We start from the raw sequence: 230,686 nt of genomic DNA, 5'->3' as shown, positions 1-230,686 counted from the left end.
CTAACAAAGATTGTATTTCGTCAGTTTCATCATCTAACAAGGGATTATTTTCATATGCTTCATCCAACCAATAAAAAATTGATCGATCCTCAAAATCTATCTGCGTTGCATCAGCACCAGCGGCCAGCATCTCCTCAACTTGGTCAGGCTGAGAATACTTAACTGCCATTTTCAAGCAAAAATTCTTTGCGTCAGTAGAAAGCATAGCATCCTCAAAATCGTATTCATCATAACCTGCAAAACACGTACTACCGACAAGCGCAAAACAAAAAAATACTGTTGCCATTCTTGAAACCATGCTGATTCCTCTTGCTTTAAACTCTGTTGTTATACCATTTCTGGCGTAGATTATGCACCAAATGATCGCAAAATACTAACAATTTTTTTACGATCAAATTGTCGAGCAAGATAACGCAAACTTCGCCCTTCATCGTTGCACCATGCACATGCATACGCCAATTCTCCGCACACATTTCTGGCAAGAATATTCCAAAGTCGTATGAACTCTGCCTCATCGTCATTTACGATACTCGCCAACAACAACAAAACAAAATGTTCTTTCAGATATTTTTCAATTTTTCTTATTCTTTTTACTACTTTTTTATCGTCTCTTTTGTTACGCACACACTCATCTACCCAATCAAAAATAGACCGCCCCTGCTCATTAACCTGCGCTATATCAGCATCTTTTTCAAGCAGCATCTCCACAATCTCGATGTAGCCTCTTTGGATGGCATCAAAAATAATGGGCTTATTTACCGGCCATTTGATGTGTGGGCTTGCGCCGCAATCAAGCAACACTCGCATACACAAAAAATGCCTGTCCGCTTGTGTGCATCGGTAACCCTCATAAGCACACTGCAATGGACAGCAGTCACAATCTGGACTGTCGCCCCAAAATGCATCCTCATCTCGTTTTCGATGGTCAGCATGAATCAGCTCGGTTGACAAAATATCTGCCAATGTTGTCACATCACCTGCCGTAGCACTAGCAAAAAGATCTCTCTCAAGCACCCTGAGATCAAATTTGTAGTTGATCATTTTAAATCCATTTCCAGGTACAATCAGAAGATTCCTTTCTGCTTCAACATATTCCAGCCAACGAGAGCCTTGTCGTAACATTGCCAAGTTTTCTTTCATCGCATCAGAATATTCAAAAGGGCTGCCAGCCGCCCAGCAATCCCCACTTATCAAAAGAAAAGAAAAAACTATTTTTAACATTTTTAAAATCATTACTACGCTCCTTTTTTCGCTTCAATAGTCCTTATCTTTCTTTTCTACAAAATAGGCTTCCACACGTTTTTGTAAGGATATGCCCTGTTCGTTCCTGCACGCCAAAACAAACGTCAAGATATCGCTTAGTTGCCTGCCAGGAATATTATCGGGAACACTATTAAGCAGTCTAACCAAGGACTTAATGGTACGATCATCATCTTGATCAATTGCTTGATGCATTTTATTAGCATATTCTTGTATTAACAACTGCGCTATTTTTGCACGTTCTCTTCTTGCATCATCATCCTTACCATATTTTAGAAAAGATTGAATGGGAGACATCAACCAATGAATAATTGAATACCCATACTTACCAAGTTTTTCAATGTCTGCACCATATTTCAGCAACATATCAACCATATTAAAATTATTGATCTCAATTGCTCGAAAAATGAGCGGCATCTGGTCATGCCACAATCCATTTGGGCTGGCCCCACATTGCAATAAAAGCTCCATACATGGCAGTGGATCATGAGAAAAAAAACCATAATCATACCCATCTAACACTTCTTGCAACGGAAAACATCCACGACCATCTAGGCAATTGGGACTCACTAAGCCCGTTGAAAGAACATGAGCAAGTGTAGGCAGATGCCCAAGCATCGCACTATCAAGCAATGCACGTTTTGGTGTTATAAGATAGCCAACCTCATCAACAAAACACTGCGTTTTTTCACAAAACCTTAACGCTGAATCTCTGCTTAATGTCTGAAGTTTTTGCTTGATGCGATTTGAAAAAAGGGGAAATTGATAAGCTGCTTGTTGTGAAAACAAGCAGCTGGTCATCATAAAAAAAAGAAAAAAAACACTAATATTTCGTTTGTTAATCATTGTTGCTTATTCTTCTCTGAATGTTTTTGTAATGGCAGCAAAACGTTCTTCATCAGTTGATTCAGTAATCACTACAGCATCGTCAGGAAAATTATCTTCACAATCATCATCTGCGCACGCAGCGTATTTTATACAATTTTTTACTTGCGCATAGCCAATTAGCTCTCTGGCAACACCAGCAATACCAACAGCAGGATCTTTCATTTTTTTTTGCATGCCTTGGCAAACAAGATCAGGATTGGCACCGCACTCCAACAAAAGCACTACACACTCCAATTTTCTTTGTGCGTAATCGCGCTTGTGCGATTCTTGTTTGTCACCATCTAAAGCCATTTTTAAAGCAAAATTTCCGTACTGGTCAATATAATTAACGTTAACTATTTTCTCAGCAAGCACAAAAGCCAAGCTCGTAAGATCAGCTTGTGTAGCACTATAAAAAAGTAAACTGATCGCAGTTTCATTCCAATGTGGATTTTTTGTGCTATCAAAACATCCACATTTTTTGTTATATCTCCACAAAGCATTTTCGCTCAACCTGTCCAATTTTAACGAGGTTGCAAGACTCACCGACTCAACATAATCAATACGACTAAAAGGTGAACCCACCGCCCAGCAGCTTCCTACAGTTACTACAAGAATCGAAAAAACTGCCGCATATTTTTTTGAAATCGCAATCATAATTACTCCTAAAAAATATTTACCCACTCATGACATTTCTCTACTTTTACACACTCCTATTTATATCAAATTGCTTCTCCGCCCTCCCCATGCCATACCATTGCCTTTCGTAATTCATTACCAAACAATTCTTTATCTTTCATGAGCACAGCACACAAGCACTCAAACTCTTGCTGATTACCTTCTTGTTGTGCTCCTTGCAAACGAAAAATAAATTGTTGTTCCAATAATGATTTTATAGCGCGCTCATGCGCTTCATCATCTGCCAATGGTTGGGGCGGCCCATCTGCAAAGCGTCGCTGCTTCAACCACGAAAATATCGAGTTGCCGTATCGGTCCAACACCGTTGCATTGGCACCTGCCTTGAGCAATGCGGCAACAAGATCTACCGTTACTAATTGAACGGCCTTAAAAATAAGAGGAATACCGTACCATAAACAGTTAGGATCTACACCACATGCAAGCAAAAGATAGACACACGCTTTATAATCGTTTACCGGGCAACATGGACGGTTCGCGCGACATCGGTCAAGCGCTGCAAGCAAAGGATGATTGCCCCATTCATCGCAATAATTACGACAGGCAGGATTTTTTAAAAGTGCGAATGCAAGGGATTTTACATCGCCCTCACAAGCACTTTCTAGCGCTAACGTTGTTGATGGTAAATACCGGAAAAACATATCTTCGCGCGTTGATTGAAATACCTTGTGCTCAGAAATATACCGCCACGGCGCATAGCGGCTGAGTTTTTGTAACAGTTCTAACGTTTCTGGAGCATAACCAGTACAAAGCGTTTCAGAAAACCCCGCAGGAGCGCAATAACCAACAGCCATTAAAAAACTTGTTATGACGATTACTCGAATCTGTATGCTCATGCCTAGCCCTGCATAAGTTGATCGGCATAATCAAGCAACGTTAAACCTTGTTCATCCGGAACACCAAAGAAACATTTTTTTTCAAGTTGAGATAACTCGCGTGATTCACAAAAAATACACATTAAGCGAGCAAAGGCCCGGTTATTTTCAACCTTAACCGCCCTCCAAATTAAAGAAAGAAAATACTGCTCTAAAAAACTACGCACATGCCGGTCCGATTCATTCGCCGCCCATTGCGTCCAATAAAGGACCGATTTTTTGTCGCAATCAAGCTTCGTTGCATCAGCTCCACCATCAAGCAAGGCTTTAACCAGCGCCGAATCAGACAATTGAACAGCTCTAAAAATAAGTGTTCTTCCTGGCCAACGCTTCGATTCCCGATTTGGATTGGCACCACACAAAAGTAACAACTTTATACATTCAACCTGCTGACCCTTCTTATATCTACGCATACCTTCAATCGCTTCTTCCAATGCAAATTCTTTTTTATCACTCGTAAAATCAGGATTGATTCGTCGCGTTGCAAGAACTTGAGCAAGCGCTTTTACATTTCCTTCTCGAGAGCTTTGCAAGAGTTGTTGACTCAATGATTGACCTTGAAACCGCCACGCGTGCCCGCCAGAAAATTTTACTAATGCCTGCTCTGCTTCTTCAGAATATTTGAGCGGGCTTGCGCTCGCAAAACAATCACCACCTACCAACAAAACAAAACAAAATATTTTTGAAAATTTTGAATTAATCAGCATTTATTTCCTTTCCTTTCTGACGCTTTTTTATTATACGAACAATATTTAGCTAGATACTGTTTTGCAACGCTTAGATCAACACCCAAATGATTACGCCTTTTTCACTTATTTTCGATTATCACTGAACGCACATACTCCATCCAACCACGTTCTTTTGCATAATCAATCAACTTCACTATGCCATTTTTTTCAACCGATTGCATAAAAACCGACACCAAATGGCTTCCAGCACCGCCTTTGGAGCCATGATTGAGAACTACACACAACCATTTAAATTCTGCAATGTTTTGATTATCTATTGCCGTACGCAACGCAGACACAAATTGACGGGCAAGTAAGTCCTGCAAAACAAACATACGGCCCGTGATTGCGCACACAGCCTGAGTTTGTGCACAAAAATCAGGCCCAGTAACCAATGGCGCAACCTGCTGAACTTTCTCTCGCCCTCTCATTGACGATGCAAAAATTTCAAAAATAGACATTCCATCTTTCAGACTTAAATGCGTGACATCAGCACCCGCTTGTATCAACATCACGGCTTCATCAAAAAGGTCCAATCGCATCAACCAAAAAATAGGGTAATCGCCAGCCAAAAGATCATTTGGCTGTTGAAGCAAAGTCTCAAACGGTATTGCCCATCCTAAAACCGCGGGGTTACCACCAAGCACCAGCACATCATGCTTGGCAAATTCACGCGCTACACGTGTTGGCTCTTCGGCCGCTGCGCCACACCCACCCGTCACAAAACAGGTACAAAAAAATAGGCTCACTATTTGAGCCTTGGTTGAAATCATTGCATGTCCTCACTTTGACGTTTCATACTTTCTGCTTCTTCTTCAGTACAATAAACAACCCCTTCTTCTTCGAAAAGGTTTGACAAATCAAGATCGTGCTTCTTCGCTTTATGGCAAGCGAGCACCATCTCACGATATGGCTCTAACAACGCCAACAACTTTTGTGAATACTCCTCGCGACAAACATACCGCCCATCACAAATGCTTAAATTTTCAGGCTCTGCCCAATAAAAAATTGATCTATCGTGGGCATCGATATGCGTTACGTCAGCACCAGCTTTTAGCAACTCAATAACAATATCAAAAGCGCATCGCTGAACCGCTCTAAAAATAAGTGGCATATCCGGCGCATAGAAACGATTTGGATCGGCACCGCAGACAAACAATGCCCATGCACACATTCCCTTATTGTCATTATGCCAACTGTCAACGAGGTTACGGAAAGGAAAGTTACCACCTTCAAAGGTATGATCGGGACCGATATACCCTTTTAAAAGTACAAAAGATAAATTGTCAATCTGTCCCAGACAAGAGCTGCTAAACAACAATTCTTCAAGCGTCTGTGTGGATGAACCATTAACCTCTTTGGCCAATTTTGCCAATTTTTTTCTATCTTCTTCGGAGGGCTTTTTAATTGGTTGATCAGCAGCCGCCCAGCAGGTACCGCTTAATAAAAAAACGAGTGCGGATAGCTGAGAAATTTTTGAAATCATTACTACTCCCTGCTCTCAAAATTACGAATAGATCCCTCTTCTCACCAAACCAAAACGCTCCAAGTTACGCACTTCACACAGTAAAATAGCAAGGCGTTTACAATCGCATGATTCATCTTTTTGTGCCAATTTAATAAAATGATTATGTAATAGTTCAAGAAGACATTGTTCGTGATATTCTTGAAACTGGCTTTCAAACCCATTCGCTTCCAAATTTTCAACACGCGCACGCCAAACAATTGATTGGCCGCCAGCATCACTTCCCGTTACATCTGCATGAAGGTACAGAAGCGGATGTATAATATTATAAGCATGCAACTGAACTGCTTTAAAAATAAGCGGCACTCCAGGACTATAACAGCGATTTTTATCGGCACCGCAAGCGAGCAATGCGCACACACACTCACCAACTTCAAAACTTGCATAATCAAAACGATCGAGCAACAATTTTAAAGGAAAATTACCTTGAGTATCGGTATAGTCAGGACTAACACTCTTTGTTAAAAGCACTAACGATAAGTCAGCTAAACTTCCATCACGAGCACAATGTATAATCACTTCTTCTGGCGTTGCTATTTCATGTGACGCTATTGAATCAATCTCTTTTTTAATAAAACGATTGGCCGACGGAACAAAGATCCACAAAGAATTTGGAGCCAATTTTTCTAGTTTTAATTTAACTTTTTCGGAATATTTACACGGGTTTTCAAAACCAGCCCAGCAATTACCGCTTAATAAAAAGGTAAAAAAAAATGTTGGTAAAATTTTTGAAATCATTGTTACTCTCCAATCAATTTTACCAACCAGTCTTGCAATTTTAGACCTGTTTGTTTGTCTCTCAGATAGTTAGTGATATTTTGAGCACTTGGACTTTCTAACAGCCCTTGTAACTCTGGAACCGAAATTCTGCTTTGCGTGATAAAAAAATTAAATAATCTGACAAACTCATCAAGGTCATCTCTTTGTGCCACAGCACTTAACAAAGTAATAAAGTGGCCGACTAATAATTTTTTTATTTCGAGCTTAATGCGATCTTCTTGTGAACTTCGATTTCGGCAAGGATTTACCATATCTAACCAGAAAAAAATTGAATGGCCGTATCTGTCAACCATCGTGACATCTGTTCCAGCTGCAAGTAACACCGCTACTGCATCAAATTTTTTGATTACCGCGGCACGAAAAATAAGTGGAATCTCGACCAGCTTACCAAAATAACAACCCCGCCACTCAATATTGTGCTCAGCACCACATTTAATCAAAAGCTTCATACATTTTACACAATCAGCAGCTTGAACCCACACAGAATCAGCAACGCCATCAAGAGCCGCTTGCAAGGGATACTTACCGTCCAAGTAACACTGACCATCTGGAGTTTTACAATCAACACGTAACGGATCAACCGAAAGCGCATGCGCTAATTCTGCTAAACGTCCCTCATAAGCAAGTTTATTGATAAGCTCTAAGCCACGTCCCCATCCATTTATAAAAAGTCTGTCCTTTTCATCAAATATCAAAAATGATTTTTGGCGCAGCGTTTCTAATTCCTGCCTAAGTTCTGCAGAATATACTGACACTTCTTGAATTGGCTCGCTTGCGGCCCAGCAATTACCGCTTATTAAAAAAACGAGAGATACGCTTGTGAATATCTTTGAAACCATTATTACTCCCAACTCATTTTTAAAAAAATTTACTACATAACTAAACGGGTAACCTCTTGAACGACTTCATCAATCGGTTTGTCTGAAGAAATGCCAGACGCATTTTTATGGCCACCACCACCAAAGTGGGCAGCCAATTTATTAACGTCAGCAATTTTTGAACGTAATGAAACTTTTGTTTTACCATCAGCTTCTTCATAAAAAAGAATCGTAATATCAATGTCAGAAAGCTGCGCAAGAAAATTACTAAACCCAACGGTAGAACTCAGCGTGAGCCCAAGACGTTGTAAATCGCACTGCCGAATAATTGACCAGGCAGCATTACGATTGGGCGCAATGGTAACCGAACTTAATAAGCTGCCCCACAACGCGATAATTTCTGGTTTTTTATTAAACAACAGCTCGCCCATCAGCCCAAACAAGTTGGCGCCGGCATCCATCAAATCTGCCGCAACGCGCAAAGTGCGTGGTCGTGTTGATTGCGTGTAAAATACTTGGCAGTCATACAACATGCCAAACAATAAACTTTCTGCCATGTACTGATCAACATCACAGCCCCACCAATGCAGCAATAAATACAATTGCTCGCAGGTACTTGAAACTTGATCAGTAATTAAATTAATGGTGGCATTGATACTGTTGCTGATGTGATGGTCGATATTAATGCTCGGGATATCGTGAAATGCTGGTGGAAAATATAAGCGCTCGTAATTGGCGGTATCAAACATAATTAACAAATCTGGCTCTTGTTTGTGCTGATTTACCAAAACATGCGTAGCTTGCCGCTTGATCGCCTGCTCAGGCTCAGATGGATACACCACCTCAACTTTCTTACCCATTTTTTCAAGCACAGCAGCCATTGCTGCGCACGCAGAAATGCCATCGGCATCTGGCTTGTGATGAGTAAGTAAAGTAATTACGGAAACATTTTCGATTAACTGCCATGCATCGGCCACTAAAGCCGGCGGAAAAAGATCATTTTTCAAATGCTGATTCATAGTATCGTTCAAGCTCCTTAACAGGAAACGCACCCTCTCTCACCACGCGAATATTTGTACCAGAACAATCGATGATTGTTGATGGCAGCTGAGTTTGCCCGGTTGTTTTTTCGTTGTCAATAACAATCCACTCAACAGCCTGCATTACGACATTATCAATCTCTGGCAAACTCGAAGGCACCGGGTACCCACTTCGATTGGCACTTGTTGAAAACAATCCATCAAAATGAACCAATAACCGCAAAAGCGCATCATGCCGCGGACAGCGCAACGCAATGGTTCCGTCCAGCGCTACCACATGCGATGGCAGATCTTGCCGAGCCTTAAAAATAACCGTTACCGGCCCCGGCCAGCAGTGCAACAACATATTTCGCAATGGCAGATTTATGGTTGACGGATCGACAAATTGTGACAAACTGTCAAGGCCGCCTATCATTATTAAGTACGGTTTATCGCCGCGCGCACCTTTCACGGTGTTTAATACCTGAAAGCTTGATTGTTTCAAATTGGCAAGAAGACCTAAAACCGTATCAGAATCAACTATTGACAAATTGTCACAATCTAAAGATTCTTTCAAACGGTATATTGTTTCCTCATCTTGCCATGAAATTATTTTTTTTGAGTATTTATTGTTACTATTTGTATCCACTTGTCAATTCCCAATCGTTCGAATAGATGATTATTATGCGTTTGACAATCCGCCAATTATAACTTATCCTGGAAATAAGTTTATAAATTTTAAATTGAACATATACCACAGACTTAAAATATAAATTAAATACTATCTGAACACCAGCAAAATTATTTAAATACTTAAGAATACGGTTAACCCAGCACGACTGAAAATAATACGGCACATGAAACGCTGCATGATGGTACGTGAGTAGTAAGCGTAAGTACAAAAAATGGACTTAAACGAAATATAAAAAGTTACAGAAAGGCTAAAGCCATGACTATGCTAACCAGTATTGATAGAGCCAAGAAAAAAGGTACTCCTTCGCTTGGGAAAGTACGCAATTATAGTGAAGTCGTTGAACACTTGGACAGCCTTGTTCGCTATGAATATGGTCAAGGAGCTCTTGATCGTATGAAGGAATTGGACAAAGCCTTTGGTCATCCATCAACTAAAACAGAATCTATTTTAGTATGCGGAACCAATGGTAAAAGTTCAACGGTACATTTTGCAGCCAAACTTTTAAAAGAAGAAGGCTTTAAAGTTGCCGCTACCTACTCATCCCATTTCTTGAACTATAATGAACGTATCATGGTTGATTTTCAGCTTATCGGCAATAAACCATTTACCGATACTGTTAACGAAGTTATCAATGCCACTGAATTACACAATATTAAAGCAACAGCTTATGAAGTAGTTCTCATGGCATCGCTTCTTTATTTGACTGAAGAAAAAGTTGATGTGGCAATTATCGAACTTGGTTATGGCGGAAAATTTGACGCAGCTAATATTTTGAAACCAAAAATTGCAGCAATCACGCGTATCGCGGAAGACCAAGTTGGCCTTTTGAGCCCAGACCTTGATCAAGCAGCATTTGAAATGCTTGAAATTGCTAAAGAAGGCACCTGGTTCATTTCTGCAGAACAAAGCAAAATTCGTCTTCAAAAAATGAAATCTTGGATTGATACACAAGGCGCTTTCTGGGCTATGCCAATCAGAAAACTGGCTAACTTACCATATATCTTTGAACAACTTTATGGCCGTACCGCCTCCCTTGGCGAACGTATTGCCCAAATTTATGTTGAAGATGTTAAAGGTAAATTTTCACCATTTTTGCGCGGCAATTTATTGGCAACACAAAAAGGCCAACGTGGACGTCCAACATTGGAAGCAAAGCGTCATGCAGAATTGCATCCGATCAAAACACTCAAAGGTTTTTGGACTGAACAATTTGACTTATTGCGTGGTCGCTTTGAACTCTTGGACAAAGAAAAACCAACCATTTTGTTGGACAATGCCAGCAACTTGGATGCATTAACCAATCTGTTTTTAGGTATTCGTTTGGTTCATTATCAAAAACCACTTAAAGGCCTTGGTATTATTATTGGTTTACATAAAGCCGTTAATGCTATGGAAGCAATCAAGCTCATTCGTTATTTGCTTAAAAAAGTAAGCGGTCAAATTTTCTTTGTACCAATTCCTGGCGCTGTTGCCTGCCACGATTCACAAGACCTTGCTTTGATGGCAAAGGAATTGAATGTAAAAGCAAAAGCATGCAACAACTTTAAAGAAGCGTTTGAACAGACCAAATCGGCAGTCGATGAACGCGATGGTATGATTTGTGTTACTGGTTCACCAGAATTAATTACTGAATATTGGAACTATCGCGGCATCAAAAAGTTCTAATTTCGTTTTATAATTTTCTTAATAAAAACAGGCGCGTATATTTTTTATACGCGCCTGTTTTTATTTTATCTTCAACACAAACCAACTTACTTTACAAAATTGTTGCCTTATCATTTCTCACGTGGTTATGATAAAAATCAGGACATAAGACATAGTTAATTCTGTTGAGGGTTGGGGGATACTATGAACACATTAAAAAAGGAAGTGCAATTCTGGGTCAGTTTAACCCTGATTCTGTTTGGCATATCGCTGTATGTTCATGGATCAGGAACACGATCAAGCTTTATTGGTCGCATCATAAACTGGTCGTCATCACAATAATATCTTGTTAAAACGCTTTCAAGAGTACCGTATCTTTTAAAGTGTCGCTTGAGAACCTTTACTCAATGCTTGAGCTTTTCCCTGCATTACTAAAAAATCTTTATCAAGCTTTCGCAAATACTCCAAAATTTGTTCAGAATACTTTGGATGTTTTAATGCAAAATCTAGATTTGCTTTGAGCAAGCCAAGCGGATTCCCAATGTCATAACGGGCCCCCTGCACTTTGTACGCAAATACTTTTTCGCCAGAAAATAGCAAACTTTGTATAGCGTCGGTTAATTGAATTTCACCACCAGCACCAACACGCTGCTCTTCAAGCGCTTTAAAAATATTCGGCGAGAGAACATACCGACCAACAATTGCCAAATTTGACGGTGCCTGTGCAATGGACGGCTTTTCGATTAATTCTTTAACTTGGAAAAGATTGGGAGAAAATTGCTTGCGAATAGCAATAATACCATACCGACTCACTTGGTCCATGGGAACTTCTTGGACTGCCACTACGTTACATTTTTCTTGCATGGCTACCTGAATCAGCTGGCCCATGGCTGGTGTGTTGCCTGCGATAATATCGTCAGGTAAAAAAATAGCCATTGGCTCATTACCAATGACATGGCGCGCTGTCCATACTGCATGCCCCAACCCAAGCGGTTCTTTTTGGCGTACATAAATAAAATCAGCAGTATTTATAATTTTATTTATTTCATCAAGCAAGTGGCCTTTATCTTGGGCCGCCAAAAAATTTTCGAGCTCACTATTGGTATCAAAATGATCTTCAATAACATTTTTGTTTTTACCCGTGACAACCACAAAATTTTTAATGCCGGAGCGAATACCCTCTTCTGCAATATATTGGATAGCTGGCTTGTCTAGAATCGGCAACATTTCCTTAGGAGACTTTTTGGTTGCCGGCAAAAATCGTGTACCCAATCCTCCTGCTGGAATTATTGCTTTCGTTACTCCCATGGTCTTCTCCTTTTACACTCTCACCTTTTTTAGTTTCTCGTCCCTAAAATTGCTCTAAAAATTTAACCTTCCCACTGTGAAATAACCGAATATCATCGATGCCATATTTCAACATGGCCAACCGTGACAAACCAAACCCAAAAGCAAAGCCTGAATAAATTTCAGGATCTATACCACACGAACGTAAAACATTGGGGTGAATCATACCACCGGGAAAAACTTCCATCCATGTTGATTTTTTGCATACCGAACATCCATTTGAACAAAAAGGACAGCGCATGTCTATTTCAATACCTGGTTCAACAAAGGGAAAAAAGCCTGGACGGATGCGAATGTCTAATTCTTCTTTTTTGAATAATGCTTTCAAAAACATTTGCGCAGTGGCAAAAAGATTTGAAAGATTAACATTTTTATCAATCAAAATACCTTCACATTGCATAAACATAAAATCATGTGAGGCATCAACCGCTTCATGCCGATACACACGCCCAGGTACAACGGCGGCCAGTGGCAACTCCTGTGAAAGCATAGCACGTACTTGCACGGGCGAGGTGTGCGTGCGCATGAGAAGACCAGGGACATCAACCCAAAAAGTATCGTACATATCACGCGCTGGGTGATCGCTGGGAATATTTAAATGAGTAAAATTATTTTCGTCGGTTTCAAGTTCTGGACCATCTAAAACTTCATAGCCCATCGATAAAAAGATATCTTCAATTTCAGCAACAATGTGCGAGTAAACATGCAAAGAGCCTTGCGAAACATTTGGTTTTACCGCCGTGACATCGAAATGTTGTTGTTTTTGAATTGCTGCGTGAGCTTGCTGATTTATCAACGCCTCTTTGGCATTGGCAATAGCCGTTTCAACTTCTTGCTTGAGTGCATTAAGCAAGGGACCATAAGTCCGTTTTTGCTCAACAGAAAGTTCTTTAAGCTCTGTCATGAGCTCAATCATCTTTCCTTTTTTCCCCAAAAAATTAAGTCTAATTTCTTCAATCTGTTTGTCTGTTTGAGCACGCGCAAGAAGATCTTTCAACTCATTTTGGACCGCACTCAATCTATTGGCTAATTCAGGCATATTTTTTTTAGCTACCTCTGTTACAAGAAAAACTCAATAACGAAATCAAAATAAGACTAGCAGATTTTGGTCGTTTTGCCAGCACCTTTCTGTTCATCGAATTTTCAGGGTGAGCAACGCTAATACACACAAGATGATCGAAATAATCCAAAAACGCACGGTAATTTTTGCTTCCTGCCACCCCTTCAATTCAAAGTGGTGGTGGATTGGCGCCATACGAAACATCCGGCGGCCCAAAAATTTAAACGATAATACTTGAATAATCACCGACACCGTCTCTAAAACAAAAACACCGCCGCTGATCAACAGCAAAAATTCTTGTCGGGCCATAATGGCCATAAGGGCCAGCCCAGCACCCAACGCAAGCGAACCAACATCGCCCATAAAAATTTGTGCTGGATAGGTATTGTACCACAAAAAGCCCAACAGCACACCCACCAAGCTGGCAGCAATAATGCTTATTTCAGCACTGCCGGCAAAAGGGATATATAAATAATCTGAAAATGCTTTGTGCCCCGCCAAATAAACAATCAGCGCAAACGTAGCACAATTAACAATAAGCGGGCCGGTCGCTAAACCATCAAGCCCATCGGTCAGGTTGACGGCATTGCTGGTGGCAATAATAATAAAAGCACCCCACGGAATGATTAACCACCCGAGCGTAAAACTTATATTTTTTACAAACGGCACGCAGATGGCAGTGTTGGGCTGAGCCCACCAATACCAGACCGTCATAACGACAAGCCCCATGCTCAACTGCAACAAAAATTTACTCTTGGCAGATAAACCTTTATGTGCTTTGATTTTGTTCCAATCATCAACAAAGCCAATGCAACCAAAGCCAATAATACCCAACAAAAAAATCCAGAGACTTGGCTTGGTCAGTTTATTCCACAATAATGTGTTGAAAACAAAAACAATTAAAATAAAAAGACCGCCCATGGTCGGCGTATTGTTTTTCTTTTGATGCGTTGCTGGCGTAAACTCACGCACTTTAGAACCAAAATGCTCACGACAAGTTCTAATAAACCAATCACCAAATATTAATGACAAGAGAAAACCAGTCAGAAAGGCGCCAATGGCACGCACGCTGACATAATGAAACAAATTAAGGAAGGTATACGTTGTTTGTAATTTTTGAGCAAAGTGGTAAATCATGTTTTTTCGTACACAACAAAGAAGGGTTTAACTGGTCGACCGTCAATTGTTGCTTACCTTACACCGTTTTTTTATTTTTGCTAAATATTTTGTTGCCCCTTCGATCCGTCTACGCATAAATGCTACGCCGGACAAAGACGCCAGACGGCCCGTTCAAATTCTTCGACAAGCTCAGAGCGAACGGGGGATAAGAACAATTCTTACAAATTAAAAGTTTAAAAACTTAGTGTGAAACGGCCCATAATAATTTCTTATGTAGCTACTTTCAGTTTTTCAATCAGCTTGTTTGGTTTTATAGCCGTTCGCCCTGAGCTTGTCGAATGGGTTTGAACGGCCGTAGATTGGGCCAACGGCCCCTGGCGTAAATTTATTAATGGCGCCCCATCAGCGGGACCGAACAGACAGAGCGCGCAAGCGCGGTTGCTGTGAGTTCGCGCGTCAGGCGGGTCATGGGCAGCAGGCCTATGTGCGTGATCCCAAAGGGGGTCGCAATACCCCCTTTGGAAAAAAACGAATTATTTTTATAATGAAAAGAGCAGAGATTGTAAGAAGAATCAGAAATCAGAAATAAAAAAAACTAAGCTACAGTATTCAATTTCGTTGCAACCTGCTGCGCCAACCGCTCAACCAAATCAGGATGCTGCGCGAGCAACTTTTCAAAAACCTCTGGATGCTTTTCAAGATACGAAGCAATATGCGGCCCTTCAACCGTAACCGTTGCTGCTTCTTTTTTAATTTCTTGTTCAGCCTGCGGCGCCACTAATTTTAAAATACCAAGCGCCACCAACGGGCTCACCGTACCAACAATATTTAACGCCGTCTTTTTAATGTCGGCCTGAGAAATGCCAACATAACGATCTAATGTTTTTTTAATCAACGGATGATCTAACAACGATTGAGCCCGATCAAACAACTGACCAGACAACACGGTGCTTTTTGCATTTTTTTGTATCATAACCGCCGCATCTTGCAACACCGCCAGCATATCATTTGCCAATTGTCCTTCAAGGCTTTTCTTGCCAAACCACCCTTGATGTTGTCCCTGCAAACGCGTTAATTTTTTAGTCAATGCATAAAGTTCATACGTCAACTGTAAAGATCCCAGGTTTTCATACAAAACACCATCAATCACCTTGCGATACTGACCCACAATTTCACGCAAACTATTGCTATGCAAAAGGGTCGCATAACTTTGGTCTTCAAGCAACGCCTTGTGCTTAATCAACACATCAACTTTGCTATCGTTACTTTTAAAATTGGCGTGCAGCATGACTTCTTTTTTAAGTACATTCAAGCGGTATATCAAAAGCTCAAAAATATGTTTTTTTACGCGATCAATTTGATACATGCGATACAACGATGTTTCAAAACCGGATAAAAAGTCTTCAGTTTTTTTAGGTTGTAATACAAATGCCTGCATATAATCATAAGCAGCAGCAAAGCCGCCATCTCCGTTTTTAGCATGCCACTCTGCAGATCCCGTGAAGAGAAGATCTTTAAATGGTCGGACCATCACCTCATGCTGCATGCACTTCCACATATTGTGGACATCATTCACCAAGTCCCACGCATCGCCATCACTAAAACAAATTGACCATACTTGTTGTTGCTGAAATCGTAGTGGAAGATTTTGATAAACAATCGAACAAATATTCAATTGTTCAAGATCGGTTTTACTGGTAGCAAAATCAACATCAACCATGGTATCATACAACCATGCAACAAGATCATACAATGTTGCAACGGCAACATGCGCATATTCATTGCTATCAAGCGGCACATCGCATCCCCAAACTGCTCTTTCAACAGATAACAGCTCGAGCATAAGCAATGCTTCTTCCTGTGCTTCAAGGGCTTCTCTTATATACATTAATGGATAAGTCTGGTGATCAAAATCTTTAACAAATTTCAACACATGGCACATGCGACTTTTTAAAGCATCCATGATTAATTGATCATCATACGACAAGGCATCGTAATTAATGACCGCGATAAGCCCAAGAAAATGATCTTCTAAATCTTGTTGGCTCAAAGCGCTCGTTCCTATCTTTTGAGACATCCAGTCACGACCTTCAACCACATCCATCAAATCATCAAACACTTTTTGTGCAGCATCAATCTCTGGTGCCGATGCCTTGGCCTGCTTCAAATTTTCAAGCGTGGTATACGCAGCAACAAGATCTGCGGTATGGCCCGCAAACAGCCCAGCACTTAATGAACAACACAACATTATAAGTTTTACAAGCTTTTTCATATAATACATAACCTCTATTTTTACTTGACGAGTTGGTCAAACCAAGCACTAAACTCTGGCAAGAACTGGAACAACAAATGGCGGTACACCGGCATATTTGCTTGCACATGAACCGAGCGCTTAATAATGGTCGCCATTTTTGAACTCAAATCTTCTTTAATTTTTACAAACGACTCAACAGAACCATCGAAATCTTGTAAAAATGCCTGCCACTCAGATTGATACTCAAGAGCGCGTGTTAAGAAACGTGTACCCGATTTGTCGAACATAAACCCGGCAACAGCCTCAAGCTTTGAAAGTTTCTTAGACAACTTCTCAGTCATAAAGTCGCCATCCATTTCCTTCATTGCTTCATAATACTCAGCCAATTTAAGTGCTTGCTTATTTTCAGTACGAATGGTTTGAGCACGCTCTTGCAAATGAGCAAGGTACACTTCAGACAATGAGCAGGTACGCGCAAACTTAAGTTCTTCAATGCGGCGCTTAATGCCTGAAAGCCACGCAAGTTCTTGTTTCTTAAGTTCATTATTTTGCGTCAACACTCGTGTTTCTTGTTCATAAATTTCGGCAACACGCTCACGCAACGCAATCTTTTGCTCAAGCGAATAATGATGCACTTTTTCTGGATCAAACGCAGCAATCTCTTTTTTAAGAGCATCAATACATGCCATCAGTTCATCATTCATTGACTGATTTTGTTCCAACGAAAGTGCCAATAAGTCCTGCAAGTCTTGTTGCTTTTGCACCAAGACTTGATCAGGATCAGATGCATAAGCATCGCGCATTTCTTGTAAGCGCTCAATTTCTTTATGCAAAACATCAACATCACGACGCAGGCTATCCAAACTCAGCGTTACTTCTTTAGCTTCAAAGTACTCAATCAACGCCACCTTTTTATCAGCTTCTTTTTGTAACGTTACAATAGTTTCAGCCACTTCGTTCATTGCTAACTGATGAGCATTTTTTGCCTCAGCATGCAAAGCATCTAACTTTGTATGTAAACGAAGTTGCGATGCCTGCCCTTCTGGCGATGCCAAAAAGTCATTGATCTGCAAACATTGCTTTTCATAGTTTTCACATTTTTCGCGATACTCAATTGCCTGAGCACTTGTTCCTTGCAACAGTTGTTTTTTTGCTGCCACATAAGAACGCAATGCTTGTATCAACGCAATGGCCATATGTTTGATCGTTGCACCAACTTCAAGCTTATTGGAACCACTCAAAAGCCAGTAAGTACCATTGTTTTCATGCAAAACTAAAGAACCAATATTCAATTTATCGGCAGCAATGCCCACCATTTTTTCAAAGTTTTTATTGTCGTGAATATTATCAAAGGTTGTTACCGCAGCTAACTGTGTGATAGGACCAAACATCATGCGACCATTAACCATCGGTCTGATGTTGCCAAGCTTTGCAAGATCATTGTAATCAACAACTTCAATACCATGCACCTGTAAGTACCGCGTAATATCGTCAATTAACGCATCACCTTCATAATTTTTGAAAAATTTAAACGCTTGATCGGCAGCAACTTTATTGTGTACCACCACTGCTTGTACATTTAACAATTCATGATCAGCATCTCGCGGCGTTGAGGTGATAAGCTCATGCCATACCTCATCAACATAATCAACCGCACCAGGCAGTACATCATTTAATAACTCAACACTTCCTTCTGGCAAATAGCTTGAAAATGCTCTTGTTTCATCAAGGCTATACAGCTCTTCAGACAACATCAGCCTGACCAACAACCGCACCACTTCAGTCTTTATTTTACTGGTATCGGTTATGTAGGCATTTTTTGCCAACAACAACAATTTGAGTATACACAATTTGATTGGTGTAACCTTGGACTGTACCAGCCACTTCATTAAAGGAATACTCTTACTGCGCTTGTACAATTCATTTTTCAGCAAGACAGAACCAAGCCCTGCTAACGAATCTTGTTGATCATCATTTTTAATACAACGTTCTTGTGGCTCAACCGTTGGCAACGGATCGAACATACTTCCTGAACCCCCAAATCCCCAATCGATAACAATTTCACGGCCAGTACCAGGCAACACAATAACCAGTTTTTTAGCCGTGTAATAATCAAGCTCTTTAAGATTATCCATAAATTCATGCAATGATAATGAAAGCGTTCCCTGCGCTTGATTGCCAGCAACCGATTGTTCTAAATCAGCCAGATCAAAAGCATAGACAGGCACCACTGAAACAGCAGAAATAACACAAGACGCCATACCAATAGCGATCCGAAATTTGTTTACCATGTGACCCCCCGAGAGTCCCCAGTAACTGGGTAAATAAGTTGTTTAGTTTGTAAGTACTTCCACAACAATTATGTAAAATTAAACTTCATGATTTTAGCACAAACAACATAATTAACAACCATATAAGCCTTTTGAATTGGGGCTTTTCGCATTTTTGACCAAAATGGGCATTTTTTAATTAAAATAATGCCAACACGCGTACAACCTCGCCATCAAACCAAATCTTAATGTCAACTTGAATACTAAAACAACCTACGCGTCACATAACAAAAAACATAGCCATTCGTCTGTTTTTCAGTAATATGTAATGGGCAGAAAAAGAATTGTTTCAGGTAATTTTTTTAAGACCGGCATCATCACGCTATGAACGAATCGCTACACAAACGCCGCCTTCTCATTATCGTGCTCAGCATCAGTGCGCTTTTTGTCACAAGCTGGCTTGAACTCTTTTTGCAACGCAAACAAAACTTAATTGGCGCCGGCATTAACCGCTCATTCTTTTTTTTGTTAATTAACGTTCACGTTATTGTAATTGTCGTTTTACTCTATTTAATTATTCGGCAAAGCATTAAACTTTTCATTGAGCGTCAACAAGGAATGCCTGGCTCTGGCTTTAAACGCAACTTACTTTTTGCATTTACCTTCTTTTCAGTCATCCCTTCATTCTTTGTTTTTTTTACCGCCGGCAAAATTATTACTACCAGCATTGATCACTGGTTTCACGCACGGATCAGCACCGGCCTTGCCAGCGGCATGAAACTGCACAAAGCACAAACGCAGGCCTTACGTCAAGAGCTGACAGATGCGGGCACCATGCTTGCCGAACAGCTTTGCACAACCTCGTACGCACTTGAAGACGCTCTTGAAATTACGCACTCACACCACTCGATTTTAAACAACTGCTCGATCTATTGGTGGCCAGCAGACCTGCCACGGTTACTCACCAGCCTGAATGAGGAAATTACCCAGTGGCGGGCCTACCGCACTTTTAATGATCGCAGCGTACAACGACTGCGCCAGACTTTTTTAACACGTCTGGCAAAATACAACTCCCGCCAACATGGTGTTTTTGATTTTTTTGGGTCACTCTATTTTGTTAAAAAAATCGACAATCATTATGTCTGTCTTGCTTACCGCTATCCAGCCATGACACGCATTCATTTGATTGATATGCAAAATTCGCTTGATGATTACTACCAGCTGCAGTCCATGCGCAACCCGATTTATTACATTTATATTTTTACGTTCATTCTGGTCACGCTCCTCATTTTATTTTTATCCATTTGGTGCGCTTTTTATTTGGCACGCGGCATCAGTACGCCCATTCAAGAGCTACTTGATGCTACCGAACGCATTAAAGCCGGACAATGGAATGTGCTTGTCACGTGCAATGAAGCAAGTGATTTGCATTCACTTGCCCAAGGGTTTAACGAAATGATCAGCGCTGTTAACCGTGCTCACTCAGAACTGGAAAGTAAAAATAAAGAGATGTTGGCCATCCTTGAAAATATGAAAGCGTCAGTATTTTTTGTTAACAAATTCGCACGCATTACCATGCACAACCGCGCAGCCAAAGAGCTTGTTGCCAAATACTTGCATCTCAACCGCTTTAAAAATAAACGCGTTAATTTTTTTGGCGTTGACGTTAAAACAACCTGCATCAGACTTATTAGAAAATTAGCTGAAAGCGACAGCCTCTTTCTTTCTGAAGAAATCAATTTTAAAACCAAGGGAGAGAACCGCATTTTAATGGTCCATCTTTCTGCCATTAGCACCACCAAAGGCCCCAACAATGTTGAAAAGGGATTACTCATAGTCATTGAAGATTTAACTGACATTGTTAAAGCAAGCAAAATTAAAACATGGCAAGAAGCGGCCAAGCAAGTAGCACACGAAATCAAAAACCCACTCACGCCAATTCAATTGGCAACCCAGCGACTTCAACGCAAATACAAACCTATTCTTGAACATGAATCAATTTTTATGGACTGCACTTCAACCATTTTACATCAAGTTAATATTATTAAAGACTTAGCCGCTCATTTTTCTGAGTTTGCGTCCATGCCCGCCCCACAAGTAGAAATTGCCGATATTAACGAAATTGTTATCGAAATTTTACGCTTTTATCGCGTCAGTTATCCCAGCATTAATTTTACTTGTTTATTCAAAAGCCCACCCATGATTAAAACTGACATCAAAAAAATTAAACGCGTGTTCATTAATTTGCTCGACAACAGCGTACGCGCTTTGCTGGAAAAAAATGACAGCATAAAATCAATCAAAATTGAAACTAAAATTTTGCCACAAACGCATAAGCTCGAAATTATTATCGCCGACAACGGCCCCGGCATTGAGCCGGCAATGCGCGATAAACTGTTTTTGCCGTACGTTTCCAGCAACAAAAAAAATATGGGGCTAGGCTTGGCAATTGTTCACGATATTATTGCCCAGCTTGGAGGCACTATCCAACTCCTGACTACCAAAACGGGAGCCATTTTTAAAATTTTGCTCAATCTTGAATAAACATAGCGAACTTTGTTACGGTAGTTCAAAGAGAATATTGTAACTACCTATCACTTGTGGAGATTTTTATATGGAAAAATTATACGCACCATGGCGCCACGGCTACGTCACCAAAACTGACTCCAACTTGCCAAAAAAGCCTTTAAAAAATAATTGCATTTTTTGCGAACAATTTGCCGCCAACAACGATGAAAAATATTTAATTTTAAAGCGCGGCAAACAAGCAGCGATTGTCATGAACTATTATCCCTACAATGCCGGCCACCTCATGGTTTTACCATTCGAACACCGCGCCATGTTGAATGATCTTGATAGTGAAACGCGCACAGAAATTATGGAGCTTACCAATCTCGCACTCAACGTTGTGCAAGAAGTCCTTAAATGTACCGGCTTTAATGTTGGGATTAATGTTGGCGAAACGGGCGGCGGCGGGATACCACAGCACTTGCACATGCATATTGTACCGCGCTGGAAAGGGGATACCAACTTTATGGCAACTATTGCCGAAACAACCTTAGTCTGCTCACCGTTTCATGAACTGTATCAACAATTTAAAGAAATTTTTGATAGACAATAAAAAGCCGGCGCCAAAAAACTTCACAAAAGTGCATCTTTTTGATACAATACTACCAAGGATTTATTATGAGATTTTTAAAACCAACCACCGACATCGCCTTCAAAAAGCTTTTTGGCTGCCAAAAGCGTTCAGCGCTTACCATAAGCTTTCTTAATAGCATTCTTGATAAAAAAGATGGCGAAAAGATAACCCACGTTATCATTAATGACGGCGCCAACCATCCTACAACTATCGACAAAAAGATGAGCTTTGTTGATGTCAGTTGCACCGATCAAAAAAATAAACATTATATCGTTGAGATGCAGGTTATTGACGAAAAAAATTTTATTGAGCGCGCCCAGTATTATGCTGCTTTTCATTTGTCACGCCAACTGAATGCTGGCGATGGGTATCAAAAATTGGTTCCGGTTATTTTTGTTGGTATCGTTTGCTTTGATCTTTTTAAAAATAATAACTATATCAGCCGCTATTTTTTGCAAGAACATGAAACTGGTGATCGATCACTTAATTTACTTGAGTTTCACTTTGTTGAGTTGCACAAATTTGAAAAGGAACTTGAAGACTTGGTTACCGACACCGACAAGTGGAGTTACTTAATGCAGCAAGCTGATGCCATGATTACCATTCCGCCACAACTTAAAACCCCTCATGAAATGGTTGATGCCTTGCAAGTCCTTGAAGAAGGTACGTGGTCAAGCGCCGAGTATGAAAATTACATGACAGAGCTTGACCAGTGGCGCGGCAAAGAGAGTTTGCAAACGTTTTTTGAACAAAAAGGTCGCATCGAAGGCCTTGCTGAAGGAGAAAAGAAGGGTCTTCTTAAAGCCGCTCAAGCAATGCTAATAGAAGGTTTAAATGCGCCAACAATCGCAAAAATAACTAAACTATCTATCGAAGAAATTATGGCTTTGAAAAAATAACAGATACTCAAAAAACAGACTTCACAAAAATGCATCTTTTTGGTACAATAAAATTAGTATGATAAACATTATAAAAATCAAATACAAGGAGGCTTTTATGAACAAGCGTTATGGATTGCTTTTAATTGCCACACTATTTGGCAGCACCAACGCCTACGGCTATCATTACGATGTATTTGCGTATCTTGATGAGTCGTTTAATCAACTTGAAAAAGAAATGAGTACGTGGTTTTATGATGATATGCCACGCTACCGCCAACAATTACGTCAAAGCGCTCAAAGTAATTGGGAAAAAGTAAGACAGAAAACCGATGAAAATTTGGACACCTTGGCAAAAAAAATAGCCGCGCAGTCAGAAAAAATAAAAGAACAGAGTGCTGAACTATTAGACAAACTTAAAGATGCTGGCACTCGTAGTGAACATCATTTGCAGCATTTGCAGGAAGAGGCAAGCGCCGTATGCTCTTCGTTAACAAAAAGTGGTTCCTGGCTTGATCGAATGATTGGTCGCTTGACCAAAGCACCTGAAAAGCAGGAATTGTTTGATTTGCCAGGCAAATTTAATGCAACAGAAAAAGTAGATGCGGACAATTACATTCTAGATATTAACGTGCCAGGCTTTAGCCGCGATAACATTAAATTGAATGTTCAAGAAGGCGAACATCGCGTTGTCGTAACAGCAGAAAAAGAAGATATTTCCACAGCAAATGCTCAAGCAAATGGTGGCTGGCGTTATCGCTCAGAAAGCTATTTTTCTTCTCAAAGCGTCAATAATCGCACTAAAAAGATTGAATACAAAGATGGCAAATTGCAGGTAACGGTCGATCTACCAGACAACGTTGACGTTAAAAATTTCAACAGCACGATCGACCAAGAAAAAGCAACGATTACCTTTCAATTAAAAGAAAAACAAGAGCAAGAAGTCAGTAAATAATATTGATTATTAAAATGATCCTGAGTATAATTAAACAGCAAATAAGTCATTAAACTTCTCGACAAAATGGGGGCCACAAGGTCCCCATTTTTATTTGAATAATAACCACAAGGAGATTACTCATGTTTGACTTGTTATTACAAAAAATCAAACCCGACATTCTTGTTCGAGCAACCGAAATAGATCGGCTTTCTGACAAAGTAAAGAAACAGAGTGGTGAACTTTTAGCTAAATTAAAGGAACATAAACCACAAAATGAACGTTTCTTGCAGCATTTACATGATGAAGTAAAAACGGTTTTTACCTATTTAAAGCAAAGTAGCGATTGGCTTGAACACATGGTAAACTACCTTGAAAAAGAAAAAGAAAGACGTTATCTGTTAGACTTTACTTGTAAATTCAATGTCACTGAGAAAAAAGAAGCCAACTATTACCTTCTTTCTGTCAATTTGCCTGGCTTTCAAAAAGAAAATATGAATTTTAACGTTCAAGGCAAAGACCATCAGGCTATTATCACGGCAGAAAAACGCACGCCTCAAAACGACGAAAGATTCCATTATTCTGAAAGTTATTTTTCTTCGCAAACTATCAATGGCCGCACTAAAAAAATTGAGTACAAAGACGGCAATTTAAAAATAATCGCTGACTTGCCAAACAACGTTGATGTAAAAAATTTCACCAGCACGATCGACGAGGAAAAAGCAACAATTAACTTCCAAATCAAAACTACTGAAACCAAACAGATTGATCAAAAATAGTCTTTGACTATCTTTGATTTTTGAACAAAAAAAGAGATTTATTCCAAAGAGCGATAGGGCATGGTTATGCTTTATCGCTCTTTTTTATACTCAAAAAAATAGATTGCACAAATCTCAGACGTTTGCTACGGTGGTTCGTATAAAAAAAAGAGAGTCACCAAGAAGAGAGTAATGAAGATGAAACGTGTTTCGACCGTTTATTTTTTTTGTGCAATTTTTACTATCATTTCTTTATCAACCCCAACCAATCTTTTTAGCGCACTTAAATTTGTCAGTCGCAATTCAAATCTTGTTATTAATCCACAACCAGACTCTCGAGTCGGTTTGAATAAACTTTCTCAAATTTCTGGTTTTCCACAAGATTCTATTATCAAGATTTATGGAAACAATGCACCGAGCTCTTGGACAGAAGCTTATACTGACGAAGTTACCATTGGGCCTAACAACATCCACCAACCAAGCAATATGGTTTACAACAATAGTAACGTTCTCGCTAATCTTTCTACGCTGACTGTCAACAACAGTAACGCAACCGCCCCTTTACCACGACAAATTATTAACGACAGTAGTACGCTTATTTCATTGACTACGCTCACCAGAGTCGATAGCAACCTTATTCTCTATCTCCATCGCTTAGAAAAAAATAATAGTAATGCTATTGTTTCTGCCATTAACACCAATAACCTGTTAGTGCGCAGTAACAGCCAAGCAATTGTAAATCTCAGCATTCTTGTTAATGCCAATAGTAACGTCATTGCTGCTTCAAGCGCTCTTGCTAAAACCACCAGTACGGCAATTATTGGCGCACAAAAATCAATCCGGCACAACAGTAGTACCATCATCACCATATCAAGACTCAACAGAACCACCAGCAATCTCATTAACTCTTTGGCCACACAGTACAACGCTATTGCCCAAACCGTTGCTACACATTCCCACTTTGTCGCTCACTCCACTATCAATGGCAAATTATATTTTTATAAAGCAGGTTTTGACGTTTCATATCTCAAAACATTATCGCTCAATACACCAGTACCCGTCAGCGGCAATATTAGCCTGAATAGTAATAATAAAAACGTTACCAATGGCGGAACTCTTTCCCTTGGCGGTGATTTATATTTGGGATCCAATGCCTACCTCACCGGTGGTGGTTTTATTGCTGGCAATAACTATTCGCTACAAATAACGGGCAGTATAACCCTACCAAGCAATTCAACATGGCAAATAACCAGCAACCTCCTGATTAATGGCAACGACAACACACTTGCTTTTGGGCCAGAAGCACAGATATTACTCAACCCGAATGTAAGCGTAACACTTAAAAACATGCATATAAAAACTAGTCCCACCAATCCAAATATTCCAATTTTGAAATGCGTTGATCAGACAGGAATCCTGACTCTTGATAATGTAACTATCGATTTAGCCAACGATTTTTCATTCAGAACTGGTCGCTTATTTTTTAACAATGATGTCCGATTTACCGGTACTTCTCGCTTTATTTATCAATCGTGGATGCAAAGTTATGTAACCCCACAATCTTTGTTAACATTCGATCCTGGAACCACGCTTTATTACTATCCAAGTTCAACCAATCAAGATTTACTCAAACTCGTTGATGAATCTGCAGGTATTTACTTAAAAGGTTCTGGCACAACGTTGCAAACAACGCTCACCGGCATGCGCTTAACAAAAGGCCGTTTATGGCTTGATAACAAAGTTACCATCACCACCACTGCCACAACTAATCTTTCTTCAGTAACTAATTTGTTTACCACAGCGGTAGCCAACCTTTCTTATGGGGGAGATGTCTCGCCAAACGGACTCTACCTTGCTGAACCAAACACTTCAACGGATACCATTGCTCTTTATAGAATTAATGCCAGCAGCATCACACAGCTTTTCACCGCGGCATCCTCAAGCAACAACCTTATTGCCGTAAAATGGAACCCTGATGGAACCCATTTTCTCTATAACGGCAACAATCCCATAGGCTCTGCTCATATTAATCTAGCCCGTTTCAACCAAACCGGCATGACAAGAATTTGGAATACCACAATATCTTCTGCTAATCATGATTTCGCCTGGGCTCCTAACGGTAGGTATTTTGCTCTACTAATAGACGCGGCTAGTAATTATATAAATATTTATAGCTTTAATGACGTTGCAACAGTCACGTTGGTTGCAAGTACCAGCGTCTCAGGTGCTGCTAATATCATTTGGCACCCAAACAGCAGCATCATTGCTTTAGGCCATTCCTCCACCGTCAGACTTTGTACCTTTGATGGTGCCTCATTAACAACCTTGTCTACCTTAACGTTACCAACATCTTCAACCACTAGCTCCGGGTTGGCCTTTGATCCAAGTGGCACCCATCTTGCAGTAATCACAACTACAAACTTGTATGTCTACTACTTTAATGGCAAAACTCTCTCACAAATAACAGGTGTTACCATTGCTTCAACCTCTGCAACGCCTGGTCTTTTACAGTGGGATCCCTCAGGGCAATACATTGCGGTATCTCACAACGCCTCAACAAGAATTTATACTAAATATGGCACACAACTCGCTAGCATAACCACGAGCGGTACGCGCGGATTAAGATGGTTGAGTAATGGTACGACACTATTTTTTGACGATACGGCCAAGGTGTACTTTTACACCATGAATTACACCATTGAAAAATCCGCAAGGCAAGCTATGACCAACGGCCTCGTTTTTGGCAACTCAACCTTAGGCAGCAGCTCAGACCTCGATGTATATTTTTTGGCAGGTGCACGTATAGATCTTAACGGTATGTTGTTTTATAACAATGTGAATTAAAGAAAAAATTATGAAAAAAATTATTTTTTTTATTATAACATACCTTCTTGTTTCTAGCTCTGCACGCGCTAATCTTGATTTTTGCAATCGAAACGCTCATATAACTCTTAGTCCCAATACCAGCAAGCTACGGCTCAACAAACTAGCAAGTATTACAGGATGGACGCAAGATTCAATTATTAATGCGTATGGCAACAACGCAGCAACAAGCTGGACAGAAAGCTATACCAATAACGTTATCATTGGTACTGGCAGAATTTCTGCACCAACTAATATGGTTTACAACAATAGTAATACTATTAAAAGCACCGCCGCTCTGATCAAACAAACGAGTAATGCCCTTGCTTCATCATTGCTAACAAGCATCAAAAATAATAGTAATGCCATCAATGCTTTCGCTTCGCCAACCAAAAGAAACGCTAACAACAGCAATGCGGTAATCGCTCTTAACACAATACTAAAAAATGACAGCAACACGGTATTTGGTTGGCAGGAAACTGTTATTAATAACAGCAACACGATTATCACTCAAAATCGATTAGTATATAATAATAGTAACGTTATAACTTACACCCCTCAAACAACACTCATTCGTACCTCTAGCAATGTCATTATTTCAACAAATCCAACCTCGCTAAAAAGTTTTATTCGTTTCAATAGTAATGCCATTATCCGTCTATTAAATGATACTTTGTTAATCAATAATAGCAAAGCTCTCAACAATTTTATTGTACAAAGAATTGCCACACACTCACACTTTGCTTCAAATACAACGATCAACAATTTTAATCTCTATCAAGCTGGTTTGGACGTCGCAGCTGGCAAAACTTTAACACTTAACACACCACTACCAGTCAACGGAAATATTTCTCTCAACGGCACCGACGGCTTTTTAATAAATGCCGGCACACTTTCATTGAGAGGCGATTTATCTCTTGGTTCTAATGCTTACCTAACAAACGGTGGTTATATTTCCGGAAATGGTTACTCGATTCAAATGACAGACAGCTTAGTTTTACCGCCAGGCTCTTTATGGAAAATAACCAGCAATTTATTAATTAACGGTCATGGCAGCACGCTCTCTTTTGGTCCAGAAGCTCAATTATTACTTGCCAGCAACGTAAGCTTGACGTTGAGAAATATGCACATTCAAACAAGTCCCAACAGTCCTAATATTCCAATTTTAAAATGTTTAGATCAAAAAGGAATTATCACACTTGATAATGTAACACTCGAATTAGCTAACGATTTTCCATTCAGAACTGGTCGCTTATTTTTTACCAATGATGTCAGATTTACCGGTACTTCACGCTTTATTTATCAATCGTGGATGCAAAGTTATGTAACACCACAATCACTTTTGACATTCGATCCAGGTACCACCTTGTATTACTATCCAAGCTCAACCAATAAAGATTTACTCCAACTCGTTGATAAATCTGCAGGCATTTACTTAAACGGTTCTGGCACAACGTTGCAAACAACGCTCACCGGCATGCGTTTAACAAAAGGCCGTTTATGGCTTGACAACAAAGTTACCTTGAGCACCAGTGCCGCCACCGCTTTGGATTTAGTAACGCAAGTAACCGCTATTAATTATGGCTCTGCGGTCAACTCTGTAGCATGGTCACCAAATCGACGTTATTTGGCGGTTAGCGGAACTGTACCCAACGGCGACAATGAAGTACAAGTTTATAGCTACAATGATACAACATTATCGTTGGTCGCATCCATCGATTTTGGTGGCAATTGTTTACGCGTAAAATGGCACCCCGATGGTACTTATTTAGCTGCTGTTGGTGGGCCTTCAAACAATTTCAAAGTTTATAGTTTTAATGGAACAACGTTAACGCAAGTTGCCGCAACAACTGATGGCACCGGCAACACACAAGGCTTAGATTGGTCTTATGACGGAACGTATATTGCAATTGGACCTGTCAACGCTACCAGTACTTTTGAAATTAGAGTGTATAGTTTCAATGGCTCTTCGCTTACCAACATTGCTGGCGGCAGTATCGATCTTGGTGCAACTGCAGGAACACTTGCCAGCGGCGTGTCGTGGAATCCTCTTGGAACAATACTGGCAATCGGCGCAAATTCTACCGTAACGGGTGGCAATGAAATTCGTATGTATACCTGGAATGGCACCACGTTAACACTTAAAACAAGCGTAGATTATGGCGCTGCCAACGGCGTAAATTATATAGAGTTTGACCCAAGTGGTCTCAATGTTGCTGTTGGCGGGCAAGGACCAACCAATGGCAATGAGCTTCAAATTTATCGATTTAATGGTTCAACACTCTTGCTCGTTACCAGCGTTGATTATGGCACTGCAGTAAACGAAGTTCATTGGGATCCTTCTGGTCGCTACTTGGCTGTTGGCGGAACAGGCCCAACCAACGGCAATGAGCTACACTTTTATAGGTTTGATGGCGCTAGTTTGTCACTCATTACCAGTCAAGATTATGGCACCGCCATTAACGGCCTTTCATGGAGCTCTGATGGCGCAACCATTGCCATCGGAGGACAAACAGCCACCACTAATCATAACGAAATTGAAACATACAGCGTCACTTATCGCTTTGATACGTTGCGCCAAGCACTCAGTAATAGTATTAATATTGGCAACTCAACCTTAGGTATCAGCTCAGACCTTGATGTTTATTTCTTGGCAGGCGCACGTATAGAACTTGACGGTATGTTGTTTTATAACAATGTGAATTAAAAAATTTATGAAAAAGATTATGAAAAAAATTATTCTTTTCTTAATTCCTTATCTTTTTTATTCAAACACGGCACACAGCATTACCGATTTTGCCAACGAAGATGCAAGGCTGATTATTGGTAATTTAAGCGGCGTTCAATCATCACAACTTAAAATTGTTACGCCTGCCAATATTACAGGCTGGACGCAAGATTCGATTGTCAAAAGTTTTGTCAGTAACGCAGCAAGCTGGACAGAAACCTACACTGCTGGCGTTGTTATTGGCTCTGGTCGCAAAAGTGCACCGTCAAACATGGTTTACAACAATAGTAACGCTATTGTTCTTTTTACAAGCCCAGCAAGTATCGCTTTAAATAGAGCCAACAGTAACGTCCTTGCCAATTTACCAAACAACAGCTCTGCCATCGCTACGCTTGCTCGCCTGGAACTCAACAACAGTAACGATCTGGTTACCTTACCTGGACTCATTAAAACAATGAGTAATGCCATTCTCAATTTTACTACTCAAACCAAAAATCAAAGTAACTCAATTATTACGCTTTATCGCAAAGTAAGAGCTAACAGCCAAGCCGCAAGAGTGCTCAGTACACGTGTTAAAGGCAATAGCAATGCGCTTGTCAGTACTATTCTTCCACTCGTGCGCTTCAATAGTAACGCGTTGATATCAAACTTCTCTGCCAGCCTTTATTCTACGAATAGTAATGCTGCCAATTTTCTGAAAAGCAATTTTCCAGTTCAACTTCTTTCAACACATTCACATTTTGGCGCAACCACAACCATCAGCAATTTAAATCTCTATCAAAAGGGAATAGACGTTTCTGCCGGCAAAACACTAACGCTCAACACACCATTGCCCATCAACGGCAATATTGGACTTAATGACTCTGGCATTCTTTCGCTTGCGGGCGATTTGTATCTGGGCAGCACTGCCTACCTCACCAGCGATGGCTCTATTTCAGGCAATGGTTACTCGCTGATCATGACCAACTCATTAACCCTTCCTTCAAGTAGCACCTGGCAAATTATCAGTAACCTCCTGATCAATGGCAACGGCAGTACTTTATTTTTTGGGGCCAATGCTCAAATCACTCTCGCCAGCAACGTAAGCCTCACACTGAAAAATATGTACATTCAAACAAGTCCCAACAGTCCTAATATTCCAATTTTGAAATGTTTAGATCAAAAAGGAATTATCACACTTGATAATGTAACACTCGAATTAGCTAACGATTTTCCATTCAGAACTGGTCGCTTATTTTTTACCAATGATGTCAGATTTACCGGTACTTCACGCTTTATTTATCAATCGTGGATGCAAAGTTATGTAACGCCACAATCGCTTTTAACATTCGATCCAGGTACCACCTTGTATTACTATCCAAGCTCAACCAATAAAGATTTACTCCAACTCGTTGATAAATCTGCAGGCATTTACTTAAAAGGCTCTGGTACAACGTTGCAAACAACGAATACCGGTTTCCGCTTAACTAAGGGCCGTTTATGGATGGACAATAAAATAACCTTGACCACTCAAGCATCAACAGCACTTGATCTGGTAACGCAAGTAACCGCCATTAATTATGGCTCTGCGGTCAACTCAGTTGCATGGTCACCAAATCGACGTTATTTAGCAGTTGGTGGCTCTGTCCCCAACGGCGACAATGAAGTACAAGTTTATAGCTACAATGATACAACATTATCATTGGTCGCTTCAGTCGATTTTGGCGGTGACTGTTTACGCGTAAAATGGCACCCAGATGGTACTTATTTAGCTGCGGTTGGTGGGCCTTCAAACAATTTCAAAGTTTATAGTTTTAATGGAACAACGTTAACGCAAGTTGCCGCAACAACGGATGGCACCGGCAACACACAAGGCTTAGATTGGTCTTATGACGGAACGTATATTGCAATTGGACCTGTCAACGCTACCAGTACTTTTGAAATTAGAGTGTATAGTTTCAATGGCTCTTCGCTTACCAACATTGCTGGCGGCAGTATCGATCTTGGTGCAACTGCAGGAACACTTGCCAGCGGCGTGTCGTGGAATCCTCTTGGAACAATACTGGCAATCGGCGCAAATTCTACCGTAACGGGTGGCAATGAAATTCGTATGTATACCTGGGATGGCACCACATTAACACTTAAAACAAGCGTAGATTATGGCGCCGCCAACGGCATAAATTATATTGAATTTGATCCAAGTGGTTTCAATGTTGCTGTTGGCGGGCAAGGACCGACCAATGGTAATGAGCTTCAAATTTATCGATTTAATGGTTCAACGCTTTTACTTGTTGCTAGTGTTGACTACGGTACTGCAGTAAACGAAGTTCATTGGGATCCTTCTGGTCGCTACTTGGCTGTTGGCGGAACAGCCCCAACAAACGGCAATGAATTACAATTTTATAGATTTGATGGCGCTAGTTTGTCACTCATTACCAGTCAAGATTATGGTACTGCTATTAACGGTCTTTCGTGGAGTGCCGATGGCGCAACGTTGGCAATTGGCGGACAAACTACTACGACAGGACACAACGAAATTGAAACCTATTCGATTGCTTATCGTTTTGATACGTTGCCTCAAGCTCTTACCAACGGTATTATTTTTGGTAATTCAGCATTAGGCATCAGTTCAGACCTTGATGTTTATTTCTTAGCAGGCGCACGTATAGAACTTAGCGGCATGTTTTTTTATAACGATGTAAATTAAAAATTATGATGAAAAAAATACTATTTTTTATCTCATTACACGCTATTCACTTTGTTCTTCCAACATATTTACTCGCAACAAGCTTAGTTGGTACCAGCAGCATTGTGTACAAAAACGCCAACTATATTTTTCGCAATGGCGACACATGCGAAGGTTTTGTTAGGCTTGATGACGGTTTTACTATTTTGGCAGGCGCTACCGTAACATTCGATACGTTTATCACCGTTTCTGCAGGAATGGATTTACGCTCAACCGGCAATTTATCGTTATTGAGCGATTTATTTTTTGATATCGACAGTACTTTTTCAAATGGTGGCACCATTAATGCTCGCAACAACACCATTCACTTGGGAACAAAAACCACCACGCAAGCTGGTAGCGTTTGGCAATTTGTTTCAAATGCTACGCTTGACGGACACGGAAACACATTAATTTTAGACGCATTTACGCAACTTTCACTTGCCGAAAACGTAAGCGTCACTTTAAAAAATATGTATCTCAAAACAACACATAACAACTCGAGCACCCCAATCATCAGTTGCGCAGGAGCGTCAAGCCAAATAACATTTGATAACGTTACTCTTGCACTAGCTGACAACTTTCCTTTCAGTACCGGTCGCATGTTTTTTAGCAACGATGTCGTGTTTACCGGCACCTCACAATTTATTTATCAATCATCAGCAGCTTGCTATGTTTTACCACAATCACTCGTAACGTTTGCACCAGGAACAACGCTCTATTATCTTCCAAGTGCAGCCAACAAAGATTTATTCCGTTTAACTGATAAATCTTCTGGGCTTTATTTTAACAGCAGCACCTTACTTTATACCGACACGGGCCTGCGCTTAACCACTGGCCGCTTATGGTTTGATAACAAAATTACCCTCAGCACCACGGTTCCTCAACGCGCAACGCTAACCAACGGCCTTGTATTTGGCAACGCAACCGCTGGTTCAACGTATGATATTGACATCTTTTTGATGGCAGGTTCCTACGTACAACTCAGCGGATTTTTAAAATACGACACTACCGTTTAAAAAAGCAGAGAAACATACTTATGAAAAGAATTATTTTTACGGCAACGCTCATCGTTAGTTTTTTTTCAGCACACACCAACGCCGCCAATCTTGATGGCACAAGTACCTTGGTTTATCAAAGCACTCGCTACACACCCAATAAAAACGATTCTGTTACCGGGTTTGTACGTATTAACGCCGGCTTTACCGCTCCAGTTGGCGGGGCGGTAATTATGGACACCATAACTTCTGTTTCTGGTCTCATTTACGGCACAGAACAAAACAGTACCGTAACACTCAATGGCAATTTAAAACTATCCTCGCAATCATCATTAAGCGGGGTATTCGATATTAGTGGACATGGCAACGTCATATTTTTTGATGGCAATTTAACATTACCGGCCAATAAAATTATGAGTTTTAGAACTGATACTATTATCGACGGGTGCGGTAACACCCTGACCTTTACCAATTATTCACAATTTTTAATCGACAACAGTGTAACGCTCACGCTACGCAATATGAAAATTAAAACAACGCACGCATCACTAGCACGCCCTTGCATTCGTTGTCAAAGTAACACCAGCCGCTTAGCTCTCGACAATGTTACTTTCGCATTGGCTGAAAATTTTGATTTTCGCAATGGACGCTTGTATTTCCACAATAGCGTGCGATTTACCGGCACTTCACAATTTATATATCGCTCAACACAAGCAAGCTACATATCCTCCGGTGCATTGTTAACGTTTGATCCAAATACCACGCTGTATTACTATCCAAGTTCAACAGCTCAAGATTTAATTCGATTGGTTGATCAAACTTCAAAACTTTATTTAAATAATGCCACCTTGCAAACAACACACACCGGCATGCTTTTGAGCAAAGGTAGTTTATTCCTTGACAATCTCGTTTCATTCAGCACGCGCGCCAACACCAAATTGTTAGGAATCACACTCAATACATCGCCAGCATCAGCAGCAGGATTCGAACAATTTCATTGGCGCCACGATAATCAATATATGGCCGCTGCAACAGGTGCCACCGCGCCACAACTTAGAGTCTACCGATGGAACGGCACCACCTTAACTTCCATAGCAACCGTTACCGCCACACGATTTAATACAGCCCAATGGAGCCCTTCTGGCAGATTTTTGGCAGTGGGTGGTTTTTCAATCACCAGCGCACAACCACAAGTACAAATTTTTAGATTTAATGGCACAACGCTCACGCGCGTTGCAACTTTTAACTACACCGCATTTAGCTCATCAACCAGAGGTGTTAATTCCGTTGCCTGGCACCCAAGTGAACAATTTTTAGCAGCTGGTGGTTTTCCTGTTTCAGGAAGCGGGGATGCGGTGCAGGTACTTAAATTCAATCAAGGAACATCACTCACGCTGGTAGCAAGCGACACGTTTGGCGGCACGCCAAACACTCCAGGCGTTCAAGAAGTTGCTTGGACTTCTGACGGCAACTACCTCCTCGTGGTAGGAACTGCTGGTGGCGCGAGCACGACTGGCATTATTATGTACAGTTTTGATGGATCATCACTTACAACCAAAGACTCCGTAGTTCTCAACAACGTACTTACCGGCGCCATCAGACCAGACGACCAATTCATAGCAATCGGCCTGAGCAACGCCAGTACCGTGAGGGCTTACTCATGGAACGGAAGCACGCTTGGCACCGCTATTACCTATGCCTACGGTACCACCGTCAACACGTTGCGATGGAGCTCTGACGGCCAATACATGGCTGTTGGCGGTACCGGCCCAACCAACAGCAACGAGCTACAGATTCTATCATTTAATGGCGCCACTATTTCACTTGTTGCCAGCGTAAACCAAGGGACCACCATACCAACCGTTGCGTGGACTCTTGATGACAGATATCTTGCATCTTACGCTGCAAGCGTTAACTACATTTACAACACCATTTACCAATTTGATTATCGTCCACAAGCAATAACCAACGGCCTTATTTTTGGCAACCCAAGCGAAGGAAGCGAATCAAATCTTTCTACCTATCTTTTAAGTGATGCACGCGTTGAAGTTGCAGGAGCTCTAACTTTAGCATCATAATAATACTCACCAATGAAAGATAATACTTGCCCATCAATGTTTTTTGATTTCTTTTAAAAAAAATATTTTTTAACTAGCATAAGCAGCAGACTTTTGCTACGGTGGTTTGTATAAAAAAAAGAGAGTCACCAAAGAGAGAGTAATGAAAATGAAACGTGTCACAACGGTTTACTTTTTTTGTGCGATTTTTAGCATCCTTTCTTTATCAACCTCAATCAATCTTTTTGGCACTCTTAAATTTGTCAGCCGCACTTCAAATATCGTTTTAGACCAACAACCAGGCACACGCGTTGGCTTGCGTAAAGTCTCACAGATTACCGGTTTTTCACAAGACTCAATTATCAAAGAGTACGGCAACAATTCGCCAACTTCATGGACCGAAAGTTACACAGCGGGCGTTCAAATTGGTTATGGTCGTCGACACCAACCAAGTAACATGGTCTATAACAACAGTAACGCATTCACTGCAATAGTTTCTTTAGCAATTCACAATAGCAATACCGTAGCACAACTACCCCGTCAAATTATTAATGACAGTAGCACGCTCATCAAATGGACCTCTTTTGCCAGAACCGATAGTAACTTACTTGTTTATTTATCTCGCTTAGAAAAAAACAATAGCAATGCACTCTTATCGGGCATAAACCTCAATCAATCAACTCTTACTGCTATCAAAAATGATAGTAATGCACTGATCGGTCTTCTTCCTTTAACCCGCGCAAACAGTAGCGTTATTATCAAGTTAAACAGACTTATAAAACAAAACTCTTCAGCAATTGTTGCCTTTAAAAACGCACAAGGAACTCTCATCAGAACAACCAGTAACGCAATTGTAAAATTCGGAAGAAACACTGACATTGCCATACAAAATAGCAACACTACCGTTTATTTTAAAAACAATTTTGTACAAATTATTTCAAATCACTCACGCTTTCAAGCAACAACCACCATTGCGCATCCTGCTTATTACCAAAATGGTATTACTGTTGACGCTGGAAAAACACTTAGCATCGCCAATCCTATTCACATAAACGGACGATTTAATTTAAGTGGCACTGGCATACTTTCTTTAATGAGTGATTTTACACTCAACTCAGATTGCTACTTAACCAATGGGGGTATTATTAAAGGCAACGGCTTCACGTTTGCCTTTACCTCTTCACTTGCCGTACCTGACAATAAAACCATCACCATTTCTGGCAATACCATTATTGAAGGTTACGATAACGTATTGGGATTTGGCGCACGTTCACAACTGATTTTGTCAAGCAATACCACACTTACCATAAAAAATACTATTCTTAGAAATACACGTAATAGCGCAGCAGCGCCACTGTTTCAGCCCGCCGGCCCCACTTCTCGTCTCTCGTTTAATAATGTTATTTTTGAACTTATCGGCGACATCGCATTCTTGCAAGGACAACTATTCTTTTATAATGAAATAAGCATTACCGGAACTTCTCAAGTCAGTTATCAAACACCAACAAAAGGCTATATCATGCCTCAATCACTCGTAACATTTTATCCTGGCTCATCTCTTTTTTATGCACCAAGTTCAACCAACAAAGATTTATTGCAATTGACCGATAAATCTTCAGTTCTCTACTTTAATGGTAGCAACTTATTATTCACCGACACCGGCATGCGCCTAACCAAAGGCCGTGTGTGGTTTGATAATAAAGTTACCTTGAGCACCACCAAACCACAGCGATCAACAATTACCAATGGTCTTAATTTTGGAAACTCATCAGCTGGCTCAACTTCAGATGTTGATGTCTTTGTATTTGCAGGAGCACGCGTACAACTAAGCGGTACATTATTTTATAACAACGTGAATTAAAAAATAATGACTATGAAAAAAATTATTACTCTTTTTCTCAGTAGCATTTTTTATTTCAACACAAGTCTGTGTATTTTTGATTTTGCCAATCGCGATGCACATCTGGCCGTTAACCAAGCAGCACACAGTCTGCTACGATTAGGAAAAGTTGCCAGCATTACTGGCTGGCCACAAGATTCTATTGTTAATGATTATGGCAATAACATTTCAACCAGTTGGGTTGAAAGTTACACCAACAACGTCGTACTTGGGACCGGCAGACGTAAAGCCCCTTCCAACATGGTTTACAATAACAGTAATACCGTTGCTACCAAACCAAATCTAGCAACGCTCATCATTCAAACAAGTAATGCTTTAACCCCCGCACGCTTATTATCAACAAAAAACAACAGCAATGCCATTAACGCATTTGCAGTGCTACGATACATAAAAAACAATAGTAGCGCTGTCATTGGCCTTAATAAATTTATCAGAACAGACAGTAATACGTTATTTTCGCTCTGCCAATACACTACCATTAGAAATAACAGTAACGTCATTGTTGCTTTAGGAAGACTCCCTAAACAGAATAGTAATGCTATTACTTCGCCACAAGTAACGAGCCTCATCAGGGGTAATAGCAATCTTATAAACATTATTGGGAAAACTATCACTGGCAATAGCAACGCAGTGAATGCTATCAATACAGCAGCAATTTTATCGCTCATTATAAATACAAGTAATGCTATTAACGCCTCTTATCCTTTTAACGATTCCGTCCAAATCATTCGTACTCGCTCAACTTTTTTAGCAAACACCACCATCAATCAATTGATTTCTTATCAAGGCGGCATCACCATCAATGCTGGAAAAACCCTGACACTCAACACTCCATTTCCAATTAGCGGCTTTATCTCCCTCAACTCCACCGGAAAACTTTCTTTGGGAAGTGATATTTATTTAAGTTCAAATACGTACCTCTCGCAAGGTGGCGATTTGTCCGGCAATGGCTACTCTCTCGTTTTGAGTAATAGTATTGTTCTTCCAGGACTCAGCACACTCAAAATAACCAGCAATACAACCTTAGACGGCCGCGGCAATAGAATATATTTACAACCACACGCACAAATTATGGTTGATTCAAATGTAAGTCTTACCATTAAAAATATGACCATTCAAACAACGAGAAACAACCCAAATATTCCTATCATTAAGTGCCTCACTCAACAAGGCAACGTAACCCTTGATAATGTAACCATCCAATTAGCTGATGATTTTCCATTTAGAGTTGGACGTCTCTTTTTTAATAACGATGTCACTATTTCAGGAACTTCACGTTTTATTTATCAATCATGGATGCAAAGCTACGTTATGCCACAATCTCTTTTAACGTTTGAACCAGGCACCACACTTTATTACTATCCAAGCTCAACTAATAAAGATTTAATCCAATTAACCAATCAATCATCAGGCATTTATTTACTTGGTTCTGGCACAACGCTGCAAACAACACTCACCGGCATGCGCTTAACAAAAGGCCGTTTATGGCTTGATAACAAAGTTACGTTGAGTACAAGCGCTGCTACGGCACTTGATCTGGTAACGCAAGTAACAGCCATCAATTATGGCTCAATAGCTAACTCTGTTGCCTGGTCACCAAATCGACGTTATTTGGCAGTTGGCGGATCTATACCCAATGGCGGCAATGAAGTACAAATTTATCGCTACAACGGGACAACGTTGACTTTGGTTACTTCTCTTGATTTTGGTGGTAACTGTTTACGCATAAAATGGAGCCCTGATGGTCGTTATTTAGCTGCTGTTGGTGGTCCTTCAAACAATTTCAAGGTTTATAGTTTTAATGGAACAACGTTAACACAAATTGCAGCAACAACGGATGGCACCGGCAACATGCAGGGCTTAGATTGGTCTCGAGACGGAACGTATATTGCCATTGGGCCTGTCAACGCTACCAGTACTTTTGAAATTAGAGTGTATAGTTTCAATGGCTCTTCGCTTACCAACATTGCTGGCGGCAGTATCGATCTTGGTGCAACTGCAGGAACACTTGCCAGCGGCATGTCGTGGAATCCGCTTGGAACAATACTTGCTATTGGCGCAAATTCTTCCGTAACGGGTGGTAATGAAATTCGTCTGTATACTTGGAATGGCACCACGTTAACACTTAAAACAAGCGTAGATTATGGCGCTGCCAACGGCGTAAATTATATTGAATTTGATCCAAGTGGCCTCAATGTTGCTGTTGGCGGGCAAGGCCCAACCAATAGTAATGAGCTTCAAATTTATCGATTTAATGGCTCAACGCTTTTACTGGTTACCAGCGTTGATTATGGTACGGCAGTAAACGAAGTTCATTGGGATCCTTCTGGTCGCTACTTAGCTGTTGGCGGAACTGGTCCTACAAACAGCAATGAACTACAATTTTATAAGTTTGATGGCACTAGTTTATCATTAATTACCAGCAACGATTACGGCACTGCCATTAACGGCCTTTCATGGAGTGCTGATGGAGCAACCATTGCTGTTGGCGGGCAAACAGCCACGGCCGGTCACAATGAAATAGAAGTATATAACATTGCTTATCGTTTCGACACTTCACTACAAGCCCTAACTAACGGCATTAATTTTGGAAATTCAGCATTGGGCAGCACCTTTGATTTAAATGTCTATGTACTAGCTGGCGCTCGAGCAGAACTTGATGGTTTATTATTTTATAACAATGTGAATTAACCATGATAACAAAAAAAAATATCCTTCTTATTATCAGTTATCTTTGTTGCGCTAACTCCACACAAGCAATCATTAACTTTTCTAATGAAGATGCAACATTAGTTATTGATGGATTAAATCAAGTTCCTGTTTCAAATTTTAAAATAACTAATACTGCTCAAATTACCGGCTGGACACAAGATTCTATCATTAAAAATTTTGTAAATTTTGCTGCCAATTGGACTGAAACATATACTGCCGGCGTTGAATTGGGTGCAGGCCGAAGACTACCATCTACCAACATGGTGGTAAATAATAGTAACGCCATCAATTTCTTTTCTACTTTAGCTGTCGCACTTCTCAATAAACAAAATAGTAACGCCATTGCAAAGCTTCCTCAAAACAGTAACGCCATTGCAGCACTAGCCCGTCTTGAACTTAGTAATAGTAACGATCTTGCCACCTTATCAAAACAAATTCGTGCCACGAGTAATACACTTCTAAAATGCTTAACCTCTATTGCCACAGCCGTTCAATTGAGAACAGAAAGTAATGCGGTTGCAAGTTTCAGAAAAATCGTCATTGGTAATAGTCAGGCTCTTCCACAACAATCGAAACTTGTTATTAATGGAAATAGTAACACTATTGCCAGTTTTAACCCAACGCTCTTGCGAACAACCAGTAATGCCTTCTTGGTCAAAAACAGCGCTTTTACAGCTCCTTATTTAACATTAACCAAAAATAATAGTACCACCCTCAATGCCGTAAACAATACCTTTCAAATGGTTTTAGGCCATTCAAACTTTGTTGGTGGCACGGTTAACAATATCATTCTTTATAAAGCAGGCATCACCGTTAATGCGGGCACAACGCTGACCTTGAGCACTCCCTTACCCTTGAGTGGCAATATTGCTCTGGGCAGCACAGGAGTCCTTTCGCTAGGCAGTGATTTAGATTTAGCTTCAGATGCCTACCTAACCCAAGGCGGCGCTATAAGCGGCAACAACTACTCGCTTGTTTTAAGTAATAGCTTTACTATCCCAGATCAACAATTCTTAGAAGTAGCTAATTCATTAATTTTTGATGGACATGGCAACACGTTAATGATTGGAAGAGGATCACAAATCATTGTTGATGCAAGCGTAAGTTTAACCTTGCGTAACATGACAATACAAACAACCTTTAACTCTCCTTCAACTCCATGGATAACCCTTTCGCCAACAAGTAATCTTACTCTTGATAACGTTGTACTCAACCTCTCAAATGACTTTTACTTCAACAATGGAAAACTATTTTTTCAGGACGTTGAAATTACTGGAACATCACAATTTATTTATAAGTCAACATCTCCTAGTTATATCCTCAGCAATCTCATATTTTCTCCTGGTTCTGGACTAAATTACGTACAACCAAATAACACCAATCAAGATAATCTGCGATTTGCCAACAATAGTGCTTCATTGATGTTGGATGGCTGCTCTCTCAGTACAACACCATTTTTACGCCTTGCGGGCGGTCGAGTTTTTTTTGATAACAAAGTCACCATCTCGGAAAGTACGCTATCATCTTCACAGCTTAGTTATAATTTTTCTGTGTCGGGATTTTATCCAGTCATCAATACCGGCGCCCAAAATTTGCTCAATCCGTATGGTGGATCTCAAATACGGACTGGCTACGCTTGGAGTTACGACAGCCAATATATGGTATTGAGCGGCAACCCAGTGCTGAGTAGCCCAGCTAATATGAATGTCGCACAACTTAACTTTGCAAACCAATCACTTGACATTCTTGTTACGGTAACCAATTCCAACGTTTCCGCCGTTCGGAGCATTTACTGCTCGTCATGGCACCCCAGCTCAGACTATATCCTTACCAGCAACGCTGGCGGCACTGGCGGAATGGGTGCAACTTCGGTAAAACTGTGGCGCTTCAATCGTACGCGGCCATCCAACTACTTGACACTCATTTACGACAATTTGCCAGGAGGTACTAATATTAATGACGCTAGCTCACACCCGGTCGCTTTTAGCTCTGATGGACTTCATTTTATCGTTGTTAAAGAATATCCTGGCAACAACCTCTTCGTCTTTTCTTTTGATTCAATTAGCGGCACCGCAGCCTTAGTACAGACGATACCCAACGTTACCGCAAATTACTCTTTTCGCCCCACGCCCCATGGCGGCATAAGTTGGCGAAAAGATGGAAAATATGTTGCTATCTTAACAACAACAAACGCCTCGAATTCATTTGTGAACATTTACAGCTATGATCCACAAGCAAGCAGCCCCCTCTCTCTTGTATCCTCTACCCGAATCTTTCAAGGTCTTGAAAATGCACACGCAATCAAATGGTCGCCAGATGGTTCATTAATCGCCATAACACAAGGTGAGTTCAACGGCGTTCATTTCTTTGCTTTTAAGCATGGCCAAATAGAATTAATTAAGACCGTACAATTTTCAACTGCCTATGATCCAAATCGCGTGTATTTATATATTGACTGCGATTGGACCCTTGACGGTAGATATTTGGCGCTGCGAGCAATCGATACAAGCGAGTATTTCCCTCTCTATTTCATTGATATTGCGAACAACTACAACCCGATTGTTGTCGTACCCAGCACGACGGACGTAGTCCCTCCGGCTGGGGTATCAAACGTTCTAACTAATTTCCAGTTCGACCCTACTGGAAACCTTTTATATTCAGCTATGACAACCGTATACACCGTAACCGCAAACACCTCTCTGACGCCAACATCAACAAGCAGTGGTCTCCTTTTTGGTAACTCAGCATTAGGATCTCAATATGATGCCAATGTCTATTTGTGTGCTGACAGTAACATCAATCTCTACGGTAATCTAAATTACGACTGCGTAAATTAAACATGAGCAGGAAAAAATCATGAAACGATTATTTAAGTTATTGTTTGCGCTTGCTGCATTTACCAATCATATTCAAGCAGTCAGCTTAAACGGCACTGCCGGCATTGTGTATATCAGCAACGGGTCGTACGTGTTTCGTAATTTTAACACAGCAACCGGCTTTGTACGATTGGGCGAAGGCTTTACTATTTTGGCTGGACAATCTGCCACACTTGATACTTTTATGACCGTTTCTGGCGGTATGGATTTACGCACCACTGGTTCATTAGGACTTTTAAGCGGTCTATATTTTGGCACAAATGTTACTTTTTCAAGCGGTGGAACTATCAACGCCCATGGAAACACGATTCACTTGGGATCAAAAACAACGCTACAAACCAGCAGCGTTTGGCAGTTTATTTCAGATGCCACCATCGACGGACATGGCAACACGTTATTGCTTCAACCACAGGTACAATTATTACTGGCAAGCAATGTGAGTGTAACATTAAAAAATATGTTTCTAGACACCACACGCAACAGCCCAAACATTCCTATCATTAAATGTCTTGATGGAACAGGTTATGTCACACTCGACAATGTTACTTTAGCATTAGCCGATAATTTCGAATTTAGAAATGGTCACCTATTTTTTAATAACGATGTCAGGTTTACCGGTACCGCAAGCTTCATTTATCAATCACCACAACAAAGCTATATTGCACCAAACTCATTTCTAACTTTTGATCCAAACACCACGCTCTACTACTACCCAAGCTCAACAAATAGAGATTTAATTCAAATGGTTGATCAATCATCAGTGCTTTATTTCAAAGGTCCAAACACTACGCTACAAACAACTACAACCGGCATGCGTTTAACCAAAGGGCGCTTGTGGATGGACAACCAGGTAACGCTAAGTACCCAAGCACAAACCGCATTAGATACCGTCACACAAATAACCGGCTTCAATTACGGTTCTGTGGTAAATTCAGTCGCGTGGTCGCCAAATCGACAATTCTTAGCCGTTAGTGGCGTTAGCGGGCTTGTCAACATTTATCAATTTGCAAACGCTCAAATTCTCTTAGTTGCTTCTACCAACTTTGGCGGCACCTGCTTGCGCGTTAAATGGAGCCCTGATGGTCGTTATGTAGCAGTTGCGGGTGGACCTAATGACAACATTAAAATATACAGCTTTAACAGCACAACGCTAACACTTAGTATCATAACCGCTCTTTCTTTAGGCACTGGCTTCAATATTCAAGGGCTTGATTGGTCACACAATGGCAAATTCATAGCCGTTGGTCCAAATACACCAACCAGTGGCAACGAAATTCAAATTTATAGTTTTAATGGTTTTTCTCTTACGTTGGTTACAAGCGTCAATCTTGGAGCAGCGGGAACTTTTGCTCCCGGCATAGCGTGGGGCCCTCATGATAATTTTCTTGCCATTGGCGCTAACTCGACCATTACCGGCGGCAATGAAATTCATGTCTACAGTTTTAACGGTTCAACGTTAACAGACCTAACCAGCATTAGCTATTCAACCGCCAACAGTGTTCAATACGTAGAATTTGATCAAGCAGGTCTTAATATTGCCGTCGGCGGACAATCACCAACCAGTGGTAATGAGCTTCAAATCTACCGCTTTAATGGAACATCACTACAACTCATTGCAAGTGCTAACTATGGCACGATTATCCAAGAACTACATTGGGACCCTTCAGGTCACTACTTAGTTATTGGTGGCAATAGCCCAGACAACGGTAATGAACTCCAGTTTTATCAATTCAATGGCACGACCTTAAGTCTAATATCCAATTTCAATTATGGCACAGGAGCCTCAATTAATGGTCTCTCGTGGAGTGCCGATGGCGCAATGTTAGCTCTTGGTGGACAAACAAGTGGTGCTGGAAACAATGAAATAGAAGTGTATTCAATTGCGTATCGTTTCGATACTACACGGCAAGGCCTTTCAAGCGGTCTCAGCTTTGGCAATTCAGTATTAGGCAGTACTTACGACTTACACGCCTATTTATTTTCTGGTTCTTATATCCAACTTTACGGAGTCTTGAATTATGATCCAGCAATCTAGTACCACGAAAAGAAAATTTATGAAAAAAATTATTATTATCATTGCCATTATCGACTTTTTTTCACGCTCTGCTTATGCCGTTAGTTTAAATGGCACCAGCTCGCTGGTATACCAGAGCACTCTTTACTCGCCAGCGAAAAACGACTCGGTAACTGGGTTTGTTCGACTCAACGCCGGTTTCAATCCGCCACTGCGCGGAGCAGTCATCATGGACAGCATTATCTCTGTATCCGGTCCCATTTCAGGTACTGAGTTCAACAGCACGGTAACGCTCAACGGCGACATGCGACTTTCATCGAAGGCCAGTATTAGCAATGCATTTGACATTAGCGGACATGGCAACACTATCACACTTGAAGGAGATATGACTCTCCCCCAAAATCAAATCATCGCTCTTAGAACCGATACTATTATTGATGGCAACGGCAACACGTTAACATTTGATAATCGCTCACAATTATTAATCGAAAACAATGTAACACTCACCTTGAAAAACTTGCATCTTCGCACAACTCGTTCACCATTTGCCCGCCCATGCGTTCGCGCACAAAATGAAACAAGTATACTTGCATTGGACAACGTAACATTGGCGCTCTCTGACGATTTTGATTGGAGAACTGGTCGTATGTATTTTCATCACAACGTACGCATTACCGGCACCAACTGCTTTTCATATCGCTCCCGCGTACCAAGTTACATAACATCAGGCGCGTTACTAACCTTCGATCCAGCAACTACCCTCTACTATAACCCATGCTCAACCGCGAAAGATTTAATTCGCTTGGTAGACCAAAGCTCAGGCCTTTTTTTCAACAATGCAACGCTCCAAACAACACACACCGGCATGACACTCAGCAAAGGTAACCTCTGGTTGGACAACCAAGTAAGCATTAGCACCAAAGCCAATACCAAATTTTTAGGCATAACACAAAAAGCAACCGTAGCTTATGGAACAACGGTACACGCACTCGATTGGCGTCATGATAATGCATTTTTAGCTGTTGGCGGAACAGGCCCAACTAATAGTAATGAATTCCACGTTTATAGCTGGAATGGTTCAACACTTACCTTAATCACCAGTGTCAACTATGGGACAAGAGTCGCAAGCGTTGCCTGGAGCCCTTCAGGCAGATTTGTAGCTATTGGCGGATGGAGCCCTTCAGCCTCTCCTGGCGCAACTCTAGAAACTAAAATTTATCGGTTTGATGGCACAACACTTACTCTTATCTGTGGCTTTAACTTTAGAGCAGATCATGCCTCCGCTGGTGTAAATAGCCTCTCCTGGCGACCCGATGAAGGATACATTGCCTTATGCGGTGGTTCAAACGTCTCTACTGATGTTCAAATTTTAAAATTTACTGGTGTATCACTCACATCAGTTGCAACCGATTCATTTCTCGGTGACGCCACTAACCCAGTTAACGGCATTACATGGACTTCTGATGGCGCCTTCATTGCAGCCACAGGAGGCATTAGTGGCAACGATACACGCATCTATCAGTTTACTGGCGGCGCTATAACCGCAGGAGGCGATGAAAGTGTAGATACCTCTACGGGAGTCCCCTTCGCTCTTGCATTCAGACCAGACAATCTATTTTTAGCAATCAGTGCCGTTAACCCTAGCGGTGCCGGGGGCTCAACTAACAATCTTAAAATTTTCTCATGGAATGGATCAACCTTAAATTCAATTACCGGCGCTGCCTTTACCTCCAACACTACCGATGGCATACGTTCACTCAAATGGAGTCCTGATGGTCAATACATTCTCTTGTGCGGCACCAACCCTAACACTGGTACAGGCCTGAATAATGAATTACAAATTTGGTCATTTGACGGCACTTCTCTTACCTTCATAACCGGCATTGACTCTGCAGCTAATGCTACTGGTGCGGGTGGTTTTGCTGTTGCCTGGAGTCCTGATGGCCAATACATTGCCTACGGAGGAGACACCGACGTTGATATCCAAGTCTACCAAGTTTTTTACACATACGAGCCAAAAACACAAGCACTAAGTAACGGCCTCACTTTTGGCAATGCAGCCGAAGGCAGCAACTCTAATCTTTCAGTCAATTTGTTCAGCAATGCACGCGTTGAAGTTGCCGGCGCGCTCGTAGATGAATCTGTTTAAGAACATACGAAGAATCAATCAATATTTGAGAGGAATTGAAAAACAATTCCTCTCTTTCTCTTTTTAGCATATAATCAAATGCAAAAAGGACATCTCGTTATTTATTATTGAAGGAACTTTATGTTTTCATTATTCAAGTCACCAATCTGGCATTTGATCGGCATTTCAGACTGGATTAGTAAATACGTTATTCTGCTCGGCCTTTTTATTCTTTCAGTCGTTTGTATTGCCATTGTTATTTATAAAACCATGTTGTTTGTTGAACAAAAAAAACAGATGAATGGCCTTATGCGCCGCATCAAAAATGCAAAAAATTTACAAGACATGGCAATCCTTGCGCATGAATTTAAAAAATGCGTGGGGGGGAAATTTTTGGAACGCAGCCTGTTGCAGCTCAAAACAATCCTTGAAAGAAAACAACATCCAACACAACCAAGCGATCAAGTCACGCGTTTAACACCAAAAGAGTTTGAACGCTTAGAATTATTTTTAGCACAAGAAGTTGGCAACTTGATTCATGAAGAAGAACAGTACTTGCCGATTTTGGCAACCAGCGCTACCGCATCACCGTTGATCGGTTTGTTTGGCACCATCTGGGGCCTCATTCATTCGTTTGTCAGCATCAGCCAAGAAAAAGCAGCAGACATTTCTGTTGTTGCTCCCGGCATTGCAGCAGCATTACTCACTACGTTGGCGGGCTTGATCGTTGCCATTCCAGCCATGATTGCGTTTCATTATTTTTCGCATCAGTTGCGCGCGCTTGACGTTGAACTTGAAAACATCCACGATCTTTTTTTGATGCAAATTACGCAACAATTTATGTCATAAAAAAGCTTACGCAAGGATTTGTATGAAAAAGCCAAAACGTCGCCATCTGACATTGCCCGAAATTTCACTGACGCCATTGATTGACACCGCGCTCACGCTACTGATTATTTTTATTGTGACAGCGCCAATGGTACAAAACGGCATTAAAGTTAATTTGCCGCACGGCAAAAGCAAAGAGGCTGGCAATCAACAAGAGCTGGTCGTGACACTCAATAAAAAAAATGAATTATATTTCAATAGCTATCCGGTTAAAAAAGAAGAATTAGTAAGTACTATTCAAAAAGCACTTGAAAACAACGAAGACACACCGATTTATGTGCGCGCCGACGAAACCGTTTCGTATGGCAATGTTATTGATATTGTGGACAACTTAAAACAAGCAGGCGTTAAATACGTTGCCATGTCAACACAACCCTCTTCTGGCCGTTAATAAAAATACACCACGTTATGAACAATTCACTCGCTCTGCGTTATCTTTCAATCTCGCTCGCGCTCCACATAGCACTTATGTTCCTGTGCTATTTCGGCCCAAGCGATAACACGATTCATAAAAAATTTTTGGTACTCGGCGCCCATTCTCAAAAAATAAGTTCCGCCTCCTACAAACGGCTGGAAGCAATTCCATTTGTTAACGAAAAACCAAAACAACCAGAACCGGCAAAAAAAGCCGTTGAAACAAAAAGCGTTGTTAAAGAATTGCCAAAACCAGAACCAATCAAACAACAAGAAAAAACTAAACCGACACCAAAATTGAAACCAACAACATTACAAAAAGAACTTCCAAAAAAAAGCACCAAACAAGAAACAAAAAAACTAGACAAGAAACCAGTTGAAAAAAAGCCAGACTCAAAGCCAAAACCGGAACTAACAACGCAACCAGTTCCTGCTATCACACCTGCGACAGGCCTCCCTAAAATCGCTGCCAGCGAGTCACTTGAAGAACCTCTTCATTTGATTTATGGCGACCCTCTGGACGAAAAAACACGTGTGTACCAAAAAACCATTCAGCGCACTATTGCCAAAATTTGGCAGCCTCCAGTTGGCGTGCCCAAGGGAACCGAATGTTCGTTAATATTTGTTGTTAACAAACAAGGTTTGATCGAAAAATTTGAAATCTTGCAACGCTCGGATATTTTAGTTTACGATTTAAGCATTGTTCGCGTTGCGCAACAGTTTAAATTTCATCGATGCCTGTGGGGCAAAAAATTTACCGTCGATTTCAGACAGTAGTTTTCCCCACCATTTTTAAGGATATGCATGATTAAAAAAATATGGTTCATACTACTTCTCGTTGGTTCTTGCAACGCAGCACCAGAAAAAAATTTTACTGCTAGCGCTCGTAAATATAGCACCATCAAGTGCCTCGGGCTTTGTGAAAAAAATAATCCAGCGATAGCAAAAATTGGCCAGATGGTAAAATTTGATCTTGAATTTACCGATCAACTTGATATTGAACTCAAAGCAACGTCAAAACAACCAACACCCCAAGCGCTCAAAAAACTTTTTGCAGACGGCATATCGCTCTGTTTACTTTTGAAAGAAGACAAAGACAAAACAATTGGTGTTGAAGTTTTTGATACTAACTCAGGCGCCTCAGTATTCAAAAAATCCTACCCCCACTCAGCCGATTCGCTCGTTCTTGATGGCCACCGCATTGGCAACGATTTGATTCCTGCTCTAACCGGTAAATCAAGCGTTGCACTCAGCACACTGGCATTTTGCAAACAAGTATCCTCAAAACAAAAAATAATTTGCGTTGCTGATTATGCTTGCAAGGGAGAAAAAGATCTGATCACGCACAAAACACTCAATGTGGCACCAGCATGGCACTCGCAAGCACCAATGCTTTTTTATTCACAATTCACCCCAACCCGCTGCCGACTGATGGCGTTTAATATGGCCAACAAACACCAACAAAATATTTGTGCGTACCACGGTTTAAATATGCAACCGTCTTTCTCGCCAGACGGCACACAAGTTGCTTTGTGCATGTCGGCAAACAGCGATAACTCTGAAATTTATTTGTATGACCAACAATTGTGTTCTCGCTTAAAAAAACGCGTCTTTCGACAACTTACGCATAACAAAGGCAATAATTCAGCCCCCTGCTTGCTGCCAAACGGCAATCTGGTATTTTGTTCAGACTTTCAAACCGGCAACCCGCAGCTCTATCATTTGAACCGCGAAACCAATACCGTCAAACGCTTAAGCAACGGCCAATCATACTGCGCAGCACCAACGTACAATGCCAAAAAAAATGCGCTAGCATACACACGCTACATCAACGGTAATTTTCAATTGTTTAGTATGGACCTGCGAGATGACAGCGTTATAGAAAAACAACTCACACGCGGACCTGGCGACAAGCTTGACCCAGCATGGTCACCATGCGGTCACTACATCGCGTTTACGTATGATCTAAAAAATGAAGAAACAGGAAAGAAAATTCCGCAAATCGCAACCTTCAACTGCGACAGCAAAAATATCAGAATACTGACACATAATGACTTCCCGAAAAGTTTCCCAGCTTGGACTCATGCCTCGTTGTACCAGTTGTAAGGAAATAGCGCTGAATGAAAGTTAATTCTAGGCTAAACTCTATTTCTTTATTAAAATAGCGCTACATTAGAATTTATTGAGCTTTAAGTCTTTTAAAAACATGAACACTTTAAAACAGGTGAATCTATGAGTAAAAATAAAAAGAAGGGTCCTTTCCAATCAATACCGCCACGGCTACCTGGCAAAGGACCAAACGCTTTGTGGTTATTAATTGCTTTGTTGGGCCTGGGTGTTTTGTATCTTTTTTGGTACAACAGCATCAACAGCGACCTTGAAACAGTAACCTACTCCAACATTTTAACACACATCGAACGCAACGACGTTAAAACGTTACGCATTCAAGATCAGTATGTTCAAGGCGAATACCAAGATGGTAAACGTTTTACGGGCTACATTGCACCAACAACGTTGTTTTGGGAAGCACTCAAAAAACACAACGTGAACGTTGAAATATTTCCACATGACAAAAACACTCTGGGATATTATTTCTTTGCAATTCTACCATTGCTCTTATTGCTTATGTTTTTCTTTTACTATCGCCAAAGCCAAGGCGGCGGCGGTAGTGGCGGCGGCAAGATATTTAGCGTCGGCAAAAGCAAAGCACGTTTCTTTTCTCCCAACACGATCACCACAACGTTTAAAGATGTAGCGGGTGTTGAAGAAGCAAAAGAAGATTTAAAAGACATTGTCGCGTTCTTAAAAAACCCGGAACGCTTCGAAAAGCTGGGCGCCAAAATCCCCCGGGGGGTTTTGCTCAGCGGCGCTCCCGGCAACGGTAAGACGCTTTTAGCTAAAGCAGTTGCGGGCGAAGCAAGCTGCCCATTTTTTAGCATCAGCGGTTCTGACTTTGTAGAAGTTTTTGTGGGCGTGGGCGCTTCTCGCGTGCGAGATCTTTTTACCCAAGCCCGCCAACATGCACCATGCATTGTCTTTATTGACGAAATTGATGCGGTTGGTCGTCAACGAGGCGTTGGTCTTGGCGGCGGTAACGATGAGCGCGAACAAACGCTCAACCAACTTTTGGCTGAAATGGACGGCTTTAGTACCGAGCACGGACAAGTAATTGTTGTGGCAGCAACCAACCGTCCGGACGTTTTGGACAAAGCACTTCTGCGCCCTGGTCGCTTCGACCGTATTGTTGAAGTTCCTTATCCAGATTTAACCAGCCGTCGAAATATTTTGGAAGTGCATGCAAAAAAAATTAAGCTCGATCCAGAAGTAAGCTTAGAAAAAATTGCACGTGGCACACCAGGTTTTAGTGGAGCAGACTTAGAAAACCTCATTAACGAAGCTGCGTTACTGGCTTCAAAAACTAATGAGCTAACCGTACAAACTGCTCAGTTTGAAAAAGCACGCGACAAAATATTGCTGGGCGCCGAACGTAAAACCTTAATATTTACCGACAAAGAAAAGAAAATGACCGCGTATCACGAAGCCGGCCATACCTTGTTAAACTTGTTGCAGCCAGTCGAAACCGACCCGTTCCACAAAGTTACCATTATCCCACGCGGCCGCGCACTAGGTGTTTCTTGGTCATTGCCAGAACGCGACAAGCATTCACAAACCAGTAACGAAATGCTAGCTCGCATCGTTGTCTGTTTTGGTGGACTATTGGCTGAAAAGATGATTTTTAACGACCAAACAAGCGGTGTTTCTAACGACCTTGAACAAGCAAGTAAAATTGCTCGTGCCATGGTGCGTCGCTTTGGTATGTCTGAGCTTGGGCCTATTGACTATACCGCCACTCAAGAAAGCGGCTACAACGGACAAGGAACTATGAACGAATATTCAGAAAAGACGGCTGAGCGTATTGACCGTGAAGTTGAAAAAATTATGCAGCAATGCTACGATAAAGGTAACCAATTGCTCACGGACAACAAAGAAAAACTTGATCTTTTGGCCACAACATTGCTGGAAAAAGAGACCCTACTGGCTCAGGAAGTGTATGAGCTTTTGGAGATCCAACCACGAGAAACTCACACTTTTTAGCAAAAAATTGACTTGTCCTGATTAATTGTTTCTAATTGAAACAACAAGTTAGGATCTATTTTTATAAAATCTTTAAAAAAATCAGGTTTTTGCTAGACTGTTTAAGATGGTTGCATTTTTTATTGCATATTTTAATTGAATATAAGCATAATATTATTTTAAGGTAAGGACACCAAAGCTATGGCAAATATTTGTATGGCATGCGACAAGCGTCCACGCACTGCTAACAACGTCAGTAACGCAAACAACAGAACAGGACGTTGGCTCTATCCAAACGTTCACGTCATGCGCTACACACTTAAGGGCGAGCGTAACGTACATCGCGGCAGCGTTTGCACAAAATGTGTAAAAAGCGGAAAAGTTGAAAAAGTAATTTAAGTTATTCCATCTTAATTAAAGCGAGATAATTTCATGGCAAACATCAAGTCTGCTAAAAAACGAGCACTAACAAACGAGAAAAAGCGTCAACAAAACGTAGCACGCCGTTCAGCATTAAAAACTACTGCACGCAAAATTGCTGATGCATTGGCTGGCAACGAAGTGAGCGAAGCACGCGAATTGTTTAAACAAGCAGAATCACAAATCGCACGCGCAGCAGGTAAAGGCGTTTTGAAAAAAAACACCGCTTCACGCAAAATTAGCAGACTAGCAAAAAGAATTGCAGCAGCAGAAAGTACCCCTTCAGCTGCGTAAAAAGAAGTGCTAGGTTCTAAAGAATAGGAAATAGTATGATGAAGTCTGGAGAATTAATTATTGTTGTAGAGTCTGTTGAAAAAGCCGTTAAGTTTTATACTGAAAAGCTTGCTTTCGACGTTACGTATCTTGAAACAAAAAAAGATGATCCAAGTGCACTGTCGTGTGCACGCCTTAAAAAAGGCAAATGCATGCTCCAGCTACGCGCGCCACATGTTGAAGAATTGGCGGACTTCAGTTTTATTAAACGCTGTGCCAGCAGAAGTATTGGTTTGTATATCGAACTCAAAACTGGCATTGAAAAATACTATGACCGTTGCAAAAAAAAGAAAATTACTATTGTCACTGAGTTAAAATCTCTTGATAATGGTACGCGTGAATTTTCTGTGCGTGATCCTTTTGGCGTACGCCTTATTTTTGTACAAGAAAAAGAAGGCCATGTCGCAAAACCTTCAAGAAACTTTTTTGGGCTTCAAATCCAAGATGGCGACCTGGCTGAGTATAAAAAAGGCGGCACACATTTTCTCGACCGCATGGTTGCCCAGCTCAAAAGCTATGGCATTTTGCGCCGTGCAGCTAAAAAATATGCCAAGCTTCGCTTGAAAAACCTAACCAAGAATTAAAATTTAAAAGCAAAACAATTTTCTTTTTGGAGCATACCTTCTAGGTGTGCTCCTTTTTTTTAATCTTTCAAAACACGTCGCTTAAGTTCTTCAAGATCGGTAATACCTTCTTCAATTTGAAGATCGTAAGCACGATCAAGCAACCGACCCATGCGCGGGCCTGGCGATACCAAGCCAAGAAGATGGCGTCCCTGCAAAACCGGTGCTTCAGGCTTGTGCACAACATGAGCCCGTTCGCTTGCTGCTAAGAAATCGGCATAATCAGCACTATCTGCACTCAGCGGTTCATGCGAATTACCATTACGTCCACGCTTGTCTGCCAACGCTAACAACGCAATTTGACGCATACTAAGGTCCGGCCCCAGAACAGCTGCTAGCCGCTTATACGCTTTGAGCGAGGCTTGTTCACGAACAAGCATAAACGGCCGCATATGATTGCGCACCAATTTACACACTACTTTAATAAGCGCGACATTATCTGTTAAGCGCTTGAGCAATGAATGCGCAATTGACTCACCTTTTTCAGCATGTCCGTGACAAGAAAGATTGGCATCTGTTGTTGTTGGTTTACCAAGATCATGACACAACGCAGCAAACATAATCATCAATTTTTCTTCCTGCGCAGACAACAATTCGGTTTCTTGATAATCAGTCAACTCTGCAGCTGCATCAATTGCTTGCATCGTATGCTCAAAAACATCGCCCTCGGGATGGTAATCTGACCGTTGCTTAACACCAATCAACACGTACAATTCTGGAAATAATTCTTTAAGGCGCCCAATCTGAGCCAACCAACGAAAGCCACGCGATGGCCGCTCTGACTTAAGCATCAATTTTTTTATTTCTTCAAAAATGCGTTCGCGCGCTAATAAACCATGCGTAATCGGATCTTTCAAAACCATAGTGGCGCACAACTGTTGCAACTCAGTATCTGGTTGCATATCAAAGCGACCAATAAATTGCATCACACGAAAAAAACGCAAGGGATCTTCAATAAATAGGCTTTTATCAACCGCACGCAATCGATTATTTTTAATATCATCAAGTCCGTGATACGGATCAATAATCGTAAACAAATCGGCATAGCTTTTCGCATGGTAAGCTTTTTTTAATAATACATCGTACTGATCAACAACGTCATTCAAGTCGACCGCCATTGCGTTCATGGTAATATCTCTTCGCTTCAATGCTTGCGTAATATCCATTGTTGGATCTATTGTTACGTCAGGCTTACGACCGATACTATCTTTACGAGGCAATGACCAATCAACATCCAATCGCCACAAACGCAGAACACCAAACTGCTTACCAATCAATTCTGTTTTTCCAAAATTTTCTAAAACCTTTTCAAGTTCATCAAGTGCCAATTTATGCACTTCGATATCAATATCTTTAACCGACCGATCGAGCACTAAATCGCGCACACTACCGCCTACCAAGTAAGCAACACCCCCAACTTCTTTAATTTTTTGTATAATGGGCACCACCATTTTTAGATCACTCAAAAATGAAATAACGTTTTTCATAAGCATCCTTTAAGAAAAACTACTTGCGATTTTCCCGACTTCTCTTACACTTTAAATGAAAAATGCTTTTGGGGCTATAGCTCAGTTGGTAGAGTGCATGAATGGCATTCATGAGGTCACCGGTTCGATCCCGGTTAGCTCCACCAGTCATTTGCGAAGCAAATGCCTGGCAAGCCAGTCCCTCAAATGATTGAAATAAAGAATTAAGCTTCGCCCGATTGCCCTGAGCTTGTCGAAGGGTCAAATGATTGAAATAGAGAGCAGGCCGGCAATCTTATGGAAAAGATGTTGGAGGAGTAGTGGAAAAGAAAAAACTTTCTTATCTTAAATACATCGCTCTCATCTCTTTTGTTTCTTTTAATTTTTTCTACTATATTTCAATTTATGGCATTAAACACGGCACGTTGCTAGCACTACTGATCTGGAGTTGCTACGCACTGTGCATACCAGCCGGCCATGGACAACTGTTGCTCGGTTTTCCGCTACGCTTGGTAACTGATCGTCCAATTTTTACTGAACCATTTTTTTGGTCATTCGCGGTCATCATTAATATTTTTTCTTATTTTTTTGAACCGTATATTTACTACCAAACAATTCCAACTTATCTTTTGTATCGAATTATTGTTAACCCAAATCCTTACTGGCTCATTTTTTTAGTATCAGGATTGGGTACCTTTTTTACGTTTATTATTAACGAAGATCCGGTAAACATACAAAATTATCGTAATAAAATTATTCGTCACTTGTTGATACTTTTTGGGATTCTCAATTTCTTATATTTCTCACATCAAGAATTTATTATTATTCTCAACAATAAATTATAATTATTCATCAGGCCCTTTTTGTAAAAAAAGAAAAATTTTATTATGATTTACTTCTTGCATCAGTTCACCAAATCATCAAAAAGGAGCCATCATGTTAGAAATACCACTTTCAGGCATAAAAAAAATTGAAGAAATAGCAAGTAGTCACGAATACATTTCATTATCGCAAGGCTCTGTAAAAATTGGCGGCATCCCATCGCCCATCAAAAAATACGTTCAAGACTTACTTAACACCGACAAAACAGATTATTATGAAAGCTGTTGGGGCATAAAAATTTTACGTGAAAAACTTGCACAGCATATTATTACTACCTACAACACTGCGGTAACCAGCGACCAAATATTGCCAACGCACGGCTGCATTGGCGGCCTTTCGTTATTATTTTTAACGCTTTTAGCGCCAGATGACGAAGTTATTATTCCAGAACCATCTTACCCTGCCTACACTATTTTAACGCAAACAACACGCAGTAAAACGGTTTTCGTTCCAATGTTTGAACCAAAAGATAATAATTCACTCGATTTTGATTGGAACCTTGATGTTGAAAAAATTAAAGCCGCAACAACCAGCAAAACAAAAATTATTATTTTTTCAAATCCCTGCAATCCAACCGGCGCTATAATCCCGGCAACAACACTACAAGCACTTGTTGATTGGTGTGAATTAAAAGGTATTTATTTAATTATCGATGAAGCATACCGCTCGTACGACTTTACCGGCACGTTAACGCCCGGCGTTACGTTTATTAACAAATCAGATTTTGTTATCAGCGCCAATACTTTTTCAAAAAATATGGCAATGAGTGGTTGGCGAATTGGCTATTTAGTTGTTTCAAAAAAACTCACTAAACATCTGGTTGGCATGCAAGACGCATTGCTCAATTGTTTAAACAATACCGCACAATACGCCGCATTGTACGCACTTGACCATCCTGAGCTTTCACAAAATTTTTTCAACATCATCAGTCACAACAGAACGTTGATCATGCAACTTATTGAACCACTTGTTCAAGCAGGAATCTTTAGCTACAAAAAACCAGACGGCGGTATCTTTCTATTCTTAAATACAATTTATCCCGATGCCACTGACTTTTGCTTAAGTATTCTCAACCATGCAAAAGTTGGTCTGATTCCCGGTAAAACATTTGGTCCCAACAGCGCATCATTTCTACGTTTGTGTTATGCCCGCGACACGGCAATTCTTGAAGAAGGCATTCGAAGAATTACGCGTTATCTATTACCTTAATCAAACGACGTAAGAATTTAAAATGTACCAAATCACGATTACGAAAAAAACATGTATAAAAAAAGAGAACATATTCATTTCATGGGCATTGGCGGTATCGGCATGAGCGGTATTGCTGAAATTGTAAAATTGCAAGGCTACACCGTTTCAGGATGCGATTCAAGCAGCGAAGGCAAAAGCATCACTCATCTTCAAAATATTGGCTGCACGGTTTTCCAAAACCACAACGCCTGTCATGTTGACAACGCCGACGTGCTGGTTTACTCATCAGCAATCAAAAAAGATCACCCAGAAATTGTTGCCGCACTTGAACGCGCCATTCCGGTTATCCCGCGCGCACTCATGCTGGCAGAGCTCATGCGCACTAAATACAGCGTTGCGGTTACCGGCGCGCACGGCAAAACAACAACGACTTCATTGATTTCGCACATTATGATCGAAGCACAAAAGAACCCAACGGTCATTGTTGGCGGCGTTTTGAAAAATATCGACAGCAATGCACAGCTTGGTGACAGTAACCTGCTCATCGCCGAAGCAGACGAAAGCGACCGCTCTTTTTTGTATTTGAATCCAACGATGGCAGTCGTCACCAACATCGACAACGAACATTTAGAAACGTACAGCGGCCTTGATGATATCAAAAAAACATTCCAAGATTTTTTGGCGCGCCTGCCTTTTTATGGCAAAGCCATCGTCTGCATTGACGATCCAAATATACAAGCAATTTTACCATTGCCTCATGTCTGTACCGTCAAATATGGCTTGCACAGCAACGCTGATATTATGGGTACTATTGTCTCGCTTGGCACCATGCAATCAGTTTTTGATGTTTTCAAAAATAAAGACAGCAAGGGTTTTGCGCTGGCAACTCCACTTCATTTGGGCCGCGTAACGCTCAATATTCCAGGCGATCACAACGTTTTAAATGCATTGGCCGCACTATCGCTCTGTTTAGAATTTGATATTCCTTTTGCTACCATCGCCAAAGCACTTGAATCATTTTTTGGCGTAGAACGTCGCTTTGAGTTTAAAGGCACTTTCAAAGGCACCGAAGTTTTTGATGACTACGGCCATCATCCAACTGAAATTGAAAAAACGCTGGCAGTAGCGCAGCACCGCACCAATGCGGGCGGGCGCTTGCATGTTATTTTTCAGCCACACCGCTACACGCGAACCGAAAAGTTGTGGCGTGAATTTGTTGAACTTTTCGCCTCCGCAAAAAATAGATTTTCAGTTGCAACGTTAATCGTCGCCAATATCCACCCAGCAAGCGAAGAGCCTATTCCAAACATTACCAGCCTGCGGCTGACCGAAGCTATCAACGCAATGAACCCTGAACTCACGATTATGCACTACGACAATTTTGATCAAATCATTGAAGCAATTGAAAAAATTGCACAACCAAATGATTTGGTGCTAACAATTGGCGCAGGCAAAATTAACCAAGTTGGCAGTGAGATTGTATCGAAATACAGGGCTTATCCGTAATTGACAAAGATTCAAAGTTCGGTCACAATAAACCACCAATCGGGTTGTTTTTTAGAATCATTTTTCATCAGAAAGGAACATACGTTAATGAAGCTGTTACACAAATATAATGTTGTTTTGCTTTTCGGGCTGATCATTTCAGCATCTCCTGCTCATGCCATGAACATTCCCGGATTAATAGACACCACAAAAAAAGTAGATCTTAAAAAGGTATCTACAACCGCAGGAACCAAACCAAAATTAACCGTACGTCAAGGCGACTTTGAAGCGACCGTTGGTGGTAAAATGTTGGTTGAACATTATTTTGCCAAAAACATCGAAATGATGAACAGAGCTTTGCCCGACCAAGCGGAATATTTCAAACAAACGTTTGATCTGAATTTTGATTTCGTTTACGGCAAAGAAAAATTTGATCACAAAGCAATCGAAGCTTATCTTAACCTGCGCCAAAAAGGCGTTTGGGGCCTTGGTAGCGTTTTTGCAAACGCCGACGCGTCACAACCAGTAACGCTTAAATTAGACAAGACTGTTTTTGGTAATCACAGCCACACCAACGGAAAACCGTTAATCTGGATCAGCGAAGGTTGGCTACAATTCAGCCTTAACGCAATCTGCGGCGGCAAAGGAAGCAACTACATTCATACGCTCAAAATGGGTTGGTTTCCCTTCATGCTTGGTCGCGGTATAGCACTTGGATCTGTGTACGGTCTCAACCGTGAATTACTTGGTCTTTATAGCTACGGCGAAGATAAATCAGCACCTGGTATTTTGTTGAATGGTGAATTGATTAAAAACACTTTGTTTTATGATATTTATTATTCAAAATTTGAAGAGCGCGACAAGAGCCTGGCCTACACGCTCAACAGCGTAAAAGATCAACTTGTTGATCATAAATTAACGCCATGGCGCGGTGTTGGTAAAGACGACCAAGTTATTGCTGCACGTCTTATGTGGAAACCAATTCACAACGAAGACCATAACTTACACATCGAGCCATACGTTTTCTACAACGATGCATCAGATCAAACGATAGAAGTTCTTGCTGATACCAAAACACAACTGGGCTCGATTGGCTTGAACGTTGAACATGTCTACAAAGGCTTTGAAGTCAGCGGTGAAATTGCTGGTAACTATGGCAGAACAATTGAGCGTCATCTTGACCGTAACCGCATTGATATCAGAAGAAATGCTACGGGACAGCTTGAAGAGTACTTCACAAACATTATTGATAACGCAACAACGAAACCAGCAACGTTTACCGATTCCAGTCTTGCTGCTGCTCAACGAATTGTTTATACCGATTCTGATCCACTGCCTGGTGCTTTTACCAGTAAATCAGGTCGTATTCGTCCACCGTACACCAATCAACTTCGTGGCTGGATGGGCGTAGTAGACGTTGCGTACACAACTCAAGATAAGACTTTAAAAATGGCAGCTGCGTACGGTTATGCCTCTGGCGACCAAAACCCTCATCAAGATCCTGTCGATAAAAACTTTAATGAATTTGTTGGTCTTCATGAACTTTATAACGGTAAAAACGTACAAAGTGTGATTGTTCTTGGTGAACGCTTGCTCAAGGTGCCATCAACGTTACATTCTGGCGATACCAGTGCACGAGAAGACTTTGCATTTACCGACTTGCAACACGTTGGACTTAGCTTTACGCTTAAACCAAAATGTGGTCAAAGCAGAGGCTTAACGATCAATCCAAACTTGATGTTCTTCTGGAAGGCTTTCCCTTCAAAAGTATTTGAACTTACGTATGATGCTAATGGCAATGCAACAGGCGGCATGGCAACCGATGAAGATTCTCGTAAATTCATGGGAACAGAATTTAACGTTATTTCAGAAATTGAAATTATTAAAGATCTTAAATTCTTTGCCATCATCGCTATGTTTGCACCAGGCGGTTTCTTTACCGACGTTTCAGGCGTGCCATTGAGCAAAGATTTCTATAGTTCTTTCTTTGCTACGTTGCCACAAGGCGCTGAAGATGGTATTGATACAAATGATATTGACGCTCAAGATTTTAGATTGAAAGACGATCGATCATTCTACTTGAACATGGGCTTTGAATATAAATTCTAACCATTCTACTTAAAAACAAAAAAGGCGCTTTTTTCAAAAGCGCCTTTTTTGTTTTTAACTTTTATTATTTAAAATAACTATCGAGTTTATTTTTCAATGCTTCTTTAGTCATTGAACCAGTTTCTTTTCCAACCATCTGACCGTTTTTCACAAACACAAAAGTTGGGATTGAAGAAACATTATACTGTACTACTAAATCACGTTGATCATCTATATTGATTTTTGCAAACTTATAGCTATCTGCCAGCTCTTTTGAAAGCTCATCAAAAAGAGGCGCCATTTGACGGCAAGGTCCACACCAGGGAGCAAAAATATCAATTACCACTGGCTTATCAGATTTCGTAATTTCCTGCTCAAAATTTACATTCGTAATTTCAAGAGCCATAACAATCCTTTGTTTGAATTAATGATCAGATAAAAAATACTCTGCTTTACAGAGTAATAAAAAACAATCAATCAGGCAAAGAGTAATTAGTTATGGCTGCAACGAGAGATATTTCATGAGCTGCTTTTTTTGTCCCTCATCCAAGGGCGACTGCTCAACACTAATCCAACTTGTTGGTTCATATTTTTCAACTAAACGTGAAAAGCGATTGAGCCACATGCCATGATGATTTTGTAAAATATGATCAACCCAAGCCGCTTGATCAAGATTTTTTATTTTGGACAACAACAAAACCCCAAGATGCCGAATATTAATATCATTCTTGGTAAACCAGTCATGATGCTGCTTAAATTCAGTATTAAAAGTACTAACATACACGGGCTTTTCTGCAGTGCTCAGCCCTTTAAAAAAACCTTTATAAAACCAATCAACATGCAACGTAGCGGCATAACAAGACATCAAACAATTTGGAATTAAACTTTCGGCATAATTTTTTAAGTCTTTCCCAACGCTTTCTGCTCGCTGCTCTAAAAATGAAAAATAATCAGCCGCAGCTTTATTTTTCATCAGCTGGGCAACAATCTCGTGAGCATTAGTAGCAGCCCAAAAATTAGATTTATCTTTCTTAAATTCATTAAAAAGTTCGGGCGAAAAACCAAAAACATTTAAAAACATATCGCTCTTACGCCGGCCATACATTTCAAGATCTATCACCACACCAGATAGCGGCACGCCATTGGAAATAGCTGGATCTTCCCATTTCTCTACAAAAACCTGAAGCGGTTTTTTAACTTCATTGTCCCAAAAAGTTGAAGCTATTGGACTTGGGACATCGTCATAACGATTGTTATAAAGATCCCACGCAAACTGTTTTGGTAAATTTGGCGCATAAATATTGTCAGCAATTTCAAACCCCACCAAAATTTTTGGTAGCTGCTTACCTCGGCGCTTAGCAGCAGCACTCAATTTTTTAATAAAACGCGCCACCGAACTCATAAAAACTTTTTCTTTATCTTTGTACTTAGCAATAGGACTATAATAAATATTGGGGGTTAAGCTGATCCACAAGGCATTTAAGCCAGCATCAAAAATATGATTAATTAACTGTGTTTGTCTGACCGCACGATCCTTTTTGTCTTTTTTTATGTCCTTGGCGGCCATATCTTTATAATCTTTATCTTCAAAAATAGGCAACTCCATCCAGGCAATTTTTCTAAAATGTTTATCATACTTACTCGCTAAATCTACCGAAAGAAACGGGGGTAAAGCGCTCCTGTTGGCACTGCCATCATCAAGCGCTTTACCGGGGTTGGGGTTAGGAGATTTGTTGGTATCAAGAATAGTTTTAAGGTTGCCCATCATATCATTCATCGCCTCATGCATTTTTGAGCGAATACTATCTTTGACAGGACACATGCGAAAACTTTCGGTTATGCCAGAAAACGTTAACAACGTTTTTGATGTAACAACCACATGATTTTTAAAAAATGGATTGTTCCAGTATAAACCGTAGGGAAAAGCTTTCCGTACTGAGGCTGAATAATACTGCGCAGAACGAAAAGGCAAAACATTTAAACGTGCTTTTTGAGCACGAAGAAGTTGCTTAACTTGATCATTAAAAAAGCTTGCTCCACTATGCGCGCCACAGAGTGTTGTTTCGTAAAGCATGGTTCGAGATTCCAACGGAACCGATAAGAAACGATTGGTAAGGCCCAGAAAGGCACGCATTGATTGCGCTGCTTTATTGTTTTTATCGTGTGCCATCAAATCGGCACGAACATTGGTTCCTAATTGTTCAAAAATTGGCAAAAGCGCCATCACCGGTCCATTGGGTGATGCGACGGCCAATGGTGGCAAAACCAATCCGGTAAGCTTGCCTTCAAGCGACGCATACTGGTGCATGAGGTCCATAACTTTTTGCGCAACGGGCGACTTGTCGTGCATGCCCTTTAAAAATTCCATGCTAAAAATAAAAAAAATTCCATCAAAATCTTGATATGTTTGAAATAAATTTTCTTGGTCCATGAGCTGATCGATCGATACATAACTCACGTTAAAATCTGCCACTTGTGCCGCATTAATGAATGGCTGATAAAGCGCCTGCTCGCGATGAGCAGTATCGAATAATGCCAGTTGGCGAGCAGCACGCAACGAAGGGGTAGTAGCGTATGCCACCACGAAACATGCCAAGAATATTTTCAAGAACTTCATCAGATCTCCCCGTGCTTTTTACCAGCACCCAATTCCCCTTGCCTCTCTTTTTCCCAATAAAAACTTTCTTATTGAATATTTGCCTACCCTAATGCTATATATTTTATATTCAGATAATCAATATTTTTGAAAAATTTACATTTTATGCCGTTTTAATAGGCTTAGTCATGAAAAAGAAATGAGACCCAGAAAAGAAAGAACAAAGCGTACATCATCAAAAAAAGGAGATAGAATGCTTAAACGATCTGAAAAAATAGGCTTATGCATAATCTTAGCAGGACTGAGCATAGCACCTGCCTGCGTTACCAAAGAATCTCGCTCAAGCCAAAAAACCCTGTCAATCGTGCACGAAGCTCACTTAACGGCAAGCTGGTATCCACAAGAACCAGCGGCCTTGCGCCAAGAAATTAATAATTATCTAACGCAGGCCCTAAAAGATTTTTATGTCGAAGCCGACCCACAAGCCATCAGAGCGCTCGTCGTTCCACACGCTGGTTATTATTACTCGGGCCTCTGTGCTGCCACTTCCTACCAAACCCTTCTTGAAAACAAGAATCTACGATCATCATCGATCAAAAACAAGAAAATCAAACGAGTCATCGTGTTAGCCCCGAGTCATACAACGTTTTTCCGTGGTATTGCCCTGCCAGATTATACTACCTACAAAACACCCCTTGGCGAGTTGAACGTCAACCAAGAATTGTTATTTAAACTTGAAAAAAATGAACATTTTAAGATTTTTAGACAAGCTCACGCAACCGAACACGCTATCGAAATACAGCTCCCATTTTTACAAGAAACTATCACTTCGTTTGAAATAATGCCACTCCTTGTGGGACAATTGGAAACTGGAGACATAGAACCAATCGCCGCTAAACTTAAAGAATGTTTGAACGATCAGACCTTATTAGTCATCAGCTCAGACTTTATACACCATGGGCAAAATTTCAATTACCAGGTCTTTAACGATACAATTATCAATCAAGTGAAATATTTAGATTCCCTCGCCGTCAAAACACTGGTAAACCCAAATTTAGAAGAATTTGAAAACTTACTTAACCAAACTGGCTCGACCATTTGTGGTCAAAACCCACTCAAGCTTTTTATTTCGCTTCTTGAAGATAAAGCGTTTGGCACCACGACCGAGCAACGTGTTACCTGCTACTACACCTCCGCCCACTTACATCAAGCCCGCAACAATAAACAAGAAATTGATGTCAAAGCACTTCTTGGTAGCATTCCAGACGCTCAAGCGAGCGAAAGCGTAAGTTATGTTGGCCTGGTAGCAACCAACCAAGAATTAAAAAACTTAAGCAAAGAAAACCAATTAACTGGTTACGAAAAACGAGCACTTTTAAAAACCGCTCAAGAAGTTGTTGAAAACAAACTAAAGCCTGAAACAGCACAAACACCAGAACATTTGTTGTGGCCAATCATCAGCCCAGGCATTTTCAAACATGCCGGCGCCTTTGTCACGCTCAATAACAAAGATGGTAACTTGCGCGGTTGCATCGGCCGCATTATGTCTGAGGAACCGCTCTTTTTAACGATTGTTGAAATGGCAAAATCTGCTGCGTTTCATGACGACCGCTTTAGCCCCATCACTCAACAAGATTTAAACAATATTATTTTTGATATTTCAGTTTTATGCCCACCTAAAAATATTTCCAGCTTAAATGAAATTGAGATTGGCAGACACGGCATTATTTTGAGAAAATTTGATGGCACAGGTGCTCTCAAAAACTCCGCCGTCTTTTTACCGCAAGTACCAAAAAATTTTGGGTGGAATCTGGAACAAACACTCACACACTTGAGCATTAAAGCAGGTCTTGGCGCTGAAGGCTGGAAAGATGATTGTAGCTTTCAAATTTTTGAAGGCTTTGAATTTCACGAATAATCAACTCGGGGAGGTCATGAGACCTCCCAACTCATATCTCGCTGCAGACTATCGGTTAAAACTTGCAATCTGTCGGCTTTTTCTTTACATTTTGCAGGAGGTATTTTTATGAGACAACAGTACATTATCATCGGTTCATCCGCTGCTGGCCTTGGTGCTGCCGGCAAATTACGCACGCTTGACGCCGGCGCTCGCATTATCTGCCTGACAGCAGAAAGAGTTATGCCGTACAATCGTTGCCTGTTGGCAGATCATTTGTCTGGTGCACGCGAGGCAGATCAAGTAGCCACCAAACCACAAAGCTTTTTTGATGAAAATAATATTGAATTAATGTTGAACAGCCGCGTAGTCGGCCTTGATGCAGCAGCACAAAAAGTGACGCTTACCAACGGCACTAGCTTTAACTACGACAAGCTTTTTTTGGGAACTGGTCGTTCTGCCTTTATCCCGTTCCTGCCTGGCGCCCAAGCAACGGGCGTTTTTTCATTTTTTGATTTTGATGACGTTACCAACATTCTTGCGTATATCAAGCAGCATAACGTTAAACAGGCAACGATTGTTGGTGCGGGCCTCAGCGGCCTTGAATGTGCCGATGCTTTACTAGCACACGGCCTCAACCTGACGGTCGTTGAACGTGCACCACACGTTTTAGCCAGCCAAATCGATGCTACTGGCGCTGAGTTTTTAACAAATCTCATGACGGCAAAAGGCATCAACGTTTTGACATCAACCACTGTCCAAGAAATTGTAACACACAACAAACGCGTTGCCGGCCTGTTTTTAAACACGGACAAAGCGATGAAAACAGACATGGTTATTTTTGCGATTGGCGGCAGCGTTAATCTCGATCTTGCCCGCCAAGCAAACCTCACGATTGAAAACGGCGGCATTATGACTTCGCCAGCCATGCAGACTAGCAACCCAAATATTTTTGCCGGCGGCGATATTTGCCGCGTGCACGATTTGGTTACGGGCGGCACCACCATCAGCACGCTCTGGCCCGACGCGGTTCAACAAGGCATGGTTGCAGCACACACAATGGTCGGGCTTGAAAAAAATTATGCCGGCACGGTCACGATCACCAGCTCACATATTTTTGGCACGACATTTGTCACCTGCGGCCCCACCATCAAGCCCGCTGAATACACGCAGCTCATTAAACAAGGAGCTGACTTTTACCACCGCCTTTTAATCCACGATGGCATACTCAAAGGATTTATTATGGTCGGGAACGTGCAAGGGGTTGGGCAGCTGCGTAAAGCACTTGTTTCACAAGAAAAACTTTTCGAAAATAGTTAGAAAGGAATAGAGTGAACCTCAAACCCGAATATCAAAAAAAAATTATAGCCATTCTATCTGCGCTCTTTCCCGATGCAAAAATTTATCTTTTTGGCTCGCGAGCTCGCGGCACCAATCAGGAATTTTCAGATATTGATATCGCTCTTGATGCTGGCAAAAAACTCAGGCGCGCTGACGTTGGCGAAGCACGCGATATGCTGGGCGAAAGCAACATTCCCTACAAAATTGATCTCGTCGATTTTCAAGACATTTCTGAAGCCATGCGAAAATTTATTTTACAAGAAGGCGTTCTATGGAAATCGTAGGAGTAAAATATCAAGCAATTTGCAACGCACTCAACAAACTCAAAACTATTTTAGAAAAATTACATAGCCATCAATTTGAAGCACTGCACGAAGAAATGCGTGATTCAGCAATTAAACGCTTTGAATTTTGCATGGATACCTTTTGGAAATTTTTAAAAGTTTATCTGACTGAGGTTTTAAAAATCCAACCAGAAAAAGCAAGCCCTCGACATATTTTTTATTTGTGCCTTCAACAGCAACTTATCTCAAACGAGGAACTTGTGGTTCTTGAAGATCTTGTTGGGGACCGAAATCTAACATCACACACGTACAATGAAGAACTTGCAGAATCAATCAGCGAGAATATTCCAAAATATTATCACACAATGAGCAAAATTATTGCCCGCTTCAAAATCGAAAGAATATAATGAATCTCAACCTTGCCAATCAAACAAAAATGCTCATTCTGTTGCTCACGCTTTTTCTTTATCCAAGGAATGCGCACATGAACCAGCCAATGCAAGCAGCACTAACCATCCCTCAAGTTATCGAACAAGCACCAACCTTTGAGCAGAAAAATATTGTTTTTGATATGACCGGCGTTTTGTTTGAATTTCACATGAGCAAATTTTTGTTATTACGAAAAATTGGTATCATGCGCCTGCTAGCATACTCGATCTGGCATTACAAAAATCCTTTTAATCTGCTCAATATCACGCTTGATTTTTTGGATAAAATCAGCCCGCCAACCAATAACAAATTTTATAAAACGAGAAAACTGCCTCAACTGACGTACGAATGGGGAATTGGCAAAAAAACGAGTGCCGAAATAAAAGCAGAAATCAATCAAGCTCTGGAAAAAAATCCCACTCTGATAAGAAGCAATCTTGAGCACTCGGTGATTCTGGCAACAATCAACGACTTACTCTGTCCACAATCTTTTGCAAACGCTTGCAAGCCAACCGCTCTTGTTGAAATGGTACAATTTTTACGAAATCAGCACAATGCTGATGGGTCCCGCAAACATCATTTGTATCTTCTTTCAAATTTCGATGCAGAAAGTTTTGCAATTCTTAAAACACAACATCCTAAACTTTTTGCCTGTTTTGATGGCTTGGTCGTTTCAGGCACTGCCGGTTGCATGAAACCAGACGATGAAATCTTTGATTATTTATTCAACACGTACCAACTCAAACCACAAGAATGTTTATTTATCGACGATCAAGAAGAAAATACAACGGCAGGAAACAAGCATGGCATGAAGACTATTCTTCTTCTTGGCTCGCACTAAATGCTTTATAATCCAAATAGCTTTGTAAAATAAAGGACGCCGCAACAGAATGTTGGCGTCTTTTTTCTTCTGGTGTTTTGCCCGTGCCTTTGAGAATATCGGCACGCTTGCTGCTCAAGCGCTCGTCCCACAAGATCCATTGGACATTGCCAAACTGCTGCTCAAGCTCTTCTTTGAGCTTAACCGTTTTGCGCGTTTGATCGCTTTCAGTACCCGCACTCATTGTTTTTGGATAACCAACAACAACCACTGAAATATCCTGACCAGGAATTACGCGCGTTAAAAATGAAACAAGATTTTCAAGCTCAACCGTTTCATACGGCCGACAGCTAATGCCTAATGGATCGGCAATGGCAGAGCCGACCCATCTGTCGCCAAGATCTAATCCTAAAATTTTCATACAATCCTATCGTGTTAAAAAAGCATATTCACATATGCCAGAATAGCACAAGGATCGCCCTTTTTCTAACGTTATGAAAATGGGTTATACAACAAGCGGCCAAAAAGCTCAACGCGTGCACCACCAAAAATAATGGTTTGTAAATCAAATGCTGCTCCGAGCGTACCATTACCCAGCACAAGGCCATTAGTAAGAGCCTGCGGCAACGTATCAAAGCGGTAGGCAACCGAATACACTTCAATTTCATTGTGGCCTGCTGTTGCAGTTTGCCCACCAATAGCAAGCGTTGCACCATCAGGGCTCCAGGAGAGTCCCTTAATTTCGGTGCCATAATCTTGGCTAAAAATTAACGTCAAAGCAGCACCATCAAATCTATAAATTTGTAACTCATTACCATTAGTTGGCGTCGTTCCACCAACCGCCAAATAACGTCCAGAAGGATCCCAACGAACTTCATTAATTGCAGTACCATAGTCAACGCTGGTAACGAGTAAAAGCGTTGAACCATTAAATCGATAAATTTGAAGCTCATTACCACTCGTTGGTGATTGCCCACCAACAGCCACATGAAGCCCGCTTGGATCAAATTCGATAGAATTGACACCGTTGGAAGCGCCATAATCCAGACTTGTTTTAAGCGTTAATGATGAACCGTTAAACGTATAAAGACGAATTTCATTACCACCAGTAACAATAGAGTTAGCACCAATCGCAAGTGTCGTTCCAAGAGGATTCCACGACATACCACCCGCTACAGTGCCAGCCGTAGCTCCAAGATCAATTGTAGCAACTGGTGTTGAAACAACCGTAACGCCCGTGAATCTGAAAATTTGAATTTCGTTACCACTTGTTGGGTTAATCGGCCCAACGGCAATATAGTTGCCATCGCGCGACCAATCTAACCCTTGCGTATTATTGGTTGCAGCACCGAGTGAAAGAGCAGCTACTTGTGCCAACGTAGTACCATTGAAACTATAAACTTTAAAGTTATCAGTCGTTCCACCAACAGCCGCCAAGTAACGACCATCAGGATTCCATTTTATACGCAAACAGTTACCGCCAAAATCAAGCGATGAAACCAAAGTAAGTAATCCGCCACTAAAACTATAAACGTGCACCTCATTGTTACCGTTTGGCACTGTCCCACTAACTGCCAAGTAGCGACGATCTGGCGACCAGGCAACCGAATTAACAATAGATCCATAGTTGAATGTCGTTGTTTGAGTAACCAAATCCAGCGCTGTCGCAGCACGCGTACTCAAGGTAACTTTATTATCAAACCACAAATTTCCCTTGGTCAAACGCATGCCAGTGTGCGTTGTTTGTAGTGTCGTGATAGAACCTCGCATGAAAAGTGTTGACGATTTATCAACCAGCTGAATTAAATCTTGGTTGGTTGAACTTGGATAATAATAAAGCGTCATGCCTGGATCAAACGTCAAAAGAGATTGTGGCATGACATAACTTTGCATCCATGATTGATAAATGAAACAAGAGGTACCGGTAAATCTGACATCATTATTAAAAAACAAACGCCCGGTTCTGAATGGGAAATCATCAACCAACTCAAGCGTTACATTATCAAGCGTAATATCACCTTTTTGATCGAAACAGCGCAAAATAGGAATATTTGGGTTATTACGCGTATTTTTAATAGTCATATTCTTCAACGTCAAACTCACGTTACTGGCAAGTAAAAGTTGCGCATGCGGCTGAAAAATAAGCGCATTTTTATTTCTGCCATCAATAATAGTATCTGAAACAATTTGAAAAATACTGTTGGTTGGCAACGTTATATCATCGCCCAAATGGATCGTATTAGTACGGCCATTGATATACCCGCCGGTAGAAAAGGTAATATTTGAGGCCAAATAAAGATCACTGCGCAAATCAATTGATCCAGTCGTGCGTAAATCTATGGCACCAGAAACGGTAATAAACGTATCTAATGCAGCGGACTGACCAGCCAAAATGGTAAAGCCATTATTCAAACGAACATAACCCGTGGCGTTATTAAAATTACGAAAAACATAATGAGCATTTTGATAAACAGGCGTTGAGGTCCCCGTTAAATTTGCAGCTTTAACAGCTGAACAGGTAAAAATTAAAAGAAAAAGTAAAATATTAAAACTTTTTTTCATTTATAACTCCTTTTTTTTGAGAATCCTTTTGGATTACTATGAAGCGAGATTTTAAAAAAAACAAGTCTTTAAAACAGATACCTTTTTCAAAAATAAGAAAATAGTGCTACAGTAAAGAAATATTATTTGCTTGAAAGGTACTACGTGGATCTATCAGTTATAAAAAAAGATGCTCTATTTATTATCGACGGTTCTTATTTTTTGTACCGTTCATACTATGCACTTCCGCCCTTACATACACCGCAGGGCAAACCAACGCATGCGACCTTTGCTTTCTGCCGTACCATTAATAAATTAATAAAAGACTTTGATCCAAAAAAAATCGTGGTAACCTGGGACAGCAAAAGCTCTACAGCAACACGCGAAGAAGTCTATGCAGAATACAAAGCCACTCGTCAGGCAGCACCCAACGATCTTTTTGAACAAAAAGAAGATATTATTACCTTTATCAAACTGATCAACATGTGCACCGTTTCTAAAGATAATTATGAAGCCGACGATTTAATTGCGTCATTAGTTAAAGAAAATCCTGACGAGCAAATTGTAATCGTCTGCGCCGATAAAGATATGTACCAATTGTTATCACATAGCAACGTTCTTATTTTAGATACCTTTAAAAACAAACTCGTTTCTCAAGAAGATTTTATAACAGAACGCGGCTTTCAGCCGGCAAAGATTCCATTTTTTTATTCATTGCTGGGCGATGCTTCAGACAATATTCCTGGCGTCAAAGGTATTGGTAAAAAGACGGCAGAAGATTTGGTCAAGCAGTTTGATTCACTTGAAAATTTATACCAAAATATTGAAAGTGTAGAAAAAAAACGTACACAAACGCTTTTGAGTGAACAAAAAGATAATGCCCTTCTTTCTCTCAAACTCTTTTTGCCGCACTACACACAAACCGGTTTAGCTAAAAAAGATTTAGACTTTGATAAAAACAACTGGCACAACGCTGCTGATTTTTTTGAAGAACTTAATTTTAAAGGGCTGATTAAAGAAAACACCCCCGAAAAAAAAGAAAAGAAAAAAGCGTTGTCCGGCATTGAAACACAACAAAGTCTTTTTGAAAGTACCGAGCCAACATGGGAATGCGTCATTGTTTCAAGCATCGACCAACTCAAAAAACTTTTAAGTAAAATAGAGCAAATCGGCTATTGCGGCCTGGATACCGAAACAAGCGGCAGCGACCCGCTTCAGCACAAACTGGTTGGCCTTTCGTTTGCATACGACCATCAACGCGCTTACTACATTCCTTTACAGCATCCACATAACAATGCTCACCCACAAATTCCTTTTGATGAATGTATAGCTTTAATAAAACCTCTTTTGGAATCAGACAAGATAGAAAAATATTTGCACAATACCAAGTTTGACGAGCTTGTTTTTTGGAATAATGGCATAACGCTGCGCGGCACTACCTTTGACACATTGATCGCCGCCAATTTAATGCGCGAAGCGTGGCAAAAAATTAATCTCAAGAATCTATCGCTCTTTTTTTTAAACGAGCCAATGCGCAAATTTAAAGAAGTGATGGGCAAAGAATATAAAAGTTTTGATCAGGTACCCATCGAAAATGGCGCTGAGTACGGCGCACACGATGCCTTACAAACACTCAAGCTCAAAGAAATTTTTGAGAAAAAACTAGCAACCCAACCAACTCTTGAAAAGCTTTTTTATGAAATTGAAATGCCGCTGTATCATGTGTTAACCAGCATGGAAAAAAAAGGCATTGTGCTTGATGCAAAAATTTTAGAAACAACCAACAAAGAATTGGTAAAAGAATTAACGCATCTTGAAGAAAAAATCTTTGCGGCAATTTATCACGATAGCCAACCAGCTGAAAACGAACCTCTGCTTAATTTAAATTCACCAAAACAAATCGAAACATTGTTATTTGATAAACTGGGCTTACCAAGTGTTAAAAAAAATAAAGGCGGCAGCCAATCAACCGATCACGAAGTTCTTGAAAAATTAAGCAAAGTTCATCCTATCCCTGCACTTATTTTACGCCATCGCGAACTTGCAAAATTAAAAAACACTTATCTTGATCCACTTCCGCTCACGATCAATCCAACAACGCATCGCGTACACACCTCGTACAGCCAAACCATGACCGCAACGGGCAGGCTCTCGAGCAACAACCCTAATTTGCAAAATATCCCTGCCTCGTCAGATTATGGCTTCAAAATACGCTCCGCGTTTATAGCGCCGGCAGGACACAGCTTCATCGCGGCCGACTATTCTCAAATTGAACTGCGTGTGTTAGCACATTTAAGCGGCGATCAAAACTTGATCAAAGCATTTCAAGAGAGCCAAGATATTCACACACAAACAGCGGCCCAGCTCTTTGGCGTCCAACCAGAACTAGTTACGCAGGACCAACGCCAAATTGGTAAAAAAATCAATTTTAGCATTATTTACGGTAAGACTGCCTACGGCCTTTCTCAAGAACTTGAAATCTCAACAACAGAAGCAAAAAAATATATAGAAACATATTTTGCTCAGTACCCACACGTTAGAAGCTGGATGGAGACCGTTATTCAAAAAACGCTTGAAACTGGCTACGTTGAAACATGGTGGGGCAAACGCCGCTTTGTGCCTGAATTGGCTGAAAAAAATAAGATTCGTCATGAACTGGGCAGACGCATTGCCATCAATACAGCAGTCCAGGGAACCGCGGCAGATATTATGAAAATTGCTATGAACAGGCTCGACCAAGCTTTTACCGCCAAAAAGATGTCGTCCAGTATCATTTTACAAATTCACGACGAATTAGTAATTGAAACCCCAACTAAGGAGCTTTTTGAAGCAAAAAACATAGTTTTAGACATTATGCAAAATGTTACTACCTGGCAAGTTCCTCTTGACGTAAGCATAAAAACGGGCCAAAATTGGGGTCAAATAACCAAATAACCTTTGACTTTTTAAAAAAAAGAAAGCAAAATAAGATTATCACGTCCGAATAAAAAGACATCTGTAAATCATAAATCTTTGATTGAGAAACGATATCTTGTGTTGTTTAAGTATCACAAAACGAGGATTATAGCATGGCAACGAGTAAAAGTGGTGGATCTACGCAGAATGGCCGCGATAGTATAAGTAAACGTTTAGGTTGTAAGCGGTTCGACGGCCAAATCATTCTTTCAGGGAACATTCTTGTCCGTCAACGCGGAACAAAAATTCATCCAGGTAAAAACGTTATGCGCGGAAAAGATGACACTCTTTTCGCAATAGCTGATGGCTCTGTGAAATTTCATATTGGCTTTAAAGGTAGAAAGTTTGTTTCAGTTATTGCTGCAAAGTAAAAAACTGGGGATTCGTTTCTATGGCGTGTAGCGGATACAAGCATATAGTCAACTCTTTAATATTTTATTTGTGATGGGGAAGTAATGCAAGTTTCATCAGGTTTAGTAAAATATCGTTTTGATTTTTTGAAATACCGAGTTGCCGGATTAATGTTTTCTGTTCTTGTTCTCGTTACCGGCCTTGTAACGTACGCAGTTAGAGGCGGGTTTTCCTATCACATAGATTTTACCGGGGGCGCTGAAGTACGCGTATTATTTCAGCAGCCACTCAGTATCGGCGCCATGCGTCAAGCATTGGGCGGCGATGCAACATCAGGTGCTGAAATTCAAGAGCTTGGATCTGACGGCAAGTCATTTTTGATTACATTACACACAGACACTTTAACGGGTGACCTTGAAAGTTCTTTTAAAGCTCTTCTCCAACAAAACTTTCCAGACAATCCAGCCGAAATTAGCGGGATTGAACAGGTTGGCCCTGAGGTTGGCAAAGACATTAAATGGAATTCTTTTAAGGCAGTTTTTTTATCTTTGATTTTATTGCTTTTGTATATTGCGATTCGTTCACAATTTAGCTACGGCGTTGGTGCAACCATTGCATTGTTACATGACGTATTAATGATGCTGGTCTTTATTTTGTTAACGGGACAACAAATTTCAGTGCATATTTTGGCTGCTATTTTGGCAGTACTTGGTTATTCGCTTAACGATACCATCGTAATTTTTAGTCGTGTACGAGAAAATTTACAAAAAATGAGTGGCCTTTCAGAGTATGATGTTATTAACTTGAGCATTAACCAAACACTCAAGCGCACCATTTTAACTAGTGTTTCGACCTTTTTATCGATTCTTGCTATCATAATCTTGGGCGGCGACACGTTACGTGGACTTTCAATGGTTATGGCAGCCGGTGTGGTTGTAGGCACTTATTCTTCGATTTACGTTGCAACCGCGGTAATGTACATGCTCAGCAAAAAACAAAACCTTACGAGCGTTAATTCCTAATACTTTGTGCGACTCGTAAAAAAATCATCTAATTAAGTTCAGATTTCGCAAGCTTGCGATTATTTGATATAAATAAAATAACTTAACGTCATGTGTAGCATTATGTACCAACATTATGCTACACATTGTTCATATGCATTTACTATATGCTCTTACCTTATAAATAAATCTAGAATTGAGTTGTCAGAATAAAACATGGTTAATAATAAAAATAAGAAAAGCGATGGCCCTATGTCGACCAATAATACGAAACCGAAGACTCCGATAGTTCCAGACAACTCGGCACCCGATTTGAAAAACGAAACCTACACCGACACCCCACCTGCCCTTGAACAAGATTTTGAAGTTGCCCAGCTCGAGCAAAAAGATCTTTCTTATGCCCAACAACCGCAACAGCAACAGCACAACCCCCAAAAAAACAATCACCAAAATCAAAACAATCGCAAACGATCTTCTTCCCGTCCAAGCGGCAATAATAATAACAACAATAACAATAATCAGCATGGACGAAATTTTAAAAATAAAAAAAGTAATCAAAATCAACAACAACAGCAACAAATGCCACATTTTTCAGATCTTGACGACCTCATAGAAACACCAGAGAACAACGCTGAAAATGGTGAGCCAAGAAAATCAATCAATGTTCAAGAATTAAAAAGCATGGGCATCACCAGTTTGATTGCGTATGCAAACGATATTGGCTTGCCAGATATTAATTCATTAAAGAAGCAAGAAATTATCTTTAAAATTCTTGAGTCACAATCTGATAAAAAAATAGATATTTTTGGTGAAGGTATTTTGGAACGCCTTCCAGACGGCTTCGGCTTTTTGCGTTCTCCAAAATTTAACTATGTCCCAGGTCCTGACGACATTTATGTGTCGCCAATCCACATTAAGCGCTTTAACTTGCGTACAGGCGATGTGATTAAAGGAAGTATTCGCAAGCCAAAAGATGGCGAAAAATACTTTGCTTTACAACGTATTGAGTCAGTCAATTATCAATCACCAGCAGCTTCGGCCGCAAAAACTATGTTTGAAAATTTGACACCACTTTTCCCTAACACCAAATTTAATTTGGCCGAAAACACCAACTCCATCGCCACGCGCATCATGGATTTATTGGTACCAATCGGCAAAGGACAACGTGGTATTATCGTAGCTCCGCCACGTACCGGTAAAACAGCATTGTTAAAAGAAATCGCTAACGTTATCAAGCAAAATAATCCAGAAGTTAAAATGACCATTTTGCTGATCGACGAACGCCCTGAAGAAGTAACCGACATGGAACGTTCTGTTGACGCTGAAGTAGTAAGCTCAACGTTTGACGAGTACGCCACACGCCACATTCAAGTCGCAGAAATTGTACTTGAAAAATCTAAGCGCCTTGTTGAATGCGGCCACGACGTGGTAATATTGCTCGACTCATTAACGCGTCTTGCGCGTGCTTACAACACCATGGCACCATCGTCAGGCAAGGTACTGACCGGTGGTATCGACGCTAACGCCTTGCAACGACCAAAACGTTTCTTTGGTGCAGCGCGAAATGTTGAAGAAGGCGGCTCGCTCACTATTCTTGCTACTGCGCTGGTCGAAACAGGATCTCGCATGGACGAAGTTATCTTTGAAGAATTCAAAGGTACCGGCAACATGGAAATTCATTTGACACGCAAACTTTCCAACAAACGTGTTTATCCAGCATTTGATATTCAAATGTCAGGTACGCGTCGTGAAGAACTTATGTTGAGCGAAGATCAAGTTAAGAATATGTGGGTTCTACAAAAATTCATTACTTCTATGAATACGATTGAAGGTATGGAATTCTTGATTGATAAAATGCGTAAAACAAAAACCAACGATGAGTTTTGGGAAATGATGCTGAAGAAAAAGCGTACTAACGAATCGTCATCCTCATCTCAATAATTTTATACCGTAAACAACCATGGCACTCATCTTAGGAATAGAAACATCGTGTGATGAAACTGGGGCAGCTGTTTTTGATACAGCTGCCCAAAAAATTATTTCATACGCACTCTTTTCTCAAATTATGTATCACGAAAAATATGGCGGCGTTGTGCCAGAAATTGCCTCACGTTCGCAACTTGAACGAATTGATATCATCATTGCCGAGGCTCTTGCGCAAGCAAACATAACCGTTCATGATCTTGATGCGTTAGCCGTTACCAACACGCCTGGCCTTGCCGGCTCATTGCTGGTAGGTATCTGTTTTGCCAAAGGCATGGCGTGGGCAGCAAACAAAAAAATTATTGGCATTCATCATCTTGAAGGCCATGTATTTTCGCCATTTTTAAAAGCAGACAACTCGGTTGAACAAAATATCCCGTTTCCACATCTCAGCCTAACCGCTTCGGGCGGGCACACCGCGCTGTATTTAGTCAAAGGATTTGGCGACTACGTTCAATTGTGCAACACGCTGGACGATGCAGCTGGCGAGGCATTTGATAAAATTTCTCATTTGCTCAACCTTGGCTACCCAGGCGGACCGATTATTGAAAAGCTGGCGCAAGAAGTACACTTTGAAGATTTTTTTAAGTACCCGCGCACTAAAAATAAAAACAGTGAATTGATGTTCAGTTTTTCTGGTTTGAAAACAGCTATCTTGTACAACTTGGTAAACCAAGGCGCCTACAACTTACAAACCGGCCCCATCAAAGAAAAGATTACGCCAGAACTTCAAAAACAAGTTGCCAGCTCATTGCTCGTCTGCGTTGCTGATATTTTTGAAAAAAATTTAAAACTCGCGCTACAACAGTACCCAACCATCAAAGCCATTACGTTTGGTGGTGGGGTTGCCTGCAACAAATTTATCACACAACGTTTTAGAACCTTTTGCGAGCGACGCAAATTAGCGTTCTTTTCTCCACCTCCAAAATTTTGTACCGATAACGGCGGCATGATTGCCTTTGTGGGCGGCTACAAATATCATCAAGAAAAGTTTTCTGACTTGCATCTTGATGTGCATCGCTCCTGATCGTTACTCAACGCTTGTTGCAATTTACAAAAACATTAAATACTTTATGCTGCAGCTTAATCGACATTTGATTATTTTTTTCAAGAAAGCAGCTCTATGAATAAATACTTAAAATTTATTATCTTTTTTTTCTTTCTGAATACTCTCAACTGCTCTTCTTCTCACGCAATCAAAAAAACTTCTGAAACAGAAATAACTGATCAATCAGCAATTACTCAAAAAAGCTTTGCCGAACGTCTAAAAAAAATTCATATGGATTCGTTTGGTTGGGAAGATACTGACTGGTCGGCAAATACCATGCGCGAGTATCTTGAACAATACAGTTTCCATCGCATCAATCCAGTAGCGTCATTAAAGCGCCGCAGCTCCTTGGATTTTTTAAAAAACACTGAAACAGTCTACGACAATAAATCGTACGCATTGGACAATGAACAAACATGGAAAGACTTAAATCTTTTTTGCGGCGCAAGCGAACGCTCACAATATGTTGGCACAAGCATCGACCGCACCGCAACCGAACTGGGCACCTGCACACTTTTTAACATGCTTACTAAAGCAACCACCAACATTTCAAAACTACAAAAAAGACAAGAAGTCATTCAAACCTTAACGCAAGAAGCAGCCTTGCGCGAGCAACTACAAACACTCCTCGCAGCGTTAGAAAAACCAGAAACAGTGTTGTTATCTTTTTCCAAACAAGATCATTTTAAACAAACCGTCAATCGACATGCTTATTTTACAATTCCAGGCTTTCCAGACATACAGCTCGACATGCTCAATGAAAGCGATTTAGCATTACTTTTACTGAGCTTAAGTCAACATTCAGTCCGTATTTCAAGTACCGTCATGAGCGGACTCACGACAATTTCGCTCACTATTTACGGTATTTTACAACTAGCAAAAGTTGAAGAAACTCCAACACACATAACATCATTTACGGACCAATACCGCAATCAACAAAATTTAATGTGGCGCTATTTGTGGGACAAACCTCACGCTCAACTGCGCGGCATACTCGCATTGATGGGCGCAACTTTGAGTTTCTGGAACACCAAACAAAGTTTTGATTGGGCACACGATTGCTTCTTTTTTGAAGAATGTATTCATACGTTTACCGATTATGTAGCAACTTATTTAAAAACAGCACGAAATGTTTACGAAATATTAAAACAACATCCAGCACTGGCAACGTTTAAAGAATTTGCAGCTCTTAACGAATTCTTTGAAATAAAAATCAATGCCTCAGATAAATTGCAAGATCTGTTTGATTTACTTGAATCTGAAACATTTGCAGACCGCCCAAGCCTGTTAAATTCAATGTTTTCAGACAAAGGCGTCTTTGTGCATGCCTACCGCTTAATTGGTAATTTATCAGAAGACCTTCAAGATATGATGCGCGCCATGGGAAAAATTGATGCGCACCTTTCCCTCGCACAGCTTATGACAGAATCACAAAATACAGCAACGCCCTACTGTTTTGCAACATACGCCACAACCGACAAACCAATGATTGATGCACAAGATTTTTGGCATCCATTAATTAATGCGGACGATGTAATTCCAAATTCCATAACACTCGGCACCAACGGTAACCGCACAAACGTTATCTTGACGGGGCCCAATGCCGGCGGTAAATCAAGCACGCTTAAAGCACTCAGTATCGCAGTAGTGATGGCACAAAGCGTGGGCATTGTTCCTGCGCGCTCATTTACGCTCACGCCATTTAGTATGATTTCAACCTATCTCAACATCACCGACGATATTGGCGCGGGCAATTCGTTATTTAAAACTGAAGCAATTCGCACGCAACAACTTGTTGACGGCATTGAACATTTGCAACCAGGGAAATTCAGCTTTACCGTTTTTGACGAAATTTTTCATGGCACCTCGCCAGCAGAAGGAACCGCCGCTGCTTACAGCGTTGCCGAACATTTGGCGGGCTTTGATCAAAGCATGTGTTTGATTGCCACACATTTTCAGTTGCTCACCGAACTTGAAGAACACACCAAATCGTTTAGCAATTATCATGTTTCGGTTGAGCACCTGCGCAATGGAGAAATTTGGTATCCATACAAACTTGAGCGTGGAATTTCTGAGCAACATGTTGCGCTTGATATTTTGCGCAATCAAGGAATCAAAGGCTCGGTTATTGATAAAGCGATGGAAATATTAAAACGCGATGCAAAGAAGTAAAAGGCCGTTCAAATCCTTCGACAAGCTCAGGACGAACGGCTGATATGCAAGGCAAGTAGACGATAAATAGAACAATCAGGAAAAGGAAATTTGGAAAAACCAACGCTTAAATAACACTTATTAGTTCTAAAAAAGATTATTATTGTCCGCCGTCGGTTCTAAGCCCGTACGCCCTGCCTGTCCGTCGAAGCCTTGACGTAGTCGGAAGCTTGTCGAAGGGTCAAAGAATTTGAACGGCACCCTTTTTATTTATGATGTAACTTTTCGCGCTTGTTTTATTTTAACAATGCTGCTATGCCTTTGCATCCATATTTTCCTGCAAGCATTGATCGCAACTATTCCAAAGATGAACTCTGGCACCATATTGTAAAAGCTTAACCACACTTTCATAGTGGCGGCCAAAACCAGCAAAATCAAGCGGTGTGCTACCATGAACTTTATCTGCTGCATTAACGTCGGCGCCCCCCTCCACAAGTATAGTTATAATATCGTTATAACCATTCCTAGCAGCCATGTGAAGCGGTGTCCAACCAGAGTTATCTGCTACATTAACATCGACACCTATTGCTAAAAGTGTCGTTACAATATCGGAATGATTATTTATAACAGCCCAATGAAGTATGGTATTTCCCCATTTATCTGCTTCATCAGCATTAGCTCCCAATTCTAAAAGTTTTTTCACGCATTCCTTTTTGCCATGTTGAGCAGCCAGACGAAGCGGGGTATTGCCATCAGCATCCCGATCATCAACTTTGTAATCTCCAACTACCAAAAGCCTTTCCACTTCTGCCACACCACCTTCTCCTGCAGCTTCATGCAATGGAAAAGCCGCTGACGCTGCAGTTGTGGCAAACATGATAGCAATTAAAAATAATCCTAGAAATTTGTTGTTCATGATTAATCTTTCTTAAAAATAATTATGGAACTTGCTTATTGTTTTTTACTCGACGTCAGGCTCTTTGATTTCTAGACTCGCCGCGATTTCTTTTAAATACTCTGCAAGTTCGTGATGGCCATATTTTTCTGCAAGCATTGCCGGTGTCTTGCCCTCTTCATCTTTAGCTTCAACATCGGCACCATGTTCTAAAAGTATGGTTGCAATATCAGAATAACCTATACAAATAGCATAATGCAGTGGTGTATCGCCGGCAATAGTTTTAACATTAACATTAGCGTCTTTTTTTACAATGATTTCTACACAATCACAAAAACCTCCAATAACAGCATAATACAGCGGTGTCTTGCCATCTTTATCTTTTGCTTCAATATTGGCACCATGCTCTAAAAGTGCTCTAACGCATTCAGTTTTGCCTTCATCACTTGCGATATGAAGGGGTGTCCAACGATCATCATTGAGAGCGTCAATATCAGCCTTTCCGGCTAAAAGTGCGTTTACACAATCGACATAACCCCCTTTTGCAGCCCAATGAAGCGGTGTCCACCCCATGGAACTGCGACCGCGCATATTAACGTCATGCCTGGCCGCCAAAAGTTCTTCTATTTCTTGCACGTTGCCATACCTTGCAGCAATATGCAACGAGTCGCACATTGGCGTTGACAGACCTGGCACAGCGGTTGTGGTAAAAGTGATAGCGATTAAAAATAATCCTAGAAATTTTTTATTCATCACAGATCTCCCTTAAAAATAATTGTGTAACTTGTTTATTCCTGTTTTTGCTCGCCTGCAGGCTCTTTGTTTTCTAGACACTTCGCGATTCCTTTTAAATATCTTGCAAGCTCGTGATGGCCGCCCTGTTCTGCAAACATTGCTGGTGTGTTACCAGACTTTGTTGTTTTGGCATTTGCGTTAGCACCCTTTGCTAAAAGCAGGTCCACGCAATTTTTATGACCGAGCTTAGCGGCATAATGAAGTTGTGTTAAACCATTCTTATCGGGCAGATCAACCGTTGCTCCACCCGCCAAAAGTTCAATCATACACTCTGCACAACCATTGGAAGCAGCCCAATGAAGCGGTGTACTACCAAGCGTCAACGATCGATCATTGACGGCAGCTCCGCACTTCAAAAGTGCCTTTACACACTCAGCTTGGCAATTCCCAGCGGCATAATGAAGCGCGGTTCCGCCATAATCATTCCTGTCATTAACACTGCAAATTTTCTCTGTTAAAAGTCTTTCTATTTCTTTCACATCGCCAATTTTTGCTGCGACATGCAATGGAAAAGCCGCTGGCGCTGCAATATTTGCACATGATAAAACAACAAACAACAAGCAAAAAAATTTATTCATTACTAATCTCCCCAAAAAATAATTTTGCAACTTGTTTACTACTTTTCTTGCTCGACGTCAGGCTCTTTGATTTCTAGACTCGCCGCGATTTCTTTTAGATATTTTGCAAGTTCGTGATGGCCATGTTTCTCTGCAAGCATTACTGGCGTATTACCAGCCTTTGTTTTAGCATTTATCGCGTTGGCACCCTTTGCCAAAAATATGTCTACGTAATTTCTATGTCCTGACGTCGCGGCATAATGAAGCGGGGTAAAATAAGCACTATCTTGAGCATTAACATTCGCGCCATATCTTAAAAGTATCTCGACACACTCAACATTATCACGAAAGGCAGCATTAAGGAGCGGCGTCGACCCCCAACAGTCGAGAATATCAACCTGAGTACCACCATCCAAAAGCGCGATGACACAATCAACATGGCCCTTTCTAACAGCGCAATGCAGAGGCGTCGCACCTGAAGTATCAAAGGCCGTAAGGTCGAATTTTTTAGTCGCTAAAAGTCTTCTTACTTCTATCGCATCGCCATCTCTAGCAGCATTATGCAACGGATACGCAAAGTACAAAGCCATCGGCGCTACAGTTGTAGCAACCGTAAGGGCGGCCAGAAATGAAACGATAATTTTGTTATTCATGATGAATCTTTCTGAAAAATAATTTTATAACTTGTTTATTGTTTTTCTTGCTCGACGTCAGGCTCTTTGATTTCTAGACTCGCCGCGACTTCTTTTAAATATTTTGCAAGCTCGTGATGGCCATATTTCTCTGCAAGCATTGCTGGCGTCTTACCAGCTTTTGATTCAGCATTCACATCGGCGCCATGTTTTAAAAGTATAGTTGCAATATCATCAGCCCTACCCCATTGCGCAGCGAGATGAAGCGGCGTCTTGCCATCACTATTTTGACCATCAACATAGGCACCACTTTCTAAAAGTTTTCCTACACAACCAATATAACCTCTTAGGACAGCGCGATGAAGCGGGGTATCATGTTGACGATCTTGAGCATCAACATCAGCATGCCATTCTAGAAGTATTTTCACACAGTCAGCATGACCACTCTCAGAGGCGTAATGAAGCGGGGTCAGGTCATAGCCTTGCTTAGCATCAATATCGGCACCCTCTTTTAAAAGTGCCGTTACACCCTCAACGTCGCCCCGCCTCGCGGCCAAATGAAGAGGCGTCTCTGGAACTGGCCGAAAGTCCCGGGCACAAGGCGAAAAGTCATCGTCGCTCCATGGATCGATCATCGGCGCTGCGGTTGTGGTAACCGTAAGAGCAGCCAAAAATGAAAAGATAATTTTGTTATTCATGATGAATCTCGCTGAAAAATAATTATGAAACTTGTTTACCATTTTTTTGCTCTTTTTCAGACTCTTTGTTTCCTAGACGCTCAGCGACTTTTTTTAAATATTCTGCGAGTTCTTTGTAGCCTTCTTGCTCTGCAAACATTGCCGGTGTGTTACCAGCCTTGTTTGTTTTAGCATCCACATCAGCACCAGCTGCTAAAAGTTTTTCTACGAAATTGCGATGGCCTTTCTTGGCTGCATAATGAAGCGGCGTCAGGCCATTATTATCTTGGGTATCAACCTTGGCCCCAGCCTCCAGAAGTATTGTTATGCAATCAGAATAACCGCTAAAAACCGCCCAATGAAGCGACGTACTACCAAGCGTCAAAGATCGGTCATTAACAGTAGCAGCCTGCATCTCGTGAAAAGCAGCATATTTTAAAAGTACCCTGATACAATCAACGTGGCCATTTCCAGCAGCATAATGAAGCGCTGTCCCTCCGTAATCATTTCTATCATCAACCTTAAAACCTCCCGTTTCAAAAAGTCTCTCTATTTCTCCCGCATCGCCATTTTGAGCAGCCCAATGCAGCGGGAACTTCTCGGGATCAACAGCCATCGACACTGCGGTTGCAAAAAATGTGAGGGCGGCAAAAAATAATCCAATAATTTTGTTGTTCAAGATTAATATTCCTCTCCGATTTCAGCACCTTTGATAGTTGGCAGCTCTTGGTAGCTATCAAAAAAATCTACTACACTTTGCCTGCCATTTTCAGCTGCTAGATCTTTTGGCGTTTTGCCTTCTCCATTTTTTGCCTCAACATTAGCTCTAGCTTCGTATACCAAATACTTTACGCATTCAAGATAACCGCCTCTGGCTGCAAAATGAAGCGCTGTCATCGCACTAGACTCATTTAGCCACCAGTTATTGGAATCATCGTCACACTCTTGATGCCAATCATAACAAATATCTTCTTCATCAAACATTCGAAAAATATGCACATAACGTCGTATATTATTAAATTGAGTTTCAACATCAGCTCCTCGTTCTAAAAGTTTTTTTACACAATCAAGCCAGCCATACCTGACAGCGCAATGAAGCGCTGTAAAGCCATCACCATTTCGATCATCAACGCTGCAAATTTTTTCTGTCAAAAGCCTTACTACTTCTTTCACATCGCCATTTTCTGCAGCAGCATGCAATGGGAAAGCCATCGGCGCTGCGGTGGTTGCAAAAAATAAAGCAACAAACAATGAGCATAAAAATTTTGTGTTCATGATTGAACTTCCTTCGTATTCTTTAAAAGTGTGTAATATTTTTGACGGTCACTTTTTCGCAGCAAGTATATTAGAAATGTTTAAAATTTTTTAAATCTATGGCGTTAATGATAGAAGCCCTTTGCCTTTTGGCATCTTTTTTGTCGTCTCGTGAACCGGCTCATGAAAAATAGTTGAATCGAGCGAGTACAGCAATGACTTGGCAGCAGCGCGCGGCAACCGTTCAAGTTTCTTTTTTTTCAAAACAATACGCGGCAATTTTACAAAATTACCTTCAATGCGCACGTCCCACGGCTCAAGATAGTCAACAAATTTTGGATCAACTAAAACCGTAATCGTGTTACGATTTAACGCACGGTCCTTTTGCGGCAAAAAAGTTTCTTTCCAATCCCACACGCCATCTTGCGTACCCGTGCGCGTAAACGAAAATTGACGATAGGCTTTATCTTGTCGCACGCCCAAACTTTTGAGCGTGTTGGTATTTACAAAGCGCTGTTCAAGATGTTTTGCCAGCACCAACGAGTAACTATTAAATTGATGCTCTTTGTCCAACGGAAAAGAAAAAAAACCATCGCGATTGCTCACGGTTGCCATACCGTCAAAATAAACGCGAAACTGCGGCACCACATCTTCTTGCCCCGCAATGCGCACACACCCCATAATTTTAGGCGTTTCAGAAACAGGTACCACCACGTCTGGTTTTTGTTCTGCAACTGGTTGCGGAGGTGGCGGGTTAAGGTGCTTGGCGCGAAACTTTTCAAGATCGGCCATCGATTTAATAACCACATGTTGATTGGCTACCAAAACATTGCTCAGCATCAGTGCGATTACTAAACAGAAAAATTTCTTCATTCTTTTCATTATAGATCCTTTAATTGGCGATAAAATCTTGCAATAATTCAGTAAGTCTGCTTTGCTTAAATAGCATACAAAGGGACCTATCATTGTGCAAAAATACGCAATAAATAATACCTTTTTCCCGTACTTTATACCAAATGTTGTTCACGCTTCATGCAAGGAACCAATACCGATGGACATTAAAAAAAAAATAAAAACTATTTTTCACAAAGCACTCCACTCTGGCAGCTCGCCCCACACCCTTGCTCTTTCGTGTGCGATGGGCAGCTACATTGCCTTTTCGCCTTTTCCAGGCGCCCACACGATTATGATGTTTATCGCTCAATGGCTCTTAACGCTTAATTTCCCTCTACTTTTTGTAGTAACCTCGATTAATAATCCGTGGACCATGCTGCCCTTTTTTTCCTTTGATTATGCCTTTGGCTACTGGCTGGTGCATAAAATAGGCGGATTTGCGCCTACTTGGCATATCCCTTTGGAAAAAATCTTTGGATCTGGTAGTATATGTATCGTGTCATTCTTGGTGGGTGGCAATATTCTTGGTATCTGTTCGGCACTCCTCAGCTATCCAATCATGCTGATGATTTTTAAAAGATTACTGGTAAAACAACGACCATGAAAGAACTAGCTCGTAATAAAAAAGCATTCTTCGACTACGAAATTAATGATACCTTTGAAGCTGGCATTGTCTTGATTGGCGATGAAGTTAAATCAGCACGCGCTGGTAACATTTCATTAACCGATGCTTTTGCAACAGTCCACGGTAACGAGATTGTTTTAACGAACTGCTACATCGGCCAGTACTCGCACGCTTTTGATAAAAAAACGGGCGACTTTACACGCCGCTCGCGTACCTTGCTGCTCAACAGAAAAGAAATCAATCGTTTGATTGGTGAAGTCTCGCGCAAGGGCATGACACTCATTCCCATCAAAATGTATTTAAATAATCGCGGGCTGGTAAAAATTGAAATCGGCGTCGCCAAACATAAAAAAGCACACGATAAAAAACAAACCATTAAAGAACGCGATATCAAACGCGAAACAGACCGCACGATCAAACAACGCGTTTCATAATTTATTCTCATGACGCACAACATTGGTTCTGCTTTTTTTTATACCCAAAATTCAGACAACACGATGGCATGGGCAAAAGAGCATCTTGCAACAGCACCTGACGGGGCGGTATTTATTGCGCATGAACTCACGCACGCACGCGGCCGCCAAGGAAGAGTTTGGCACTGGGCGCCGGGCCAACTGGCGCTGACTATCGTACTGAAACCAACATCACCAACACACGAAGATGATTTGGTAAAACTTTCTATGGCACTTGCCTGCGGCATTTACGAACCAATCAAAAAATATAGTGTCACGCTCAAATGGCCTAACGATTTTGTGATTGATCAAAAAAAAGTTGGCGGCATGCTCTTGGAACTAGTCTGGCACGATAAGCAACTTTCAGGAATTATTTTTGGTTTTGCGCTCAATGTTAACAACACATTTAAAACAACGCACGAAGTCGTACAACGCGCAACCAGCCTGTGCACACACGCCCACCAATCACTTGATTTGCCGGCACTGCAAACAGCACTGATCTCCAGTTTAAACTTTTGGTATAACGCATGGTACGCACGTGCGTATGATAATATTTTTACCACGTGGGTTGAAGCTCAATCGTATCTTGGTAAAAAAATTACCGTCCATAAAAAAGATGGGAGTATCGTGGCAGGCACAGCCCAGCACTTACTCCCAAACGGAACTTTATTATTGAACGTCGATCAACAAACATCGATTTTGCTGTCGTTTCATGATGTTGATTTTTTAACGTAAAAATTTATGATTGCAGCGTAACCTTATTTTGCGTTTGTGTGCTCATAAACGAACTCCACACATTACTCAAAAAGATGCCTGCTTTTTTTGACAACGAAGAAGAACCTATCAAAGAACCACCATCATCATCGCCCGCAAACATCTCCATCACGGCATTGCGCTTCTTTTTAAGCGGCACGAATTCAATCTCATCATCTTCGCCAAGACCAATAACCTTTTTAACTTCATCAACGGCATCGTTGTACGAACCAAGTTGATCGATCAGCCTCAACTCAAGCGCTTGACTGCCTGTAAAAATTTTACCATCAGCCCATTCGCTTGCTTTTGCAACATCAAGATGCCGCGCTTGCGCAACATCGTTTACAAAAATTTTGTATGATTCACTAGCAAGGTCTTGCAAATGAAGCTGCTCTTCATCTGTCAAATCACGCACGGGGTTGCCCGCCAATTTAAATTTACCACCATTAATATACACAACTTTCACATGACAAAAATCTGCCAACCCTTTAACGTTGGGAACTTGCATGAGCGAGCCAATGCTGCCCACCAACGACGATCCATTGGCAATAATTTTATCGGCGCTGCACACGGCATAGTAACTGGCCGAAGCGCAGATATTTTCAACGTACGCAATAACCGGTTTTTTTAATTTGAATCGCTTGATCTCATTAAACAATGCTTCGGCAGAACCTGAAACGCCACCTGGTGAATCTACTTTAATCAGCAGCGCTTTAATGTCAGATGACTTTTCAAAACGACGTAACATTTTGGCATAAAACGTTGAATCATCAATAGCACCAGAAAGTTTCATGTAACCAACATGCACCTTTGGAAATGCCGCGCTCGATACAGCTTCTTTAAGCGTGGAAAAAACAACCGGCACGAAATTAAGGATGAGTAAAACAAAAAAGATATTTTTTAAAATAGTAGCAAGCGAACGCTTTGGTTTTTCTTCCACAAAAGATCCTTTGATAGCAAGATTAATTTTTTAAACGTTAACAACCGTCTTTGGAATTCCAACAATACGACGTGTCTCAAAACGCTTACGTTCATTTTTTGGATTATGATCAATTAACGAAAGCTTATTGTCACCAGAACGATACGTAACCGTTACCACACGCTCAACATTTTTTAACGTCTTGGAAAATTCTTTGTTTTGAGATTCGGACGACTTATGATAATCCTTGAAATGAATTTTTGCCGTTGCAGAAATTGGCTGGTTATGAGCTAAACGATACGTATACGAAACAAAATGTGGCTTACCAGTCGCTGTTTTAAGATCAGACGCAATATGGCGCCATGCATGATTAATCAATGCACGATCATCAAAAAATGAGCTGGTTGCATTCACGACCGACACGCATGAAAAAATAAGAAAAACATATAACAAAGAAAAATTCTTAGACCACTGTTTCATGATTATCTCCTTCAATTTTCAATATTTTACCAAGCAATAGACAATACGAAAAACCTCAATAGTAACTATTAAAGGCCAAATGTAAGAAATTTTGTACATCGTGTCAAATTCGGGCAGTTACCCAACGACGCAACCCGCCCAAATCATGATAGACCTTAACCTGGTTAAACCCACCATTCTTTATGATCTCTTCAATCTCATCCTGATCTTTACCAATTTCAAAGACGAGTTGAGGAACCTTGTCATTATCTGATGGTAACAAAAAATCTGGCGCTTGTGCAACAATGCGCTCATACAGCCCCATGCCATGGCGCGGGGCTACCAGCGCGTTCTTATCTTCCCACACCGAAACTTCTTTGCTGACCTGCAGATACGATTCATCAGACAAATAGGGCGGATTGCTGATAATCAGATCAAAAGGTTGTTTTGGATCAAGCGCTTGAAATAAATCAGAAACCGTAAACGTCACACGCTCAAGGTTGTTGTGATGCGCATTGCGCCGCGCCAAATCAACCGCGTGAGGGTTTTTGTCAATCCCAACAACATGCGCCTGTTCAAACGCTGCCGCCAACGCAAGCGCTATGCAACCAGAGCCGGTACACAAATCAAGGATTTTCCAATCAGCACGGCCAGACACGCGCAGCACGTCAATCAGCCACACCACTATTTCTTCAGTTTCTGGCCGCGGAATCAGAATGGGCGGCTCAACAATAATGTCGAGATCGGCAAACGGCACCGACCCCAAAATATACTGTAGCGGTTTCTTGTCCTGCGTTCGTTCTTTAATCCAACCAGCAATACGCTGTTCGCGCTTATCGTCCCATGCAACAGTACCTTGCGCAATCAAATATGCTTGTGGCTGGTTAACTAATTTTTCAAGTAACCACCACGCTTCTTGACTCGCATCATGTGCCGCCAAGCCTCCAGCTACCAGCATTTCTGACAGAGCAGCAATGATGCGTTGAACAGGAACGTTATGCATTTATTTTTCCAACAACAATGTTTCAATCGTATTAAGTAACTCAATAACATGCGCTTTAAGGTCAGCAGCTTCACGCAAACAATCTTGAGCTTCTTGATAAAATGATACTGGCGGTTTTTCATTTTTATTTTTATACGTTACCAACGTAAAAAGCTCGGTTACGCATTTATCAAGAATAGTTTCTTCTTCTTTCAATTGTGCCGCAAAAGAAATAAGTGGTGCTTTTTCTTCAGAAAAACTACGCATTATATATTCTGCCAAGATACTCAACCCAGCTTCGCGCGATTGCGCTGCACTTGTTTTAAGCGCATCAAAAAAATTGTTATTGTGAGCCCAAAACAACGAACGATATTTATTTACAGCCGCATTCAAACGCACAACCGCATCATGCTTTTCTTCAATTCCTTGAGCCGTTACCACGCCAGCGGTAAGAATCTGTTTGCCATTTTCGTCAGTTTTGACATTTTTTAAAATATCTTTAAATGACTGGCCTGGCTGTTTTAATGCATCTTCAACTTTATTGCGAACGCGACGCAAGCTTGGCATAAGATCGTCTAACGCATTCACGTGAGCGCCAACAGAAACAAAAACCAACGCAGCCAAAAAAATTTTCTTCATAACTTTTTCTCCTTTTTTTTATTCATGCAATAAGTCATGCACATAATCACGCGCATTGAAATCACTCATATCTTCAATGCCTTCACCAAATGCAACAAATACAATTGGCACCTTAAATTGCTCGATAATCGAAAATACAATACCACCCTTACCGGTACCGTCAAGCTTGGTTACCACAATGCCATCCAACGTTGTTGCTTCATGAAAAACTTCAGCTTGGCGCAAAGAATTTTGTCCCAACATTGCATCAACCGTCAACAACGTTGCTACCGGAATATCAGGCAATTGTCGATCAATAATCTTTCTCATTTTTTCAAGCTCACGCATCAAATTCGCTTTGGTTTGTAACCGACCTGCCGTATCAATAATTACGTGATCAAAACCACCCTCTTTAAATCGCGTACAACCATCAAAGATAACCGATGCCGGATCTTGATGTTCACGACCAATAAAAACTTCAACATCAGAACGCGCACCCCACTCAGCCAACTGCTGCGTTGCTGCTGCACGAAACGTATCGCCAGCAATCAATAAAACTTTTTTACCTTGCGCTTGTAAACGATACGCAAGTTTGCCAACAAAGGTCGTCTTGCCACTGCCATTAATGCCCACCATCAACGTCACCGCTGGCAACGCTGCAGGCTTGCCGGGCGCTTCAAGAATTGTTTGTAACATCTGTTCAAGTTGCTCACGCAATTGCTCGCCATTCTCAATAGTTTTATTGGCAATATGTAAGCGCAATTGAGCTATTAAACGCTCTGTTGTTTTAACGCCAACATCGGCAACTAACAATAAATTACTCAATTCATTAATAAATTGTTCGTCAAGTTGATTGCGTAAAAAAAGTGATGCAATTTGTTGCGTAAACCCCGTGTAAACTTTTTTTATTTTATCTTTAATAAAACCGAGCATGACAATCCTTACAATAAAAAACCTAATATACTCAAATACGACTTTAACTCGTTATGTCAGCAAAAACAAGATCATTTTGAATATTGCACACTTGAATTCAAGACAAAGAAAATTTATGAAAAATATTATCAATATGTGCAAGAAAAGAAAGGTTTTTAAATTTTTTCTTGCATGAGCACTTTATCAAAACGAAAACCATTGTAAAATGTTTTTTTGCTGATATGATACGTAATTATTATTTAAGATACTGATTGTAAATAAATTTATTTGGGGCGAGTAAGTGTTTACAAATATAAGGTCGGTCGTTATAGGCATCTTTGCATTGCACTTCATGAGTTTCTCGGGCTTTTGCTCTCCAACATATACAACAGAAGAAACTCAGGCCGACCTTGCCTTCTTTCAAAAAAAAAATGCTCCTTTGCCTCCAACACATTCATCAAAAAACTCGGTTGCATTTTATCAAGACGATGATTCGCTCGATGCATTCATTCAAGACATCGAACACAAAACAGCGCGTTACGGCGGCGATGAATTTATTGATTATGTTTTGAATACTGAACAACGACAAATCGATCGTCAAAACGCTTTTAACAACACACTCGTTTACGACATAGAACTTCCGCTTTCACGCATCGACAGACCACTGCATCTCGGTATTTATTATAAAGATATTATTAAAGCAGTGTTTACCAGCGCCAGCGTTGGGCTTGATTGGTATTTGTATCAAGCACTTGAAACGCACTACGTTAATGTGCTAAGCACCAGCTTGATTAAACAACAAAGCTTACCAACCGCAAACTCTGCTGACGCACTACACGTTTCGTATAGCACCTTTAAGCGGCCTGAACTGGCAAAACTTATTGGCACCCATTTCCTTGTCCATCAACTTGCTCAAGCACTGCGCAACAGCTTGATGGGCAGCAAAGACCAAGCATTCTCGTTTTTTAAAACAAATGAACCAGCACAAAATCCAATCCCTATTTTTTCGCTGATTGAAGAACACATTGTCATGTTTATGCCATTTAATTCCACACAAACAAACCTGATTGAAATTGCCAACAGCCTCTTCAAGCGCTGCGGCCTCATTCCTGCCTTTTTTCAATCTACAACCTTTGAGATGACACAATCGCTGGCATTTCAAATGCTCTTTATTGCTTGGTTCAATAACATGGTATTAGTACCAGTCTGGGAAAACTATGCCCAGCAAAACCATGAAACACTCAATAATTTTCTGAGTACCTACCATCAACTACCAGCAACAGCCAAAGAAAAACGCGCCGTTATTGAAAAAAATATTGCCTCCTGCATTCACACCGGCATTCATTTTTCATTCCGCACCTGGTTTGCCATGCATAACAAAAAAATGGCTGAGTGGCATTTTTATAGCTCAGTTATCACCTCGCTGCCAGGCTGGTATACCATGATTAAACAAGCTTATAACATATATCAACAAGCAGTTACAGATACCGAAACTGCCGATAAGTAACCTGCTGTTACTTATCATTAAAATGGAACCGTTATGAAAAAAATTAATTTTCTGAATATACTTCTTCTCTTTTCAACAAGCGCATGGGCAGCAACGCCTCAAGTTGATATCAATCTTGGCGGGTTCAAGCTCAACGCCAACGATGTTGCCGCAGCCGTTACCAAATCGGCACAAGTCATTGCCGAAGCAACACGCTTTAAACGTGCACAAATTGAAAGCAAGATTAATGTCTTAGAAACACAGCGCCAAGGAATTGGCGTCAAACGCGATCAAGGCATCATGGGCGGTGCAGCTTATGAACAAGCAAGCAAAAGCTTTGACGACCAAATAAAAGCACTGCGTAAAGAACTTAAAAATTTAGATCGACGTAGCGAAAAAACCGGCGAAAATGTTGAAAAAATTATTACCACCGGCTGGCAAACCGCGATGGATGTTTACCAAAAAGAACATGACCGTAAAACACAAATCGCCATCACTGCCGCCAACAAAGCGGTTGAAAATGAAGGTGCTATGGAACGCTTGCGCTTTCTTACTGAGTTTGCAACACAACCAGAAACACTCACGCGCTCCAGTATCTTTTTGGCGGGCACACTCACGCTATTGAGCGTTGTTTATTATGGCGGCAAACTTACCTATCGCTATGCGGAAGCAAAAATGAGCCGACCAACATTAGCAACCAACAGTTTTCATGTCACGTGGCTTGAACGCTTCAAAACATTTTTCCAGTTAGCAGAATCCAAAGAAAAAGTGTTTGACGATGTTATCTTCAGCGAAGCACTTGAAGAAAAATTACGCAATTTGGCTGATGATACAAAAAACATTCCGCAAAGCAAACTACCATTCCGTAATCTTTTGTTGTACGGCCCACCCGGCACTGGTAAAACATTGTTTGCTGAAAAACTAGCAATGTATTCCAACATGGACTTTATCTTTATTCCCGGCGGCAACTTTGCGCAGTTTGAACAAGGACAAGATATTGTTGAACTCAATAAATTGTTTGATTGGGCAGACCAAGCGCCTAACGGGCTGATTATTTTTATTGACGAAGCAGATGCATTTTTGCACAAACGTACTGGTAATGATCAGCACGGTACCAAAGTGATTAGCACCTTCTTGGCGCGCACTGGCGGACTCTCTGAAAAATGTATGTTTATTTTGGCAACCAACGACCCAAACAAACTCGATGGCGCCGTGCTCAGTCGTATGCATAAAAAAATTAATGTCCCGCTTCCAACGCTTAATGAACGCATCAAACTCATCACGCTTTATTTAAATAAATTTGCAACTCAAACTCAACATGCAACCGTTTCAAGCTTGGTAACTGAAGAGTTTTTATGCAATGTCGCAGAACAACTTGAAGGATTTGCGGGTCGTGATATCAAACAAATTTTCTTGGACGTGCAGTACATGGTCGCCCGCACCAACGACAAAATGTTAACACCAGCCATTATTATGCAGGCGGTTAATGAAAAAATTGCTGAACAACATATTACCTACTCGTTAAACAGCGAAGAGCTGCCACCAACTACTTAGCAGCACCTTTGTAAAAAATTATTTACATGCACATATAAAAAATACAAAACTCATACAACGTTTTGAAAAACCAAAAGAGGAGTATGTGTTATGATCCGCCATTATTTTTTGTATACGCTTTTTTTATTAGTTCCACTCACGTTGATTGCTGAACAACTGGTTGATTCGATACCAATACCACCGCCACTACCACCCAACTCCGAACAAAACAACGCTACAGACTTTTTGAACGAAATTAAAAATCGACCACCACTCAAACCAACACCAGAACAACAACCAAAACCAAAAGATCAACAAAGTGCTTTATTGGAAGAACTTAAAAGCGGAATAACCTTAAGAAAAATTCAACAAGAAGAAAAAAAACTGCATGGACTCCCAACCAAAGAAGAACAAAAGCGTCTTGCAAAAGATATCGCAGGACTCTTAAAAGATGTTTTGAATGAAACAACAAAAAAAAATAATCTCTCGGCATTTATTGAAAAATTTAATAAATCATTACAAGCAATTCCAGACATTGACATAAAAATTACCATCATCAAAAAAACATGGGAAAATTTCTTAACAACCCTGCTGAACGCGATACCTTTTAGCAAAAAATTTGATCCCGTGCTGACCACGCCAGCAGACAAATTTACCGCCGCCATCATCTACCTCGAGCTCGATCTTTTTGTACTTGATGAAGACCAAAATTCTATCAATGACTTTAATCAAAAATTCGTACCATTAATTGGCCATAATTCGCTCTATGATTTTTTTAAAGAAACGTTTATGCAAAAATTTATTGCGCTCAACGTCAACCAAGCCACCGCTCAAAGACTTTCTGAAATCACCAGCATAATAAAAACAAAAACAGGCGGCGGTCGTTTTTTTACCAAAGAAGAAATTCTGCTACTTGCTAACTGCTGGAATAAAAATAAACATGTATTTGATCTTTTACTAACTGAACCAAAAGATACCGGCTTAATTCAAGACTCCAAAACAAGGCTCGATATCATTAATACCCTTCAAGACAATAAACAACTTATCAGCGCTGGTATTGCAAGAAGTCTCAACACCAGAATTAAATCAAAACAAATAAATTTTGATCCACAAGAACAAGCACTTGTAAAAAAAATGTGCCTGGAATTTAAATTGCCAAGCAAGCTAAATCTTGTGGCAAGCCTTGATGAATTTGGCAAAAATATACTTGGCATAGAAACAACAATGGGTATTTTGGACCAACTCAAACAAAATACCAAAGGAGTAGAAAAAGCACGTAATGAAATATTTACACGCCTCATGAACGTTGCAACAGAACTTACTATCTCAACATTTATCAACTGCTTTACACAGTCCATACAAAACTTAACAACACCTCAACAAATACAAGCCATCACGCAAGCTTGGAATAAATTTTTACACGCATTAACCAACCAGCAAGGACTAACATCAACGATTACCGAATTTGGTATCAGCGATATAGTCATTACTCAAAATCAAGAAGCAATCGACACTTTCAATACAGAATTTCTCAAAACCGTTGATCACCAAAATATTAACACATTGTTTCAAAAGGAATATGATGCACGCATTAGAGAATTTTCAAATTCTGCTGCATAATCTATTGTAATTATTTTTATAAAAAAAGCCGCCTCAAAAATTGTAGGCGGCTTTTTTATTGAACATGCCTTAGTATAAATTACACAAAAAAATGCTTTCAATTTTGCCAACGATCATTTTATTTCTTTCTTAGCAATCTTATAAACAGGCAAAGACCAATCTTCAGTCTAGGCCCAAATTTTTTGCAAATACAGAAGAGCCCCGTCCCAATGGACATAAAAATCATACTAAAAGCCTAAAACTCCAAAACCTCGTATTGTAGGGCATTCCAGGCCCCTTTCTTTATTAAATTATTCTATTTGAAACAATTGATATATCCAGCAAAGAATCATATTACAAAATATCAATAACAACTACCCGTTTGCTGCCTCTATCCAAATACCGTATACTTTTATATGTGTTTGCAAGCGAGGTTTTTGGCGACAGGCCAAGCGAAACACACCATAAAAAATCCGGGGGGATTTCAACAAACAACTTCATGATGCACATCGCACAGCATGCATAACATATATTGTTACGTTTATTGTTACGTTTGAACTTGTTGATTGAGTATCAATTATTTTATGAAAGAAAAAATCATGAAAAAACAGATCAAGAAATATTTTGCAGCGCTAACGTTATTGTTAATATTCACGGTTCAAACAACTCAAGCACACAGCGAAGAAACTAATACCAATGCTGAATCTGATAGCACCGCAACAAAAAAAATCTTTAACAATGAATCTAAGAAAATCATCAATTCATTTAAAGATAAATCATGCGGAAAAGACTATGCGAATGTTTGGCAAGAAACTCAAGCATTAATAGAAAGTCCCGAAACAAGCTGGTTCCAAAATTTTCGCAGCAGCAAAGGCCTCATGGTTGCTAATGAACATAATGCACCGTACATTTATGGTATGATTGAAAAATATGCAACCAAACTTGGTATCGCCGTACCAACAATTTTTCTCACTACCTTTGAACTCAATAATGCCTGTGCATCATCACTCACCCCAAATTATGGTTTTATAATGATTGGCAAAACTCTTTTACAATATTCAACAACTGAAAAAATTGAAGCGATCATCGCTCACGAGCTCGCACACATTAAACATAATCATATACCACGGAGCATTGCTTTATACTGTGCATCAAACTATGTCCTTGGTTCTGTTCTTGCACCACTTTTATTGCCTGAAAATCTCATTACTTATTGTTCAGATTATTTACCAATCTGCGTACATCCAATTGGACCAGTCATTGTCGCAGGCTCCATCATCATCTCACGCGCACACGGACGCTACTGTGAACGAGAAGCAGATTTAACCGCTATCTCAATTCTTGAACAACCAGCAGCTCTGGGACAATTTTTTGAAACTCTACCTTTTAGCAACGAAAAACCGGAATATACAACACTCTGGGAAAACATGCAGTATTATCTGAGAACACATCCGGAAATACCTGATCGTATTGCGTATTGCAACCAAGCAGTACAAGCACGAGAAAACAACAACTCCAGCAATGAGCATCTGGCAGCACCAGCAGCATAAACAACAAACTACGCAATAAAAAAAGGCCTCATTAAAAATGAGGCCTTTTTTTATTGCGTAACTTTTTAACGCTTATTTTTCAGCAATAACTCTGATACCCAGTTCACGCAATTGCTTGCTTTCAACCGGCGATGGAGACTCCATCATTAAACAGGTCATCTTCTGCGTTTTTGGAAAAGCAATCACATCACGAATCGAATTCGTTTGACCAAGAATCATCATGATACGATCGATACCAAACGCAAGACCACCTTCTGGCGGATAGCCGTAGGTTTGTGCTTCAAGCAAGAAGCCAAATTTTTGTACTGCTTGTTCTTCTGTCAATCCAATAACTTCAAAAACTTTGCGTTGAACATCTGGGTTGTTGATACGAATCGAACCACCGCCAAGCTCATAACCATTGCAAATCAAATCGTACGCGCGGGCTTTAACATCGCCAACTGGCAATGCTTCCCAACCATCTTGTGGAGAGGTAAACGGATGATGACAGGCATTCCAGCCCTTTTCTTCTTCATTCCATTCAAACATTGGAAAGTCGGTAACCCAAAATAATTCGTATTTGCTACGATCAATCAAGTTGAGACTGTTGCCAAGCTCAAGACGCAATTTACCCAAAATACTCCACGCAGTTTTATACTGCCCAGCAACCACAAACAGCGTGTCTGCTGCCGTTAAACCAGGGATATGTTGCGTCGCTTGCGCCAAAAAGTCTGCTGGCAAAAATTTAGCAATCGGGCTATTTGGTGTACCATCTTCATTAAATCTGATGTAAACCAACCCCTGCGCGCCATACTCTTTGGTAACTTTTTCAACCCAACCATCAAGCTCGGAGCGTGAAAATTTCTTATCTTTAACACACAGCCCACCAATCTTACCGCCACCTTCAATAATGGACTGCAAAAACTTGAGTCCCATTGGCTCAAATAATTTTGTATAATCCTTTATTTTCAGGTCAAAACGCATATCGGGCTTATCTGATCCATATTCAGCAAAAATATCATCGTAGGCATAACGCTTGAACGGCGCTGTGAGTTCGATGTTTAAAAATTTCTTCCAAAGTTCACTCAAGAATCCTTCGCACACTGTTTGAATGTCGACTTCATCAATGAATGACATTTCAATGTCCAGCTGCGTGAATTCAGGCTGACGGTCGGCACGCAAATCTTCATCGCGCATACAACGAGCAATTTGGAAGTATTTCTCAAAGCCCGCTGTAATAAGCAATTGCTTATAAATTTGAGGGGACTGCGGCAACGCATAAAAGTCGCCATGAGAAAGACGGGATGGAACCAAAAAGTCCCGCGCGCCTTCAGGCGTACTTTTAGAAAGAATGGGTGTTTCTATTTCGTAAAAACCTTCTTTGTCCAAATACTGACGCAAGAAAAGATTTACTTCGTGACGCAACCGTACAAATCTTTGCATCTCTGGACGACGCAAATCAAGGTAGCGATATTTGAGACGCAAATCTTCTGAAACGTTTTCAGCATCTTCAAACTGAAATGGCAGCGGTTTGGAACGCGCCAACAATTCAAAAGCGGTAACATTAATTTCGTACTTGCCTGTTGGCATTTTAGGATTAATGGCTTCTGGTGCTCGATGCATGAGCGTACCACGCGCTGACAGCACATATTCCATGCGCAGCGTATGAGCAAGCTCCATCATTTCAGCATTAGTTTCAGGATTAAAAACTAATTGCAAAATGCCACTACGATCTCGAAGATCGATAAAAATCACCCCGCCATGGTCACGACGACGGTTAACCCAGCCGGTTACACAAACTTCTTGCCCAACCAATGATTCTGCAACGTCTCCGCAATACAGCGATCGCTTTATCAATCCCATGATCATTCCTTTAAACAAACAAACAAGTTACTTTGTTGTTTAGTTTAGCAGCTTTTTAGACAAAAGAAAAACAGCAAAACACTTATTAATAAAGGTTTTGCTGTTTTAAAACTGATCGGAAAGAAAAAGTAAAAAGATAGTCTGCTATTTCATCATTCCCTGCAGCTTGCCGGCTAACTGACTTAATTTTGTTTTCAACGCCATGAGGACATTTTTAAGTTGATCAAGACCCAACAGGCTCTCCTTTTTAGCCCGCGCTTCTGCTTGTTTTAACAAATCAACTATGACAGGAAAATTATTCTCTTGCGCACTATCGAGAGCAGTTTTTCCATCATTATCTTTTATAAAAGGGTTGGCACCACTTTCCAGCAAGAGCTTCATGAGATCACCATGCTCTTTATAAATAGAAAAGAGAACTGTTCTACCATGATTGTCTTGTGCGTTAATATCTATCCCTTTATTATTCAGCAGAAGTTTCACGCTGTCCTGTTGCCCAAGCATAGCAGCGTAATGCAATGCGACTCGTCCCTCATTATTTTTTGCATTAACATTTATATCGTTTCTACTCAGTAACAATTTAATCAGATTAATTTTATTAAATTCAACTGCATAGATAAGCAAGGTTTTTCCCGTAACCTGCTGCTTCACGTTAATATCTTTAAATATAGGATCATTGTCCAGCAACCATGCCATAAAATTTGATTCTGTCCCATGGTCTACAAACTTAATAGTTGTTGCTGTATCAAAAATATTAAACAAATCTTGAGCATCTACCTGAGAAAATAAGCTAGCAACACTTGCACCCGAATCCTGAATAAAAGATTTCAAAATTGCAGCATCCTTATCAGGATCAAATGCACTTTTTTGCATAATTGCTTCAAGAGTTTTTAGAAATTTTTCTTGTTCGCTAAGACCAGCACCATATAAACACGGTGCACTAACAAACCATACACCATAAACCACAACTACTAAACCAAGTATCGCCATAAATTTTCTTGTTATTTGCATAGAATGCCTCTCATTAAAATAATACTAAGCCATCTTTGCTAGCTCTTCGGCTAGCTCACTTAACTTAGCCTTCAAAGCCATCAAGGCATGTTTAAGTGGCCGCATCTGCTCGGCTGACTGAATCAATTGAACAAAGTCTGCGTTACCGCTTTCTTTGGCAAGATCGAACGTTGTCTTACCCGCATTATTTTTTATCGAAAAATCGGCATCTTTATCAAGCAATGCTTGGATTAGTTGTTTATTGCCTTTCATAACAGCCCGATGAAGCGCCGTTACCCCGTCGTTATCTTGCAAATTAACATCAACTCTTCCGTCTTTAAGAAACTTTTCAACAATTGCTATATGATTTTCATCAACTGCATAATGTAACGCTATTTTCCCTGATATATTTTTTTTATTAACATTAATTTTTGATTGTTTAAGCAATGAATTCACTATTGCTATATGGCCCTTAGCCACAGCAAGATCTAACGCAGTCCTATTTTCCCTACCTCCCTGATTAACATCAATTTTTTTATTCTTAAGCAACGAGTCTACTATTGCTACTTCACCCCAATCGGCGGCCATATGAAGAGCTGCCCATCCATCATTATCCTTCATATTAACATCAACATTTTCATTCTGAATCAATAAATCAGCTACTATTAGATTCTTACGCTCAATTGAAAAAGATAAAGCAGATCTTCCTTGTTTATTTTTCACATTAACATCAATACCGTCTTGTTTAAGCAACAATCTAACTAAAGAAGTCTTTTGATACTCAATAGCTATCACAAGCAAAGCTTCTCCATCTGAATAATCTTTGGCAACAATAGAATCATTAATCTTCTTCAAGCCTGGATCATTTTTGAATAACCATGTCATAAAATCTGGTGATGCTTGATCAAAAGCACTCATGATAGAGCTCATATTATTTTGAGCAAGTAACGGAGCAATACTGGCACCTTTTTTGATACAATCAAGTAATAATGAACCGTTAAGACCAGGATTAAAGACTTTTGTCTTGTTAAAAATATCTTGAACCTCAAGATTAAAAGTATTTTGTGGACTCAGACCAGCACCATACAAAAATGATGTACTAAAAAACAAACCACTCTGCACAAAGAGAACCAAACAAAACTTTGTCATAAATTTTTTTGTTAGCTGCATCATACCCAACCCTCTATTTTTTTAGTACCTACGCTCAAAGATAAAAAAAACTCATCCAATCTGACGAAAAAAATTTCTCAAATTTCTAATTTAAAAAATTAGCTATAAATGGCAACTCTTTGGCAATTGACCCCAGCCAGCCCAATGCAATCAAACACGTCAACAAGCCAAAAAGTAACTTGAATTTATTCCCATGAGCACTGATCACAAAATACAACCCAGCAACACACAAAATAACGCCGTAAAGCATGACTACCGTCATATCGCCAATTAACGGCGTTAGAAAATAAGCGCAGGCCCCAAGCATACCAAAACCCATCACACGCTTAACTTCAATCATCCACTCACCAGAACGCGGCAAGAGGCTCAAGGCACCTGAAAAAGTACCAATCAAAACCAACACAATACCCATACCCAAAGAAAATAAAAACAACATTAAAAAGCCAAGAATAGGGCTTGCAAGTTTTGCCACAATAGTTAACAAAACGGCCAACGCGGGCGTTATGCACGGCGACGCAAAGGTGCCCGAAATCATGCCAAGTAAAAAAATTTTAGTAAGCGAACCCTGCGGTGCAATCTCATAATTACTGGAAAGCAAGCGCGGCACACGCATTTCATAAAAACCAAATAATGAAAAAGCCATGTACAAAAAAAAGAGCGCTATCAACATAATAACCCATGGATTGGCAACCCAATTACCAAACAAAACCGAAGTTGTTGCAGCAAAATAACCAAGAGTGGCATACACCGTTGAAAGACCAAGAACGTATGACAGCGCCGATAAAAAATTATATTTCAAACTCACTGCCACCTGTAATTGCAAAACACTCACGGTAATGGGAATCATGGGATAAACACATGGCGTAAAGCTAGTCATCAGCCCGGCAAAAAAGGCAAGGATTAATAAATAAAAAATAGACCCTTGCTGATTGTCTGCCGTTTGTTTAATCATATCAATCACGCTACGCGCTTGTGCCTGCTCGGCTGATGACGTAAAATTTTTTTGCGGATGCGCACTCGTTATCTCTTGTTCGTGAACCATTTGAGCAGCAACATAAACACTCCCAACACTTGCCATCATAAACACTGAAATAACGGCAACTTTTAACGTATCAATTGCATTCATCCCTAAACCCTTTCTCGTTTAAAAAATAAAGACTACGCAATTAATGTAGTAAAATTTGCCCAATAAATACAAGAGTTGAGCTTTTTAAATACTTTAAAAATGAGATACCAAAAAGATATTAAAAAAAAGATAATCTTTAAAAAATAATAAGAAGGCACGCGATTCCGCATGCCTTCTTACTTTATACTTACAAAAATAATCTCTACAGTAATTCCTACAACATTCCTTCGTAAGCCTAATTATTATCGAATGCTCGTTGCTTATTCATTTCAACTGCCCCCTCAAAGACCTTACTAGGGCTGTGAGCGCCAGGAACGGTAGAATAACTTGGGCCTGCGGCTTGATCCATGAATTTCCCTATCCCTTTTCCAATACGATTCATATACCAAGACATTCCTGAATCTTCCGCTTCGCTTTCTTGAAGGCGACGTCTCGCGGCTTCTCGTTGTTCTTCTAAACGTTGTTCTTCTAAACGTTGCTTGTTTTCCCGCTCTTTACGTTCGGCTTCTTCGCGAGCTTGGCGTTTTTGTTTTTTCATCTGATTTTTAATTCGCTTAGCCGCTGCTTCTGCTTGTTTTGCAGCCTTAGCCTTGGCTTTTTGTTCTTTTATCCGCGACTCATGTTGTTGTTGCTGGACCTCATCTTTGGCACTTTCTAACGCTTTTGATCGCTCAAGTCTTGCAATCTCAGACTCTGCTGCCTGGGTTTCACGAACCTTATTGATATCAAAACCAGACCGAGCCACTGGATCATAGAAATCAGCAGTATTCCCCGTAACCATGCCACGAACACTCTCGCCAAAACCAGGACGAGGTGCGTAACTTTGATGTACGGGAAGTTCAGTTTTTGTTTGAGTTGTTGTACCTGCTCGCATCAGATCTATTGCATCAGGCGCAGCAACTATTACCTGCGAAGCTGGTGCGGGTGGAAGCTGGACATCAGAAGCTTCAAAAACTTGAGCTTGTGAAGCCGTTGCATTCGAAGAAGGCTCAATAACGTCTTGTCCTGAAGCAGCAACATTAATTCCTGGTCTAGGAGCATTAAATTGTGAGGCTATACCGTATGCCGCACCTGAAGCCATCAAGCCATAAAGCATCGCACGTTTCCAAGAAGAAGACGTATCTTTGTCGTCTTCCAACTGTTTCTTTTCATACCAAGCAACACTATCCTCAAATTTTTTCTGCAGAATATCAGAGACTTCTTCAGGATACCCTCCTTGATCGATTTCGATTTTACCAAGAATAAAGATCACGGGTTCATAAAAATCATCAAAAAAATCGTTTTCAGAAACAGTTCCATCACTCACTAATTTTTGGTATACAACAGCACCTCTTTCAATCAAATTTTCGAGTCTCTTTATCATAACCTTTTTAACTAATTGATTGTATCGGTCTTCTGGTCGTCTTGAGAAATATGACTTACATCTTTCTAAATCATCTCGAAATTTGTTCTTAAACCAGTCATCATCGTCTTGCAGCTTACTTTGTACTGGTGCTGACATTATTTCTTTGTTTATTGGCTCAACACGAGTAGCGGTATAAACAGTAGAGCTTATACCTCGTTCTTGATCTTGCGCTTGCATAAAATCGCTCAATCTACTTTTAATGAACAACGGTATTTCTTTGCCTTCAAGAATATCAAATCTAAGAGTATCTCTGACACGTTCCCATTGTACGGGGAAATTTTCTATGACATTAACAACAAATTCCTGCACCTGGTCAAGCATTGCTATCCGTTCTGCACGGCTTGCTTGCTTACCAAAGGTACGAAGAATTTTGCCATACTCGACAGCAATTTGAACCGCGTTATCGAACGTAACCTTCGTGGCACGAATCTCTTTAAATACTGGCGGCAAACGAAACGCATCTTCTGCTGCCTCCTCTTTTTTGACCGGTTGCTCTTCCTTTGTAGCCACAGCAACAACAGGAGCAGGAGATACAGGCCCTTCTTGTTGTTCTTTTTCTGACAACACCAACTTACTAATTTCTTCTTTCACCTCAGAATCTGAAAGATTGTCAAGGTACACTTGTATACTTTTCATCACCGAGTTACGCTGTGCGGGGATTTGCGTGCCAGGAACCTGGCCATTTTTTACACGTCTAATAAAATCTAAAACTCGATCGAGGCTGCGTTTTTTTGCCTCTTCGGTTGAAAATTTACCATAGTCGCCATCCAAAGCTTTCATATAATCATGAGCTATAAATTTGACATTTGCAGCACTAAGTGGACGCTCAGCAATTTCACCCATTTTTGTATCTGCATCCAAACCAACCGCCGTGTTACTTTGCAACAACAAAGCACAAGCGACAAGAGCGATACTCCTCCTCATCTTCATCCTCATCTCCCTCTCAAAAAACTATCTTTTTACCCTATTTTTTAAATACTTCTCTGTCTTACTTAGTCTAGCAATCGCTCAATTAAAATGTCAAATAGAAAATACAAAAAAACTGCTCGGCAAGCCCACGGCAAAAAAGCAAAAGGACCCGCGTTAACGCGAGTCCTTTTGCTTTTTTTGTAAAATTCTCAGATTATTTTTAAACTCATTACCAAAGCGCCCACCAAGACGAAGATCCAGCATTAGCAATTTCTTGGGGCGACACTCTTATAAACTCCATCTTATGAAGCAATCTACGTAAATGAGGTTCCGGCGCCCATTCTTCCTTCCATTGGAAACTAACATATGGATCATGTACCCACTCTCCATCAGCACCTTGACTATGAGAAGACATATTAACCCGGACTTCAAATCGTTTGACAGATGGATTTGCTTTTTCAAATTTAGCAATTGCGCTGTCTCTCAATTTTATTGATTGCTCTTGGATTTGATTTTGCATAGCTATCGTATCCGCACTTGCAGACTGTTCACCAATAGGTATGCCAACTTCGGTCGTAATGGTGCAACCGTTTTGGTCAACATAAGTAGCACGACCTGAAACGTGATCCATAGGCTTGCCTCTCGTATCGAGATCTCTTTCTAACCCTGTGATTTCTGCATTGTCAGGTAATTGTTCCCTCACACGTATCTTTGCCGTTAACACTTCTATTTCTTCAGGCTTTAATATTTTCATCGCTCGCTGCTCTGCAAGCTCTTGTTTGTACTCAGCCTGCCTTTTCTCGTCTGCTATATTTTCCTCTGCTTGTTGTGTTTCTTGAACTTTTTTGATATCAAAACCTGAATGCTGGACAGGATCATAAAATGCAGGCGTATTACCCATGAACATATCCTTCACGCTTTCAGAAAGCGTAGGTCGTGGACCGTAACTTTGACCTACTGGCAACTCCGCTTTTGTTGGAGTTGTTGTGCCTGCTCGCATCAGGTCTACCGCATCTGGCGCAGAAACTATTACCTGAGGGGCTGCAACTGACGGTTGGTGGACAACGTCTACATCGGCAACATCGGCGCGTGAAACGGAAGTGTTGGTTGTTTGATCCCCTGCTGGTACGGCTTGGTCAGCAACTTCAAGTCCTGAGGCTGCAACGTTAGTATTCGACGTTGAGGCAGAATTCATTTGATTATACGCCGCTATCCCACCAGCTGTAAGCATCATTCCGGTTAATACAGGCCCTACGTACTGCTTCCATGAAGACTCAGGTTGTTCCTGTTCCTTCTTTTCAAAATACCAATCAGTACTTTCTTGAAATTTTTGTTCAATGGCTTCGCGTATTTTTTCAGAATACAAAACCTTATCGCTATCAATTTTGACAACAATGTCATGAACGGGGGCCGCAAAATTCTCATCAAAATCTATTGCTGATATCTTTCCATCTTTGACAGCTTTTTCAAAGACTCGCCCACCACGTTTAATCAATTTTTCAAGTTTTTTAATCATAATCTTTCTAGACGCAGGAGAGGCATCTTTTGCCTGTTCGCTTAAAAAGAATTCAGAACATTTTTGCAATTCGGGCTTAAACTCTTCATCGATCCACGATAATTCTTTTTCTTGTACAATTTGGTCCAAGTCATTTTTCAGTTGACCTCTCAAGCTTTCATCAAAGGGCACATCGTTATTATCAATGATATAAAGCTCTATAGCACCTTTTACCTCTTCCCAATTTTTGATACACTTTATCATCGCGGTACGGATGAAACTCCGTATTTGATCAAATATTGCTGCCCTTGTTGCATCATTGGCACCGCCATAATAGGCTTGCAACGCATGCCCGTAACGCGTGGCAAGGCTTGCTGCAGAACTATCTGAAACAGGAACCCCTCCCAAATCATTAAAAACTTCAGATAGTTGCCCATCTTCTACTAGTAGCTCTTTACCTTTTGGCAGACCAGCAGCACTTAACATGTTGCCGCCCAACACCACAGCCAAAGCAAATACTGTTACTTTGCTCATAAACTTCATAATCTCTCCCTTTTTAACTAAAAAAACAACATTTTTAAGCTTTTCTCAATAATTCTCCCATTTTCTTCATTGTAACAATTGCGCCAAAACAAAGTCAAATAGAAAATATTAACAGGTGGGGCTTCAGTAAAAAGGTCAGATTTTGATTCTTAAGAAATGGCCTCACAAGCACGAGGCCAAAATAAGGTAAAGAAAGGAATAGGTCTAAAAAACGATGCGGGTAGCACCAACCGCTTCAAATCAACTACCCGCCATGATTTTAAAATTCTTTTCTAGTTGTTCAGCAGACATACCACCAACCAACCGACCAATTTCTTTGCTGTCTTTGATAAACAACAATGTTGGCACGCCTTCAATTGAGTCCCCGCCAATAATCTGTACCAACCGATCTACATCAACTTTGGTAACATCCATTTTTGCGCACGCAATATCAGCACGGTACTTAGTAGCCATGGCTTCAAAAATAGGCGCCATTTTTTTACACGGCATGCACCACTCGGCAAACACGTCAATAATAATTGGCTTTGATTGTTGTAAAAATTGATCGATGGCTTGGTTATCAGATAACAATGTAACCGCCTCACTAGTTTCAGGCGTTTTGGCTGGCTCTATTTTTTTTGCTGGCTGCTGACGCATCATTGCTTGATTAAAACCAAGATCATCCAAAAATGCTTGCGCCTGCAATGCCGCGGTGCACCCACCACTGGCAGACGTTACCGCCTGTTTATAAAACGGATCACACACATCGCCTGCCGCAAAAATACCATCTACCGACGTTGCCCCACCACGCTTTAAAACAATGTAACCTTGCTCATCACATTGCAGCGCATCAGCAACGATGGCCGTATTTGGCCGCGCACCAATCGCTAAAAATAAATTATCAAAAGGGCGCGTCGTTGTTTCAGTATCGTTGCGCAATGTCAATTGCGTTACATGCGCACCATCACCATCAACCTGCGTTACACGCGTGTTGTACAACACCGAAACGTTAGACAATGCCAACACTTGATCGCGCTTCTTTTTATCGTTAGCACGGAAATAATCTTTACGCACAATCAGGGTGACTGAACGCGCAATACCGGCCAAATACGCCGCTTCAAGAATCGCCGAGTCTCCACCGCCAACAACTGCAACATCTTTGCCTTTACACAAGCCCCCGTCGCACACGGCACAGTTGGTAACGCCCTTACCCCAATACTTTTGCTCGCCCGGAATACCAAGATAGTTTGGCTCAGCACCAGTTGCCACAATGCAACTCAGAGATTTAATAGTACGTTTTTGTGAAGTCTCAAGGTTTTCGACATCAAGCTCAAACGGCCAGACATCAAACCGCACACTGCGTACTTGTTCTGACACAACGGTAACACCATAATGTTCTGCCTGCTCACGCAAGCTACGCATGATATCGGCTCCTGGTGCATCCATCACCCCAGGCCAATTGCGCTCTGATGGCGATTGCGCAAGCGCGCCTCCCGGCTTTGGACCTTCTAAAACAACGGTTGGAATATTTGCTTGTACTAAATAATTTGCTGCCGTGAAACCAGCAACGCCACCGCCAAGTACCACCACGGGATACGTTGCATCATCCCACGAAATCTGAGATAACTGAGCGCTTCGCTTAGTTTTATTTGCATGATTGTTTGTTTGAACACACGCAGAAAAACATATCAAAACTAAAAGAGTACTACTCAAAAAATTTCTCTTCATTAAAAAAACCTTTCTATAAAAGTGACACCGCCCGGCTTAAAAGCCGGGGCTTCTCAATGAACATTTGAATATCACTGGTTCTGAATATATTTTCTGATAGCTTCTTCGCTGCACTGGCCAACTGTTTCTGCAAAATAGCCATCTGCCCAGAAGCTATCTCCCCACAAAATTCTTCCAATTCTGCAAACTCTTCTCTCATTATCTTGCTACTACCACCCTTGAACAGCTGAACAACCATACTAACACTTATGCTCGGCTTTATCTGAATCAGCATGTGAACATGATCTGACTGAATGTTCAGCTCATGAATTTCCCATCGATTTACTTCTGCACACTGCCGAAACAATTCTTCAATACGTTTTGCTATAGCTCCCTTTAGTATCCTTTTTCTATATTTTGGGATCCAAACTAAGTGGTACATTAATCTATGCCTTGTATGTGCTCCTGACCAATATTTCTTCATGGTCTCAGTATGCCACTTCAGTTGGCTCTTCGCAAAAATACTTCGCTTTTTGCTTCAGCGCCAAGTGGACTCGCATTCATCCCCAGGCTTGAAAAGCCTTGGGGTATTCTGCTCATGGTAATAAAAAAAGCTTGTTAAGTATTTAACCTAACAAGCTTTTTATTATTTTGAAAAAGATTTCTTACTTTTTATTCGTCGTGTTTATCATCAGGGCGATTTTCCCTATTATCATCGTTATTCATGCCTTTACCACGATCACGACCATCATGCTTTTTTCGATGACCCCTTTTTTTCAATGAACGAACTTGATCTTCAAGATGATTAACTTGTTCCTTCAAACGCTTTATTTCATCAGCAAATGAACTTTCAAGTCGGCGCATAGCATCCCACACGGCATTCAAAGCGCCACTGTTACTACTACCCGAGTCACCGCCACCGCCACGAGGTGCCGTCATGGCATTACCAACAACGCTCCCAAACATACTGCCAGCAAAAGCACCACCAAAGGCATTCCCTCCACGCCCAGCATGCAGTCGATAGCCAGCAACTGACACAACAATAAAAAGGCCAGCAAGAAGCATAATTTTTTTCTTCATTACTCTCTCCTCATGTTTTATTTTTTAATGTCTTTTTAACACCAAAAATATCAAACCCATGATGCCTAAAATTAAAACAACAATAATACCAATTAAAAGATTGAGCATGCCATCGCCACCACCGATGGTACGTTTAAGTTTTTCTTCTCGCACTTGATTTTCAAGACGTTGTACGCGGTCACGTTCTTGTTCTCGACGCAACAACTCGGTTTCTTGTCGCGCACGAGCAGCATCATCGGCATGGCGACTTGAGCTACCACTTACAATGGCTGTTGTAGCAATCCCGCCAATCATACTGCCGGCAAGAGCACCACCAAAAGCAGCTCCACCACTACCTCGACCAGCGTGCACTGAGTACACCGCACTGATAAGCACCAAAAAACTCAACAAAATCTTTTTCATAATTATCTCCTTTTAATAGTAATCAACTTTCTATGCGCGGCGTGCTAAGCTCACCGCTGCATAGTATCTATTCTTAAGATAGTCAATGCCATTACAAATAGTCAATAATATTGCAAAAATGTTGCCCCATGGAGACTTTATGAAAACGTCATCACTCAACAAAAACCCCAAAATAGCCCAGATTTTTGATCTTATTGAACAAGAAAAACAACGTCAGGAAGAAGTTTTGTGCCTTATTGCCTCAGAAAATTATGCCAGTCCTGAAGTTTTAGCAGCAACCGGCTCGGTACTTACCAATAAATATGCCGAAGGCTACCCCGGCAGGCGTTACTACGCCGGTTGCCAAGTAATCGACGAAGTTGAAAATCTGGCCCGTGATCTAGGCAAACAGCTCTTTAATGCTGAGCATATCAACGTCCAGCCTCATTCTGGCTCATCCGCAAATTTTGCTGCCTTTATGGCAAAACTCAAGCCTGGCGATACCGTTTTGGGTATGCACATTAACGCTGGCGGGCACCTTACACACGGCCATAAACTTAACTTTTCCGGCAAACTTTTTAACATGGTGCCCTACGGCGTTTCGCCTGAAGATGAATGTATTGATTATGATGAAATTGAAATATTAGCAAACCAGCACCAACCCAAAATGATTATTGCCGGCGCTTCAGCCTATTCCCGCTTTATAGATTTTGAACGACTGGCCGAAATAGCCAGCAACAACCACGCACTGTTGATGGTTGACATGGCGCACATTGCCGGCCTGGTTGCTGCTGGCGTGCACCCAAACCCTATGCCGTACGCCGACCTTGTCACCAGTACCACGCACAAAACATTGCGCGGTCCACGCGGCGGCATGATTTTAAGTAAGGCAGACCATGCAGCAGATCTTGATCGATCAATTATCCCTGGTACACAAGGCGGCCCGTTGATGCACGTGGTTGCTGCCAAGGCCGTCTGTTTTGCACAAGCACTTGAACCAGCTTTTAAAACCTATCAACAACAAGTCGCAAAAAACGCTCAAGCCATGGCACAAGCATTCAAAAACCTTGGCTATCGCATAGTTGCCGGTGGTACTGACAATCATTTGTTTCTTGTTGATGTACAAACAAAAAATGATGCGAGCTCTCTTGTGAAAATTACAGGAAAATTGGTTGAAGAAACACTGGAAAAATGTGGCATAATTTTAAACCGCAACTTAATTCCTTTCGATACACAAAGCCCCATGGTCACCAGTGGTATTCGCATTGGCACCCCTGCCGTCACCACGCGCGGCTTGAAAGAGCACGACGTGATACAATTGGTGCATTGGATTGATGAAGCAATCAAGCGACACAATGATGCAGATTTTTTAAAGAGCCTGAAAGCACAAGTATCAGTCATGTGCAAAAAGTTTCCGGTATACCCTTAGAAAACAAAAAATATTAACGACCAGTTAACGCTTTCTTATGTACTTTGCTATCGTGCGCAGATAGGCGCACATGCCCTTTTTTCTATTTTAGGACAACCAAATCAGAGAAATATTTCTGCCGGCCTCAGATTTTTGGCGGCGAAAAGAGTAAAAACGGTCATCGCACATTGTGCAGATAAGATTCGTTGAATCAATGTTTTGTTGCGATATTCCTACAGCAAGCAACTGAGATATGTTGCAAGCGGCTTTGTCAAAAAATAGGCGTCCATCACGCTCAAGCAAAAATTGAGACGGGTTGGGAAAATTTTGAAGATGAGATAGAAAGTCAGACTGCACCTCATAACAGCAAGTTTTTGCTGATGGGCCAAGATAAAACTGCAGCTGAGCCAACTGACATCCAAAATCATGCTGCATGCGCTCAACAAGTCTACTCACTATCCCGGCAATAGTGCCCTTCCACCCAGCATGGGCAATGCCAACCACACGACGCACCGGATCGCAAACGACCAGCGGCATACAGTCGGCCGTTAAAATGGCAAGCCCCACCCCAACCTGATCGGTAACCAAAAAGTCCCCATCCTGAGGCTTAAGCATCACACGCTCGGGCAAATGAATACTGGCATCGATGGCCATGCCCTCAATGCCATGCGTTTGATTCAATAAAACAAAATTTTTTAAAGCATGCTGATCGGCAAGGGCTTTGCACAAACGAGGAAAATCTGCGGAAAGATGGTGCGCCCAGCACGTCTTGGCGTCACCAAAAAAAATTGAATAGTGTACTTTATTGATAATCATGCGCCAACAATAACATGCTCAGCTCTTTTGTACAGAACAAAATCTAACTCAAGAACGATTCGATCAGCATTTGCCGCGTCTGCTGGGCATCAAGCCCACGGCTTTGCAAGTAAAAGAGATGCTCCTGATCGAGCCTACTCACCGCAGCACCATGCTGGCAACGCACATCATCAGCTTCAATTTCAAGCATAGGAACCGAGACTGCCCGCGCACCACGCGCCAACAAAATATTTTTATTTTCTTGCTCAGCATTGGTTCGTTGGGCATTTTTTTGCACTTTAATGACATTGTGGCAGATTAATTGCGACTGGTCGTCCAACACGGTTTTGATTACCAAACTGCTAGTAGCATCTGATGTTTGATGGTCTTGCAGCGTTTTGAATTTAAAAACTTTTTTATCAAAACCAAAACACAAACAACGAACCGTCGCATGCGCGCCCTGGCCCATCAGCCGAACATTAATCGTACGCAGCAAAACCGTTGTATCGGTCTCTGGCACAAGCGTTTGGTTCATTAGACGCTCAACACCTTGCGTTGCTTTTAGCGTGTACCATAACATCGCACTCGCTCCAACCAACAACTCAAGCGTTGTGTTCACCAGCCCCAATTCATGCAAATCATCCATTACCGTTACCGTAGCATTATGCGGCACTTCAACCGTTAACTGCAGCGGCCCCGTTACATCCAACCCAGCGGGCAGCACAGACGAAAGAGCGATAGAAGAACTGGCAAGCGTTACATAATGTTTTATCAAATTATTTGTCATGAGTTATCCCACGCTGCCTTCCATTTCAAGTTCAATCAAGCGATTCATTTCAACGGCAAATTCCATTGGCAACGTTTTAACGAGCGGCTCAATAAAGCCATTCACAATCAAATTGCGCGACGAAGCATCATCAAGCCCGCGGCTCATTAAATAAAACAGTTGGTCTTCGCTAATTTTACTGACCGACGCTTCATGGCCAATATCAACGTCTGGCTCACTAATTTCGATATACGGATAGGTATCGGTCCGTGATGCTGCATCTAAAATCAGCGCATCGCATTGCACAAATGATTTGCAATTAACCATGCCAGCAGGCACTTTGACCATGCCGCGATAGCTACAACGGCCGCCCTTGGTACTAATTGATTTTGAAATAATGCGCGAACTGGTATTCGGCGCTTCGTGGGTAATTTTGCCGCCTGAATCTTGAATTTGGCGAGGAGAGTTGGCCATTGCAATCGACAAGATTTCGGCACGGGCACCTTCTTCTTTCAAAACGACTGCTGGATATTTCATGGTAATGCCGCTGCCCAAATTGCAATCGATCCATTCTACAATCGAATCTTTATAGGCATAGGCACGCTTGGTTACCAAGTTGTACACATTCTTTGACCAGTTTTGGATGGTGTAATAACGCACCCGCGCGCCTGGCATAGCAACAATTTCAACAACGGCCGAGTGCAAAGAGCTGGTAACATACGTTGGAGCGGTACAGCCTTCAACATAACTAACGATGGCGCCTTCGTCGGCAATAATAAGCGTACGCTCAAACTGACCCATTTTTTCTGCGTTGATCCGGAAGTATGCCTGCAACGGCACGGCAATATGCACGCCTTTTGGCACATAAATAAAGCTACCACCACTCCACACAGCTGTATTCAACGCCGCAAATTTATTATCATTAAAAGGAATAATCGTCCCAAAATATTTTTTAAAAAGCTCGGGATACTGCTTTAAACCGGAATCGGTATCTAAAAAGACAACACCCTGATCAACCCACTCTTTTTTTCAGATTGTGGTACACGACCTCTGATTCGTACTGCGCGCCAAGGCCGGCCAAATGGTCGCGCTCAGCTTGCGGCACGCCAAGGCGGTCGAAGGTATTCTTTATATCGTCGGGAACATCGTCCCAGGTGCGTTCTTGTTTTTCCAAAGGACGCAAATAATAGTAGATATCATTGATATTTAAGGCAGAAAGGTCGGGTCCCCACGATTGCATTGGACGGGCCAAAAACTCATCCAACGCTTTAAGCCGCAACTCAAGCATCCATGCCGGCTCATTTTTTTGAGCAGAAATGGTGCGAACAATTTCTTCAGTCAGCCCCCGCTCAGATTTGTAAACAAACGACTCGGGAACCGAGAAATCACCGCGCTGATCGTGAGAACTAGGAATGTACTGTTCTGCCATAAACCACCTGAAAAGATTAAAAAATCTAATTTCTCCAAGCGATTAGTATAGCTCACAAAGACCGACAAATACAGTACATTCTGGAATTTCAAAACTGGACTAAGACTTCTTTATTCAAGATCAGCAAGAATATCCGCAATACTCCTACCAGCATAGTCACGCAATCTCACTTCTTGATCAGGATAAGTATTAACAGTTCGACAGCGAAACATAACAAGGTGATTAGACAAAACAGTCTTGGCAATGTCATACAACTGTTGAAAGCCCTGCTCTGCAACACTCGCAGACACCTGTTTTTTGATACTTTCTACCATTTTAAGTTGGTTGTGAGAATTCTTAATTGAATTTGGTATACACGCAAAAATTACACCAACTAAATCTTCTTCGTTGTGAACATACCGTAATTTCTCATTAAGCACTGCCATGTATTTTTCTGCGTCACTCATCCGTACTCCCGCTTTTCTGTAAGAATCAACAAGCTTGGTTGGTTTTACTGGAAACACAGAACCAGAAAGAGCACACAAAAGCACTAAGTATCTTACCGTACGCTTCATATGAAAGATTCCTTCTAATAAAAAAGACACACTATTCTCTTTCTTTTAAAAAAGAATAGTGTGTCTTATCTTTTACTATTTGTCTAAAATTTTGTAAGAACTTTAATAAGATGCTGCCAATACTTGATCGTCTTCAATCATATCATGGTCATAATCAACATAATCATCGTCTTCAGATGCATCACTCTCTTGATCAAATTTGCTATAAAACGCTGCATCTTTTTCTGCAATCTGGTCAACAGACAACCCTCGATAACGCTTTAACTCCCAACGACGTTGCGAACGCTGCGCTCGAGCATCGCGAATGTAGGGCTTATCGCGCAAATCTTGCCCCCATAAACTCTGTAAGCATTCAAGTAAAACCTCAAGGACGTAATTTTTTGCCGTAAGAACTTCAGAACCCGTCCACAATTCTTGCACATGACGAGCTATGCTTCTTTTTAATTTTCTTTTCTCTTTAGCGTTATAATCACGCGTAAACGTCAGCCCCTGCATCACCGCAGGTTCAATCATCTCAACCGGCACATTGCCAGTAGCAACATGCTTTTCTAATTTTTTAATTGCCGTATCAACCTGTTCAACATACTTAGTGATGTCCGCGCCATTGAAACCCATTTTTTTGTACGTATCAGACAAAACTTGATAACCAGCTGCAGCCTGCAACGAACCAAGCATCCCAAAAACTACCACTAACACGGTTATTTTTTTTCATAAAATGCTTCATTAACACATCTCCCCTTCGCACGAAAGCAGCGCAAATCTATTGGTCATTTCGATCATACAATCTTCTTCATCACTACAACCAAGACTATCATTACCGTCATCACCATCACTATCACTGTCCAAACACATCGCAACAATGTCTAATGCCTTCTTTATTTCTTCTTTATTTTTTGAACAAAAAGCATGTATAAACTTACAAACAATAGTATAGATATCTTTATGCGTCAGCTGCCCATAATCTCTTTGCTGCTGGGTTAATCGCTGAGTAACATACGGACGAAAGTCTGGCACGACGGGCAAAGGGATGCCGGCATGAATAGCATAAACAACACCTTCAACCATCTCGGCCTGCGTAGCCGTCAAATCAACTTCATCCAAATATTCCTTGATTTTGATAATCAGTTTATTGCGCTCAACTCTTTGAATCCCACACGATCTATAAGCGTCTTTCAATTTTTTTTGCCAGGCAACCGCACCCACCGAACCAACAGTTGTTGAAACTATTCCCAACAAAACACCCACCATCAAAAGCTTTCGTATGACGACCCTTTTTATATAAAGAAAATCGTGATATTTCAAACGATTGCACTGAATTTACGGCACCGCACGCAGGCACCCCGTGCTCTTGCGCATAGCTTGCCAGCTTGCAGTTAAGAATTCAAGAAATAAGAAATTCATTCATTAAACAAGCACCTCTCTATCAAAGTTCTGCATTTCTTTACAAATATCCTCTCATTTAACTAACTTAAAAAAGTATTTATTTTGAATCATTAAAAAATGTGGGAGAAAAATGAAGATACTCAAACTAATTCGTTACATGATACTGGTAATCGTTTGTTTTTTGGCGCAGCCCAGGGCGCGGCCGTAACATTCAACTCAGTTGACGAAATTATTATAAAACTAAAAACAAAAATTAATGATGATAAAATTAAAGAAGTTGATAGCGTAGCAAAAAAATTTTTAGATGCTGACGATTCGTGGCTTGGTGGATTTTTTGGATCGAATCCTGAATACAAAAAAAATGATTTAAAACAAAAACTAACAACCGAACAAGAACGCATATCTCCCCATAACTTACAAAAAATTGACAATGAATCAACCATACAACAAGGAATCAATCTCTTTACCAATCTTAACAACTGCTCTCAATTAAAAGCATTATTTCCCAAAATCGACACCACAATAACCATACCAGCAACAGGCTCTCATGCTAAAATACTTATACGTTTTTTAGCATGGTGCTCTGCCTTACAACAAGTTTTGAATGATCAATTAACATTTGTTAGCGCCTCTGATACTTACGATGAAACAATCAAAATTCTTACTTCTTCTTCAACCCCCGATTCAAAATCTACAAGCGGCACAACGGTAGTTAGTAGCAAACCAGTAATAGGACGAGTCAGTTCTTCTGATGACCTTTTAAAATCAGAACCAGCAGCAACACCACCCCTTTCGCCACGCATACAACCAAGAGATGAATCAACACCCCCACAGCCAGAGCTCCATCAAAAACATGAACCAGCTACCGCACCACATGCTAGCAGAAAAACAAAAACAGCCAAAGAATTAAAAGAAAAAAAAGAACAATTAAAAAAAGTGATTACTGATGCACAACAAGAACTCGATGACGCTCGTCAAGCAGCTCTCGATAAAAAAAATGCAGCAATTAAGCTAGCACAAGAACGCCTAGGTTCTGTTGACTTTTCAAAAATGTGATTTGAGTGCATGATAACACCAACAAAAAAAACGAGTTTATTAAAAACTCAAAAAGGCGTTATCATGCAAAGAGAGTATATCACAAATGAAGCGTGGCGGAAAATATATCAGTTTCTTAAAAAGAAAAAGGTATTTATGTTAGAAATGAAGGTCTTTGTAAGAGGTTCATAGTGGGTGTGTATTGATTTTAAAAACAGGCGCTCAATGGCGAGAACTGCCTGACCGTTATGGCAACTGGAATAGCGTATTCAAGCGATTTGATGTGGGGAGTAAAAAGAAAATTTTTGAAAAATTGTTAACATTTTGTGCTGACGACCCCGACCTTGAATACGTCATGATTGATGCCACAATAGTAAGATCGCATCCTTGCGCAGCGGGTTATGGCAAACAAAGTGAAGAAGGCTTGGGAAGAAGTAAAGGTGGTTTTACTACAAAAATTATGCGACAGTGGATGCCTTGGGCAACCCACTAAAAATTATAATAACTCCTGGTCAAAGAAAATGACATAACGCAAGCTGAAACCCTGCTCAAAGCAACCCAAAATTCTTGTGTGATAGCCGACCGAGGTTATGATTCTGATGCATTACGAACTTTGTTAAATAATCAAAATGTACGGTTGTTATTCCGCCTCGATCTAACAGAAAGATTCAGTATGAATATGATGAGCATCTTTACAAAGAAAGACATCTCGTTGAATGTTTTTCTCTAAAATCAAACACTTCAGACATGTCTTTTCTCGCTTTGACAAAAAGGCCCAGAATTACTTATCGTTCGTTTCTTTTGTTGGAGCAATTTTATGGTTACGATGAAAAGTCAACAGAACCTAGTAATTGCTCATAAATTTGATCAGGGATTTCAAGAAGATTTAGAAAAAGCACAAAAAGCATTAGATGCAGCAAAGCAAAAAATTTCCGAAGCAAAAACTCAAAAAGATAAAGCCGATAAAGACCTTGCAGCTGGCGCTGCAGGCCCTACTGCCCCACCAGCTGGTGACGGCACGCCTCTTGAAAATTTAAATGCCAGCCTTACGGCTCTCAAAACAAAACTTGCTCAACTTGGCCAAGCGCTCCAACATTTGCAAGATCCAAGCAAACCAATCCCAACTCCTGCACCAAAACCAGCAGCAGATAAAGCAGCTCTTCAACAAGCAGTAGCCAATGCCGATGCTGCATTACACACAGCAAAAGAAGCCGAAGCAGCAGCACAAAAAGCATTGACTGAAGCAGAGAAGAAAATACCAGCAGGAACAGGATTAATCGCTACATCAGAAAAAGATTTAAAAACAGCGAATGCAATAAAAATTGCAGACGACCCTTCGGTAGTTGCTGCCCAAGAAAAAGTAGATGTTGCTCAAGCAAAACTTACCAAATGGCAAGCAAAGCATAAAAAACACACCCAAAAAAATCTTGGGAAATCTAAAAGCACAGAAGATTTGTACAAATCTTCAAAGTCTTCTCATGCACCAAAAAAAATTAAAGAAGCCGACGACACAACAGAAAACAAGTTTAATACTGCTGATTCTCAAGAATGGCTCAGTAATTTAAATTTAAAAGATCAAGCAACACAAAACTTAAAAGATGCTCGAGCTCTTCTCAAAGCAGCAAAAGCAGTTACTGGTCTTAATATTCAAAACAAAAAGAAAGTGGCTCAAGCACGCAACGAGGCGCAAAAAGCAATTAAAGAAGCGGTCGCCGCACAAAAAGACAATCTCAACACTTTTGCAACAAAAGCACACACGGCCAAGACAAAAGCAGAGCATGTAAAACACCTTGCTACTGGCGCAGAAACACGACGAGCTGCTAAAAAAGCAAAAACAGAGCCAACCTTACAAGAAGCACGTAACACATTAGCACGAGCAAAAAGCATTGCTGATGTCCAAGATGATGCTACCGTTCAACAAGCTATTGCGGTAGCACAAGTAGCCATTCAAGAGGCAACACAAGCACACGCTGGTACTAAAACAAAAGCTTTCAGAACAAAAGCAGCAGCCGCACTCAAAGAAGCAAAAGCTGCAGAGACTGCCGCTCAACATGCAAAGAAAAAATTACAAGAACAAAAAGTTGCTCAAGAAGCAGCTGCAAAAGAAAAAGCTGAAGCCGCTGCGAAGGTACAAGCAGAAGCACTACTGAAAGACGCACGCTTTATTCTTAACCAAGCAACGCTTGTTGCTAATGTTCAAGACAAAAAGTCAGTTATAAAAGCCATCGAAGCAGCTCAACAAGCCATAGACCAAGCTGATGCTCAAAAAGATAATGCACAGATGCGTACAACCACAGCACAAGCAGCCAAAGATCAAGCAAGTGTTGCTCTCACCATCACCAACGCCGCCGTCCCTACACGAGCTGATAAAAGAGCAAAAGCAGAGCAAATATTCAACCAAGCTCAATCCTTGCTAGCACAAGCTCAAGGTCTTGCCGAAGTGCAAAATGATCCTACCGTCAAAGCTGCCATTGCTCTAGCAAGCGCTGATATTGAGCTAGCAAAAAAAGCACAAGCTGAAACAAAAGTAAGCAATTTTAGAGACCAAGCATCCGCAGCACTCATAGCAGCTCAACAAGCAGATAACGCTGCAAATGAAGCTAAACAAAAATTCGATAGTGACCAAGCAGCCGCCAAAGCAGCTGCAACGCACACAGCAAAAGAAGAACAGGCTGATCAAGATGCGGCAAAAATCAAACCAACAGACAAAGCAAAAGAAGACCTTGTTCCGGGCATCGAGATACAAAGAGCTAAACCAAAGAGAGATCAAAAACTGCAGGGCAAAAAGAGAAAAAGAAGAAATTTGTCAAACATAACAATAACAACGCCCGAAGAAGAAGCTAATAGCCTCATTCAAGAAATCAATGAATTTGTCGATGGAGTAAATTCAACTACATGGATAAAAAAGCAAGCGGATACAGCAAAAACAGAACTTGAGACATTAAAAAACACACCCGATAAAGACGAACAAAAAATTATTTTAAACCGCATTACCGACCTGCGAACACAAATCCTTAATGCCGCAGCAACAGAAAAAAAACGCAAAGAAATTGCACAAGCACAAAAAGAAAAACTCGCACAACAAAAAGCAGCTGAAGCAAATGCGTTACCAGGCATGATAACCGAAGCAAAAGTAATATTAGACGCGCTTAACGCAATGCCAGCAAATACACCAAAGTACAACAAATTTAGCACTTTCGGCAAGGCACTCGAAGCTGCTAAAATAAATGTAGAAAACAACTACGATGCACTCAGCCTAGCGCAAGAAGATCCAACAGATCAACGAGCAGCTAAAGGCCTCAACATGCAAAAGAAAAAATTGGAAGAGATTAAAAAAACCTACAAAGAAATCTATGAAAAGTATAAAGCTACCGGCGGCGATCAAAACGTAGCATTAATTCCAACACCATAATAACAATCGTAAAATTATAGCAACCAACCTAAAAAAGGAGATTTTTATGAAATTTTTTAGAAGTATGAATTTACTAATCGCTGCTACATGTTTTTTTGGTGTAGCACAGGGAGCGGCAGGAAAAAACTGGAGCAACTTATTTGATGGGCTTGGACAACCAGATTTTAAAGTAGATCAGCCCTATTCGTACTACTCAACCTCTTGGACGAGTTCGCTTGTAAATCTATTGGCTACGCCTAGCCTTATTCAATCTGAAAAATCAGCACGCAATGAATTAACTGCCGCAGGAAAAAAAGATTTGAAAGCTTTTTTTGATCAACTTTTCGAAAAACTAAAAGATAAACATGGTATACGCTCCGAAATTACTATCCAACAAGCCGAAAATCTTCTTAAAATTTTTAAAGATGACACAATCAAAAAACATATCATCAGACCTCAAGATGCAGAAATGCCGGCAATTACAAACAGCGACACTAACAAAATATATGAAACTCACTTATTTCTAGACAGTTTAATATCTGCTTTTGAGCTAGATCTTGCCACAAATGCTTCGATTGACAAACAAAAAACTTATGTCTCACTAAACCTTTTTAAAAAAATTTGGGCAGATGCAGACACTCCAACCGTCTGGAAAGAGTTTTTTGACGCACTTAAAAAGGCAGATTTTAATGAAAGCACATGGCAAGAAAATTTTAAAAACGCCTCCAGAAATGCACTTCAAGAATTATTCGACGCCCTTTTTAGTAAAATAGAATCGCAAAATATTTCTTCACAACAAATCAAAAATTTCGCTGCATGCTTAACAAAGGACTCTGCCATAGAAAAATCTATTATCACAAATATGAATGGAACAATCACGCTGCGCTATCAAAACGCACCCAACGAGATAAAGATTATAAATGACCCAGCTCACATTATCCCGCTGATAAAAACCATCTTTGATAAAAACACAGACACCAAAGATCTCTGGTCTAGTCTTGTAAAAAAACAACTCAAAAGCATCCGTCAAGAAAATAAAGAAATTAAAAAAAGGTTAGAAGAACCAGCAATAAAAGTAATAAAAACAAAGTACGAGGAAGCACAAAAAGCATACAATAACGCAACAAAAAAATCTGCTCCCTCAACAGAAAATCAACTCAACCAAGCATTAATCGCCTTAAAAGAAAAACTGACTCACCTTGCCTATGAGCTCCATCGTTTGCAAAATCCAGCCATACCAGCGTTTACACCGCCAGCAAAATCTGCACTCAAGGAAGCACTTGATGCAGCTAAAGCAGAATATGATAAAACTTATGAGCCACTTGCGACACGCCAACACCGATTAAAAACCGAAAAAGATACATTAAACGCACTGTTACTCAAAATCGCTTCTTCAAAAAAATAAGTTAGTTTGGATAATTTGTTTAGGGCCAGCATGAAAAATTTATCATTTAAGTATTGCCTTGCACTCGCTGCCTCGTGCTTTTTTGGGGTGGCGCAGGGCGCAGCTACAAAAAACTGGGATCCATTATTTGAGGGACTTACACAACCGAATTTTAGAATTGATACGAATTATCAGTACACCGACTGGTTTGGCTTTTCATCGACATCTAATCAATCTACAAAACAAGAGTTAGGTACTGCAACAAAAGCCGATCTTGAAGCATTTTTTACACAATTTCTTGATAAACTAATTATCGCGGAGAGAAATACGTCTTTATTTGGCAACTCAGACATACGTATCGATTTTACTTGGCAGCAAGTAGAAAATTTTCTCAAGCTTTTAAACGACGATGAAACGCTGCGAAATATCCGCGGGACACTTACAGAATTTCCTGATCAAGATCCGATAGTTGCTCAAAAAGGCGATATAGAATTATCGTTAGAAAGCCTTAAAAAAACAGTACAAAGAAAATTTGATAATCAAAAAAAAAAAGACCCGGCTTTTGATAAAACCGCACTAGTCCCGAGCACTTTTTTGAAATCAATTTGGGCAGATGCAGACACTCCAGCAAAATGGAAACCTTTTTTTAATGCAATCAAACACAATAATTTTAACATTGAAGACCACGCAGCTCTCTTCACAAACGCCACCAAACAAGAGCTTGAATCTTTTTTTGGGTCATTTTTTAGAAAACTAAAAACAACCAATCTTATCTGGCAGCAAGTGAGAAATTTTAATAAAGTTCTCAAAAACCAGACAATTGTCAATTCTCTTACAAATAAAACACCTTCAATAACTATAAAGAAAGCTGATAAAATTACATTCCAAACGCCGACCGTTTTAAAAGAAATGTCTCAAATAATCGACGAACAAAAGAGCAGGCTGGCCGTCGGCGATGACAACAGACATATAACAAAACTTCTCTGGCAAGATATTTTGGCTAAAGCATTCCCACTCTCAGGAGAAAACAAAAAAAAACTTGCACGATTACTTGATGCAAAAGAAATTGAATTACAAGAAAAAGAAACAGCACTTAAAACCGCAAGCAAAAAACTAGCGGGCGCAGATTCTGACGAACAAAAAAGATTGCAACAAGAATATACTGCCAAAACAATTGCATACCAAAAAGCACAAAGAAAACACGAAAAAGCTACTCGTGCTTTGCAAGCAATACAACATCAAAACCTAGCTCAGACAGATACGCCACTTGAGCAATTAAACAACGCACTTGTCGCCTTAAAAGCAAAACTTGCCCACCTTGGCCAAGCACTTCACCAGTTGCAAGATCCAAGCTATTCACCCCCAGCCCCTACAACCCCACCAACATCGGCAAAATTAGACGAGCTAAAACAAAAAGTTGCGAAAGCAAAAGAAAAAATGGATAAAACAAAGACAGCAGAAGTCAAAGCTCAGGCAGCATATGAAAAATTCTTCGAGCAATTCCAAAAAGAATTAGCTCAAAAAGGACAACTAGAACATTCAATAGAAAACTTAAAAGCCGAAATAAATGATCTAAAAGCACGCCTGACGGCATAGATCCTCACTATTCGCTCACGCACATTAAAAGGCTTTGCTGTTTTTACTACAAGGCCTTTTCCTTTTTCAAAACAATATCTCTACGCATAAAAAAATCTTTTTGTGATCATTTTCTTTACAAATTTCCAGTCTTTTAATTAGCGTTAAAAAAAGTAAATTCTGGAAATTTGGTTATAAATAATCGGAGAGCAAAATGAACCTGTCCAAATTTTTTTGTTGTGTTCTACTGGCAACAGCCTATCTTGCTAGCGTAGCACAAGGGGCGGCTGACGAAAATCTTAAATATCAAGAAAAAGGTACTTATTGGACGCCCTTGCTTGAGGCACTCAAAAAAGCAGACTTTAATGAACACACGACCTATACCTATGCAAAACCGAATTTTTTAGATTTGGCTGAATACAAAAAGTTTGACGGTACTTTTCAAAACAGCTTTGATGCTATATTTCCAGCAGACTTTGTAGAGTCACTCGCGCCAACAGTAAGCGCCTTTTTTATACAACTGGTGACGGACAAACTACAACCTCTTAACAGAGCTCTAGTAGGGACCTCTCTACGCCCGGACTTAACCTGGCAGCAAGTCGAAAATATCATTAAAATTTTGAATCATACCGAAACCTTAAGCGCTATAATCAGCAAAATTGGACAAAATATTGTATTTCAAAACAATGATATTTCAAGCCTTAAAACAGCAAAAAAATATCGCATTAAATTATTTCTAAAAAGCTTAAAAACAATTTTTGAAACTAGACTTGCAACAGCAAAAAACAACTCTAGCTATCAAGCAAAAAGCTATGTACCAGAAACACTTTTTGAAGATCTTTTAAAAGACGCTGATCATAACACGCAACTCATTGCACAAGCAAAAGCCGCAATGACAGCAGCAACAACAAAACGTGTTGAGCAAAAGAAAGAGTTACAAACAGCAGAAAAAGATCAAAAACAAAAAATAGATGCGGTTACCGCTAAAAAAGAAAGTGCTGAAATTAAAGAAACAAAACAACATATTACAAATCTAGAGCAACAAGTTGTCGCTGCTGAAGCTGCCGTTGAACAAGCAAAAACAGAACTTGCTGCAGCAGAAGCGTCTGCTAAAATCCCTCCAGCTTTACCAGTCAATCCTCTTGAACAATTACAACATGCTCTCACGGCTCTGAAAACAAAACTGGCTCAGCTTGGCCAAGCCCTGAATCACTTACAAAATCAAGCAGCCCCGCATGAACTACCAAGTGCTGAAAATAAAGCAGCTACAAAAGCAAAAGCAAAATTAGCACAGGCGGAAGCCAATCTACAAGCGGCACGCCAAGCACTTTTGGCCGCTCAACAAGCTGCCGAGCTTAATCAAAATTTCATTGAACTCCAAGAATTGGAACAAAAAGAAAAAGATGCTCAAGCGGCTGCTTTAGCATCTTTAAAACAATACACCACCGCTAACACAGACTTTAGAGCGGCTCTCGCTCATTATAAAGCAATCTTACAATCGGTTGAAATTTCAATACAAACAGCTCAAGAAAAACATATCGAAACAACAGAAAGCGTTACTTCTGAAGCCCAAGATTATTTTGATACCATAGAAGATTTTTACAGCCGAGCAAAAATTAAAAATAAAAACTGGGAAGAAACCAAAGAAATAGAAACAAGATTCAGCGCAGCAATGGAAAAACTCGCAGAATTAAAAAAAGACAGCAATGACATCGAACAGAAAAAAGCGTTAAAAGAAGTAATCAAATATTTGTTGGAAGAAGTCAGAACAATAGAACAAAAAGCACAACACCTGGCGCTCAGAATTGATGAAGCAAGAAAAAATAATACCATCGAATTAGAAACTCTCTTAAAACAATCTTTTCCAGAATACGTTCCAATGAAGATAACAATAGCCCGCGCCAACGCCATGTCCAAGCTTAATTCACCAAAAGAACAAGATCGAATACAAGGCTGCAAAATTATTGAAGACATGATTCAAAAATATAAAAAATAATCTCAACTCTAAACCGGAGAACAATTAATGAACAAACCAAAATTTATGCATAGCTTCATTCTAGCAACTGTCCTTTTTGTCGGTGTAGCACAAGGAGCAGCAAGCAATCCAGAAGAATTTACTGATGATCTATTCGCAGAGCTCGCCGAAGATGATTTTCAGGTCGAAGGAACTGACGATAATGGAAAATTTTTCAATAACTTTACTCACGCCAAGCAAAAAGAGGCCGAATATTTTTTCAAAGAACTTATTGAAAACCTTATCAGCGGAGACCACTACGATGATCCAGGAATGATTTTTTGGGGGGATGTTACCGTACGCACCGATCTAACTTGGCAACAAATTGAAAACATCATTAAAATTTTAAAACATCCCCAAGCAGTCCAAGACATTATAGAAATATTAAAAGGCGCACAGGACCTTGATAAAGCAAAAATTATCTTAAAAAATAAAAAAATTCCAAGCCTCAATCCTCAAAAAAAATATTCCATTAAATTGTTTCTCAAAAGTCTAAAAACCGTTTTTGAAACAGATCTTTCATCAGCAAAAAAAGACTCAAACTATAAAGTAACAAACTATGTACCAGCAACGCTACTGAGCAATCTTTTAAACAATCTTGATACCAATGTACAACTATTGAAAAAAGCAAAAGCCGCAAAAAAAACAGCAGAAGCGGAACTACAGAGTCTGGAAAATGTCATAAAAAATACACAAAAAGCAAAAACCAATGCTGAAGATAGTCTAAAAGCAGCAGAAGCAGTTGAACAAGCAGAAAAAAATCTTGCCGCAGCTCAAGCAGGCACAACGCCTCCAGTAATTGCCAGCACACCACTTGACCAGTTAAAAAATAGCCTGATGGCCTTAAAAACAAAATTGGTCAACCTTGCACAAGCACTTAATCCACTACAAAATCCAGGAGCACCACAGCCTGCAGCGCCAATAGTCGTTAATAATCAATCCGTTGCAGACGCCGAAACAAAACTTGCAGCGGCAAAAGAAAAACTAACAAAGCTTCTAAAGATCAAGTTCAATACAATTCTTGAAACCATCGATGATTTAAAAACCCAAATTCAAACTGCCAAATCTACTCTTGAAAAAGAAAACAATAAGCTTCCAGCCGCACAACAAAAAGCAACAGAAGCAATCAAGCACCTAAAAGAGACAATACAATTAGTTACAGAAATTGAATTTACAACACCAAAGCCAGCATCAGCTCAAGAAAATCCAAAAATCGAAATCCCTACCCCAGACCCAACACCAAAACTTGAGCATCCAACCGTGAATAGACCAAAAAAACCAGGCCGAAAAACGCCCACCCACCAACGCCATGCTGAACGTATCAAAGAACAAAAAGAAAAAATTACTCTTGACGCAAAACAACACGTTGACGAAATAAAACAACAATATAAAGAATTAAAAGCAAAAAATCATACGGGAACAGAAACGCAAGAAATAAAAACCATATTTAAATCAGCGCGAGAAAAACTTGCGACATTAGAAAGCAATGATGAATTAGAAGCAAAAAAATCCCTTGCTCGTGATATCAGCATGCTTTTAGTCAGAAGCAATGGAATATTTTTTGCGTTAAAAATAGCAGAAGCAAAAAATATGGGCGCGGAGTTAAAAGAACGGTTGAATGCACAAGGAAAAAAAATGAAAATAGCAGACCTTGCCATAATCAGAGAGGCATTGGATAAGCTCAATTCAGAGAATCTTAACACACAGGAACAAGCGCGCAAAGAGATTGAAGCAATTATCAAAAAATATGAACCAACACCGTAGAAAAAAACTAGCCCTTGCGCACAGAAAAAATTAACAGCGAAATGGCGGCTGGCGTCATACCCGGAATAAGCTGTGCTTGCGCAATATTTTTAGGTTGATAGCGCACGAGTTTTTCTTGCATCTCGCCATTCAAGCCAGCAATTTTACGAAAATCTAACGCCACAGGAATTTCAAGGCTCTGGTAACGCAGAGCCTTTTCTACTTCAAGTTGCTCTTTGCGCAAATAACCTTCGTAGCGAATGTCGGCATGGACACCAAGCAAAGCACGGCTTGAAAGCGCGGCCGCTGATATATCCTTTTCACGTAGCACATTTTCAAGCAATGAGCGCGCATGAGCTTGCGCTTCATCAGTAAACTCAACAACTTGAAATGCTTTAAATAGTTCACTAGCAGAACCGGCACCACGAATTAAGCTCACGCTTTTTTGAATAATATCACGCTCTGCTTCAAAACGTGCAAACAGTGCATCATCGATTAAGCCCAATTTATGCGCGTACGGCATAATGCGCAAAAACACATTGTCTTGGCGCAACAACAACCGGCGCTCAGCGCGCGAGGTAAACATGCGATATGGCTCGTCAACGCCCAGCGTTACCATATCGTCAATCATAACGCCGATATAACTTTCATGACGATTCAACACAAACGGTTCTTGATTGGTGCGGCGCAAATGCGCGTTGATACCAGCAATAATACCTTGACCAGCAGCTTCTTCATAACCAGTGGTACCATTCAGCTGGCCCGCCAAAAACAAACCTTGAACGGTTTTTGCTTCCAGCGAATGCATCAAATTATTTGGCTGAATAAAATCGTACTCAATCGCATAACCACATTTTGAAATAACCGCATTTTCAAAACCTGCCATGCTACGCATGTACGCTTCTTGCACATCAAGCGGCAACGAGGTTGAAAGACCGGCAGGATAAATTTCATCAACTTCTTTGCTTTCTGGTTCAACAAAAACATGATGCGTCGTCTTGTCAGGAAAGCGACCAATCTTGTCTTCAATTGATGGACAGTAACGCGGACCGCGGCCCTTAATATTGCCTGAATACATGGCAGAAAGATGCAAGTTTTCACGAATGTGTTGATGCGTTATTTCATTAGTTTGCGCAATGTAGCAGGCCATTTGATCAGTCACTTCTTCGTGATCAAACTGATAGAGATAATCTAATTTTTGTGGCGGTTGTTGTTCGAGTTTTGAAAAATCAATACTTGCACGCTCAATCCGCGGCGGCGTTCCCGTTTTTAAACGACCAACTTTAACGCCCATCGCTCGCGCAATAGATTCTGAAAGACCGTACGATGCCGCTTCGCCACGCCTGCCGGCTTTGTAGCGCGTCAGACCAACGTGCACCAGCCCACTCATAAACGTACCGGTGGTTACAACAACGCATGACGCATGAAGCACGGTACCGTCAGCAGCACGAATGCCCGTAATGCGTCGTAGGCCATCAACATCTTCAATCAAAATTTCTTGGGCCATGAGCGGAACAATCGTAAGATTTTGCACTTTTGATAACACTTCTTTGGCAGCACGACTGTACGCGTACTTATCAATCTGCAAACGCAAACCTTGTACTGCCGGACCTTTGCTCGTGTTCAGCATGCGCGCTTGCAAATACGTCTTTGATGCAAGTTGTGGCATGAGCCCGCCAAGCGCACTGACTTCATAAACAATATGTCCCTTGCCCAACCCGCCAATCGACGGATTGCACGGCATGGTTGCAATTTTGTTTGCATCAAGCGTCACGAGGGCTGTTTTTGAGCCCATCTTTGCAGCTGCGTATGCCGCTTCAACACCGGCATGGCCACCGCCAATAACTATCACATCAAAGTTTGTGTTCATCGTAATCTTTTAAATTATTAATTTATTTTTTGCCCCTTAAGAAATCCTGCTCGCACAGAACATTAATTCTACACTATTTTTTTCCTTTTTTTAAGTAAATGTATGCGCATTACAGCCTGTCACGAATAACATTTGCAGACTCCTTGACGCGCGAATATAAATAGTGCTATAACACAGAAGTATTTTCCTCAAAACCCTCTCTAGAACGAAAAAAGGATTAGTATGAAGCTGTTACATCAAAAAAAATCATCTTTTCTGATCGTACTTATCGGTTCGATCCTTTTAACAAATCAATACTGCTTGTCACTACCAATACTCAACGTACAAGAACCTGCGATCCTTCACACACACATGGGCACCGATAACTATTATAAAGATCGCAAAAATGGTGAACTTAATCTGTACCTCTCGCCTTTTTATCAACATACTTCAAGCGCAAGCCAAGACGGCAGCGGCAACAAAACAGGCTCTCGCAACAAAGTGGCTACTGGCAACATACTGGGTCGTTGGAATATGTTTGCACTTTTTTATAATGACGCCCGCCCAACCGGCAAACTAACGCCCACACTCACGACAGCAAAAACGATTGTTAATGGATTAACAGGCCAAGATTCGCTTTACAAGATTAACGGTACTCTTGCACCATCGCCGGTTTTGTTTAAAAATTTTACCCTCGAACAAAACTTTGATCTTGAGAACGGCCAGATCGATGAAATTGGTACCTACAAAGAAGTGAATATTGAATATGAAAAGCTCGGCCTGCGAACGCGCTTTGGTTATGATTTTGCTTTTGGGCTTGGCATCGCACTGAAAGCTGGTATCGCTTCGTACAAACAAACGCCTGTTTATGCGCTTGACTCAATTATTGATGATACGCTCAAAAACACCGCCGCTCCTTCAGGATCAGAGAGCACCGCGGTTATCCAAATGAGCGAACCAATTGCTCAACAATTATTTGATAAACTTCTCTCAAAAAGCAGTATGATTTCAATCGCCAAAGAACTCGATCTCAATTTAGTTGAACAACGCCGCACCGAACCTGAAGACATTCACATCAGCGTTTATTGGCATCTACCAATAAAAATTAAGGGTGAAAATGATCAAATATTTCATGTCGTTCCACACCTTTCCGTTGGCGCATGGTTGCCATTTGGTCAAGAAATAGATCCTAATCAACCATTCACTATTTCAACGGGAAATGATGGCTTTACCGGCGGGACCGTTGAAGCATCAATTGCTTTTGATTTTCCCGAAGCATTACAAGTCAGCTTTGGTGGCGGCGTAGCATTTTATGGCGACAAAGAACTTAAAAACCAACGCGTCCCAACCAGCATTTATCAAATAGGCATCATTCCATGGACCACCACCATCAACCGTCAACCAGGCGCCGTGTGGTATGTCAATGCCTCATTTAAAGCAGACAATTTTGTGAAAGATTTCTCATTTTTCTGCGATTATGTGTACACCGAACACGCACAAGATAGCATTACCATCATAGAAAGTAATGCAACACGCAAAACCAAGTTTTTACCGGCAGAACTTGAAAAACGCTCCGCATGGAAAATTCAAAATTTCAATGCCGGTATGGAATACGCCATGAATCAACATTGCGCCTTTGGTATCGGTGTTCAGGGCACTATCGGAGGCGTTAGGACCTACCGCCCAACTACCATCATTGGTTCCTTTGTTGGTAAGTTCTAAAAGCAATAACCGCTGCCTGTAGGCCTTTTGCCTCAATAATTCAATTGGGACATTTGATTGACAAACTGATGAAAATCGCGTAAAATTGAGGTCAGAATTCAAAAAGTTTAACCCTCTACTTTTATTGAAAGGCGGCGTTAAAGACGTATGGCAAAAAAAACGTTTAACATCGAAATTCAGGTTCAAGGTAATCTTGAAAAAAGTCTTAAGCAGCTCAAAAAGAAAATTGAACGCGAAGGCGTTGTCCGCGACATGAAGCGTCAAGTGTACTTTGAGCCAACCACGCAAAAAAAGCGTAAACGCCTCATGCGTGCCATTAAGAACGGCATCCTGAAAAATATTGAATTACTGAGCTCCTAGTCTTTTAGCACGCTTTTTAGCGAAGATGAGTCTTTCTGCTGTGAATGAACGAAAACCAAACGAACGAAAAAAAGAACAAAAAAAATCTTTCTTGTTGCGAGAAATTGCAACATTAGTTCATAAACTTTCACAAGAAGAACCTGACATTGCCGCAGTTTTTATTACCAGAGTTGAGCTTTCAGCTGACAACGGTATCTGCTACATCTATTTTGCTGCCTATCCAGATCCATGTGTACAGGATTTTAAGGCTGCAGCGTTGGCAATGTTTGAAAAAGCTCTCGAACGGCTCAAGCTTTATAAACCTTCACTTCGTACTGCTCTTTCAAAAGTCATGCATGGCAAGTATACACCGAGCTTGATTTTCTTATTTGACGAAAAGCAAGAAAAAGTACTCAAGATTAATGAGCTTCTTGATAAAGTTCAACATGATTTGGACGAGCACGCTGAACAAACAGAAGGACCTGACGCGTAACCAATACGTAACTAAAGCAGGAGCAATGGGATGCTGAGCGAACAGGCCGAAAGCCATCGCACATCAAAACACCTTAATCCTTCGCTCATTGAGCAAGAATTGGTTCGCGTTCTTGCAGCTGAAGCAGCAAGTCTTCAATTTTTATCACAACATATGCCGACAACGGCGGTTCAACTTGTGCAAATTATTGCACAGGTTTCAGGAAAAGTTATATTTTCGGGAAGTGGCAAGTCTGGCTTGGTTGGCCAAAAATTAGCGTCAACCTTTGCAAGCTTGGGCGTTCCCGCTTTTTTTTTGCATCCAAACGATGCCTTGCACGGCGATTTGGGTGCTATTCAACCTCATGATCTTTTTATCGCCCTTTCTAAAAGCGGTACCGGCATAGAACTTGAACACATTTTCAGATTTTTGCACAGCAGCAACTTGCGCGCTATTTTGTGGTGTTGCGATTTGGGTGTACTCAGCCGTAAGGCAGATTTGGTCATTCAACTGCCATTTGCCCAAGAAGCGTGCCACTTGGGACTAGCACCTTCAAGCAGCTCAACCTTGATGCTGGCCTTTGGCGATGCAATTGCCATCACTGTTAGCAAATACAAACGTTACACTAAGTACGACTTTGCGCGCGTCCACCCCGCTGGCGCACTAGGCAAAAAATTACTCCTCACCGTTGAATCATTAATGTATTCAGAAAGCGCTCTTCCACTGCTGGCACCAACAGCGTCATTTCAAGATGTGGTACTCACCATTACCTCAAAAAAATTAGGTGTAGGAATTATTATTGATGACAAACAAAAGCTTTTAGGCATTATTACCGATGGCGATTTGCGTCGTGCCTGCACACAAGGCCCCACGGTCTTTGAACAGTCCGCGATTACCATCATGACAAAAAATCCAAAAACAATCTCTTTGCACAAACCAGCACACGATGCGCTTATGATCATGGAAAACAGTAATATTACTTCTTTGGTTGTTGTTGATCATGACAAAGTATGCGGCTTAATTCATGTGCATGATCTCATTAAAGCTGGCCTGAAAGGCATTACATGACCACCTTTATTTTTTTAGCGTTATGGATTTTGTTTTCTTTAGCGTGGGGATCTTTTTTATGCGCTAGTGCCTACCGAGTTGCGTTTGATAAACATTTTTTACGAACTCGTTCTCATTGCCCAGCATGCGATCACCGCATTCCGTGGTACGCCAATCTACCGGTTATTTCGTGGCTGGCTTTGCGCGGCAAATGTTTAAACTGCTTTGCACCAATTTCGTTGGTGTACCCATTTATTGAATTATTATCAAGCTTGATCTTTACCGCCTTACTTTTCCAAACAGCTCAACTTATCAACAGCTGGCCACTACTCGTACTTGAAACAGAACAAGTTTATACGTTAGTAATTTACGGCTTATTTTTTTCTTGTTTAATCTTTTCAAGCGCTACCGATTTGTTTGCCATGGTCATTCCACAAGCAGTAACGCTGTGGTTGATTCCTGTTGGCATAGCACTTGGTTATAGTAACTTATTGTCAATTTCTGGCACAGAAAGTTTAATTGGTGCCATTGCCGGCTATGGCTGCCTGTGGCTTACGGCGACCATTTTTAAAGTAATCAAAAAAAAAGAAGGAATGGGCGTTGGTGACATGGAATTACTGGGATTCATTGGTGCCTTTTTGGGGCCACTCGGTATTTGGATAACTCTCATGCTAGGATCATTTTCAGCACTCGTACTTGGCACACTCTATCTCAATATTGCCAATCGAGATAGAACGACACGCATTCCATTCGGGCCTTTTTTGTCGCTGGGCGCCATCATGTATTATTTTTTTCAAGAACCGCTGATCGCGCTGTTCTTTTAATCAAAGACCATTTTGTACATGCGTAATTTTACGCGACTCATCAATCTGCCACACATCAATATCATTTTTTCCGCGTAAATCACCCGCTGCTTTGGCAAGAAAGCTTGATTGATCGGCATACGATTGTCCCAAATTTTCTTTAGCTGCACCGAGCTTGCCAGTAAAATAATGAATGCCCTCTTGCGCACCAGGCACGTTAAAGCCGTACGTATAATAAAAGTTTTCATCAGCACCGCCACCACGATACCCCTCAGGCTTCCAATTCAAACCCTGATCGCCATTCAGCACGCTGGTATACTTACCATTTTCTGCAAAATAAACTTGCTGCGCGGTGTGCAACGATGCCAAAATCATCCCAACTTCTGCTTGGCGGGCACGCAATTGATAATGAAAATATTGCGGCACAGCAATGCCTGCTAAAAAGGCCATAATGGCCATTACAATCATTAATTCAATTAAGGTAAACGCTTTTTGTACTTTCACGTCTTTCTCCTTTATTCTAATATTCGTACTGATCACCTTGTTAGTTTTGCACGCGATTAAAACATGATGCAATACTTTTTATGTTTTTAGTCAAAAGTAAAAATATCTTTGAATTTTTTTCGTTATGAATTATGGTACAATACGCACTGCAATAAACATAAGAAAGGGAAATAGATGAAAAAATATTATGCTCTGGCAACCGCCATATTATTCAGCAGCACAGCGTTTACTCATAATGAAGAAATTGTTACGACTCTCCAAACCATGTCTGACGAAATACTTGCTTCAGCTGAAGTTTTTATGCCGTATAAAAAAAATCCTGAACCTGAAAACGCGCAAGCCTTGAGCGAATCCATTATACAATCGTGCATGACGACGTTTGACATGAATGATTACCGACTTACGCGACCACTTAAAGCAGTCAGTACCGAAGACAAAACAAAATTACACAGCGCCATGGAACAAGCCAAACAGGAACTTGCACAACAAAAATTTTTCGCTCCACACCAAGCACAAGAAATGGTTAAGATTTTTACCGAGCATCTTATCGCATCGTTTACCACTATTTTAGGAAAATAATAGTATGAAAAAATTTATTTTCTCATCGCTCTTGCTGATTTCCGTTGCCCCATCGCTTAACGCTGCTGCTAAAGCTAAAAGGCCATACAGCGAACGAGAACAAAAAATCACCCTCCTCAATATTGATAAAACTGTCATTAATCATCAAACAATAACTGAAGAAACAGCACCGGCTATTTTAAAAAAACTAAACATAGCCACATACTATGCTATCAAATGTTATGCACAAACAGAATCTAAATACTATGATCCTAAGTTTGATGAAATTTATGAAAATTTCATCAAAAAGGCTATTACTTTTTATGATTCTTTGCACCTTAGAACCACTATGTATCAACAACCTGTCCATGTTGATGTCATTTATTTTTATATTTTTTCTCGCTGTTTTCCTGAAAAAGCTGCCGCTCTTTTAGATCTGACAAAAAACTTGAGAGAACTATTAGAGACAGAGGGACAAAAGGGCAACGATATCAATCAAGCTTTAACGTTAATTGTGAACTGGCGCAAGGCCATATACGACGGCATGAAAGCAATCGTAGAAAAGAAAGAATAAAATATGAAAAAATTTATTCTTTCTTTAGTTATGTTGGTTGCCATTGCACCATCGCAGCATGCCGCAAGCACTCAGCCACCTTATGAAATTCAAACTGAAAACCTTATAGTTCTTGATATCCAACGAGATCTTAATTATCAAACAATCACCAAAGAAACGGCACCAACAATATTAAGCGTTCTTGACAAAGCCGTACACAACGCCATCATTTTTCATGCTCAAGAATTATCTAGAAACATGAATTCAGAAGGCGATAATTTTTATGAAAAATTCATCCGCCCTGTCCTTGATTTTTCTGAGCTCTTTCACATCAAAACCACCCTATACCGGCAACCTGTCCACATCGATGTGGTCTATTTTTATATTTTTTCCCGATTTTTTCCCGAAAAAGCTCTTGCCTTTTTTACTCTGGGAGCCAATGCACACAAGAATCTAAAAAAACAAAGCCCAGAATGCCTTACCAAGGAAGATGCGCTTAACTTAATTTTGGCGTGGATACAAAACATACGCAATGGTATGGCAGAAATTTTAAAGCATGAAGACTGACATTTTAGACTGTCATCAATAAAACTTGCACAAAAGAAAACTATCCTGATAGTATTTAACCAGCCTACAGGACACTATTTATAATCTCATTGATTCAAGGATTTATTATGCTAAAAAAAAGTATCTTGCTGTGTATTGTCATTTCTTGTTGTGTGGAAAAAAACCACGGAGCAGCATCTTTGAAAGAAGAATCGGAAACTCAAGAAGCAGCCGCGCAAGAGACTAAAATTCCTGTGCCTCTACGTTTACCAGACCTTACTGATATAACAACCGATAATGTTTGTGAAAAAACGTATGATTATCTAAGAGGTGTTTTATTTGCATCAAACACCTCTTTAAATCGTTCAAGTACCTGGAGCGCCGGAAAACATAGCCCACGTCATGATACCCTTTGCACAGGGGACAATTTTAAAACTCACAGCCCACGAAACCAAGAACATTTCGAAACACTGGTTCAACCAAGTCTACAACCAATCAAAGATTTTATCACTAAATTGCGCGATAAAACCAAAAAAGAGTCTAATTTGCTGACTTATTTGAATAAAATTCCAACGTCATTACAACATACTCACCACTTTAGTGTTTGGTATTTTTTCACTGAATTTTCACAGCAAGACCTGAGAGACGTGTTTAGAAAAATGTACAATCAAAAACCAATCGCCGCTATTGATGCTATTACCTCAAAATTTTTTAGTGAAGCAACTTGTCTACCGATTGGCGATATGTTTGTTTGGTTTTTGCAACGACACATCAATAATGCTGTAATTAATGAGTCTTCCCTTGATACGCGGTATGAATCATACTTTGACACACTGGATATCGTATTAGAAAACAATCAAAAGCTCTTCGATGATTGTTCTATGCTTTTTGGATTTGCAAAAACAAAGTTGCGTGTTAAAAACATTAAAAGAAGCACGTCTGCAACACTAGTAACTCCAAGAACAGAAGCTGCTAAAAAAGCCGCAGACCAGCCAGATATAACACCTACTGACCTACCAACCATATCAAATGGCAAAAACAGAAACTCACTCGACCCACACCAAGAAATACCCGCTTTTTATCAACAAAGACGCCGACCATCAGTCTCAACAGCTAGTAAGCAAAATATACTGCCACGAGGCCGAAACTCAGATCCAACTATGCGCAACCTCAATAGAAATTTCACCAACTTAGGCCTTAGTAACCTTCCCATTACGACTCCTGAAGGCAGTGGCACCCCAAAGGGCCCGCGCAGTCAATTAAGTTCGAGTAGCGCAATGCCATTTAACAAGGATACAGCAATCGTTAATCACTTGTCCACCATTTCAGATAAGGTAAGCATGGCAGATTTTGTAGCTTGTTTCACGCAAGAAATACAAATTTTAAAAACGCCCCAACAACTCATCATTATTAAAAAAGCGTGGGATGATTTCTTAACAATATTAACAATACAAGAAGAAATGAAAATAACACCCCAAGAGTTGGCGTTAGTTATTGATAAATTTGGTATCACCGATGCATTGCTCAATGAAAAAAAACAAGCTATTGATGAATTTAACGCTCTATTTAATGAAGTATTAAATCGCAATAAATCAGAAGCTGTTGATTATAATGTCTACCAGATTTTCAAGCAACTGTATGATGAAAAAGTTGCTACTTTAGATACTGAAGACAAGGGAAAAGAAGAAGCAGCTGAATAAAAAACTTGTTACTCGTCGTAGCCGTGAGCTTCAAGTTCATCAGCAAGTGAAGCGTCGCCAGATTTTACAATTTTGCCGTGACGCATCACGTGAATTACATCAGGCTTGAGATACTGCAAAATACGCTGATAATGCGTAATCATTAAAATGGCCATGTTGGGATTGTCGTGCTTTACCGCGCGCAATCCCTCACACACAATCTTTAAAGCATCAATATCAAGACCAGAATCAATTTCATCAAGAATCGCGACTTTTGGCTGCAAGACCGCCAATTGTAAAATTTCGGCGCGTTTTTTTTCGCCACCAGAAAAACCAACATTAATAAAGCGATCAATAAAAGCAGGATCCATTTTTAAGAGCGCCACTTTACTCAACAGCAACGCATGAAAGTCGCGAATACGTAATTGCTTATCTGTGCCATCGTACATGGCATTGTATGCTTGACGCAAAAAATCTTTATACACAACACCATCAATTTCATACGGATGTTGCATCGCCAAAAACATCCCCAGCTTAGCACGTTTGTCGGGCGACAAATCATTAAGTTTTTGGCCCCTCAATACAACAGAACCTTCCGTAATCGTGTAACGCGGATGCCCCATGAGCGTAAGCGCCAGTGAACTCTTACCAGAACCGTTGGGCCCCATAATGGCATGAATTCTGCCAGGTTCAAGAGCAAGCTGAATGCCATTTAAAATTGTTGTGCCTTCAACGGCAGCATGAATATTGTTGATGGTCAGTACATTATTCATAATGATTTTTATTTCGAAAAATTATGATAAAAATATTTTGTTGTAGTAAACCTTTATTTTAAACAATAAAAGAGGCTCAAGCAAGTTTTGCCACTTACTTAAAAGCCTCTTTTATTTGTGGGGAAGAATTTTTTTATATGTTATTTTTTGTCACTTTTGCCAGAAGCATGACCAATAACACCGCCGAGCACGCCACCAGCGACACCGCCAGCAACCGCCCCGCCAGTACCACCTGCCGCACCACCAATGGCAGCGCCACCAGCCGCACCAAGAATCACGCCCGCCGCTGTGGTTTCTTGTTTAGTACAACTTGCAAGAAAGAGCCCTAAACTCAAAATACCAACATACACAACAAAGCGCGCAATAAGGATACGTTTCATAATAATCTCCCTTTTTCTTACTTTTAATACCATTCAAAACGCTAGCAATTAAAGCACTTGTTTATAATTAAATTATAATAGAAAATAAAATCAAAAGTAAAGAAAGAGGGAATACCAAGAAAAAAGGCCCTGGTTAAGAGCCTTTTTATAACATTTACATTATATATTTTTAATTAACGATACGATAGCAACACGCGTTCTGGACAATATGGACAGTAGCGATAACGTGAATGAGCTTCAAAAACTCCTGCGCAACGCTCGCAGCATTTTTCTCGCACTAACCGATCGCCACAGTCTGGACAACGGTTAGCACCGCTCAACGTAACGCGCTTACAACAGTAAGCACACCAATTTTTTACTTGGCGCTTTAAAAGCTCATTTTCAAGCCGCACTCGCTCAAGTTGTGCTTCACGAAGGCGCTGTTCTTGTGCTACAACGCGTCGCTCTATTTTATGGTCTTTTTCATCCTGATCAGCTGATTTACCAACTTCACGACCCAAAAGGTTCCCGAGGGCTGCACCCACCAACGTACCAGCACCTTTGCTGTTTCTACCAGAAACAGCATTACCAATCATCGCGCCAGAGACCGCGCCAAAAGCACCAGTTGACGCTTCATGCTTGCCACAGCTTACCAAAATAACCAACAAAGCCAGTTGGCAGCTATACCTGCCAACTGCCATAATCCTCTTCATAAGCCCCCCATGGCTTTCATTGTATTATATTTTTTCAAAGAATTCTTTACGAATCCACCCAATTTTTTTGCCCACTTTTACTTTATAAAAGTCCTGCGTCTGCTTCTTGATAAGACCGTTTTGTCCTTCATAGACCTTGCCAAGAACTTGGTAACTTTGGTCTGGCCCCGACAAAAGTTCAGCTTTTGAAACAACCACCAAGCCATATGTATACCAACTCATGCTGTATTTTACAGCCAGGGCCCCTCCCGAGCAGGCCAAGAGCATATACAAAACAACCACAACGCTACGCAGTCGCTTACGGCAAAAGTACCGAGCATAGATAAAAAGCATAGCCCAAATGAGCAAAAAGAACAACTGTAGCCACAAAAGCGACAATGAGTGAATCATAGAAACCAACGGATCTCGCACATTCGCAACAACGGCCTTAATGCGGGCAACACCCGGCGATTCCTCTTCTTTTTCCGCTATGCGCTTGGCCAACTGCGTTTTAACCAACCGAATATTGGTTACCAACTCTTCACGGTTGAACATGCCCCAATCTTTTTCAGCGCGCAACCACCACAACAATGCCTGTCCCAAATTGCCCATTTTATAAGAACAATTGCCCATGTTATACAGCAAGGCAGCGCTTTTATGGGGAATCTGTTCATATAACTTAAAAGCAACATCATATTTTTGATTTTTATAAAGCTCATTTGCTTGTAAAAATTGCTCTTGATAATGCGCCGAACCACCATAAGCATGGCAACCCAAAAGCATAATCGCCATACAACTCGTTACCCATAATTGCGTAAATCTCATCGCCCAATCCCTCATTTATGCAGAATAAGAAACCAATAGTGTGCGTTTTTCAAAAGCTTTGCATCATCCGCTATATTTTTTTTAGCCGCAAAACTTAAACTGGCACAATCACTCAAATAATGTAAAAACTCATCAATCTTCTCTTGATTCCATTCATCGTCAACCAGCTTACACGCAATCCATTCTTCCGTAATAGCCTGCGCAGAACATTCGTATTTTGCTGCAAAAAAATCTATAAAAAATCGATGCAACTCAACTGCCTGCCTACGCTTAGTCATCAACTCAAGTTCTTTTTCAAACTTAGCAAGCGTATTACGCTTTAATCGAACTCCAAATAATATGCAAAATAAACGCTTGAAAGGCCGTGCAAACATGGTGCTTTTGAACAACAATGCCGGAATCAAAATCAGCAACAAAAATACCCACCACGGCAAAGCTCTGCTTTCATGATGCGCAAGCGGCGCATCTTCTTCGATGTGATGAATATCTTTTATTTCCGTCGTCACTTTTTTCTTATCATGTACTGACTTATTTTCATGCGATAGATTTGATGACACACTGGCAGCACCATCGGGACCTGGCGCAATGGTCATCGAAACAGGCTTGGTAGTCATTGTTTTGTAATCACGAGTTTGCGTATCAAAATAAACAAATTGCTGGGCAGGAATCGTAACTTCACCAGAAAATGGCACTTGAATAATGTACTCAAATGTTTTATGGCTGCCATGATAAGCTGTTGGCGTTACATCGTCATGCACAGCCGTTTTTGATTTGTATGATTTTAAACCTGCCGGCAAATTGAGACGCACATCAGCAATTTGATCAATATTGCCTTTGCCCGCCAATTCTATTTTTAACATAATGGGCTCATTTAACGTAGCCTGATCTTTGTCTAACGTTGCGGTAAACGCAGAAAAAAGACCAACCCCATCAACGCGCTTGGTTGTTGGCAGTAAATCGCCCACGATAATTTCTAAACCTTCTGAGCGTACACGCTGCTGCGTTACGCGAGAACGTGAAAAGAAATCTTCAAAAAAACGATCGGCAAACATTGAGTTACGCCCGGTACGCCCTTTGTTTTCTTCTGAATACGTGTAAGCAACTTGTACCGGCTCAACCTGTTTAATACCTTTATCCATGGGCACTATGACATAGCGCTTACGCCTAACATCGTATTCTTGGTCGCCCAAAGACCCTCTTCCTTGTAAAAAATCTTTATCCAATTCTTTAACAAAAAAACCTTTAAATGTTGGCGGGGTTGCACCAATCTCTATTACTTTTCCTTGCATAAAAATTTGTAATGTAACTTCGAGCGGCTCTCCAACAACAAGCTCTTTTTTGTTTGTTTCCATCTGCACAAACACGCTCGGCTTGTCTAAAGCTTGAGCATCTTTTTGACGTTGCGCCACCGGCAAATCAACAACATTAATCGTTAACGTGTTGGAAAGAATTTCTTTTTTGTGCTCGTGCGTAACGGCTGGCCCAACGGTAATCTGACCTTTTCGGTCTGCTCGCACATCGTATTCATACGTTTTTTCTGCAACCATGTTTCCATTCACAATCGACACATTCGTCATTTGGCTAGTACCTTGCACCACCAAATTACCCAGGCCGCGCACATGCACATCGTCTGAATCGCTTCGATCTTGCGAAACAGAAACGTTGATTCTAAAGGTTTCTCCCACTTGTGCGGTTGGCATCTTGTTGACTATCGGCAAATCAGGCGCCATTAATTTAATTGACGTTGCTTGCACCAGCTGAGTCGCATACAGCATGATTAATAACAGTGCAACTGTTTTTATTTTTTTTACATAATTCATTATGATACTCCGGGCTCTTTTTTCTTTTACCATGGTTTTTGTCCCTGCCGTTCAGATGCATTACCACCTTTAACTTGCTGCACAATGAAACCCTTTTGTTTTTTTGATTCATCTTCATCTAAATTTTCAAGCAAGGCACGCACACCGCGTTTTTGTATGCCTTCATCATCTTTATCCTGCTCTTGACCCTGCGCTGCTCGAGCAGCAGCCGCTTGGGCAGCTTCTTGTTCTTTTTGCTCAGCAGTTTTTGCTTGCTCTTCTTGCTCTTGCTGCTCACGCTCTTTTCGCTCTTGCTCTTTTTGTTCATCAGATTTGTTGGCGTCTTGATTCTCCTGTTTTTCTTGATCGCCATCTTGCTTGCTCTGATCGCGGTCGCCTTCGTTTTGCTGACCTTCTTCTTGCTTATTTTTGTCATCTTGCTGGTCAGACTTGTCACGATCTTGCTGGCCCTGCTCATCTTTTTTTTGATCTTTTTTATCGTTCTTGTTGTCTTTTTTGTCTTGCTGTTTTTGCTGATCGTTTTTATCTTGTTTATCTTTATCTTGCTTGTTATCTTGCTTCTCTTTATCTTTTTCTTGATCTTTTTTATCTTGTTTTTCTTGTTCCTGTTTTTTCTTTTTTTCTTCTAGTTTTTTCAGTAATTCGTCGGCAAGTTTTTTATTATTTTTTGCTGGCTCATGGTCATCATCAAGTTTGATTACTTCTTGATAAGAGGCAATCGCCGCTTTTGTTTGCGCTATGGCTTGTTCAAGTATTTTGTCATCCAACTCTTTTTTTTCTTCCCAGCCCGTACCAAGACCTTCAAGCGCTGCTCGATAAGAACTATTGCCGGCATTAAAGCGGGCTCGCAAAGAAAAATCTTCATCTATTTTTTTATTCGCTGCCACACGCTCAAAGTTTTTAACCGCTTGAGCGTAGTTGCCCGCTTTGTACAAGGCAACACCCAAATTATAATTTACGTAGGGATCGTGCGGGGCATCGATTTGTTTTTTTTCAAGCTCAGCAATAGTCTCTTCAGGTTTTTGTTGTGCATAGTTGGTAAAAAGACCGCCCACCACCATGCTTGGCATCAACAACATTATAAAAAATACCGTCTGTGTTATTTTCATTGCCATCTCCACCAATCAAATAAGCCATTCAAGCAAAAACAGCAGCCAAGCACCCGCCAACAACCATGGGTACTGATCTTCGTACTGTGATATTTTTTGATCCATAAATTTTTCTTTTTCAAGCTGCTGAATCTGATGAGCAATGGCGTCGATATCTCGATCGTCATAACTCGCTTTAAAATATGATCCATGCAACTCAGAACAAATTTGCTGCAAAAGTTTCTCATTCAATGCTGACAAAGCAATCCCACCCTTATCATCTTTTTCATGACCAACTTGATTGCCATGTGCATCAAGAATCGGAATTGGTGCACCTTCGGTAGACCCAACACCCAACGCAAAAACACGAATGTTTTGCTCGTGCGCTTTGCTTTTCACGCCAGCAAGATTCGTTGAAAAATCTTCCCCGTCAGTAACTAATAACACATTTTTATTTTTACGCGCGGTTGATTTTGCATACACATCAATCGCTTTTTGTAACGCCACATCAATCGCCGTGGTACCTGAAGAAATAACTTCAGCATCAACGTGATCGAGAAACATTAAAAATGCTGCATGATCAATAGTCAACGGACATTGCATGAACGCAGAGCCTGAAAACAAAACCAACCCAACGCGCTCAAAGTTGAGCTTGGCCAACAAGTTGCGTACTTTAAGCTTTGCAAATTCGAGCCGGCTTGGCTTAAAGTCTTGTGCCAACATGCTACGCGAAACGTCTAGTACCATGAGCAAGTCGCGACCCTCTTGAACCACCGTATGCTCTTTTTTGCCCCACTGCGGCTGCAACAGCGCCAAAAATAACAACACGAGCGCCGTACTCAAACACCATGTTTTGATCAGTTGCTTACGACCAGAATAATGAGCAAAAATTGTTTTACGCAACGTTGGATGAACCAATAACCGCGCACAGCGACTAATGCGAACATAGTTACGAATAACTAGAAAAATGAACAATACAAAAACAGGCAGACACAAAACTTTATCAAGCCCTGCCCAATGAATGCCAAATATATCCGTCATGATACGCCACGCCATACAAAAAATCGCAACAATAATTCTATACCAACCAACAAAAGTACCGCCCAAATGAAGCTTAGAAATGCTTCATAATAGTTATGGAACATATCGGTTTTATGTTCTGTGCGTTCGAGCTGATCAATCGTATCGTAAATAGTACGCATATCGCGCGGGTTATTTGCCACAAAGAAACGTCCCTTCGTCTCTTGAGCAATTTTTTGCAACAACGCAACATTGAGATCGACCCCTGCTCGCTGAATACCCAAGAATGGGTGTTGAATAAAACCACCTTGCTGGTTACCAATACCGATGGTATATACTTTTACGTCAAATTGCTTTGCCAACTCAATGGCAGTTTCTGGATCAATTTTTTCTGGCACACTTGGCGCACCATCGGTCAATAAAATCACAATTTTACTTTTTGCTGCAGAAGTTTTCAAACGACTAACTGCTGTTGCCAAACCAGTTCCCAAAAAGGTTCCGTTGGGATCGATAACGCCCAACTCAAGGCTGCCAACAATATCTTTAAGAAATTTTTTGTCCAGCGTTAACGGCGAGCGCGAAAGCGCATCATGAGCAAAAATCACCACACTGATTGGATCGTTGGTACGTTTTTCAATAAAGTTAATCGCTTCTTGCTTGGCAACCTGAATCCGCGAACGACGATCATGCATATCATCAAAAAGCTGCATGCTGCCCGAAACGTCAATTGCTAAAACAATATCAACACCATTAACATTAACAAACGATTGCTCATCGATCCACTGAGGTCGCGCAATCATCAACAACAAACCACACAATGCAAGAAAACGCAATCCCATCAAAACATGTTTATAACTCGTTCCTTTTAAAAGGCCACTGGCACCAAGAACTACTACGGACGGAAACATGTAACGCGGAAACCGATATAAAAACAAACGATACACAATCGCCAACAATAAGATTGGTACAAAAATAAACAAGAGCTCTGGATATGCAAACTTTAAAAACATGACACCACCTGCAAGATTTGTAAGCTTACGCTTTATATTTAGCCATTTCCCTTACAAACCACCCCCGCACCTCATCAACAAATTCCTGTCTCGTTTTACCATCAGCATACATAGGTTTGCCTATGTTAATTTTAACCAGACATTTAGAAGAATCAATCATTAAACTCTGCTTGGGGCATATCTTGTTTAATCCAGCAATAAAAATCGGGATTACTGGGCGTTTAAGATGTTGCGCGAATACAGCAAACCCTTCAAAAAAATCATGTATCTGACCATCATGGTGGCGCGTCCCTTCAGGAAATAACACCAGATGGCGGGCATGATCTTTTGCTAAAGCGCAAGCTTGTTTAATAATTTTAAGCTGCTTGGAAGGGTCGTCACGCTCAATAGTCAGATGCATGCGTCGTAGCAAAATATTAAGCAACGGAATTGGCTTTGCCAGCCAAATATGCGGGTAGCCCTGCAACGCCACCTCAACCAAAGGAATGTCCAACATCGACGCATGATTAATTAAAATGATCGCGGGTTGATCGGGGTATGTTGGCATATTTTCAAGATTTTTTATCTCGTACCGAACAAAAGAAAGTTTAACCAGCGCTCGTGACAACATTTCACCAAGCCAATAATAAAAACGATTATCACGCCGTGTTTTCTCAGGCAAGAACGTCAGTGGCAACAACAATATATAAAAAAACAAAAAAACAAGAAAGCCACCCACATAAAAAATTGCTGTCTTAACAAAAAGGCACACCTTGTTCATGGCATTATCTCACGAGAAAAAACTGTTGGCATACGAAATCATTTTTTTACGATCGTAGACAACCCACAAAAAACATATCCAAAAAAAATCGAGCATAAATTTGAGATATTTGAAAAGAAGTACCCGCCAGATTGCCAACTGCCCATCACTCACCGTTATCGGCGCCACAAGCTCAAGTCTGCCATTTAAAAAAGCAAAAATATCTGCATACTCAACCGACAAGCCACAAACTGCTAACTTAAGCACAAACTGACTCACCAACCCAAGGATTAAAAATATGAGCAAAAAAGGCAAATTATACAGCACAAAATTAACGCCTTTTTCAAGAGCTTTAAAAAAATCTTTTACCATGCAGGGTGAATCAAACCAAAAGAACAGCATAATCAATTCAAGACTACGTACCATCATAACCACACTCCAATGAACGTGCGGCAAGGCGGTCATACCCAATGATGCAAAAAAAACAACCAGCATAAGCATTACCAAAGAAAAAATAAGCGAATATTGAATGTAGCGTAACATAAAAGAAAAGAGATAATTTTTCGTAATTTTATCATCTGATTTCTGGCGAACAAAAAGTAAAAAACCACCATGAAGCATAAAATCAGCTAACGAAAAACCAAGCAACCACCACATCAAGGAACTCCGTTCCAAAAGCTTTTCTGAGGAACTGGCCGCCAATTCTTGAATCATAAAAACTTCTTGCGGACAGAAAAAACGAGCCACCAGCGAGGCAATCAAAAGAAGATTAAAAACAAAACGAAACGCACACATGCATGACCATATTTTTTTGCCGTCAACAAAAGCAAGGAACAAAAACGTGCTGGAACAAACAAGGCAAGGGACTGCTGCCAGTACTGAAGAATAGTAAACATGAGATAGTTCCTGTTAATTGCTAAAAAATAATCGATGATGCGCATGTTTGATTTTAACGTAGTACATAACACAAATAGCGATTAGGATGGCTTTTATCACAACACTCACTAAAAAGATAGCAACCGGCAGAGCAACTACCAGCACCATAGATTGAGTGGCTGCAAGTTTATGGGTCAACAAAGCTATAAGACGAACATAATCACTGAGTGGCGGTCTAAATAAAAAATGGGGTATCAATGAGCACACTGACAAACCAACGATGGCAGGTAAAAAATAGATACACAACAAAAGGCCATTTTTAATCGCTGAAAAAAATGATCTGAAAGAACCTGGCAGATCAACTAAAAAAAATACTTACCACCTGCAACGGCAACAGATATGACGGTATAAAAGCCAAAATTAGCATCACACCAAAAAACCGAAACATATATTTTAAAAAATAAGCATCATCCTTGCGTTCGACAGACGGCCGCACCGCCAAAAGAAAAAAAAAGAAACCAAGCAGAGACGCTATATTTAAGTACATAGGAACCAAAAAATCGACTCCCGTCCATGAATCTTGAATATTAAACACAAATAAGTTAAGAATATCAAAAAGTTGTAAGCAAAAAAGAATCACGACAAAAAACCATAATTCTGTTGCAAAAATACCTGCGGCTCGCCGCAAATTGTTCAAAGATGCCAGAAGCATCAAGTGCAGATTTTGCCATTTAAAAAAATCAAAAGACTCTTTCCAATAAGATCTCACTTCATCAAAAAACATACAGCCCTCTTATTTTTTTGGCATTTACTTAATGAATTTTTTAATTAGCTTTGAAAGAGTAGTTAATTTTAACGTAAAATGCAAAAAAATATAACCAACCCCATCAAACATTATTGGCGGCCAATTTTTTAAAAAACAGACCGCCATCAAGAATATTCGTGTTAACTCTCTAATTAAACAAACGACTGTATCGACCTTTCAGTTGTATGAAAAATGTAGCACACACAGAAATAAGAAAAGCCCTGACAATAAGACCACACAACGAAATCACCATCGGGACTAGCAAAGATACGGCGTGCGGCAAGTAAGCCAAAAATTGAGCGATAGGTCCACTCGTCCACGGCACTCGAAATGCAAAAAGTGGCAATCCCAACCAATCAGGCACAAACGAAATAAACGTTAACAAAAGCATGCCCGGCAAAAAGCACAAAGCAAACTTGATACTGTTGATAATACCCAGCACAAATAATTTGAGGCCTGTAGCTCCCTCGCTACTCAATTCCACAATGAAAAGAGCGCCAATAGTCGCCAGCGCTAGACCAAGCGGCGCCAGCACCATCAAAGCAATAAACCCCACCACTTTTTGAAAAAATTGTAAAGAATAGTCACGGTGCTTAGGAGCTAGCGAACCGCTTGCAGAAGGTCGAACCGACCACAGAAACATAAAAAAGCAACCGAGCGTAGTTACGTAGACACCGGCATTGATCAAAAGATTCCACATACTCCAAGTGCTGTTTTTATGCCAAACCAATGAGTTAAAGATTTCAAAAGCCTGTAAACCCAGCAGTAAAAAAATCAAAAACCATAGTTTTTTTACAAAAGCTACAAGCGCCTTGCCAAAAGCAACCACAATTGCATTAAGATTGTGCAAAGAAAAAAACAAAATAGATTCTTTCCAACAAGACATAAAGGTATTAATCATAACGCCCTCCTGACTTTTAATAAGACAAAACCCCTGACCCGACACCCATACTTTTCCTCAATCGACCCACAACTATATCCAAGTAGCACATAAGAATTATGAAGCAGCAGCGCGACCAAAGAGAAACTATTTATTTTATATTGACTCCTTGAAAATATTATGTCTAAACTATATAAAGACCATGGGATAAAGGTATAAATACTTTGACAAAAACACAACAATTGTTAAAAGTTGGTGCATACAATCGTTAATATTCAAATAAAGAGTAGTATAAAAACGCTATGACCGGGGGGGACTAGCATGGGCAAAAAGAGAACCGCTGTTATGGAAAATGGACCAAAGCTCCTCATTGTAGAATCACCTTCAAAAATAAAAACTATTTCAAAGTTTTTGGGGAGTGACTTTAAAATTATGTCCACCTTTGGGCATATTAAAGATTTACCAAGCCGCAAACTTGGTATTACTATTGACCCAAAAACAAATAAGATAACCCTTGAATATGTACCAATCAAAGACAAAGCAACCGTTATTGCCGACATTTGTAAGCAAGCACGTAAATCAAGCGAAATATATTTAGCCTCTGACCCTGACCGGGAAGGGGAAATTATTTCTTGGCACATCGGGCAAGAAATTCAAAAAGTTTTTGGCGATGACAGCAAAATTCATCGCATCACGTTTAACGAAATTACCGAACCTGCCATTACGCAAGCCATTGAAAATAAAACAACCATCGATCTCAATCAGGTCAGCGCCCAGCAAGCACGCCGTATTCTTGACCGCTGGGTGGGTTATGAAGTCTCGCCAATTCTTTGGAAAAAAATCGCTAAAGGCCTTTCAGCCGGCCGGGTACAATCCGTTGCTGTGTTGCTCATTTGCCAACGCGAAGAAGAAATTCTTAACTTCAAACCCGAAGAATCATGGTCTGTTCAAGGTATTTTTGAAGTCACTAAAGCAGCCAAGCTGCCAGCAGACTTGTTTAAAATTAGCGGCAAAAATATTGCCATCAAAAATAAGGCTGATGCCGACAAAGTTTTAGTTGAAATTCAAAAAGAAAAAGATTTTGTTGTCACCAAAATTACCGACAAACAACGCTCAAAAAATGCTTTGCCGCCCTTCATGACCAGTACGTTGCAGCAAGATGCCTACAACAAATTGGGCTTCTCGGTTGACCGCACCATGGCCGTTGCCCAGCAATTGTACGAAGGTGTGCCACTTGGCAAACAAGACGCGCCAGAAGCACTCATTACGTACATGCGTACCGACTCGCTGCGTATTTCAGACACGGCACTCAAAGCGGTTCGCGGCTACATTAAAAAAGAATTTGGCGATAAATATTTGCCAAAATCGAGTAATTTTTATGGCAAAAAAGGCGCGCAAGATGCTCACGAAGCAATCAGACCAATTAACATTGATTTGACGCCAGAAAAGGTTGCGCGCTTTCTCAAGCCGCACCAAGCAAAATTGTATGAACTTATTTGGAAGCGCTTTGTTGCCTGTCAAATGACGCCTGCTGAATATTTCCAACGCCAAGTGTTAATCGACAGTGGCAAATATACTTTTAAAGCTACCGGCTCCACCCTCATATTTGACGGTTTTTTGAAAGTATATTTGGTTGAAGAAGAAGAATCTGACGAGCAAAAAACAACCAATATTCCAAAAGAAGTGGTTGAACAAAAGACGCTCGATCTTGTTGAAGCAAGCAACAGACAGCATTTCACGCAACCACCACCACGCTACACAGAAGCATCGCTGGTTAAAGAACTTGAAAAGCGCGGCATTGGTCGACCAAGTACGTACGCTGCCACCCTGTCTACAATTCAGAAACGGAGCTACGTAGAAAAAGATAAAAAGAAATTTACGCCAACCGAGCTAGGGAAAGCAGTTAATGAGATGTTGGTCAAAAATCTGCCCGACATTATTAACATTACCTTTACGGCAAAAATGGAAGAAGATTTAGACAAAATTGCCCAAGGCGAAATTGAGCGCGATAGCGTTCTTCATGAATTTTATGGAAAATTTAAGAAGGACCTTGTTGAATTTGGTGGCGTTGAAGCAACACGCAGAAATATTGAAACCGATCTTTTATGCCCAACCTGCCAAGCACCACTCGTGCTGCGCTTTGGTAAATCAGGTGAATTTTTGGGCTGCTCAAAATTCCCTGACTGTAAGTTTACCTCCAACGCAAGCCGCGATGAAGCGGGCAATGTCAGCATCAGCACTGAAGAAGCAAATGCAGAAATTATTGATATCAAGTGCCCACAATGCGGTAAAAACTTAGTTAAAAAAGTTGGCCGCTTTGGACCATTCTTGGCATGCCCTGGCTATCCAGAATGTAAATACATCCATCAAGAACAGCTTAAAATGCGCTGCCCACAATGCAACAGCGCCATGGCAAAGCGTCGCTGGAAAGGTGGCAGTTTTTGGGGCTGTACCGGTTATCCAAAATGTCGCTTCTCAATTTTTGGTGAAGTGGTAGAAAACCCTTGCCCAAAATGCAAAGCATCGTATTTATTGGTAACGCGCAGCAAAGATGGTAAAGAAACACATACCTGCCCAAATAAAGAATGCGGGTACACTGAGTAAAGGCACGATCATGAAAATTAACTCTTAGCAGCCCTGCTTTAAGGGCATAAGTCCGTAACCATTCGTTTATTTGTTGGTTTTGGCCCTTTAAAAAAAGAGTTAATTATGATTCATGCCCCAATCATTCTCAAAGATATTAGCGTTGTGTTTCCAGGAAAAATCTGCTTTGAAAAAGTAAACAAAACTATTCATCCCGGAGACCGCATTGCCATCATTGGCAAAAACGGCAATGGCAAAACAGCCTTACTCAACATTATTCAGGGATTATTAGAGCCTTCTCAGGGCCGCGTTATTATTCCTGAAAATGTTGTTTTTGGTTATGTACCACAAGTTATTGAAGACCATGCTCACTTGAGCGGCGGTCAGCGCTTGAACAAAGCACTGACACAAGCTCTTGCACAAAACCCTTCGGTCTTGTGTTTGGACGAACCCACCAACCATTTGGATGCTAGCAATCGCAAGTCTTTGCTGCGACTTTTAAAAAATTATACCGGCACACTCATTATTATTTCTCATGATATTGAGCTTTTACGCACCTACGTTGACCACATTTGGCACATTCACGATGGCACAATAGATTTTTTTACCGGCAATTATGACGACTACCGCGCCCACGAAAAAGCAGAACATCTTGCAAAAATTAAACAACGCGAATTCTTAAAAAAAGAAGATAGAAAAAATCGTGAAGCTTTATTGGCAGAACACAAACGCGCCGCACAATCAAAGCGCACTAATAAAAACGAAAATGATAAAATCTTGCTACGAGCCATGCAAGAAAGTGGCGCTCGCACCACCAATAAAAAACAGGGCAAAATCAACAAAGTCCATCACAAAATTGAAGCAGAATTAAAAGAGTTTCGACTACCAGAAACTATTACCGCTAAATTCAATCTGCCGGCATGTACGGCCCACCAACAAACACTTATCACCATTCGCGAAGGCAACTGCGGCTACCAAAAACCGGTTTTAGAAAATATCATCCTCCACGTTATGAGTACCGAACGCATTGCCTTGCTTGGCAACAACGCTTCTGGAAAATCAACATTAGTCAAAGCAATCATGCACCATCGCAGCGTTATACGCGAAGGTGCATGGCAAGTCCCAGCTCAAAAAGATATTGGCTATCTTGACCAACACAATAAAAATCTTGATGAAAACACATCAGTCTTTGACACCATAAAAGAAGCGGCACCAACATGGACTTCACCCGAAATTCGCAAACATTTAAATGATTTTTTATTTAGAAAAAATGAAGAAGTAGAAAAACTGGTCAAGTATCTTTCTGGTGGCGAAAAAACCCGTCTTTCGTTAGCACAAATTGCCGCCCAAAGCCCGCAGCTTTTAATTCTTGATGAAGTTACCAATTGTTTGGACCTTGAAACCCGCCAACACGTTATTGATGTTTTGCAATGCTACCCAGGGGCATTAATCGTCATTTCCCATGACGCTGATTTTTTAACTGCAATTGGTATTGATAATTTTTATAAAATTAAAAACGGCATCATGGTGCGCGACAATTTAAAATAGAAACGCTCTCAAGGACTCCGCGTTGGCGGGGCCAACACCATTACTTTTTAAATTTTCTTTTCATGAACGGTTGAATGAACATTGTGTACGTCATCATTGCTGCAAATTGCCCAATAAACCAGTGCATCATTTCACTCATTTTTTATCCCGATTCGCAATGGTTATTTTAACAAATTCAACAACAGTGCACATAATGCATGTGACAAAAAAAATCTCATACCAATACCACATATGATCCTCAAATTATTTGCTTTTCTTTTTTTACAACCGCACTTCACTCGCTACCGCTTGCTTGGCATCACGAGCTTCTTGTACAGAGCCTTTTTGAACCACCAAAATTCGATCTACGTGTTCGAGAAATGACATGCGGTGTGAAACGATCAGCATAGTTTTTTTGTGGCGCAATTCTTGAATAGTGCGCTGAATCATCTTTTCAGATTCATGATCAAGCGACGAAGTAGCCTCATCAAAAATTAAAATCTCAGGATCTTTCAGCAAAGCCCGCGCAATAGTAATACGTTGCTTTTGCCCGCCTGAAACCAAGGTCCCATCTTCGCCAACCATCGTTTGATAGCCGTGCGGCAGCTGCTCAATAAAGTCGTGCGCGTAGGCCTCTTTGCATGCCTGCTCAATGGCAGCATCTGAAGCGTTAGGAAAAGAATACAAAATATTATTGCGAATCGTATCGTTAAATAAAAAGGTGCGCTGGCCAACATAGCCAATTTTGCTGCGCAAGCTTGTTGAGCAGATGGTAGCAAAGTCTTTACCATCAAGCGCCATGTTCCCGCTCGTTGGTAACAAAAAGCCCAACAACATATCGCACAGCGTACTTTTGCCCGCACCAGACGGCCCAACAATACCAATACACTCGCCACGACGGATGATAAAATTTACCTTTTCTAAAATAGGTTTTTCTGGTTGATATGAAAAACTCACGTCATTAAATTCAATGGCGGTCTCAAAGTTTTTTATTTCAATGGTGCGGTTTTGCAACGCGGGATAGACTTGGTCCATCATACTAAAAATACGCTCAGCCGCCGCAAGACCGTATTGAACTTCAGAATACACACTAACCACGCGTTTAAGCGGCTGATAGCAAAGCAACACCGCAACCACAAATGACGCAAGCTGCCCGGCAGAAATGGCACCATTAAGAACTTGATTGGTTGCCACATAAAATGCCACCACCCCGCCAATCATAGCGATAGATTTAATAAGCGCTGGCAAAAGCGACTCGATATGAACATTGTTCATGATCGACGAAAAGCAACGATCCAGCTGCTTGGTCAACCGACCAACTTCAAACCGCTCGGCATTAAACGCTTTAATTTCACGAATGCCAACAAACATTTCTTGCAACATTGAGCTAATGGAACCCATCTCGCGCTGGATAGCACATGAGGCAATTTTGGTTGCCTTGCCCATACGACGAATTGTTAAACCAATCAACGGCCCAACAACCATCATCAACATTGATAGCTTCCAATTTTGGACAAAGGCAAAACTAATTAAAAAGAATGCTTCAAAAAAGCTACGCACGCCGTTGCGAATGGCAGAAGCTGAAGCGTTTTGAACCATTTGAATATCATTTAAAAAATATGACATCAACTCGCCAGTTGAATGTTGCTTAAAAAAAGAAAGTGGAAAATCGATTACTTTATTAAATAAATCGTGACGAATGTCGATAACAACTTTGTTGCCGACCCAGTGCATATAGTACGACGTGATGTACGAAAATAAACCTTTGCAGATAAAAAATGCCAAAAAGAGCAGCATGAAGGGCATAATTAAATGCCGATAGTGACTGATGAAAATATCATCGACGGTATGTTTAACAATATACGTTGGCATGGCCGCTACGATGCCGTACAAAGAAGCAGCAACAATTGAAACAACAAGCTTCTGCCAATACTGCCTGGTATAGGCCAAGAGCCTTTTCAATGGATCCATAAAATTATCTATTGTTTTAAAAAATTAATGATTTTTTTATATAAAACAACAGAATACACCAAGAATAGTAGCATAGGAAGCTTAAAGTGGGTAACGTTTATTCAACATCACCCTCGAGTTGTAGATGCGTATCGTTTTCATCAAATACGAGAACTTGATAAACACGACGGCGGCTTGCCTGCTGAACCTGAAAACAAAAACCAAGGTAATTTAAACGCTCACCTTTTTTTGGTAAGTGTTGTAATTTTTCGGCTAAAAAGCCGCCAATGGTTACTGAACGATCAGTTACAAATTTGATATCAAGTAAGTCTTCAAGATCTTCTAGATCAGTACTGCCAGCAACCAACCAACCGCCTTCATCGATTGGTACAATCGACGAATTAGCATGCTCGTGTTCGTCGGCAATATCACCCACAATTTCTTCAAGAATATCTTCAATGGTGACCAGCCCCACAATATTGCCGTATTCATTAAGCACCATTGCCATATGCATGCGTGTCTTAAGAAATTCGCTGAGTAACTGATTAACTTTTTGTGTTTCTGGTACAAACAAAATCGGACGAATAAGTTCTTTAATAATGCCGACTTCGCCGCGCGCCATTAAATCAACAATATCTTTTTGGTAAACAATACCAACAATGTTGTCTTCTTTGCCTTCGTAAACCGGCACACGCGAAAAGCGTGATGTACAAATAACACGCACCACATCTTCAAAACTTGACGCAGCATCAACCGCTACAATTGAATCTTCTGGAATCAGAATTTCACGTACAAGCGTTTGCCCCAGACTGAAAACGTTTTGCAACATTTCGGTTTTTTCTGCTTCCATCAACCCTTTTTGGTCGCTATAGTCAATCAAGAATTCAATTTCTTTTTCAGAAATATCTTCTTGTTTTTCAAGAATATGTGGGCGACCAAGACGTGCGAAAAAGAACGTCGCGATCTTAAGTAAAACGGTAACAAAAGGATAGGCAAGATGGTACAACAAATTGATCAACCATAAAAACGATGTGAACAACCGTTCGTGGTGGGTTTTAGCAAAACTCTTTGGAATAATTTCACCAAAAATTAACGTCAAGACGGTCGCGAGTACCGCACCAACGGCCATACCAAAATTTCCCAGCGATTTCTGCATAATGTGAGAAATTAAGACCGAAGCAACAACGTTCACAAAGTTGCTCACAATCAAGATGGTAATTAAAATACGTTGCGGATTTGTTTCCCACGATGCAAATAAATTCTTATATTTAGCAACCGAAACTTGTAATTCCTTGATTTTAAAAAGACGAAGTGCGGTCAACGATGTTTCAAGAAATGAAAACAAGCCTGCTAAAAACAAGAAGAAAAAAAATAACAATATTTCTATCGACAGTGTCATTTATGCATCTCCCCAATGATCCATTTGATGAGCATCAAACAAATCGTCTCTTTCATGTACTACCACTCCGATTAAGAATAATAAATGGCTGCCCTGGTCAGTATCCATACTTTGCCTTAATTAAGGTTACTTAGTTGTTTTTTATCAATCTTTCCCGTTGGACTCATTGGCAAGTCCTCAAGGCAAATAAACTTACGCGGCACTTTGTAAGCCGCCAAATTATTTACACACAATTCTCGCAAACTACGCTCCAATTCACCCTTCATTTCACGAACCGCCACGTAAGCAACAGGAATTTGGCCAGACATAACCTCGTCCCTACCAACTACCGCCGCTTTAAATACCGAAGGATGCGTCATTAAAATATTTTCCACTTCTTGCGGATAAATATTAAAACCTTTGTGAATAATCAAATCTTTACTACGTCCCGTAATCGCTAAATTACCACACGCATCAATGCACGCAAGGTCGCCAGTATTGAGCCAGCCATCTTGCAACACCCGCGCTGTCGCTTCAGGTTCTTTGTAATATCCGAGCATAATATTACCACCACGAATCCACAAAGTTCCAATCGTACCAGCCGCTAACACATTGCCATGCTCATCACGAACTTGTGTATCAATACCAACAAGCGGCTTACCCACAAAATCAGTTGAGCGCTCTTCGTTGTGATAATTAATTGCTACAACCGGAGCTGCTTCTGTTAAGCCATATCCTGAACAAATTTTACGGCCATAAATCATACCAAACGCTGCTCGAATTTTGTCTGGCATCATATCGGCACCAGAAACAAAAAGCTTTACCGTATCAAGCGGTGCCGTACGCATCATACACAATAAACCGTACAATGCAGGAAAACCAAAGAACAACGTCGGATTTTTTTGCAAACCTTCCAAAATTAACTTGCGGTCAATCTTGGGTACTATAATAATAGCTGAACCTGACAAAATCGGAAACCATAAGCAAGTATTTTGCGCAAAAACATGAAAAAGCGGCAGAACAGATAAAAACCGCTCTTGCTCTTTTTCGTTACTATCAAAACACATTTTAAATCGAGCAAACGCTTGAAGTGCATTTGTCACCACATTTTTTGACGACAGCATAACGCCCTTGGGCTTGCCTGTCGTACCCGATGTGTACAAAACCAAACAGCAGTCTTCACGATTGCCACCTTGTACTACCAAACCTTCATCAGCAGCATCAATAACGGCCGGGACCTCCGTTGTCCAATCAAAATCTTGCTCAGTCCAAATCGTCAACGGTATACTAATCAGCCCCTGCTCAATGGCTGCATCGATATTTTTTTTCAAATCAAACGAAGCAATGATCACTTTTGGCTGCGCTTCGTTAATCACTAACGCAAGCTCTTTGGCGTGAAAAAAAACATTCAACGGAATAACAACCGCCCCCAACTGCCAAATAGCGAAGTAGGCAATGTAAAATTCCATAGAGTTTTCAAAATAGATCATCACATGATCGCGCGGACCAACGCCCTGCTGAGCAAGCTTCTTACTCAGCAGCAATGAACGGAAATAAAATTCTTTATAGGTAACTGATTGATTGCCAGCAATAAGCGCAACACGATCAGCAAATCGCTGATATGCCGACTGCAAAATCTGCCCTGCAAAAATAAGCTCATGATTATCGAGAGCAAATTGTGTACTCAGCTTCTCATACACTGCACACTCATTTTTTGAGTGTCCAAAAAATAATGTTTTGAGTTGTTGCAGCATGCGCGTATTACTCCTATCCACACCAACCACACCCGTTGCCAGGCTACTCTGTTTCTTCTTCAACTTTTATAACACTTACCGGACACATATCCGCGGCTTCGCGAACATCATCGGCTTGCTCATTAAAATTAACATCTTTTTTGATATACGCAATATCACGCACTTCAAAAACTTTTGGGCAGATTGCTTCGCAGGAGCCACATGAAATACAGCCAGGAACAATTTTAACATTTTTTATACAGCGAGCCATCGGCAACTTCTCTTTTTTAATCGGCACACAAGCACCCTTATTGCTCATACAACAAATCGCGCCAGTGTACCACAGATATCCTGAAGGACAAAAATATTTTACGCTTGATTTTCAGTTGAAGATGACTTGTCATCTTTTTTTACATCAAGTTCAAGTTCACGATCATATTTGCTGACAAATGAAAAAATATCAAAATCTTTCTCAGATCTTGGGCCACAACCCGTTGAGCAACTACCGCAGCCACCCGAAGAACATCCGTCTTCAGTATCTTCATGACCAGCCATCTTCATCATAACTTTAGCTAAATGATCGTCTTCAAACTCTTCTTCTTCGTCTTCTTCTTCATCATCAAATTCATTTTCTTCTTCTTCAAGCAATGCTTCAAGCAACAACTGAACATCTTCAAAGTTGCCTTCCTCAAGCGCGTCTTTAACGTCTTGAACCATCATTTGCAATGAATTTTTTGATTCTTGCGCTTCTTGCGTAACACCTTCTTTGAAAACATCTGTGTCGCTGATTTCTTCATCTTCATCGATCAACATATTGAGTAATTCTTGAGCTTTTACTGGGTCTTTAACGTCATTGACGTGTTGTAACGCTTTAAGCTGTTCAGCCAAGAAAGCAATATCATCGGTTGTTTCATCAGCAAGTTTTTGTGCTTGGCCAGAAAGAACATCATAAACTTTGCCCAAAACCTCAGCTTCTTCTGATTCTTGAGGCAAATTATTGATTTTTTGCTCTACAAAACTCAAAACATCGTTAAAAATAGCAGCGCATTCATTCTTTGCTTCTTCCTGCTTTTCCATCAAAAAAGTCGTTTGTTCAATCAATTTTTTAAGTCGCGACACGCTTCAATCCTTTATTAATACTATTAGAAAATGTATATTGAAATCCTCTATAATTCTTAATAAACAACGTACAAGAAAAACGGGATAAAGACAAGTGGGTTTCGTAAGAAACCCGCCGCTCCAAAGGCTTATCGGCGGGGGCTATAGCGTCCCCAAAAACTAAAGGGGCCGCCAAGGGCAATAAACCCAAAGCGGCCGCTTTTTTGCTTTTTATGCAGAATATTTAAGAAAGCTTTTTCTTTACAAAATCAAGTATATATTCTGCAGCAGCAAGCGCCTCACTCATTTCTTCAGACTCAGGCACTAAGACTTCTTCATTGTCAATTGGATATCGAAACCCAAAGCAATAGGGATTTAACAAAGCTGCCTGTTCAAATAATGCCATAAATGATTTATCAAACACACTACAACTTTTAATAAGCATTTCTAAGTCATGCGTTCTATGAATCGGCTGTTCACGATAAACCAAATAAGCTTTCAAAGCTTTTTCAGCGCATTGCTGCGTATGAAAAATGGCACTATCCATGACATCAAAATTTTGAGCACCAATTTGAGCTAACTTTAAATCGCTTAAAGCTTTGGCTAACCACACTTCATGCTTGAGCATAAAGCCTTCTCCCTTCGTGCTTAATTTTGTACAAAAGTGTCGTTTTATCAAAAACACCTTTTTCAAATTCCTCTTTTGTCAAAACCAACACGTCTTTTGGAATCATCAAATCTTTAAGCGCATACGCCGCAGGAATAGAACGTCGATACCACTTTTTTTCGGCAGACTGCGCAACAACCACTAATAAATCTAAATCACTTTCGTTATCTGGCGTACCCCACACATACGAACCAAATAGATAAATTTCTAGCGGCTCATAAGTATCAACAAGACGCGCGGTAACGTTTTGAATTATGTGCGAGGAAATCATGATAATCTGTCCTTCATTTTGCAGTACAAGCTAAAAAAATTTTTTCTATCATACCAAAAAACGTATCATGTGAAACGACCGCCAAGGGCATTAAACCCAAAGCGGCCGCTTTTTTGCTTTTTATGCAAATGTACTAAAGTTAGAATCTGATCTGAAATCCGCCGTACGAATCTGATTCGCGGAGTATGTTTTTACCCGCAAACGTGTACGCGCCACCAACGTAGAGATGCAAGTAGCGATGTGCATGCCAGCTGCTTTCCATACGAATGCGGTGCGAAATACGATCGGTATCTTTTTCAGCCAATTCGCCATCAAGATTCATTTCGTACTTAACAAACTGTATACCAACTTGACCTTCTTCTACCGGTTTGCCAGTATTATCTGCCCATACTTTACCAAGCCAGCTTTCTGCCTTTTGTGTCTTAAAGCTAATATTGTCTTCAGTTTTATAATAAAACTCATAGCCAACCGTTGTTGCAAGTTTTCTGGTTTTGCGATGGAAGAAGGTACCATCAAGATTGAAGCGGAAATAGCCGTAATCAATATCCGCATCAACTGCTGGTCCAAAGTTTTTAACGGTTGAACCTTTGAATACTGCAGAAATATTTTCAGTTCCTTCAAGTACAAAGTTGTATGACAAATCAGTTTTCAAATTCAACCAATCAAGCGCAGCCCAAGCAGCCATAAACGCAAGCTTAATTTCAACGTGATTATCGTTGCCAAGACGAGCAGAATATGGATTGTTAGCAACGCCATCATTATCACCATCGGTTGGCAAACGCACGCCAAGACATGCTTCTACGCGCCAGTCATCATTAAAAGTGTGTTCGTAGAAAAAATCGATGTCCATGTTGCCAAGACCAGCACGTTGATTTGTTTTGAACATGTAGTCAGTATTTCTGGTTAACCAATTAAAAATATTGTTATCATAACGTTGCAAGAGACTATCAATAAAATCAACTTCTGCGCGCGAACCAATGCCCTCAGTGCTTCCTGTGGCGCCATTAAACACTTGCGTTGCCCACAAAGAACCAAATTTTGGATCAGTATACAACTGTGAATAATTTTTACTCGTTATAAAAGCATAACCTTGATCGCTACCTTCAACCAATGACGCAAGATCATCAGGCAAGTCTTGAAGATTTTTTGTATTAGCAGAAACATCAAGCCCTAATCGTACGATTTCTGATGGACCACCAAAATTCCCTGTTCCACTCACTACTGTCACACCAGTTGCTCGATCATGCGGTGGCAAACCACCTGCATTGTTGGTAATAATAGCAAATGGAATCTCTTGACCCGTATAATTTGCAGCAGAAGCTTGAGTATAAGCTACGGCACCCATTTCTGTAGGATCAGAGGCATCTTTAAGATTAAGATAGCGAACAAATTCCCCAGCTGCATTTTGATATTTTAAACTATAAAGCAATGAAAGCTTGTAACGCGAAATGGGTTCAAATATCTTTCGGTTTGTCGTCGCATCTACTATAGAAACAGTATCACTTTTAATGACACATTCTTGTAATTGATCGGCAGCTCCAGGACTTTGTTCAGCTTCATCATCACGCTCAACACGGACGGTTCTAAATGGCACTACGGCACGAACACCAACACGGCCTTTGTTGTGCCACACTGGATATTCAAAACGGCCACCAATCATTAAGCCACGCTCTGCGTAGGTAACACATGGTCTAATTGCTGCTGCTGCAAGAAATGGACTTGAGTTTTCAAAAAAATACTTATTTTCAATACCAGCTTCAAATGAATCACTGATGGTAAATTCGGATTTACCAAAAATCATTTTTGCAATCGACTCAGTATCAAAACTATGATCGATAAATGATTTTTCTGCCGTTCTAAAATGACCAATCGACCACGTATGCAATGACCATTTATCTTTCTTGAGATCAAAGTCATAACGTAACGGACCGCGATCCGTAACCAGTGGACTACGATAATCTGACGCCACTGCCGTGCACGAAAACGCGCATGCAGTAAACACCAGAGCCTTTAACGTTTTTTTTATCATACTCTTTCCTTACTTTTCACGTACAACTTTTCCTTCCGCACTTTTGGCAAGCGAGAGGAGAGACAATCTCCTCTCGCTCTTTTTCACTAATAATTAATCAGTGGTTTCAAGAATACCAAAGGCTACTGGATCGGCATTACCATTAGGCTGCCCAATCAAGGCACCGCTTTCAAGAGCCTCATCAGGCTCACCACCAACAATACGTGGGTTTTCAACACGTACAATGCGATCAACATCAGTCGCATAAACAGGGTTTACAACGCCATGGTTGAGGTAACCAGCACGGTTGTCCAGCAAGTCTCTCGAGAAGGCAACTTTCTTTCTTGGTTGATCAACAAAAGGACGAATGGTCATAAAATTGAAGAAGCTATCTTGTGAGTTGGTAAACAATGAACGACCAGCTGTAGCAAACGATGCCGTACCTGCAATATCATCACGGTCAATCATAAGCGGGGCTGAAGCAAACAACGAATAATGCTCATCGTTTGGCAACAAGCCGGCATAATCCCACACGTTAACACGACGTACAACACCAGCATCTGGTACAAACATCACGTTACCGCCACCACGAACTGCAACATAGTTCTGACCATTAACATTTACTTGCCAATTAAAGGCAATTGGACCAAATGCCATCAACGATGCTTCACGATGCGAACCATCATAAATGCGTGCATGATCAATAAAGCCTGCTTGTAAGTCTATCGTTATATTATTAACTTCGAACAAGCCTTGTACTTGCCATGCATGAGTCGTGTCTGGTGTAAATACTGGCAAATCATCTTCATCAAGCAATGCAAAACCATCAATATCAAGAACTGGATTTTGCGATTGAACAGCATCACCATTCAAATTGCCTGGACGGTTGATAACACCAGCGGCAAGACCAAAGAAACCGCCACGTCCAACAAACATACCAGCATTTTCACCAATCGTGCTCAATGTAAAGTTGATTTCACCACCCAGAACTGAGGATGGGTTACCAACTTCAAAAGCACCACCAGAAACTTCTGGCGTACCAATATTGAAATTTGATTGTCTGTTCATGCTGATTATAATATCGGTAAAGAGCGAAACGTCATCATTTTGCACACCAACCAAAGCATTGTTATTAACCATAATTTGAGCATCTTTATTGCCCCAAATTTGACCAATACCAACAATCTTAATACGATCTGCTTGTGCAGCATCTGAGTTAGCATAGCAACGCACTTCTGTTTGTGGCTCAAATGGTCCTTCAAAAATCAATTGTGATTGATCATTAAAGTACAACACAACACCACCCACAGGATTTGATGGGAAGCGAATTATTGAACCTGGTTCCATGATCAAGCGTACTTGGCCACCAAAAGCAATTTGTTGTAAATTCTCTGATTGACCAAAGCTTGAAAGATCAAGCTCGCCGCCAGCAATAACACGAATTTCACGCGGAAGATCTGAATAAAATGTTAAGCGATTAGAAACTACAGAACTAAATTGCGTAGAAGCAATAAGTGCTTGACGATCTTCTATCACCAAATCAGCATTCAAATCAATAATACCATCACCAAGTGGTACAATTTGAACATGGTCTTTACCAAGTATCTTCCATGAATTACCACCAGAATGACTATTAATTTCACGCGTACCAAGACCAATACGTCCGCCATTTTCTAAGAACAGAATGCCATGATCACCAGCACCAACCACATCATCAAATGGATTGTCTTGCGTTAATGGCACTGACACGAACTCACGCACACGTCCTGAAACTGGATTAATCGCATCACCCGTTACCAACAAATAGAATGGGTTTGATTGAGTAGCACCAGCAACACGAAGTTGTCTGATATCTTCACCAGCACCAACAAACAACAAGTTGTCTGGACGGTCTATTGCAAAATCAATGATTTCAGTCAAACGAGTTATTGGTCGACGACGCACTGATGCAAAGCGGCTTGCCAATGGTGAACGATGAATGTCATCGAACAAATGATCGTCGCCTTCAATGTTGTTCCAATTAATCACCACGTCTTCAGCGCCTGAACGATCGTAACGAACACGACCAAGGTCTTGGTTAAAGAAACCACCAAGTCTTACCAAGCCATCAGTCTCAGCAGAACGTGCTGCAAACATAGCAGCCGTGAAGCCCCATGGCTGTACCGCTGCATTTGGCAAGAAGGTTGATTGATCGTGAGGAAGATCTACACGGCCCGACAAATCAGTCACACGTGTTGTTCCTGCCAAATTCCAATCGTTCCAAACACGTTGCGCAATAACCGTATCAACAATTACTTCTGGCGGTACTGAACCTGGATCGGTTGGGCTTGCAACCGTCAAACGACCACCATGGTTTGCATATACCGTTCCTTTGTTGTCAAAACGAGTTATTGGTCCACGTGCAGCAACTGGAGTACCCAATGAGTCAAAACCACCAAAGGTTATGAATTGTCCATCAACCGTTACAACTGCTGGTGGCAACAACAACGCATCAAGATTAAACAAGTCATCAGGATTTGAGCTTAATGTTTCTTTTGGAATTGGACCATACGCGGTATTGGCATATGGGAATGATGTTAAGCTGCTATCGCCCTGAATCGTTGGCCAACCAATGGCCATGTTACACGTACCAAGATTTGGACATGAGTGTAAAAACAGATGATGTGCGCGCTGAGCTGCGTATTCATCTGGATTTACTGAAACAGGGAATTGATCACCATTTTGTAATGAAAGATTAAGCGTTGCAGAAGAACCATCTCCTGGACCATTAATCTTAAATACATTGGTATATGCAGATTCAGTAACTAAGTTTGTTGAACCATCCGCCATTCTATTATTGTGTGTACCCATCATAAACAAGCGACCATGACCAAGGAAGAACGTATCATTAACATCACCGTGATCAAAAAATCTTACAATGGAATTGTTGTTACCGTCTGATGTTGCTATTTTTGGATAATCTTGCACAACAAAACGAATACCAGATGCGTTAAGCGATTCTTCAAGATCAAGAATATTGTTGTAGAATCTTAATTCTGGCCAACGATAACGATCTCTATCTGAACCATCAAACACAAAAAGCGTATCTGCAAAGAACAAACGTTCACCGCCCGTCAACGCAGGGTCAGAGCTATTTGGCAAACCATTAACACACTTTGTTACGTCGCTATGTTGAATGGTTGAGTTGTAAAAAGATGCATTGTTGTTCAAGAAAATTGCTGGTGAGTTGTAACGATCATACGAATGATTTCTAACTAATGGACGCGTATCAACTTCGTGTCCGGTATAATCAAACGTAATAGTTGGCATGCTTAAGAAACCGGCATTTTCAACCGTAGAAGCATAATCACGAGGCAGACCAGTAGAAGGATCTACCAACGTTGTGTTGGCAACTGAAACCACCTTGAGAAGACCTTCATTTTCAAAAACATGCTCGCCTTCACCGTTGGTTTTGCTGTGCTGACCAGCGGCAAGTTTTTGACCATCATACAACACGCTACTATCAACAATTAATGCAGCATCCCAATCGAAATTAGGATTATCGCAAACAAGCGCGCGAGGAGAAGAAATGATTAAGCCTTCACCCTCTTCTTCTTCTTCACCAAACGTTACCAATTTTGACCACAAGCCAAAAATATACCCATATTTTGAAGAAGCAGCACAACGGAAATGAGCAGAGCCATTACCACGGAATTTTATTTGTGCTGTTACTACGCCATCAAGACCACGTGCTGCAGGATCTGCTGCCGTAAATTGGCTAATTTGATCAGAAAATAACGTGGTGTCTATGCCATCAATAACAAATGCAGCTGGATTCTTTTTCTTAATAACATCGGCACCAAAATCTGCTCGTGCAAGAATATCAGGTTGATTAATACTACCAGCAACATAATCAAAAAAGGTATTGTGATAAATATCAAGCAAACCATTAACACCCACAATAAAACAGGTACGCGAATTTCTGTAATAAGAATCAAGATCAACACCAAAAGAAGCTGACCATTCATGACCAAGCGATGAGCCGCCAAATCCTTCTTCTTCCTCATTAATGAGTTGAGGGAAAGAACCGCGACGACATTTTTTATGCGCACGTTTATTTAATTTACCCATACCACGATCACGCAAAAATCCTTCTTCGCCAGGAATAGCTCCATTGAAGAAATCGTAGTAAGGATCTGACATGCGCTTACCAACAGATTGTGCATCGTTTACAACCAACAAACCACGACGGCCTGCAGGTGCTGGATCGTACGCTGACATAAGATCTCTATTTTTGTAAGCAAGATCATCGCATACTTTAAAAATAGCTTGCGCACCAGCTGGTACGGAATAGTTTAACGTCGTACGAATTTGAGCAGGGTCATAACCAGCTACACGATGTCCAGCAACAATAACAGTACCATCGTTAAATGGATACACAAATTGTCTTTGATAAAATTCTGGATCAGCAGGCGTAAATAGTCCTGACTCAAAACCAAACGTATAAGCACCCATGATTAACAAAATCATGCGGCCTGTACCAGCATTTGAAGGATCGAACGCTACGGAACCAAAACCACCATTGCCTGGATTTTCAAGATAATCAAGCCCTGATTGATCAATAGAAACATAACTCAAGATAGAGTTAGGACCAACCATTACCAAACAACGCTCAGTCTGTTCTAAGAAATTTTTACGTTGGAACAGAACTTTGCAACGACCATTATTAATATCATCTTGCGTTTGATCCATCGTAATCAATACTTTGGTACCACCAGCATTATTGCTAAAACCAGTAAACGCATAATTATTTAAAACATCAACAGGATTGGTAGCATCGATATCACCAGTAAATTTAATGGCAACACCGTTAGCCATTCTGAATGTTGTTTGACCACGACCACGGAAGGTAAGATATAAATCTAAACCTTGTTGCGTTGCTTCTTCTTCACCAGCACGGGTTACACCTGAACGAAGAACATTACCGCCCGGCGTAATACCTCTAAATTCAAGGTTATGATCAACATTAACGGTCATAGTACGGCCTTCAGCAACTTCAAATTGAATTTGCGAATAACCAAGACCATCATTTATTGGATTACCATCAGGATTGGTATACGGAATAAAAGTTACGGGCGTACAAACGTTAACGGTACCATCAACCGTCAATGCTTTGATCGTTACGTCACCATCAACTTTTAATTCAACAGGATCACCAGTACCGTTTAATAACCCAACCAGATTCAATGTCGAATCTCCGCTTGTTGCTTCCCATGATGTATTATAATCAACAGGAACTACAAATCCAGGTGGCACTGATTTTAACTCTGCAGCTTTTTTCTTTGTTGGCGTTACATTTTTTTTAGCATCTTCAGAACGCATAATTGGCGTATAAATTCGATCACCACCGTCATAAATGCCACCTGTTGTTGCAAAACCATTAACATCAACACCATCCCCAACTGGCAACCAATAGAATGCCTTTACTTTTTGAAAAGGCAAACTGAATAACGCTGCTGCAAGAAGCAGGATCCTCAGTCTTTTACGAGCCATTGTTTTCTCCCCTTTTAGGACAAACGACAGAACACCATACAATTTTATTATTACGATTAAACATTAATGAGTATCTCTCCTTCACTTTTTAAAATTTTCTAATTATTCACTATCCTTCCCTTCAAAAAAGGGAACTCATAAAAAGAACAACTGGTGTTATTACGTGATGAGAAAACAATGGAATAAACGAATGTTTAACGCGTGAGAGAATAAAGATACATCCCTCTCCTTTTTCACCGCATCTCCTTTGCGCACACTAGATAGTGTTTGATTATCAATCTGGTTTATCATTAACCTTTGTTTTTTAAATGTCAAGGACTTACACCTGAGACAAAATCAATATAAAAAAAGTTTTTTAACACGCTAAATTTTGGTTCATCAAAGTTTTGTTCTATACTCTTGGCGATAGTTCTAAAAAAGTAGTGTCCTTATTGATATCAATGAGATAAGTTAAAAGTAAAGCTTTTTAAAAAAAATATTCGGAGTGCAGTATGCAACAAATTAATGTGCCTTTTTTTTCACTACAAAAACAAACAGAAAAATTAACCCAGAAGATAGTTACAAGCTTTGAGTACATCCTCAAAACACAACAATTTATTGGTGGTCCGTTGGTCAATGACTTTGAGAAAAAACTTGCACAATTTTTAGGCAATAATTCACAAGTAATTTCTTGCAACTCTGGCACCGACGGCTTGTGGTTAGCACTCAAAGCTCTTGATGTTAAACCACAGTCAATTGTTTTAACAACGCCATTTTCATTCATTGCCTCAAGTAGCGAAATCATTGCTCTGGAAGCCTATCCAGTCATGATTGATATTGAACCAGAAACGTTTAATATCAGCCCTGCGCTCATCCAAGCGTGGCTTGAAGAATATGCAACAATGCAAAACGGCCAAGCAATTCATACCAAAACAGGCTTGCCCGTTGAGGGAATGGTTATTGTCGATTTATTTGGTCAATGCGCTGACTACCAAGCAATCAAAAACATCGCTAAAAACTGGAACTTGTGGATTATTGAAGATGCATGCCAAGCAATTGGCTCTCACACTAACAAACAACAAGCGGGCACTTTTGGTGACATTGGCGTCTTGTCATTTTACCCAACAAAAAATTTAGGTGCTTTTGGCGATGCAGGCTGCTGCGTTACCGACAACCCCGAGTTGGCCATGCGTTTAACGAAACTTAAAAATCATGGTCGTGCATCACATTACGAATATGAAGAATTTGGAATCAACAGTCGCTTAGACACTATTCAAGCATCAATCCTTTCAATCAAACTTGATGAACTTGATTCGTACAACCAACGTCGCCGCGAAATTGCAAAATTCTATAACCAAGAATTAGCAGCACTGCCATTTTTACAATTACCACAAGAAAAGGTTGGACACCACGTCTATCACCAATATTGCGCCATATTGAAAAATAACCAAGAACGCACAGCGTTCATTAAACATTTGACGACACATGGCATTGGTAGCAATATTTATTATCCAAAAGCATTAACTCAAATTCCATTTTTAAATACACACTTGGATCTGATTAATGTCTGCCCTGTTGCCGAACATGCTTCACAAACAATTGTTGCGCTCCCAATTTGGCCAGAACTTGAACAGCATGAATTGGTGCATGTCATTGAAACTATCAAAAAATTTCAACCAACCGTCATTATTAACCCTACACAACCAACGGTAAATGCTTATGCCGCATAAAGGTTATTTTATAGTTATTGAAGGTATCGATGGTAGCGGCAAATCTACACTAGCCCGCCATTTAGCTCAACAACTTGAACAAAACAATCAAGCCGCCCTGCTCACTAAAGAGCCGGGCGGCTCTCCTCTTGGCAAAAGTTTACGAACTATTTTGCAAACGCAAGAAGAGCCACTCTGCCCAGCAGCAGAGTTTTTGCTGTTTGCCGCAGACCGGGCCCAGCATTTTGAACATATTATTATTCCAGCACTACAACAAGGCGTTACCGTCATTTCAGACCGCGGAGCAGATTCATCGCTTGCCTACCAAGGGTACGGCTACAACCTTGACCGGACCATGATTGCCAACGTTAATCGCTGGGTCATGCAGGGAATAGAGCCTGATTTGGTCTTTTTTGTAAAGCTTGATGTGACAATAGCGCAAGCCCGTCTAGCAAAACGCAACCTTGGCTTAACCTCTTTTGAAAAACGTGATAGGCTGTTCTGGCAACAAACTGCTCAAGGATTTGAGGATATTTTTGCTACGCGGACTAATGTGGTAACCCTTGATGGCATGCTTGATGAAGAAACATTAATGCACCAAGCGTGGCAAACACTGGAAAAAAGATTACAAAAATGACAACCATTCCAACGCAACTATTTGTCGGCTCAAACGATGATACCATCGCGCAGGCCGAACATTACGTGCAAAAAAATTTCTGCCCACAGGCGCGAGTTGGCGATTGTTTTTGTACCAGTTGCCGCCAAATCAAAAATCACCAACATTTTGGCATGATCTGGATTTGCCCAGAAAATGACTATACACTGAGCGACCTTGAGGTTATTTTTGAAAAAACAGCCTTAAGTTTGGATGCAAATGAATCATTTTTCTTTGTACTTGAACATGCTCACACATTAAATGTAGCGGCCGCCAACAAACTGCTTAAAGTTCTTGAAGAACCGCCACAGGGCTATTTTTTTCTTTTGTTAACAACTAACGAACAAGCGTTGTTACCAACCATCCTTTCGCGCTGCCACGTTGTTCGTTTGCACAGCAATACAGCTACTTATTCGACCCCCGCGCTATGTACTTTTTTTTATGACGAGGCCAAGCGTGACTTGCCTTTTGAATTTGAACAAGAATTACGCAAAGCTGCATTAACAGACAGTCTTGCCACTGAGATAGTCAATGACATGTTGCATTATTTTTCTCAAAAATTAATCGCATCATATTCATCACCAAAATCAATTGATAAAAAATATTGTGAAACGGTTATTGAATTTTTAAAAGACAAACTTCATAAGCCGCCTCAATCTGGCAGCTCGTTACTCTTTTTTAAAACGCTTTATTTAAGCTTTCCGCGGCCATGAAGACAGCGGTTAAATCATATTTACTTAATTATCTCTACGTACAACTGGTTATCACGCTGGTAAGTCTGCCCATTTTAATTAGCTGGGGCCTTTCGCTTTCATTTCTCTCTCTCGTAGGCAACCTCATTTTTACACCCGTGCTCATGTTATTTATTGTTCTCAGCACACTCTTTTTTTTCAGTGAACTTGCCGGCATACCCAACGCCTGGTTTGCTTTTTTATTAACTAAACTTACGCACAAATGGGACTCCGTTTTACATTTTTCAAACGAATCATGCCACATAAATTTTGTACATCCAGGCTGGTGGTTTTTGGCAAGCATTCCCTGTATCACGTTCATTATCATTAGCAGCCCACTCATCAAATCATTACACAAACGAATCGCCTTTTTGAGCATTTTTTTGTTAGCAATTTGTACCAGCTTGTGGATATATCAACAGATCAAAATAAAAAATCAAGAATCGATCTGCAAAGTCTCTGATAAATTTTCTATCGAGAAAGATAGCGATGGGCAGCTCACATTTGTTGATGATGGTTATTTTAACAGCAAGCAATCACCAGAAAAAGTCGTTGAATTTGAGTTGCGTCCGTACATGGCCAAAAATTTTGGCACACCAATCATTAATGAATTAATTTTGCTCAGACCGGGAACAAGAAGCTTTGTGGGCGCCACAACATTTTGTCAGTATTTTAATGTCAAAAAAGTTACTTTTCCTTACTTTGAAAAACCATTAAACAAAGCAGGGTGGCGGGCATTTTTTGCACTTAAAAGAATAATAGCAGCAAAGAATATTATGCTAGCACGAACCGGCATCTGGAACAAAAACAACAAAGATCTTAAAGCTGCTGATGAGCACGCAAAGAAACAAACAAATCTTCAAAACACGCCGTCTCAAAAAGATATGAATAAGCCCAGCAAAAAAGTGGCAACGTTAAACCTTCCCGCGCCAAAAGCTGATTAATAGTTTGAGCCGTATTAATACCTTCAGGCAAAGTTGTAAAATCTTTTTTCAATGCTTCAATTGAACGATTTTTTCCCAACAACGTACCGGCTCGTAAGTTTTTGCTCAGCGAACCAAAACAGGTCAGCATGATATCGCCAAGACCAGACAAGCCATAAACCGTATCAGTTTTACCGCCACAATGAATAATTAAACGACTGATTTCGTCCAGACCAACGGTCAATAAATACGCGGTTGTGTTCGACGCACAATTATGCCCCTGTGCTATCCCCACTGCAAGCGCTAAAACATTTTTCATGCTCCCGCCAAGTTGCACCCCAACGGTATCAGTCGATGTGTACGGCTTAAAAAAATTGTTTGCCAACATGCCCGCCAACTCTTTTAATACCACTTTGTCAGGAGAAGCAATTGCTGCAGCACTGATTTGTTGTGCCACCAGTTCCTGAGCAAAGGTGGGGCCACTCAAAACCGCAACTGACGTTTTTTTACCATAAACATCACAAACAATTTCGGTCGGCAGTAAGAGCGTTTCTCGTTCAATTCCTTTGCTCAACGCCACCCACACCGTCTCATCAGAAACGTGCGGCTTTGCACGCTCGAGCAGAGAACGTAAAAACGCAACGGGAATCGCTTCAAAAATCCATTTTTTATCTCGTACCGCCACCGCAAGATCGGCAGTAACCGAAATCTTTTTATGCAAAGTAATACCAGGCAAATACGGTTGATTAATGCGTGTTGTTTCAATGGCACTCACTACTTCAGGTTCCAATGCCCACAACAAAACATCATGGCCATTAGTTGCCAACAATTGAGCAATTGCTGTACCCCATGCACCTGCACCCAAAACCGCAATCTGCTTATTCACTATTCTAAGCCCCAATATTTCGTTTAATCGTATCAAATTTGTTTACACACTCTTGCAAAATTTCTTCAGTAACTTCAGGCCAAAAACAATCTAAAAACATATATTCGCTATAAGCTGCTTGAAACAACAAAAAATTGCTCACGCGAATCGTATTACCGGTACGAATAATAAGATCTGGGTCTGGCATGCCAGATGTCCATAAAGAATTTTTAAGAGAGTCTGCCGTAATATCTTCAAGCTTCATTTCCCCCTGTTGAACTTTTTTTGCCAAAGAACGCGCCGCAAAAACAATCTCTTGTTGAGAGCCATAGCAAAAAAGCAAGTTCAGAAAAAGCGTGTTGCATGATTTTGTTTTTTCTTCAACTTCATCAATGACCGAAAGAACATCCTGAGGAAAATAGGAACGATCGCCAAGAAAACGCACCGAAACGCCTCGTGCCACCAAATCAGGTACTTCTTTTTTAAATTCGAAAAATAGCTTAAAAAAATAACTCTGCTCTGCTTGAGATCTAGAAAAATTTTCGAGAGAAAAGGTATAAAGCGAAAGATATTTTATACTATTTTTCAAACAAACCTGAATGGCAAATCGCAACGTATCCATACCTTTGCGATGCCCAAAGACAGACTCGAGCTTGTTTTTCGCCGCCCATCTTCTATTTCCATCGGGAATAATCGCAAGATGCTGCATCTGCATACTTCTCTCCTACATTCAATCTCACTTACCACGTTTTGTATCTTTATTGCCCATTCATACTAACCAAAAAAGGATAACTTGCAATATTGAAATTAGGCTTTGGTCTGTCAATTAATCTGATTTTTACCGATAATCACTCTAAAAACGGCCCTTTTACCCAAACCCCAACCGCTTTGATATTTTCAATTTGACATAATTTTTTCTCCTGATAAACTAGTAAAGTAGTAAATTCTGTACTTTCTGTCTCAGAAACTATTAGAATTAAGCAAAATAAATCTACATCAATACTTCAAATAAACGAAAGGAGGCACGATGGAAGATCTTAAGTACAAAATAAAAGCAGTCATTTTTGATATGGATGGCACCATAATCAAAACTGAACACATTTGGAAAAAGGTAACCCTCGATGTTCTCAAACTCCAAGGAGTAGAAACGTTAAGCGACGAAGATCAGACGTTCCTTGATTCTCTTGCCGGCATGTCGTTGCCAAAGTCAGCTGTTGAATTAAAAACACGATTTAATTTACCAGCTTCTGCAGACGAGGTTTTTAATCTTAAACTTGCCTTGGCAAACACGTATTTTTTTAAAGCTATGGAATTCATTCCTGGGTTTGAACAATTTCATACCAAACTTCAGCAGTATAATATTCCTTCAGGTCTTGCTACAAACGCACATCCAGACCATCTGAAGACAATTGTCGAGACAATGAATTTTAAACGACTGTTTGGTGAGAATATTTATTCCATTGAACACGTCCAAAAACCAAAGCCAGATCCGGACCTTTTTTTGCACACGGCAGCAATGCTTGGTGTAAAACCTGAAGAATGCATTGTGTTTGAAGATTCTATACACGGCTTTAAAGCAGCACAAGCTGCCGGCATGAAATGTATAGCTCTTAAAAACAACAATAATAAAAACATTCTTGACCTTGCTCAAGATGCTATAGATAGCTATGACCAAGCAGAAGATGCATTAAGAAAGATTTAACTTTCTTAATGCCCCCCAAGCCGTTTCCCTTTTTTTCTCCCAATCTTTCTAGACATATCTTAGTCAATATTTATAATCAGCTCATACTATTATCATAACTAAGGGCGGAGCATGATTGAAATCAAAAAAAAGATTAAAGCTATTATTTTTGATATGGATGGTACCATTCTCAATACTGAAGCTTTGTGGGGATTGGCAACCAACGATCTTTTACAACATCACAACATCACCAACGTAACTCCTGAACAGCAAAAAATATTATCAAATCTTGATGGCATGGGATCTATGACCAGAGCCCGTCTTTTCAAAGAATGCTTCTCGCTACCAGGCTCCTTGGAAGAAATAACTCAATTGCAAGATATGATGGCCGTAAACCGTTTTAAAACAGGCATGCAATTTATTCATGGCTTTATTGCCTTTCAAAAAAAGCTTGTTGAGCACGGCATCCCGCACGGCATTGCTACCAACACACGCAAAACACCTTTTATGTTTATTATCGAAGTCATGAAACTTGATAATCTTTTTGGGCAGCATTTGTACTGCGTTGACGATGTTGACAATCGTCCCAAACCAGACCCTGCACTCTTTCTTTTTGTTGCTGAAAAACTTGGCGTTAAACCTGAAGAGTGCTTAGTGTTTGAAGACACGGTACATGGTTTTAAAGCCGCACAAGCTGCCGGCATGAAATGCATTGCTATTCAAAATGATACCAATAAAGATTTATTGCACCATGTTCATGGCTCTATCACTAGCTACGACCACGCCGAAGAACTCTTAAAAAAAATTATAGGGATCTTAAAACATGAATGATCTCAAACAAAAAATTAAAGCCATTATTTTTGATATGGACGGCACCATCCTGAACACCGAAGCTTTGTGGGACCTGTCAACAAAGGACCTCTTACAACATCATAACATCACCAACATAAGTCAAGAACAGGAAGAGATTTTATCAAAACTCACCGGCATGGACGCTATAGCCAGTGCTCGCCTTTTTAAAGAATATTTCTCATTGCCTGGCACCTTAGAAGAAATCGCTCAGCTGCAGGATGCCATGGCCATGAACCACCTTAAAACGGGCATGCAATTTATTCATGGCTTTATTGCTTTTCAAAAAAAGCTTGTTGAGCACGGCATCCCACATGGCGTTGCCACCAATACACGCAAAACACCTTTTATGTTTATTATCGAAGTCATGAAACTTGATAATCTTTTTGGCGAGCATTTGTACTGTGTTGACGACGTTGGCAATCGCTCAAAGCCAGACCCTGCACTCTTTCTTTTTGCTGCTGAAAAACTTGGCGTTAAACCAGAAGAGTGCTTAGTATTTGAAGACACGGTACATGGTTTTAAAGCCGCACAAGCGGCCGGCATGAAATGCATTGCTATTCAAAATGAAACGAATAAAGATTTATTGCACTATGTTCATGGCTCTATCACGACGTATGATCACGCTGAAGAACTTTTAAAAAAATTATAGGGATTTTAAAACATGAATGATCTCAAACAAAAAATTAAAGCCGTGATTTTTGATATGGACGGCACTATTTTAAAAACTGAACATTTATGGCGCCAAGCTACGTATGATATTTTACAACAATACAACGTACTGAATTTAACACCAGAACAACAAAAGGTTCTTGCTGCTGTTGATGGCATGGAGCTTGTTGTGCAAGCACGCGTATTAAAAGAAAATTTCAATTTGCCTGGCACACCCGAAGAACTCGCTCATCTCAAAATTACCAACGCCATGCGTAACTTTGAACACAAAGTAAATTTTATTGATGGCTTTGAATCATTTCAACAAAAATTGGTCCAAAATAATATTCCACACGGCATTGCAACAAACGCCCACAAGGGACCATTTCGTGTTATTGCGCAAACCATGAACTTGGATAAATTTTTTGGCCCACATCTGTATTGTACCGACGACGTACAAAATCGTTCAAAACCAGATCCAGCTCTCTTTCTTTTTGTTGCTCAAAAACTTGGTGTTAAGCCTGAAGAATGTTTAGTATTTGAAGACACAGTACAAGGCTTTCAAGCAGCACAGGCTGCCGGCATGAAATGCATAGCTATCGAAAACGATAACAACAAAGATTTTTTGCAATATACTAACGGCTCAGTCAAAAGCTACGACCAAGCAGAAGAATTGATCAAAAATTTGTAGGAAACATAATGCACAAACAACATCAAGATCTTGTATGGTTCAAAGAATGTTTAGCAAATCAAGATCTGGTCAAAAAACTTAACGCCATCAAACTTATTGTTACCGACATCGACGGCTCACTCACTGATGGCAATTTAGCTTACACCGCCGAACAAGAAAACTCACGTCGTTTTTCTACCGAAGATGGCTTTGCAATTGTTCAAGCAATAAAAGCAAATATCTTAATCGCTTTTTTGAGCGGCAAAGGTCATGGCTCCATCAGCATTCGCGCACGCATGCTTGGCATTCCGGATGATCTGTGCATTGGCGGGCGATCGGACAAATTAGTTGTTATTGAAGAAATACAAAAGAAGCACGGGATACTTGACCACGAAGTACTTATTTTTGGTGACGATCATTATGACGCTGTTGTAAAAAAACAAAATCAAGCACTGATGTTAGCCACGCCGCTCAATGCTCCATTTTATTATCATAACTTTGCAGACGTTGTAGTGCCGCGCAATGGCGGTGACCATGCTTATCGACGCTTACTTGATCTGATTTTATACATTCAAGGCAAACATTTTGATCAAGACCTCATTACGCAAGCATTACAATAAATTCATGCGCATTATTATTTTTGTAAACATCGCCTGTTTTATTTTTATCGGCAGTATTTTTTTTCTTTATCACGCACGACAAAAACAAAGCGTCCTAACTGTTGAGCAACCAACAATGCAAGAAGATATGCTCATTTATAACATGCACCTGCAAGAAAAATGCTCGCACAATCAAACCGTACACATAACGGCAGAAAAAAGTGCTGTAACCAAAATGACCAATATCATACAGTGCTCAGGCATTACCGGTATCTTGCGTAAAAAAAATGATACCATCGCTTTTTTTAAAGCCACACAAGCAAAAATCGACCATGCACAACACTGCTGCTATTTGTCAGAAAACGTAACCGCAACCATACGCTCTATCACAATTACCGCATCACAAGGTATTTTTGATATCACCAAAAAAGAATTGACGCTTGAAGGTGGGGTTACCACCGAATTTGCTAAAGAGCCCGACACGCCACTACAGCGTTAATGCCTTCAGGTTTGAGAGCATGCAGCACCTTGGCAGCGCTAACCAACGTTGAGCCCGTTGTACATAAATCATCAACCAGCACTAAGCGCTTACCGCGTAAATGTTCAAAGCAACGCAAGCCAAAAAATGTTCTCAACTTAAACGCATCAATCACATTCTCATGACGAAGATCATGCGTTAATGTTGATTGAAAAGCGGTACGCTTGTGACGCGACAAAACATTCAGCACGGGAATATTGTAATGCTTGCCCAGCATACGCGCAATAACCAACGATTGGTTAAAACCACGGCGCGCGTAGCGTGTCCAATGCAAAGGTATGGGAATTAGATAGTCTGCTTCAAAATAATTTTTAGGAATAGCAGCAATCATGATAGCCGCCAATTGACGGCTCGCGCGCATGTCTTGACTAAATTTGCGTACAACTAATTTTTTTACCGGATCGAGATACGCACACCCAGCAGCCACATTCATCGTGTGTTTTTTTGTTAAAGCCAGCGGCAAAGAAACCACCGGCTTAATAACCGACTCGCACGCCTGGCAACACACCACCGCACGCGGCGGCATGATCGTGCCACACGAAAAACAGGCAGCAGGATAAAAAAATGAAAGTAGTTCGTCCAACATGATCGTTAGTGTGACATCCACAAAATAAAGCGGAAAAATAAATTAACACTCACGCCAGCCAAGATATCGCTCGCAACAATACCCAAAAAGCCAGGAAGGCGCTCTAACTGTTTATGAACAACTTGATACCACACAATTGGCTGCAAAAAATTTGATGCATGAAAAAGAATAAATCCAACGATCAAAAATTTTAAATTAAGTGGCGTACCAAAAAAAGCAATCGTAAAGCCAAGCGCACGATCAAGCACAATACATGACGGCTCTTTGTCTGTTGGATATTGCAAGGCGGTATGAATGATGATCATAACCGCAGTAAAAAGCGCCATCAAAAAATAGAAAAAAACTTGCTGATCAAGCCAATACAATGAACGCAAAAAATATAAAAAAGGTATGGTTGCTAGGCTGGCAACCATATATCCAAAGCGCCAGTTACCAACAACGCCAAAGGTTGCTGCAAGAAAACAAATCTCTTTAAATTTTTCAATTATCTTCATAAAAAAAATGTTTCATTAAAATGCCACAAACACCCACAACAACAAACGAATCTGCTATATTAAAGGTCGGCCAATGCCATGCAGCATAATGCACATCAATAAAATCAATAACCGCACCATGCACCAACCGATCAATGAAATTGGAAATGGCACCAGAAAGTACCATTATTTCTGACAAGCTTTTATGATGATTAAAAAAACGAATAATTGTGTACGTCCCAAAAATCACAATAACCGCCGCAATAAACCCACTTAAAATGATATAGCCTGTTGCTGATGTTTCACTAAAAAAACTCCAACTAATACCTCGGTTCCATGCAAACGAAAGCGTAAGATTATGAGTCAACACTTTATCGCTATCCATAAGGTTTACCAGTGCCCACCACTTTGAAAGTTGGTCAAGGCCAATCAAAACGGCACACGAAGATACAAATAACATTATTCGCTTAATCACCACGTGCCCCTTTTTTTATGAACGAATTTTTGCGCCCAGCTTTTCAATAATAGCTATTGCTGCCTGCCAAACTTGATCAACAACCACTTTTTCAATTGTTTTTTCTTGATCACTCAGCCACAATCTAAAAGTCAATGAACGCACATCGCCCCATTCTTCTTTTTCAAAGAAATCGATAAGCTGTACCGATGTTACTAGTGTTGATGCATTACGCAACGATGTTTGTATCTGCTGAGTTTCAAGCGTTAACGGCACCATTAAACTCATATCAATAAACGTTTCTTGAAAGCGTGATACAGCAGCATACTGCTTTACTTCAACAGGCGCATACAACAAAAAGTCACCATCTATTTCAAAAACAAACGCGTCACTTTCTGGCAAGACATCAAGTTTATGCATAAATACTGGGTTGATTTTTCCCGCCCTGCCAATGCTCTGACCTTGGTACATCAACTCAGCAGACTGATACGGCTTGTACCACGCCAATGCGGGTGCATCCATTTGTTTCCATTGCAGATCCGAAAGATTAAAGCCCAACGTTACCAGCATTTGTTCAATATGATGTTTGCATTCATAAAAATCAACGGCCAGGCGTCGATGGAAGAAGAGACCCGCAATACTTATTTTTTCAAAAGTATTGTTATCTTTTTTTCCCCAAATGCGCCCAACTTCAAAAAAGTTAATAGTATCGCGATGCACAAAATTTGCTTGCATGTTTTTGAGCAAGCCCGGCACCAACGAAGTAACCAAACGGCAATAATTTTCTGAAACAGGATTCAGTAACGTTATTGTTTGCTGCTCTTGCAAGCCCAACGAAACAAGAAATTGCTCATCAAAAAATGAATAATTTTGCTGCTCCACCATAGCGGCCGCTTGTGCCAAATAATTTTTTATGGCACGACGACGCAAAATAGGAGCCAAACTAAATGGGCGCCTAAAAATGCGCGGCAACTGCAAACTGATTTTGTTAAAGCCGTACAACCGGGCAACTTCTTCAACAATATCTTCTTTAATTTTTATATCTTTACTTGAACGAAATGATGGCACATCAATCCGGTAAGTAACATCATCGTCAGTTTTTGTTGCTACTACAACAAACTCAATACGCGTCAAAAGATCAACAACATCGTTTGACGAAATGGTAATACCCAAACGTTTTTCAATAAAACTGTGCGTTAATTCAAGATGAAGGAGCGGCGCCGCTGCACCAACCGCTATCACATTAGCGGCAGGCTTAAGTTTCAAATTTATTTGTTCGGCCAGAGCAAGAAAGCGATAAACGGCTTGAACCGCCTGATTTGAATCAAGCGTCTTTTCAAAACGTGCAGAAGAATCGGTGCGTGTTTTATGACGCATTGCAGCCTGCCGCACCATCGTCGCATCAAAATTTGCTGCTTCAAAAAATAGAGCCGTTGTCTGCGCATCAACTGATTCATTCATGCCACCTTTAACGCCGGCCAAACACATCGGCTTTTTGCCATCGGCAATAACCATGTCCTGCTCTGTTAACGCAAGCTCATTGCCATCAAGCAACAAAAGCTTTTCGCCCGGCGTGGCCATTCTGATCACTACTTTCCTGTCAGCAATTTTATTGGCATCATACGCATGCACCGGCTGAGACCAGTCCAACATGACATAGTTAGTTAAATCAACCAAGGCATTAATAGGCCGTGCATCAACCTTCATTAAGCGACTGACCATAAAAATATCAGACGGGCGGTTATCAACATCGTCGATATACAAACCATTAAATTTTGAACAAAGTTTAGGAATTTTATTTTCAAGCGCAATGGGATTTGCAGCATCAGCCTGCATTGCTGTTTGAGCTTGCTGAACCGGTATTGTTTTTAAAAAGTTATCAGCCGGCAATAATGGCAAATTCAGCAGAGCAGCAATTTCACGAGCAAAACCGCGATGTCCCCACATATCTGGGCGATGAGTAATTGACTTGTTATCAATATCCAAAATAACATCGTCGCACTCAAACTTGGCCCGCCAACCGCCCGCCAAGTCCTTTTCATTAGCAGCAAGTGCTGGCACCAAGCCATCTTTTTCTACACCAAAATCTGCCAAAGTAGCCCATTCAAAACGGTCGTTAACTTTTTTTACTAAAAACGAACTATTCGCGCCATTTGCAAGCAATAAGTCAGTAGGATTAGTTCGTTTTGAAATCGAAACTTCTTTACCAAGCTCCGGAATCACGATAGTACCGCTACCAAGTTCTTTTTGTTGGCCCAGAAAAAAATTATCCATAGAAAAAGAAATACTATGAAAACTTTCGATTTCTGCTGTCATTTGATTAAATTTAGTTACGAGCTCATTAATATCGCACGTACGCCAATCGGTATCTATATGATCAAAAATCCAGGCAACAGATAACTTCATAACAAAACACCACTTGATTAAAAACTTGTCGCATTAGCCCATTCGAATCATTCAAAGATGCCTGATATTGAAGCAATCGTCAATTTTCTAAAAAATTTTACAAGGAAAAATATTTTTTCTTCAAGAGCCTCTCAAGATTCACAAAAAAATTTGTTGACTATTCTAGCAAAGATACGCTATACCTACTTGCAGTCTCATGAGCATACGTTGTAACGCAAAAGTTATCGTTATTTTCCGCAGAGAAAGGAATAGTACATGAAACTCAAAGCACTATCAGTCATTGCCCTTTTTTCAATTTCTATCACTGGTTTGCATGGTTTCTCACGCAACGACTTGCACAAAATGCACAGAATCTCAGCAATTGCCGCAACACCAGGTGAACTCTCAGAAGCTCTTTCAGGCGACCGTGTCAAAGAAACTGAAGTGATTGAAAATATCAGCGTTGGTATGTGTCGCCTTTTGGGCGCTGCATTAGAAACTGATGAATTGATGGCAAAAATTAATCGTGTTTTTGCTGCCTTTAATTTGGCAAAAAATGGTCGCAACCCAGGACAAGGGAAAGGCGCACTTCAAGGTTGGGACAAAGATCTTGGCAAACGCGTTGGTCTTGATGTAACCTTTGCTATCATTCAACAACTTGCTAATGATTTTGCTTGTGCAACAATCGGCAAAAATCTTCCCGAAAATAACCAACGTCCTCTTCGCCGCCTTACCCGCGCATTTACTCTCGCACTTATCGCAAGCTTAATTGAAGGCAGCTCTTCAAAAGCTCGCAATTACCTTCACGTTGGCTATACACACGCCGACGCCGCAAGCGGACTTACCAATGATTCAGATAAAACTTTTGATCAATATTTAACCCCATTCTTGAAAAAATTTGGCGCTAATATCGCTTGGGAACTTTGTGGTGAAGCAATCATTCGCTCAACCGACGATGATAGCTTTAGAGATCTTGATCTCTTAACAACAGAAGAACTTGCAGCAAGTTTAGAAAAAGTAGAAATCAAATCTCCTGCAAGAAAATAATATTTCGAAATTTTTCGATAACAAAAAAGGAGTGGAAAATTTCCACTCCTTTTTTGTTATCAGCATTGTTTGCACGTTGTCAACGGCCCAGAAATTCTTAATGGACTACAACCGCTGCGCAAACAGGCAACGTGAACAAATGAAGAATCTTCTTTTAAGTCTCTCAAATCGTTATTGCTCAATTTTTTTGAACAAACAAAACAATGAAAAAGACTACCCGGCTTAATCATACTTATCAATAAACAGCCGCGACAAACCAGACAACCACACTCAAGATTTATAGTCTGATACGGAACACCATTACACTCAGGCAATCTTTGACATTCAAATTCCGGATAAGAAGGGAAAGAAATCATGTGGAAAGTCCCACATTGCCTAAAACTTTGACTATATGAACCAAGTTGACGCAAATCGTCAGAGCTCAATAGTTCTTTGCACATAAAACAGCTTTCATCATCAAACCGTAAAGTATTCCCAATGACACAAGCTTTACACACGCAATGACCACAATCTAAATCAAGAAATTGATCTCGAGCTCCTACCAAAAAATCGTCTACCAAATCCTTATAATGAACTTCTGATGCAAGATGACAAATCTGACTTGATTGATCCCGAGCTCCACAAATAAACTGTTTTCCAGCACCATACAAACTAAAACTAAAGCCTGCGCCTAACAAAAAAACTATTATGAATTTCATGGCTATCCTTCGCTTGTTTTATTTTTGCCCAGGAATTTTTTACAAAAAAAGGGCAGGTTTGCTCAACCTGCCCTTTTTTTAATTTAATCAGAACGTTACAATGTTGGGGGCAACTCTTCATCATGCCACTCAGTAGCATTTTGCTGCCGCTGCTCATACGCATCGTTGCGCGGTGCTGCAGCTGGTACTCCGTGAAAATGATGGTCTTGCTCTTGTTGCATAACAGCCTTGCGACGTAAATAAGTTGGTGTATCAAGATCTTGTAAATCGCATGACTCATCGGTTCTGCTTGGTGTTACAACACGGGCCGGCGTTGATTGCGAGACAGCATAAGTTTTTTCATAACTACCACTAACCGCACCAGACTCATGAGCAAAACGTTGCTCAACAAATCTATTGTCTGACATCCTCTGCGCTGGCGCTTCTTTTATAACTGCTTGTTCTTGTTTAGTTTCAAAGCCAGTTGCAATAACCGTAACCATGATTTCGTCGCCCATATTTTGGTCAATAACTGAACCAAGAATAATGTTAGCATCTTCGCTCACCAAATCATATACCAACGACGCTGCTTCATTAATTTCATACAAACCAAGATCAACATTCCCGGTAATATTTATCAGCACGCCACGAGCACCTTTGATACTCACGTTTTCTAGCAATGGAGAACTAATAGCTTTTGCCGCTGCTTCTTTAGCACGGTTCACACCAGTAGCACGTCCCGTGCCCATGAGAGCCATGCCCATATCTTTCATAATCGCACGGACATCGGCAAAATCTACGTTAATGTGGCCCGACTTGGTAATGATATCTGAAATACCTTTAATTGCTTGTTTTAAAATATCATTAGAAAGCGCAAACGCATCCAACATAGAAATTTTCTCATCAACTACTTCAAGTAATCGTTGATTCGGAACCACAATGATGGTATCAACCACCTTGCGTAATGTTTCTGCAGCTTCATCCGCAATCCGCGCACGACGCTTACCTTCAAAAATAAACGGCTTGGTCACAATTGCTACTGTTAAAATGCCCAGTTCTTTGGCAATGCCAGCAATAACCGGAATAGAACCTGACCCAGTACCACCACCAAGGCCTGCTGTCAAAAATATAATATCAGCATCTTTTATTTGATTAATAACATTTTCAACATCTTCTTCTGCAGATCGCCGTCCAATGTCCGGATTGGAACCAGCCCCAAGTCCTTTGGTAATCTTGGTACCTAGCTGAATTTTAACGCGCGCTGGCGACTGCGCCAAGGCTTGCGCATCGGTGTTTGCCACCAAAAATTGCACCGCATCAAATTCATTACTCTTGATCATACTATTAACCGCATTACCCCCAGCTCCCCCGATTCCTAAGATTTTAAGATTCACGCCGCCGTGAACCTTAACTTCTTCTTCTAAAGAAATATCTATCATCGTTGATCCTTTCTTTTTTATACCTCACTGCGAGGTATGATCTCATAAAAAATCGTAAATCCAAGATTTCATTCTTCGAAAAACTTTTAACAAAGGCGCTTCTTTAATGTTATGCATCATCCCAGCACTATGCTCGCCCGTTGCATACAACAACAATCCATATGCTGTTGCATAAATTGGACTTTTCAAAACATCTGGCAGATCTCCCTGAAAGCCATCATGCGCCAACGGATAACCAATGCGCACCGGTCCTTTGATAATATCTTGTGCAATATTTTTAATGCCCGCCAATAAACTACCTCCACCCGTTAACACCAAGCCAGAAGGCATAAATCTACTCAAACGATATTCAAGAATTTCATCAGCAAAAAGCTCAAAAATTTCCTCAGCGCGAGAGCGTAAAATTTCACCACTCAAGCGTAAATCAACAGCTTTCTTGCCGCCTTCATAACCAAGATCTATATCAACCAAGCCTTTGAGCTCTTGATTATCTGGCCCTAAAATACCAAAACGGCGCTTTAACATTTCTGCTTCTTGCAAGGGAACCCCAAGCCCAATGGCAATGTCGTTGGTAAAATGCGTACCAGCAATTGGCAGTACTTTAGAATGGCGAATGCGACCATCTTTATAAATAGCAAAATCAGAAGTGCCCCCACCAATATCAATAATAGCAGCACCAACTTCTCGTTCGCTTGGCGTCAGCACTGCTTCGGCAGAAGCAAGCTGCTCGAGCACAATGTCTGTCACTGAAATATTTGCTAACTCGCAAGACTTAATAATATTTTGCGCTGATGCTACAGCACCCGTGATAATATGCACCTGTGCTTCCAATCGCACGCCATACATTCCCAACGAATCGATAACATATTCTTGCCCATCAACGCGAAAATATTGCGGCAGAATGTGTAAAATTTCTTGCTCTTGCGACAAAGGAATTGCTTTTGCCGCATCAATAACACGATTGATATCATATTGCGAAACATCGCGACCTTTAATGGCCACCACGCCCGTTGAATTATACGATTTAATATGCCCACCCGAAATCCCAACCGTCGCATGTTCTACCGTTACACCAGCCATACTTTGTGCTTGTTCCACCGCAGCTCTAATTGATTCAGCAGTTTTGCTAACATTAACCACCACACCTTTTTTTAAGCCATGCGAAGGATGTTGCCCCACGCCAACAATTTCAAGTCCTTCTCGGCCATTAGTGTCAGCAATCAACACACAAATTTTTGTCGTTCCGATATCGATAGCAGTCACATAGCGACCAATAACACTCTTGCTCATGCTCGCCTCCCTTTATTCTTTCGCCTCAAAATTTTTACAAAAATACGTTTATCAAAGCGCGTATCGCACGCAACGTGATACTGCTTTTGCACAATCCTTTTTTTTTGCACGACATCAGCTACAACATACTGAATACAAGCCATCCGATCATTATCCAAAATTTTGTGTTCATCAGTCAGTACCGTTTTTAAATATCCCAGCTCATCTTTAGCATTAAATTCAATGGCATGCGGCCCGTGATACACCACATCAAAACTATCCCACGTTTCAAGAGGAATACGCATTGCATAGTCATACACACGCTTCACGTTTTGAGCTCCACACCAAGCATCATCAACGGTAATATTTTTTAAGTGCACGATATCACACAACGCAAATAATGATCGATCGTAAAGCGCACCATCATGTGCTAAAACGTGCGTGCCATTAACTACCAAAGCCGGCTCAACACCCTGCACATGTACGGCAACGCTCAGCGGCTTGAGCCGATCACAACGTACCTTGCACACCAAGGGACACGCCTGTTTAACACGTTGTTGTAATTGTTTAGCATCAAAAAATAAACCATGTGAATGCTCAACATAATCTTGAATAAGCGCTGTTAACTCAGTTTCAACACCTGATGCATAGACCGATGCAAACGTTATCTGCGCACATTCAAGCCGGCAAAGCGCATCAAAACCGCGCCATAATTTTAAGACCGGTCCGGTTATAACGGCATAGCACATCAACCCAACCAGCGCACCAACAAGCATCCGGCCTACTAATTTTTTTTGTGACAGTCGTCTTTTTTTTCCGGTCAACATCATACTTCTTTCACCTAAAATTTCTCTATTCTTCAACATGGTAGAACAAAGAAATGTCAGACTGCAATAAATGGCTATTTTATTTTAGAAGCGGTGCTGATTTTCAACGGATATTGCACCTAATTATTTTTAAAAACTCATGAGGAGGGATCAATTTTTTAAAAATTTTAAAAAAAATTTAGACAAAAAGTACACTATCAAAATCCCAAGGTAATTTTTTCATTCATAAAAAAACCTTTTTCGAAGTAAAAAACAATCACCACACTTTCTATTTGTCGGCCATTAAAACCGCAACAGAGCCCAAATTTCTTAAGGCTATTTTTCAAATAATTGACAAGTAGGAATGTAATTATTTATGCTCGAAGTAGGTAAAGTCTTTTTTACCAACATTAAGAAATCTATTTTTTGGGAGAATGTCATGAAGATTTTTGTTCGATTTTTATTACTGTACTCATTGTGCGCCACATCATTAATGCAGGCCAAGACAGCAGCCTGGACGATACTGATACATATGGAAACTGATACACGGTTAAGCCAATGGGCATTAGAAAATATAAATGCTATGGCGCAGGCGGGATCAACAAAAAGCATGAATATTCTAGTACAACTCCACGCTCAAGGCGATTACTTATGGCGCTATAAAATTAAAGCAAAAAAAATTGTTCAAAAAGACCATGTTTTAATTCAAGAGCACTCCGGCCAGGATATTGTAGATGGGATGCACTGGGCAACAAAAAACTTTCCCGCTCATAATTATGGCCTTATTTTGTGGGATCATGGCTTTGGCGTCCTTGACCCAAAAGTTGTACAAGACCCGCAAACAGGATTGTTTGATTGGGAAGCAGAGCCTGATGCAGCCAACCACAACTGCCCTAACAATATTTGTCCTTTGCGTATGCCACACTATGCAAAAAATCCTCATCACGCTCGTTTCCATCGCGGCATTATGTTAGACCCTAAGAACAGCCGCAGCTACATGACCAATAATATTATGGTTGAAACATTACACACCATTTTGCACGATGTTTTAAAAGGCAAAAAATTAGGCTTTATTGGCACAGACGCTTGCAAAATGGCAATGGTTGAAATCGCTTATCAAATCAAAGAATATGCCGAGTATTTCATTGGCGCTCAAAATTGTGAAATAGCAGATGGATGGCCATATCAATCTATTTTTGAACGTATTGGCGCAGCTGACCTTGATCCTCAAGAAATTGCTTGTATTATCGTTCAAGAATTTGAAAGATACTGCCAAGTTCATGCGCCAGAAGGCCTTTACACACAATCGGCAATTGATTTATCGCACATGGACACCATTCGCGATGCACTTAATTCATTTGTACTGAGTGCTCAAAACTATGCTCAATACAACCCATCAGCATTTCAAAATCTTGTCTATCGCGCTCGTCAACGTTCCGTAGCAATTTGTACGGCCCCTTTTTATACCGACTTTGTATCGTTTTTTGAAAGACTAGTTGACGAACTTTTCAATGAATCAGAAGCCGCATGCACAAACAAAGAAGTGCTTGAGCAAACAATGCCACAACCTGAAAAAAAACCGAAAAAAACGCCTGAAAAAGTACTTAAAAACAATGAAGAAGAAAATACAAGCGAGTATGAAGAGTTTTTGTTTAATTACACAACCGACATATCAGAATCACTTGATGAAAATTTTATTACTACCGAAGAATCATCAATTGAAATCATTATTCAAGACATGATTGAAAATTTAGCACAGACTCATGAACTTGAAAGAATTGAGGTACAAGTCGCTCGTGAAGAACTTATTGAACAAGCTCGTCAAACTATTGCAGAAATTAGAAATGCTGTTGTTACTAACGCCACCGGCGCTCATATCTCACAAGCAGAAGGCCTATCGGTCTATTTTCCTTATAACCACGTAGAAAGTTCTTACCCAACAACGCGCTTTGCCAAAGAAAGCCTATGGTTGGATTTTTTAATCAATACACTCGGCTGCAACTAAAAAAAGAGAAATCATGAAACGTAATTATTTTTATGTAATACTTTTGTGCTTATCATTTCAACCGTGCACACAAGCAACGGTCCAACCAATAAAACGCGCTATTGTTGTTGGTGCTTCGTCCGGCATGGGCAGAGCCGTTGCAAAGCTTTTAGCCGCCGATGGGTATGTTGTTGGCTTAGCCGCACGCCGACTCGCGTTGTTGCAAGAGTTACAGCAAGAAATCGCAACACCTACTTTTGTCAAACAACTTGATGCAGCACAATCATCAGATGCTAGTCAAAAATTGGAAGCGCTTATTGCCGAAATGGGCGGACTTGATTTGCTGGTCATTAGTGTCTCAGGTTTTAGAAATGTTGATTGGAGCGACCGAAGCGTTGAAGCAGACAAAGCAGTTCTTGATATTGATGTTCTCGGCTTTCATGCTTTGGCACGCACCGGTCTTAATTTTTTTGAAAAACAGGGTCACGGCCATTTAGTTGGTTTTTCTTCAGTAGATGGCCTGCGCGGTATTGCTGGAGCACCCGTCTACTCTGCCGCCAAATCATTTGCATCACGCTTGATGGAGGCAGAACGCAATCGTTATCAGCAAAAAAAATCGCCTATTTTTGTTACTGACTTAGTACCAGGATGGGTAAACAGTGCCAACGAACCTGACTTTGCTAAAGATTACCCAAAGGCTTACTGGATCGATTCGCTTGATGATGCCGCTCACGATATCATGGAAGCCATCAAAAATAAAGTTGCTGTGGCATACATTACCAAACGCTGGGCACAGGTTGCCGATGTGATTAAAATTATGCCTGATGAACTTTATAATGCGCTCGGTGGGCTATAAAAATTGTACTATTTTTTGTACGCGTAAATAAAATCGTTTTTTATTTCGTAGTGAAATCCCGATTGATCAAAAATGCTCAACAACTTTGCTAAACGATGCTGCGGAACATGATATTCCATGATAATCTTTTCTACGAATTTTAATTTGTCATTATCAAAAAGATCTTGAAAGACTTCGTACTCGGCACCTTCGATATCCATTTTTAATAAATCAACGGTGTGGTTAATATAATTAGATAACGAAACAGTTTTTGCAACTTCATAATCTGAAGAGGCTTCAGACGCACCAATCACGGTGCCATGCGTCGTCCCTGGGAAGTACAATTTGATTTCTTGATCTTCACGAGCAGCAAGCGCTTTATTAAAAACACTTACTTTCGTTAAATGATTATTGTTGATATTTTTTTCTAAAAAAGAAAAATTCTTTTGGCTTGGTTCAAAGCCAACAATCCGGGCATTTGGATACATTTTTTAAAAAACAAAATACTGACACCGATATTGCTACCGGCATCAATAATAAACGGCTCAGGGTTATTCGTTTGAAAAGCATACACTTTATGAATAAAAATTTCATTCATCAACAAATCGATCATCGCATAATCAGGAAAGCTCAAGTGCAAACCAAAAGCATTATCGTTCAACTCATAACCATGCGTTGGCGCCGGATACTGCGCCTTGCTTAAAAGTTTTAAATGCCCAACAATTTTTTCAAATTTGTCAGGTTCATTGGCATAAGAAAATGGATCGTGCCTAAGACTTTTTTTAATAAAGGCACCAGTAGAATTAACCAATATTTCTAATTTACGTGGCGACATAATCACATGCGCAACACACAACAAAAGCCCTGATACAAGAACTAACGCACCGGTAACATCAACGACAACTCTGAGTGATTTAAGCATACTCTTCATTACGCATCACTTTCATTTTTTTACTATTGAACTGAAGACTGATCTTTTAAGGATAGCAAGATTATAGTGCCGTTCAAATTCTTCGACAAGCTCCCGACTTCGCTTTTTAAGCTACAACGGACAGGCAGCCTTCGACAAGCTCAGGCCGAACGGCGGACAAGAACAATTCTCTTCAAACAAGAGATAAAAAAATTAGCACAAACAGCTCAATAATTTTCTTAGTAACTACTTTCAGTTTTTCAATCAGCTTGTTTCTTAATAGTCGCCGTTCGCCCTAATCCCGTTCGCCCTAATCCCGTTCGCCCTAATCCCGTTCGCCCTAATCCCGTTCGCTCTGAGCCTGTCGAAGAGTCGAATGGGCAACGACGTCCTTGTAAGTTCATCTTTTGAGATGACATATTTCGTCACATTCCTGCAAAATATCACCTATCCGTTCCTCGCTGACATGCGCACGACGCAGTACATCTTTATGATTATGCACATCAACACACAAGACAATGCCCTCATGGAGCAAGGCAATCAGAGCGCTGTTTGGCAGTGACGAAAGACACGTAATGGGATGCAGCCCTTGCTCATCAACCATTTTTTCAAGACCATTATTTTCTGGATACGACCACGCCAATAACTTCATGCCAACACATTCGCCATACTGAATGGCTACAGAACTTATTCGTGCATTCGTCACGAGCCACGTGCTACTAAAACCTTGTGAATGATTGCGCGCCAAAATATCTTCATAGCGTGCTTTTACGTACAATGCCGTTTGAATTGAACACAACGCGCCTGGCGCTTGGTGGAATTTGCACTCAATAATAAATCGCTCATCTCCTTTGATGGCAATAATATCAACTTCGTGCGAAACGCATTTACCCATAACTTCTTGATCAAGCACCACCTCATAACCTTGCCGCTTCAAAAGCTCAGCAACATAATGTTCGAAAGGGTAGCCACTTGGCCCAAGGGCCATAATTGCTTGTCTAAAATGATATCGCCCCGCCACGGCACGTTGCCGTTTTTTTCCCAAAAGTTGGTGCGTGCGTTGATAAAGCTCATGCGTGGTCATACCATCATGGAGCGACGGCAAAATTTCCACATACACTTTATCAATCAGTTCAGGCGTGGCACCAGCACGGCGTAACGATTCGCGATATTTTTCTTCAGAAAATAACACGCGATCGCCGGATGATTTGATAATGTTAATCGATTTGTTCATAACGCAGTCTCCTTTTTTTAAAGAAAGACTATCGGTGCAAGAACGACAAAGTCAACGAACCGAATGATTTGGTTTTTATTCGTTGCGCTACCTTACAAGCGCCCCGCATTTGCGACAGTAACTTCAAGTCCTTGCGCGGTAATTTTTTCATCAAGCGGAAAGGTATCGTTGTGTGGATAAATTACGTAAAGATGGTCGAGCTGAAGATCCTGCATGGCAATACGCATCGATTTGGTAACTTTTGGCACATCGGTATATTTAAATTCAAAACCCAACCGCTTGCCTTTTTTGAAGACAAGCAAATCCAATTCTGCATCAGCTTGGGTTGCCCAAAAGAAACATTCTTCTGAATTTAATTCATACGCTTTAATAATTTCTTCCAACGCAAAGCCTTCCCAAAAAGCACCCAGCTTTGGATACGTTTCAAGCTGCGATGCTTGGTAAATATTCAGCAGCGTGTGCAAAATGCCACTATCGCGAAAATAAATTTTTGGCGACTTTACCTGTCTTTTTTGTATATTTTCAAACCATGGCAACAGTTGGCCCACCATAAAAGTACCGGCAAGAATATCAAGATAGCGACGACTCGTGTGATCGGAAACACCCAATGATTTTGCAATCTCACTTGCATTAAACGTTTGGCCATGATAGTGCGCCAGCATCAACCAAAAACGGCGTAACTGTTGTGGCGGAATATTGAAACCTAAACTCGGAATATCGCGCTCTAAAAAAGTAGTAATATAACTTTCTCGCCACAAAAAACTATCTGATTCATTGGCCGCTAAATAAGAAATCGGAAAGCCACCGCGCAACCAAAGACGATGCATATCGCCCGCTTCTTGCAATGAAAATGGTGGCAATTCAATATACCCAATCCGTCCCGCCAATGTTTCAGATGATTGACGAATTAAATCACGCGAAGCGCTGCCAAGAATGAGAATATTTCTTTTATGCGCAGGATCATCAACCAAAACACGGAGAACCGGAAACAGATCAGGCCTCATTTGAATTTCATCAATGACAATAAGTTTGTCCGGATCTGCCGAAAGTGCCAGCATCGGATTGTCTAAACGTGCAAGGTCCAGCGCTTTTTCCAAATCAAAAAAGCGGGCATTGCCGCCGCGTTGTTCTTGAACATACATTCGAGCAAGGGTGGTCTTGCCAACTTGCCGCGGGCCCAAGAGGGCGCAGACCGAGTGCACACGAAAATGCTGGTCAATTTTTTGGAAATAATGCTTTCTTTGCAACATAAAAACTCCTTGTAAATCCGAGATCATACTTCGAATTTACAAGGACAATCGTTAAAAAGCAAGTAAAATGTCAAAATTTAGCCAAAAGCTTTTTCTGTTCAGCTTTTCAAACCGGCAGCCCTTTCAGCTTCTGTTTTATAATCGCGACCACATCAGGAATCGTTTTATTCATAAAATGCCCCTGGTCAGCATACTCGCAATATTCAGTTGCCAGCATGTTGTGAATATGCTCAGCTTCTTCGATCGGAATAAATGGATCATCAAGCGATGCGCACTGCACAATCCATTGCTGATTTTTTTTGATACGCTCCCAGTTCCACGGCGCTGAATAATAGCCAGCCTTGCGTTCGCTTTCATGTCCCAAATCGGTATAGCACGCCGCGACCAACACCGTCCCCAGCAACTGATACTTTTCGGCATAACGCATGGCAGCAACAGCACCTGACGAGTGGCCAATGATGATCGTGTTTTCATCACACTTCAGCACATCGCGCATGTACGGCAGCCAGACCGATGCTTTTGCGTCATAATTGTCTGGCATGGTGGGAGCAACAACCATAATCTTATTTTTTTCAAGCTCAGCCTTGAGCCATGGCGTCCAATGAGATTGACTGGTGCACCCGCCATTGCCATGAATGATAACAACTTTTTTCATGAGTAAAACCATAATTAGGCTATAAATTCTTAATCGCCGTTCGATATTTTTTTAAAAACGCCCCATCAATAATCTGCTTGAAACGTTTCTTTTTTGCCGAAAATAAAAACACAAAATCGTTCTGATCTTTTTCTATCGCAAGCCGCACCGAGGACGCATCTTCATACTGCGTATCAAGTACATACAAAATAGGCGGCAAAAAAATCACAAAAGGAAAGGGCGCAATAGCAAGATGGCGATTGTAAAGCAGATTGCTGCTCGCACCAAAAAGCCATAACTCAGCATGACCAAGCCCAACCTTGCCACATTCCAATTTAATTTGTACCACGCGATGGTGATCGTCAAATTTACGAAGCGATCGCTTACTCGTTGAAAGAATATCAAGCGTTTGAACCGCATCGCCTTTTGAATAAAAATTATAAACTTTTTTAAAGCACGGCTGGGCGGCATAATGCGATGTCTCGGTCTGAACCGGCGTACCCAGCAAAATAAGTTTTTCGATGCTCAATTGCTTTTTATGAATTTCTTCTGCATGTGCCAAATTAAGCGCAACGTTGCCGCCATGGCTATGACCAAGCAATATAATCTGTACATTGCCAAACCGTTTTTTTAATACTTCGTACTCGGCAACAAGCTGCGCATAAAGCACTTCGGCAGCCTCTTTGCGATGCCGCTGATTGAGACGCCCGCTCCAGCCAAAGGTATAATACGATGCTGAATTGTTAAGAAATTCAGTAAAAATATTCGCCGAAATACGCGCACATGGTTGGTCAACAATTGGATGCAAGCCATCTGGGCCAAGCGGTTGATAGCGCACAATCGACTGCGCTTTCAGGGCGTCGAGATATTGTTGATACCATGACTTTTGTGGTTGCTGGTGCTTCTTGTCTTTGCTCCCCGAAAATGTTTGTTGCAGCAAAGAAAATGAGGCTGCTGGACTTGGCAATGGCAACATGGTACCGTGCACAAAAACAACCATCAAATGAGGCCCTTTCCCACCTTCGCTAACGACGGTAGGCATCGCTATGGTTGCGGCATCTTTTTTATGCGCACAACCAGCAAGAAGAAGTACCATTAAAAGCGCACAATAGTTTCTAAAAAAACATAGTATATTCATAAAAACAAGCGTAGCACAAGGTCGGTGCATGGGCAATTTTTGCCTAAAAACAGCAACCCCTTCGATAAACTCCCGACTTTCTACTACGCCTTTGCGTGGCTTCGTAGAACAGGTCGCGCTCTACGAGCTACAACGGCCTACCCATTCGACAAGCTCAGGGCATACGGCCTTAAGAAAATTCAAGACTAAACAATCCAACTGAGCGCAGATAGAAGCTTGACGCATATTTTATTTATTAATAGCACCCAATCAGCGGGACCGAACAGACAGAGCGCGCAAGCGCGGTTGCTGTGAGTTCGCGCGTCAGAGATTCCAAAGATACTTCTTTGGTGCGCAATCCCAAAGGGGGTCGCACTACCCCCTTTGGAAAAAAACGAAATGCTTAGTTATAAAAAAATGACAAAGATTGTAAAAGAAGAAAAAGAAAAAACACTTCACAACGCCCAAGGGGCTTATCACAACTTCACCGAAATACTTCCTACACCAAACTTTGACGACAAGTAGGCAGCTCAAACGGGACTCTCAACGAACGTTGCATAGCAAAACTTTCTGCCTTACAATGTTTTATCGCAAGGTCATTTTTTAAAAATATTTTTAGTAATGAAAGAACAATCATGAAATTATATGCGTACGCACTAGCCCTCACCTGCTCGCTCTTTTCAAACTTGTCTGCAAAGCAGTTGAACGTTGGCGACAAAGCGCCCGATTTTACCTTAAAAAATGATCTTGACGTCGACTGCTCACTGCACGATTTTAGCGGCAAAAAAGTAGTACTGTATTTCTATCCAAAAGATAATACGCCCGGCTGCACCAAAGAAGCTTGCTCGCTCAGAAATGATTATGAAGTTTTTGAAAAAAATGGCATCACGGTCCTGGGCGTCAGCTACGATTCCGTTGCCTCGCATCAAAAGTTTAAAAAAGAACACCGCCTGCCCTTCACGCTGTTAAGCGATTCATCAAAAAAAGTTGCTAAACTTTATGGCGCCGCCTCAACCTGGCTGTTCTTTTTTACCGCACCAATTCCATCACGCAAAACATTTTTGATTGATGAAAAGGGCTTGATTGTGACCGTTTTCAAAAACGTTGATGTGGTCAACCACGCGCAGGAAATTTTGAAAGCATTTGGAATTCAAGCAGCAGATAAAAAATAAACCTAATTTTTTTTAGTTTGTAACAACATGCACGACGCCAACTTTTTCATGCGTCTATTAAGCGATGGATGCAAATAAAAGAACGTCATCTCAACAATTTTTTTGTACCAAGAACTATTGCAAAGAGCAGGGAAATATACACCCACAAAGCGATACAACTTGGTTGTCGTGTCCATATGACACAGCGGCATAATTGCATTCTGCATACTGCGCAGCGTTTTTTCGATAACCTTAAGCTCGATACCAGGAACCGCTTGGAGCGAAATTCTGTCCGCATTGTATTCAAATTTTCGATGCAACAGTATTAAAAAAATTTTTTTCACTATCATAAAACTGGCCATACCAACAAAAAGTGCATGACTGGTATTATTCAATATCATATTGCCGCCGGCAAACAAAAATGCAAAGAGACAGGCATTCTCTATAAAATTACGCACAAAGTACGTCCGCGCAAACATGTTAAAAACCGGATCAGCCAAATGCCCCAGCTCATGCGCCACTACCCATCGCAGCGCTTGATAGTTTTCATGCGCTTTCTTTGGATCATGATTAACGAGATATTTTTTGAGCAGCTCAGCACCAATATGAAATTGCGTTGTACGATTAGTCATAATATACGCACTGGCCTGCTGGGCTTGAATGCCTTGAAAATGTATGGTAAAAAAATCTGGGCTTGCGCATTTGAGCGATGCGCACAATTCCGTAACCATGGTTTGTAAAAAATTGAAAAGGGCTGGATAGACCACATTCCAGTCATTAACGGGTTTTTTTTCAAGCGCTAACAAATCATCAACTATTTTAAGATTGGTTTCATGATCTGTCATAATTGCTGCCGCACGCACGACAGACGCTGTTGGTAATATTTCAGGTGTGATGATCATGAAAAACCTTTAATCATTGGCATTAATATTTTGTTCAAAAAACGCAGCTTTCAGGCGGGTTTTCCAGTATAACTGGCTCATCAAAAACTTCAATCTTCTTGCGCCAGATCTAACTTATGCTACATTACAAAATCTACCAACAAAATATTCTATTTCTAAACGCTCGGAAACATGATCATGAAAATTCATAAAATATTCATCAAAGTGCTGCTGCTCAATCTAATTTTTGCCATTACTTACACCACCAATTCACTTTTCGGCATGAGCTTTAACAGCAGAAGAACGTACCGATCAACCTCTCCATGCACCCGGCTTTATTTTGGTAAAACACCGAAGCTACGCGCCTTGCCGGATAATTTTTACTTCGATACCTTCCTTGGCAAAGACCCGGTATACCAAATAGGCCAGCTTCTTTATGGCGAAGAATTTACCGCACAAGCACTAAGCGAAAATGAAATATTCCTAAAAGGATCAAGTGGGACCGGAGGAGTAATCTCTCCCGCCAATTTGCAAAGAATAGCCGCACCGATTAACCAGCAAAACCATGGCACTTTAGAAGTCGTTGTTAGCGATGTGCATGCTTCTTGTATGAACCAAGGATTCCGCGAGGTATTACAACTTCCCATGGGCTCAACGCTTTTTGTAGAAGACGGCAACAATCCTCAATACTTTCAATTTATTCATCCGGAAGGAGCATTTCAGACAATGCTTCTCATCAGCAAAAATAGTGTTACAGAAATCAACAAACTTAAACAACTCGATGAGCACTCGCTCAGATCGATGGCCGTCAGTCAAGCGGAAAAGCTATTAGGAATCCCTTTCCAATGGGGCGGGCAGTCTGCATTTGAGCGATGCGGCTTTGATTGTGCGGGATTGATTCACACCGCTTACCGCTCGTGCGCTAAGATAATCAGCCGCGACGTTGCCGCCCTTTTTCGTAAGACAGCCGAAATCGATTCTTCCAACCTTCAACCAGGAGACCTTGTCTTTGCGGGGCAACCAATTGGCCTTAACAAAAATGATGTTCGCATCGACCACGTCTTACTTTATGCGGGCAATGACGAACTCATTGAAGCATCACCACAAACTGGCCTCTGCGAGAAAACGACCTGCACGAAGCTTTTTGGCAAAAGCATTAATCTTTTAAAAAATGGCGATGTGGTTCCTGCCTTTGATGAAGAATATCTTATTTTCTTTCGATCGATCTTTTAATAAGTAGGCTTTAAGAAGTAGATTATTCAAATATTCGAGCGTCAAAAAAGGGCTGTTTTGGCCTTTTTTTTGATGACTTACAGCCTTTTGGCTTATCACCCAACAAAGATTTCAAAAAACCTTCCCACCCCTCTTTAATGCCCCAAATAAATATCGATATTATTGACAATTTGAATAGACAATCGATAGAATCAATTAAGGGCGATAGTCTTTTAAATGGATAAAAAACTCATTATTTACTAAAAAGGAAGTATTTTATGAAGAAAATGTTTATACCAAAACATAGACTGCTTTATTCTTTAGCTATCTTTCTCTTGGCAATAAATACCACACTTCTGCATTCAATGGATCCCGCCTTTGACCAAGCAGAAAGTAGCAATGCACATCAAAATAGACATCAATTAAGCCAGAAATTTAATGACCTCATTATAATTTTTGATCCACAAGAACAAGAACATATTGATAGCGCAAAAGGTCTTAGCACCGGTTCTGCGATTACTATCGAACTCGTATTTTCTTTGTATGAGCAAGCAGCTCCGCTCATTGCAACAAGTAATTTTGCCAAAAATGTTTGTTTTTTAAAAACAGACGAAAAACATAAAACAATGCTTGCCGAAATAAAAGCAGTCGCTGAAAAAACCGCCAATCCAGAAGAAGTAAGAAACATTACGAGCAAACTTGTATCTCAAGTGGGATATGAGGGCGATACGTATGTTCATGAACTTTGCTTTTCAGTCTTGAGTTTGACTAACTTAAATAATAAGAATTGGTGTGGCTATATTCACAAAAATGCCGATCTTGTACTTTTAATTCCAAAAAATTATATCGCAAAACGCGTTGGTGTTTCGGTCGAACATGTTGAACAAAGCTTGGAAAATTATATCAAAGAATGTGGTTTTAGACTCGACGATCTTGATAAAATTGAGGATATATCGCCAGACAAATTTTTAGCTATTTTGCAAAATCAACCTGCTCGAGAACCTGCTATGAATATGGATGCTCTTGAGGCAATGTTTGTAACGCAAAAAAAGAAAATAAACAAAGAAAAAATAGAGCCTGAAGAACCAAATCAAGGCCCCACTCCCTTGTGGCATATCTATTTGGGCGGGCATGGCGGCCCTGGCAGAAGAAAAAAAGATTTAGATCAAACAGGAATGTGGCAAAGATGGATTGACGAAAAAGAAGAAGAAATTAAAAAATTAAGCAATGCCAATGACGAAACAACCCAGCAGCAACTAGAAGACGCCAAACGAACACTGGAACAATATCACCAGTATTTAGAGGATTCAGAAAGGTCTTATGCAACCGTATTAAAAAATAATCCTGAGTTGCCTAAATCAATACAAAATCTCTCAGATGAGGCTGTCGTACCTGAAACAGCCCAGCTCATTGGTTTATCATTTGGTAATTTTTCTCGACTTATGAAATTTTTTGAACGCAATTTAAAAACAGAATACGTTCATTATTCCACCTGCTTCTCTGGTGGTTATAATCAGGCATTTGTTAATGAAATGCTGACAAAATTAAATGTAAGTTTTCTTGCTTCATCAGCCGGCATTTCAGAATTTCCTCTTTATGGCGAACTCCCTCAACTTATACGCAATGACGCTGGAAACACGTTAACGCTATCACCCAAAGGTTTTAGTAATTTTTTTACAACACTAAGAGAAGTTTTTGGCGAACCAAGGAAAAAAGGGTTTTGGCAACGAAACCCGCTTGAAACAATTGTAAAAACAATGATCGTACCAGAAAAAGACTCTCCTGATTTAATAGCACTGCCTTTTGTACGCATTCCTAATGTTGGCGTGTTCAATGCCATTAAGATTGATGAAAAGGTTAGTATTTTAACGAATACTCTTGTCAAAATACATGAATTTGAAAATCACCCAATCAATTTAAGTAACCAAAACCTTAACGCCGTTCTTGTGTATCCAGACCGCGTCAACGTTCCATTAAAATTAGGCGAAAGGGCAGCTCTTGTATCGGTAACACCAAAAGAACTCGCACAACAACCTTATCATGCTTTTCATATTTTTGATGAAGTAGAAGCAGCTGGCTCACTCTCTTCATTTTTTTATAGCCTTCTAACCTTTAACAAAAGCTTTTCTACCATAACCTTTCTTATTAAAAAATTGACCTGTCAGGACTATGAAGATTCAGGACTGGAAATAGGAAGCGGGAATAAGGTAATCATTGAGAATATGCTGGTTCAAATTCCAGGGGAAGGAACTTGGAAACCTGTAGATATTATTTTTAATGTCGAAAGTAAAATCTATGCCGCATCAATATCAATACAAAATTTTGAGTACAAGGAAGGGCTTTTGAACGAATGTAACCACATTAAAATGTCCCTTATCACTCGAGAAGAAATGCCGGCATTAGCTGAAAAATTTTTAGGTGCTCACGACATTTCAGACATTAAAGAACCTATCACGCTCTCGATGATTGCTGATAAAATTGATGCCAAGGTTGACAAGTCATCAGCCACACAAAAACCCGGCCACCTCAAAAAGATACTCTTGTCTCACGTCCTTAAAGCACTCGAAAATGCTCCAGTTGCTGAGTTAGCGCGCCAAGGAAAAACCAAATTAAAGTACGTAAATAATGAATATAAAAAGCTTGAAATGGCGGGACAGCTGGCTGAAGAAGAGCTCGATAGCATTAAAAAGAAAATCGGCATTTTGAAAGAAAGAATTAGCGCAGCGAATGTACAATCAAATCAAAAAAATTAAAGGGAGAAAGTTCTTATGAAAAGGTTTATTAAAAACATTGGCTTGTTGGTCCTTATCCTGAGCTCAAGCCAAGTACATGCCGCCATGCCTCAGCAACAATGCAACGATTTGATTTTGTTTGTTGATTCCAAAGGCGATGAAAGAGTACAAACCCCAGAAGAGCACCTTGAGTCTGATGGCGGATATTTTTCTGGTCCATTGTTAAGTTTAGTCGATAGCGTCAAGGAAGCGGTGGCGCCAGTTATTTGTACCAGTGCCATGGTTCAAAGTTTTTGTCTTTGGAAAACTGATCAACAATTTAAAAATATGAACGAAGAATTAAAAGCAGCGTTTGCTACTAAAAATCTTAATCTTATTGAAAAAAAACTTGATGAAATAGGACAAAAAATAATGGCACAAGAAGTAGCGGCAACTAAAAAAATGCATCCAGAAAGTACCGACGAAGGAGATCTCGCACAATCAAAAGAGGACGCGATTCGCCTTGGTCTAAGCGATCTGAGCAATACTGGCTGGTATGGCTATGTTCATAAACATGCTCCCATCGTTCTTTTAGTCCCCAAAAATTATATCGCTCAGCGCGTCGGCATTGTTCTTGAAAATATGGATGGGCAACGTGAACACTGCATAACTGAATGCGGTTTTAGACTTGATAACCTTGATGCCATTGATGATGTAGCTCCAGAAAAACTCTTGGCAACGTTACAAGCGCATCAAACACGAGAACCTTTTATGAATCTTGATGCACTTGAATCTATGTTTGTTACTAAGCAAACTATCAAATTCAACCACGATGAAAAAGAACAAGCTGAAATAGAAAACATTCAGCATACGCTCGCATCATGGAATATTTTTTTAAACGGTCATGGCGGCCCAGGCATCAAGAAAAAAGAGGTAGATCAGACGGGGCTTTGGCAATGGTCGATTGAAAATAAAGAAGAAGAAATTAAAAATTTAAGCAATGCCAATGATGAAACAACCCAGCAGCAACTAGAAGACGCTAAACGAAAGCTGGAAGAATATCGCCAGTATTTAGAAGATGCAAAAAAAACTCGCACAACATTATCTCAATTAGAATCAGTACAAAATCTTTCAGACGAAGATATTATACCAGAAACAGCACAGGTTGCGGGACTACCTTTTAATGATTTTGTACGGCTTATAAAATTTTTCGAACGGGGCATAAAAACATCTTTTTTGTATTATTCTACGTGTTTTGCAGGCGGCAGTAATCAAATCTTTATTAATGAAATACTAAAAAAATTGAATGTAACATTTATTGTTACGGCACAAGGGGTTGGCGAGCTGTATACATCTGCTGGTTCACCAAAGACAACGCTAAACTTTGACAACGCCAAGGGTGCCGTGAACTTCTCACCTAAAATGTTTACTAATTTTTTTGCGATGCTCAGAGAGTTTTTTATTGCGCCGTCTCCACTTCGTAAATCAACGCAAAATCCTTTCGCGGCCATTGTGAAAAATGTTGTCCCAGCAGAAGTTGAGTATAACAATCAACCTTTTATACGCATCCCCAAAGTGGGTATTTTTGGCGCTCTTGACGCTGATAAAAAAGTAAAAATTTTAACTAATGCTTTTGTTAAAATCAATGAATTGGAAAACAAATCAATCGATTTAAGCAACAAAGATCTTGAGGCAGCCCTCATATATCCAGCCCATATTCAAGTTCCAATCAAAATAGGAACTAAAACAACAATTATTTCGGCAACACCACAATACGCAACTCAACCTAAAAATGTTACTCATATTTTTGAAGAAGCAAGCTTCGGTGGCACTTTGTCCGCGCTCATATCCAATTTTTTATCGTTCAATAGCACCCGCTCAAAAATAACATTTCTGATCAAAAAACTTACCTGCCTAGATTATGAAAATTCTGGACTTAATGTAGGAAACGAGAAATCAATCTCACTTGAAAACATGATGATTCAAATCAAATGGGAAGGATATATGTCAGCTATTCAGATTATGCTTACACACAATCAACAGGATTATCAGGGCGCATTTGAAGTTCAAAGTTTTGAATCTGATGCTCGAAAGACTATCGCAGAACAATGCCAAGCATTCCACATGTCCCTTGCCACTCCAGAAGAAATGCCGGCATTAGCTGATAAATTTTTAGATGCTCACGACATTTCAGACATCAAAGAACCTATCACGCTCTCAATGATTGCCGATAAAATTGATGCTCAAGTCGATAAGTCATCAGCCACACAAAAACCCGGTCACCTCAAAAAGATACTCTTATTGCACGTCCTTAAAGCACTTGAAAATACCCCTGCTGCTGAGTTGGCGCGCCAAGGAAAAGCCAAATTAAAGTACGTAAATAATGAATATAAAAAGCTTGAAATGGCGGGACAGCTGGCGGAAGAAGAGCTTGATAGCATTAAAAAAAGAATTGGCATTATGAAAGCAAGAATTAAAGCAGCACAAAGTAAGTAATTGCTTAAAATCTCTTTTTACTTTTTTAACGTCTCAAAAAGACGCGCGTCAAAAAAGATCTCATTGCGCACAATCAACCCATCCTGAAATGTCATCAGCGCTGCCGTTTTAAGCATGCGAATGGGCCCGCGATATTCTGTGGGCATTTACCGGCAGAGATATGTATCGCATGCTCGTGATTGAAAGCGGTTGGACTTCTGATGATTATGGAAAATGGCTGGCAGAGCTGCTAGCACAAACATTGTTGAGATAAAGAAAAAGCCCCCGATTTCTCGAGGGCTCGTGTAAATATTATCAAGATTTAGCGAAGTCTGTCGACAACCTTGTCGCCAGGAGATTTAAAAGGAAATTTAAAGACTTTGACCGAACCAGCAAGTGCTGATGCCAAGAGTCTGAGCACGTCAAGCACGCCACCAATACGAGCTTGTACGATCACTGTTGGTCGTTGTAAATTTTTTTCTTGTGGATGAATGCGAATTAAATTTTTCTCCACTTCAAAAACTGCCAAGGGGAAAAGTTTTTTGCACATTACTTCCATTTGCTCAAGCGTTGGATAATCATTGGTGCCATTAAAACAAGCAGCATCGTCAATCAGAATAACGTGATCGGCGGCATTCTTGTGCTGAGCAATAGTTGCAAGCTCGGCAATAATTGGCGTATCAAGATCGCCCTTTGCGCTCAAACCATCGCAATGATGACCGTCAAGCCAAAACATGGCTGGGCCACGAAGCGAGGCCATTACTTCAACAAGTTTTTTGCCACTGTCGCCATGAATACAGGTAATGTGCGGTTGGTTAGCAAAAAGTTTCCTAGCACGCTCGTACAGTTTATCAGCAAGTTCGATGGTGATGATGTTGGTAAACATCTTTGAAACGACCTCAATCATTTTCCCTTTGTAGGTACCTGTTTCAATGAATGTGGTGATATGAGGAAAACGCTGAGCATATTCTTTTACGGCAATTTGTTTAAAAATGTGTGGCGGATATTTCCCAGCGTGCTTACTTATGTTTTCCCAACGATACAATCGTAAATATCCCGCCATTGGAATATCGATCGTTATCACGCGCGGTTGCAGGGGTTGCTGCTGCTGAATCGGCGCAGCTGTTGAGGCTGGTGATTTGTGCATTACTGTTTCCATCATAATCCTTTTTTTAATAGTTGAAATATCTATACTGGCCTCACCTCATCACGCTTTATATTGTCGAAAAGCCTATCCCTCTTTATCAAAAAAAGCAATCATAAAAAGCCATACCAAGTTCAGCATGCTTACATAACCACATCACTTAATAAGGGCCGACTCTCGAAAGGATAAAGTTCTTGGTGAAGGGGCTGCATTTCTTGATCAGCTAACATTTTTTTAAATCAAATTGCACTTAAAAATTCAACCAGAAATCAATGTGCAAATTTTTTTACAAAGTATTGCTATTGCTTTGTAAAAAAAATCTTTATAATACTTAACCATCCAAACTCATCCACGTAATGAATAGTTCTTCGGTCATTGATTAATCAGGTCTTTTTTTTGCCAATTTTCGAAAAGAGCGAAATATGTTGTACATAATTATTTTGGTTATTTTATCTTTAAATAGTGTATTAAAGGGCAATTTTATTGATGATAAAATCATGTTTATAGAATCGCCCAACACCATGGAGAATCTGTCATTATTTAGGTCGTCTCCCACCGATAAAGATTTGCAACAAACTCAACTATGGGAAATTAAAAGCGCCATCGCTGAAATTATTACGCAACACGCAGAGATTGCAAACCATGACACGTGTGATGCCATGATATTACATTGGCTGAGTGGGATATTAATACAGGCTGGCAAAACCGATGAAGCGATTGTCCTATGGCGCAGATTGGCGCACGATAAAGCGTCTACGGTACCCGCAAAATATAAAGCAGTATTTGAGCTACCTGATGCAAAAATTGCCGAGCTTTATTCTTTAGCCCAATCATATATGCAACAAGATGAATCGGTCATTATGCACAATTTACAGATACGAAGAGCCTCAAAGTGGGGGCAACAGGAAAATGATTTAGTACAATTTAACGGCATCCCAACCGAACGAACACTTGCTATTTTAAAAAAGACAGGCATTCAGATTGAGGTTCTTGATGAACATATGCCGCTTTTACAACAAATACTGAGTACACATTCGAACAAGCCGCTTCTGGATATACTAAAAAATAAACGAATTTTGACGGTGAATGATCTTATAAATTCTAAAGTAGCTTTTACAATTCATGATTTGTTTGATCATTTTTGGTTACTTAACATATTAGAACAAAACGGTTTTCTTGAAAGATATGCCGATTTTTTTAAAAATTTAGGCAACCCTCAACACAAAGATATTTTTTCCCGCGAAGGTGAGTCCATAGCATCAATTGGTTTTGAGTATCGACTCGCATTGGAATCGCACGACTACACGCCACTGTTTACCATCAATGATATAAAAAATGTCTTAACGCCTTCTCAAACAGAAAATCAAAAACGTGCCTATAATTTATTATTGACTGAGTTCACCGATCCAACACAAGAGCATATGTTGAGAACCGTTTATAGCGGTATGATGATTGAATTAATGGAGCAGCGACGAAAAAATGGCTTTATCAAAATTTATGAGAACGACATTTTAAAATCAATGGAATCTTCTAATCCAGAATATACCGCATTAATTGTTGAAACCTGTTCTTTATTGAGTAAGTCAAAAACGAACACACATACCGTATTATTAAATCTTACACTCCTCGCTGAAGAAATTCTTCGAAAAAAAGCCATCAATTCTTATGAGGAACCGCTAACAGTTACCATGGATACAATAGAAACATTTGATGCAACAAAGAGTTTTTTAGAACCAGAATTAATAACATGGTACAAAAACCATCTTGGCTTTGCAGCTACGCGAAAAATTTTATCAATAAATGATGAGACTGAAGAAAACACAAAAGAGACTATACAAAATATGAACATTGAATATGAAGCAAAATTTTTCATTGATGCAAACAACTTCAAGACGCAGCTTCGTGCTCTTGGAGCAACTAAAGTTTCTTCTGAAGTACTTATGCGTCGGGTCACCTTCAACCTTGGTGATAATAAATGGGCACGCGTGCGCGATGAAGGTAATCGTGTAACGATGACCATTAAAAGTTTGCTCAATGCAGATGCCATTGATGGTGTTTATGAAACAGAACTCGTTATCGATTCTTTTGATAAAGGCTGTGCGTTTTTACAAGTGCTCGGTTTGCAAAAAAAATCATACCAAGAAAATTATCGTGAACAATGGGAATTTGCATCGTGTGAGTTATCAATAGACCGATGGCCAGGGCTCCCGGTCTTTGTAGAAATCGAAGGTGCTGATGCGCACACGGTAAACGAGGTTGTCACAAAACTTGGCCTTGATCCTGCACAAGCAATGTTTGGGAGTATCGACCTGATTTATGAAAAAGTTTTGAATATTCCACACTATGTATTCAACAAATATCCACAGATCACGTTTGAGGAAATAGATAAGCTTGCAGCGCTTTATGGCGCTCCTCAGCCAAACGAATAGGCGCGAAAAGTCTATCTCTATGATAAGCATGTTCGTTCCTTACAATAAGCAACAAAAAGTGACACCGCCCGGCTTAAAAGCCGGGGCTTCTCAATGAACATTTGAAACTCACTGGTTCTGAATATATTTTCTGATAGCTTCTTCGCTGCACTGGCCAACTGTTTCGGCAAAATAGCCATCAGCCCAAAGCTATCTCCCCAGAGAAATTCTTCTAATTCTGTAAACTCTTCTCTAATTATCTTACTACTACCACCCTTGAACAATTGAACAACCATACTAACGCTTATGCTCGGCTTTATCTGAATCAGCATGTGAACATGATCTGACTGAATATTCAGTTCATGAATTTCCCATCGATTTACTTCTGCACACTGTCGAAACAACTCTTCAATACGATTCGCTATAGCTCCCTTCAATATCCTTTTTCTGTATTTTGGAATCCAAACTAAGTGGTACATTAATCTATGCCTTGTATGTGCTCCCGACCAATATTTCTTCATGGTCCCAGTATGCCACTTCAGTTGGCTCCTCGCAAAAATACTTCGCTTTTTGCTTCAGCGCCAAATGGACTCGCATTCATCCCCAGGCTTGAAAAGCCTTGGGGTATTCTGCTCATGGTAATAAACTTTTGGGAGAGATTGATGGCGCCAGCCAGTCGTCCTTCGATAAACTCAGGACATCCGGCGAAATCTGGAAGAGTATACAACAAAATGTGGGGTTGTTCATCTCACGTGATAAAAGGTCGTTAATGTCTTTTTATTCCCTGGATTATCTCTTCCAACATCTGTAAAAAACGAGCGCGATCCCGCGTGGAAAAAACGGCGTTGAAACTTGGAGCTACTCCTGTTTCACGCAAATGAGCACGTAAATCACGCATCGCTTTTGCTGAACCTATATTATCATCATTAAAAATTTTGCCCGTTGGGCTTATGGCATGTGCATCCATTTTTAGGCACCGATCCGCCAGTAATATATCGGTGGTGACCACAATATCGCCAGACTTGATCTGTTCGCAAATCCAATCATCTGCAGCGTCTGGGTTAGAATCAACCTGTATTTTATGCACATTTTTATCAACTACCATAGCGAGCCGACTATTGCTTACTAAGTAAACTTGCAAGTCATGCCGCAGGGCTACTCGAAAAATTTCTTTTTTTACAGGGCAAGCATCGGCATCTACGTAGATGGTTAACATTTACAACCTTTCTAACAGAGAAGATGATAAAAGCTTTTAAGAAACTTCTTGATCAAGAGGCGTTTTAAAAATTAACACTAATCGATCGATGCCATCTTTGTCCCAAGGGTAAAAATGTATAGTATGAGCTCGCGCAACGCGACCAGTAAATTCCTCTGCCGGTACTTGTAAAAGGGCATCAACAACAAGGTGCTTATAGCGGCAGTTATTTGAATTGGGCATAAATTGGTTTACCGTGGTAACGAACGTATCATTAAGTCTATCAGCTGGTCCTTGTGATAGAACTTCAATAATCTTTGCCTCATCAGTGTTACAACCGAATGAAAGTTTTTTTGCATAGTTAACAAAGATATCATTAAGTCTATTAACTGGCGTTTGTGATAGCGCTTTAATAATCTCTCTCTTATCGGAGTTATAGGGGGTAAGTTGGTTTACATAGTTAACGAACGTATCATTAAGTCTATCAACTGGTACTTGTGATAGTGCTTCAGCAGCAAAGGCCTTATAATTGCCATACTCGCCAGGGATAAGTTGGTTTACGTGGTTAACGAATGTATCGCTAAGTCTGTCGGCTGATACTTGTGATAGGGCTTCAATAACAAGCGCTTTATCATAGCCGTCCATACCGGCGGTAAGTTGGTTTACCGAGGTAACGAATGTATCGTTAAGTCTATCAGCCGGTGCCTGTGATAGCGCCTGAATAACCCTGCTCTTAAGCTTTGGGTCGTGCTCACGGAGCCCCAGCTTAACGTAGCGGGGAGCAACGTGGTTTACATAGTTAACGAATATATCATTAAGTCTATCAGCTGGTACTCGTGATAGTGCTTCAATAACCCGTTCAGCCCAATAGCCACTTGTGCACTAACAGGCGGCTACAAGTTGGTTTACCGAGTTAAAGAATGTATCATTAAGTCTATCAGGTACTGGTATTTGTGCTCTTCAGTACCTTTGTTTACCAAAGCAAAACATTCTCCTGTGATAGCCAATAACATCTCTCTCATACCGGCGGCAAGTTGGTTTACATAGTTAACGAATGTATCATTAAGTCTATCAGCTCAAAACCGGTACAGTTGTTATGTAGGGTATCTCTATCCGCTGGTACTTGATAGGCTCAATAACATTCCTTATCATAACCACTCATACCGGAGGTAAGTTGGTTTACATAGTTAACGAATGCATCATTGCCGGGAGTAGGTTTGCCCACTGCTGGGGAAATTTTTACTGCGGTAATAAGCAGCAAGGCTACTAAAGAACGATGTAAAAAATTAGCTAATCTTCTGTTCATAAAAATATTCCTAAAACTCCGTTATTTTATAAATCAATATCTTGCAAAACTGCTTTAAGCGCAAAAAAATAGACTTGGCCTGTTTCGTTGCCAATTAACATATGGTCTCTCTTCGCACTTTTGGCCGGCGAATTTTACAACAGGAATTGATGCTTAATTAGTTATATTTCTTATTTAATTTTTCAAGTAAGGCTATAGCTGTCTCACCTTTTTTGTTAGCATGGTGAGGGTCAATGCCCGGAGTATTTAAAAGTATGTCTATAATTTTCTGGCTATCTACACAAGCCTTATGCCCTCTCTTGTCACCAGCAACGTAAGAAGTCTGTACCTTTTGTATAGCTCTTATAAGAGCAGTATTGCCATCCTTATCAGCATAATTAATTGACTTTGTTCCAAACCCACAAAATGAGCCTGTCGTCACTTCAGGGCATTGTAAAAGTTCTTGCACCATAGGAGGTTATTCTGTTCTACAGCTCTCATAAGAACCGTTTTGCCACCTTTATCAGCATAGTTAATCGGTCTCTCCAAACCAAAAATGAGCCTGAAGTCGTTTCAAGGCATTTTAAAAATTCTAGCAACGTCCTAAGGCTACATCCTCTTTGAGCTATCGTAAGAGCCGTATCGCCCTCTTTGTTAACATAATTAACATGAGCGCCTGCTTTTAAAAGAAATAGTGCGCGCCGCTTCTTCCTTTTCTTATGGCTAACATTAATGGCGTATCTCCCCAAGGGTTGCCAGAGATATAGTTAACATCAGCCCCTCTTTTATAAGTTCTTCCACTATGTCTAAGCAGCCTTCTTCTACTGCTGCACACAGAGCTGAATTAATACTGGTAGAAAGTTTGTTTTTTACTTGCAAGAGCATCTTTGCCATCTCTAAGTGGCAATCTTTTATAGCAAACATGAGGGGCGTAGCTTCAACGTTCCAGTCACAATCGCCCGAAGTGTGTACGTAAGGAATTGGTGTATTAACATCAGCTCCTGCTTTCATGAGCTTTTGCATTTCTTCTAGATTATGTTTTTTTACGGCTGAAATAAAAGCCTTGTCTAATTCAGCGTTAGCAGTTTTTTTGTCATTGAGTTCTGCTGTACATTTTGATTCTGTAATGGTCGCTGAAAGAATAAGTGTCACACTTAATAAAAGCTTGGTTATGATATTCATTTAAAAATCCTTCTTTAAAAATTATAAATCACGATAGCTCATGATTATAACACATGGCAGGCAGCAGCTCAAATGGGGTATAGATCAGTTCAAAGCGCTCTATAAATGATACGTATTCAGACTGAATTTTATGGCAAATTTAACAGGCAAAGGCTGTGCCGACTGATTAACGATTAAGTTCATGTGATGCCTTCACCAATAAAATAAGAATAGGCCTTTTTATAACACTATAAAACTATAGCAAGGTCGCTTTTTAAATTCTGAATTTGCGAAGCAAGATCACGCCAAGTTTTTAAAAAATGATCTCTAGACTCTTGATCATGAGATTCACTAAGGTTTTTGATTGCCACCAAAGCACTTTCTTCAATAGCTTGAAACTTAGCTAACTGAGCATATTCCATATTTATTGTTAAGTTCTTAAAAATATTTTTGATCGACGTACAACAACCCGCATCCTTTTGACTGGCGCGCTTAATATCACAAATACTGCCAATGATCCAAATACCGCTAGCTTCAGAAAAGGCATGCTCCAAGGCGGCAAACGACTTCATATCTTTCAACGTAGTTAATGATCCCACATTTTGATCGTTATTATTACCGATATTGATATCTCCAATAATTGTTCCATGATTTTTGATATTCATCTCAAAACGCTGAGACTTAGTAGCGTTCCTATTGTTAAACAAATCAATAAACCACCAAAGCCACTCTAAAATAGTACTGATTTTTTTCTTCATGTCTTTTTCTTTGCGACGCACAGCTCTAGTTCCAACTTCAACAAATTCGCAACCATCCATTTGATCTTTATCAATCAAATTGTTTAGGTATTTCCGTGCTCTTTTCGCCGGAACTCCCATTTCACGACAATACTCTGCCAAAGAATCAAAGGTACTCTTACCTAAATACTCGATTGTTGCAGGATTAGTCAGCTCAATTTTTGGAATACCTTGTCTCTGCATCAATGATTCATTATGTTTTTGTTTTATTATTGGCTTCCCGGAAGCATCAAGATAAGCAAAACGTAATCGCTCCTTCTTGCCAGTTATCGGATTTTCCCATCGCGCTGACTTTAATACCCCTCGAGCACATAATCCAATTTGACCTGGCTCAATCGAATATTTTTTACCAGCCTCTGTGCAATTGTCAAAAATTTCTTTATCATCCAAACATTGTATTTTTCTGATAATTTTTGAAGATTTTTCATTATGCCGCTTTGTTAGGCTAGGCTCATTTTTTTCATTGTCGTAATAAGCAACCCGGTAAGTTTCTACGTGCGATCGCTTCCCATCACATACTGCCTTAACATGAGTCTTATTTTTGATATTTAATTCTTCGCATAGATCACGCATACTTTTAAAATATCCAACTTGTTTTTCTTTAAGAGCTTCTGCGTAGAAAAAATCAACAGGCCAAACAACGTATTTACGATGATTTCTACTGTTGATTTTTTCTAAAGCTTTGTCATGAACCGAGATTCTTGCCTCGGTGCCGTCTTCGTTTAAATAGCAAAAAACGTACTTCTTCTTTATTATGCCATGGGTTCCAATAGCCCCAGCTTGAATAATACCAACTGATACATCATATTCATTAGCAGCTTCTGTTGCATTATTAAAAACGCGACTACTAACTAGTTCTTTGATTTTTCGCGCCCTTTTACCAACATAAAGATCTAATTGATGTCCTTCTTTTAGTTTTGAATCACCATATCTAAATCGATATACGCATAACGAGTCCCATCATTGAGCATTCTTCCCGTTTCGCAAGATCTTTTTATTAATAACTTTGAATTTTTATCAATTTTTTCTGCTTCAGCAATACTTTGATATTCCTGCCCCGTTTTAAGATTTTTTACGGGTTTAAGTTTTCCTGAAATCATTGCAAATCTTTTGCCCCGTTCGCTAGGAGCATAATTTTTTTGTCTACAAGCCTTCGATATGCCATAATATGGTTCATCATTTTTGTCAGGCTGATTTATGTTTTTACCAGGCGTATCATTTAAAACAATGAAATTAGGATTATTTTTTTCATAAATGCGATACTTCATAATCATTTGATTTTCTTGTTCTGTTGCATCAGCAGCCTCACAGACAAACAACTCTTGCCACTCCCAACAATCAAGAGGAATTTTTCTCATCGCCTGAGGAAAAGAACGGGGACTATTACGCAGTGCCTTGTCCTCATGCTCTTGTCTTCTTTCGTCCAATGTTCTCTCGGTTTTCCCCACGTAAATGTAGATACAACCTTGGTTTATGGCCCTTGCTTGATAAATAATAACCTTAGTCATAACGTTTCTCTGGCAACATTTTAAGCGTAAAATAAATCGTATCAACGAGTAACACATTAACATACATACAAACCAATGTCAACATTTACAAGATTGATCAATAGATAAAAAATACAAACAAAACCAATTTAAACATTGTAAAATCTATCAAAACAAATTAAGATCTTGCTTGAAAAGTGGAAATTTACAACCAAACAAACGTGTCAAATTATTCAAATTAGAAAGATTTAAAGATGACTTACAACCTCGAGATATCGCCGGAAGATGGCCCTGAAACAATATCCCAAAAGTCAGAGCCATAAAACAAGAAGAACCAGGGCTCTTCATAATGCAGCGTATGATAGTCGGGCCATTATTTGACCACGTGGAGGAGTTTGACATTGAAAAAGATTTAAAAAATCCATTCTTGTGGGAAAAATTTGAACTGGAAAAAAGTAAATTTAATTCGATAGAATTGTGGCTGTATTTTGACCACTCTGGCAAACCTAGCCGCAAAGTAGTTATAGCTGACGCAAAAACAGTAGCGCACTTTAAAATGGCACACGTTATCAAGCAGGAAGAAATAGCCAACCAGGCTTGTTGATAGCCGCTAAAAGCGATATACGTTTTTACCAAAAACACTTACTGACAAAAGCTCTGTCAGAAGATGTTTTTAAATCGACCTCAAAAATTGAAGTAAAAAGGGTAAAAAAACTTTGACTTGCTCACGTTTTTACTTTAATCTCTGTTCATCTGTTTTTTACAACTCCTCCTACGCTCTGATAGCTTCGGAGGACAACAGTGCCGGGCGAATAGCTCAGTTGGTTAGAGCATCTGCCTTACAAGCAGGGGGTCGCAGGTTCGAATCCCGCTTCGCCCACCAGTCATTTCTGAAGGAAATGCCTGGCCCATCCATTGAAATTCGCTCCCCGATAGCTCAGTTGGTAGAGCACACGACTGTTAATCGTTAGGTCGTAGGTTCGAGTCCTACTCGGGGAGCCACTTTTCAAATTCGCTCTGGTAGGCTTAGACTTGCTGGGGCTATTTTTTTATCAAAATCATTCGTTATAAATTCATACAATAAAAAAAATTGAGCCTTGTCTCACGTTTTGCAATAAAACAAATGAAACAAAAGGCTCAATTTTTATTTTAAAAAAACTAATGTTTAAAATTCAAAACAAAATCAACGAGAAGCCTGATCCCAGCACCGGCCGACGTTTTGCCCAGGTAGCTAATATTGCCCGGCACGCCATCAGCGGTCCCCGCAATATCAATATGCGCCCAGCGCGCTTTATCAACAAACTCGCTTAAAAAGCAGCCGGCCGTGATAGTGCCCGCTTTGTAGCTACGGCAACCAACGTTGGCCAAATCGGCAACAAGCGAATTGTTGGCGGCTTTAAAATCGTCATCAAGTGGCAACGGCCAAATGCGATCGCCAGTCTTTTTACCAATCTCTGGCAACACTTTCATCAGCTCTTCGTCCTGCGTCATCAGGCCTGAATAAAAGTAACCAAGCGCATACAAACAAGCGCCGGTCAACGTGGCAATATCAATCATGATATCAGGCTTGTGGAACTTTTCGGCATAGCACATGGCGTCTGAAAGAATCAAACGACCTTCAGCATCGGTGCTCTTAATTTCAATCGATTTGCCGTTCATGGCAGTCACAATATCGTCTTGGCGAGCAGCTTTGCCGCTTGGCATATTTTCAACCAGCGGCGTAATGCCAACCACATTAATATCGGGATTAAGCTGCGCAAAAATTTTCATGGACGCGATAACTGCAGCCGCACCGGACATATCGTACTTCATGCCGGTCATAAAATCTGATTGCTTCAAACTAATACCGCCGGTATCAAACATCACGCCCTTGCCCAGCAACGCAATCGTTTGTGCATCTTTTGACGCCGCTTTGTGTTCAAGAATAACAAATTTACCTGGTTGATCTGAACCGGCATCAACCGCCAAGAAGGCGCCCATACCAAGCTTTTCAGCTTCATCACGGCCAAAGATAGTGCATTTTAATTTGTACTGCTTGGCGATTTTTTCCGCTTCGTCTGCCAAAGCGGTTGGCGTCATAATATTGGCTGGCAAATCTGCCCAGTGGCGCGCTTGGTTGATCGCTTCGCCCATAATCATGCCGTGGTTTGCACTTGCAGCCAATGCTTTTTCTTCGCTGGCATCAACAACAAAACTGACGTCGCATTGCCAATCTTTTTTTGGCTCTTTGGTTTTGTAAACATTAAATTCGTAGTTGGCCATGTGCATGGTCACGATCAGTTGCTTGAGTAATTCAGCACGGCTGATGTTGTACGGTTTTTCTTCAGGCAAGCCAATTGCAGCAGAACGCAGACCATGTTTTTTGAGCAATAAGGTAACGTTGCCAATGGCGCGACGTAACTTTTCTAATTCAACATCCCAGCTCTTGGTGTGCTTGCCAAGACCGACAAATATAAATTCTACGAGGCGGTCATTTTGCATAGCGGTCAAAATGTATGATTGGCCTTGTTTGCCTTCAAAATTATGCTTTTTAAGAACGGCTTTGACCTGCGGATAGTACTCTTGAATTTTGGTAAAATTCGCATTGTCAGATTCACTATCTAACGATTCATTAACGAAAAAAATATAACTTTCTGCGACAATGTCCCATAAGTTTTGAGACGTTGGCTTGATCGTAATCATAATAATTCCTTTATGGTTGTTGACGAAATTTACTTATGCCTTCTTGAAGCGCTTGCAGCGACAGCAGGGCGCATTTAATACGCACCGGCCCCAGCTCAATGCCAATTAAATCAAGAATATCCTGATCGGTTAACGCAAGAATGTGTTCAGTTTTTTTTCCCAAAACCTGCTCGGTCAGCATGGAGGCTGTTGCCTGACTAATCACGCACCCGGTTCCTTGAAAAGCAACCTTAGTCAAGATATTGTCAACAATAATGCCTTCAATGTGCATCACATCCCCACAGGAAGGATTCTTTTTGTCTGATGAAAAATTTGGGTTATCCAGCGGCGTATTGTTGCGCGGATATTTAAAATGATCGAGTAATTCTTCTTGATACATATTCATAGCGTTTATCGTTGTAGTGATCTAAAAAATTGTATACCGTCGGCCACCTGTTTAAGACACCGCTCAACATCTTCGGCCGTGTTGTACATACCAAAGCTCACGCGCAGTAACGCTGCCACGCCCAACAAATCTGCCAACGGTTGGGCACAATGATGCCCGGCTCGCAATGCAATATTTTTGCTGGCAAGATACGTTGCCAAATCGTGCGGATGAATACCATCAACCCAAAAGCTTACTAGTGGCCATGCGTTGCCAATGCCTGCGTGTTGCCGGCAATGTGCACGCCCTCAAGCGCTTGCAAGCCCGTTACCAGCTGTTGCGTAAGCGCTGCTTCGTGCCTTGCCAGTTGCTCAAAGTTTACGTTCGTATTTAAAAAGTCGATGGTTGCGCCCAGCCCAATAACTTCAACAATGGCCGGCGTTCCTGCTTCAAATTTTTGTGGCACTTGGGCCCAGACCGCGTTATCGAAAGAAACTGAGTACACCATCGAGCCACCCACTTGGTACGGCTCTACTTCGTCATGCAATTCTTTTTTGATATACAAAACACCAACACCGGTCGGCCCCGCCATCTTGTGGCCGGAAAAAGCAACAAAATCAACATTCATTTTTTGTACGTCAATTTTGTGGTGAATCATGGCCTGGGTCGTGTCCAGCATGACGCGCGCACCAACCGCGTGGGCTTGTGCCATAATGTCTTCCAGCATGCCGGCAGGCCATACCGGCCCGAGCACGTTGGAATCGTACGTTAACGATACTAATTTAGTTTTTGGCGTAATCAAATCAGCTGAAAATTCTAACAAAAAAGTTTCTACATCGAGCGGCACAAAACGCAGCTTGGCGCCCGTCTTTTGTGCAACGCGTTGCCACGGCAACAAATTGGCGTGATGCTCAACCTGCGACAATAAAATTTCATCGCCCGCGTTCACATGCTGCGCTGCCCAGCTGTGCGCAACCATGTTAAAACCTTCAGTAGCGCCTTTGGTAAAGATAATTTCTGACTCGTGAGCGGCATTAATAAACGTTGCCATTTGGCCACGAACAGCCTCGTACTGCTCAGTTGCCTGCTCGCCAAGCTCGTACAAACCACGATGCACACTGGCATACGACGTTTCATAAAACGTGCTCATGGCAGAAATCACCACCTGCGGCTTTTGATAAGTAGCGGCATTGTCCAGGTACACCACGTCGTGGTGGTGGGCAAAAAGAGGAAACTGTTTTTTTAGCAACTGGGCATTCATTAATAAACTCACGTACTGATGGGGTAAAAAGTGCTTTTATTGATTAGTTTAAAACGATTTGTGTACGATGTCTAAAAAAGTAGCATTTTAAAAAAAACTGCTCATTTTTTTAAATTTTACTCCCATAAACTGACTCACAAAAACGGAGAAACGTATGAAACATGTATGGTTACTCGCCTTACTCCCTCTCCATTTCTTACGCGCTGCAGCACCAGAAGCTTGTGAAACAGTCCAATCCATTGCCGAAAAGCAGCTAGCTTTATTCAAGGATGTTCTGATTGCTGGCGGAGCTGGAGCCGTTGGCGTTGGCGCTGAACTCCGCTGGATGCACCTGCAAAACAGACATTTATGTGGCCTCCCATTTTCTAACAGCCCACACTTCTGGTACCGCGGGTACGTCCTCAACGCAGTGGCACGCTTCCCGACCATGAGCATTCAGTTTGTAGCATACGATGCCTTCACACGCTACTTGCTCAATCTGACACGCCATGAAGGAAAACCGCTTTCAGACCAGGACCGCATTATCGCTGCAAGTACTGCAGGCGCTTTGTCTGCCAGCGTTGCAACACCAAACGAAATGCTTTTTATGTACCGCCACAATCAAGAATTACAAAAAACTATGCTCGAAAAAACAACGAGCTTTTATACAATCGTTAAACATTTAGTTAATCATCACGGCATACAAAGTTTATGGCGCGGCTTGGGACCAGCCGTTATCAGAAATTCTATTATCACGACCGCCTGGGTACCGGAGTGGGGCGGACACATCAGTAATGCTTTTGATCTGCATGACTCTGATTATGAATGGACCGCCAACATTGCCGGCGGGGCAACTGCCGCTCTATGCGCAGCCCTTTTGACAACTCCTCCAAATACTGCCAAAGTTCTGATGCAGGGAGATATTGACGGAAAAATTTATCCAACGATGTTTTCTGTTTTTAAATCTTTGTACAACGAAAGCGGCTTTAAAACACTTATCGGCAGAGGTTTGGGCTTTCGGACCGGCCAAGTTGTTTCTGGTGTAGTTTTTGTTAGATTATACTTTGAAGCGCTTAAAGAATTAGGCATATACGCCGAAGAAGGAAAAGAATGAAAATAGTTAATGCACTCATGTTACTTTTGTTTTTGAGCTTAAACTCATCACTTTTTGCAGCAGCCTCAAAGCAAGGTCACTACGGAAATATAATCATTTCAGAAGTTACTTCTGTGGAAAAGGGTGAAGCGTTCGATATTTTCATCAACGGATGGCCAGAAATTTGGCAAAAAACAACAGTCTTAATGGCGGGCATCGATTGCCCTAATATGAACAGCAGACACGATATTGTTAAACAAAAAGCACAAGAAGCACGCGCATTTACCGAAAAAGCTTTGAAGAATGCAAAAGTAATCGAATTGCGCGAAATGAGACGCGCCGGCAGTCCTGGCACTATTACCGGAGAAGTGTACGTTGATGAACAAAATTTGGCAGATCTTCTTTTAAGCGCTAATCTTGCTGTTCCTTACGACAGCAGAGGCCCAGCAGCAGACTGGTTCAGGCTCTTGGCAACTGATGAAGAAATCGAAGAATACGCCCAACAAACCTACGGCAACTACCCAGGTTGTTAGAAACATTAATCATTGGTTATAAAAAATTAACTATTAAATCTTTGAGAACAACATTTAACTTCAGTAGGAAAACATGAAAAAATTTATTAAAACAGCTGCCATGATGGTTAATTTATTATATAATGCACAACTTACACCAACAAACCAACCACAACCGACCTTTTCGTATGCTCATCACAACGAAATAGCGTTTGGCAAAGAGCAAGCTCAAGAACTTCCCCATGCTTTTAATGCCTTTGCCAACTACCGCAATAATTACTTAAACAAATCATTGTATTTTGACACCTCATTTATTTCTCAACCTAAAAAAGTACGCGCGCACCACCGCAAAAAAAAGCCAGATCAAAAAAGTGTTGGCAAAACCATGACCCTGATAACGCCCGACCACATACCACTCGGCTGCACCTACTTCGATCGCGGTAGCGATACGCTCATGATTATTGGCGAAGGTTTTACCAACCCGCGCGAGTACATGACACCATTTGTTGATATGTTTGATTGTGATGTTGTGCTGTTTGATTTTCGCGGTCAAGGCATTAAAGATTTTAGCTTATTTAAAATCGGCACCTGGAGCCTGAATTTAGCTGAAAATACCTTTGGTATGGATTCCTCATTGGCCTCACTTGGCCAAGAAGAAGACATTGACGTGGTAACGGTTGTTAATCATTTTAAAGCGCAAAAACATTACACAAAAGTTTGCGGGCTTGGCATTTGCTACGGCGCCTTTATTTTCTTAAAAACAGCCGCAATGTACCCAGGCATTTTTGATCGCATCATTCTTGATGGCTGCTGGCTATCATTGCCGTTGATCGTTGAAAAACTTAAGCACGATCCAAAAATGATCTGTTCCCCACAAAATGGTGGCTGGGCAAACCAATGGCCCTGGAAAAAGAAATGGGCCAGTAACTCGTTGCAATGGTTAACCGAAAATATTTGGGGCTTACAATTGAGCGATATTTCTATCGAGCCTTACCTACCAATGGTTAAAGATACCTCGCTGCTTTTTATTTATGGCAAAGACGATTTGATGATTACACGAAACGAATGGGAAACTATTTGGCACAGCCTTAATCTTGAAACTAAAGCAGCTTTGATCACCTCAAATCCGCACGTACGCAATCATTTCAAACAAAAAGAATTATATAAAATGATGAGCGATTTATTTGTTGATCTTGAATTTGATGACTTCAAAGAACATGTGCTCAAAACCGACAAGATATTGTCGTACCATACCGATCAACTGACGCAATGTTTTTCCATGGCAGGAAATGTTGACAAACATAGCAACTGATTTAAGCTGCAATACCAAAGAAAGTATCGGTTTAAAACTGCCTTAAGGGACATCATGTTCAAAAAAATTTTCGGTATATTTTTTGTAGTTCTTGTATTGGCAACACCAACGACCAATACCTTTGCCGCTGCAGAATCAAAATCGTTTAAAGAAACGATCAGCGAAAAAATCAAGGATCCCAAAAAATTTGTTGCTGAATATGCCGTACTTTTTGGCTTGTTGCGCACGGTCGCGCACATTCCGTACATTGTCTGTATGGACCATGAAGATACCAATATCATCGGCCTAACAACTGGCATTGCTAATCTTGCAACCGATGCAAAAATTGGGTGCGAGCTACTAACAACACGTGAAACAAATCTGTTAAAAGATTTGGTTTACCCAAACCGCATCCCAAAAGTCAGCGCGTACACATTGGCTGTTTTGTACGATGTTATTCGGATTGTTGATGCGGAAAATGTCGCCTTCAAAAATAAGTATGGCAACGCCAAAAAGAAACTCCGCATGTTTAAAATCGCACAAGCTCTTCAAGTTGCTATCGAAGGAACTTTGCGTGTTTTATCGTATGTAAGCTCTGTACAAACGCCAAGCAACCAGAACATGGCATTTTGGCTGTTAGAACTAGCTGATTTTATTGAAATCTGGCGCTTGTTGTCCCGCTACAAAACATTCTTTGATATTTCTGGCGTTCAGGCCAACATCAATTTCTTTGCTCACAAACCGGTCGAAGAAGACGAAGAGTATGACGAAGAAGTAGCTACAAAAGACACCAGCGCCGACCAAACAACAACCAAATCGATTGATGAGTTATCAGACGATTCTTACGAAGAATGCTGTATTAATGTGAAAGAAATTTTAGCGTCAGCTCAAGAACTGGAAAAAGAGCTTGAGCACGAAATTTTCAATAGCTACCAGCACGAAGAAGAACCCGAAGAAGCCAACGAACTCGCTCACAAAATTTAGTGGTGCCTCATGCGCACTCCAATCAAAAAAATCCTTATCGCCAACCGTTCTGAAATTGCCTTGCGCATTCAGGCAACCTGCCGCGCACTCGGCATAGCAACGGTTGCCGTTTACGCACCAGAAGATATTTTATTGCGCTTTGTTCGCAACGCAGATCAGGCATTTCCATTGCCTGGCAATGGGCGGGCAGCCTACATGAACCAAGAAGCATTAATCTCCATCGCGCATCGCGCAGAAGCTGACGCGATACATCCCGGCTACGGATTTTTAGCAGAAAATGCTTCCTTTGCCCACCGCGTAAAAGAAAACGGCCTGACATGGGTTGGCCCGCATCACGACCTGATTGCATTGATGGGCGACAAAATTAACGCACGCAACACCATGCAGCAGGCAGGCATCCCAATTGTGCCAGGTTTTTTTGCCGACCTTGACGCGCCACACGCGCGCACTCAAGCACATCAAAATGCAGCATCACTTGGCTACCCGCTCATGATAAAAGATCCGTTGGGCGGCGGCGGCAAGGGCATGGTCCGCGTGACACATGAAGCAGCCTTTGAACAAGCCTGGGAAATGGCGGCTCGCCAAGCAAAAAATTTAACGAGCTCACCAAAACTGTTAATTGAGCGCTGCCTTGAAAACACGCGGCATCTTGAAGTTCAAGTTGCTGGCGATGGTACCAACGCAATCCATCTTTTTGAACGTGAATGTTCTATCCAACGCCGCAACCAAAAAATTATTGAAGAATCACCCTGCTTATTTGTCAGCCAATCCACGCGCACCAAGCTTCACAACTTGGGAGTTAAAGCGGCACAAACACTTGGCTACAACAGCGTTGGCACTGTTGAATTTTTAGTAACTGCCGACGAACAATGTTATTTTTTAGAAATGAATACGCGCTTACAAGTTGAACATTCGGTTACCGAACTTACCACTGGCATCGACTTGGTAGCACTCCAACTTGAGTTGGCACAAGGCAGAGCGCTACCGTACCAACAAATCGATATTACGCAGCGCGGCCACGCACTTGAATGCCGCCTGTACGCAGAAAACCCTGATGAAAATTTTATGCCCTCAACCGGCACCATTCATTATTTTCAGCCACCAAGCGTACCGTTTATGCGGCACGATCACGATCTTTTTGAGGGCGTTGAGATTACCGCATACTTTGATCCCATGATTGCAAAAATTACCACCTACGGCGCAAACCGCGTTCAGGCAACACAATTTATGGCCGAAGCATTGCGGCACTACGGCATTGAAGGCATCATCACCAACCGTACTTTTTTACGCAACGCTATATCTTCATCTCTTTTTAGCAGCGGCATGTTTAATACCGCTACCCAATTTGTTGCACAGACCGCACCACCAACCCCACATCACGAAGAACAAGAAAATAATGCTATCATTGCCGCCGTCATGCAATTACTCAGCGCAGAACAACCTTCCGCCAAACCTCTTATGACAACAGCACCAAACCACTGGCATCACCAAAACTGGAGACGGCAACGATGGCACTAAAAACACTGTTGGTTGAACAAAAAATTTACGCAATCGAGATCAACAAAACAGCTCCAATGCAATTTGACGGCATCATTTCGTGGAACAATGGACAGCGGATTTTTACGATCAAAATCGTAACGTACAACCACCTCAAGAAACAACTAGTGGGCACGCTTGATGGACAGTTTTTTGCAAGTATTGTGGTTGAAGCAGTGGCAGAACAATGCACGCTTTTGAGTGAGCAAACACTTCACTCTTTTCTTGTGAAGGCGGTACAAACACATGACAAAGCAATCATCGAATCAAAAAAAATTTTTACCCCGCGCCTTGTCAGCCCGTTGGCGGGCCGTGTAATAAAAATTTTGGTACAAGATGGGCACGTGGTACAAGCACGTCAACCGTTGATTATTATTGAATCTATGAAAATGGAAAATGAAATTTGCGCACCACAAGCGGCCATCATTTCTTCGCTGACGGTTACCGAGGGCAACATCGTTACCTCAAACCAACAGCTCATGACCTTCGATGCAATTTAAAAATCAACGCAAATTGCACTTGTTACACAAAACTCTTTTCATACAATAATGCGTTATGTTAAATTTAACCTAATGATCTTAAAATAATAAAAAAAGAAAGGGGGGTGTTATGCAGCACCAAAAAACCAGTATGAAACGAAGACAGTTTCGGATCGGTGATCTTGCCCGAGAACTCAGCGTCAAAAAATATGTTATTCGTTTTTGGGAAAAAGAGTTTGAACTCAAATCTGATCGCTCTGATGGCGGCCAACGCTTTTATACCGAAGAAGATTTAAACATTTTTCAACACATTAAAAATCTTTTGTATCATGAAGGCTTTACTATCGCTGGCGCAAAAAAACAATTGGATTCTGAGTACAAACCAGCACTCATTTCTGAACCAAAAGCTGAGCAAAAATGTGAACCAAAATGCGAGTCAAAAGTTGAGCTACAAGCTGATGAAGTTATGGCCGCACATCGCGAAGAAGAGCCTGCTGAAGAAAAATCGATTGTAGCAGCAACCGTTGACGAGGTACAAATACCAAGTGCCCAGCAAGCGCTCTTTTTAAATGCCCTGCAGGAATTTAAACAAGAATTGTTGGCTTTTAAAAGAAATTTGGAAGAATAAGACTACCTTTTGATCTTTTGAGCCATAACGCTAAACTAAGCTCATAACGTATTATTCTTAGTTTTTTTAATGTAATGGCTGGTCATGCACAACGAAACAATTCATGGTTTTCTCGTTCTCAACAAACCAAAAGGCGCTATATCGTTTGATTGCATTCGTGCACTCAAGAAATTCTTTCCTAAAAAAACAAAAATCGGCCATACCGGCACGTTGGACGACGGCGCCCAAGGATTGCTGATCATTTGCATTGGCAAAGAAGCTACACGATGTTCTGGCACAATTATGAACGTAAGAAAAGAATATGTGGTGACGGCCAAACTTGGCGAACTTACCGACTCGTTAGATTACATGGGCAAGGTTCTTGAAACACATGATGCCTCGCACATAACTCGCCGCGACCTTGAAGGCGCCCTTGCCCAGCTTGGCAGCAGCTACTTGCAAACCCCGCCAATCTATTCAGCCCTCAAGCATGAAGGCAAGCCGCTCTATAAACTTGCACGCCACGAATTGTTGGACCAAGAAACGCTCGAAGATATTATCCAAACCAAAAAGCGCGTTGTGCAGTTGTACGAAACGCAACTATTGGATTACAATAATCCCTACTTTTCTCTGCGGGCCTGTGTTTCCAAGGGAACGTATGTACGCTCATTGGCGCACGATCTCGCCAGCAGCCTTGGCGTGCCCGCAACGACGTATGAATTAATTCGTACCGCTATTGGTAGTATTACGCTTGACGATGCGGTTGAGCTTGATGCATTACAATCGTATGAAGATGTTGTTAACCATCTGTTAACGGTTGAAGAAATGAGCAGTCGTCTGGGTTCAGAAGAATACTAAATATAGACCTAACAGAAAAAAGGTAGGATATTTTCATACTGCGCCCGTTGTTGATCGTCGTCTTCATAAGCAACAATAACATCATAGATATCTTTATACTTAAAATCTTTGGCAATATTTTTAGGTGTGCGATCAGTTGTATTTTTAATTGAATAATTAGCACCACGCTCAAGAAATAAATATACGCAATCAATATGCCCATAAAGTGTGGCCAGATGTAACGGTGTATTCTCATACCTGTTTTTACTATCAATGTTTGCCCCTTTTTCAAGCAGTATTCGCGCACATTCTGCATGGCCTTCCCGAGCAGCCCAATGAAGCGGGGTGTAACCATCCCCATCGCAAACATCAACCTCAAAGCCAAGACTAATAAGCTCTGCCACCATCTCATCATGCCCATTCATGGCAGCAAGATGAAGAGGTGTTCTTTTAAAAGAGTCTCTAAACATTAATTTTGTAGGATTAAAAACACGCCACAGATCTTGATAACGACCTTCTGCTGCCACGATAAAAAGATTATCCCCACCAAACATAGGACACGCAACAGAAACGGGCAACATCATAAGCACAAGAATGACCACTTTTTTCACGAATAACTCCTATTTTTGTTTAAATTTCACGGCTTGGAGCCAGTCATAACAAGCTACACAACAAACTCTTGTGATGAGTCATTCTGTTCAATAATAGAAAAAAACCGTTATGATCGATCACAGAATTAATCGATGAGAACAGTAAAATAAAAATGAATGGGTAAAAGAATGAAACGTAAGAATCATCAGTGAAAAATCTGAAAGAAATTGGTTGCGGGGGCTGGATTTGAACCAGCGACCTTTGGGTTATGAGCCCAACGAGCTACCAGGCTGCTCTACCCCGCGACGATTAACAGATTTTCAAAAGATCAACATTTCAAGCTCAGTATAAGGTTCATCTACTAATTGTCAACGAATATTAATTTTTTGTTTGTCCATACAAAGCGCCCAGCAAAACAGCCATATCGGTAGGCACTGGCTGTTGAAACTTATATTCGATTCCTTTGTAAGAAAAAGCGATCCGCCAGGCATGCAGCGCATGGCGCTTGATCAACTTGCTGGTCAGGCCATACGTAGCGTCGCCCAGCAGGCCATGGCCAATGGCGGCCAAGTGAACACGAATCTGATGCGTGCGACCGGTTACGGGTGAGGCGGCAACCAAACTTGAATCTTTATAATACGCCAAAACCTCATAATGCGTCAGCGCATCACGACTGGCAATCCCTTGGTGGGACATTTTATGCCGATGAACCGGGTGCCGGCCAATATCAAAATCGATAGAACCGGTCCTGGCGGGATGCTTGTTGACCACGGCCAGATAGGTTTTTTTCACCAGGCGGTCTTTAAAAAGCTTAGAAAGGGCGATTTGAGCCTTGTGGTTGCGCGCAATTAAAATCAGGCCAGAAGTATCTTTATCCAAGCGATGAATGATACCTGGACGTTCTGTGTCGTCAAATTCGTGAAATTCTTTAAAGCGGTACAACAGCCCCCGCACCAACGACGGCTCATCGGGGCTGGTCAGCGCATTGTGCACCACCAGGCCGGCCGGCTTGTTGATGACCAAAAAGTCTTCGTGCATGGCCACAATTTCAAAGGGAACATCAAGTGGCGACAGATTAAATTCATGCGCCGGCGCGAAATAAATGCTAATAAGATCGCCATTTTTGAGTTTATAGCTACTCTTGGAAGCGGGAGCATTGTTAATAAGAATATGCCCATCATCGATGAGCTTTTGAAAATACGAACGCGAATACTCTGGATACGTGCTAATCAAGAACTTATCCAAGCGTTCTGACGCCTGATGGTGAAAAATGATGATGGTAGAATCTGACATAACAAAAAGTCCCTTTTTAATAAGATATATGATTAAAAGTTTAACAAAAACAAAGCAATATACAAAAAGCGTTTTTTTAACTGGATAATTTGTGTTAAAATAAACTCTAATAGGAATTGGGGTTCATTTTCTTGAGGGTAACAATATGCTTGAGGTCCGTAAAATTCTCTTCCAAATCGAGAACAACATAGACGTAGTTTTGTCCGAAGAAACACCTCTAGGCAGTGATTTGTATAGAATCTTGACCGAACAACATCCCGCGGATATCGCTATGTTGATAGCCAGGCTTGGGAGCGATTACCAAGTTCCTTTGCTTATCAAGCTGCCACAACAGCTTGCTATTAACGTTTTTCGTAAATTGTCCGAAAACATTCAAGCGGAGCTCTTGGTGCAATTCGACACGGACTTTGCCACCACCATTCTTAACGGGATGCATGTTGACGAGCTGACGGATATTTTCGACAACCTTTCCGATGCCGACCTGGAAAAATACCTTAAACTTCTCCAAAAGAAGCAGCGCAACCAAATTATCTCCATGCTGCACTTCGGTCACGATTCGGCCGGCGGACGCATGAACAGTGACGTTGTCACGCTACAAAAAGATTTTACGGTCAAAAAAAGTATTGAGCTACTTCAGCGACTCAGCCCTGAAAAAGAGCTGTTACGGCGGATTTATGTCACCAACCGCGACAACGTATTGGTGGGACACATCACGCTCGACACGCTCGTTTTTAATAAACCCGAGGTCCTGCTCTCAAAAGTTCTTGAAAAAAATGAGATTCACATTTACGCCGACGAAGACCAAGAAGACGTTGCTCGCCAAATTTTACACTACGACATTTCAACAGCCCCCGTTGTTGACCGCCAAAATCACTTTCTTGGCGTAATCACCAGCAAAGACGTTATCGCGATTATTAAAGAAGAAGAAAGCGAAGACGCGTACAAGCGATTCGGGTTGTCTACGGTTGAGTATAGCTACTTTGCCACTCCCGCTTGGAAGCTTATTACGCAACGCGGCATCTGGCTGGTTGGCCTTTTGTTGTTGCAAAGCGTTTCAAGCTTGGTCTTAGGGCATTATGACGAAATGATTAAACAGTACGCCGTGCTGACTGTCTTTCTGGGCATGCTTATTGGGACCGGCGGTAATGCCGGCAATCAATCTGCCACGTTGGTCATTCGTGGCTTAACAACCAAAGAAATTTCACGACGCAACGTGTTTCAAGTACTCTTGCGTGAGTTTTGGATCTCAATCGTTATCGCTTCCATACTTTTTTGCGTAGGCTTTTCCCGCATCTATTTTTCTCATTATTATGAATTTTCTGCAGCACTGGCTGTCAACGCATCACTCTTTTGTATCGTCATTTTATCAATGCTGACCGGCTCAATCATCCCGATCCTGTTGGAATTTTTTAATGTTGATCCTGCTCATTCGGCCGCACCCTTTTTAACAACGCTTATGGATATTTTGGGTGTTGTTATTTACTGCGCCATCTTTGGCTACATTATGAGCTGAGCTCAACAACCCTCATCAAAGAGCGCCAAAATCATGCCTATTTGTAAAGAGTTGCGTGGTTTAAGCTTTTTTTTGAAAAAAGCGCTTATTTTTTCTTGACAGAAAGCGCATTGTTTTGTAAATTTCTCTACATGCAATGCAACGAAAAGGTTGTTTGCTGAGAGCCGCTAGCTCAGTTGGTAGAGCAACAGCCTTTTAAGCTGTGGGTCGCAGGTTCGATCCCTGCGCGGCTCACCACTATCTTTCAAATTTGAATATACGCGTCCCCATCGTCTAGCCCGGTTAGGACCCAGGATTTTCATTCCTGTAACAGGGGTTCAAATCCCCTTGGGGACGCCATACTTCGCTAAAGCTTCGTATGGCTTGCCAACTTTTTTAAAGGTTTGGCTTTAGCCATAAGATGACATTGTTACTAAAAAGCGAAGTATGTCCTTCGGAGCCTTGGCGAAGGAGGACAGGCACGGATAAAAACCATTATCCAATAAATTTCTTTAGTTAATTCTACAAATTCCGAATATCTTAATAGCTGTTTTATGCATTACGTATATCTCCTTCGATCACTATCTCACCCCGATAAAACTTATGTTGGCAGCACCACAAACCTAAAACAGCGACTTGAAACTCATAATTCAGGCGGCTCAATTCACACCCGCACCTATCGACCGTGGGAACTCATTGTCTGTCTGGCTTTCAAAGACAAAATCAAAGCAACAGCTTTTGAAAAATATCTCAAAACTGGGTCTGGCAATGCTTTTGCAAAAAAACGCTTCTGGTAACCTCTCGCTCTTCTAAACTCATTGCCTTATTAAATTTTAAAGCCCGGTAATTTTTTCTTGACCCTAACGTTACGTTATGCCGTATGATTAGTTTTAGTTGAAAAAAAGGTTGAAAAAATAAAGGGAAAATTTATGAAAAAATGGCAGGTAAAAGAATTCAGCGAATTGGCAAAAATATCCGTACGCACTTTGCATCATTATGACGAAATCGGCTTACTAAAGCCATCGCTGCGTTCATCAAATGGCTACCGTCTCTATTCCGAGCAAGATTTGCTTAAACTAGGTTCTGTTGACTTTTCAAAAATGTGATTTGAGTGCATGATAACACCAACAAAAAAAACGAGTTTATTAAAAACTCAAAAAGGCGTTATCATGCAAAGAGAGTATATCACAAATGAAGCGTGGCGGAAAATATATCAGTTTCTTAAAAAGAAAAAGGTATTTATGTTAGAAATGAAGGTCTTTGTAAGAGGTTCATAGTGGGTGTGTATTGGATTTTAAAAACAGGCGCTCAATGGCGAGAACTGCCTGACCGTTATGGCAACTGGAATAGCGTATTCAAGCGATTTGATGTGGAGTAAAAAGAAAATTTTTGAAAAATTGTTAACATTTTGTGCTGACGACCCCGACCTTGAATACGTCATGATTGATGCCACAATAGTAAGATCGCATCCTTGCGCAGCGGGTTATGGCAAACAAAGTGAAGAAGGCTTGGGAAGAAGTAAAGGTGGTTTTACTACAAAAATTCATGCGACAGTGGATGCCTTGGGCAACCCACTAAAAATTATAATAACTCCTGGTCAAAGAAATGACATAACGCAAGCTGAAACCCTGCTCAAAGCAACCCAAAATTCTTGTGTGATAGCCGACCGAGGTTATGATTCTGATGCATTACGAACTTTGTTAAATAATCAAAATGTACGGTTGTTATTCCGCCTCGATCTAACAGAAAGATTCAGTATGAATATGATGAGCATCTTTACAAAGAAAGACATCTCGTTGAATGTTTTTTCTCTAAAATCAAACACTTCAGACATGTCTTTTCTCGCTTTGACAAAAAGGCCCAGAATTACTTATCGTTCGTTTCTTTTGTTGGAGCAATTTTATGGTTACGATGAAAAGTCAACAGAACCTAGAACGCATTATAGCGTTAAAATACTTTGGTTTCGATCTCAAGCACATCACAGAACTTGTCGGTAAAGATGAGGACCTTAAACAACATCTCAAGGTTCAACAAACATATTTAGTCGAACAAATCAAGCAACTTCATCATGCCAATGAAACAATCAATGAACTTATTGCCGCACCAGCAAAATACATTGATTGGTCAAAGATTGCTACATTAATACGCATATACCAAATGGCAAAAGAATTACATAAAACATGGGCAGCGAAAGTCTATTCACCAGATCAACTTAAACAGTTTGCTGAATTAAAAACAAGCCTTACAAGTACGCAACTAAAAGATATCAAAAAGCGCTGGAAAGTGCTTAATGAAAAAGTTAAAAACAATTTAGATAAAGACCCACAATCCCCGCTTGCTCGACAGCTAGCAAAGGAATGGGTCGATCTTGTTACCGAGCAATATGGCGATCGAGAAGATTTAAAAAATGCTGTTTGCATGGCATATAAAAACAACCAAATTCCCAGTGCACCTTTTGATCAGAAATTATGGGATTGGCTGGAACAAGCTTCCAAATCATTAAAATAACGGGGGATACTTT

200 protein-coding genes, 6 tRNA genes and 3 pseudogenes (1 of these 209 running past the window's edge) are annotated in these 230,686 nt (G+C 40.7%); 102 read left to right on the top strand and 107 right to left on the bottom strand.

Features of this window, described 5'->3' with window-relative positions:
* From IPF37_05190 to IPF37_05135, 12 genes are all read right to left on the bottom strand, one after another.
* Positions 1 to 298, bottom strand: the beginning of a protein-coding gene (locus tag IPF37_05190) for an ankyrin repeat domain-containing protein (GenBank protein ID QQR48927.1). 401 nt of this gene lie to the left of the window's left edge; the window shows 298 of its 699 coding nt (coding positions 1–298); it begins with the start codon at positions 296 to 298; its stop codon lies off the left edge, out of view.
* Between the two features lie 50 nt (positions 299 to 348).
* A complete protein-coding gene (locus IPF37_05185) occupies positions 349 to 1,233 on the bottom strand; it encodes a hypothetical protein (GenBank protein ID QQR48926.1) in 885 nt (294 codons plus the stop codon).
* Between the two features lie 21 nt (positions 1,234 to 1,254).
* Positions 1,255 to 2,106, bottom strand: a complete 852-nt coding sequence (locus IPF37_05180; protein QQR48925.1) for a hypothetical protein — start codon at positions 2,104 to 2,106, stop codon at positions 1,255 to 1,257.
* 6 nt (positions 2,107 to 2,112) lie between these two features.
* On the bottom strand, positions 2,113 to 2,784 hold the full coding sequence (locus IPF37_05175; GenBank protein QQR48924.1) for a hypothetical protein: 672 nt from the start codon (positions 2,782 to 2,784) through the stop codon (positions 2,113 to 2,115).
* A 65-nt stretch (positions 2,785 to 2,849) separates the two neighbouring features.
* Complete coding sequence (locus IPF37_05170) at positions 2,850 to 3,659, bottom strand: hypothetical protein (protein ID QQR48923.1); 810 nt, start codon at positions 3,657 to 3,659, stop codon at positions 2,850 to 2,852.
* A gap of 2 nt (positions 3,660 to 3,661) precedes the next feature.
* Positions 3,662 to 4,405, bottom strand: a complete 744-nt coding sequence (locus IPF37_05165) for a hypothetical protein (GenBank protein QQR48922.1) — start codon at positions 4,403 to 4,405, stop codon at positions 3,662 to 3,664.
* A 101-nt stretch (positions 4,406 to 4,506) separates the two neighbouring features.
* Positions 4,507 to 5,199, bottom strand: coding sequence for a hypothetical protein (locus IPF37_05160; GenBank protein QQR48921.1), 693 nt, complete (start codon positions 5,197 to 5,199; stop codon positions 4,507 to 4,509).
* Positions 5,196 to 5,912 (bottom strand): hypothetical protein, encoded by a 717-nt coding sequence (locus tag IPF37_05155; GenBank protein QQR48920.1) that lies wholly within the window; start codon positions 5,910 to 5,912, stop codon positions 5,196 to 5,198. The genes IPF37_05160 and IPF37_05155 overlap by 4 nt, the downstream gene beginning before the upstream one ends.
* A gap of 21 nt (positions 5,913 to 5,933) precedes the next feature.
* The gene (locus tag IPF37_05150) at positions 5,934 to 6,689 is read right to left on the bottom strand and encodes a hypothetical protein (protein ID QQR48919.1); all 756 of its coding nucleotides are present in this window, start codon (positions 6,687 to 6,689) and stop codon (positions 5,934 to 5,936) included.
* A 2-nt stretch (positions 6,690 to 6,691) separates the two neighbouring features.
* Positions 6,692 to 7,570: a hypothetical protein gene (locus tag IPF37_05145; protein QQR48918.1), complete on the bottom strand. Its 879-nt coding sequence runs from the start codon at positions 7,568 to 7,570 to the stop codon at positions 6,692 to 6,694.
* A 32-nt stretch (positions 7,571 to 7,602) separates the two neighbouring features.
* Positions 7,603 to 8,568: a DHH family phosphoesterase gene (locus tag IPF37_05140; protein QQR48917.1), complete on the bottom strand. Its 966-nt coding sequence runs from the start codon at positions 8,566 to 8,568 to the stop codon at positions 7,603 to 7,605.
* A complete protein-coding gene (locus IPF37_05135; protein QQR48916.1) occupies positions 8,546 to 9,145 on the bottom strand; it encodes an L-threonylcarbamoyladenylate synthase in 600 nt (199 codons plus the stop codon). Before IPF37_05135 ends, IPF37_05140 begins: the two co-directional genes overlap by 23 nt.
* A gap of 372 nt (positions 9,146 to 9,517) precedes the next feature.
* Here IPF37_05135 and IPF37_05130 point away from each other — a divergent pair, with 372 nt between their 5' ends.
* Both IPF37_05130 and IPF37_05125 read left to right on the top strand, forming a co-directional pair.
* Positions 9,518 to 10,927 carry a hypothetical protein gene (locus IPF37_05130; protein QQR48915.1) on the top strand — a complete coding sequence of 470 codons (1,410 nt, stop codon included), beginning with the start codon at positions 9,518 to 9,520 and terminating at the stop codon, positions 10,925 to 10,927.
* 183 nt (positions 10,928 to 11,110) lie between these two features.
* Positions 11,111 to 11,248, top strand: coding sequence for a hypothetical protein (locus IPF37_05125; protein ID QQR48914.1), 138 nt, complete (start codon positions 11,111 to 11,113; stop codon positions 11,246 to 11,248).
* 36 nt (positions 11,249 to 11,284) lie between these two features.
* Here the strand turns inward: IPF37_05125 and galU are convergent, their stop codons facing one another.
* The 5 genes from galU to IPF37_05100 form a co-directional block, all read right to left on the bottom strand.
* Complete coding sequence (galU, locus tag IPF37_05120; GenBank protein QQR48913.1) at positions 11,285 to 12,214, bottom strand: UTP--glucose-1-phosphate uridylyltransferase GalU; 930 nt, start codon at positions 12,212 to 12,214, stop codon at positions 11,285 to 11,287.
* Positions 12,215 to 12,257: 43 nt separating this feature from the next.
* On the bottom strand, positions 12,258 to 13,292 hold the full coding sequence (pheS, locus tag IPF37_05115; GenBank protein QQR48912.1) for a phenylalanine--tRNA ligase subunit alpha: 1,035 nt from the start codon (positions 13,290 to 13,292) through the stop codon (positions 12,258 to 12,260).
* Between the two features lie 93 nt (positions 13,293 to 13,385).
* Entirely contained in the window at positions 13,386 to 14,450 is a 1,065-nt protein-coding gene (locus tag IPF37_05110; GenBank protein ID QQR48911.1) for a phospho-N-acetylmuramoyl-pentapeptide-transferase, read from the bottom strand.
* Positions 14,451 to 15,027: 577 nt separating this feature from the next.
* On the bottom strand, positions 15,028 to 16,704 hold the full coding sequence (locus IPF37_05105) for a hypothetical protein (protein ID QQR48910.1): 1,677 nt from the start codon (positions 16,702 to 16,704) through the stop codon (positions 15,028 to 15,030).
* A 20-nt stretch (positions 16,705 to 16,724) separates the two neighbouring features.
* Positions 16,725 to 18,977: a hypothetical protein gene (locus tag IPF37_05100; GenBank protein ID QQR48909.1), complete on the bottom strand. Its 2,253-nt coding sequence runs from the start codon at positions 18,975 to 18,977 to the stop codon at positions 16,725 to 16,727.
* Positions 18,978 to 19,340: 363 nt separating this feature from the next.
* Here IPF37_05100 and IPF37_05095 point away from each other — a divergent pair, with 363 nt between their 5' ends.
* The 23 genes from IPF37_05095 to IPF37_04985 all read left to right on the top strand — a co-directional run bounded on the left by IPF37_05095 (position 19,341) and on the right by IPF37_04985 (position 54,360).
* Entirely contained in the window at positions 19,341 to 21,500 is a 2,160-nt protein-coding gene (locus IPF37_05095) for a GHKL domain-containing protein (GenBank protein ID QQR48908.1), read from the top strand.
* 70 nt (positions 21,501 to 21,570) lie between these two features.
* Entirely contained in the window at positions 21,571 to 22,077 is a 507-nt protein-coding gene (locus IPF37_05090; protein ID QQR48907.1) for an HIT domain-containing protein, read from the top strand.
* A 65-nt stretch (positions 22,078 to 22,142) separates the two neighbouring features.
* The gene (locus IPF37_05085) at positions 22,143 to 22,997 is read left to right on the top strand and encodes an Rpn family recombination-promoting nuclease/putative transposase (GenBank protein ID QQR48906.1); all 855 of its coding nucleotides are present in this window, start codon (positions 22,143 to 22,145) and stop codon (positions 22,995 to 22,997) included.
* Positions 22,998 to 23,094: 97 nt separating this feature from the next.
* Positions 23,095 to 23,931, top strand: a complete 837-nt coding sequence (locus IPF37_05080; GenBank protein QQR48905.1) for an Hsp20 family protein — start codon at positions 23,095 to 23,097, stop codon at positions 23,929 to 23,931.
* Positions 23,932 to 24,053: 122 nt separating this feature from the next.
* Positions 24,054 to 24,689 (top strand): Hsp20/alpha crystallin family protein, encoded by a 636-nt coding sequence (locus tag IPF37_05075; GenBank protein QQR48904.1) that lies wholly within the window; start codon positions 24,054 to 24,056, stop codon positions 24,687 to 24,689.
* Positions 24,690 to 24,860: 171 nt separating this feature from the next.
* Positions 24,861 to 27,512 (top strand): WD40 repeat domain-containing protein, encoded by a 2,652-nt coding sequence (locus IPF37_05070; GenBank protein QQR48903.1) that lies wholly within the window; start codon positions 24,861 to 24,863, stop codon positions 27,510 to 27,512.
* Positions 27,513 to 27,522: 10 nt separating this feature from the next.
* Positions 27,523 to 30,237 (top strand): hypothetical protein, encoded by a 2,715-nt coding sequence (locus IPF37_05065; GenBank protein ID QQR48902.1) that lies wholly within the window; start codon positions 27,523 to 27,525, stop codon positions 30,235 to 30,237.
* 7 nt (positions 30,238 to 30,244) lie between these two features.
* Positions 30,245 to 32,944 (top strand): WD40 repeat domain-containing protein, encoded by a 2,700-nt coding sequence (locus tag IPF37_05060; protein ID QQR48901.1) that lies wholly within the window; start codon positions 30,245 to 30,247, stop codon positions 32,942 to 32,944.
* A 5-nt stretch (positions 32,945 to 32,949) separates the two neighbouring features.
* Entirely contained in the window at positions 32,950 to 33,981 is a 1,032-nt protein-coding gene (locus IPF37_05055; protein ID QQR48900.1) for a hypothetical protein, read from the top strand.
* A gap of 20 nt (positions 33,982 to 34,001) precedes the next feature.
* A complete protein-coding gene (locus IPF37_05050; protein ID QQR48899.1) occupies positions 34,002 to 36,038 on the top strand; it encodes a WD40 repeat domain-containing protein in 2,037 nt (678 codons plus the stop codon).
* A 142-nt stretch (positions 36,039 to 36,180) separates the two neighbouring features.
* Entirely contained in the window at positions 36,181 to 37,878 is a 1,698-nt protein-coding gene (locus IPF37_05045) for a hypothetical protein (GenBank protein ID QQR48898.1), read from the top strand.
* A gap of 12 nt (positions 37,879 to 37,890) precedes the next feature.
* Entirely contained in the window at positions 37,891 to 40,608 is a 2,718-nt protein-coding gene (locus IPF37_05040) for a WD40 repeat domain-containing protein (GenBank protein QQR48897.1), read from the top strand.
* A gap of 2 nt (positions 40,609 to 40,610) precedes the next feature.
* The gene (locus IPF37_05035; protein ID QQR48896.1) at positions 40,611 to 43,466 is read left to right on the top strand and encodes a PD40 domain-containing protein; all 2,856 of its coding nucleotides are present in this window, start codon (positions 40,611 to 40,613) and stop codon (positions 43,464 to 43,466) included.
* Positions 43,467 to 43,485: 19 nt separating this feature from the next.
* Positions 43,486 to 45,540: a WD40 repeat domain-containing protein gene (locus IPF37_05030; GenBank protein QQR48895.1), complete on the top strand. Its 2,055-nt coding sequence runs from the start codon at positions 43,486 to 43,488 to the stop codon at positions 45,538 to 45,540.
* A gap of 19 nt (positions 45,541 to 45,559) precedes the next feature.
* Positions 45,560 to 47,668, top strand: a complete 2,109-nt coding sequence (locus tag IPF37_05025; protein ID QQR48894.1) for a PD40 domain-containing protein — start codon at positions 45,560 to 45,562, stop codon at positions 47,666 to 47,668.
* A gap of 120 nt (positions 47,669 to 47,788) precedes the next feature.
* Positions 47,789 to 48,496: a MotA/TolQ/ExbB proton channel family protein gene (locus tag IPF37_05020; protein ID QQR48893.1), complete on the top strand. Its 708-nt coding sequence runs from the start codon at positions 47,789 to 47,791 to the stop codon at positions 48,494 to 48,496.
* A 22-nt stretch (positions 48,497 to 48,518) separates the two neighbouring features.
* On the top strand, positions 48,519 to 48,926 hold the full coding sequence (locus tag IPF37_05015) for a biopolymer transporter ExbD (GenBank protein QQR48892.1): 408 nt from the start codon (positions 48,519 to 48,521) through the stop codon (positions 48,924 to 48,926).
* Positions 48,927 to 48,943: 17 nt separating this feature from the next.
* On the top strand, positions 48,944 to 49,726 hold the full coding sequence (locus tag IPF37_05010; protein ID QQR48891.1) for a hypothetical protein: 783 nt from the start codon (positions 48,944 to 48,946) through the stop codon (positions 49,724 to 49,726).
* Between the two features lie 27 nt (positions 49,727 to 49,753).
* Positions 49,754 to 51,055 (top strand): PD40 domain-containing protein, encoded by a 1,302-nt coding sequence (locus tag IPF37_05005; protein QQR48890.1) that lies wholly within the window; start codon positions 49,754 to 49,756, stop codon positions 51,053 to 51,055.
* A gap of 126 nt (positions 51,056 to 51,181) precedes the next feature.
* The gene (ftsH, locus tag IPF37_05000; GenBank protein QQR48889.1) at positions 51,182 to 53,044 is read left to right on the top strand and encodes an ATP-dependent zinc metalloprotease FtsH; all 1,863 of its coding nucleotides are present in this window, start codon (positions 51,182 to 51,184) and stop codon (positions 53,042 to 53,044) included.
* Between the two features lie 180 nt (positions 53,045 to 53,224).
* Entirely contained in the window at positions 53,225 to 53,422 is a 198-nt protein-coding gene (locus IPF37_04995; protein QQR48888.1) for a 50S ribosomal protein L28, read from the top strand.
* A gap of 33 nt (positions 53,423 to 53,455) precedes the next feature.
* Positions 53,456 to 53,737 carry a 30S ribosomal protein S20 gene (gene rpsT / locus IPF37_04990; protein ID QQR48887.1) on the top strand — a complete coding sequence of 94 codons (282 nt, stop codon included), beginning with the start codon at positions 53,456 to 53,458 and terminating at the stop codon, positions 53,735 to 53,737.
* A gap of 35 nt (positions 53,738 to 53,772) precedes the next feature.
* Positions 53,773 to 54,360: a VOC family protein gene (locus IPF37_04985; GenBank protein ID QQR48886.1), complete on the top strand. Its 588-nt coding sequence runs from the start codon at positions 53,773 to 53,775 to the stop codon at positions 54,358 to 54,360.
* A 59-nt stretch (positions 54,361 to 54,419) separates the two neighbouring features.
* On the opposite strand, the gene IPF37_04980 is transcribed toward IPF37_04985, so the two are convergent.
* Positions 54,420 to 55,886, bottom strand: a complete 1,467-nt coding sequence (locus IPF37_04980) for an HD domain-containing protein (GenBank protein ID QQR48885.1) — start codon at positions 55,884 to 55,886, stop codon at positions 54,420 to 54,422.
* A gap of 70 nt (positions 55,887 to 55,956) precedes the next feature.
* Here IPF37_04980 and IPF37_04975 point away from each other — a divergent pair.
* The 5 genes from IPF37_04975 (at position 55,957) to IPF37_04955 (ending at position 61,532) form a co-directional block, all read left to right on the top strand.
* Positions 55,957 to 56,032: transfer RNA gene (locus tag IPF37_04975), tRNA-Ala, on the top strand.
* Between the two features lie 153 nt (positions 56,033 to 56,185).
* Positions 56,186 to 56,710, top strand: coding sequence for a hypothetical protein (locus tag IPF37_04970; GenBank protein ID QQR48884.1), 525 nt, complete (start codon positions 56,186 to 56,188; stop codon positions 56,708 to 56,710).
* A 91-nt stretch (positions 56,711 to 56,801) separates the two neighbouring features.
* A complete protein-coding gene (locus tag IPF37_04965; GenBank protein QQR48883.1) occupies positions 56,802 to 57,956 on the top strand; it encodes a pyridoxal phosphate-dependent aminotransferase in 1,155 nt (384 codons plus the stop codon).
* 51 nt (positions 57,957 to 58,007) lie between these two features.
* A complete protein-coding gene (locus IPF37_04960) occupies positions 58,008 to 59,444 on the top strand; it encodes a UDP-N-acetylmuramate--L-alanine ligase (protein QQR48882.1) in 1,437 nt (478 codons plus the stop codon).
* Positions 59,445 to 59,531: 87 nt separating this feature from the next.
* Positions 59,532 to 61,532 carry a hypothetical protein gene (locus IPF37_04955; protein QQR48881.1) on the top strand — a complete coding sequence of 667 codons (2,001 nt, stop codon included), beginning with the start codon at positions 59,532 to 59,534 and terminating at the stop codon, positions 61,530 to 61,532.
* Positions 61,533 to 61,596: 64 nt separating this feature from the next.
* Here IPF37_04955 and trxA read toward each other — a convergent pair whose 3' ends face one another.
* On the bottom strand, positions 61,597 to 61,917 hold the full coding sequence (gene trxA / locus IPF37_04950; protein ID QQR48880.1) for a thioredoxin: 321 nt from the start codon (positions 61,915 to 61,917) through the stop codon (positions 61,597 to 61,599).
* A gap of 90 nt (positions 61,918 to 62,007) precedes the next feature.
* Entirely contained in the window at positions 62,008 to 64,128 is a 2,121-nt protein-coding gene (locus IPF37_04945; GenBank protein ID QQR48879.1) for a hypothetical protein, read from the bottom strand.
* 232 nt (positions 64,129 to 64,360) lie between these two features.
* On the opposite strand from IPF37_04945, the gene amrB reads away from it, so the two are divergent.
* The 5 genes from amrB to IPF37_04920 all read left to right on the top strand — a co-directional run bounded on the left by amrB (position 64,361) and on the right by IPF37_04920 (position 68,899).
* Positions 64,361 to 66,025 (top strand): AmmeMemoRadiSam system protein B, encoded by a 1,665-nt coding sequence (amrB, locus tag IPF37_04940; protein QQR48878.1) that lies wholly within the window; start codon positions 64,361 to 64,363, stop codon positions 66,023 to 66,025.
* Between the two features lie 108 nt (positions 66,026 to 66,133).
* On the top strand, positions 66,134 to 67,324 hold the full coding sequence (locus tag IPF37_04935) for an NAD(P)/FAD-dependent oxidoreductase (GenBank protein ID QQR48877.1): 1,191 nt from the start codon (positions 66,134 to 66,136) through the stop codon (positions 67,322 to 67,324).
* 11 nt (positions 67,325 to 67,335) lie between these two features.
* Positions 67,336 to 67,629, top strand: a complete 294-nt coding sequence (locus IPF37_04930; protein ID QQR48876.1) for a nucleotidyltransferase domain-containing protein — start codon at positions 67,336 to 67,338, stop codon at positions 67,627 to 67,629.
* On the top strand, positions 67,617 to 68,036 hold the full coding sequence (locus IPF37_04925; GenBank protein QQR48875.1) for a nucleotidyltransferase substrate binding protein: 420 nt from the start codon (positions 67,617 to 67,619) through the stop codon (positions 68,034 to 68,036). The genes IPF37_04930 and IPF37_04925 overlap by 13 nt, the downstream gene beginning before the upstream one ends.
* 77 nt (positions 68,037 to 68,113) lie before the next feature.
* Positions 68,114 to 68,899, top strand: a complete 786-nt coding sequence (locus IPF37_04920) for an HAD-IA family hydrolase (protein QQR48874.1) — start codon at positions 68,114 to 68,116, stop codon at positions 68,897 to 68,899.
* On the opposite strand, the gene ruvX is transcribed toward IPF37_04920, so the two are convergent.
* Both ruvX and IPF37_04910 read right to left on the bottom strand, forming a co-directional pair.
* Complete coding sequence (gene ruvX, locus IPF37_04915) at positions 68,874 to 69,299, bottom strand: Holliday junction resolvase RuvX (GenBank protein ID QQR48873.1); 426 nt, start codon at positions 69,297 to 69,299, stop codon at positions 68,874 to 68,876. The two genes, IPF37_04920 and ruvX, sit on opposite strands and share 26 nt — an antisense overlap.
* 71 nt (positions 69,300 to 69,370) lie before the next feature.
* On the bottom strand, positions 69,371 to 71,440 hold the full coding sequence (locus IPF37_04910) for a WD40 repeat domain-containing protein (protein QQR48872.1): 2,070 nt from the start codon (positions 71,438 to 71,440) through the stop codon (positions 69,371 to 69,373).
* Between the two features lie 144 nt (positions 71,441 to 71,584).
* Here IPF37_04910 and polA point away from each other — a divergent pair, with 144 nt between their 5' ends.
* The 6 genes from polA to IPF37_04880 all read left to right on the top strand — a co-directional run bounded on the left by polA (position 71,585) and on the right by IPF37_04880 (position 80,929).
* On the top strand, positions 71,585 to 74,353 hold the full coding sequence (polA, locus tag IPF37_04905; protein ID QQR48871.1) for a DNA polymerase I: 2,769 nt from the start codon (positions 71,585 to 71,587) through the stop codon (positions 74,351 to 74,353).
* Between the two features lie 134 nt (positions 74,354 to 74,487).
* Complete coding sequence (rpmA, locus tag IPF37_04900; protein ID QQR48870.1) at positions 74,488 to 74,745, top strand: 50S ribosomal protein L27; 258 nt, start codon at positions 74,488 to 74,490, stop codon at positions 74,743 to 74,745.
* Between the two features lie 84 nt (positions 74,746 to 74,829).
* Positions 74,830 to 75,747 carry a protein translocase subunit SecF gene (secF, locus tag IPF37_04895; protein QQR48869.1) on the top strand — a complete coding sequence of 306 codons (918 nt, stop codon included), beginning with the start codon at positions 74,830 to 74,832 and terminating at the stop codon, positions 75,745 to 75,747.
* 231 nt (positions 75,748 to 75,978) lie between these two features.
* Positions 75,979 to 77,667: a transcription termination factor Rho gene (gene rho / locus IPF37_04890; GenBank protein ID QQR49850.1), complete on the top strand. Its 1,689-nt coding sequence runs from the start codon at positions 75,979 to 75,981 to the stop codon at positions 77,665 to 77,667.
* A 19-nt stretch (positions 77,668 to 77,686) separates the two neighbouring features.
* Positions 77,687 to 78,736: a tRNA (adenosine(37)-N6)-threonylcarbamoyltransferase complex transferase subunit TsaD gene (gene tsaD, locus IPF37_04885; GenBank protein QQR48868.1), complete on the top strand. Its 1,050-nt coding sequence runs from the start codon at positions 77,687 to 77,689 to the stop codon at positions 78,734 to 78,736.
* Between the two features lie 96 nt (positions 78,737 to 78,832).
* On the top strand, positions 78,833 to 80,929 hold the full coding sequence (locus tag IPF37_04880) for a hypothetical protein (GenBank protein QQR48867.1): 2,097 nt from the start codon (positions 78,833 to 78,835) through the stop codon (positions 80,927 to 80,929).
* Between the two features lie 292 nt (positions 80,930 to 81,221).
* Here the strand turns inward: IPF37_04880 and IPF37_04875 are convergent, their stop codons facing one another.
* The 8 genes from IPF37_04875 to IPF37_04840 all read right to left on the bottom strand — a co-directional run bounded on the left by IPF37_04875 (position 81,222) and on the right by IPF37_04840 (position 86,600).
* On the bottom strand, positions 81,222 to 81,824 hold the full coding sequence (locus IPF37_04875) for an ankyrin repeat domain-containing protein (protein QQR48866.1): 603 nt from the start codon (positions 81,822 to 81,824) through the stop codon (positions 81,222 to 81,224).
* 45 nt (positions 81,825 to 81,869) lie between these two features.
* A complete protein-coding gene (locus IPF37_04870; protein ID QQR48865.1) occupies positions 81,870 to 82,556 on the bottom strand; it encodes an ankyrin repeat domain-containing protein in 687 nt (228 codons plus the stop codon).
* A gap of 35 nt (positions 82,557 to 82,591) precedes the next feature.
* On the bottom strand, positions 82,592 to 83,176 hold the full coding sequence (locus IPF37_04865; protein ID QQR48864.1) for an ankyrin repeat domain-containing protein: 585 nt from the start codon (positions 83,174 to 83,176) through the stop codon (positions 82,592 to 82,594).
* 38 nt (positions 83,177 to 83,214) lie between these two features.
* On the bottom strand, positions 83,215 to 83,808 hold the full coding sequence (locus tag IPF37_04860) for an ankyrin repeat domain-containing protein (GenBank protein QQR48863.1): 594 nt from the start codon (positions 83,806 to 83,808) through the stop codon (positions 83,215 to 83,217).
* A gap of 35 nt (positions 83,809 to 83,843) precedes the next feature.
* On the bottom strand, positions 83,844 to 84,485 hold the full coding sequence (locus IPF37_04855; protein QQR48862.1) for an ankyrin repeat domain-containing protein: 642 nt from the start codon (positions 84,483 to 84,485) through the stop codon (positions 83,844 to 83,846).
* Between the two features lie 22 nt (positions 84,486 to 84,507).
* Positions 84,508 to 85,143, bottom strand: a complete 636-nt coding sequence (locus IPF37_04850; protein QQR48861.1) for an ankyrin repeat domain-containing protein — start codon at positions 85,141 to 85,143, stop codon at positions 84,508 to 84,510.
* 2 nt (positions 85,144 to 85,145) lie between these two features.
* Positions 85,146 to 85,739: an ankyrin repeat domain-containing protein gene (locus IPF37_04845; GenBank protein ID QQR48860.1), complete on the bottom strand. Its 594-nt coding sequence runs from the start codon at positions 85,737 to 85,739 to the stop codon at positions 85,146 to 85,148.
* Positions 85,740 to 85,835: 96 nt separating this feature from the next.
* Complete coding sequence (locus IPF37_04840) at positions 85,836 to 86,600, bottom strand: hypothetical protein (protein QQR48859.1); 765 nt, start codon at positions 86,598 to 86,600, stop codon at positions 85,836 to 85,838.
* Positions 86,601 to 86,769: 169 nt separating this feature from the next.
* Between IPF37_04840 and IPF37_04835 the strand changes: the two genes are divergently transcribed.
* From IPF37_04835 to IPF37_04825, 3 genes are read left to right on the top strand one after another with little or no spacing between them, the layout of a single operon-like run.
* Positions 86,770 to 87,216, top strand: a complete 447-nt coding sequence (locus IPF37_04835) for a DUF2062 domain-containing protein (protein QQR48858.1) — start codon at positions 86,770 to 86,772, stop codon at positions 87,214 to 87,216.
* Positions 87,213 to 87,671, top strand: a complete 459-nt coding sequence (gene smpB / locus IPF37_04830; GenBank protein QQR48857.1) for an SsrA-binding protein SmpB — start codon at positions 87,213 to 87,215, stop codon at positions 87,669 to 87,671. The genes IPF37_04835 and smpB overlap by 4 nt, the downstream gene beginning before the upstream one ends.
* A gap of 9 nt (positions 87,672 to 87,680) precedes the next feature.
* Complete coding sequence (locus IPF37_04825; GenBank protein ID QQR48856.1) at positions 87,681 to 88,424, top strand: biotin--[acetyl-CoA-carboxylase] ligase; 744 nt, start codon at positions 87,681 to 87,683, stop codon at positions 88,422 to 88,424.
* Positions 88,425 to 88,428: 4 nt separating this feature from the next.
* Here the strand turns inward: IPF37_04825 and sppA are convergent, their stop codons facing one another.
* The 5 genes from sppA to ftsY form a co-directional block, all read right to left on the bottom strand.
* The gene (gene sppA, locus IPF37_04820; protein ID QQR48855.1) at positions 88,429 to 89,382 is read right to left on the bottom strand and encodes a signal peptide peptidase SppA; all 954 of its coding nucleotides are present in this window, start codon (positions 89,380 to 89,382) and stop codon (positions 88,429 to 88,431) included.
* Between the two features lie 30 nt (positions 89,383 to 89,412).
* On the bottom strand, positions 89,413 to 89,841 hold the full coding sequence (locus tag IPF37_04815) for a hypothetical protein (GenBank protein ID QQR48854.1): 429 nt from the start codon (positions 89,839 to 89,841) through the stop codon (positions 89,413 to 89,415).
* A 103-nt stretch (positions 89,842 to 89,944) separates the two neighbouring features.
* A complete protein-coding gene (gene prmC / locus IPF37_04810) occupies positions 89,945 to 90,823 on the bottom strand; it encodes a peptide chain release factor N(5)-glutamine methyltransferase (protein QQR48853.1) in 879 nt (292 codons plus the stop codon).
* Positions 90,824 to 91,441: a hypothetical protein gene (locus IPF37_04805; protein ID QQR48852.1), complete on the bottom strand. Its 618-nt coding sequence runs from the start codon at positions 91,439 to 91,441 to the stop codon at positions 90,824 to 90,826. It abuts the gene before it with no gap.
* 18 nt (positions 91,442 to 91,459) lie between these two features.
* Positions 91,460 to 92,353 (bottom strand): signal recognition particle-docking protein FtsY, encoded by an 894-nt coding sequence (ftsY, locus tag IPF37_04800; protein ID QQR48851.1) that lies wholly within the window; start codon positions 92,351 to 92,353, stop codon positions 91,460 to 91,462.
* Between the two features lie 331 nt (positions 92,354 to 92,684).
* On the opposite strand from ftsY, the gene IPF37_04795 reads away from it, so the two are divergent.
* From IPF37_04795 to IPF37_04780, 4 genes are all read left to right on the top strand, one after another.
* The gene (locus IPF37_04795) at positions 92,685 to 93,839 is read left to right on the top strand and encodes a hypothetical protein (protein QQR48850.1); all 1,155 of its coding nucleotides are present in this window, start codon (positions 92,685 to 92,687) and stop codon (positions 93,837 to 93,839) included.
* Positions 93,840 to 93,872: 33 nt separating this feature from the next.
* A complete protein-coding gene (locus IPF37_04790; protein ID QQR48849.1) occupies positions 93,873 to 95,372 on the top strand; it encodes an ATP-binding protein in 1,500 nt (499 codons plus the stop codon).
* 90 nt (positions 95,373 to 95,462) lie between these two features.
* On the top strand, positions 95,463 to 96,971 hold the full coding sequence (locus IPF37_04785) for a hypothetical protein (GenBank protein ID QQR48848.1): 1,509 nt from the start codon (positions 95,463 to 95,465) through the stop codon (positions 96,969 to 96,971).
* A 578-nt stretch (positions 96,972 to 97,549) separates the two neighbouring features.
* On the top strand, positions 97,550 to 98,500 hold the full coding sequence (locus IPF37_04780; protein QQR48847.1) for a M48 family metalloprotease: 951 nt from the start codon (positions 97,550 to 97,552) through the stop codon (positions 98,498 to 98,500).
* A 72-nt stretch (positions 98,501 to 98,572) separates the two neighbouring features.
* On the opposite strand, the gene aspS is transcribed toward IPF37_04780, so the two are convergent.
* From aspS to IPF37_04730, 10 genes are all read right to left on the bottom strand, one after another.
* Positions 98,573 to 100,342, bottom strand: a complete 1,770-nt coding sequence (aspS, locus tag IPF37_04775; protein ID QQR48846.1) for an aspartate--tRNA ligase — start codon at positions 100,340 to 100,342, stop codon at positions 98,573 to 98,575.
* 144 nt (positions 100,343 to 100,486) lie between these two features.
* A complete protein-coding gene (locus IPF37_04770; GenBank protein QQR48845.1) occupies positions 100,487 to 101,350 on the bottom strand; it encodes an ankyrin repeat domain-containing protein in 864 nt (287 codons plus the stop codon).
* Positions 101,351 to 101,374: 24 nt separating this feature from the next.
* Positions 101,375 to 102,502 carry an ankyrin repeat domain-containing protein gene (locus IPF37_04765; GenBank protein QQR48844.1) on the bottom strand — a complete coding sequence of 376 codons (1,128 nt, stop codon included), beginning with the start codon at positions 102,500 to 102,502 and terminating at the stop codon, positions 101,375 to 101,377.
* 82 nt (positions 102,503 to 102,584) lie between these two features.
* Complete coding sequence (locus tag IPF37_04760) at positions 102,585 to 103,625, bottom strand: sulfite exporter TauE/SafE family protein (GenBank protein QQR48843.1); 1,041 nt, start codon at positions 103,623 to 103,625, stop codon at positions 102,585 to 102,587.
* 235 nt (positions 103,626 to 103,860) lie between these two features.
* Entirely contained in the window at positions 103,861 to 105,960 is a 2,100-nt protein-coding gene (locus IPF37_04755) for a hypothetical protein (GenBank protein ID QQR48842.1), read from the bottom strand.
* A 208-nt stretch (positions 105,961 to 106,168) separates the two neighbouring features.
* Positions 106,169 to 107,977, bottom strand: coding sequence for a hypothetical protein (locus tag IPF37_04750; protein QQR48841.1), 1,809 nt, complete (start codon positions 107,975 to 107,977; stop codon positions 106,169 to 106,171).
* A 240-nt stretch (positions 107,978 to 108,217) separates the two neighbouring features.
* Positions 108,218 to 109,684, bottom strand: a complete 1,467-nt coding sequence (locus IPF37_04745) for an FAD-dependent oxidoreductase (protein ID QQR48840.1) — start codon at positions 109,682 to 109,684, stop codon at positions 108,218 to 108,220.
* A gap of 13 nt (positions 109,685 to 109,697) precedes the next feature.
* The gene (gene tnpA / locus IPF37_04740) at positions 109,698 to 110,105 is read right to left on the bottom strand and encodes an IS200/IS605 family transposase (GenBank protein QQR48839.1); all 408 of its coding nucleotides are present in this window, start codon (positions 110,103 to 110,105) and stop codon (positions 109,698 to 109,700) included.
* Between the two features lie 230 nt (positions 110,106 to 110,335).
* A complete protein-coding gene (locus tag IPF37_04735) occupies positions 110,336 to 110,743 on the bottom strand; it encodes a hypothetical protein (protein ID QQR48838.1) in 408 nt (135 codons plus the stop codon).
* 24 nt (positions 110,744 to 110,767) lie between these two features.
* Entirely contained in the window at positions 110,768 to 111,145 is a 378-nt protein-coding gene (locus tag IPF37_04730; GenBank protein ID QQR48837.1) for a hypothetical protein, read from the bottom strand.
* A 139-nt stretch (positions 111,146 to 111,284) separates the two neighbouring features.
* Between IPF37_04730 and IPF37_04725 the strand changes: the two genes are divergently transcribed.
* The gene (locus tag IPF37_04725; protein QQR48836.1) at positions 111,285 to 112,553 is read left to right on the top strand and encodes a serine hydroxymethyltransferase; all 1,269 of its coding nucleotides are present in this window, start codon (positions 111,285 to 111,287) and stop codon (positions 112,551 to 112,553) included.
* An 87-nt stretch (positions 112,554 to 112,640) separates the two neighbouring features.
* On the opposite strand, the gene pgeF is transcribed toward IPF37_04725, so the two are convergent.
* The 6 genes and pseudogenes from pgeF to IPF37_04695 form a co-directional block, all read right to left on the bottom strand.
* Positions 112,641 to 113,348 carry a peptidoglycan editing factor PgeF gene (gene pgeF / locus IPF37_04720; GenBank protein QQR48835.1) on the bottom strand — a complete coding sequence of 236 codons (708 nt, stop codon included), beginning with the start codon at positions 113,346 to 113,348 and terminating at the stop codon, positions 112,641 to 112,643.
* 43 nt (positions 113,349 to 113,391) lie between these two features.
* Positions 113,392 to 114,114 (bottom strand): SufD family Fe-S cluster assembly protein, encoded by a 723-nt coding sequence (locus tag IPF37_04715; GenBank protein QQR48834.1) that lies wholly within the window; start codon positions 114,112 to 114,114, stop codon positions 113,392 to 113,394.
* 3 nt (positions 114,115 to 114,117) lie between these two features.
* Positions 114,118 to 115,522, bottom strand: a pseudogene (gene sufB, locus IPF37_04710) (Fe-S cluster assembly protein SufB).
* Between the two features lie 110 nt (positions 115,523 to 115,632).
* Positions 115,633 to 116,076, bottom strand: a complete 444-nt coding sequence (locus IPF37_04705) for a hypothetical protein (protein ID QQR48833.1) — start codon at positions 116,074 to 116,076, stop codon at positions 115,633 to 115,635.
* A gap of 102 nt (positions 116,077 to 116,178) precedes the next feature.
* A complete protein-coding gene (locus IPF37_04700; GenBank protein QQR48832.1) occupies positions 116,179 to 116,772 on the bottom strand; it encodes a hypothetical protein in 594 nt (197 codons plus the stop codon).
* 27 nt (positions 116,773 to 116,799) lie between these two features.
* Positions 116,800 to 117,312 (bottom strand): hypothetical protein, encoded by a 513-nt coding sequence (locus IPF37_04695; GenBank protein QQR48831.1) that lies wholly within the window; start codon positions 117,310 to 117,312, stop codon positions 116,800 to 116,802.
* Positions 117,313 to 117,576: 264 nt separating this feature from the next.
* On the opposite strand from IPF37_04695, the gene IPF37_04690 reads away from it, so the two are divergent.
* From IPF37_04690 to IPF37_04660, 7 genes and pseudogenes are all read left to right on the top strand, one after another.
* On the top strand, positions 117,577 to 118,515 hold the full coding sequence (locus IPF37_04690; protein ID QQR48830.1) for a hypothetical protein: 939 nt from the start codon (positions 117,577 to 117,579) through the stop codon (positions 118,513 to 118,515).
* A 63-nt stretch (positions 118,516 to 118,578) separates the two neighbouring features.
* Positions 118,579 to 119,324: pseudogene (locus IPF37_04685) on the top strand (IS5 family transposase).
* A complete protein-coding gene (locus tag IPF37_04680; protein ID QQR48829.1) occupies positions 119,321 to 121,906 on the top strand; it encodes a hypothetical protein in 2,586 nt (861 codons plus the stop codon). The pseudogene IPF37_04685 and the gene IPF37_04680 overlap by 4 nt, the downstream one beginning before the upstream one ends.
* Before the next feature lie 46 nt (positions 121,907 to 121,952).
* Positions 121,953 to 123,290 carry a hypothetical protein gene (locus IPF37_04675; protein ID QQR48828.1) on the top strand — a complete coding sequence of 446 codons (1,338 nt, stop codon included), beginning with the start codon at positions 121,953 to 121,955 and terminating at the stop codon, positions 123,288 to 123,290.
* A 30-nt stretch (positions 123,291 to 123,320) separates the two neighbouring features.
* Positions 123,321 to 124,865 (top strand): hypothetical protein, encoded by a 1,545-nt coding sequence (locus IPF37_04670; GenBank protein QQR48827.1) that lies wholly within the window; start codon positions 123,321 to 123,323, stop codon positions 124,863 to 124,865.
* 193 nt (positions 124,866 to 125,058) lie between these two features.
* On the top strand, positions 125,059 to 126,840 hold the full coding sequence (locus IPF37_04665) for a hypothetical protein (protein ID QQR48826.1): 1,782 nt from the start codon (positions 125,059 to 125,061) through the stop codon (positions 126,838 to 126,840).
* 27 nt (positions 126,841 to 126,867) lie between these two features.
* Positions 126,868 to 128,622, top strand: a complete 1,755-nt coding sequence (locus IPF37_04660; GenBank protein ID QQR48825.1) for a hypothetical protein — start codon at positions 126,868 to 126,870, stop codon at positions 128,620 to 128,622.
* A gap of 7 nt (positions 128,623 to 128,629) precedes the next feature.
* Here IPF37_04660 and mnmG read toward each other — a convergent pair whose 3' ends face one another.
* Positions 128,630 to 130,471, bottom strand: coding sequence for a tRNA uridine-5-carboxymethylaminomethyl(34) synthesis enzyme MnmG (gene mnmG / locus IPF37_04655; protein QQR48824.1), 1,842 nt, complete (start codon positions 130,469 to 130,471; stop codon positions 128,630 to 128,632).
* A 222-nt stretch (positions 130,472 to 130,693) separates the two neighbouring features.
* Between mnmG and IPF37_04650 the strand changes: the two genes are divergently transcribed.
* The 5 genes from IPF37_04650 to IPF37_04630 all read left to right on the top strand — a co-directional run bounded on the left by IPF37_04650 (position 130,694) and on the right by IPF37_04630 (position 134,854).
* The gene (locus IPF37_04650; protein QQR48823.1) at positions 130,694 to 132,172 is read left to right on the top strand and encodes a hypothetical protein; all 1,479 of its coding nucleotides are present in this window, start codon (positions 130,694 to 130,696) and stop codon (positions 132,170 to 132,172) included.
* Positions 132,173 to 132,319: 147 nt separating this feature from the next.
* Complete coding sequence (gene rpsU, locus IPF37_04645; protein QQR48822.1) at positions 132,320 to 132,532, top strand: 30S ribosomal protein S21; 213 nt, start codon at positions 132,320 to 132,322, stop codon at positions 132,530 to 132,532.
* A gap of 40 nt (positions 132,533 to 132,572) precedes the next feature.
* Positions 132,573 to 133,004 (top strand): ribosome-binding factor A, encoded by a 432-nt coding sequence (locus IPF37_04640; protein QQR48821.1) that lies wholly within the window; start codon positions 132,573 to 132,575, stop codon positions 133,002 to 133,004.
* 30 nt (positions 133,005 to 133,034) lie between these two features.
* Positions 133,035 to 134,051 (top strand): KpsF/GutQ family sugar-phosphate isomerase, encoded by a 1,017-nt coding sequence (locus IPF37_04635; GenBank protein QQR48820.1) that lies wholly within the window; start codon positions 133,035 to 133,037, stop codon positions 134,049 to 134,051.
* On the top strand, positions 134,048 to 134,854 hold the full coding sequence (locus IPF37_04630) for a prepilin peptidase (protein ID QQR48819.1): 807 nt from the start codon (positions 134,048 to 134,050) through the stop codon (positions 134,852 to 134,854). Before IPF37_04635 ends, IPF37_04630 begins: the two co-directional genes overlap by 4 nt.
* Here IPF37_04630 and IPF37_04625 read toward each other — a convergent pair whose 3' ends face one another.
* The gene (locus tag IPF37_04625) at positions 134,855 to 135,337 is read right to left on the bottom strand and encodes a prepilin-type N-terminal cleavage/methylation domain-containing protein (GenBank protein ID QQR48818.1); all 483 of its coding nucleotides are present in this window, start codon (positions 135,335 to 135,337) and stop codon (positions 134,855 to 134,857) included. It lies immediately after the preceding gene.
* 174 nt (positions 135,338 to 135,511) lie between these two features.
* On the opposite strand from IPF37_04625, the gene IPF37_04620 reads away from it, so the two are divergent.
* The 4 genes from IPF37_04620 (at position 135,512) to IPF37_04605 (ending at position 138,694) form a co-directional block, all read left to right on the top strand.
* Positions 135,512 to 135,916: a hypothetical protein gene (locus IPF37_04620; protein QQR48817.1), complete on the top strand. Its 405-nt coding sequence runs from the start codon at positions 135,512 to 135,514 to the stop codon at positions 135,914 to 135,916.
* A gap of 4 nt (positions 135,917 to 135,920) precedes the next feature.
* The gene (locus IPF37_04615; protein ID QQR48816.1) at positions 135,921 to 136,469 is read left to right on the top strand and encodes a hypothetical protein; all 549 of its coding nucleotides are present in this window, start codon (positions 135,921 to 135,923) and stop codon (positions 136,467 to 136,469) included.
* A 3-nt stretch (positions 136,470 to 136,472) separates the two neighbouring features.
* Positions 136,473 to 137,015, top strand: a complete 543-nt coding sequence (locus IPF37_04610) for a hypothetical protein (protein QQR48815.1) — start codon at positions 136,473 to 136,475, stop codon at positions 137,013 to 137,015.
* Between the two features lie 107 nt (positions 137,016 to 137,122).
* The gene (locus IPF37_04605; protein QQR48814.1) at positions 137,123 to 138,694 is read left to right on the top strand and encodes a hypothetical protein; all 1,572 of its coding nucleotides are present in this window, start codon (positions 137,123 to 137,125) and stop codon (positions 138,692 to 138,694) included.
* A gap of 8 nt (positions 138,695 to 138,702) precedes the next feature.
* Here IPF37_04605 and sufC read toward each other — a convergent pair whose 3' ends face one another.
* The 12 genes from sufC to IPF37_04545 form a co-directional block, all read right to left on the bottom strand.
* A complete protein-coding gene (sufC, locus tag IPF37_04600) occupies positions 138,703 to 139,446 on the bottom strand; it encodes a Fe-S cluster assembly ATPase SufC (GenBank protein ID QQR48813.1) in 744 nt (247 codons plus the stop codon).
* 140 nt (positions 139,447 to 139,586) lie between these two features.
* Positions 139,587 to 139,826 carry a hypothetical protein gene (locus IPF37_04595; GenBank protein QQR48812.1) on the bottom strand — a complete coding sequence of 80 codons (240 nt, stop codon included), beginning with the start codon at positions 139,824 to 139,826 and terminating at the stop codon, positions 139,587 to 139,589.
* 173 nt (positions 139,827 to 139,999) lie between these two features.
* Positions 140,000 to 140,518: a glycine zipper 2TM domain-containing protein gene (locus tag IPF37_04590; protein ID QQR48811.1), complete on the bottom strand. Its 519-nt coding sequence runs from the start codon at positions 140,516 to 140,518 to the stop codon at positions 140,000 to 140,002.
* A 24-nt stretch (positions 140,519 to 140,542) separates the two neighbouring features.
* Positions 140,543 to 141,322 carry a hypothetical protein gene (locus tag IPF37_04585; GenBank protein QQR48810.1) on the bottom strand — a complete coding sequence of 260 codons (780 nt, stop codon included), beginning with the start codon at positions 141,320 to 141,322 and terminating at the stop codon, positions 140,543 to 140,545.
* A gap of 11 nt (positions 141,323 to 141,333) precedes the next feature.
* Positions 141,334 to 143,142, bottom strand: a complete 1,809-nt coding sequence (locus IPF37_04580) for a BatD family protein (GenBank protein ID QQR48809.1) — start codon at positions 143,140 to 143,142, stop codon at positions 141,334 to 141,336.
* Between the two features lie 26 nt (positions 143,143 to 143,168).
* Complete coding sequence (locus tag IPF37_04575) at positions 143,169 to 144,251, bottom strand: tetratricopeptide repeat protein (protein ID QQR48808.1); 1,083 nt, start codon at positions 144,249 to 144,251, stop codon at positions 143,169 to 143,171.
* 15 nt (positions 144,252 to 144,266) lie between these two features.
* Positions 144,267 to 145,271: a VWA domain-containing protein gene (locus IPF37_04570; protein QQR48807.1), complete on the bottom strand. Its 1,005-nt coding sequence runs from the start codon at positions 145,269 to 145,271 to the stop codon at positions 144,267 to 144,269.
* Positions 145,268 to 146,260: a VWA domain-containing protein gene (locus IPF37_04565; GenBank protein QQR48806.1), complete on the bottom strand. Its 993-nt coding sequence runs from the start codon at positions 146,258 to 146,260 to the stop codon at positions 145,268 to 145,270. Before IPF37_04565 ends, IPF37_04570 begins: the two co-directional genes overlap by 4 nt.
* Before the next feature lie 25 nt (positions 146,261 to 146,285).
* On the bottom strand, positions 146,286 to 147,020 hold the full coding sequence (locus tag IPF37_04560) for a 1-acyl-sn-glycerol-3-phosphate acyltransferase (protein ID QQR48805.1): 735 nt from the start codon (positions 147,018 to 147,020) through the stop codon (positions 146,286 to 146,288).
* A 9-nt stretch (positions 147,021 to 147,029) separates the two neighbouring features.
* Complete coding sequence (locus IPF37_04555) at positions 147,030 to 147,794, bottom strand: hypothetical protein (GenBank protein ID QQR48804.1); 765 nt, start codon at positions 147,792 to 147,794, stop codon at positions 147,030 to 147,032.
* A 439-nt stretch (positions 147,795 to 148,233) separates the two neighbouring features.
* Positions 148,234 to 148,587 carry a hypothetical protein gene (locus tag IPF37_04550; GenBank protein ID QQR48803.1) on the bottom strand — a complete coding sequence of 118 codons (354 nt, stop codon included), beginning with the start codon at positions 148,585 to 148,587 and terminating at the stop codon, positions 148,234 to 148,236.
* A gap of 241 nt (positions 148,588 to 148,828) precedes the next feature.
* Positions 148,829 to 149,581: a hypothetical protein gene (locus IPF37_04545; GenBank protein QQR48802.1), complete on the bottom strand. Its 753-nt coding sequence runs from the start codon at positions 149,579 to 149,581 to the stop codon at positions 148,829 to 148,831.
* 300 nt (positions 149,582 to 149,881) lie between these two features.
* Here IPF37_04545 and topA point away from each other — a divergent pair, with 300 nt between their 5' ends.
* Together topA and IPF37_04535 are read left to right on the top strand one after the other, a co-directional pair.
* Positions 149,882 to 152,164: a type I DNA topoisomerase gene (gene topA, locus IPF37_04540; protein ID QQR48801.1), complete on the top strand. Its 2,283-nt coding sequence runs from the start codon at positions 149,882 to 149,884 to the stop codon at positions 152,162 to 152,164.
* A 105-nt stretch (positions 152,165 to 152,269) separates the two neighbouring features.
* Positions 152,270 to 153,691: an ABC-F family ATP-binding cassette domain-containing protein gene (locus tag IPF37_04535; GenBank protein ID QQR48800.1), complete on the top strand. Its 1,422-nt coding sequence runs from the start codon at positions 152,270 to 152,272 to the stop codon at positions 153,689 to 153,691.
* A 261-nt stretch (positions 153,692 to 153,952) separates the two neighbouring features.
* On the opposite strand, the gene IPF37_04530 is transcribed toward IPF37_04535, so the two are convergent.
* The 9 genes from IPF37_04530 to IPF37_04490 all read right to left on the bottom strand — a co-directional run bounded on the left by IPF37_04530 (position 153,953) and on the right by IPF37_04490 (position 168,307).
* A complete protein-coding gene (locus tag IPF37_04530) occupies positions 153,953 to 155,641 on the bottom strand; it encodes an ABC transporter ATP-binding protein (GenBank protein ID QQR48799.1) in 1,689 nt (562 codons plus the stop codon).
* Between the two features lie 97 nt (positions 155,642 to 155,738).
* On the bottom strand, positions 155,739 to 157,019 hold the full coding sequence (locus IPF37_04525; GenBank protein QQR48798.1) for an HlyC/CorC family transporter: 1,281 nt from the start codon (positions 157,017 to 157,019) through the stop codon (positions 155,739 to 155,741).
* 116 nt (positions 157,020 to 157,135) lie between these two features.
* On the bottom strand, positions 157,136 to 158,815 hold the full coding sequence (locus tag IPF37_04520) for an AMP-binding protein (GenBank protein ID QQR48797.1): 1,680 nt from the start codon (positions 158,813 to 158,815) through the stop codon (positions 157,136 to 157,138).
* Positions 158,796 to 159,002: a ferredoxin gene (locus IPF37_04515; protein ID QQR48796.1), complete on the bottom strand. Its 207-nt coding sequence runs from the start codon at positions 159,000 to 159,002 to the stop codon at positions 158,796 to 158,798. The genes IPF37_04520 and IPF37_04515 overlap by 20 nt, the downstream gene beginning before the upstream one ends.
* A gap of 98 nt (positions 159,003 to 159,100) precedes the next feature.
* Positions 159,101 to 159,850 (bottom strand): hypothetical protein, encoded by a 750-nt coding sequence (locus IPF37_04510; protein QQR48795.1) that lies wholly within the window; start codon positions 159,848 to 159,850, stop codon positions 159,101 to 159,103.
* A 223-nt stretch (positions 159,851 to 160,073) separates the two neighbouring features.
* On the bottom strand, positions 160,074 to 160,457 hold the full coding sequence (locus IPF37_04505; GenBank protein ID QQR48794.1) for a HEPN domain-containing protein: 384 nt from the start codon (positions 160,455 to 160,457) through the stop codon (positions 160,074 to 160,076).
* On the bottom strand, positions 160,444 to 160,767 hold the full coding sequence (locus tag IPF37_04500; protein ID QQR48793.1) for a nucleotidyltransferase domain-containing protein: 324 nt from the start codon (positions 160,765 to 160,767) through the stop codon (positions 160,444 to 160,446). Before IPF37_04500 ends, IPF37_04505 begins: the two co-directional genes overlap by 14 nt.
* Positions 160,768 to 160,906: 139 nt before the next feature.
* Positions 160,907 to 162,796, bottom strand: a complete 1,890-nt coding sequence (locus IPF37_04495) for a hypothetical protein (GenBank protein ID QQR48792.1) — start codon at positions 162,794 to 162,796, stop codon at positions 160,907 to 160,909.
* A 93-nt stretch (positions 162,797 to 162,889) separates the two neighbouring features.
* A complete protein-coding gene (locus tag IPF37_04490) occupies positions 162,890 to 168,307 on the bottom strand; it encodes a hypothetical protein (GenBank protein QQR48791.1) in 5,418 nt (1,805 codons plus the stop codon).
* A 491-nt stretch (positions 168,308 to 168,798) separates the two neighbouring features.
* On the opposite strand from IPF37_04490, the gene IPF37_04485 reads away from it, so the two are divergent.
* Genes IPF37_04485 through IPF37_04475 form a run of 3 tightly spaced genes read left to right on the top strand, consistent with a single transcriptional unit; the run spans position 168,799 to position 171,363 of the window.
* On the top strand, positions 168,799 to 170,016 hold the full coding sequence (locus IPF37_04485; GenBank protein QQR48790.1) for a DegT/DnrJ/EryC1/StrS family aminotransferase: 1,218 nt from the start codon (positions 168,799 to 168,801) through the stop codon (positions 170,014 to 170,016).
* Positions 170,006 to 170,632: a dTMP kinase gene (gene tmk / locus IPF37_04480; protein ID QQR48789.1), complete on the top strand. Its 627-nt coding sequence runs from the start codon at positions 170,006 to 170,008 to the stop codon at positions 170,630 to 170,632. Before IPF37_04485 ends, tmk begins: the two co-directional genes overlap by 11 nt.
* Positions 170,629 to 171,363 (top strand): hypothetical protein, encoded by a 735-nt coding sequence (locus IPF37_04475; protein QQR48788.1) that lies wholly within the window; start codon positions 170,629 to 170,631, stop codon positions 171,361 to 171,363. The genes tmk and IPF37_04475 overlap by 4 nt, the downstream gene beginning before the upstream one ends.
* An 837-nt stretch (positions 171,364 to 172,200) precedes the next feature.
* Here IPF37_04475 and IPF37_04470 read toward each other — a convergent pair.
* Both IPF37_04470 and uppS read right to left on the bottom strand, forming a co-directional pair.
* On the bottom strand, positions 172,201 to 173,190 hold the full coding sequence (locus IPF37_04470) for an NAD(P)-dependent glycerol-3-phosphate dehydrogenase (protein ID QQR48787.1): 990 nt from the start codon (positions 173,188 to 173,190) through the stop codon (positions 172,201 to 172,203).
* 4 nt (positions 173,191 to 173,194) lie between these two features.
* On the bottom strand, positions 173,195 to 173,884 hold the full coding sequence (gene uppS / locus IPF37_04465) for a di-trans,poly-cis-decaprenylcistransferase (protein QQR48786.1): 690 nt from the start codon (positions 173,882 to 173,884) through the stop codon (positions 173,195 to 173,197).
* 312 nt (positions 173,885 to 174,196) lie between these two features.
* Here uppS and IPF37_04460 point away from each other — a divergent pair, with 312 nt between their 5' ends.
* From IPF37_04460 to IPF37_04435, 6 genes are all read left to right on the top strand, one after another.
* A complete protein-coding gene (locus IPF37_04460) occupies positions 174,197 to 174,871 on the top strand; it encodes an HAD family phosphatase (GenBank protein QQR48785.1) in 675 nt (224 codons plus the stop codon).
* Positions 174,872 to 174,982: 111 nt separating this feature from the next.
* Entirely contained in the window at positions 174,983 to 175,681 is a 699-nt protein-coding gene (locus IPF37_04455) for an HAD family phosphatase (GenBank protein QQR48784.1), read from the top strand.
* Positions 175,674 to 176,351: an HAD family phosphatase gene (locus tag IPF37_04450; GenBank protein ID QQR48783.1), complete on the top strand. Its 678-nt coding sequence runs from the start codon at positions 175,674 to 175,676 to the stop codon at positions 176,349 to 176,351. The genes IPF37_04455 and IPF37_04450 overlap by 8 nt, the downstream gene beginning before the upstream one ends.
* 12 nt (positions 176,352 to 176,363) lie before the next feature.
* Positions 176,364 to 177,041, top strand: coding sequence for an HAD family phosphatase (locus IPF37_04445; protein QQR48782.1), 678 nt, complete (start codon positions 176,364 to 176,366; stop codon positions 177,039 to 177,041).
* An 8-nt stretch (positions 177,042 to 177,049) separates the two neighbouring features.
* Positions 177,050 to 177,640 (top strand): hypothetical protein, encoded by a 591-nt coding sequence (locus tag IPF37_04440; GenBank protein QQR48781.1) that lies wholly within the window; start codon positions 177,050 to 177,052, stop codon positions 177,638 to 177,640.
* Positions 177,606 to 178,118 (top strand): hypothetical protein, encoded by a 513-nt coding sequence (locus IPF37_04435; protein ID QQR48780.1) that lies wholly within the window; start codon positions 177,606 to 177,608, stop codon positions 178,116 to 178,118. The genes IPF37_04440 and IPF37_04435 overlap by 35 nt, the downstream gene beginning before the upstream one ends.
* On the opposite strand, the gene IPF37_04430 is transcribed toward IPF37_04435, so the two are convergent.
* The 4 genes from IPF37_04430 to pheT are packed head-to-tail and all read right to left on the bottom strand — an operon-like array spanning position 178,087 to position 182,076.
* Entirely contained in the window at positions 178,087 to 178,743 is a 657-nt protein-coding gene (locus IPF37_04430; protein QQR48779.1) for a ComF family protein, read from the bottom strand. The two genes, IPF37_04435 and IPF37_04430, sit on opposite strands and share 32 nt — an antisense overlap.
* A gap of 5 nt (positions 178,744 to 178,748) precedes the next feature.
* The gene (locus IPF37_04425) at positions 178,749 to 179,237 is read right to left on the bottom strand and encodes a phosphatidylglycerophosphatase A (GenBank protein QQR48778.1); all 489 of its coding nucleotides are present in this window, start codon (positions 179,235 to 179,237) and stop codon (positions 178,749 to 178,751) included.
* Complete coding sequence (gene lspA, locus IPF37_04420) at positions 179,224 to 179,691, bottom strand: signal peptidase II (protein QQR48777.1); 468 nt, start codon at positions 179,689 to 179,691, stop codon at positions 179,224 to 179,226. Before lspA ends, IPF37_04425 begins: the two co-directional genes overlap by 14 nt.
* Before the next feature lie 15 nt (positions 179,692 to 179,706).
* The gene (gene pheT, locus IPF37_04415) at positions 179,707 to 182,076 is read right to left on the bottom strand and encodes a phenylalanine--tRNA ligase subunit beta (protein QQR48776.1); all 2,370 of its coding nucleotides are present in this window, start codon (positions 182,074 to 182,076) and stop codon (positions 179,707 to 179,709) included.
* 255 nt (positions 182,077 to 182,331) lie between these two features.
* Between pheT and IPF37_04410 the strand changes: the two genes are divergently transcribed.
* A complete protein-coding gene (locus IPF37_04410) occupies positions 182,332 to 183,102 on the top strand; it encodes a hypothetical protein (GenBank protein ID QQR48775.1) in 771 nt (256 codons plus the stop codon).
* Positions 183,103 to 183,161: 59 nt separating this feature from the next.
* Here IPF37_04410 and IPF37_04405 read toward each other — a convergent pair whose 3' ends face one another.
* From IPF37_04405 to IPF37_04390, 4 genes are all read right to left on the bottom strand, one after another.
* The gene (locus IPF37_04405; protein QQR48774.1) at positions 183,162 to 183,800 is read right to left on the bottom strand and encodes a hypothetical protein; all 639 of its coding nucleotides are present in this window, start codon (positions 183,798 to 183,800) and stop codon (positions 183,162 to 183,164) included.
* A 95-nt stretch (positions 183,801 to 183,895) separates the two neighbouring features.
* On the bottom strand, positions 183,896 to 185,218 hold the full coding sequence (gene ftsZ, locus IPF37_04400; GenBank protein QQR48773.1) for a cell division protein FtsZ: 1,323 nt from the start codon (positions 185,216 to 185,218) through the stop codon (positions 183,896 to 183,898).
* 42 nt (positions 185,219 to 185,260) lie between these two features.
* Entirely contained in the window at positions 185,261 to 186,508 is a 1,248-nt protein-coding gene (gene ftsA, locus IPF37_04395) for a cell division protein FtsA (protein ID QQR48772.1), read from the bottom strand.
* Entirely contained in the window at positions 186,505 to 187,353 is an 849-nt protein-coding gene (locus IPF37_04390; GenBank protein ID QQR48771.1) for a hypothetical protein, read from the bottom strand. Before IPF37_04390 ends, ftsA begins: the two co-directional genes overlap by 4 nt.
* 379 nt (positions 187,354 to 187,732) lie before the next feature.
* On the opposite strand from IPF37_04390, the gene IPF37_04385 reads away from it, so the two are divergent.
* The gene (locus tag IPF37_04385) at positions 187,733 to 189,298 is read left to right on the top strand and encodes a hypothetical protein (protein ID QQR48770.1); all 1,566 of its coding nucleotides are present in this window, start codon (positions 187,733 to 187,735) and stop codon (positions 189,296 to 189,298) included.
* A 13-nt stretch (positions 189,299 to 189,311) separates the two neighbouring features.
* A complete protein-coding gene (locus tag IPF37_04380; protein QQR48769.1) occupies positions 189,312 to 190,133 on the top strand; it encodes an SDR family NAD(P)-dependent oxidoreductase in 822 nt (273 codons plus the stop codon).
* Positions 190,134 to 190,141: 8 nt separating this feature from the next.
* On the opposite strand, the gene IPF37_04375 is transcribed toward IPF37_04380, so the two are convergent.
* From IPF37_04375 to IPF37_04350, 6 genes are all read right to left on the bottom strand, one after another.
* Positions 190,142 to 190,600, bottom strand: coding sequence for an FkbM family methyltransferase (locus IPF37_04375; protein ID QQR48768.1), 459 nt, complete (start codon positions 190,598 to 190,600; stop codon positions 190,142 to 190,144).
* Positions 190,540 to 191,043 (bottom strand): hypothetical protein, encoded by a 504-nt coding sequence (locus IPF37_04370; protein ID QQR48767.1) that lies wholly within the window; start codon positions 191,041 to 191,043, stop codon positions 190,540 to 190,542. The genes IPF37_04375 and IPF37_04370 overlap by 61 nt, the downstream gene beginning before the upstream one ends.
* Positions 191,044 to 191,422: 379 nt before the next feature.
* Complete coding sequence (locus IPF37_04365; protein QQR48766.1) at positions 191,423 to 192,256, bottom strand: restriction endonuclease; 834 nt, start codon at positions 192,254 to 192,256, stop codon at positions 191,423 to 191,425.
* Between the two features lie 92 nt (positions 192,257 to 192,348).
* The gene (locus tag IPF37_04360; GenBank protein QQR48765.1) at positions 192,349 to 193,506 is read right to left on the bottom strand and encodes an ATP-binding protein; all 1,158 of its coding nucleotides are present in this window, start codon (positions 193,504 to 193,506) and stop codon (positions 192,349 to 192,351) included.
* A 106-nt stretch (positions 193,507 to 193,612) separates the two neighbouring features.
* Complete coding sequence (locus IPF37_04355; protein ID QQR48764.1) at positions 193,613 to 194,161, bottom strand: alpha/beta fold hydrolase; 549 nt, start codon at positions 194,159 to 194,161, stop codon at positions 193,613 to 193,615.
* Between the two features lie 19 nt (positions 194,162 to 194,180).
* Complete coding sequence (locus IPF37_04350) at positions 194,181 to 195,308, bottom strand: hypothetical protein (GenBank protein ID QQR48763.1); 1,128 nt, start codon at positions 195,306 to 195,308, stop codon at positions 194,181 to 194,183.
* 584 nt (positions 195,309 to 195,892) lie between these two features.
* On the opposite strand from IPF37_04350, the gene IPF37_04345 reads away from it, so the two are divergent.
* Positions 195,893 to 196,429, top strand: coding sequence for a peroxiredoxin (locus tag IPF37_04345; protein QQR48762.1), 537 nt, complete (start codon positions 195,893 to 195,895; stop codon positions 196,427 to 196,429).
* A 2-nt stretch (positions 196,430 to 196,431) separates the two neighbouring features.
* On the opposite strand, the gene IPF37_04340 is transcribed toward IPF37_04345, so the two are convergent.
* The gene (locus IPF37_04340) at positions 196,432 to 197,310 is read right to left on the bottom strand and encodes a M48 family metalloprotease (protein QQR48761.1); all 879 of its coding nucleotides are present in this window, start codon (positions 197,308 to 197,310) and stop codon (positions 196,432 to 196,434) included.
* A 171-nt stretch (positions 197,311 to 197,481) separates the two neighbouring features.
* Here IPF37_04340 and IPF37_04335 point away from each other — a divergent pair, with 171 nt between their 5' ends.
* The 3 genes from IPF37_04335 (at position 197,482) to IPF37_04325 (ending at position 203,708) form a co-directional block, all read left to right on the top strand.
* Positions 197,482 to 198,522 carry a C40 family peptidase gene (locus IPF37_04335; GenBank protein QQR48760.1) on the top strand — a complete coding sequence of 347 codons (1,041 nt, stop codon included), beginning with the start codon at positions 197,482 to 197,484 and terminating at the stop codon, positions 198,520 to 198,522.
* 257 nt (positions 198,523 to 198,779) lie between these two features.
* Positions 198,780 to 201,254 (top strand): hypothetical protein, encoded by a 2,475-nt coding sequence (locus IPF37_04330; protein QQR48759.1) that lies wholly within the window; start codon positions 198,780 to 198,782, stop codon positions 201,252 to 201,254.
* Positions 201,255 to 201,269: 15 nt separating this feature from the next.
* A complete protein-coding gene (locus IPF37_04325; GenBank protein ID QQR48758.1) occupies positions 201,270 to 203,708 on the top strand; it encodes a hypothetical protein in 2,439 nt (812 codons plus the stop codon).
* Positions 203,709 to 204,009: 301 nt separating this feature from the next.
* Here the strand turns inward: IPF37_04325 and IPF37_04320 are convergent, their stop codons facing one another.
* Complete coding sequence (locus tag IPF37_04320) at positions 204,010 to 204,849, bottom strand: hypothetical protein (GenBank protein ID QQR48757.1); 840 nt, start codon at positions 204,847 to 204,849, stop codon at positions 204,010 to 204,012.
* A 404-nt stretch (positions 204,850 to 205,253) separates the two neighbouring features.
* Between IPF37_04320 and IPF37_04315 the strand changes: the two genes are divergently transcribed.
* Positions 205,254 to 207,260, top strand: coding sequence for a CYTH domain-containing protein (locus IPF37_04315; GenBank protein ID QQR48756.1), 2,007 nt, complete (start codon positions 205,254 to 205,256; stop codon positions 207,258 to 207,260).
* Positions 207,261 to 207,277: 17 nt separating this feature from the next.
* On the opposite strand, the gene tnpA (IPF37_04310) is transcribed toward IPF37_04315, so the two are convergent.
* From tnpA (IPF37_04310) to IPF37_04275, 8 genes are all read right to left on the bottom strand, one after another.
* Positions 207,278 to 207,718, bottom strand: a complete 441-nt coding sequence (gene tnpA, locus IPF37_04310; protein ID QQR48755.1) for an IS200/IS605 family transposase — start codon at positions 207,716 to 207,718, stop codon at positions 207,278 to 207,280.
* A 287-nt stretch (positions 207,719 to 208,005) separates the two neighbouring features.
* A complete protein-coding gene (locus IPF37_04305; protein ID QQR48754.1) occupies positions 208,006 to 208,455 on the bottom strand; it encodes a YaiI/YqxD family protein in 450 nt (149 codons plus the stop codon).
* 36 nt (positions 208,456 to 208,491) lie between these two features.
* The gene (locus IPF37_04300) at positions 208,492 to 209,079 is read right to left on the bottom strand and encodes a hypothetical protein (protein ID QQR48753.1); all 588 of its coding nucleotides are present in this window, start codon (positions 209,077 to 209,079) and stop codon (positions 208,492 to 208,494) included.
* Between the two features lie 487 nt (positions 209,080 to 209,566).
* Positions 209,567 to 209,740: a hypothetical protein gene (locus IPF37_04295; protein QQR48752.1), complete on the bottom strand. Its 174-nt coding sequence runs from the start codon at positions 209,738 to 209,740 to the stop codon at positions 209,567 to 209,569.
* 157 nt (positions 209,741 to 209,897) lie between these two features.
* Positions 209,898 to 210,191 carry a hypothetical protein gene (locus tag IPF37_04290; protein ID QQR48751.1) on the bottom strand — a complete coding sequence of 98 codons (294 nt, stop codon included), beginning with the start codon at positions 210,189 to 210,191 and terminating at the stop codon, positions 209,898 to 209,900.
* A gap of 257 nt (positions 210,192 to 210,448) precedes the next feature.
* Complete coding sequence (locus IPF37_04285) at positions 210,449 to 210,901, bottom strand: ankyrin repeat domain-containing protein (GenBank protein QQR48750.1); 453 nt, start codon at positions 210,899 to 210,901, stop codon at positions 210,449 to 210,451.
* 227 nt (positions 210,902 to 211,128) lie between these two features.
* A complete protein-coding gene (locus IPF37_04280; protein ID QQR48749.1) occupies positions 211,129 to 212,250 on the bottom strand; it encodes a hypothetical protein in 1,122 nt (373 codons plus the stop codon).
* A gap of 338 nt (positions 212,251 to 212,588) precedes the next feature.
* Positions 212,589 to 213,185: a hypothetical protein gene (locus IPF37_04275; GenBank protein QQR48748.1), complete on the bottom strand. Its 597-nt coding sequence runs from the start codon at positions 213,183 to 213,185 to the stop codon at positions 212,589 to 212,591.
* A gap of 328 nt (positions 213,186 to 213,513) precedes the next feature.
* Here IPF37_04275 and IPF37_04270 point away from each other — a divergent pair, with 328 nt between their 5' ends.
* The 3 genes from IPF37_04270 to IPF37_04260 all read left to right on the top strand — a co-directional run bounded on the left by IPF37_04270 (position 213,514) and on the right by IPF37_04260 (position 214,166).
* Positions 213,514 to 213,768: a hypothetical protein gene (locus tag IPF37_04270; protein QQR48747.1), complete on the top strand. Its 255-nt coding sequence runs from the start codon at positions 213,514 to 213,516 to the stop codon at positions 213,766 to 213,768.
* A gap of 202 nt (positions 213,769 to 213,970) precedes the next feature.
* A tRNA-Val gene (locus IPF37_04265) sits at positions 213,971 to 214,047 on the top strand.
* 43 nt (positions 214,048 to 214,090) lie between these two features.
* Positions 214,091 to 214,166, top strand: a tRNA-Asn gene (locus tag IPF37_04260).
* Between the two features lie 156 nt (positions 214,167 to 214,322).
* Here IPF37_04260 and IPF37_04255 read toward each other — a convergent pair.
* From IPF37_04255 to IPF37_04240, 4 genes are read right to left on the bottom strand one after another with little or no spacing between them, the layout of a single operon-like run.
* Positions 214,323 to 215,846, bottom strand: coding sequence for a leucyl aminopeptidase (locus tag IPF37_04255; GenBank protein QQR48746.1), 1,524 nt, complete (start codon positions 215,844 to 215,846; stop codon positions 214,323 to 214,325).
* A 10-nt stretch (positions 215,847 to 215,856) separates the two neighbouring features.
* Positions 215,857 to 216,231, bottom strand: coding sequence for an iron-sulfur cluster assembly scaffold protein (locus IPF37_04250; protein ID QQR48745.1), 375 nt, complete (start codon positions 216,229 to 216,231; stop codon positions 215,857 to 215,859).
* A gap of 5 nt (positions 216,232 to 216,236) precedes the next feature.
* Positions 216,237 to 216,431, bottom strand: coding sequence for an aminotransferase class V-fold PLP-dependent enzyme (locus IPF37_04245; GenBank protein ID QQR48744.1), 195 nt, complete (start codon positions 216,429 to 216,431; stop codon positions 216,237 to 216,239).
* Positions 216,432 to 216,466: 35 nt separating this feature from the next.
* Positions 216,467 to 217,483: an aminotransferase class V-fold PLP-dependent enzyme gene (locus tag IPF37_04240; GenBank protein ID QQR48743.1), complete on the bottom strand. Its 1,017-nt coding sequence runs from the start codon at positions 217,481 to 217,483 to the stop codon at positions 216,467 to 216,469.
* Positions 217,484 to 217,625: 142 nt separating this feature from the next.
* On the opposite strand from IPF37_04240, the gene IPF37_04235 reads away from it, so the two are divergent.
* From IPF37_04235 to truB, 8 genes are all read left to right on the top strand, one after another.
* A complete protein-coding gene (locus IPF37_04235) occupies positions 217,626 to 218,564 on the top strand; it encodes a hypothetical protein (protein QQR48742.1) in 939 nt (312 codons plus the stop codon).
* A complete protein-coding gene (locus tag IPF37_04230; GenBank protein QQR48741.1) occupies positions 218,561 to 219,076 on the top strand; it encodes a thermonuclease family protein in 516 nt (171 codons plus the stop codon). Before IPF37_04235 ends, IPF37_04230 begins: the two co-directional genes overlap by 4 nt.
* A 73-nt stretch (positions 219,077 to 219,149) precedes the next feature.
* Entirely contained in the window at positions 219,150 to 220,367 is a 1,218-nt protein-coding gene (locus IPF37_04225) for an alpha/beta fold hydrolase (GenBank protein QQR48740.1), read from the top strand.
* Between the two features lie 54 nt (positions 220,368 to 220,421).
* Positions 220,422 to 221,330 carry a hypothetical protein gene (locus IPF37_04220; protein QQR48739.1) on the top strand — a complete coding sequence of 303 codons (909 nt, stop codon included), beginning with the start codon at positions 220,422 to 220,424 and terminating at the stop codon, positions 221,328 to 221,330.
* Positions 221,331 to 221,339: 9 nt separating this feature from the next.
* Complete coding sequence (locus tag IPF37_04215; protein QQR48738.1) at positions 221,340 to 222,848, top strand: ATP-grasp domain-containing protein; 1,509 nt, start codon at positions 221,340 to 221,342, stop codon at positions 222,846 to 222,848.
* A complete protein-coding gene (locus IPF37_04210; GenBank protein QQR48737.1) occupies positions 222,839 to 223,366 on the top strand; it encodes an acetyl-CoA carboxylase biotin carboxyl carrier protein subunit in 528 nt (175 codons plus the stop codon). Before IPF37_04215 ends, IPF37_04210 begins: the two co-directional genes overlap by 10 nt.
* A gap of 109 nt (positions 223,367 to 223,475) precedes the next feature.
* A complete protein-coding gene (locus IPF37_04205) occupies positions 223,476 to 223,973 on the top strand; it encodes a MerR family transcriptional regulator (protein ID QQR48736.1) in 498 nt (165 codons plus the stop codon).
* An 84-nt stretch (positions 223,974 to 224,057) separates the two neighbouring features.
* Entirely contained in the window at positions 224,058 to 224,810 is a 753-nt protein-coding gene (gene truB / locus IPF37_04200; GenBank protein QQR48735.1) for a tRNA pseudouridine(55) synthase TruB, read from the top strand.
* A gap of 8 nt (positions 224,811 to 224,818) precedes the next feature.
* On the opposite strand, the gene IPF37_04195 is transcribed toward truB, so the two are convergent.
* The 3 genes from IPF37_04195 to IPF37_04185 all read right to left on the bottom strand — a co-directional run bounded on the left by IPF37_04195 (position 224,819) and on the right by IPF37_04185 (position 226,673).
* A complete protein-coding gene (locus IPF37_04195; protein ID QQR48734.1) occupies positions 224,819 to 225,400 on the bottom strand; it encodes an ankyrin repeat domain-containing protein in 582 nt (193 codons plus the stop codon).
* A 208-nt stretch (positions 225,401 to 225,608) separates the two neighbouring features.
* Positions 225,609 to 225,685, bottom strand: a tRNA-Met gene (locus IPF37_04190).
* A gap of 73 nt (positions 225,686 to 225,758) precedes the next feature.
* Positions 225,759 to 226,673 (bottom strand): RluA family pseudouridine synthase, encoded by a 915-nt coding sequence (locus IPF37_04185; GenBank protein QQR48733.1) that lies wholly within the window; start codon positions 226,671 to 226,673, stop codon positions 225,759 to 225,761.
* A gap of 145 nt (positions 226,674 to 226,818) precedes the next feature.
* Here IPF37_04185 and mgtE point away from each other — a divergent pair, with 145 nt between their 5' ends.
* From mgtE to IPF37_04150, 7 genes and pseudogenes are all read left to right on the top strand, one after another.
* Positions 226,819 to 228,186 (top strand): magnesium transporter, encoded by a 1,368-nt coding sequence (gene mgtE, locus IPF37_04180; GenBank protein QQR48732.1) that lies wholly within the window; start codon positions 226,819 to 226,821, stop codon positions 228,184 to 228,186.
* A gap of 161 nt (positions 228,187 to 228,347) precedes the next feature.
* Positions 228,348 to 228,423 (top strand) — tRNA-Lys (locus IPF37_04175).
* A 25-nt stretch (positions 228,424 to 228,448) separates the two neighbouring features.
* Positions 228,449 to 228,525 (top strand) — tRNA-Glu (locus IPF37_04170).
* Positions 228,526 to 228,719: 194 nt separating this feature from the next.
* A complete protein-coding gene (locus IPF37_04165) occupies positions 228,720 to 228,962 on the top strand; it encodes a GIY-YIG nuclease family protein (protein QQR48731.1) in 243 nt (80 codons plus the stop codon).
* A gap of 132 nt (positions 228,963 to 229,094) precedes the next feature.
* Positions 229,095 to 229,271, top strand: a complete 177-nt coding sequence (locus tag IPF37_04160) for a MerR family transcriptional regulator (GenBank protein ID QQR48730.1) — start codon at positions 229,095 to 229,097, stop codon at positions 229,269 to 229,271.
* 63 nt (positions 229,272 to 229,334) lie between these two features.
* A pseudogene (locus IPF37_04155) lies at positions 229,335 to 230,080 on the top strand (IS5 family transposase).
* Positions 230,077 to 230,673 (top strand): TipAS antibiotic-recognition domain-containing protein, encoded by a 597-nt coding sequence (locus tag IPF37_04150; protein ID QQR48729.1) that lies wholly within the window; start codon positions 230,077 to 230,079, stop codon positions 230,671 to 230,673. Before IPF37_04155 ends, IPF37_04150 begins: the two are co-directional and overlap by 4 nt.
* Positions 230,674 to 230,686 lie beyond the last annotated feature (13 nt).

The organism is bacterium, assembly GCA_016699045.1.
Classification (GTDB): domain Bacteria; phylum Babelota; class Babeliae; order Babelales; family RVW-14; genus AaIE-18.
Note: the sequence above shows the minus strand (reverse complement) of the source record. Positions and strands in the feature narration are given on the sequence as shown.

Coding starts and splice junctions, on each gene's coding strand:
- galU (QQR48913.1), bottom strand. CDS start 12,214: ATGGGAGTAACGAAAGCAATAATTCCAGCAGGAGGATTGGGTACACGA.
- IPF37_04205 (QQR48736.1), top strand. CDS start 223,476: ATGCAGCACCAAAAAACCAGTATGAAACGAAGACAGTTTCGGATCGGT.
- ftsY (QQR48851.1), bottom strand. CDS start 92,353: ATGCTCGGTTTTATTAAAGATAAAATAAAAAAAGTTTACACGGGGTTT.
- IPF37_04450 (QQR48783.1), top strand. CDS start 175,674: ATGAATGATCTCAAACAAAAAATTAAAGCCATTATTTTTGATATGGAC.
- IPF37_05180 (QQR48925.1), bottom strand. CDS start 2,106: ATGATTAACAAACGAAATATTAGTGTTTTTTTTCTTTTTTTTATGATG.
- IPF37_04595 (QQR48812.1), bottom strand. CDS start 139,826: ATGAAACGTATCCTTATTGCGCGCTTTGTTGTGTATGTTGGTATTTTG.
- mgtE (QQR48732.1), top strand. CDS start 226,819: ATGCTTGAGGTCCGTAAAATTCTCTTCCAAATCGAGAACAACATAGAC.
- IPF37_05050 (QQR48899.1), top strand. CDS start 34,002: ATGAAAAGAATTATTTTTACGGCAACGCTCATCGTTAGTTTTTTTTCA.
- IPF37_04910 (QQR48872.1), bottom strand. CDS start 71,440: ATGAAAAAAAGTTTTAATATTTTACTTTTTCTTTTAATTTTTACCTGT.
- IPF37_04585 (QQR48810.1), bottom strand. CDS start 141,322: ATGAGATTTACGCAATTATGGGTAACGAGTTGTATGGCGATTATGCTT.
- IPF37_04485 (QQR48790.1), top strand. CDS start 168,799: ATGCAACAAATTAATGTGCCTTTTTTTTCACTACAAAAACAAACAGAA.
- IPF37_04550 (QQR48803.1), bottom strand. CDS start 148,587: ATGCTTCTGGCATCTTTGAACAATTTGCGGCGAGCCGCAGGTATTTTT.
- IPF37_04230 (QQR48741.1), top strand. CDS start 218,561: ATGAAAATAGTTAATGCACTCATGTTACTTTTGTTTTTGAGCTTAAAC.
- ftsH (QQR48889.1), top strand. CDS start 51,182: ATGAGTAAAAATAAAAAGAAGGGTCCTTTCCAATCAATACCGCCACGG.
- pgeF (QQR48835.1), bottom strand. CDS start 113,348: ATGATTATCAATAAAGTACACTATTCAATTTTTTTTGGTGACGCCAAG.
- IPF37_04795 (QQR48850.1), top strand. CDS start 92,685: ATGAGTTTCTCGGGCTTTTGCTCTCCAACATATACAACAGAAGAAACT.
- IPF37_04575 (QQR48808.1), bottom strand. CDS start 144,251: ATGAAAATAACACAGACGGTATTTTTTATAATGTTGTTGATGCCAAGC.
- IPF37_04535 (QQR48800.1), top strand. CDS start 152,270: ATGATTCATGCCCCAATCATTCTCAAAGATATTAGCGTTGTGTTTCCA.
- IPF37_04765 (QQR48844.1), bottom strand. CDS start 102,502: ATGATGCAGCTAACAAAAAAATTTATGACAAAGTTTTGTTTGGTTCTC.
- IPF37_04165 (QQR48731.1), top strand. CDS start 228,720: ATGCATTACGTATATCTCCTTCGATCACTATCTCACCCCGATAAAACT.
- IPF37_04545 (QQR48802.1), bottom strand. CDS start 149,581: ATGATTAATACCTTTATGTCTTGTTGGAAAGAATCTATTTTGTTTTTT.
- IPF37_05025 (QQR48894.1), top strand. CDS start 45,560: ATGAAAAAAATTATTATTATCATTGCCATTATCGACTTTTTTTCACGC.
- IPF37_05155 (QQR48920.1), bottom strand. CDS start 5,912: ATGATTTCAAAAATTTCTCAGCTATCCGCACTCGTTTTTTTATTAAGC.
- IPF37_04275 (QQR48748.1), bottom strand. CDS start 213,185: ATGACTAAGGTTATTATTTATCAAGCAAGGGCCATAAACCAAGGTTGT.
- IPF37_04340 (QQR48761.1), bottom strand. CDS start 197,310: ATGATCATCACACCTGAAATATTACCAACAGCGTCTGTCGTGCGTGCG.
- IPF37_04225 (QQR48740.1), top strand. CDS start 219,150: ATGAAAAAATTTATTAAAACAGCTGCCATGATGGTTAATTTATTATAT.
- IPF37_04290 (QQR48751.1), bottom strand. CDS start 210,191: ATGGTGCAAGAACTTTTACAATGCCCTGAAGTGACGACAGGCTCATTT.
- IPF37_04615 (QQR48816.1), top strand. CDS start 135,921: ATGAAAAAATTTATTTTCTCATCGCTCTTGCTGATTTCCGTTGCCCCA.
- IPF37_04330 (QQR48759.1), top strand. CDS start 198,780: ATGAAGAAAATGTTTATACCAAAACATAGACTGCTTTATTCTTTAGCT.
- IPF37_04825 (QQR48856.1), top strand. CDS start 87,681: ATGACGCACAACATTGGTTCTGCTTTTTTTTATACCCAAAATTCAGAC.
- tnpA (QQR48755.1), bottom strand. CDS start 207,718: ATGTACCACTTAGTTTGGATTCCAAAATACAGAAAAAGGATATTGAAG.
- IPF37_04955 (QQR48881.1), top strand. CDS start 59,532: ATGAAGCTGTTACACAAATATAATGTTGTTTTGCTTTTCGGGCTGATC.
- IPF37_05040 (QQR48897.1), top strand. CDS start 37,891: ATGAAAAAAATTATTACTCTTTTTCTCAGTAGCATTTTTTATTTCAAC.
- IPF37_04295 (QQR48752.1), bottom strand. CDS start 209,740: ATGAACAGAAGATTAGCTAATTTTTTACATCGTTCTTTAGTAGCCTTG.
- IPF37_04770 (QQR48845.1), bottom strand. CDS start 101,350: ATGCAAATAACAAGAAAATTTATGGCGATACTTGGTTTAGTAGTTGTG.
- IPF37_05045 (QQR48898.1), top strand. CDS start 36,181: ATGAAAATGAAACGTGTCACAACGGTTTACTTTTTTTGTGCGATTTTT.
- IPF37_04530 (QQR48799.1), bottom strand. CDS start 155,641: ATGGATCCATTGAAAAGGCTCTTGGCCTATACCAGGCAGTATTGGCAG.
- IPF37_04315 (QQR48756.1), top strand. CDS start 205,254: ATGTTGTACATAATTATTTTGGTTATTTTATCTTTAAATAGTGTATTA.
- IPF37_04610 (QQR48815.1), top strand. CDS start 136,473: ATGAAAAAATTTATTCTTTCTTTAGTTATGTTGGTTGCCATTGCACCA.
- IPF37_04565 (QQR48806.1), bottom strand. CDS start 146,260: ATGTTTTTAAAGTTTGCATATCCAGAGCTCTTGTTTATTTTTGTACCA.
- IPF37_04630 (QQR48819.1), top strand. CDS start 134,048: ATGACCACCTTTATTTTTTTAGCGTTATGGATTTTGTTTTCTTTAGCG.
- IPF37_05185 (QQR48926.1), bottom strand. CDS start 1,233: ATGATTTTAAAAATGTTAAAAATAGTTTTTTCTTTTCTTTTGATAAGT.
- IPF37_04815 (QQR48854.1), bottom strand. CDS start 89,841: ATGAAACAGTGGTCTAAGAATTTTTCTTTGTTATATGTTTTTCTTATT.
- IPF37_04460 (QQR48785.1), top strand. CDS start 174,197: ATGGAAGATCTTAAGTACAAAATAAAAGCAGTCATTTTTGATATGGAT.
- IPF37_04945 (QQR48879.1), bottom strand. CDS start 64,128: ATGAAGTTCTTGAAAATATTCTTGGCATGTTTCGTGGTGGCATACGCT.
- IPF37_04250 (QQR48745.1), bottom strand. CDS start 216,231: ATGAATATGTATCAAGAAGAATTACTCGATCATTTTAAATATCCGCGC.
- IPF37_05150 (QQR48919.1), bottom strand. CDS start 6,689: ATGATTTCAAAAATTTTACCAACATTTTTTTTTACCTTTTTATTAAGC.
- truB (QQR48735.1), top strand. CDS start 224,058: ATGCACAACGAAACAATTCATGGTTTTCTCGTTCTCAACAAACCAAAA.
- IPF37_05175 (QQR48924.1), bottom strand. CDS start 2,784: ATGATTGCGATTTCAAAAAAATATGCGGCAGTTTTTTCGATTCTTGTA.
- IPF37_04635 (QQR48820.1), top strand. CDS start 133,035: ATGCTGAGCGAACAGGCCGAAAGCCATCGCACATCAAAACACCTTAAT.
- IPF37_04750 (QQR48841.1), bottom strand. CDS start 107,977: ATGAAGTTTATGAGCAAAGTAACAGTATTTGCTTTGGCTGTGGTGTTG.
- IPF37_05035 (QQR48896.1), top strand. CDS start 40,611: ATGATAACAAAAAAAAATATCCTTCTTATTATCAGTTATCTTTGTTGC.
- IPF37_04390 (QQR48771.1), bottom strand. CDS start 187,353: ATGTTGAAGAATAGAGAAATTTTAGGTGAAAGAAGTATGATGTTGACC.
- IPF37_04150 (QQR48729.1), top strand. CDS start 230,077: ATGAAAAGTCAACAGAACCTAGAACGCATTATAGCGTTAAAATACTTT.
- IPF37_04680 (QQR48829.1), top strand. CDS start 119,321: ATGAAAAGTCAACAGAACCTAGTAATTGCTCATAAATTTGATCAGGGA.
- IPF37_04735 (QQR48838.1), bottom strand. CDS start 110,743: ATGAAGAAAAAAATTATGCTTCTTGCTGGCCTTTTTATTGTTGTGTCA.
- sufC (QQR48813.1), bottom strand. CDS start 139,446: ATGAATAATGTACTGACCATCAACAATATTCATGCTGCCGTTGAAGGC.
- IPF37_04235 (QQR48742.1), top strand. CDS start 217,626: ATGAAACATGTATGGTTACTCGCCTTACTCCCTCTCCATTTCTTACGC.
- IPF37_04285 (QQR48750.1), bottom strand. CDS start 210,901: ATGAATATCATAACCAAGCTTTTATTAAGTGTGACACTTATTCTTTCA.
- IPF37_04300 (QQR48753.1), bottom strand. CDS start 209,079: ATGGACGGCTATGATAAAGCGCTTGTTATTGAAGCCCTATCACAAGTA.
- pheS (QQR48912.1), bottom strand. CDS start 13,292: ATGCCTGAATTAGCCAATAGATTGAGTGCGGTCCAAAATGAGTTGAAA.
- IPF37_04965 (QQR48883.1), top strand. CDS start 56,802: ATGTTAGAAATACCACTTTCAGGCATAAAAAAAATTGAAGAAATAGCA.
- IPF37_05030 (QQR48895.1), top strand. CDS start 43,486: ATGAAACGATTATTTAAGTTATTGTTTGCGCTTGCTGCATTTACCAAT.
- prmC (QQR48853.1), bottom strand. CDS start 90,823: ATGCATAACGTTCCTGTTCAACGCATCATTGCTGCTCTGTCAGAAATG.
- IPF37_05010 (QQR48891.1), top strand. CDS start 48,944: ATGAACAATTCACTCGCTCTGCGTTATCTTTCAATCTCGCTCGCGCTC.
- IPF37_05110 (QQR48911.1), bottom strand. CDS start 14,450: ATGATTTACCACTTTGCTCAAAAATTACAAACAACGTATACCTTCCTT.
- IPF37_04570 (QQR48807.1), bottom strand. CDS start 145,271: ATGACGGATATATTTGGCATTCATTGGGCAGGGCTTGATAAAGTTTTG.
- ftsA (QQR48772.1), bottom strand. CDS start 186,508: ATGAGCAAGAGTGTTATTGGTCGCTATGTGACTGCTATCGATATCGGA.
- IPF37_05060 (QQR48901.1), top strand. CDS start 30,245: ATGAAAAAGATTATGAAAAAAATTATTCTTTTCTTAATTCCTTATCTT.
- IPF37_04840 (QQR48859.1), bottom strand. CDS start 86,600: ATGAAAAGAATGAAGAAATTTTTCTGTTTAGTAATCGCACTGATGCTG.
- IPF37_04865 (QQR48864.1), bottom strand. CDS start 83,176: ATGAATAAATTTTTTTGCTTGTTGTTTGTTGTTTTATCATGTGCAAAT.
- IPF37_04405 (QQR48774.1), bottom strand. CDS start 183,800: ATGAAATTCATAATAGTTTTTTTGTTAGGCGCAGGCTTTAGTTTTAGT.
- tsaD (QQR48868.1), top strand. CDS start 77,687: ATGGCACTCATCTTAGGAATAGAAACATCGTGTGATGAAACTGGGGCA.
- IPF37_05100 (QQR48909.1), bottom strand. CDS start 18,977: ATGGTAAACAAATTTCGGATCGCTATTGGTATGGCGTCTTGTGTTATT.
- IPF37_05145 (QQR48918.1), bottom strand. CDS start 7,570: ATGGTTTCAAAGATATTCACAAGCGTATCTCTCGTTTTTTTAATAAGC.
- IPF37_04490 (QQR48791.1), bottom strand. CDS start 168,307: ATGGCTCGTAAAAGACTGAGGATCCTGCTTCTTGCAGCAGCGTTATTC.
- uppS (QQR48786.1), bottom strand. CDS start 173,884: ATGCAGATGCAGCATCTTGCGATTATTCCCGATGGAAATAGAAGATGG.
- IPF37_04505 (QQR48794.1), bottom strand. CDS start 160,457: ATGCTCAAGCATGAAGTGTGGTTAGCCAAAGCTTTAAGCGATTTAAAG.
- rpsU (QQR48822.1), top strand. CDS start 132,320: ATGGCAAAAAAAACGTTTAACATCGAAATTCAGGTTCAAGGTAATCTT.
- IPF37_04210 (QQR48737.1), top strand. CDS start 222,839: ATGGCACTAAAAACACTGTTGGTTGAACAAAAAATTTACGCAATCGAG.
- IPF37_04350 (QQR48763.1), bottom strand. CDS start 195,308: ATGCACCGACCTTGTGCTACGCTTGTTTTTATGAATATACTATGTTTT.
- IPF37_04995 (QQR48888.1), top strand. CDS start 53,225: ATGGCAAATATTTGTATGGCATGCGACAAGCGTCCACGCACTGCTAAC.
- IPF37_04835 (QQR48858.1), top strand. CDS start 86,770: ATGGACATTAAAAAAAAAATAAAAACTATTTTTCACAAAGCACTCCAC.
- IPF37_04920 (QQR48874.1), top strand. CDS start 68,114: ATGAACCAGCCAATGCAAGCAGCACTAACCATCCCTCAAGTTATCGAA.
- rho (QQR49850.1), top strand. CDS start 75,979: ATGTCGACCAATAATACGAAACCGAAGACTCCGATAGTTCCAGACAAC.
- tnpA (QQR48839.1), bottom strand. CDS start 110,105: ATGTACCACTTAGTTTGGATCCCAAAATATAGAAAAAGGATACTAAAG.
- IPF37_04860 (QQR48863.1), bottom strand. CDS start 83,808: ATGAATAACAAAATTATCGTTTCATTTCTGGCCGCCCTTACGGTTGCT.
- IPF37_04160 (QQR48730.1), top strand. CDS start 229,095: ATGAAAAAATGGCAGGTAAAAGAATTCAGCGAATTGGCAAAAATATCC.
- IPF37_04985 (QQR48886.1), top strand. CDS start 53,773: ATGATGAAGTCTGGAGAATTAATTATTGTTGTAGAGTCTGTTGAAAAA.
- IPF37_04880 (QQR48867.1), top strand. CDS start 78,833: ATGAATAAATACTTAAAATTTATTATCTTTTTTTTCTTTCTGAATACT.
- mnmG (QQR48824.1), bottom strand. CDS start 130,471: ATGAACACAAACTTTGATGTGATAGTTATTGGCGGTGGCCATGCCGGT.
- IPF37_04325 (QQR48758.1), top strand. CDS start 201,270: ATGAAAAGGTTTATTAAAAACATTGGCTTGTTGGTCCTTATCCTGAGC.
- IPF37_04925 (QQR48875.1), top strand. CDS start 67,617: ATGGAAATCGTAGGAGTAAAATATCAAGCAATTTGCAACGCACTCAAC.
- IPF37_04935 (QQR48877.1), top strand. CDS start 66,134: ATGAGACAACAGTACATTATCATCGGTTCATCCGCTGCTGGCCTTGGT.
- IPF37_04730 (QQR48837.1), bottom strand. CDS start 111,145: ATGAAAAAGATTTTGTTGAGTTTTTTGGTGCTTATCAGTGCGGTGTAC.
- IPF37_04620 (QQR48817.1), top strand. CDS start 135,512: ATGAAAAAATATTATGCTCTGGCAACCGCCATATTATTCAGCAGCACA.
- rpsT (QQR48887.1), top strand. CDS start 53,456: ATGGCAAACATCAAGTCTGCTAAAAAACGAGCACTAACAAACGAGAAA.
- IPF37_05140 (QQR48917.1), bottom strand. CDS start 8,568: ATGAATCAGCATTTGAAAAATGATCTTTTTCCGCCGGCTTTAGTGGCC.
- IPF37_04780 (QQR48847.1), top strand. CDS start 97,550: ATGAAAAAACAGATCAAGAAATATTTTGCAGCGCTAACGTTATTGTTA.
- IPF37_04380 (QQR48769.1), top strand. CDS start 189,312: ATGAAACGTAATTATTTTTATGTAATACTTTTGTGCTTATCATTTCAA.
- IPF37_04370 (QQR48767.1), bottom strand. CDS start 191,043: ATGAAGAGTATGCTTAAATCACTCAGAGTTGTCGTTGATGTTACCGGT.
- IPF37_04845 (QQR48860.1), bottom strand. CDS start 85,739: ATGAACACAAAATTTTTATGCTCATTGTTTGTTGCTTTATTTTTTGCA.
- IPF37_05090 (QQR48907.1), top strand. CDS start 21,571: ATGGAAAAATTATACGCACCATGGCGCCACGGCTACGTCACCAAAACT.
- IPF37_04805 (QQR48852.1), bottom strand. CDS start 91,441: ATGAAGAAAATTTTTTTGGCTGCGTTGGTTTTTGTTTCTGTTGGCGCT.
- IPF37_04335 (QQR48760.1), top strand. CDS start 197,482: ATGATCATGAAAATTCATAAAATATTCATCAAAGTGCTGCTGCTCAAT.
- smpB (QQR48857.1), top strand. CDS start 87,213: ATGAAAGAACTAGCTCGTAATAAAAAAGCATTCTTCGACTACGAAATT.
- amrB (QQR48878.1), top strand. CDS start 64,361: ATGCTTAAACGATCTGAAAAAATAGGCTTATGCATAATCTTAGCAGGA.
- IPF37_04715 (QQR48834.1), bottom strand. CDS start 114,114: ATGACAAATAATTTGATAAAACATTATGTAACGCTTGCCAGTTCTTCT.
- IPF37_05125 (QQR48914.1), top strand. CDS start 11,111: ATGAACACATTAAAAAAGGAAGTGCAATTCTGGGTCAGTTTAACCCTG.
- IPF37_05020 (QQR48893.1), top strand. CDS start 47,789: ATGTTTTCATTATTCAAGTCACCAATCTGGCATTTGATCGGCATTTCA.
- aspS (QQR48846.1), bottom strand. CDS start 100,342: ATGGGATTGATAAAGCGATCGCTGTATTGCGGAGACGTTGCAGAATCA.
- ruvX (QQR48873.1), bottom strand. CDS start 69,299: ATGAAAATTTTAGGATTAGATCTTGGCGACAGATGGGTCGGCTCTGCC.
- ftsZ (QQR48773.1), bottom strand. CDS start 185,218: ATGATAGATATTTCTTTAGAAGAAGAAGTTAAGGTTCACGGCGGCGTG.
- IPF37_04665 (QQR48826.1), top strand. CDS start 125,059: ATGAACCTGTCCAAATTTTTTTGTTGTGTTCTACTGGCAACAGCCTAT.
- IPF37_04690 (QQR48830.1), top strand. CDS start 117,577: ATGTGGGAGAAAAATGAAGATACTCAAACTAATTCGTTACATGATACT.
- IPF37_04255 (QQR48746.1), bottom strand. CDS start 215,846: ATGATTACGATCAAGCCAACGTCTCAAAACTTATGGGACATTGTCGCA.
- IPF37_04445 (QQR48782.1), top strand. CDS start 176,364: ATGAATGATCTCAAACAAAAAATTAAAGCCGTGATTTTTGATATGGAC.
- IPF37_04525 (QQR48798.1), bottom strand. CDS start 157,019: ATGACACTGTCGATAGAAATATTGTTATTTTTTTTCTTCTTGTTTTTA.
- IPF37_04590 (QQR48811.1), bottom strand. CDS start 140,518: ATGAAGAGGATTATGGCAGTTGGCAGGTATAGCTGCCAACTGGCTTTG.
- pheT (QQR48776.1), bottom strand. CDS start 182,076: ATGAAGTTATCTGTTGCCTGGATTTTTGATCATATAGATACCGATTGG.
- IPF37_04705 (QQR48833.1), bottom strand. CDS start 116,076: ATGAAGCGTACGGTAAGATACTTAGTGCTTTTGTGTGCTCTTTCTGGT.
- IPF37_04785 (QQR48848.1), top strand. CDS start 95,463: ATGATCCGCCATTATTTTTTGTATACGCTTTTTTTATTAGTTCCACTC.
- rpmA (QQR48870.1), top strand. CDS start 74,488: ATGGCAACGAGTAAAAGTGGTGGATCTACGCAGAATGGCCGCGATAGT.
- IPF37_04475 (QQR48788.1), top strand. CDS start 170,629: ATGACAACCATTCCAACGCAACTATTTGTCGGCTCAAACGATGATACC.
- IPF37_04440 (QQR48781.1), top strand. CDS start 177,050: ATGCACAAACAACATCAAGATCTTGTATGGTTCAAAGAATGTTTAGCA.
- IPF37_04375 (QQR48768.1), bottom strand. CDS start 190,600: ATGTATCCAAATGCCCGGATTGTTGGCTTTGAACCAAGCCAAAAGAAT.
- IPF37_05160 (QQR48921.1), bottom strand. CDS start 5,199: ATGATTTCAACCAAGGCTCAAATAGTGAGCCTATTTTTTTGTACCTGT.
- IPF37_04580 (QQR48809.1), bottom strand. CDS start 143,142: ATGAATTATGTAAAAAAAATAAAAACAGTTGCACTGTTATTAATCATG.
- tmk (QQR48789.1), top strand. CDS start 170,006: ATGCCGCATAAAGGTTATTTTATAGTTATTGAAGGTATCGATGGTAGC.
- IPF37_04760 (QQR48843.1), bottom strand. CDS start 103,625: ATGAATGCAATTGATACGTTAAAAGTTGCCGTTATTTCAGTGTTTATG.
- topA (QQR48801.1), top strand. CDS start 149,882: ATGGGCAAAAAGAGAACCGCTGTTATGGAAAATGGACCAAAGCTCCTC.
- IPF37_04660 (QQR48825.1), top strand. CDS start 126,868: ATGAACAAACCAAAATTTATGCATAGCTTCATTCTAGCAACTGTCCTT.
- IPF37_05075 (QQR48904.1), top strand. CDS start 24,054: ATGTTTGACTTGTTATTACAAAAAATCAAACCCGACATTCTTGTTCGA.
- IPF37_05085 (QQR48906.1), top strand. CDS start 22,143: ATGAGATTTTTAAAACCAACCACCGACATCGCCTTCAAAAAGCTTTTT.
- IPF37_04870 (QQR48865.1), bottom strand. CDS start 82,556: ATGAATAAAAAATTTCTAGGATTATTTTTAATCGCTATCACTTTTACC.
- IPF37_05095 (QQR48908.1), top strand. CDS start 19,341: ATGAACGAATCGCTACACAAACGCCGCCTTCTCATTATCGTGCTCAGC.
- IPF37_04515 (QQR48796.1), bottom strand. CDS start 159,002: ATGGCTCGCTGTATAAAAAATGTTAAAATTGTTCCTGGCTGTATTTCA.
- IPF37_04500 (QQR48793.1), bottom strand. CDS start 160,767: ATGATTTCCTCGCACATAATTCAAAACGTTACCGCGCGTCTTGTTGAT.
- IPF37_05130 (QQR48915.1), top strand. CDS start 9,518: ATGACTATGCTAACCAGTATTGATAGAGCCAAGAAAAAAGGTACTCCT.
- IPF37_05165 (QQR48922.1), bottom strand. CDS start 4,405: ATGCTGATTAATTCAAAATTTTCAAAAATATTTTGTTTTGTTTTGTTG.
- IPF37_04215 (QQR48738.1), top strand. CDS start 221,340: ATGCGCACTCCAATCAAAAAAATCCTTATCGCCAACCGTTCTGAAATT.
- IPF37_04430 (QQR48779.1), bottom strand. CDS start 178,743: ATGTTGGACGAACTACTTTCATTTTTTTATCCTGCTGCCTGTTTTTCG.
- IPF37_04410 (QQR48775.1), top strand. CDS start 182,332: ATGAAACTCAAAGCACTATCAGTCATTGCCCTTTTTTCAATTTCTATC.
- IPF37_04425 (QQR48778.1), bottom strand. CDS start 179,237: ATGAAGATAATTGAAAAATTTAAAGAGATTTGTTTTCTTGCAGCAACC.
- IPF37_04270 (QQR48747.1), top strand. CDS start 213,514: ATGCAGCGTATGATAGTCGGGCCATTATTTGACCACGTGGAGGAGTTT.
- IPF37_04560 (QQR48805.1), bottom strand. CDS start 147,020: ATGAACAAGGTGTGCCTTTTTGTTAAGACAGCAATTTTTTATGTGGGT.
- IPF37_05055 (QQR48900.1), top strand. CDS start 32,950: ATGATGAAAAAAATACTATTTTTTATCTCATTACACGCTATTCACTTT.
- IPF37_04320 (QQR48757.1), bottom strand. CDS start 204,849: ATGATGGAAACAGTAATGCACAAATCACCAGCCTCAACAGCTGCGCCG.
- IPF37_04365 (QQR48766.1), bottom strand. CDS start 192,256: ATGAACAAATCGATTAACATTATCAAATCATCCGGCGATCGCGTGTTA.
- IPF37_04220 (QQR48739.1), top strand. CDS start 220,422: ATGTTCAAAAAAATTTTCGGTATATTTTTTGTAGTTCTTGTATTGGCA.
- IPF37_04650 (QQR48823.1), top strand. CDS start 130,694: ATGAAGCTGTTACATCAAAAAAAATCATCTTTTCTGATCGTACTTATC.
- IPF37_04280 (QQR48749.1), bottom strand. CDS start 212,250: ATGCGTGATCTATGCGAAGAATTAAATATCAAAAATAAGACTCATGTT.
- IPF37_04185 (QQR48733.1), bottom strand. CDS start 226,673: ATGTCAGATTCTACCATCATCATTTTTCACCATCAGGCGTCAGAACGC.
- IPF37_04360 (QQR48765.1), bottom strand. CDS start 193,506: ATGTTGCAAAGAAAGCATTATTTCCAAAAAATTGACCAGCATTTTCGT.
- IPF37_05015 (QQR48892.1), top strand. CDS start 48,519: ATGAAAAAGCCAAAACGTCGCCATCTGACATTGCCCGAAATTTCACTG.
- IPF37_05105 (QQR48910.1), bottom strand. CDS start 16,704: ATGAAAAAGCTTGTAAAACTTATAATGTTGTGTTGTTCATTAAGTGCT.
- IPF37_04355 (QQR48764.1), bottom strand. CDS start 194,161: ATGAAAAAAGTTGTTATCATTCATGGCAATGGCGGGTGCACCAGTCAA.
- IPF37_04345 (QQR48762.1), top strand. CDS start 195,893: ATGAAATTATATGCGTACGCACTAGCCCTCACCTGCTCGCTCTTTTCA.
- IPF37_04875 (QQR48866.1), bottom strand. CDS start 81,824: ATGAACAACAAATTTCTAGGATTATTTTTAATTGCTATCATGTTTGCC.
- IPF37_05170 (QQR48923.1), bottom strand. CDS start 3,659: ATGAGCATACAGATTCGAGTAATCGTCATAACAAGTTTTTTAATGGCT.
- IPF37_04725 (QQR48836.1), top strand. CDS start 111,285: ATGAAAACGTCATCACTCAACAAAAACCCCAAAATAGCCCAGATTTTT.
- IPF37_04745 (QQR48840.1), bottom strand. CDS start 109,684: ATGAAGAGAAATTTTTTGAGTAGTACTCTTTTAGTTTTGATATGTTTT.
- secF (QQR48869.1), top strand. CDS start 74,830: ATGCAAGTTTCATCAGGTTTAGTAAAATATCGTTTTGATTTTTTGAAA.
- IPF37_04980 (QQR48885.1), bottom strand. CDS start 55,886: ATGAAAAACGTTATTTCATTTTTGAGTGATCTAAAAATGGTGGTGCCC.
- IPF37_05070 (QQR48903.1), top strand. CDS start 24,861: ATGAAGATGAAACGTGTTTCGACCGTTTATTTTTTTTGTGCAATTTTT.
- IPF37_04555 (QQR48804.1), bottom strand. CDS start 147,794: ATGTGTGCGTTTCGTTTTGTTTTTAATCTTCTTTTGATTGCCTCGCTG.
- IPF37_04670 (QQR48827.1), top strand. CDS start 123,321: ATGAAAAATTTATCATTTAAGTATTGCCTTGCACTCGCTGCCTCGTGC.
- IPF37_04605 (QQR48814.1), top strand. CDS start 137,123: ATGCTAAAAAAAAGTATCTTGCTGTGTATTGTCATTTCTTGTTGTGTG.
- IPF37_05080 (QQR48905.1), top strand. CDS start 23,095: ATGAACAAGCGTTATGGATTGCTTTTAATTGCCACACTATTTGGCAGC.
- IPF37_04495 (QQR48792.1), bottom strand. CDS start 162,796: ATGATAAAAAAAACGTTAAAGGCTCTGGTGTTTACTGCATGCGCGTTT.
- IPF37_04455 (QQR48784.1), top strand. CDS start 174,983: ATGATTGAAATCAAAAAAAAGATTAAAGCTATTATTTTTGATATGGAT.
- trxA (QQR48880.1), bottom strand. CDS start 61,917: ATGGCTCTTGAAATTACGAATGTAAATTTTGAGCAGGAAATTACGAAA.
- IPF37_04960 (QQR48882.1), top strand. CDS start 58,008: ATGTATAAAAAAAGAGAACATATTCATTTCATGGGCATTGGCGGTATC.
- IPF37_05005 (QQR48890.1), top strand. CDS start 49,754: ATGATTAAAAAAATATGGTTCATACTACTTCTCGTTGGTTCTTGCAAC.
- IPF37_04305 (QQR48754.1), bottom strand. CDS start 208,455: ATGTTAACCATCTACGTAGATGCCGATGCTTGCCCTGTAAAAAAAGAA.
- IPF37_04790 (QQR48849.1), top strand. CDS start 93,873: ATGAAAAAAATTAATTTTCTGAATATACTTCTTCTCTTTTCAACAAGC.
- IPF37_04755 (QQR48842.1), bottom strand. CDS start 105,960: ATGAAGATGAGGAGGAGTATCGCTCTTGTCGCTTGTGCTTTGTTGTTG.
- IPF37_04675 (QQR48828.1), top strand. CDS start 121,953: ATGAAATTTTTTAGAAGTATGAATTTACTAATCGCTGCTACATGTTTT.
- IPF37_05065 (QQR48902.1), top strand. CDS start 27,523: ATGAAAAAAATTATTTTTTTTATTATAACATACCTTCTTGTTTCTAGC.
- IPF37_04385 (QQR48770.1), top strand. CDS start 187,733: ATGAAGATTTTTGTTCGATTTTTATTACTGTACTCATTGTGCGCCACA.
- IPF37_04855 (QQR48862.1), bottom strand. CDS start 84,485: ATGAATAACAAAATTATCTTTTCATTTTTGGCTGCTCTTACGGTTACC.